Source organism: Ruegeria sp. AWH4_226 (genome assembly GCF_056159225.1).
The window spans coordinates 1,305,428-1,531,882 of the sequence record NZ_JBSWUU010000001.1 but is presented as its reverse complement, the minus strand read 5'-3'; the positions used below and the strand labels follow the sequence as shown (position 1 = coordinate 1,531,882).

The 226,455-nt window shown below is 57.4% G+C and carries 225 protein-coding genes, 1 tRNA gene, 1 pseudogene and 1 riboswitch (2 of these 228 only partly in view); of the genes and pseudogenes, 122 read left to right on the top strand and 105 right to left on the bottom strand.

Features of this window, described 5'->3' with window-relative positions:
* The 10 genes from ACXAET_RS07475 to cbiE form a co-directional block, all read right to left on the bottom strand.
* Window positions 1-1,290, bottom strand: the 5' portion of a protein-coding gene (locus ACXAET_RS07475; protein WP_475183399.1) for a tetratricopeptide repeat protein. It extends 81 nt beyond the left edge of the window; the window shows 1,290 of its 1,371 coding nt (coding positions 1-1,290); its start codon is at window positions 1,288-1,290; its stop codon lies beyond the left edge, outside the window.
* A gap of 185 nt (window positions 1,291-1,475) precedes the next feature.
* Window positions 1,476-2,660, bottom strand: coding sequence for a CaiB/BaiF CoA transferase family protein (locus ACXAET_RS07470; protein ID WP_475183396.1), 1,185 nt, complete (start codon window positions 2,658-2,660; stop codon window positions 1,476-1,478).
* Entirely contained in the window at window positions 2,647-4,266 is a 1,620-nt protein-coding gene (locus ACXAET_RS07465) for a thiamine pyrophosphate-binding protein (RefSeq protein WP_475183393.1), read from the bottom strand. The genes ACXAET_RS07470 and ACXAET_RS07465 overlap by 14 nt, the downstream gene beginning before the upstream one ends.
* Before the next feature lie 79 nt (window positions 4,267-4,345).
* Window positions 4,346-4,804, bottom strand: a complete 459-nt coding sequence (locus ACXAET_RS07460; protein ID WP_475183389.1) for a DUF302 domain-containing protein — start codon at window positions 4,802-4,804, stop codon at window positions 4,346-4,348.
* A 133-nt stretch (window positions 4,805-4,937) separates the two neighbouring features.
* A complete protein-coding gene (gene cobF / locus ACXAET_RS07455; protein ID WP_475183386.1) occupies window positions 4,938-5,681 on the bottom strand; it encodes a precorrin-6A synthase (deacetylating) in 744 nt (247 codons plus the stop codon).
* Window positions 5,674-6,402, bottom strand: coding sequence for a uroporphyrinogen-III C-methyltransferase (gene cobA / locus ACXAET_RS07450; RefSeq protein ID WP_475183383.1), 729 nt, complete (start codon window positions 6,400-6,402; stop codon window positions 5,674-5,676). Before cobA ends, cobF begins: the two co-directional genes overlap by 8 nt.
* Window positions 6,399-7,721: a cobyrinate a,c-diamide synthase gene (locus tag ACXAET_RS07445; RefSeq protein ID WP_475183380.1), complete on the bottom strand. Its 1,323-nt coding sequence runs from the start codon at window positions 7,719-7,721 to the stop codon at window positions 6,399-6,401. Before ACXAET_RS07445 ends, cobA begins: the two co-directional genes overlap by 4 nt.
* Window positions 7,708-8,502 (bottom strand): precorrin-4 C(11)-methyltransferase, encoded by a 795-nt coding sequence (cobM, locus tag ACXAET_RS07440; RefSeq protein ID WP_475183376.1) that lies wholly within the window; start codon window positions 8,500-8,502, stop codon window positions 7,708-7,710. Before cobM ends, ACXAET_RS07445 begins: the two co-directional genes overlap by 14 nt.
* Entirely contained in the window at window positions 8,499-8,867 is a 369-nt protein-coding gene (locus ACXAET_RS07435; protein WP_475183374.1) for a cobalamin biosynthesis protein, read from the bottom strand. The genes cobM and ACXAET_RS07435 overlap by 4 nt, the downstream gene beginning before the upstream one ends.
* Window positions 8,864-10,063 (bottom strand): precorrin-6y C5,15-methyltransferase (decarboxylating) subunit CbiE, encoded by a 1,200-nt coding sequence (gene cbiE, locus ACXAET_RS07430; RefSeq protein WP_475183372.1) that lies wholly within the window; start codon window positions 10,061-10,063, stop codon window positions 8,864-8,866. The genes ACXAET_RS07435 and cbiE overlap by 4 nt, the downstream gene beginning before the upstream one ends.
* Here cbiE and ACXAET_RS07425 point away from each other — a divergent pair.
* Window positions 10,062-10,811, top strand: a complete 750-nt coding sequence (locus ACXAET_RS07425) for a cobalt-precorrin-6A reductase (RefSeq protein WP_475183371.1) — start codon at window positions 10,062-10,064, stop codon at window positions 10,809-10,811. The two genes, cbiE and ACXAET_RS07425, sit on opposite strands and share 2 nt — an antisense overlap.
* Here ACXAET_RS07425 and cobJ read toward each other — a convergent pair.
* From cobJ to ACXAET_RS07390, 7 genes are read right to left on the bottom strand one after another with little or no spacing between them, the layout of a single operon-like run.
* Entirely contained in the window at window positions 10,784-11,536 is a 753-nt protein-coding gene (gene cobJ, locus ACXAET_RS07420; protein WP_475183368.1) for a precorrin-3B C(17)-methyltransferase, read from the bottom strand. The two genes, ACXAET_RS07425 and cobJ, sit on opposite strands and share 28 nt — an antisense overlap.
* Complete coding sequence (locus tag ACXAET_RS07415) at window positions 11,533-12,261, bottom strand: precorrin-2 C(20)-methyltransferase (protein WP_475183366.1); 729 nt, start codon at window positions 12,259-12,261, stop codon at window positions 11,533-11,535. Before ACXAET_RS07415 ends, cobJ begins: the two co-directional genes overlap by 4 nt.
* The gene (locus tag ACXAET_RS07410; RefSeq protein WP_475183364.1) at window positions 12,258-12,887 is read right to left on the bottom strand and encodes a precorrin-8X methylmutase; all 630 of its coding nucleotides are present in this window, start codon (window positions 12,885-12,887) and stop codon (window positions 12,258-12,260) included. The genes ACXAET_RS07415 and ACXAET_RS07410 overlap by 4 nt, the downstream gene beginning before the upstream one ends.
* A complete protein-coding gene (locus ACXAET_RS07405) occupies window positions 12,887-14,014 on the bottom strand; it encodes a cobalamin biosynthesis protein CobG (protein ID WP_475183359.1) in 1,128 nt (375 codons plus the stop codon). The genes ACXAET_RS07410 and ACXAET_RS07405 overlap by 1 nt, the downstream gene beginning before the upstream one ends.
* Entirely contained in the window at window positions 14,011-17,304 is a 3,294-nt protein-coding gene (gene cobN, locus ACXAET_RS07400; RefSeq protein WP_475183356.1) for a cobaltochelatase subunit CobN, read from the bottom strand. The genes ACXAET_RS07405 and cobN overlap by 4 nt, the downstream gene beginning before the upstream one ends.
* 3 nt (window positions 17,305-17,307) lie before the next feature.
* Entirely contained in the window at window positions 17,308-18,363 is a 1,056-nt protein-coding gene (gene cobW / locus ACXAET_RS07395) for a cobalamin biosynthesis protein CobW (RefSeq protein ID WP_475183353.1), read from the bottom strand.
* 2 nt (window positions 18,364-18,365) lie between these two features.
* Window positions 18,366-18,740 carry a DUF1636 family protein gene (locus ACXAET_RS07390; protein WP_475183350.1) on the bottom strand — a complete coding sequence of 125 codons (375 nt, stop codon included), beginning with the start codon at window positions 18,738-18,740 and terminating at the stop codon, window positions 18,366-18,368.
* 89 nt (window positions 18,741-18,829) lie between these two features.
* Window positions 18,830-19,037, bottom strand: a riboswitch (cobalamin riboswitch).
* Window positions 19,038-19,477: 440 nt separating this feature from the next.
* On the opposite strand from ACXAET_RS07390, the gene ACXAET_RS07385 reads away from it, so the two are divergent.
* On the top strand, window positions 19,478-20,434 hold the full coding sequence (locus ACXAET_RS07385; RefSeq protein ID WP_475183347.1) for an NAD(P)-dependent oxidoreductase: 957 nt from the start codon (window positions 19,478-19,480) through the stop codon (window positions 20,432-20,434).
* A gap of 43 nt (window positions 20,435-20,477) precedes the next feature.
* Here ACXAET_RS07385 and ACXAET_RS07380 read toward each other — a convergent pair.
* Window positions 20,478-20,551 (bottom strand) — tRNA-Cys (locus ACXAET_RS07380).
* 228 nt (window positions 20,552-20,779) lie between these two features.
* Here ACXAET_RS07380 and ACXAET_RS07375 point away from each other — a divergent pair.
* From ACXAET_RS07375 to ACXAET_RS07365, 3 genes are all read left to right on the top strand, one after another.
* Window positions 20,780-21,433: a protein-L-isoaspartate O-methyltransferase family protein gene (locus tag ACXAET_RS07375; RefSeq protein ID WP_475183344.1), complete on the top strand. Its 654-nt coding sequence runs from the start codon at window positions 20,780-20,782 to the stop codon at window positions 21,431-21,433.
* Window positions 21,434-21,530: 97 nt separating this feature from the next.
* Window positions 21,531-22,949 (top strand): TolC family outer membrane protein, encoded by a 1,419-nt coding sequence (locus ACXAET_RS07370; protein ID WP_475183339.1) that lies wholly within the window; start codon window positions 21,531-21,533, stop codon window positions 22,947-22,949.
* A gap of 74 nt (window positions 22,950-23,023) precedes the next feature.
* Window positions 23,024-23,764, top strand: a complete 741-nt coding sequence (locus tag ACXAET_RS07365; RefSeq protein WP_475183334.1) for a hypothetical protein — start codon at window positions 23,024-23,026, stop codon at window positions 23,762-23,764.
* A 2-nt stretch (window positions 23,765-23,766) separates the two neighbouring features.
* Here ACXAET_RS07365 and ACXAET_RS07360 read toward each other — a convergent pair whose 3' ends face one another.
* Together ACXAET_RS07360 and ACXAET_RS07355 are read right to left on the bottom strand one after the other, a co-directional pair.
* Window positions 23,767-25,224: a cobyric acid synthase gene (locus ACXAET_RS07360; protein ID WP_475183329.1), complete on the bottom strand. Its 1,458-nt coding sequence runs from the start codon at window positions 25,222-25,224 to the stop codon at window positions 23,767-23,769.
* A 161-nt stretch (window positions 25,225-25,385) separates the two neighbouring features.
* Window positions 25,386-25,706 (bottom strand): DUF6280 family protein, encoded by a 321-nt coding sequence (locus ACXAET_RS07355; RefSeq protein WP_037310273.1) that lies wholly within the window; start codon window positions 25,704-25,706, stop codon window positions 25,386-25,388.
* 218 nt (window positions 25,707-25,924) lie between these two features.
* On the opposite strand from ACXAET_RS07355, the gene efp reads away from it, so the two are divergent.
* The gene (gene efp / locus ACXAET_RS07350) at window positions 25,925-26,488 is read left to right on the top strand and encodes an elongation factor P (RefSeq protein ID WP_068332270.1); all 564 of its coding nucleotides are present in this window, start codon (window positions 25,925-25,927) and stop codon (window positions 26,486-26,488) included.
* A gap of 57 nt (window positions 26,489-26,545) precedes the next feature.
* Here the strand turns inward: efp and ACXAET_RS07345 are convergent, their stop codons facing one another.
* Both ACXAET_RS07345 and ygfZ read right to left on the bottom strand, forming a co-directional pair.
* A complete protein-coding gene (locus ACXAET_RS07345; RefSeq protein ID WP_475183326.1) occupies window positions 26,546-27,490 on the bottom strand; it encodes an ABC transporter transmembrane domain-containing protein in 945 nt (314 codons plus the stop codon).
* Window positions 27,491-27,595: 105 nt separating this feature from the next.
* Window positions 27,596-28,333 (bottom strand): CAF17-like 4Fe-4S cluster assembly/insertion protein YgfZ, encoded by a 738-nt coding sequence (gene ygfZ, locus ACXAET_RS07340; RefSeq protein WP_475183323.1) that lies wholly within the window; start codon window positions 28,331-28,333, stop codon window positions 27,596-27,598.
* Between the two features lie 73 nt (window positions 28,334-28,406).
* Between ygfZ and ACXAET_RS07335 the strand changes: the two genes are divergently transcribed.
* On the top strand, window positions 28,407-29,081 hold the full coding sequence (locus tag ACXAET_RS07335; RefSeq protein ID WP_475183319.1) for a TIGR04283 family arsenosugar biosynthesis glycosyltransferase: 675 nt from the start codon (window positions 28,407-28,409) through the stop codon (window positions 29,079-29,081).
* A gap of 7 nt (window positions 29,082-29,088) precedes the next feature.
* Here ACXAET_RS07335 and ACXAET_RS07330 read toward each other — a convergent pair.
* Together ACXAET_RS07330 and ACXAET_RS07325 are read right to left on the bottom strand one after the other, a co-directional pair.
* Window positions 29,089-29,844 (bottom strand): annotated as a pseudogene (locus ACXAET_RS07330) (hypothetical protein); the annotation flags it as partial.
* A 67-nt stretch (window positions 29,845-29,911) separates the two neighbouring features.
* A complete protein-coding gene (locus ACXAET_RS07325) occupies window positions 29,912-30,781 on the bottom strand; it encodes a MurR/RpiR family transcriptional regulator (protein ID WP_224889397.1) in 870 nt (289 codons plus the stop codon).
* A gap of 98 nt (window positions 30,782-30,879) precedes the next feature.
* Here ACXAET_RS07325 and ACXAET_RS07320 point away from each other — a divergent pair, with 98 nt between their 5' ends.
* From ACXAET_RS07320 to ACXAET_RS07275, 10 genes are all read left to right on the top strand, one after another.
* A complete protein-coding gene (locus ACXAET_RS07320; RefSeq protein ID WP_475183314.1) occupies window positions 30,880-31,692 on the top strand; it encodes an N-formylglutamate amidohydrolase in 813 nt (270 codons plus the stop codon).
* Window positions 31,689-32,273, top strand: coding sequence for a TRAP transporter small permease subunit (locus ACXAET_RS07315; protein WP_475183311.1), 585 nt, complete (start codon window positions 31,689-31,691; stop codon window positions 32,271-32,273). The genes ACXAET_RS07320 and ACXAET_RS07315 overlap by 4 nt, the downstream gene beginning before the upstream one ends.
* Window positions 32,270-33,589: a TRAP transporter large permease gene (locus ACXAET_RS07310; protein WP_475183308.1), complete on the top strand. Its 1,320-nt coding sequence runs from the start codon at window positions 32,270-32,272 to the stop codon at window positions 33,587-33,589. Before ACXAET_RS07315 ends, ACXAET_RS07310 begins: the two co-directional genes overlap by 4 nt.
* A gap of 52 nt (window positions 33,590-33,641) precedes the next feature.
* Window positions 33,642-34,676, top strand: coding sequence for a TRAP transporter substrate-binding protein (locus ACXAET_RS07305; RefSeq protein ID WP_475183306.1), 1,035 nt, complete (start codon window positions 33,642-33,644; stop codon window positions 34,674-34,676).
* A gap of 147 nt (window positions 34,677-34,823) precedes the next feature.
* Window positions 34,824-36,509, top strand: a complete 1,686-nt coding sequence (locus ACXAET_RS07300) for a Na/Pi cotransporter family protein (RefSeq protein ID WP_475183303.1) — start codon at window positions 34,824-34,826, stop codon at window positions 36,507-36,509.
* A 57-nt stretch (window positions 36,510-36,566) separates the two neighbouring features.
* A complete protein-coding gene (locus ACXAET_RS07295; protein WP_475183301.1) occupies window positions 36,567-37,928 on the top strand; it encodes a glutamine synthetase family protein in 1,362 nt (453 codons plus the stop codon).
* Between the two features lie 94 nt (window positions 37,929-38,022).
* Window positions 38,023-39,405 (top strand): aldehyde dehydrogenase family protein, encoded by a 1,383-nt coding sequence (locus ACXAET_RS07290; protein ID WP_475183299.1) that lies wholly within the window; start codon window positions 38,023-38,025, stop codon window positions 39,403-39,405.
* A complete protein-coding gene (locus ACXAET_RS07285; RefSeq protein WP_475183295.1) occupies window positions 39,402-40,547 on the top strand; it encodes an iron-containing alcohol dehydrogenase in 1,146 nt (381 codons plus the stop codon). Before ACXAET_RS07290 ends, ACXAET_RS07285 begins: the two co-directional genes overlap by 4 nt.
* A 68-nt stretch (window positions 40,548-40,615) precedes the next feature.
* On the top strand, window positions 40,616-41,455 hold the full coding sequence (locus ACXAET_RS07280) for an EamA family transporter (protein ID WP_475183293.1): 840 nt from the start codon (window positions 40,616-40,618) through the stop codon (window positions 41,453-41,455).
* A gap of 72 nt (window positions 41,456-41,527) precedes the next feature.
* Window positions 41,528-42,298, top strand: a complete 771-nt coding sequence (locus tag ACXAET_RS07275; RefSeq protein ID WP_475183290.1) for an alpha/beta hydrolase — start codon at window positions 41,528-41,530, stop codon at window positions 42,296-42,298.
* Between the two features lie 17 nt (window positions 42,299-42,315).
* On the opposite strand, the gene ACXAET_RS07270 is transcribed toward ACXAET_RS07275, so the two are convergent.
* The 4 genes from ACXAET_RS07270 to ACXAET_RS07255 form a co-directional block, all read right to left on the bottom strand.
* The gene (locus tag ACXAET_RS07270) at window positions 42,316-42,597 is read right to left on the bottom strand and encodes a DUF1496 domain-containing protein (protein WP_068332246.1); all 282 of its coding nucleotides are present in this window, start codon (window positions 42,595-42,597) and stop codon (window positions 42,316-42,318) included.
* Between the two features lie 345 nt (window positions 42,598-42,942).
* A complete protein-coding gene (locus ACXAET_RS07265; RefSeq protein WP_475183288.1) occupies window positions 42,943-43,668 on the bottom strand; it encodes a hypothetical protein in 726 nt (241 codons plus the stop codon).
* Complete coding sequence (gene parE, locus ACXAET_RS07260) at window positions 43,665-45,623, bottom strand: DNA topoisomerase IV subunit B (protein ID WP_475183285.1); 1,959 nt, start codon at window positions 45,621-45,623, stop codon at window positions 43,665-43,667. Before parE ends, ACXAET_RS07265 begins: the two co-directional genes overlap by 4 nt.
* Window positions 45,624-45,749: 126 nt before the next feature.
* Window positions 45,750-46,589, bottom strand: coding sequence for a class I SAM-dependent methyltransferase (locus ACXAET_RS07255; protein WP_475183283.1), 840 nt, complete (start codon window positions 46,587-46,589; stop codon window positions 45,750-45,752).
* Between the two features lie 116 nt (window positions 46,590-46,705).
* On the opposite strand from ACXAET_RS07255, the gene ACXAET_RS07250 reads away from it, so the two are divergent.
* Window positions 46,706-47,314, top strand: a complete 609-nt coding sequence (locus ACXAET_RS07250; RefSeq protein WP_475183281.1) for a carboxymuconolactone decarboxylase family protein — start codon at window positions 46,706-46,708, stop codon at window positions 47,312-47,314.
* Between the two features lie 65 nt (window positions 47,315-47,379).
* Here ACXAET_RS07250 and ACXAET_RS07245 read toward each other — a convergent pair whose 3' ends face one another.
* Window positions 47,380-48,258, bottom strand: coding sequence for an alpha/beta fold hydrolase (locus tag ACXAET_RS07245; protein ID WP_475183277.1), 879 nt, complete (start codon window positions 48,256-48,258; stop codon window positions 47,380-47,382).
* Between the two features lie 121 nt (window positions 48,259-48,379).
* Here ACXAET_RS07245 and ppk2 point away from each other — a divergent pair, with 121 nt between their 5' ends.
* Both ppk2 and ACXAET_RS07235 read left to right on the top strand, forming a co-directional pair.
* Window positions 48,380-49,303 carry a polyphosphate kinase 2 gene (ppk2, locus tag ACXAET_RS07240; protein WP_475183274.1) on the top strand — a complete coding sequence of 308 codons (924 nt, stop codon included), beginning with the start codon at window positions 48,380-48,382 and terminating at the stop codon, window positions 49,301-49,303.
* Between the two features lie 93 nt (window positions 49,304-49,396).
* Window positions 49,397-50,761: an MATE family efflux transporter gene (locus ACXAET_RS07235; protein WP_475187153.1), complete on the top strand. Its 1,365-nt coding sequence runs from the start codon at window positions 49,397-49,399 to the stop codon at window positions 50,759-50,761.
* Between the two features lie 7 nt (window positions 50,762-50,768).
* Here ACXAET_RS07235 and ACXAET_RS07230 read toward each other — a convergent pair whose 3' ends face one another.
* A complete protein-coding gene (locus tag ACXAET_RS07230; RefSeq protein WP_475183271.1) occupies window positions 50,769-51,170 on the bottom strand; it encodes a hypothetical protein in 402 nt (133 codons plus the stop codon).
* A gap of 13 nt (window positions 51,171-51,183) precedes the next feature.
* On the bottom strand, window positions 51,184-52,386 hold the full coding sequence (locus ACXAET_RS07225; RefSeq protein WP_475183268.1) for a pyridoxal phosphate-dependent aminotransferase: 1,203 nt from the start codon (window positions 52,384-52,386) through the stop codon (window positions 51,184-51,186).
* Window positions 52,387-52,477: 91 nt separating this feature from the next.
* Between ACXAET_RS07225 and ACXAET_RS07220 the strand changes: the two genes are divergently transcribed.
* From ACXAET_RS07220 to ACXAET_RS07210, 3 genes are all read left to right on the top strand, one after another.
* Window positions 52,478-52,870 carry a helix-turn-helix domain-containing protein gene (locus ACXAET_RS07220; RefSeq protein WP_475183264.1) on the top strand — a complete coding sequence of 131 codons (393 nt, stop codon included), beginning with the start codon at window positions 52,478-52,480 and terminating at the stop codon, window positions 52,868-52,870.
* Window positions 52,867-53,124 carry a succinate dehydrogenase assembly factor 2 gene (locus ACXAET_RS07215; RefSeq protein WP_475183262.1) on the top strand — a complete coding sequence of 86 codons (258 nt, stop codon included), beginning with the start codon at window positions 52,867-52,869 and terminating at the stop codon, window positions 53,122-53,124. Before ACXAET_RS07220 ends, ACXAET_RS07215 begins: the two co-directional genes overlap by 4 nt.
* A 78-nt stretch (window positions 53,125-53,202) precedes the next feature.
* Window positions 53,203-53,700: a MarR family winged helix-turn-helix transcriptional regulator gene (locus ACXAET_RS07210; protein WP_475183259.1), complete on the top strand. Its 498-nt coding sequence runs from the start codon at window positions 53,203-53,205 to the stop codon at window positions 53,698-53,700.
* Here ACXAET_RS07210 and ACXAET_RS07205 read toward each other — a convergent pair whose 3' ends face one another.
* Genes ACXAET_RS07205 through ACXAET_RS07195 form a run of 3 tightly spaced genes read right to left on the bottom strand, consistent with a single transcriptional unit; the run spans window position 53,701 to window position 55,537 of the window.
* Window positions 53,701-54,411, bottom strand: a complete 711-nt coding sequence (locus tag ACXAET_RS07205; protein WP_475183258.1) for a DUF1194 domain-containing protein — start codon at window positions 54,409-54,411, stop codon at window positions 53,701-53,703.
* The gene (locus ACXAET_RS07200; RefSeq protein ID WP_475183255.1) at window positions 54,408-55,112 is read right to left on the bottom strand and encodes a DUF1194 domain-containing protein; all 705 of its coding nucleotides are present in this window, start codon (window positions 55,110-55,112) and stop codon (window positions 54,408-54,410) included. Before ACXAET_RS07200 ends, ACXAET_RS07205 begins: the two co-directional genes overlap by 4 nt.
* Window positions 55,109-55,537 carry a VOC family protein gene (locus ACXAET_RS07195; RefSeq protein WP_475183252.1) on the bottom strand — a complete coding sequence of 143 codons (429 nt, stop codon included), beginning with the start codon at window positions 55,535-55,537 and terminating at the stop codon, window positions 55,109-55,111. Before ACXAET_RS07195 ends, ACXAET_RS07200 begins: the two co-directional genes overlap by 4 nt.
* Window positions 55,538-55,712: 175 nt before the next feature.
* On the opposite strand from ACXAET_RS07195, the gene thyX reads away from it, so the two are divergent.
* Together thyX and ACXAET_RS07185 are read left to right on the top strand one after the other, a co-directional pair.
* The gene (gene thyX / locus ACXAET_RS07190; protein WP_475183249.1) at window positions 55,713-56,624 is read left to right on the top strand and encodes an FAD-dependent thymidylate synthase; all 912 of its coding nucleotides are present in this window, start codon (window positions 55,713-55,715) and stop codon (window positions 56,622-56,624) included.
* 53 nt (window positions 56,625-56,677) lie between these two features.
* Window positions 56,678-56,986, top strand: a complete 309-nt coding sequence (locus tag ACXAET_RS07185) for a hypothetical protein (RefSeq protein WP_475183247.1) — start codon at window positions 56,678-56,680, stop codon at window positions 56,984-56,986.
* Between the two features lie 84 nt (window positions 56,987-57,070).
* On the opposite strand, the gene ACXAET_RS07180 is transcribed toward ACXAET_RS07185, so the two are convergent.
* On the bottom strand, window positions 57,071-57,277 hold the full coding sequence (locus ACXAET_RS07180) for a cold-shock protein (protein ID WP_008758035.1): 207 nt from the start codon (window positions 57,275-57,277) through the stop codon (window positions 57,071-57,073).
* Window positions 57,278-57,493: 216 nt separating this feature from the next.
* Between ACXAET_RS07180 and ACXAET_RS07175 the strand changes: the two genes are divergently transcribed.
* Window positions 57,494-57,811 (top strand): ArsC/Spx/MgsR family protein, encoded by a 318-nt coding sequence (locus ACXAET_RS07175; protein ID WP_475183245.1) that lies wholly within the window; start codon window positions 57,494-57,496, stop codon window positions 57,809-57,811.
* Window positions 57,812-57,852: 41 nt separating this feature from the next.
* Window positions 57,853-58,221, top strand: coding sequence for a hypothetical protein (locus ACXAET_RS07170; RefSeq protein WP_475183243.1), 369 nt, complete (start codon window positions 57,853-57,855; stop codon window positions 58,219-58,221).
* 1 nt (window position 58,222) lies between these two features.
* On the opposite strand, the gene ACXAET_RS07165 is transcribed toward ACXAET_RS07170, so the two are convergent.
* The 5 genes from ACXAET_RS07165 to thrS form a co-directional block, all read right to left on the bottom strand.
* Window positions 58,223-58,750 carry a DoxX family protein gene (locus ACXAET_RS07165; RefSeq protein WP_475183241.1) on the bottom strand — a complete coding sequence of 176 codons (528 nt, stop codon included), beginning with the start codon at window positions 58,748-58,750 and terminating at the stop codon, window positions 58,223-58,225.
* Entirely contained in the window at window positions 58,747-59,508 is a 762-nt protein-coding gene (locus tag ACXAET_RS07160) for an HvfC/BufC family peptide modification chaperone (RefSeq protein WP_475183240.1), read from the bottom strand. Before ACXAET_RS07160 ends, ACXAET_RS07165 begins: the two co-directional genes overlap by 4 nt.
* A complete protein-coding gene (bufB, locus tag ACXAET_RS07155) occupies window positions 59,505-60,362 on the bottom strand; it encodes an MNIO family bufferin maturase (RefSeq protein ID WP_475183237.1) in 858 nt (285 codons plus the stop codon). Before bufB ends, ACXAET_RS07160 begins: the two co-directional genes overlap by 4 nt.
* Before the next feature lie 71 nt (window positions 60,363-60,433).
* A complete protein-coding gene (locus ACXAET_RS07150) occupies window positions 60,434-60,736 on the bottom strand; it encodes a BufA1 family periplasmic bufferin-type metallophore (RefSeq protein WP_475183235.1) in 303 nt (100 codons plus the stop codon).
* 219 nt (window positions 60,737-60,955) lie between these two features.
* Window positions 60,956-62,899, bottom strand: a complete 1,944-nt coding sequence (gene thrS, locus ACXAET_RS07145) for a threonine--tRNA ligase (RefSeq protein ID WP_475183232.1) — start codon at window positions 62,897-62,899, stop codon at window positions 60,956-60,958.
* Between the two features lie 215 nt (window positions 62,900-63,114).
* Here thrS and ACXAET_RS07140 point away from each other — a divergent pair, with 215 nt between their 5' ends.
* The 4 genes from ACXAET_RS07140 (at window position 63,115) to ACXAET_RS07125 (ending at window position 66,293) form a co-directional block, all read left to right on the top strand.
* Entirely contained in the window at window positions 63,115-63,864 is a 750-nt protein-coding gene (locus tag ACXAET_RS07140) for an alpha/beta fold hydrolase (RefSeq protein WP_475183230.1), read from the top strand.
* The gene (locus ACXAET_RS07135) at window positions 63,864-64,859 is read left to right on the top strand and encodes an alpha/beta hydrolase (protein WP_475183227.1); all 996 of its coding nucleotides are present in this window, start codon (window positions 63,864-63,866) and stop codon (window positions 64,857-64,859) included. The genes ACXAET_RS07140 and ACXAET_RS07135 overlap by 1 nt, the downstream gene beginning before the upstream one ends.
* 20 nt (window positions 64,860-64,879) lie before the next feature.
* Window positions 64,880-65,494: a hypothetical protein gene (locus ACXAET_RS07130; RefSeq protein ID WP_475187151.1), complete on the top strand. Its 615-nt coding sequence runs from the start codon at window positions 64,880-64,882 to the stop codon at window positions 65,492-65,494.
* Window positions 65,495-65,576: 82 nt separating this feature from the next.
* Window positions 65,577-66,293, top strand: a complete 717-nt coding sequence (locus ACXAET_RS07125) for an alpha/beta fold hydrolase (RefSeq protein ID WP_475183224.1) — start codon at window positions 65,577-65,579, stop codon at window positions 66,291-66,293.
* Here ACXAET_RS07125 and ACXAET_RS07120 read toward each other — a convergent pair.
* Both ACXAET_RS07120 and phaZ read right to left on the bottom strand, forming a co-directional pair.
* The gene (locus tag ACXAET_RS07120; RefSeq protein ID WP_475183222.1) at window positions 66,284-66,868 is read right to left on the bottom strand and encodes a DUF6151 family protein; all 585 of its coding nucleotides are present in this window, start codon (window positions 66,866-66,868) and stop codon (window positions 66,284-66,286) included. The genes ACXAET_RS07125 and ACXAET_RS07120 overlap by 10 nt on opposite strands.
* Before the next feature lie 2 nt (window positions 66,869-66,870).
* Window positions 66,871-68,142 carry a polyhydroxyalkanoate depolymerase gene (phaZ, locus tag ACXAET_RS07115; protein ID WP_224889365.1) on the bottom strand — a complete coding sequence of 424 codons (1,272 nt, stop codon included), beginning with the start codon at window positions 68,140-68,142 and terminating at the stop codon, window positions 66,871-66,873.
* 113 nt (window positions 68,143-68,255) lie between these two features.
* Between phaZ and ACXAET_RS07110 the strand changes: the two genes are divergently transcribed.
* From ACXAET_RS07110 to ACXAET_RS07095, 4 genes are all read left to right on the top strand, one after another.
* The gene (locus ACXAET_RS07110) at window positions 68,256-70,052 is read left to right on the top strand and encodes a PHA/PHB synthase family protein (RefSeq protein ID WP_475183220.1); all 1,797 of its coding nucleotides are present in this window, start codon (window positions 68,256-68,258) and stop codon (window positions 70,050-70,052) included.
* 129 nt (window positions 70,053-70,181) lie between these two features.
* A complete protein-coding gene (locus tag ACXAET_RS07105; RefSeq protein WP_475183217.1) occupies window positions 70,182-70,628 on the top strand; it encodes a phasin family protein in 447 nt (148 codons plus the stop codon).
* A 136-nt stretch (window positions 70,629-70,764) separates the two neighbouring features.
* The gene (phaR, locus tag ACXAET_RS07100; RefSeq protein ID WP_068332171.1) at window positions 70,765-71,316 is read left to right on the top strand and encodes a polyhydroxyalkanoate synthesis repressor PhaR; all 552 of its coding nucleotides are present in this window, start codon (window positions 70,765-70,767) and stop codon (window positions 71,314-71,316) included.
* Between the two features lie 11 nt (window positions 71,317-71,327).
* A complete protein-coding gene (locus ACXAET_RS07095; protein WP_475183215.1) occupies window positions 71,328-72,089 on the top strand; it encodes a trypsin-like serine peptidase in 762 nt (253 codons plus the stop codon).
* A gap of 3 nt (window positions 72,090-72,092) precedes the next feature.
* On the opposite strand, the gene ACXAET_RS07090 is transcribed toward ACXAET_RS07095, so the two are convergent.
* From ACXAET_RS07090 to ACXAET_RS07060, 7 genes are all read right to left on the bottom strand, one after another.
* Entirely contained in the window at window positions 72,093-73,307 is a 1,215-nt protein-coding gene (locus ACXAET_RS07090; protein ID WP_475183210.1) for a DegT/DnrJ/EryC1/StrS family aminotransferase, read from the bottom strand.
* A 113-nt stretch (window positions 73,308-73,420) separates the two neighbouring features.
* The gene (locus tag ACXAET_RS07085) at window positions 73,421-74,725 is read right to left on the bottom strand and encodes an NAD(P)/FAD-dependent oxidoreductase (RefSeq protein WP_475183207.1); all 1,305 of its coding nucleotides are present in this window, start codon (window positions 74,723-74,725) and stop codon (window positions 73,421-73,423) included.
* Window positions 74,726-74,733: 8 nt separating this feature from the next.
* A complete protein-coding gene (locus ACXAET_RS07080) occupies window positions 74,734-76,092 on the bottom strand; it encodes a glutamine synthetase family protein (protein WP_224889359.1) in 1,359 nt (452 codons plus the stop codon).
* Window positions 76,092-76,772: a type 1 glutamine amidotransferase gene (locus ACXAET_RS07075; protein WP_475183205.1), complete on the bottom strand. Its 681-nt coding sequence runs from the start codon at window positions 76,770-76,772 to the stop codon at window positions 76,092-76,094. Before ACXAET_RS07075 ends, ACXAET_RS07080 begins: the two co-directional genes overlap by 1 nt.
* Window positions 76,773-76,842: 70 nt before the next feature.
* A complete protein-coding gene (locus ACXAET_RS07070) occupies window positions 76,843-78,162 on the bottom strand; it encodes a glutamine synthetase family protein (RefSeq protein WP_475183202.1) in 1,320 nt (439 codons plus the stop codon).
* A 138-nt stretch (window positions 78,163-78,300) separates the two neighbouring features.
* Window positions 78,301-80,487 (bottom strand): xanthine dehydrogenase family protein molybdopterin-binding subunit, encoded by a 2,187-nt coding sequence (locus ACXAET_RS07065; RefSeq protein WP_475183199.1) that lies wholly within the window; start codon window positions 80,485-80,487, stop codon window positions 78,301-78,303.
* Window positions 80,488-80,490: 3 nt separating this feature from the next.
* Window positions 80,491-80,955 (bottom strand): (2Fe-2S)-binding protein, encoded by a 465-nt coding sequence (locus ACXAET_RS07060; protein WP_475183196.1) that lies wholly within the window; start codon window positions 80,953-80,955, stop codon window positions 80,491-80,493.
* Window positions 80,956-81,094: 139 nt separating this feature from the next.
* Here ACXAET_RS07060 and ACXAET_RS07055 point away from each other — a divergent pair, with 139 nt between their 5' ends.
* Entirely contained in the window at window positions 81,095-81,703 is a 609-nt protein-coding gene (locus ACXAET_RS07055) for a TetR/AcrR family transcriptional regulator (RefSeq protein WP_068332149.1), read from the top strand.
* Window positions 81,704-81,798: 95 nt separating this feature from the next.
* Here ACXAET_RS07055 and ACXAET_RS07050 read toward each other — a convergent pair whose 3' ends face one another.
* The 5 genes from ACXAET_RS07050 to ugpB are packed head-to-tail and all read right to left on the bottom strand — an operon-like array spanning window position 81,799 to window position 86,902.
* On the bottom strand, window positions 81,799-82,740 hold the full coding sequence (locus tag ACXAET_RS07050) for a glycerophosphodiester phosphodiesterase family protein (protein WP_475183193.1): 942 nt from the start codon (window positions 82,738-82,740) through the stop codon (window positions 81,799-81,801).
* Entirely contained in the window at window positions 82,740-83,795 is a 1,056-nt protein-coding gene (locus tag ACXAET_RS07045; protein WP_475183186.1) for a sn-glycerol-3-phosphate import ATP-binding protein UgpC, read from the bottom strand. Before ACXAET_RS07045 ends, ACXAET_RS07050 begins: the two co-directional genes overlap by 1 nt.
* A gap of 3 nt (window positions 83,796-83,798) precedes the next feature.
* Complete coding sequence (gene ugpE, locus ACXAET_RS07040; protein ID WP_475187149.1) at window positions 83,799-84,635, bottom strand: sn-glycerol-3-phosphate ABC transporter permease UgpE; 837 nt, start codon at window positions 84,633-84,635, stop codon at window positions 83,799-83,801.
* Window positions 84,636-84,655: 20 nt separating this feature from the next.
* Window positions 84,656-85,537, bottom strand: coding sequence for a sn-glycerol-3-phosphate ABC transporter permease UgpA (gene ugpA / locus ACXAET_RS07035; protein ID WP_475183183.1), 882 nt, complete (start codon window positions 85,535-85,537; stop codon window positions 84,656-84,658).
* A gap of 57 nt (window positions 85,538-85,594) precedes the next feature.
* Window positions 85,595-86,902, bottom strand: coding sequence for a sn-glycerol-3-phosphate ABC transporter substrate-binding protein UgpB (ugpB, locus tag ACXAET_RS07030; RefSeq protein WP_475183180.1), 1,308 nt, complete (start codon window positions 86,900-86,902; stop codon window positions 85,595-85,597).
* A 172-nt stretch (window positions 86,903-87,074) separates the two neighbouring features.
* Between ugpB and ACXAET_RS07025 the strand changes: the two genes are divergently transcribed.
* From ACXAET_RS07025 to ACXAET_RS07005, 5 genes are all read left to right on the top strand, one after another.
* A complete protein-coding gene (locus ACXAET_RS07025) occupies window positions 87,075-87,989 on the top strand; it encodes a LysR substrate-binding domain-containing protein (protein WP_475183179.1) in 915 nt (304 codons plus the stop codon).
* 153 nt (window positions 87,990-88,142) lie between these two features.
* Complete coding sequence (gene dusA / locus ACXAET_RS07020) at window positions 88,143-89,180, top strand: tRNA dihydrouridine(20/20a) synthase DusA (protein ID WP_475183176.1); 1,038 nt, start codon at window positions 88,143-88,145, stop codon at window positions 89,178-89,180.
* A gap of 39 nt (window positions 89,181-89,219) precedes the next feature.
* Window positions 89,220-90,044 carry a sulfite exporter TauE/SafE family protein gene (locus tag ACXAET_RS07015; protein WP_475183173.1) on the top strand — a complete coding sequence of 275 codons (825 nt, stop codon included), beginning with the start codon at window positions 89,220-89,222 and terminating at the stop codon, window positions 90,042-90,044.
* Window positions 90,041-90,823, top strand: coding sequence for a hypothetical protein (locus ACXAET_RS07010; protein WP_475183171.1), 783 nt, complete (start codon window positions 90,041-90,043; stop codon window positions 90,821-90,823). Before ACXAET_RS07015 ends, ACXAET_RS07010 begins: the two co-directional genes overlap by 4 nt.
* A gap of 35 nt (window positions 90,824-90,858) precedes the next feature.
* Window positions 90,859-91,587 (top strand): SpoIIAA family protein, encoded by a 729-nt coding sequence (locus ACXAET_RS07005; RefSeq protein ID WP_475183166.1) that lies wholly within the window; start codon window positions 90,859-90,861, stop codon window positions 91,585-91,587.
* Window positions 91,588-91,825: 238 nt separating this feature from the next.
* Here the strand turns inward: ACXAET_RS07005 and ACXAET_RS07000 are convergent, their stop codons facing one another.
* Genes ACXAET_RS07000 through ccmI form a run of 3 tightly spaced genes read right to left on the bottom strand, consistent with a single transcriptional unit; the run spans window position 91,826 to window position 93,757 of the window.
* Window positions 91,826-92,059, bottom strand: a complete 234-nt coding sequence (locus tag ACXAET_RS07000; protein WP_475183161.1) for a DUF1289 domain-containing protein — start codon at window positions 92,057-92,059, stop codon at window positions 91,826-91,828.
* Between the two features lie 16 nt (window positions 92,060-92,075).
* Complete coding sequence (gene ruvX / locus ACXAET_RS06995; protein ID WP_475183156.1) at window positions 92,076-92,540, bottom strand: Holliday junction resolvase RuvX; 465 nt, start codon at window positions 92,538-92,540, stop codon at window positions 92,076-92,078.
* Window positions 92,537-93,757, bottom strand: a complete 1,221-nt coding sequence (ccmI, locus tag ACXAET_RS06990) for a c-type cytochrome biogenesis protein CcmI (protein WP_475183154.1) — start codon at window positions 93,755-93,757, stop codon at window positions 92,537-92,539. Before ccmI ends, ruvX begins: the two co-directional genes overlap by 4 nt.
* A gap of 195 nt (window positions 93,758-93,952) precedes the next feature.
* Between ccmI and ACXAET_RS06985 the strand changes: the two genes are divergently transcribed.
* From ACXAET_RS06985 to ACXAET_RS06970, 4 genes are all read left to right on the top strand, one after another.
* Window positions 93,953-95,197, top strand: a complete 1,245-nt coding sequence (locus ACXAET_RS06985) for a sarcosine oxidase subunit beta family protein (RefSeq protein ID WP_475183150.1) — start codon at window positions 93,953-93,955, stop codon at window positions 95,195-95,197.
* 61 nt (window positions 95,198-95,258) lie between these two features.
* Window positions 95,259-95,588 carry a sarcosine oxidase subunit delta gene (locus ACXAET_RS06980; protein WP_068332111.1) on the top strand — a complete coding sequence of 110 codons (330 nt, stop codon included), beginning with the start codon at window positions 95,259-95,261 and terminating at the stop codon, window positions 95,586-95,588.
* A 43-nt stretch (window positions 95,589-95,631) separates the two neighbouring features.
* On the top strand, window positions 95,632-98,646 hold the full coding sequence (locus tag ACXAET_RS06975) for a sarcosine oxidase subunit alpha family protein (protein WP_475183145.1): 3,015 nt from the start codon (window positions 95,632-95,634) through the stop codon (window positions 98,644-98,646).
* The gene (locus ACXAET_RS06970) at window positions 98,639-99,205 is read left to right on the top strand and encodes a sarcosine oxidase subunit gamma (RefSeq protein ID WP_475183142.1); all 567 of its coding nucleotides are present in this window, start codon (window positions 98,639-98,641) and stop codon (window positions 99,203-99,205) included. Before ACXAET_RS06975 ends, ACXAET_RS06970 begins: the two co-directional genes overlap by 8 nt.
* 37 nt (window positions 99,206-99,242) lie before the next feature.
* Here ACXAET_RS06970 and ACXAET_RS06965 read toward each other — a convergent pair whose 3' ends face one another.
* Complete coding sequence (locus ACXAET_RS06965) at window positions 99,243-99,671, bottom strand: hypothetical protein (RefSeq protein ID WP_475183140.1); 429 nt, start codon at window positions 99,669-99,671, stop codon at window positions 99,243-99,245.
* Window positions 99,672-99,738: 67 nt separating this feature from the next.
* Window positions 99,739-100,500 carry an FkbM family methyltransferase gene (locus ACXAET_RS06960; RefSeq protein ID WP_475183137.1) on the bottom strand — a complete coding sequence of 254 codons (762 nt, stop codon included), beginning with the start codon at window positions 100,498-100,500 and terminating at the stop codon, window positions 99,739-99,741.
* A 100-nt stretch (window positions 100,501-100,600) separates the two neighbouring features.
* Between ACXAET_RS06960 and ACXAET_RS06955 the strand changes: the two genes are divergently transcribed.
* Together ACXAET_RS06955 and ACXAET_RS06950 are read left to right on the top strand one after the other, a co-directional pair.
* The gene (locus ACXAET_RS06955) at window positions 100,601-101,200 is read left to right on the top strand and encodes a superoxide dismutase (RefSeq protein WP_068332099.1); all 600 of its coding nucleotides are present in this window, start codon (window positions 100,601-100,603) and stop codon (window positions 101,198-101,200) included.
* A 376-nt stretch (window positions 101,201-101,576) separates the two neighbouring features.
* A complete protein-coding gene (locus ACXAET_RS06950) occupies window positions 101,577-102,026 on the top strand; it encodes a baeRF12 domain-containing protein (protein ID WP_475183135.1) in 450 nt (149 codons plus the stop codon).
* A 36-nt stretch (window positions 102,027-102,062) separates the two neighbouring features.
* Here ACXAET_RS06950 and ACXAET_RS06945 read toward each other — a convergent pair whose 3' ends face one another.
* The gene (locus tag ACXAET_RS06945) at window positions 102,063-102,614 is read right to left on the bottom strand and encodes an LOG family protein (protein ID WP_475183132.1); all 552 of its coding nucleotides are present in this window, start codon (window positions 102,612-102,614) and stop codon (window positions 102,063-102,065) included.
* Between the two features lie 126 nt (window positions 102,615-102,740).
* On the opposite strand from ACXAET_RS06945, the gene ACXAET_RS06940 reads away from it, so the two are divergent.
* The gene (locus ACXAET_RS06940) at window positions 102,741-104,018 is read left to right on the top strand and encodes a LysM peptidoglycan-binding domain-containing protein (protein ID WP_475183130.1); all 1,278 of its coding nucleotides are present in this window, start codon (window positions 102,741-102,743) and stop codon (window positions 104,016-104,018) included.
* Between the two features lie 77 nt (window positions 104,019-104,095).
* Entirely contained in the window at window positions 104,096-105,901 is a 1,806-nt protein-coding gene (locus ACXAET_RS06935) for an ABCB family ABC transporter ATP-binding protein/permease (RefSeq protein WP_475183126.1), read from the top strand.
* Between the two features lie 84 nt (window positions 105,902-105,985).
* Here ACXAET_RS06935 and ACXAET_RS06930 read toward each other — a convergent pair whose 3' ends face one another.
* Window positions 105,986-109,783 carry an efflux RND transporter permease subunit gene (locus ACXAET_RS06930; RefSeq protein ID WP_475183124.1) on the bottom strand — a complete coding sequence of 1,266 codons (3,798 nt, stop codon included), beginning with the start codon at window positions 109,781-109,783 and terminating at the stop codon, window positions 105,986-105,988.
* Complete coding sequence (locus ACXAET_RS06925; RefSeq protein WP_475183122.1) at window positions 109,780-111,012, bottom strand: efflux RND transporter periplasmic adaptor subunit; 1,233 nt, start codon at window positions 111,010-111,012, stop codon at window positions 109,780-109,782. Before ACXAET_RS06925 ends, ACXAET_RS06930 begins: the two co-directional genes overlap by 4 nt.
* 225 nt (window positions 111,013-111,237) lie before the next feature.
* On the opposite strand from ACXAET_RS06925, the gene ACXAET_RS06920 reads away from it, so the two are divergent.
* From ACXAET_RS06920 to ACXAET_RS06900, 5 genes are all read left to right on the top strand, one after another.
* Window positions 111,238-111,909 carry a hypothetical protein gene (locus tag ACXAET_RS06920; RefSeq protein ID WP_475183117.1) on the top strand — a complete coding sequence of 224 codons (672 nt, stop codon included), beginning with the start codon at window positions 111,238-111,240 and terminating at the stop codon, window positions 111,907-111,909.
* A gap of 39 nt (window positions 111,910-111,948) precedes the next feature.
* The gene (locus tag ACXAET_RS06915; RefSeq protein ID WP_475183113.1) at window positions 111,949-113,271 is read left to right on the top strand and encodes a PQQ-like beta-propeller repeat protein; all 1,323 of its coding nucleotides are present in this window, start codon (window positions 111,949-111,951) and stop codon (window positions 113,269-113,271) included.
* Window positions 113,272-113,319: 48 nt separating this feature from the next.
* Window positions 113,320-114,783: a ribosome biogenesis GTPase Der gene (gene der, locus ACXAET_RS06910; RefSeq protein WP_475183108.1), complete on the top strand. Its 1,464-nt coding sequence runs from the start codon at window positions 113,320-113,322 to the stop codon at window positions 114,781-114,783.
* A gap of 162 nt (window positions 114,784-114,945) precedes the next feature.
* Window positions 114,946-115,932, top strand: coding sequence for a fatty acid desaturase (locus ACXAET_RS06905; RefSeq protein WP_475183106.1), 987 nt, complete (start codon window positions 114,946-114,948; stop codon window positions 115,930-115,932).
* A 91-nt stretch (window positions 115,933-116,023) separates the two neighbouring features.
* Complete coding sequence (locus ACXAET_RS06900) at window positions 116,024-116,626, top strand: helix-hairpin-helix domain-containing protein (RefSeq protein ID WP_475183103.1); 603 nt, start codon at window positions 116,024-116,026, stop codon at window positions 116,624-116,626.
* A 60-nt stretch (window positions 116,627-116,686) separates the two neighbouring features.
* Here ACXAET_RS06900 and serS read toward each other — a convergent pair whose 3' ends face one another.
* Both serS and ACXAET_RS06890 read right to left on the bottom strand, forming a co-directional pair.
* Window positions 116,687-117,979, bottom strand: a complete 1,293-nt coding sequence (gene serS, locus ACXAET_RS06895; RefSeq protein WP_475183102.1) for a serine--tRNA ligase — start codon at window positions 117,977-117,979, stop codon at window positions 116,687-116,689.
* A gap of 71 nt (window positions 117,980-118,050) precedes the next feature.
* The gene (locus tag ACXAET_RS06890) at window positions 118,051-119,715 is read right to left on the bottom strand and encodes a mechanosensitive ion channel family protein (RefSeq protein WP_475183099.1); all 1,665 of its coding nucleotides are present in this window, start codon (window positions 119,713-119,715) and stop codon (window positions 118,051-118,053) included.
* A gap of 202 nt (window positions 119,716-119,917) precedes the next feature.
* Between ACXAET_RS06890 and yajC the strand changes: the two genes are divergently transcribed.
* From yajC to ACXAET_RS06840, 10 genes are all read left to right on the top strand, one after another.
* A complete protein-coding gene (gene yajC, locus ACXAET_RS06885) occupies window positions 119,918-120,205 on the top strand; it encodes a preprotein translocase subunit YajC (RefSeq protein WP_068332061.1) in 288 nt (95 codons plus the stop codon).
* 33 nt (window positions 120,206-120,238) lie between these two features.
* Entirely contained in the window at window positions 120,239-121,900 is a 1,662-nt protein-coding gene (gene secD / locus ACXAET_RS06880) for a protein translocase subunit SecD (RefSeq protein ID WP_475183092.1), read from the top strand.
* 1 nt (window position 121,901) lies between these two features.
* Entirely contained in the window at window positions 121,902-122,870 is a 969-nt protein-coding gene (gene secF / locus ACXAET_RS06875; RefSeq protein WP_475183090.1) for a protein translocase subunit SecF, read from the top strand.
* Window positions 122,851-123,609: a TSUP family transporter gene (locus ACXAET_RS06870; RefSeq protein WP_475183086.1), complete on the top strand. Its 759-nt coding sequence runs from the start codon at window positions 122,851-122,853 to the stop codon at window positions 123,607-123,609. Before secF ends, ACXAET_RS06870 begins: the two co-directional genes overlap by 20 nt.
* A gap of 9 nt (window positions 123,610-123,618) precedes the next feature.
* Window positions 123,619-123,972, top strand: a complete 354-nt coding sequence (locus ACXAET_RS06865) for an Mth938-like domain-containing protein (RefSeq protein ID WP_475183083.1) — start codon at window positions 123,619-123,621, stop codon at window positions 123,970-123,972.
* 66 nt (window positions 123,973-124,038) lie between these two features.
* A complete protein-coding gene (ccmA, locus tag ACXAET_RS06860; protein WP_475183080.1) occupies window positions 124,039-124,653 on the top strand; it encodes a heme ABC exporter ATP-binding protein CcmA in 615 nt (204 codons plus the stop codon).
* Window positions 124,650-125,306: a heme exporter protein CcmB gene (ccmB, locus tag ACXAET_RS06855; RefSeq protein WP_224889320.1), complete on the top strand. Its 657-nt coding sequence runs from the start codon at window positions 124,650-124,652 to the stop codon at window positions 125,304-125,306. The genes ccmA and ccmB overlap by 4 nt, the downstream gene beginning before the upstream one ends.
* Before the next feature lie 61 nt (window positions 125,307-125,367).
* Window positions 125,368-126,141 carry a heme ABC transporter permease gene (locus tag ACXAET_RS06850; RefSeq protein WP_475183076.1) on the top strand — a complete coding sequence of 258 codons (774 nt, stop codon included), beginning with the start codon at window positions 125,368-125,370 and terminating at the stop codon, window positions 126,139-126,141.
* Window positions 126,138-126,296 (top strand): heme exporter protein CcmD, encoded by a 159-nt coding sequence (gene ccmD / locus ACXAET_RS06845; RefSeq protein ID WP_224889318.1) that lies wholly within the window; start codon window positions 126,138-126,140, stop codon window positions 126,294-126,296. Before ACXAET_RS06850 ends, ccmD begins: the two co-directional genes overlap by 4 nt.
* On the top strand, window positions 126,289-126,828 hold the full coding sequence (locus ACXAET_RS06840; protein WP_475183069.1) for a DsbE family thiol:disulfide interchange protein: 540 nt from the start codon (window positions 126,289-126,291) through the stop codon (window positions 126,826-126,828). Before ccmD ends, ACXAET_RS06840 begins: the two co-directional genes overlap by 8 nt.
* A gap of 114 nt (window positions 126,829-126,942) precedes the next feature.
* On the opposite strand, the gene acnA is transcribed toward ACXAET_RS06840, so the two are convergent.
* A complete protein-coding gene (acnA, locus tag ACXAET_RS06835) occupies window positions 126,943-129,633 on the bottom strand; it encodes an aconitate hydratase AcnA (protein ID WP_475183064.1) in 2,691 nt (896 codons plus the stop codon).
* Between the two features lie 221 nt (window positions 129,634-129,854).
* On the opposite strand from acnA, the gene ACXAET_RS06830 reads away from it, so the two are divergent.
* On the top strand, window positions 129,855-130,553 hold the full coding sequence (locus ACXAET_RS06830; protein WP_475183062.1) for a DUF1223 domain-containing protein: 699 nt from the start codon (window positions 129,855-129,857) through the stop codon (window positions 130,551-130,553).
* Here the strand turns inward: ACXAET_RS06830 and ACXAET_RS06825 are convergent, their stop codons facing one another.
* From ACXAET_RS06825 to purB, 5 genes are all read right to left on the bottom strand, one after another.
* Complete coding sequence (locus ACXAET_RS06825) at window positions 130,554-131,477, bottom strand: lysophospholipid acyltransferase family protein (protein ID WP_475183058.1); 924 nt, start codon at window positions 131,475-131,477, stop codon at window positions 130,554-130,556.
* Window positions 131,478-131,574: 97 nt separating this feature from the next.
* Window positions 131,575-132,666, bottom strand: a complete 1,092-nt coding sequence (locus tag ACXAET_RS06820) for a flagellar motor switch protein FliG (RefSeq protein ID WP_475183056.1) — start codon at window positions 132,664-132,666, stop codon at window positions 131,575-131,577.
* A gap of 68 nt (window positions 132,667-132,734) precedes the next feature.
* Window positions 132,735-133,277 carry a tetratricopeptide repeat protein gene (locus tag ACXAET_RS06815; protein WP_475183053.1) on the bottom strand — a complete coding sequence of 181 codons (543 nt, stop codon included), beginning with the start codon at window positions 133,275-133,277 and terminating at the stop codon, window positions 132,735-132,737.
* 103 nt (window positions 133,278-133,380) lie between these two features.
* On the bottom strand, window positions 133,381-133,533 hold the full coding sequence (locus ACXAET_RS06810) for a chitin-binding domain-containing protein (RefSeq protein ID WP_475183049.1): 153 nt from the start codon (window positions 133,531-133,533) through the stop codon (window positions 133,381-133,383).
* Between the two features lie 122 nt (window positions 133,534-133,655).
* On the bottom strand, window positions 133,656-134,960 hold the full coding sequence (gene purB / locus ACXAET_RS06805) for an adenylosuccinate lyase (RefSeq protein ID WP_475183046.1): 1,305 nt from the start codon (window positions 134,958-134,960) through the stop codon (window positions 133,656-133,658).
* Window positions 134,961-135,048: 88 nt separating this feature from the next.
* Between purB and ACXAET_RS06800 the strand changes: the two genes are divergently transcribed.
* The 5 genes from ACXAET_RS06800 (at window position 135,049) to ACXAET_RS06780 (ending at window position 137,518) form a co-directional block, all read left to right on the top strand.
* Window positions 135,049-135,381, top strand: a complete 333-nt coding sequence (locus ACXAET_RS06800; RefSeq protein ID WP_475183042.1) for a hypothetical protein — start codon at window positions 135,049-135,051, stop codon at window positions 135,379-135,381.
* Window positions 135,378-135,800, top strand: a complete 423-nt coding sequence (locus ACXAET_RS06795) for a DUF6314 family protein (RefSeq protein ID WP_475183040.1) — start codon at window positions 135,378-135,380, stop codon at window positions 135,798-135,800. The genes ACXAET_RS06800 and ACXAET_RS06795 overlap by 4 nt, the downstream gene beginning before the upstream one ends.
* 76 nt (window positions 135,801-135,876) lie before the next feature.
* Window positions 135,877-136,464 (top strand): biotin transporter BioY, encoded by a 588-nt coding sequence (locus tag ACXAET_RS06790; RefSeq protein WP_475183037.1) that lies wholly within the window; start codon window positions 135,877-135,879, stop codon window positions 136,462-136,464.
* A 137-nt stretch (window positions 136,465-136,601) separates the two neighbouring features.
* Window positions 136,602-137,162: a hypothetical protein gene (locus ACXAET_RS06785; protein WP_475183035.1), complete on the top strand. Its 561-nt coding sequence runs from the start codon at window positions 136,602-136,604 to the stop codon at window positions 137,160-137,162.
* Window positions 137,163-137,173: 11 nt separating this feature from the next.
* Entirely contained in the window at window positions 137,174-137,518 is a 345-nt protein-coding gene (locus ACXAET_RS06780) for a hypothetical protein (RefSeq protein ID WP_475183030.1), read from the top strand.
* A gap of 10 nt (window positions 137,519-137,528) precedes the next feature.
* On the opposite strand, the gene ACXAET_RS06775 is transcribed toward ACXAET_RS06780, so the two are convergent.
* A complete protein-coding gene (locus ACXAET_RS06775; RefSeq protein ID WP_475183027.1) occupies window positions 137,529-138,743 on the bottom strand; it encodes a bifunctional alpha/beta hydrolase/OsmC family protein in 1,215 nt (404 codons plus the stop codon).
* 231 nt (window positions 138,744-138,974) lie between these two features.
* On the opposite strand from ACXAET_RS06775, the gene ACXAET_RS06770 reads away from it, so the two are divergent.
* Window positions 138,975-139,166 carry a hypothetical protein gene (locus ACXAET_RS06770; RefSeq protein ID WP_224889305.1) on the top strand — a complete coding sequence of 64 codons (192 nt, stop codon included), beginning with the start codon at window positions 138,975-138,977 and terminating at the stop codon, window positions 139,164-139,166.
* A gap of 4 nt (window positions 139,167-139,170) precedes the next feature.
* Here ACXAET_RS06770 and dddP read toward each other — a convergent pair whose 3' ends face one another.
* Window positions 139,171-140,514, bottom strand: a complete 1,344-nt coding sequence (dddP, locus tag ACXAET_RS06765) for a dimethylsulfonioproprionate lyase DddP (protein WP_475183024.1) — start codon at window positions 140,512-140,514, stop codon at window positions 139,171-139,173.
* Between the two features lie 124 nt (window positions 140,515-140,638).
* Here dddP and ACXAET_RS06760 point away from each other — a divergent pair, with 124 nt between their 5' ends.
* Window positions 140,639-141,379: a heme-dependent oxidative N-demethylase family protein gene (locus ACXAET_RS06760; RefSeq protein ID WP_475183021.1), complete on the top strand. Its 741-nt coding sequence runs from the start codon at window positions 140,639-140,641 to the stop codon at window positions 141,377-141,379.
* A 35-nt stretch (window positions 141,380-141,414) separates the two neighbouring features.
* Here ACXAET_RS06760 and ACXAET_RS06755 read toward each other — a convergent pair whose 3' ends face one another.
* Both ACXAET_RS06755 and ACXAET_RS06750 read right to left on the bottom strand, forming a co-directional pair.
* Window positions 141,415-142,326, bottom strand: a complete 912-nt coding sequence (locus ACXAET_RS06755; protein ID WP_475183018.1) for a hypothetical protein — start codon at window positions 142,324-142,326, stop codon at window positions 141,415-141,417.
* Between the two features lie 199 nt (window positions 142,327-142,525).
* Window positions 142,526-143,323, bottom strand: coding sequence for a lytic murein transglycosylase (locus ACXAET_RS06750; RefSeq protein ID WP_475183017.1), 798 nt, complete (start codon window positions 143,321-143,323; stop codon window positions 142,526-142,528).
* Between the two features lie 189 nt (window positions 143,324-143,512).
* Between ACXAET_RS06750 and ACXAET_RS06745 the strand changes: the two genes are divergently transcribed.
* Entirely contained in the window at window positions 143,513-144,874 is a 1,362-nt protein-coding gene (locus ACXAET_RS06745) for an MFS transporter (protein WP_475183015.1), read from the top strand.
* 52 nt (window positions 144,875-144,926) lie between these two features.
* Here the strand turns inward: ACXAET_RS06745 and glnA are convergent, their stop codons facing one another.
* Both glnA and ACXAET_RS06735 read right to left on the bottom strand, forming a co-directional pair.
* On the bottom strand, window positions 144,927-146,333 hold the full coding sequence (gene glnA, locus ACXAET_RS06740) for a type I glutamate--ammonia ligase (RefSeq protein ID WP_475183012.1): 1,407 nt from the start codon (window positions 146,331-146,333) through the stop codon (window positions 144,927-144,929).
* Between the two features lie 32 nt (window positions 146,334-146,365).
* Complete coding sequence (locus tag ACXAET_RS06735; RefSeq protein WP_068331988.1) at window positions 146,366-146,704, bottom strand: P-II family nitrogen regulator; 339 nt, start codon at window positions 146,702-146,704, stop codon at window positions 146,366-146,368.
* Window positions 146,705-146,875: 171 nt separating this feature from the next.
* On the opposite strand from ACXAET_RS06735, the gene ACXAET_RS06730 reads away from it, so the two are divergent.
* The 3 genes from ACXAET_RS06730 (at window position 146,876) to tig (ending at window position 151,375) form a co-directional block, all read left to right on the top strand.
* Window positions 146,876-148,444, top strand: coding sequence for an NAD(P)H-hydrate dehydratase (locus ACXAET_RS06730; RefSeq protein ID WP_475183007.1), 1,569 nt, complete (start codon window positions 146,876-146,878; stop codon window positions 148,442-148,444).
* A 291-nt stretch (window positions 148,445-148,735) separates the two neighbouring features.
* Window positions 148,736-149,860 (top strand): porin, encoded by a 1,125-nt coding sequence (locus ACXAET_RS06725; RefSeq protein ID WP_475183004.1) that lies wholly within the window; start codon window positions 148,736-148,738, stop codon window positions 149,858-149,860.
* A 183-nt stretch (window positions 149,861-150,043) separates the two neighbouring features.
* The gene (gene tig / locus ACXAET_RS06720) at window positions 150,044-151,375 is read left to right on the top strand and encodes a trigger factor (RefSeq protein WP_475182999.1); all 1,332 of its coding nucleotides are present in this window, start codon (window positions 150,044-150,046) and stop codon (window positions 151,373-151,375) included.
* A gap of 98 nt (window positions 151,376-151,473) precedes the next feature.
* Here tig and ACXAET_RS06715 read toward each other — a convergent pair whose 3' ends face one another.
* The 6 genes from ACXAET_RS06715 to rpsF all read right to left on the bottom strand — a co-directional run bounded on the left by ACXAET_RS06715 (window position 151,474) and on the right by rpsF (window position 155,234).
* On the bottom strand, window positions 151,474-152,322 hold the full coding sequence (locus ACXAET_RS06715) for an acyl-homoserine-lactone synthase (protein ID WP_475182995.1): 849 nt from the start codon (window positions 152,320-152,322) through the stop codon (window positions 151,474-151,476).
* Window positions 152,323-152,419: 97 nt separating this feature from the next.
* Entirely contained in the window at window positions 152,420-153,121 is a 702-nt protein-coding gene (locus tag ACXAET_RS06710; RefSeq protein ID WP_475182991.1) for a helix-turn-helix transcriptional regulator, read from the bottom strand.
* Between the two features lie 234 nt (window positions 153,122-153,355).
* Window positions 153,356-153,838, bottom strand: coding sequence for a transglycosylase SLT domain-containing protein (locus ACXAET_RS06705; RefSeq protein ID WP_475182988.1), 483 nt, complete (start codon window positions 153,836-153,838; stop codon window positions 153,356-153,358).
* Window positions 153,839-153,989: 151 nt separating this feature from the next.
* Entirely contained in the window at window positions 153,990-154,613 is a 624-nt protein-coding gene (gene rplI / locus ACXAET_RS06700) for a 50S ribosomal protein L9 (protein ID WP_475182985.1), read from the bottom strand.
* 12 nt (window positions 154,614-154,625) lie between these two features.
* Complete coding sequence (gene rpsR / locus ACXAET_RS06695; RefSeq protein WP_005608650.1) at window positions 154,626-154,853, bottom strand: 30S ribosomal protein S18; 228 nt, start codon at window positions 154,851-154,853, stop codon at window positions 154,626-154,628.
* Window positions 154,854-154,880: 27 nt separating this feature from the next.
* Window positions 154,881-155,234 carry a 30S ribosomal protein S6 gene (gene rpsF / locus ACXAET_RS06690; protein ID WP_170349078.1) on the bottom strand — a complete coding sequence of 118 codons (354 nt, stop codon included), beginning with the start codon at window positions 155,232-155,234 and terminating at the stop codon, window positions 154,881-154,883.
* Window positions 155,235-155,519: 285 nt separating this feature from the next.
* On the opposite strand from rpsF, the gene ACXAET_RS06685 reads away from it, so the two are divergent.
* Together ACXAET_RS06685 and ACXAET_RS06680 are read left to right on the top strand one after the other, a co-directional pair.
* Window positions 155,520-156,038 (top strand): hypothetical protein, encoded by a 519-nt coding sequence (locus ACXAET_RS06685; protein WP_475182979.1) that lies wholly within the window; start codon window positions 155,520-155,522, stop codon window positions 156,036-156,038.
* A gap of 127 nt (window positions 156,039-156,165) precedes the next feature.
* Entirely contained in the window at window positions 156,166-156,750 is a 585-nt protein-coding gene (locus ACXAET_RS06680) for a YceI family protein (protein WP_475182975.1), read from the top strand.
* A gap of 58 nt (window positions 156,751-156,808) precedes the next feature.
* Here ACXAET_RS06680 and ACXAET_RS06675 read toward each other — a convergent pair whose 3' ends face one another.
* Window positions 156,809-158,035, bottom strand: a complete 1,227-nt coding sequence (locus ACXAET_RS06675) for a cytochrome b/b6 domain-containing protein (protein WP_475182972.1) — start codon at window positions 158,033-158,035, stop codon at window positions 156,809-156,811.
* Window positions 158,036-158,205: 170 nt separating this feature from the next.
* Between ACXAET_RS06675 and fabD the strand changes: the two genes are divergently transcribed.
* The 7 genes from fabD to mltG all read left to right on the top strand — a co-directional run bounded on the left by fabD (window position 158,206) and on the right by mltG (window position 164,528).
* Window positions 158,206-159,144, top strand: a complete 939-nt coding sequence (gene fabD / locus ACXAET_RS06670) for an ACP S-malonyltransferase (protein ID WP_475182968.1) — start codon at window positions 158,206-158,208, stop codon at window positions 159,142-159,144.
* Between the two features lie 41 nt (window positions 159,145-159,185).
* A complete protein-coding gene (gene fabG, locus ACXAET_RS06665; protein ID WP_475182964.1) occupies window positions 159,186-159,923 on the top strand; it encodes a 3-oxoacyl-[acyl-carrier-protein] reductase in 738 nt (245 codons plus the stop codon).
* Window positions 159,924-160,131: 208 nt separating this feature from the next.
* Window positions 160,132-160,365, top strand: a complete 234-nt coding sequence (locus ACXAET_RS06660) for an acyl carrier protein (RefSeq protein WP_008756330.1) — start codon at window positions 160,132-160,134, stop codon at window positions 160,363-160,365.
* A gap of 137 nt (window positions 160,366-160,502) precedes the next feature.
* Window positions 160,503-161,042, top strand: a complete 540-nt coding sequence (locus ACXAET_RS06655) for a GNAT family N-acetyltransferase (protein ID WP_475182960.1) — start codon at window positions 160,503-160,505, stop codon at window positions 161,040-161,042.
* A gap of 118 nt (window positions 161,043-161,160) precedes the next feature.
* Window positions 161,161-161,904, top strand: coding sequence for a 1-(5-phosphoribosyl)-5-[(5-phosphoribosylamino)methylideneamino]imidazole-4-carboxamide isomerase (locus ACXAET_RS06650; protein WP_475182956.1), 744 nt, complete (start codon window positions 161,161-161,163; stop codon window positions 161,902-161,904).
* A 197-nt stretch (window positions 161,905-162,101) separates the two neighbouring features.
* The gene (fabF, locus tag ACXAET_RS06645; protein ID WP_475182951.1) at window positions 162,102-163,367 is read left to right on the top strand and encodes a beta-ketoacyl-ACP synthase II; all 1,266 of its coding nucleotides are present in this window, start codon (window positions 162,102-162,104) and stop codon (window positions 163,365-163,367) included.
* Window positions 163,368-164,528, top strand: coding sequence for an endolytic transglycosylase MltG (mltG, locus tag ACXAET_RS06640; protein WP_475182948.1), 1,161 nt, complete (start codon window positions 163,368-163,370; stop codon window positions 164,526-164,528).
* Between the two features lie 36 nt (window positions 164,529-164,564).
* Here the strand turns inward: mltG and ACXAET_RS06635 are convergent, their stop codons facing one another.
* A complete protein-coding gene (locus ACXAET_RS06635) occupies window positions 164,565-165,821 on the bottom strand; it encodes a DEAD/DEAH box helicase (protein WP_475182943.1) in 1,257 nt (418 codons plus the stop codon).
* 919 nt (window positions 165,822-166,740) lie between these two features.
* Here ACXAET_RS06635 and ACXAET_RS06630 point away from each other — a divergent pair.
* From ACXAET_RS06630 to cysE, 19 genes are all read left to right on the top strand, one after another.
* Entirely contained in the window at window positions 166,741-168,111 is a 1,371-nt protein-coding gene (locus tag ACXAET_RS06630) for a DNA-packaging protein (protein ID WP_475187146.1), read from the top strand.
* Window positions 168,112-168,220: 109 nt separating this feature from the next.
* Window positions 168,221-168,778, top strand: coding sequence for a hypothetical protein (locus ACXAET_RS06625; RefSeq protein WP_475182940.1), 558 nt, complete (start codon window positions 168,221-168,223; stop codon window positions 168,776-168,778).
* Between the two features lie 164 nt (window positions 168,779-168,942).
* Window positions 168,943-170,115 carry a phage portal protein gene (locus ACXAET_RS06620; protein WP_475182936.1) on the top strand — a complete coding sequence of 391 codons (1,173 nt, stop codon included), beginning with the start codon at window positions 168,943-168,945 and terminating at the stop codon, window positions 170,113-170,115.
* A complete protein-coding gene (locus tag ACXAET_RS06615) occupies window positions 170,108-170,326 on the top strand; it encodes a GTA head formation protein, RCAP_rcc01685 family (protein ID WP_058280601.1) in 219 nt (72 codons plus the stop codon). The genes ACXAET_RS06620 and ACXAET_RS06615 overlap by 8 nt, the downstream gene beginning before the upstream one ends.
* A gap of 26 nt (window positions 170,327-170,352) precedes the next feature.
* Window positions 170,353-170,898 carry an HK97 family phage prohead protease gene (locus ACXAET_RS06610; RefSeq protein ID WP_475182928.1) on the top strand — a complete coding sequence of 182 codons (546 nt, stop codon included), beginning with the start codon at window positions 170,353-170,355 and terminating at the stop codon, window positions 170,896-170,898.
* 35 nt (window positions 170,899-170,933) lie between these two features.
* A complete protein-coding gene (locus ACXAET_RS06605) occupies window positions 170,934-172,112 on the top strand; it encodes a phage major capsid protein (protein ID WP_475182925.1) in 1,179 nt (392 codons plus the stop codon).
* Window positions 172,113-172,290: 178 nt separating this feature from the next.
* Entirely contained in the window at window positions 172,291-172,887 is a 597-nt protein-coding gene (locus ACXAET_RS06600) for a head-tail connector protein (RefSeq protein WP_475182921.1), read from the top strand.
* A complete protein-coding gene (locus tag ACXAET_RS06595) occupies window positions 172,887-173,225 on the top strand; it encodes a phage head closure protein (RefSeq protein WP_475182917.1) in 339 nt (112 codons plus the stop codon). The genes ACXAET_RS06600 and ACXAET_RS06595 overlap by 1 nt, the downstream gene beginning before the upstream one ends.
* Entirely contained in the window at window positions 173,222-173,635 is a 414-nt protein-coding gene (locus ACXAET_RS06590; protein ID WP_475182912.1) for a DUF3168 domain-containing protein, read from the top strand. Before ACXAET_RS06595 ends, ACXAET_RS06590 begins: the two co-directional genes overlap by 4 nt.
* A 20-nt stretch (window positions 173,636-173,655) precedes the next feature.
* A complete protein-coding gene (locus ACXAET_RS06585; protein ID WP_224889277.1) occupies window positions 173,656-174,069 on the top strand; it encodes a phage major tail protein, TP901-1 family in 414 nt (137 codons plus the stop codon).
* Between the two features lie 3 nt (window positions 174,070-174,072).
* Window positions 174,073-174,393 carry a gene transfer agent family protein gene (locus tag ACXAET_RS06580; RefSeq protein ID WP_475182904.1) on the top strand — a complete coding sequence of 107 codons (321 nt, stop codon included), beginning with the start codon at window positions 174,073-174,075 and terminating at the stop codon, window positions 174,391-174,393.
* Window positions 174,390-174,599, top strand: coding sequence for a rcc01693 family protein (locus ACXAET_RS06575; protein ID WP_475182901.1), 210 nt, complete (start codon window positions 174,390-174,392; stop codon window positions 174,597-174,599). Before ACXAET_RS06580 ends, ACXAET_RS06575 begins: the two co-directional genes overlap by 4 nt.
* Window positions 174,586-175,248, top strand: a complete 663-nt coding sequence (locus ACXAET_RS06570) for a phage tail tape measure protein (protein ID WP_475182896.1) — start codon at window positions 174,586-174,588, stop codon at window positions 175,246-175,248. Before ACXAET_RS06575 ends, ACXAET_RS06570 begins: the two co-directional genes overlap by 14 nt.
* Before the next feature lie 16 nt (window positions 175,249-175,264).
* Window positions 175,265-175,897: a phage distal tail protein, Rcc01695 family gene (locus ACXAET_RS06565; RefSeq protein ID WP_475182891.1), complete on the top strand. Its 633-nt coding sequence runs from the start codon at window positions 175,265-175,267 to the stop codon at window positions 175,895-175,897.
* Complete coding sequence (locus ACXAET_RS06560) at window positions 175,897-176,784, top strand: DUF2163 domain-containing protein (protein WP_475182887.1); 888 nt, start codon at window positions 175,897-175,899, stop codon at window positions 176,782-176,784. Before ACXAET_RS06565 ends, ACXAET_RS06560 begins: the two co-directional genes overlap by 1 nt.
* Entirely contained in the window at window positions 176,781-177,227 is a 447-nt protein-coding gene (locus ACXAET_RS06555; RefSeq protein WP_475182883.1) for an NlpC/P60 family protein, read from the top strand. The genes ACXAET_RS06560 and ACXAET_RS06555 overlap by 4 nt, the downstream gene beginning before the upstream one ends.
* Complete coding sequence (locus tag ACXAET_RS06550; RefSeq protein WP_475182881.1) at window positions 177,228-181,190, top strand: baseplate multidomain protein megatron; 3,963 nt, start codon at window positions 177,228-177,230, stop codon at window positions 181,188-181,190.
* An 8-nt stretch (window positions 181,191-181,198) separates the two neighbouring features.
* Complete coding sequence (locus ACXAET_RS06545) at window positions 181,199-181,489, top strand: DUF7742 family protein (RefSeq protein ID WP_475182876.1); 291 nt, start codon at window positions 181,199-181,201, stop codon at window positions 181,487-181,489.
* Between the two features lie 164 nt (window positions 181,490-181,653).
* Complete coding sequence (gene cysE / locus ACXAET_RS06540) at window positions 181,654-182,463, top strand: serine O-acetyltransferase (protein ID WP_475182872.1); 810 nt, start codon at window positions 181,654-181,656, stop codon at window positions 182,461-182,463.
* Between the two features lie 194 nt (window positions 182,464-182,657).
* On the opposite strand, the gene ACXAET_RS06535 is transcribed toward cysE, so the two are convergent.
* The 6 genes from ACXAET_RS06535 to ACXAET_RS06510 all read right to left on the bottom strand — a co-directional run bounded on the left by ACXAET_RS06535 (window position 182,658) and on the right by ACXAET_RS06510 (window position 188,562).
* The gene (locus tag ACXAET_RS06535) at window positions 182,658-183,962 is read right to left on the bottom strand and encodes a pyruvate dehydrogenase complex dihydrolipoamide acetyltransferase (RefSeq protein ID WP_475182869.1); all 1,305 of its coding nucleotides are present in this window, start codon (window positions 183,960-183,962) and stop codon (window positions 182,658-182,660) included.
* A gap of 14 nt (window positions 183,963-183,976) precedes the next feature.
* On the bottom strand, window positions 183,977-185,353 hold the full coding sequence (locus tag ACXAET_RS06530; RefSeq protein WP_475182867.1) for a pyruvate dehydrogenase complex E1 component subunit beta: 1,377 nt from the start codon (window positions 185,351-185,353) through the stop codon (window positions 183,977-183,979).
* The gene (gene pdhA / locus ACXAET_RS06525) at window positions 185,353-186,366 is read right to left on the bottom strand and encodes a pyruvate dehydrogenase (acetyl-transferring) E1 component subunit alpha (RefSeq protein ID WP_475182864.1); all 1,014 of its coding nucleotides are present in this window, start codon (window positions 186,364-186,366) and stop codon (window positions 185,353-185,355) included. The genes ACXAET_RS06530 and pdhA overlap by 1 nt, the downstream gene beginning before the upstream one ends.
* Before the next feature lie 163 nt (window positions 186,367-186,529).
* Entirely contained in the window at window positions 186,530-186,829 is a 300-nt protein-coding gene (locus ACXAET_RS06520; RefSeq protein WP_475182860.1) for an FtsB family cell division protein, read from the bottom strand.
* Window positions 186,830-186,958: 129 nt separating this feature from the next.
* The gene (locus ACXAET_RS06515) at window positions 186,959-187,303 is read right to left on the bottom strand and encodes a lysozyme inhibitor LprI family protein (protein WP_475182856.1); all 345 of its coding nucleotides are present in this window, start codon (window positions 187,301-187,303) and stop codon (window positions 186,959-186,961) included.
* A 68-nt stretch (window positions 187,304-187,371) separates the two neighbouring features.
* Window positions 187,372-188,562 (bottom strand): phosphoglycerate kinase, encoded by a 1,191-nt coding sequence (locus tag ACXAET_RS06510; RefSeq protein ID WP_475187144.1) that lies wholly within the window; start codon window positions 188,560-188,562, stop codon window positions 187,372-187,374.
* 134 nt (window positions 188,563-188,696) lie between these two features.
* Here ACXAET_RS06510 and ACXAET_RS06505 point away from each other — a divergent pair, with 134 nt between their 5' ends.
* Both ACXAET_RS06505 and ACXAET_RS06500 read left to right on the top strand, forming a co-directional pair.
* A complete protein-coding gene (locus ACXAET_RS06505) occupies window positions 188,697-189,203 on the top strand; it encodes a peptidylprolyl isomerase (protein WP_068331921.1) in 507 nt (168 codons plus the stop codon).
* Window positions 189,196-189,744, top strand: a complete 549-nt coding sequence (locus tag ACXAET_RS06500) for a peptidylprolyl isomerase (RefSeq protein ID WP_475182851.1) — start codon at window positions 189,196-189,198, stop codon at window positions 189,742-189,744. The genes ACXAET_RS06505 and ACXAET_RS06500 overlap by 8 nt, the downstream gene beginning before the upstream one ends.
* Window positions 189,745-189,794: 50 nt before the next feature.
* On the opposite strand, the gene aqpZ is transcribed toward ACXAET_RS06500, so the two are convergent.
* The 6 genes from aqpZ to ACXAET_RS06470 form a co-directional block, all read right to left on the bottom strand.
* Window positions 189,795-190,481, bottom strand: a complete 687-nt coding sequence (gene aqpZ / locus ACXAET_RS06495) for an aquaporin Z (protein WP_475182849.1) — start codon at window positions 190,479-190,481, stop codon at window positions 189,795-189,797.
* 89 nt (window positions 190,482-190,570) lie between these two features.
* Entirely contained in the window at window positions 190,571-191,380 is an 810-nt protein-coding gene (locus ACXAET_RS06490) for a M90 family metallopeptidase (RefSeq protein WP_475182846.1), read from the bottom strand.
* Window positions 191,381-191,476: 96 nt separating this feature from the next.
* Window positions 191,477-191,977, bottom strand: coding sequence for a bactofilin family protein (locus ACXAET_RS06485; RefSeq protein WP_475182843.1), 501 nt, complete (start codon window positions 191,975-191,977; stop codon window positions 191,477-191,479).
* On the bottom strand, window positions 191,967-193,292 hold the full coding sequence (locus ACXAET_RS06480; RefSeq protein ID WP_475182840.1) for a DUF5930 domain-containing protein: 1,326 nt from the start codon (window positions 193,290-193,292) through the stop codon (window positions 191,967-191,969). The genes ACXAET_RS06485 and ACXAET_RS06480 overlap by 11 nt, the downstream gene beginning before the upstream one ends.
* Before the next feature lie 178 nt (window positions 193,293-193,470).
* Window positions 193,471-194,286 carry a ferritin-like domain-containing protein gene (locus ACXAET_RS06475; protein ID WP_475187139.1) on the bottom strand — a complete coding sequence of 272 codons (816 nt, stop codon included), beginning with the start codon at window positions 194,284-194,286 and terminating at the stop codon, window positions 193,471-193,473.
* An 85-nt stretch (window positions 194,287-194,371) separates the two neighbouring features.
* A complete protein-coding gene (locus tag ACXAET_RS06470) occupies window positions 194,372-194,833 on the bottom strand; it encodes a peroxiredoxin (RefSeq protein ID WP_475182836.1) in 462 nt (153 codons plus the stop codon).
* A gap of 68 nt (window positions 194,834-194,901) precedes the next feature.
* On the opposite strand from ACXAET_RS06470, the gene ACXAET_RS06465 reads away from it, so the two are divergent.
* The 4 genes from ACXAET_RS06465 (at window position 194,902) to ACXAET_RS06450 (ending at window position 201,435) form a co-directional block, all read left to right on the top strand.
* Window positions 194,902-198,285, top strand: a complete 3,384-nt coding sequence (locus ACXAET_RS06465; RefSeq protein WP_475182832.1) for a YhdP family protein — start codon at window positions 194,902-194,904, stop codon at window positions 198,283-198,285.
* A gap of 31 nt (window positions 198,286-198,316) precedes the next feature.
* Window positions 198,317-199,363, top strand: a complete 1,047-nt coding sequence (queA, locus tag ACXAET_RS06460; RefSeq protein ID WP_475182829.1) for a tRNA preQ1(34) S-adenosylmethionine ribosyltransferase-isomerase QueA — start codon at window positions 198,317-198,319, stop codon at window positions 199,361-199,363.
* A gap of 117 nt (window positions 199,364-199,480) precedes the next feature.
* Window positions 199,481-200,746: an MFS transporter gene (locus ACXAET_RS06455; RefSeq protein WP_475182826.1), complete on the top strand. Its 1,266-nt coding sequence runs from the start codon at window positions 199,481-199,483 to the stop codon at window positions 200,744-200,746.
* Between the two features lie 110 nt (window positions 200,747-200,856).
* The gene (locus tag ACXAET_RS06450) at window positions 200,857-201,435 is read left to right on the top strand and encodes a DUF924 family protein (protein ID WP_475182822.1); all 579 of its coding nucleotides are present in this window, start codon (window positions 200,857-200,859) and stop codon (window positions 201,433-201,435) included.
* Here the strand turns inward: ACXAET_RS06450 and ACXAET_RS06445 are convergent.
* Entirely contained in the window at window positions 201,432-201,866 is a 435-nt protein-coding gene (locus ACXAET_RS06445) for a hypothetical protein (RefSeq protein WP_475182818.1), read from the bottom strand. The genes ACXAET_RS06450 and ACXAET_RS06445 overlap by 4 nt on opposite strands.
* 214 nt (window positions 201,867-202,080) lie before the next feature.
* Between ACXAET_RS06445 and lpdA the strand changes: the two genes are divergently transcribed.
* A complete protein-coding gene (lpdA, locus tag ACXAET_RS06440; protein WP_475182816.1) occupies window positions 202,081-203,475 on the top strand; it encodes a dihydrolipoyl dehydrogenase in 1,395 nt (464 codons plus the stop codon).
* A gap of 54 nt (window positions 203,476-203,529) precedes the next feature.
* Here lpdA and ACXAET_RS06435 read toward each other — a convergent pair whose 3' ends face one another.
* Window positions 203,530-204,915 (bottom strand): dipeptidase, encoded by a 1,386-nt coding sequence (locus ACXAET_RS06435; protein ID WP_475182813.1) that lies wholly within the window; start codon window positions 204,913-204,915, stop codon window positions 203,530-203,532.
* A gap of 320 nt (window positions 204,916-205,235) precedes the next feature.
* On the opposite strand from ACXAET_RS06435, the gene hemA reads away from it, so the two are divergent.
* The 3 genes from hemA to ispG all read left to right on the top strand — a co-directional run bounded on the left by hemA (window position 205,236) and on the right by ispG (window position 208,991).
* Entirely contained in the window at window positions 205,236-206,459 is a 1,224-nt protein-coding gene (gene hemA / locus ACXAET_RS06430) for a 5-aminolevulinate synthase (protein ID WP_475182810.1), read from the top strand.
* Between the two features lie 127 nt (window positions 206,460-206,586).
* Window positions 206,587-207,798: a helix-turn-helix domain-containing protein gene (locus tag ACXAET_RS06425; protein WP_475182806.1), complete on the top strand. Its 1,212-nt coding sequence runs from the start codon at window positions 206,587-206,589 to the stop codon at window positions 207,796-207,798.
* A gap of 71 nt (window positions 207,799-207,869) precedes the next feature.
* The gene (ispG, locus tag ACXAET_RS06420; RefSeq protein ID WP_475182804.1) at window positions 207,870-208,991 is read left to right on the top strand and encodes a flavodoxin-dependent (E)-4-hydroxy-3-methylbut-2-enyl-diphosphate synthase; all 1,122 of its coding nucleotides are present in this window, start codon (window positions 207,870-207,872) and stop codon (window positions 208,989-208,991) included.
* Window positions 208,992-209,095: 104 nt separating this feature from the next.
* Here the strand turns inward: ispG and ACXAET_RS06415 are convergent, their stop codons facing one another.
* The 3 genes from ACXAET_RS06415 to ACXAET_RS06405 form a co-directional block, all read right to left on the bottom strand.
* Window positions 209,096-209,995, bottom strand: coding sequence for an FkbM family methyltransferase (locus tag ACXAET_RS06415; RefSeq protein ID WP_475182800.1), 900 nt, complete (start codon window positions 209,993-209,995; stop codon window positions 209,096-209,098).
* A 283-nt stretch (window positions 209,996-210,278) separates the two neighbouring features.
* Window positions 210,279-211,037, bottom strand: coding sequence for a DsbA family protein (locus ACXAET_RS06410; protein ID WP_475182797.1), 759 nt, complete (start codon window positions 211,035-211,037; stop codon window positions 210,279-210,281).
* Window positions 211,034-212,416: a M48 family metalloprotease gene (locus ACXAET_RS06405; RefSeq protein WP_475182794.1), complete on the bottom strand. Its 1,383-nt coding sequence runs from the start codon at window positions 212,414-212,416 to the stop codon at window positions 211,034-211,036. The genes ACXAET_RS06410 and ACXAET_RS06405 overlap by 4 nt, the downstream gene beginning before the upstream one ends.
* On the opposite strand from ACXAET_RS06405, the gene ACXAET_RS06400 reads away from it, so the two are divergent.
* From ACXAET_RS06400 to ACXAET_RS06375, 6 genes are all read left to right on the top strand, one after another.
* Window positions 212,415-213,578, top strand: a complete 1,164-nt coding sequence (locus ACXAET_RS06400) for a pyridoxal phosphate-dependent aminotransferase (protein WP_475182792.1) — start codon at window positions 212,415-212,417, stop codon at window positions 213,576-213,578. The genes ACXAET_RS06405 and ACXAET_RS06400 overlap by 2 nt on opposite strands.
* Window positions 213,579-213,644: 66 nt before the next feature.
* Window positions 213,645-214,865, top strand: coding sequence for an N-acetylmuramoyl-L-alanine amidase (locus ACXAET_RS06395; protein ID WP_475182789.1), 1,221 nt, complete (start codon window positions 213,645-213,647; stop codon window positions 214,863-214,865).
* Window positions 214,866-214,960: 95 nt separating this feature from the next.
* A complete protein-coding gene (locus ACXAET_RS06390; RefSeq protein WP_475182786.1) occupies window positions 214,961-217,447 on the top strand; it encodes a penicillin-binding protein 1A in 2,487 nt (828 codons plus the stop codon).
* 90 nt (window positions 217,448-217,537) lie between these two features.
* Window positions 217,538-218,662, top strand: coding sequence for a peptide chain release factor 2 (gene prfB / locus ACXAET_RS06385; RefSeq protein ID WP_475182783.1), 1,125 nt, complete (start codon window positions 217,538-217,540; stop codon window positions 218,660-218,662).
* 172 nt (window positions 218,663-218,834) lie between these two features.
* On the top strand, window positions 218,835-220,229 hold the full coding sequence (locus tag ACXAET_RS06380; protein WP_475182781.1) for an amidase: 1,395 nt from the start codon (window positions 218,835-218,837) through the stop codon (window positions 220,227-220,229).
* A gap of 29 nt (window positions 220,230-220,258) precedes the next feature.
* Window positions 220,259-221,041 carry a DUF2189 domain-containing protein gene (locus ACXAET_RS06375; protein WP_475182778.1) on the top strand — a complete coding sequence of 261 codons (783 nt, stop codon included), beginning with the start codon at window positions 220,259-220,261 and terminating at the stop codon, window positions 221,039-221,041.
* Between the two features lie 3 nt (window positions 221,042-221,044).
* On the opposite strand, the gene ACXAET_RS06370 is transcribed toward ACXAET_RS06375, so the two are convergent.
* The 3 genes from ACXAET_RS06370 to ACXAET_RS06360 all read right to left on the bottom strand — a co-directional run bounded on the left by ACXAET_RS06370 (window position 221,045) and on the right by ACXAET_RS06360 (window position 224,467).
* Window positions 221,045-221,797 (bottom strand): helix-turn-helix domain-containing protein, encoded by a 753-nt coding sequence (locus tag ACXAET_RS06370; protein ID WP_475182774.1) that lies wholly within the window; start codon window positions 221,795-221,797, stop codon window positions 221,045-221,047.
* Between the two features lie 291 nt (window positions 221,798-222,088).
* Window positions 222,089-222,649, bottom strand: coding sequence for an acetolactate synthase small subunit (ilvN, locus tag ACXAET_RS06365; RefSeq protein ID WP_068331841.1), 561 nt, complete (start codon window positions 222,647-222,649; stop codon window positions 222,089-222,091).
* Window positions 222,650-222,715: 66 nt separating this feature from the next.
* Window positions 222,716-224,467: an acetolactate synthase 3 large subunit gene (locus tag ACXAET_RS06360; RefSeq protein WP_068331838.1), complete on the bottom strand. Its 1,752-nt coding sequence runs from the start codon at window positions 224,465-224,467 to the stop codon at window positions 222,716-222,718.
* Between the two features lie 423 nt (window positions 224,468-224,890).
* Here ACXAET_RS06360 and ACXAET_RS06355 point away from each other — a divergent pair, with 423 nt between their 5' ends.
* On the top strand, window positions 224,891-225,736 hold the full coding sequence (locus tag ACXAET_RS06355; protein ID WP_475182767.1) for a HalD/BesD family halogenase: 846 nt from the start codon (window positions 224,891-224,893) through the stop codon (window positions 225,734-225,736).
* A gap of 45 nt (window positions 225,737-225,781) precedes the next feature.
* Window positions 225,782-226,165 carry a bleomycin resistance protein gene (locus ACXAET_RS06350; RefSeq protein WP_475182764.1) on the top strand — a complete coding sequence of 128 codons (384 nt, stop codon included), beginning with the start codon at window positions 225,782-225,784 and terminating at the stop codon, window positions 226,163-226,165.
* Window positions 226,166-226,258: 93 nt separating this feature from the next.
* Here ACXAET_RS06350 and ACXAET_RS06345 read toward each other — a convergent pair whose 3' ends face one another.
* Window positions 226,259-226,455, bottom strand: the 3' end of a protein-coding gene (locus ACXAET_RS06345; protein ID WP_068331834.1) for a response regulator transcription factor. Its footprint extends 442 nt past the window's final position; the window shows 197 of its 639 coding nt (coding positions 443-639); the start codon falls outside the window, past its right edge; it ends in the stop codon at window positions 226,259-226,261.

The window sequence follows — 226,455 nt, the reverse complement described above, 5'->3', positions numbered from 1 at the left end:
CTCGCCGCCAGCCCGTTTCGTGCGACGATCGTCCAGGATGCGCTCGACAGCATCCAGACGGCCCGCGCGCAGGCCCGAGTCAATTGTGATGCGCTCGAAAACATCACGTTGAGCGTGGCTGCCACCTGCCAGTTGCATGCCATTGCGCGCGCTTGATAAAAAGTCGAACGCTGCACCATAAAGGCCTTCACCAAAGGCCTCAAGCCCCTTAGCTGCTGCAATACCCGGGTCGGACATGCGGATCGGCGTGTCCCCTTGATTGCGTTGCGCGTCTTTTTGAATGCGCTGCAGTATTTTGCTCGTTGCCTCAGCACGATTGTCACCGGTCAAAGCCAGCAAATAGTGCAGATCGGCAAAGATCAGGCAGCCGTCTTCGGTTCGCGACGCGCTGAGGTCGGCAAGTTCTTCCCAGCGGTTACCGACATCGACGCCTTCCAGCTCAAGCCGCGACAGCAATGAAGTTGCGTTCGAAATATCGCGGTAATCGTCGGTTTTATCCTGCCGGATGTAGTTGTCGTACAACTCCATCACATGATCGACCTGACCCAGGTCCAGATGCATCAATGCCTTGTGCCACCAGACATGATAGCGAAAGTTGTTGCAATGCGTCCAAGCCTCTTCGCGGCCGGCCAGCCAATCCAGACCAAGCTGAGCGTTACCTTTCATTTCATGGACATGGGCCACCGCATGCAAGCCCCATGCATCGTCCGAAACCATCCAAAGCGCCTGACGTCCGGCAATCTCGGCTTGCTCGTAGGCGCCGGTTTCTTCCAGTGCGAAAGCGTGACAGCCCAGCAGGTAACCGCGTCCGGCATGGTTGGGCTCATAGGTTGGCAAAACGCGCTCAATCGACCGCCGCATCCCGGCCGCGTCACCCAGAACAAAACGCGTTGCATGGCTGAGCTTCATCGCCAAGGTGTCCTGAGGGTGAGCACGCAGGATTTCTTCGAATTTCTGGATGGCTTGCGATGGTAAATCCGCAAGATACAGTTCAAGTGCCTGCACGTAGAGGTTCTCGCGCGTCGAGACCGGTTGCTTTTCCATCGCGGCCTTGGCCGCCGCCAGAGCATCGACCGCAACTGCCGTCATCTCACGCCGTCCCAACAGAACCATAAACAGGCCTTTGATCGCGTGACCCAAGGCAAAGTCGGGCTCAAGTTCCAGCACCTTGCCCAGATGCTGGGGGGTGCTGGCCGAATGCGCCATGAACCCAAGCAGAACACCATCCCACGCCTCGACGCTGGCCGGATGGCTGAGGGTGTTCATCTGTCCGAAAACATCTTGTTTCATGCGTTTGGTCCGATCCATTCAAGCAAGAGCATCTGTTCTAACTGATGTAGCAGAGACTCCGATGGCGTCGTATCAGTATCGCCTGTGCTCTCGAATTGGTGAAAGGCTGTGTGTGGAAAACTTGAAAAAAACCGCCGATTCAACGGCATGTTTCAGCAACATGCCGCCGAATTAGGCACAGTGTTTCAATCTTCGAACGGATTTTCAGCGTTAAGAACAGCTTGCGTGTCCGCCCCGAATTCAGGCGGCGCATTGCGGTAGGTGACCGGCGTACGCGAAAATTGCAGCGGATTTCCGATCAATTGGACCTCACCCGGACCGGCTTGCATGGCGATCTGCATCTGTCGGGCAGCGACCTGATCCGTTGCGAACACCTGATCCACCGTCTTGACCGGACCAACCGGCACTTTGCACGACTCCAACCCGGCAATGACCGCAGCGGTGTCGCGGGATTGCAGCGCGGGGCGCAGAACCGCGTTCAGGGTTTCGCGATGCTCCAACCGGGCTGGATTTGTGGCATAGCGCGGGTCATCCGCCAGATAGGAGTGGTCGATGAAATCGCAAAACCGGCGGAACTGACCGTCATTTCCAACAGCCAGAATAACGTGGCCATCGGCGGTTTCATAGACATCGTAAGGCACGATGTTGGGATGTCCGTTGCCCCGCCGTTGCGGGACATTCCCCGAGGTCAGATAGTTCACGCCCTCATTGATCAGCCATGCGATCTGAGCGTCAACCAACGCAAGGTCGATCTGCTGACCTTCCCCGGTCTGGTCGCGGTGCCGTAAAGCAGCCAGAATTCCGACCGAGGCGTACATTCCGCACATCACATCTGCGATTCCAACGCCAACTTTCATCGGCGCGCCGTCAGGGTCGCCCGTCAGCGACATGATCCCGCCATAGCCCTGCGCCATCAGGTCATAGCCCGGCTTGGAGGCATTCGGTCCGGTTTGGCCATAGCCGGAGATCGAGCAATACACGAGGCTGGGAAATTCCTGTGACACGGACGCATAATCCAGCCCATACTTCGCCAGCCCGCCGGGTTTGAAGTTCTCGATCAATATGTCGGCATGCGCAGCCAGCCGTTTGACCTGCGCCTGCCCTTCGGGTGTGGCGATGTCGATTGCCACGGATTTCTTGTTGCGGTTGGCCGCCATGAAATAGGCGCTCAGGTCAGAGCGGTTGCCATCCGCGTCCTCAACGTAAGGAGGACCCCATTGCCGCGTATCGTCACCGCCTGTGGTGGGGTTTTCGATCTTGATCACGCTGGCCCCCAGATCACCCAACAACTGCGTACAGGTCGGCCCTGCAAGAATGCGGCTGAGGTCCAGAACCTTGATACCCTTCAGCGGTCCTTCAGATCCGGCCATCATATCCCCCACGATCAATTTCAGCCGCAATTACGGTGAATGTTTCGGCCTTCATGGCTTCGTTCAGTGCCGCACGCAACTCTTCCCTGTTGCGAACGGTGTGGCCGTTTCCACCAAATGCGCGGCCCATGGCGGCAAAATCATGACGGTCGAAGTCTACGCCCATATTGCCCATCTGACGCTGTCGCTGCTTTAATTCGATCAAGGCCAGGCTGGCGTCGACGAAAACCAGGAAGATCGGATTTCCCCCCAACTCGGCAGCGGTCGATAGCTCTCCGGCGACCATGAGGAACCCGGCATCGCCTGAAAAGCTGATCACCGGGCGATCCGGCTCGACCAGCTTCAGGCCAATGGCCATTGGAACCGCGCAGCCCATCGTGCAAAGGGCCGAGGACTGGATCAGCCCACGTTCTTCATGGCAATCCCACATCTGGCTCAGCAGGATGCGATGCGCGCCGCTGTCGGCTGTTGCCAGAGTTTGCGCAGGTAGCGTGGCGCGCGCTTCGGCAATCACCGCCGCAGGCCCCCAGTCTTCATCCGCGGGAAACGCCTTTGCCAACGCAGCTTTAACCTGCGGGGGTTCGCCTTCGGGCCACGTTACACGGCCGGAATTACCCTTGGCGATGGCCTCCAACGTGGCACCGGTATGGGCCACAAGGTTCAACCCGGCCTGATGCATGTAGTGATCATTGACCACGGCCGAGATGTCGATGACGCGCTTTTCCTCGGGGTCCCAGATTTCGCGCCAGCCGGGGCGCATTTCGATCGGGTCATACCCGAGGCAAAGCACCAGATCGGCCTGTTCGACCAATGGAACCAGATGCTTATCGGCCAGCGGCGATAAACCAGCACCGCCTAGGCAAAGCGGGTGATCTTCGGGCACGACGCCCTTGGCCTTGTAAGTGGTCACAAACGGGATGTTGAAATGCTCCAGAAACGCCTGCACCACATTACGCGAGTTGTCATAGAGCACGTCCAGACCAATGATCGCGATTGGTCGTTCAGCCTCGGCCACCCAACGGCGCGCTTTCTCTACGCAATTGCCCTCGGGTGCGACGGCGGCAGGCTTTGCCAAACGACGACGTTTTACGCCAGACACGCGCGTATCGGCGACCGAGATCGGAACGTCGATATGCACCGGGCCGGGGCGGGGCTGGTTCGCGAGGGAAACCGCCTTGTCCGCAATGATATCCGCCCCTTGCGCCGTCAGCGTAAACGTCCCTTTTGTGATCGACCGATAAACCTGCGCGTGGTCCATGACCTGATGGGTGTAGGTCAGCGCCTCATCTGCATCGACGCAACCTGTCAACACGATCATTGGCACCCGGTCCTGCAGCGCATTGGCGACAACGTTGATCCCGTTCATGGCTCCGGGCCCGAGGGTGGCGACCAGAATGGCGGGCGCGCGATCGCGGTGGTGAACGGCCTCGGCCATGAACCCGGCCGCGTTTTCGTGTTTGGTCAGGTGAAAGGTGATCCCCGCCTGTTCCAACGCATCTACCAGGGTCAGCACTTCGCCCCCTGGCATACCGAACGCGTGGCGGCATCCGGCTTCGTAGAGCCGTTGGGCCAAAAGGTCAGCCGCACGGGGTGAATGGTCATGCATCAGTCATGCTCCGAAAACTCTGTTGGACAGGAGAATGCTGAGGACGCGCCCGGGTGCAAGCAGGTTCACGGTAGTGTGACTATTTGACTGCTGAGTCCGCCACCGCCTGAAACTTGGCGTCAAGTTCCTGTGCAATGCGTTGCAGGGTCTCTCCGCCCTCGTCCGCATAGGGTGCAAACACAAAGCTGGGGGTTTTGTAAGACAGTGTTGCCGTACCGTCTTCATTTTCGGTCACGTAGAACCGGATCGGAGCCTCAATCATCGCGTTGACCGAGGTTTCCAGTACGCGCACGGCATAGTCATTGTTGAACGCGCCGATCACAAGATTTCCGGGAATGACAATTCCGCGCGCAGCAGCAGCTTTGGTGGGCCCGGCCTGAGTGACAACGATCAATCCGTTTTCTGCGACCGCAGCCTTGGTGTCGGCGACAAGATCTTCATAGCTCTTGGCAGATGGGTAAACCGCCCAACCCGGCAATGGCTCTTTGGCCCAGACGGGCAGGGCCAGAAGGCAGAGAATACCCCAAAGCGCGCGCATTTCATTGCCTCGTTTGTTGTGCCTCTTGTTGTATTGCCAGAAATCGGTAGACAGCGCACGTATATTTCCTGCGACACTCAGGTTGGCACCGAGGGCCGAAAAATGGATCAATTGCCGCTCACAGCTTTGAACCTCAGCGTTCGTGCTTTTTCAGCACGTAGATATCCATGATCCAGCCATGTTCAGCCCTAGCTTTCGCGCGGCTGGCTAGAATTTCATCTGCCACATCCTGCAAATGCCCCTTGATCAAAAGCTCTTGCTGCATGCCAACATAAGCACCCCACCAGATGTCATAGTCTTGCATGTTCAGGGTTTGAAACGAACACTCTCCATCCAGCATTACCGCAATTTTTGAAGTATTTGCCGGCCATCCTTCATCTCGAATGCGCCGCCCGGTGGTAACTGTGTAGGATGCTCCCAAATCGTTGATCGGGATAGCATGCGCGGCCGTCAGGGCCTGCAAGGCCGTAATACCGGGAATAACCCTTGTTCTCGGTTGCGGATTCAGTCGGGACGCGATGCGCAAGGAACTGTCATAGAGCGAGGGATCGCCCCAGATCAGCAGGGCCACATGCCGAGCACTCGGGTGGGCCGAGATCGCCTCACTCCAGCGCAGTGCGATTGCATCGTGCCATTCGTCGACACCGCGCAGATAGCCGGTGTCAGCGCGACGTTCCGGAATATCGAAATATGCGATGTCTGGCGGCGTGTCAGTTACCGTTGCGATGATGTCTTCGCGCAACCCGGCCAGATCGGCCTTGTTCTCGCCCTTTCGGGGAATCAAGATCAGGTCAGCATCGCGTATGGCTTGAACGCCTTGGAGCGTCACATGATCCGGGTTGCCGGTGCCGATGCCGATCAGCGTCAGGTCAATCATTGTCGATCTCAGCCAGTGGACCGTACAGGATCAGGGCCGGGGCAGTGCCGATCTCGGTCGCCAGCATTTCCGACAACGCCCCCACGGTTGCGCGGTGCAGCTTCTGATCCGGGGTCGAGACTGACTCGGCCATCAAAGCCGGAGTTTCAAGGGGCAAGCCGTGTTCGTGCAGCGTTTTAACCAATAACGGAAATGTCCGCTTTCCCATGAACACCACCGTTGTCGCATCCGGGTCGGCCAAGGCGGGCAGGTTCAGGTCTTGGGGCAGTTTGCCGCTAACGTCATGGCCAGTGATGAACTGGACGCGTCGCGCGGTCAGGCGCCGTGTCAGGGGAATGCCCGCCGCCGCCGCGGCAGCGACAGCGGATGGGACGCCCGGGATGATCTCATACTCAATACCGGCCTCGCGCAGCGCCACAAGTTCCTCTTCAAGCCGACCAAACAATCCACCATCGCCAGACTTCAGGCGAACAACTTGTGCCCCTGTCTTGGCGTAGTCCACCAGCAACTGGCTGACATGGTTCTGTTTAGGCGATGGCCGACCGGCACGCTTGCCAACACCGACCAGATCAGCATCTTCGCGTGCATGGCTCAGGATGGGACCACTGCTGAGGTCGTCAAACAGCACCGCATCGGCCTTTTGCAACCGGTTTACGGCTTTCAGAGTCAGCAGCTCCGGGTCACCTGGACCAGAGCCAATGAAAGATACGAAACCACTCATGCCGAAGCCTCGGCAATCAAGTGAAAGAAGGTGCCCGTAACAGTGCCGCGCACGGATCCTGTCTGCGGTCCTTCGGCGCCTTCGGCATCAAAGACGCGTGCCAACGGTGCGTCGGGTTGTTCGACGATTGACGAGTAATGAAACTCATGCCCCCGCAAGGCTGCGCCCGCTGTGTATCCGGGCATCGAGGCCAGCAATTCCGCGCGCCGATATCCCAAGTTGAACTTGCGCTTTTCGTAAGACGTTACCAGCCCAAGCAGGCCCGCCATTTGGTGCCGAACGCCATCTTTGTCTATCAGCGCCTGACCCAAAGCCATGTAGCCGCCGCATTCTCCGTGCACCGGCTTGGTTTCCGCGTGTCGGCGCAGACCGGTCAAGAAAGCCTCAGCCACAGCCAAGGTGCCGGCATGTAGTTCCGGATATCCACCGGGTAGCCACACAAGGTCCGCATCCGCGCTGGGAGGTTCGTTAGCCAAAGGAGAAAACGGTAGAATCTCGGCCCCTGCAGCGCGCCAACCGGCCAGCAAATGCGGGTAGGTGAACGAAAATGCCGCATCCTGGGCCAAGGCGATCCGTTGCGCAGGGGGGCGCGGCAGCGCGGCTGACGATGGCCCGCTTGGGCCTGAGGAAGCTGCCCGTTTGATTGCCTGAAGATCCACGTGCTCGCGCAAAAATGCAGCATAACCAACAATCGCGCTTTCAAGATCGGGATGCTCGACGGCTTGTATCAGACCCAGATGCCTTTCTGGCAGAGTCAGATCTCCACGACGGGGCAGAACGCCAAGAACAGGCAGACCTGCACGCTCCATCCCAAGCCGTGTCAGACGTTCATGCCGGGCACTGGCGCATCGGTTCAGGATCACCCCGGCAAATGGCAGGTCGGGATTGTACATCCGAAATCCAAGCGCCGTCGCCGCCGCTGATTGCGCCTGCCCCCCCACATCCAACACCAGCACCACGGGCCATCCCATCCGAAGCGCTGTTTCCGCGCTGGACCCATGGCCCAACTCGCCCGGCTTGGCGACGCCATCGAACAAACCCATTGAGCCTTCTGCGACAACAATGTCCGCGCCGTCGGCCTGTGCCGAGATCGCAGTCAGCAGCGGATCGCTCATCGCCCAGCTATCCAGATTGAACGAAGCACGCCCTGCCGCTGCCCGGTGAAAGGCCGGGTCGATATAGTCCGGGCCGCTTTTGAACGGTTGAACGGTTAACCCATCGTCGGCCAGCGCCCTCAGCAAGCCCAGCATCACAGTCGTTTTCCCTGTGCCGGATGAAGGCGCAGAAACTAAAAGACCCGGAGGATTAGTCATCGCCATGGCTCCAGCTTGACCACGGGCTACCAGCGCTTTGCGGGCGGTACCTGCGGTCGTAATCCGTGGAATAAAGGCAGCTTTCGTCGAAACCTTCGCCAGCCAGCACCGGGCCGACCAGGATCAGAGCGGTGCGAGAGATGCTTTCGTCCAGTGCATCCTTCAATGTGGATAACGTGGCACGGATGAGCCGTTCATCCGGCCAACTGGCACGGTACACCACCGCCACCGGACAGTCCGTGCCATAGGCCGGGGTCAAGTCGCTGATCACCTTGTCCACATTGCCAATTGAAAGGTGGATCGCAAGCGTTGCCCCGGTGCGTGCAAAGTTCTCTAACGTCTCACCTTCGGGCATAGATGATGCCCGGCCCGGTGTTCGGGTCAGCACAACCGATTGCGCAAGTCCGGGCAGTGTCAATTCTGAACCAAGCGCAGCAGCGGCGGCCGCAAAAGAGGGAACGCCGGGCGTTACGCTGACAGGGATGCCCATGTCTTTCAGGCGACGGATTTGTTCCCCCATCGCTGACCACACCGATAAATCCCCTGAATGAAGCCTTGCCACGTCGTGGCCCGCCTCATGCGCGTTTGCAATCTCTGCCATGATCTGATCCAGGTCCATCGGCGCCGTGTTGACGATCCTTGCGCCTTCGGGACAGTGGCTTAGAATTTCTTCGGGGACCAGCGACCCGGCATAAAGGCAGACTGGGCACGCCGCTATGATATCGCGACCGCGCAGGGTCAGCAGGTCGGCGGCGCCTGGTCCGGCGCCGATGAAGTGAACAGTCATTTTTGTCCTCCGATGGCGACGGCGCAGGTTGCAAGCCGGTCGTCCGAAATCTGTCTGGGGGATGTCAGGCGCGCGCCGGAACCGGCGGCGGCAAGAGCGGATGCTTCGGCCACGCTACCAGTGCCATAAGTGGCGCGGCTGCGAGTCGAGCATGAAAGCGTGCGCTGCTGGGCCAGATCAGCCGAGGCGATGAAGTACAGGGGCAGGGCAGCGGCCTTAGCGAATTCGACCAGTGCGGCATGCCCCTTTTTGTCGGCAACTGTGGCCAACGCGTCCACGTGCTGACCGTTTCTGGCGCGATCAAAGGCGGCACGCAGGCTGTCCGTTGTGGCCGCTGACGAAAAACCCAAACCCGCGATGATCATAGCGTTACGCTCCACTGCACGACTGGGTATGCGGATTTCCAGCCGCGCCGGGGTCCAAGCTCTGATGCCTGCGCCAGTTCGATGCGCAAAAGCTGGCCCCCAAGTGTGTCATGCCACTGCGCCAGCAACGCTTCGCTTTCCAATGTTACCGCATTGGCAACCAATCGGGTGCCAGTTGGCAAGGCATCGCGTAGCCAGGTTAACAGCTTGGCGCTTAGCCCACCGCCGATGAAAACGACATCGGGCAGAGGAAGGCCAGTCAGTGCATCCGGCGCGGTGCCATGCACGACGTTCAACCGGTCTTGCCCGAGCGCATCTGCGTTGCGGCGGATACGCTCTGCTCGATCCGCGCGCGGTTCAATCGATGTGGCAGTCAAAGTCGGGTCACACATCAGCCATTCGATGCTGACCGAACCGGTGCCCCCGCCGATATCCCACAGATGTTCACCCCGTTGTGGTGCCAGCGCTGACAGAGTGAGCGCCCGCACAGGGCGTTTAGTGATCTGGCCGTCGGTCTCGAAAATCTCGTCGGGCTTGCCCGAGGCTTTTGGGAAGGCGCGCCCTTGCCCGGCAACTTCAAGCCCGACACAGACCGGGTGGTCGAACCCGCCCAGCAGCGCCTCGGTCAGGGACACGCTGCGTGCGCGTTCACGGGGGCCGCCCAAAGCTTCCATCACATGCAAGCGGGTGTCTGCGAAACCAGTCTCGGTCAGGTACGAAGCCAGGTCCGCCACAGCCTTTCCATCGCGCAGAAGCAGGATGGCGCGCAGGCCCGGCGCCAGATGCGGCCTAAGCCGCGTTAAAGGTGCTGCGTGCAGGCCAAAGGTCAGGGTGTTTTCCAGCGGCCAGCCCAACCGCGCGGCGGCGAGCGAAAAGGTGGATTGCCCGGGCAGGGCTGTCCATTCCCCCACCTCGAAACTGCGGGCAATAACCGAACCCGCACCGAACCAGAATGGATCGCCCGAGGCGAGCACCACGGTGGGACGACCCCGAAAACCCATGAGTATTGGCAGGCCCTCGGCAAACGGCACCGGCCATTCGAATTTTTGTGCCTGTGTATCGGGGATAAGCGACAGGTGTCTTGGTGGCCCCATTACGATTTCGGCCGCCGCCAGCACTTGACGGCTTGCAGGGGGCAGGCCATCCAGTCCATCTTCGCCCAAGCCCAAAACGGTCAGCCATGGAGTTTCATGCATGACACACCTCCTGATCCTTGGCGGAACGACCGAGGCGAATGCGCTGGCCAAAGCGGTCGCCGCACAGGGGATACCCGCGATTTATTCCTATGCCGGTCGTGTTGATACACCGCGCCCGCAGCCATTGCCGGTCCGTATCGGCGGGTTTGGGGGTATTGAAGGGTTGGCGAAATACCTGCAAGAACAGGCGATTACGCATGTGCTTGACGCCACCCACCCATTTGCCGGGCAGATGAGCCGTAACGCCATCGCGGCGTGCTTTGAAACCGCAGTGCCGTTGGCTGCGCTGACCCGCCCGCCTTGGACCGCGCAGCAAGGGGACGACTGGCGACATGTGCCAGATATCGACGGCGCTGTTGCAGCTCTGTCCGGCCCGGCCCGGCGCGTGTTTCTGGCCGTTGGTCGGATGCACCTTGAGGAATTTGCCGCCCAGCCACAGCACCACTATTTGCTGCGCCTTGTCGATGAACCCGCCGCTCTGCCTATCCCAAGATACGATGTCGTCGTGTCGCGTGGACCATTCAGCGTCGCTGACGATCAAGCGCTGTTGCAGGCGCAAAGCATTGAACTGGTGGTATCCAAAAACGCGGGCGGCACCGGTGCGCGCGCCAAGCTGGACGCTGCGCGGGCGTTGGGTGTGCCAGTGCTGATGATCGACCGACCGGCTTTGCCAGAAAGGACCGAATTGACGACTGTCACTCAGGTTTTTGACTGGCTGGCTCATTCCGGGGTGAACCTTGGGGTATAGATGATCGGAGTACCGTCCCGCTCGATCCTGCGGGTCAGGGACGAGCCGACGATGACCACCGTCTGCATGTCAGCCATGTCGGGGGTCGCTTCGGCGAGGGTTGAAATCCGGATCGCCTCATCCGTACGCGAAACGGCGCGTGCAAATAGGATCAGACGCTCTGGTTCACATTCCTCGCGGAGTATGTCCAGCGTCCTTGCAAACCCCTCCGGGCGAGATTTTGAGCGTGGATTATAGAACGCCATAGCAAAATCCCCTTGCGCTGCCAGACGCAGTCGTTTTTCGATCAGGGACCACGGCTTCAGATTGTTGCTGAGGTTGATGGCGCAGAAATCATGCCCCAGCGGAGCACCTGCGCGCGCCGAAGCCGCCAACATCGCGGTTATCCCCGGCAGGACGTCGATTGGAATATCGCGCCATTTGGCCGGCCCGTTCTCCAGTGCCTCGAACACCGCAGCCGCCATCGCGAATACACCCGGGTCCCCAGAGGAGACCACGACCACGCGTTTCCCGTCCGCGGCCATCTGCAACGCGTGTTGCGAGCGGTCGATCTCAACTCGATTGTCACTGGCGTGCAGCGTCAGGCCGGGACGTTCCGCCACGCGTGCGACGTAAGGAATATAGCCAACCACATCCGTGGCTTCAGCCAGCGCGGCCGAAACTTCGGACGTTACCAAATCATCGTCGCCCGGTCCAAGACCCGCAATCTTGACCCAGCCGCTCATGGCCGCCGACCCTGGCCATGCACAATGATGATCGAAAAATACGGGGTGGCCTTGTGGCAGGCCTCGGACAATTTCATCACTGTTTGGTTCGGCATCTGCGCGAATTCGACGATCCATGCGCGGTCGTACAGACCAGCGGCTTTCAGCGCCCGTTTCACCTTATCGATGTTGCGGCCGATCTTCATCACAACCAGCGCATCCGTTTGGGCCATGCGCCGCGCCAGATCATCTTCGGGCAAGGTGCCCATCAACACGGTCAGGACATCATCGCCCCAGGTAATCGGATCACCCGTTGCGGTCCAAGCCCCTGACATACCAGTGATCGCTGGCACGACTTCTACATTAGCTTCGTCTCGTAACCGACTGTATAGGTGCATGAAAGATCCATAGAAGAATGGGTCCCCTTCGCATAGGACGACCACATCCTCACCCTGAGCCGACAGTGCCTTCAAATGTGCGGCACAGTCCTTGTAAAACGCTGATAGCAATTCGTTGTACTGCGGGTCAGTCACGGGAATTTCTGTGGTGACAGGGTATTCCATGGGGAATTCGATCACGTCCTCGGGGATCATGCCGCTCACGATTTTGCGTGCCTGCCCGTCGCGTCCGGGTTTGCGAAAAAAGGCCACGTGACGGGCATTTCGCAGCAGACGGTCGGCCCGGACGCTCATCAGGTCAGGATCGCCGGGGCCAAGGCCCACGCCGTATATCTTGCCTGCGCTCATTCCGCGCGGCTCGCAATAGCGTTGATCGCGGCGACGGTGATGGCACTGCCGCCAAGGCGGCCTTTGACGATGCAGGATGGAACTGGTTGCGCATCCCACAGCGCATCCTTGGATTCGACTGCACCCACAAAGCCCACCGGACAGCCGATTATTGCGGCTGGGCGCGGGCAAGCAGGGTCCTCCAGCATGTTCAACAAGTGAAACAGGGCAGTCGGTGCGTTGCCAATCGCGACCAGAGCACCGTCGAGATGCGGGCGCCAGAGCTCCAACGCCGCGGCAGAGCGGGTGTTGCGCATTTCGGCGGCCAGGGGACGAACCCTTTCATCATGCAGCGTGCAGATCACCTGGTTGTTGGCGGGTAGGCGAAAGCGGGTCACGCCCTCGCTGACCATCCGCGCGTCGCACAGGATTGGCGCGCCATTTTCCAGCGCAGTGCGGGCGGACGATACGAAGCCGGGTGAGAAATGGACGAAGTCCTCAAGCCCAACCATTCCGGCGGCATGGATCATGCGGACGGCGACCTGTTCTTCGTCCGCGTCAAAACGGTCAAGGTCGGCTTCTGACCGGATTGTCGCAAAGCTTTGCTTGTAGATCGCCGCGCCGTCGGTTTCGTATTCATAGGGCATCACGTCAGGTCCATGGTCTTGAGTGTTTCGGGGCGCAGCCCGCGCTGACTTGGCTCATCCCCCGCGCGACCCCGTTTGACAAGGTCAAATCGCCCATCGCGCCCAACCAGAGTGACATCCGCCGGTCCCATCCGGGCGCATCCCTTGGCGCAGCCCGAAACATGCAGGACTCCATCAACGCGTGGCGCCAGTGCACGGGCGATATCGCGGGTTTCCACCTCGGCTTGCGGGCAGAGTGGGGCACCGGGGCAGGCGTCAGTTGTCAGTAGCGGGTCGGTCTCATCAGTAACGAAGGCTGATGTGGGTATCGCCGCCCCGCCTTCCAGCAGGAACAGCCGCCATGGTGTGACACGCAGGGCTGATGCGCCTGTGTCTGTGATCAGCGTGCAAAGGTGACGCGCCGGCAGTTGCCCAAACGCCGCCCCGTAAAGCGCGCCCAAACCGCAAGCACCGGGTTGCAAGCGGGATCCTACCGCTCCGGGAACTGCTCCTTGCCAATTCTGCGGCAAGTCTACGGCAGCAACCACCCGCGCCATGCGTCGGGCCTCGGGTGTTTGATTCTCAGCGAACCAGCGCGCCAATGCAATCAATTGCTCGATTGCGTTGGCTTCGGTCACAAGGTGCCCGGTCGCGCAGCCATCGGCACGAAGGATCAAGCCGTCAGCGCCGGTTTCCAGCCGAATATCGGCTGAGTCCGCCGTCAAAAGGCGGGTAGGGCCAGTGTCGATAGCAAAACCGAACTTGGCGGGAAGAGCAGGCAGGTCCGCCAGCCTGTTTACTAGCCCGCACGCCAGTCGGGTTGTCAGATCGCCCGTTTGGTACAGTGGTGAGACCAAAATATTGCGCCGCACCTCGATATCCGGGTCAGCATCCAGCAGGTCCAATCCTGCCAGTTCGGACAGCAACGCCTGATGGTCGGCCTCTTTCACGCCGCGCAATTGCAGGTTGGCCCGGTTGGTCAGGTCAATAGTGCCATTCCCAAACCTCTCGGACAGCTCGCAAAGCCCCAAGGCTTGCCTCGCGCTCAGTCGACCGAGATAAGGCCGCACGCGCACCACAAGGCCGTCTCCGGACATCATCGGGCGGTGCGCGCCGGGGCACCAGCCCTGTATGATGGGGGCGCTCATCCCAGCCCCTCCAGATCGGCGCGGATCGAGTTTCGGAGCGTGTTCCAAAGACCGGCCTCCAGCAGCGCGCGGAATCGATCCTGCATGGCTTGATAGGCCTGCGGATTGGCCTTTTGCAGAAAGGCGTCGACTTCAGCATCGCCCAGTGTGGCATCGTGGTAGAGGTCGAACAGATGTGGCGCAACGGTGCCCGACAGATGCGCGAATGAGGCCATGTGATCCAGCGTGGCTGCGATTTCTGCCGCGCCGCGGAACCCATGCCGTTGCATCCCCGCGATCCAGCCGGGATTGGCCGCACGGGCATGGACCACGCGGCTGATTTCCTCGGACAGCGTGCGGGCGCGGGGATTGTCCGGGTTGGTATTGTCCAGATGGTACAGTTGCGCGCTGCCGCCGGTGATCTTCTTGGCAGCGGCGAACCCGGCTTCATGCGTGGCAAAGTCATTGGCCAGTAGCAGATCGGTCTCGGTCAGGTCTTGCAGGTGCACAAAGCTATCTGCATTGGCGACGCGATCTTTGATACCATCCACATCCTGCGCGATATGGTCACCTTCCAACGCGAAGGAACTGGCCTGAATCCAGGCCTCTCCAGCTTGCGATCGGGCTTCATCTGTATAGGTTTCGGACAGGTGGGTCATGTTCAGGCCATAGCTGCCCGGTGCTGGTCCAAAGACGCGGGATGCAGGGGGTTGCCCGGCATACGGGTTCCAGTCAAGCGCCTCATCACGGTCCGACAATGCGCGGACGGCCTGACCGTATAGCGCCGAGAGCGTCGGGAAAACGTCCCGAAACAGGCCCGAGACCCGCAGGGTAACATCCAGGCGCGGGCGGCTGAGATCGGTGATCGGTAGAACTTCGATGCCGGAAACCCGTTCCGAGCCTTTGTCCCAGACCGGTTTGACGCCCAGCAAGTGCAGGGCCATCGCAAATTCTTCACCGGCGGTGCGCATGGTGGCCGATCCCCAAAGGTCAACGATCAGACCTTTTGGATAATCGCCTTCCTCCTGCAAATGCCGCCGCACCAGTTCTTCGGCAAGCTTTACGCCCTGCGCATAGGCCGCGCGGGTTGGGACAGAGCGCGGATCGGTGGTGTACAGGTTCCGCCCCGTCGGGAGCACATCCGACCGACCGCGATAGGGGGACCCGGATGGCCCGGCTTCGATCCGTTTTCCCGCCAGCGCGTCCAACAGTGATGTTCGTTCGGCATTCGCTGACGGGGCGGGGTCGAAACTGCCAACAGCATTTGGTGGGCGGCCAAAGATGTGCAACCCGTCGCCAAACTGGCTTTCTTTGATGTCGCAGACAAACCGATCAATGCGTGTGATCGCCTCGGCGGTGCTGGTGGCCTGATCCAGCCCCAAGTCACCTTCCAGCCCAATCGCCTGAGCCTCGTCGCGGATGTCAGACTGCAGCCGGTCGCGTCGCTTGGGGTCCAGTCCGTCGGCGTTGGAAAATTCGTCCAGCAGCGACTCCAGCCGTACCATGCGATCCGGCGTGCCGCTTTCTTTCATCGGGGGCGGGATATGGCCTAATGTTACGGCTCCGATCCGGCGCTTGGCCTGCGCCGCTTCGCCGGGGTCGTTAACAATAAAGGGATAGATCACTGGAAGATCGCGGATCAGCGCCTCGGGCCAGCAATCCGCAGATAAAGCAACCGATTTGCCGGGTAGCCACTCCAGCGTACCATGCGCGCCGATATGGATCAGCGCATCCGCACCAAGACCCTTGCGCAGCCAAAGATAGAAGGCGACATAGCCATGGCGCGGGGTGCGCGAGAGATCGTGATAATCATCATCACGCTTCTCGGGCGTACCCCGTTCAGGTTGTAGCGCAACCAAAACCTTTCCACGGCGCAAGGCGGTGAAATGAACCGAGCCATCCATGACTGCGGGGTCGTCTTCGGGTTCGCCCCAAACGGTATGCAGGTCCTCGCGCAAGCGCTCTGGCAGGTCCGCCAGTGCGGCTAGGTACTCTTGCAGCGGCCATGCAATCCGGGCGTTCAGTAAGGTTTCGGCAACCGGTTCCTCAGGTGCGGTATCGTAGCCTTCGTCTTGCAGGTCAGACAGCATGGCCTCAGCCGAGGCCAGCGCATCCAGACCCACCGCATGAGCCATCTGCCAATCCTTGCCGGGATAGGTCGACAGGACCAGAGCCGGGATCTGATCCGCCTTGGGCTTGTCGTACAAGCTCAGCCAGCCGGTCACCCGGTCGATAATGGCCTCGATCCGTTCGGGTTCGGCCCGGTGCGCGAACCGAGAGTATTCGAGATCGGGGTCTCGCTTGCCCGGCTCTTTGAACGACGCGATACCTGCGGAAATCCTCCCGTCCACTTCGGGCAGCACCACGTGCATGGCAAGGTCAGCGGGTGACAGCCCGCGCTCTGCCTCGGCCCAGGCCTTGCGGCGGGAGGTGGCAAGAGCGACCTGAAATACCGGAACCGCGGCCGCGTCCAGCGGAGACGTTCCCGACGCCCCCTTGCCCGAGAAAGAGGTGGCGTTGATAATCGCCGAAGGTCGCAATGCCACCACCTGTTCGCGCAGCCAGTCTGCGGCGGCAGGTGCTTTAAGCGAGGGCGCGAAAAGGCCGATAGCCTCGAACCCGCGTGCACGGAGGCTGCGCAACAGTACTGCGATTGGGGCTGTATCGGCAGAGGTTAAATACGCGCGATAGAACGTCACAAGAATGCGCCTGGCGCTGCCAGAGAACGCTGTATCAGGCGCGATCACTCCGCGATCGGGGCACCATGCACCGCATTCAGGGATTGTTTTAGCCCCCATAACCGGCCCGGCGTAAAGGCCCGCTGCCAGCGCCATCTGCGCCAAAGCGGCTTGTGCGGCGACCTCTCCACCGGTGTCACACAGATGCGCCAAGCGGCGCAGGGTTGAAACGGGCAGAGTGGAAAAGTCATCCAGCCGCGCGTCTTCTCGCCCGTCTGCGGGCAGAACGGCCAAGGCAATTCCTTTGGCCTGTGCGAGGGCAAGAACCTGTTGCAAACCGTATGACCAATAGGGGACGCCCCCTATGAGGCGGATCAGGATGCCTTTTGCCCCCTCTAGCGTCTGCTCGACGTAAGTGTCCACGGACAGGGGGTGTTTCAAAGCGGTCAGGTTAGCCAACCGCATCGTCGGCATCCGCCCTTCCGGCCCGCCGCCGCGATGCCAGCCAGCCGCGAAAGCACCCAGGTCACTGTCCGAGAATGACAGCACCACCAAATCCGCCGGGCTTTGGCCCAGATCGGTCGGGGTTTCTGTTTCCTCTAACCCGTGGCTTTCGCGGAAGACGACATGCATGGCTTATTCAGCAGCCTCGGTCACAGCCATCAGTATATCACGGATTTCGGCTTCTTTGATATCATCATGTTCGGCGATCACGACCAGACGCGAGCGGCGCTCTTCACCCGGTGCCCACGGGCGGTCATATTGGTGACGCACGCGCGCACCCACCGCCTGTACCAGCAAGCGCATCGGCTTACCTTCAACTGCGGCATATCCTTTGACGCGCAGGATATTCAGCTCCTTGGCCAAGCGTTCTATTTTGGCAACCAATTCGGCAGGGTCGGTTTGTTCCGGTAAGTCGACGATGATGCTCTCGAAGTCATCATGTTCGTGGTCGTGGTGGCCGTCGTGGTGTGATGGACGCGCGTCCATGTCATCCTCGGCAGCGGCCCCAAGGCCCAGCACAACGCGCACATCCACAACACCGTCGGCAACCTCGACCACCGGCAGCGGGCGCGGGGCCTCAGCGGCGATGATCTCCTTGGCCTTGGCCACGCCGTCCGGACCGGCCAGATCGGGCTTGGTCATCAGGATGATGTCGGCGCAGGAAATCTGATCTTCGAACACCTCGGACAGGGGTGTTTCGTGGTCGATCGATTCATCTGCCAGGCGCTGGGCATCCACCGCCTCGACATTTGGGGCAAAGCGACCGGCGGCAACGGCCTCGGCATCGGCCAGAGCGATCACTCCGTCAACCGTGATTTTCGAGCGGATATCGGGCCAGTCGAACGCCTTGAGCAGCGGCTTTGGCAGGGCGAGGCCCGATGTTTCGATCAGGATGTGTTCAGGGCGTGGTTCCAGCGCCATCAAGGCTTCAATGGTTGGGATGAAATCATCGGCCACGGTACAGCAGATGCAGCCATTCGCCAGTTCCATGATGTTTTCCGCCGGGCAATCCGGGATTGCGCAGGATTTCAGGATATCGCCATCGACGCCGACATCGCCGAACTCATTGACCACAACCGCCAGGCGTTTGCCCTGCGGATTCTGCATCAAGTGTTTGACCAGCGTTGTCTTGCCGGAGCCCAAGAAGCCGGTGATCACGGTAACGGGGAGTTTTTCGAGGTTGCTCATTCTCATGCTCCAATCGGGGGAATACGGGCCGCACAGTTCTTGCGGAAATGTTCAGGACGTTCGCGCCATTTGACCAGACCGTCTTCGGCGGCGAGATACTTGGTGACGCCTTCGATGATGGTGTCAACGTGTTCGGTCTCATCGAGGTTTTCATAGACGAAGGTCCAGCGTGTCGGACCTCCGCGCAGTACGATGGAACAGCCCTGATCGCAGTTTGACAGGCATTCGACTGGTTTCAGGTCTATGCCGTCCGGCAAGCCAGCATCCTCAAGCGCCTTGTGCAATAATCTGCCCGGTCGCTGCGCATCATCCTCGATGGGCAAGCCTCGGCGGCAGGTTGTACAGACCAGCAATTCGACTGGTGCAGTCTCGGTCATGTCTCTCATCCCCCCAATCCTTTATGGGGGACGGGGTTTCATGCGGGCCACGTCTGCACATGGACCCGACACCGGATCACCCCGCCCGGTTTCAACTTCGTGTGCTGGCAGGTCTCCCGGCTTGCGGATGTCAGAGGATCACTCTGGCAGGTGTCCCGCCTTCCCGGCCGTGAAGGCCAGTGGCATTGGGCACCCTCTCCGGTCACGGTCGCGGGGGCGGCTGCGTTTGACGGTCTTTCCGCTGACGCATTCCCTTTTCATCCATTAAAAACGGACACCAACGTATCGGACATGCGGTACCAGCAGGGGGGTTGTCAAGCACGAGGCAAGGGTTGCAATCGTTCAGATCAGAAAAGCGACAAGCCCGTGTCAATGAGCGGCATTTGCGGCCGGCCCGTTCAGCAGCCTGAGACTGAATGAACCGGCGGTGAGTAGGGTGGACATATCTTGATAAACTCTTAACCACCGTGCCTTCCCGTGAAAAGCTTTCGCCGTAAGTCAGACTTGAGAAATTGAAAGAAAAAGAAACCCGCCCTTTGCGTCGGTCACAGGTCGTGTGCCGTTGTCACAGAGTTGAGATAAAATGCGGCCGATACTCAACTGCTTAACCCAGCAGGCTTTGGTGGGTGATCCATATGCCACCACAATTATTTGACCAAAACTCGGAGCATTATTCGTTTTCTTTTCCGGCAAGCAAAACGGATACTTGCCCGAACTGCGACCGTCAGGAGGAAGAGATGCGAGTCGGTTTTATCGGTTTAGGAAATGTGGGCGGCAAGCTGTCGGGATCGCTGTTGCGAAATGGAATTGACTTGACGGTCCACGACCTCAACCCCGATCTGGTGGCCGAGTTCGTGGCTAAGGGCGCAAAAGCGGCGGAAGACCCCGCTCAGATGATGCGGGATTGCGATGCTGTCATCACCTGCCTGCCATCCCCAGCAGCCTCGGACGCTGTTATGCAGGAAATGCTGCCCGAGGTCGGGCCGGGCAAAATCTGGATGGAGATGTCAACGACGGACGAGGCGGAAGTCAAACGCCTTGGCGCTATGGTCATCGAACGCGGAGGTGCAGCCGTTGATTGCCCGGTTTCCGGTGGCTGCCATCGTGCGGCAACGGGCAATATCTCGATCTTTGCCGGATGCGACCGGGAAACCTTTGAACGTATCTTGCCTTTCCTGACCACGATGGGGCGGCGCGTGCTGCATACAGGTGATCTTGGAACTGCCTCGGTCTTGAAGGTGCTTACAAATTATCTGGCCACCGCCAACCTGATCACCTGCGCCGAAGCACTTGTTACAGCAAAGGCAGCAGGGATGGATCTAAACACGACCTACGAGGCGATCAAAATCTCGTCAGGTACCTCGTTTGTCCATGAAACCGAGAGCCAGGTCATTCTGAACGGGTCCCGTGACATCTCTTTCACGATGGATCTTGTGAAAAAAGATATCGGTCTGTTTCAGGAGGTCGCCGACCGCGCTGGCGTACCTTTGGAAATCAACCCGGTGATGATCGAAATCTTCAATGACGGGATCGCGCGCTATGGCGAACGTGAACTGTCGCCGAATATTATCAAGCGGTTGGAAGAAGTCACAGGGCTAGACATTACCGCCCCGGGATTTCCGATCGAAATGACGGATGACGAACCGGAAGAGCCCGGCTACGAGGTGATCCCGCAAGGCCGCCGGGCCGAATGACGCACCATATGTGGTTTCGAAACAGTCTGTGTTTTCAGAAGAGTGGAGGCGAGTACCGGAATCGAACCGGTGTACACGGATTTGCAATCCGCTGCGTCACCACTCCGCCAACTCGCCTTATTAAGTAAAATCAATTACTTGAGGTGGTGTGTCAGGCGTTTTAGCACCTTTCTCGGGGGGCGTCCAGTGGCTTGGATGTAAAAATCCGTACCCAGGTGCAGCAGCTTGGCCTGGTCGAACTCTGCGCGCCTTGTATTCGGTTCAACTTTCGACACCACAGCCGTTGCTGGTTTCGTCCGGATATGGCACAAGCCAAGCATTCTTGGGACTAACATGAGCGATCCAATGACAGATTTCGCAACCCGACGTCGTACGATGGTTGATACACAAGTCCGACCCTCGGATGTCACGAAATTCCCCATCATAGACGCAATGCTGACCGTCCAGAGAGAGAATTTCGTGCCCGATTCTTATCGCGAAGCGGCCTATGCCGAGGGTATCATCGACCTTGGGGATGGACGTTGTCTGCTTGAACCGCGGACACTGGCAAAAATGCTGGATGCGCTGAATATCTCGAATGACGAGGTGGTTTTGGATATCGCCCCCGCGCTGGGCTATTCCACCGCTGTTGCAGCCCGCATGGCACAGTTGGTCGTCGCAGTGGAAGAGGATGAGGCTCTGGCGGCAGAGGCACAGACCCTTTTGATGGAAGCCGAAGCCGACAACGCGATTGTACACGTGGGTCCGTTGCAACAAGGCGCGATCGAGCATGGACCCTATGATGTCATAATGATTCAGGGCGGGGTCGAGCAGGTGCCCGACACCCTGATCGAACAGTTAAAAGATCGCGGGCGCATCGCCTGTTTGTTTGTCGAAGGAAAGCTTGGCACCGTTCGGATCGGTCACAAATCTGGTGGACAAGTGACGTGGCGTTACGCATTCAATGCCAATGCCCCGGTTTTAAAGGCATTTTGCACTGAGTGTGCATTTTCGCTATAGTTCTGACGCATATTGTTCTGCTGCCTTGATTAGTTGAAAACAAACGCGCAAACTGCGGTCAGGGCAGCGTAATTTTGTTTTTTAGAAGGAATTGGGTATGCGTTCAAGGACAGGGGGAAGGTTTGTTAAGGCACTTGCACTGACTGCGGGAATCGCACTCAGTGCCGTGCCGGGGCGTGCGGTTTGGGCTGATAACCTGACAGACGCCTTTATTGGGGCTTATAACACCAGCGGTCTGCTGGAGCAAAACCGCGCGTTGCTACGTGCGGCTGACGAAGATGTAGCGATTGCATTATCTGCGCTGCGTCCAATCATCAACTGGGCGGTCGAGGTTAGTCAGGACTATACGCGCTCTACCGTGAGTGATGTTGTGACGCGGGATGAGCCCTCTACATTTTTCACCGGACTCACGTTGAGCCAGTTGGTCTATGATGGCGGCTTCTCGGTGCTGGGCAAGCAGTCTGCGCAGGAAATCGTTTTGTCGACGCGACAGGCCCTGCTGGATGTTGAGCAATTCGTTCTCTTCCGTGCGGCCAATGCCTACTTGTTTGTTCTGGAACAAGAAGAGGCGGTTCAGATTCGCCTGAACAACGTCGACGTGTCCTCGGAGGAACTGAGGGCGTCACAGGATCGATTCGATGTAGGTGAGGTGACCCGTACGGACGTCGCACTTTCCGAGGCACAGCTGGCAAGCTCGCAAGCCGATTTGGCAGTTGAACGCGGGTTTCTGGCACAGGCGCAAGCGGAATACGTAAACGCAGTCGGCAATGCGCCGGGGCGCACGGCTGGTCTGCCGGGGTTACCCAGTCTACCTGGGTCCGAGGCCGAGGCGGTCGCATTGGCCCAGCGAAACCACCCTGCTATTCAATCTGCTCAGCACGAAGTGCGCGCTCTTGACTTGCAGGTGCAGCAGCAGCGCGCCAATCTGGGTCCAAATGTCCGGCTTTTTGCTGATGCTGGTATTTTTGAAAGCTATGACAACGACGACAACGTTGAAGATGCATCAATCGCTCTGCGCTTTGAACAGCCGATTTATGCGGGTGGCAGGTTGGCAGCCAGCGTGCGTCGTGCAATGGCGACACGGGATGCGTCACGCGCCAACTTGTTGAACGTTCAGAAGGACATTACGCAAGGCGTAGTCGATGCTTTTGCCTCGTTTCAGGCCGCTTCAGCCAGTTTGAGGGCATCGACGGAACGGGTTCGTGCATCACAAGTTGCCTTTGATGGTATCCGGGAAGAAGCGACGCTGGGCGCACGGACGACCTTGGATGTTCTGAATGCGCAGCAGGACTTGCTGGATGCGCAGCTGGCCGAGGTAAGGTCACGTGTTGAACGCACACGGTCAGCCTATCAGCTTCTGCAGGCGCAGGGTCTGCTGACGGCGGAACGTTTGGGCCTGGCGGTACAGATCTATGATCCTACGCTTTACTACAACCTTGTGAAAAAGGCTCCGGCCCAGGTTAGCCGGCAGAGCAAAGATCTGGATCGCGTCCTCAAAGCATTGCGTCGCGACTGAGGACAGATACTACCTGTTGTGAGGACCGGCTTGTTTGGCTACACTCAATCCTGAGGATAGAGCGGTAGAGAACAATGACGGATAAAGTCGTAAAAACGGGAATCGAGGACGTCCTGTCCTCGATTAAGCGTTTGGTGAACGAAGATAGCAGGAAAGTCCCAAGTGCCTTCGCACCGGCCGGGTCGCGAAAGCCAGGACGGTTGGTGCTTACAGATGCGTTGCGTGTCAGTGAAACGACACCGGATGCGCCCTCGAAACCTGAAAGTCAAAAACCCGCTTATAGGGCAGAGGATTCGGTTCAGCCGATGCTTTTGCGGACCGGTGACATTGTCAGGCACGCCGAGCCAGCGACAGAGCAGCAGACCAATGCCGAGCCCGAGACTGGCGAATCTGGTGGTCTGAGTGCCAAGATCGAAGCACTAGAGGCTGCTATTGCCCATACCGAGGATCAGTGGGAACCGGACGGCGACAGCGAGGATGCGTACTCTGGCACGACGACTCCCCCGCTTCGCTGGCACTTGGAAGACGAGTTTATCGTCTCGGACAGCTCCAGCCTGTCTGATCCTGAACCAGAAGAGCAGAAGTCTGAAACCAAGGCCACATTTGTCCGTGACCCAAAAGCTGTAGCTGCAGAGCCAAAGGCCGACGTAGACGAAACCGCGCCGGAACTGGACAATGACGCCTTGCGGGAGTTGATCGCCCAGGTTGTACGGGAAGAGTTACAGGGCGTTTTGGGCCAACGCATCACTCGCAACGTTCGCAAATTGGTGCGGCGCGAAATTTATCGCGTGCTGGCAGAACAGGAAGTGGAATAAACCTACGAACGTTTGGGCGGCAGGGCCAAATTCAGCAGGTGGTCAAGATCCATATGCCGTTCAAGATGGTCCGCCAGCGCGTCCAACGTCTCCTCGACTCCATCCTCATAGAGCAGGTCAGATACCGCGCCCAGTTCCGTCAGATAGCGGGCACGGAAGGCGTCGGATGAAAATATACCGTGCAGATAGCTGCCGCGAATGCGGCCTGTCTTGTCGGCAGCGCCTTCCGGACGGGTATCAATCTCAAGCCAGGCGCGATTGCAATCTGGACCTTCGGTTCGACCCATGTGGATTTCATAGCCGGTGACAGGGTCGTTGTCGGGAATCGTGCGCGCGGTCCGCGACGTGACCTGCTTTTTCCCCGCCATTATGGTGGTTACGTCCAAAAGGCCCAGCCCATCAACTGTGCCCGGGCTGCCATCGACCCCCTCGGGATCGGCGATGGATTTGCCCAGCATCTGAAAACCGCCGCACAAGCCCAGTACATGACCACCCCGCCGGACATGGGCATAGAGGTCGATATCCCAGCCCTGCGCCCGAAAAAATGCAAGATCACTGATTGTGGACTTACTGCCTGGCAGCAGTACAAGATCGGCGTCACCGGGCAGAGGGCGTCCGGCGGGTATGATTTCAACCGTGACGCCCGGTTCGGCTGACAGCGGATCAAGGTCATCGAAATTGGCCATCCTCTCAAGCTGCGGCACGATGACCTTGCAGGTGCCACCGCTGTGTGAGCGGATGTCCATCATGTCCTCGGCAGGCAAGCGCCACGCGTCGTTGAACCAAGGTATGACGCCCAGACAGGGCCAACCCGTGCGCGCGGCTATGTCATCACGCCCCTCATCGAAAAGGCTTACATCGCCCTTGAACCGATTGATGGCAAAGCCCTTGATCATCGCGAGATCACCGGCGTCCAGAACCGCCTGCGTACCTACGATCTGCGCAATCACGCCTCCGCGATGAATGTCGCCAACCAGAACCACGGGCACCCCGGCGGCGCAGGCAAAGCCCATATTGGCGATGTCGCCCTTGCGCAGGTTGGTCTCGGCCGGGCTGCCCGCGCCTTCGACCAGAACCAGATCGGCATCGCTGCATAGCCGGTCAAAGCTTTCAAGCGCGGCGCCCAGTAATTTGGATTTGTCTTTGCGGTAGTCACCGGCCTTCATTGTCCCTTTCCGCTGACCCTGAACGATGATCTGGGCACCGGTGTCGGTCTCGGGCTTCAAAAGGATCGGGTTCATATCCGTATGCGTCGGGCGCATCGCGGCACGTGCCTGCAAAGCTTGTGCGCGCCCAATCTCACCCCCGTTTTCGGTTACGGCGGCGTTGTTTGACATATTCTGGGGCTTGAACGGTGCGACCTGCAATCCACGCCGGGTGTACGCCCGTGCCAGTCCGGCGACCAGCACCGATTTCCCGACATTACTGCCGGTCCCCTGAATCATAATGGCACGAACCATGGTCGTCTCCTGTGCGTTGGGCGCAGATGACCTGATTTGGTGTCAAAGGAAAAGCCCCGGATGCCGGGTTTTTAGCAATGGTATTGCTCATCCAGGATTGCAAAAGAAAAACGCGCCCCAATGAGTGGGGGCGCGTTTTTTCATTCAAAGGACGCCTTAGTTCAGGCAGCCTCAGCCTGCTGAGCGGCATTGCGACGTTCGCTTTCTTCACGCGACAGCGCGACCGAGGTGCGCACACCACGTCCGACGAACTCCATCAATCCGCTTACAACCCGTTCATTCGGGTCGATACCCGCGCAGGAAAGCACCTCGCGCCCATCGCGCGAGCGTGCCCAGCGGGCAATTTGTTCCGGTCCATTGCCGTATTTCTTGTCGTCAGCAATGGCGTCATCGAGTGCAGCCAACACCACGGCTGCAAAAAGTTTACGAGCACGATTGCCTTGCTCATTGTTAAAGGCAGTGCCGTCAACGAAATCTCTCATCTCGTTTTCCTTGTTGTTCTTGCTCTTGCGTTTTCGGCGTGACGGTCCTTATGACCTATTAGGTGCGATTCGGATACATCTAAAATGCATAGTTGCGTTGCGTCATTTGCATAGCTCGCTGCCTGTTCAGCGCCAAATCGGGTTCTCTTGCCACGAATTATCACGCCAGATATAGGGACGGGAACTGACGCATCAACCGTTTGTAAAGGATTTATGTAATGCCCAAGATAAATGGGAACGAAATTCGCCCCGGCAATGTGCTTGAGCATAACGATGGGCTGTGGGCCGCTGTGAAGGTTGACCATGTAAAGCCCGGTAAAGGCGGTGCTTTTGCACAGGTTGAACTGCGCAACTTGCGAAATGGTTCAAAGCTAAACGAACGGTTTCGCTCGGCCGACAAGGTTGAGCGTGTGCGTCTTGAACAGAAGGATCAGCAGTTTCTTTACGAATCCGACGGGATGTTGGTGTTCATGGATTCCGAGACCTATGAGCAGATCGAACTGCCTGCCGAATTGCTGGGTGAGCGTCGCCCGTTTCTGCAGGATGGCATGACCATCGTGGTCGAGTTCTATGAAAGCGAGGCACTGAACGCCACCTTGCCCCAAAAAGTCACTTGCAAAATTGTTGAGACAGAGCCGGTGGTCAAAGGGCAGACTGCTGCGAACTCATTCAAGCCTGCGATCTTGGACAATGGAGTCAAGGTTATGGTGCCGCCGTTCATTGGCCAGGACGAGACGATTGTCGTGAATACCGAAACCATGGAATACTCGGAACGCGCCTAATCTCGCGTCATTGGGACAGTTAAAAGACCGCGATCACAAGGGTACGCGCGGTCTTTTTTATTGTGTTTGCCTGGGTTTACGATAGCGTTCGGGGTTCGGTCCGAAGAGTTCAAGCATCAGTTCATACTTGATGCGGTTCGCGCTGACCTGCCTGTAGAAGGCAATCAGGAAACCAGTGGGCCCCTGAATACGGCCAAGACCGCTGGTGGCGGCGACCACGGTTCCGACGTCTGTTTTACCCTGCAATACCAGATAGCCACCAAGCATCAGGACGCCCACAGTGCCTGCACCGTTAATGACGCTGAGCAGGAATTTCGCGGATAATTTCCACAGGAACATACGGCGACGGGTTTCGTAGATTTCGTCGAACTGGGCATCAATGTCGCGGGCGACCGCGTCGATGTCCTCGACCGTCAGCTTGTCGGTGGCATTGCGCAGAATGCGGACCCGATCAGCCACGAAAACATTCACTTTGCGCTGCGATATCAATACGATAATGATCTGAGGCAGGATCATGGACAACGCAATCAGGCCAAGCCACGGCTGCGTGGATGAGATGTAGCCGATGACACTGATAAGCGTTCCGATTTGCACCACCGGGTCGGAAAAAGCGCCACCGGCGAACTTTCCCAACTCTTCCGCCTCGGCCGAGATGGCGGTGGTCATGGTACCCTTTTTCACGGAATCCTCGGCGTTCTCCACATCCGAGGTGCGATCCAGCAGGCGTTGACGGATCAGGCGGATCATATCTTCGCCAAGCGTGCCCGCCCGAAAACCCAACAGCCATTTCAAGGCAAGACTCAGCAGGATGACCGACATCATACCTGCGCCAAGATAGGTCAGATGCTCAGTTTCGATATTGTCCGATGTCAGGTGGTTGATGATATCGCGCTGAAACTCCAGCGGTACGGCCGCCAGCCCCGCGATGGCAATCGAAAGGACAATCAGAATGATCTGCCGCCCGGCGCTGGCCCGCCAGATTGCCCGGTATAACTTAAACATGTGCGCATCCGTTCAGTGAACTTTCCGCAGTCTGTCAGTGTCGCGGGTCTGGTTCAAACGGTGCTGTTATTGGCCGCGGACAAGTCGTGCCGGATTGGCAACATATCAGCCGTCAAATGTGACTGTGGCGTCTGCGGCCTGCATCTCTCCGGTCGCACGGTCAAACCGTAAATAGGCGATTCCGCGGCCATTCGATTGGGTGAACAGCTTACCAGCCGGTTTGCCGCCAGATGTGATCTCGGTCCCTACTGGTGCAGAGCCGTCAACCCTTACGACACTCAAACCTTTGCGCAGTTCGGTCTTGTGTTTCATGCGCGCGGTGACTTCCTGCCCGACGTAACACCCCTTCTTAAAATCGACACCTTTCAGATACTCGAACCGCGATTCAAGGATATAGCTGTCGGCGGTCAATTCGATCGCGGTTTCAGGGATGCAGTGACGCACGCGAATGGCGTCCCAATCGGTACCATCGTCGCTTTCGGCCTGGTCCGTGTAGGCCCGCCAGCCCATATCCGGGTGGCGTGGATCAGGCAGGGCTTCTGCAGGCGCGGCACCAGTTCCACGTTGCAGATTCAGGCCGCTGTCTTCAATGCTGACATCGGCGCGCAACTTGTACATGCTGAGCCGTTTGACGAAGTCGTCAGCGATACTGTCAGCCACATCCAGCAGCACCGAGTCTCCATCGCGTTTGAGGAAGAAATCCGCCAGATACTTGCCCTGAGGGGTCAGAAACGCCGCATAAACCAAGCCGTTTTCCAGACCGGCAATGTCATTTGTGACCAGACCCTGAAGAAAGCTGTCAGTGTCCGACCCGCTCAGGCGTAGGATGCGGCGATTGGGCATTGGGTGGTCCTCGTGTTTTTCCTTGGCCTCGTGATATATGAGTTCGCGCCGCCAAGACCAGAGGGTATCCGCCGTGCCAGCACCGATCAGTGTAGTAATTCCAACTTTGAATGCGGCTGACAGTTTGCCGGACACTCTGTCAGCCGTGACCGAGGGTTTACACGCAGGGCTGATCCGAGAACTGATCGTAACCGACGGTGGATCGACCGATCAGACACTTAAAATTGCAAGTGAAGCGGGCGCCAGTATCGTCACCGGCGCGACCTCACGCGGGGGGCAGTTGCGGCGGGGCTGCGCCGAGGCCTCAGGTGAGTGGATGTTGATCTTGCATGCTGATACGCAGTTGCAACAGGGGTGGAGCGCCGCAGTCAGTGCGCATTTACCCTCGGGCAAACCCGCCGCTTTTCGCCTTGCTTTTCAGGCAAAGGGTTTCATGCCACGCTGGGTTGCCGGATGGGCCAATCTGCGCAGCCGAATGTTTGGCCTACCTTACGGTGATCAGGGATTGCTGCTGCCGCGTCGTTTGTATGAAACGGTCGGAGGTTACCCGGATCAGCCGTTGATGGAGGATGTCGCGCTGGTGCGGGTTTTGCCCGGAATAACTTTGCTGAGCCCCCACGCGGTCACGAGTGCGGACCGCTATGCACGGGCGGGCTGGCTGCGTCGGGGCGCGCGGAATCTTTGGACTTTGACGCGGTATTTTCTTGGGGCTGATCCGAATAAGCTTGCGCAGGCGTATCGGCGCTGAACACTGTGCGCAGTTCAACGATGGACTTGCCCAGACGGAAGGGCGCGGCAAAGCTGACCAGACATAGCGCAACGATCTGCAGCACCAGAATATGCGCATTGGCCTGCAGGTATTCCCATTCATCTTTCAGCTTGCCAACCTGTGCAATCAGGTCATCGTAGCTTTGGGCGAGGATCAGGTAATCCCCTGCAATTGCAGGAACTTTGCGGCGCATGTTGTCGATTGCGGTCTGGGTTTCGTCATCTAGCGTGGTGAAAACCAGAAATTGATCAATGTCGAACGCATCAGCTTTTGCTGCCATGGTGCGCAGATCGTCATGCTCTTTTTTCGCCTTGCGGCCAAACAGAAACTGTATGCCCTGCAGCGGGGCGACCTCGTTCGTCACGGCAATAAACAAGGGCAGATCGGCATTGTTAGCAGTTGAGGCCGAAAGGAACTCGACCTTGTCACACAGTACGGCCATGTCCCGGTCATAGGCCGGGTCGCAGAACCGCAACCGGAATCGCGCAGCGTCACGGTCAAAGGCCAACGTCGCGGCATAGGCCACGTCGATCTGCCTATCCAGCCGTGAACTATCAGACGTGTAAAGACCTGCCAGAACCGCAACCAGCGCACCAATCCCGCCCAAAACGACCCATACGAGGTCTGCCAGCTTCCATGCCCGGTGGCCGGCCGGCTTGCGAAACAGAAAAGCAGTACCCACCGTCCCGATCAGAAAGAACAGGAGCAGCAGCGGCAGTTGATTTTCGGTCACAAAAGTCATGCGCCCAAAGTGACTGCCCACCGGCCCGGTGGCAACAGTCATCACATTCAATTGTATCAGTTTGGAACTATGGCCCAGAGCTTTGGCCGAACTTCCGGAACAGTTTTGTACGGTCAAACGCCTGTTCCAGCTCGTCCGTGCGCTCTTTCACAGAATCCCACAGGCGTTCCTGAACTTCGGCAATTACGCATTCCATCAGCATCAGGATGGCAGACATCGAATCCCACGCCGAGGGAACAGCGATCCGTGCCGCAAAAGTATGCTCGGCCAACCTGTGAATGGGTGAACGCCACTGGTCGGTGAATAGAACGATCTTGGCTTGACGCTCTTGGCACAATTGCCCGATCAACATTGTCGAATTCTCATAGCGTCGCACATCCAGCGCGATCAACACGTCATCTTTGCGCACGTCCAGCAGATCATGCGTCCAAGAGGCTGCAAAGGGCAGCATCCGCACGTCGGGGCGTATCATTTGCAGATGCAGGTACAAGTATTGCGCCAGTGCCCCGGTGATACGGCCCCCGGTGATAAAGATGCGCCGCTTAGGGTCGCTGAGCAAATTGCAGAAACTATCGAACTCTGCCGGGTCGACCTCATCAATCGTGCGTTTTTGATTGGCCAGCGCCTGCTGAGAATAGCGGTTCAGGATGTGCTCCTCGGGCAGGTCGTTCTGCCAGACGTTCCGCTTTGCAACGGGCCCCGAGATCATCTCTTTCACTTCACCGCGCAGGGCGGCTTGGAACTGTGGATAGCCATCGAACCCGGTCTTTTGCAGCATGCGCGCGACGGTCGTGGTGGAAACCGAGGCCGAACTGGCCAGCTCGGTGATGCTGCCCAGACCAGCCATCGGATAGTCGTCCAGCAGCACGCTTATCAGTTGCCTTTCGGATGGGGTCATTTCATCCCGATGGGCCAGCAGCCTGTCCGTTACCCGCACCCTGGGTCCTCCTGCTTAGGTTTTAATCGCGCATGTTAAAAATTTTTCAGCACGATCAGGTGTGATCGAATTTGTACAGGAAAAATATTGACAGGGGAATGCGTCGTGTGGAATTTTTTCCGCAGGCTTCTTTCACGGAATCGCAGGACGGCACATTGGACTTTGGAACGGTTGTTCACACGGATAGGGCGGACGGCACAGCTTTGGTGCTGTTGGTGTGCGAACACGCGTCCAACCGCATCCCTGAATACCTTGGTGATATGGGACTGGCGTCCGAAACGCTGAGTAGTCACATCGCGTGGGACCCGGGCGCGCTGGGTGTTGCGCAGCATATGTCGGAACTGTTGCACGCGCCCTTGGTCCATGGTGGAGTTTCGCGGCTTGTTTATGACTGCAACCGCCCTCCCGAGGCCGCAGGCGCGATGCCGGTCAAAAGCGAACACTACGACATTCCCGCCAACATTGCGATGACACCGGATGAGCGACAAGCCCGCATCAAAAACATCTACATCCCGTTTTCGACTGCAGTGTCAGACCAGATCAAGAAACACCGTCCCTCGCTAAAGCTGATGGTAACTGTGCACAGCTTTACACCGGTTTATCATGGCCGCCAAAGGGATGTTGAGCTGGGCATCCTGCATGGGCGCGACGACCGGTTTGCAATGGCGATGATGGCAACGGTGCCTGATGATTTGCCATTTGTGACGCGTTTGAATGAACCCTATTCGGCCGCGGACGGGGTGGCGCACACACTGGATGCGCAGGCTCTGCCGAACGGGTTGCCGAATGTGATGATCGAGGTTCGGAATGATTTGATCCGCACGCCGGACCAGCAACTTGTGATGGCCCAGCGACTTGTGTCCTGGATCACCCAAACTCTGGCAGGGTTCCAGGACAGGGGGGCGGCATGATCGGGGCGATGGCGGCATATGTGCGCGTTGTTGACGCGGTAAACTATCGGATCGGTCGCCTGATGATGTGGGGCCTGTTCGCGTTGATGGGAATCCTGCTGTGGTCCTCGATCTCGAAGACCTTCTTTTTACCATCGCTTTGGACCCTTGAAATGGCGCAATTCGCGATGGTGACCTACTACATCGTGGGCGGGCCATATTCGATCCAGATGGGGTCGAATGTACGGATGGACCTGTTTTATCATAACTGGAGTCCACGCAAGAAAGCGTGGTTCGACGCTTTCACGGTTCTTCTGTTGATCCTTTATCTGGGTGTTCTTCTTTACGGCGGGTTGGGCTCAACCGCGTATAGTCTTGGCTATTGGGGGGATCAGCCGCTTTCGTACTTCATAGGCCTTTTGACCGGTAGTGAAGAGATCGGACGGCTTGAGCGATCCTCGACCGCATGGCGCCCCTATATCTGGCCGATCAAAGCCATCATGGTGTTCGGCTTTTTCCTGATGCTGTTGCAGGCGATATCGGAATTTTTCAAAGACATAGCCCGGCTCAACGGGCAGGAGATCGGGGTGCAGCGGGCATGAGCCAGGAATTTATCGCCATCTTCATGTTCGCCCTGATGATGCTGATGCTGTTCACAGGGCAACGTGTGTTCGGTGCCATCGGTGCGGTTGCCACGATCGCCGCGTTGGCGCTGTGGGGAACCGGGGGCCAAGACATCACGTTTTCCGCGGCGATGAAATTGATGAAGTGGTATCCGCTGCTGACACTGCCGATGTTCATCTTCATGGGCTATGTGCTGTCGGAAAGCCGTTTGGCCGATGACCTTTACCGAATGTTCCACGTCTGGATGGGGCCAGTAAATGGCGGGTTGGCGATTGGAACCATTGGCCTGATGGTTCTGGTTTCGGCGATGAACGGTCTGAGTGTCGCTGGTATGGCTATTGGTGCAACCATCGCACTGCCCGAGCTGTTGCGGCGAGGCTATGACAAGACGATGGTGACCGGGGTCATTCAGGCCGGGTCAAGCCTGGGTATTCTTGTGCCGCCCTCAGTCGTGCTGGTGCTTTACGCCATGATCGCGCGGCAGCCGGTCGGGCAGCTTTGGCTGGCCGGGATCTTGCCGGGCTTGCTGATGGCGGGTCTGTTTATCGTGTATATCTGGCTGCGCTGCCGCATTCAGCCACAGCTTGGCCCCGCGATGGAAGACGCGCATGAGGTGCCGTGGTCCGAAAAAATCCGGCTGCTGGGGGCAGGGGCGCTGCCGCTTATCATCTTTGCCGCGATGATGGTACCGTTTGTAAATGGCTGGACCTCGCTGGTTGAAAGCTCGGCCATCGGCGCGCTGACCGCTTTGGTCGTGTCAGTCATAAAACGCCGGATGACATGGAAAATCTTTGAAGACTGCACCAAGCAGACGCTCGCGATCTCTTGTATGTTTATGTGGATCATCTTGGCGGCGCTGGGTTTCGGGGCGGTGTTCGACGGGCTGGGTGCAGTCAAGGCTATCGAGAATCTGTTCACGCAGCAGCTTGGTTTGTCGCCGTGGATGATCCTGATCCTGATGCAGCTGAGCTTTATCGTCATGGGCACGTTTCTGGACGACACGGCCATGTTGGTTATCGTTGCCCCGCTTTATGTACCGCTTGTGGGCGCGCTGGGGTTTGATCTGATCTGGTACGGGGTACTTTATACGATCACCACTCAGATTGCCTATATGACGCCGCCGTTTGGCTATAACCTGTTTCTCATGCGCGCAATGGCACCGCCCGAGATCGGGTTGAGAGACATCTACCGCTCGATCATTCCGTTTGTCGGTGTGATGGTGCTGGCCCTTGTGATTATAATGGCGTTCCCGGAAATCGCGCTATGGCTGCCCGGTTATGTCTATGGAAACTAAAAAGAATGCCCGGTGAATGGGCACAGGTAACTTTAACAGAGAGGAAATTGACATGACTACAAGACGCAAGTTTCTAAAGACCGCCGGTGTCGGCGTTGCTGCTGCGCCCCTGGCCACGCCCGCGCTGGCGCAGAGCACCATCACGTGGCGGATGCAGACCTATGCGGGCCCGGCGCTGGCTGAGCATGTGATCGACCCGGCGATCAAAATGTTCAACCAGATCGCTGGCGACCGTATGCAGATCGAGCTGTTCTACGCCGATCAGCTTGTTCCTACAGGTGAGCTGTTCCGCGCCATGCAGAGGGGCACCATCGACGCGGTGCAATCGGATGATGACTCGATGGCGTCGCCCACCGAAGTCACCGTTTTCGGCGGGTATTTTCCGTTTGCGTCCCGCTACTCGCTAGACGTTCCAGTGCTGTTCAACCAATGGGGTCTGAACGAGATCTGGGACGAAGAATACTCAAAGGTTGGTGTCAAACACATCAGCGCCGGCGCGTGGGATCCTTGCCACTTTGCCACCAAAGACCCAATTAACAGCCTTGCGGATCTACAGGGCAAGCGCGTCTTTACATTCCCGACTGCGGGCCGGTTCCTGTCTCAGTTCGGCGTTGTGCCCGTGACCCTGCCTTGGGAAGATATCGAAGTCGCTGTGCAGACCGGCGAGTTGGACGGTATCGCGTGGTCGGGCATCACCGAAGACTACACAGTCGGTTGGGCCGATGTTACCAACTACTTCCTGACCAACAACATCTCGGGTGCTTGGGCGGGCCACTTCTTTGCCAATATGGAACGCTGGAATGCGCTGCCCGAGGACTTGCAAACGCTGTTTAAGGTTTGCTGCGACCAATCGCATTATTATCGTCAGTGGTGGTATTGGGGTGGTGAGGCCAATCTGCGGGTGAACGGCACCAAGCTTAAACTGACGACCATTCCAGATGAAGAATGGGCAACAGTCGAGGAAGCTGCTGTTAAGTTCTGGGATGAGATTGCGGCCGAGTCCGAGACCAAAGCAAAGGTTGTCGACATCTTCAAACGCTACAACGCCGAAATGCTCAAGGCCGGTCGGCCGTATCGTTATACCTAAACCCCACTGTACCGGCGCGCGGTGTGCATTGCGCGCCGGTATCCATGACAAAGGAAGCAAAATCTCGAATGCTAACCCTGGATCTGATACAAAAAGCAATGCCTTGTGCGCGCTGCTGCGTGATCAAGTTCACCGGGGTGTAAACAGATGGCTATCGCGGGCTTTCTGATCGAGATTTTTGCAGCCACAATGTTGCTGCTGTTTGCCGTGCGGCTTGTGCGTACGGGAATAGAACGGCGCTTTGGTGCTCTGTTTCAATCTATTCTGACGCGCCATTCGAATACATTCGTGGCGGGCGGGGCCGGGATGGTTCTGGCTACGATCCTGCAAAGCTCGGCCGCGGTGACGGTTTTGCTGACCGGGTTCGCCGCCGCGGGCATGGTCAGCTTTGGTTTGGCGCTGGCAGGGGTGCTTGGTGCCGATCTGGGCGCGGCCCTTGTGATTCAGGTATTGTCCTACGATCTGGGGTGGCTGCAACCGGTGCTGCTGGCGTTGGGGGGCTGGCTATACTTAAAGTCCGAGCGGGCCAATGTGCGGCTGATCGGGCGTATCGTTCTAGGCATCGCCTTCATTCTGGTTTCCCTTCAGTTTCTGCGCGAAGCTGTTGAACCGATCCGTGAAAGCGCCTTTCTGCCGGCGATCGCGGGGTATCTTGAAACCGACTATTTCAGCGCCTTCATCGTGGGTGCGGTACTAGCATTCGTGATGCACAGCTCGGTCGCAACGATCCTGATGTGCGTAACTCTGGTGCAAATCGGGGCGATCCCTTTTGCCGCCGGGCTTTCATTGGTGCTTGGTGCAAACTTGGGCTCGGCCTTTATTCCGATCTGGTTGACGCGCGACCTGGCTGCTACAGCCCGGCGCATCCCTGTGGCCAATCTGATGCTGCGGGGCAGCGCGGCGCTTGCGGTGCTGATCGTCGTCAACGTGGCCGAGTTGAACGAGGCGCTGATGGTCTCGGGGGCCGGGCAGTCGCTGATCCTTGCGCATATCGGCTTTAACCTCACCGTGTTTGTGCTGGCCGTGGGGTTTGCCAACTGGATGGAACGCCCGATGACCATGCTGCTGCCCGATCCAAAAACCAAGGCGAACGCATTGGATCAGTTCGCGGATGCGCTTAGCCCGCTGAGTGATCCCAGCGCATCCGGAGCCAGCGTGGCGATGTCTTCGGTTCGGCACGAGTTGTTGCAGATGGTCACACAGGTCGAGCGTATGTTCCGCCCGATTCTGGATTTGTTCGAACGGGACGACACCGACGCCATTTCGGCACTGTGGAAACAAGATGAAAGGGTGAATGCGCAACTTGCTGAGATCCGCCGCTTTGTCGCGCGTATGCCGCGTCAGAACATGAGCAAGGCGCAGGTCAAAGCAGCGCGCGAATTGGTGGAATACGCGATCCGCCTTAAGGCCGCTGGTGATGTTGTTGCGCAGCGCCTGACCCGTACTGCGCAGGTTAAACACACAGAGCGTTCCGAGTTCTCGACGCAGGGTTGGAAAGAATTGAAGGATCTGCATTCAGGTGTTTTGAAAAGCTTTTCTCTCGCCCGTCACGTGTTGCTTGTTGATGACATTGATTGTGCCCGACGGCTGGTACTGGACAAGGCCGAGGTCAAGCGGATCTCACGCCATAGCCGAAAAGCCCATCTGAAACGGTTGGAACGGGGGCAGACCGAAAGTTTCCAGACCAGTGATCTGCATCTTGAGACGTTGCGCGCGATGCGCGATCTGCACGGCCACATCGCGGCCATTGCCTATCCGATCCTATACAAGAGCGGACAGGTTCTTGAGACGCGTTTGGTCATGGAAATGGAAAAAGGCGAGGCCGACGAATAAGGGCCGCGAAACGAAGCACGAGACCGGGGTCTCAGAAGGTGACAAAGGAAGAACGGGATGGGCAATGAAGCGCGTTTGGACGATCTGAAATCCAAGGTTAACACGGGTGAAGTTGATACCGTGCTGGTCTGTATGGTGGATATGCAGGGGCGTTTGATGGGCAAGCGGTTTCATGCGGGTCATTTCGTGGCTGGCGCATGGGAAGAAACGCATTGCTGCAACTATCTGCTGGCAACCGATCTTGAGATGGCGACACCCGATGGCTATGCGGCGACCAGTTGGGAGCGTGGTTATGGCGACTATGTCATGAAGCCAGACCTGGATACGCTGCGCCCAGTGCCTTGGCTGGACGGTACGGTGATGGTGATGTGCGATGTGCTGGATCATCACACGCACGAAGAAGTGCCGCACGCGCCCCGGTCGATCCTGAAAAAGCAGGTCAACCGTCTGAAGGCGATGGGCTATGACGCGATGTGCGCGACCGAACTGGAATTCTTCCTGTTCGAGAAAAGTTTTGACCAGATCCGCAAGGAAGGGTTCCGCGATCTTGAGCCGATCTCGGGCTATAACGAAGACTATCACATCCTTCAGACCACCAAGGAAGAGCATGTGATGCGCCCGATCCGCAACCATCTGTGGAATGCGGGAATACCGGTCGAGAACTCGAAAGGTGAGGCTGAGACCGGGCAGGAAGAGCTGAACATCAAATATGCGGCGGCGATGGAGACTGCCGAGTATCATTCGATCGCCAAGAACGCGGTGAAAGAAATCGCCTGGCAACATGGTCACGCAGCGACCTTCCTGCCGAAATGGCATCACGACAAGGTCGGCAGTTCCAGCCATGTGCACCAGTCGCTATGGGCCGACGGCAGGCCTGCGTTTTTTGATGAGGCGGACGAATTGGGCATGTCGGCGCTGATGAAACACTACATGGCCGGCCTGCTGAAGTACGCTGCCGATTATACGTATTTCATGGCTCCCTACATCAACAGTTACAAACGGTTCATGAAGGGCACCTTTGCGCCGACACGGATCATCTGGTCGGTCGACAACCGCACCGCAGGGTTCCGCCTGTGCGGTGACGGGACCAAGGCCGTTCGTATCGAATGCCGTATTCCGGGCTCGGACATGAACCCCTATTTGGCGATAGCCGGGATGCTGGCCGCAGGGATCGCGGGCATCGAAGAAGAACTGGAGTTGCAATCCCCCACAAAGGGCGACGTCTATCAGGGCGAAACCGGGATGATCCCCGGCACGTTGCGTGCGGCGCGGGATGCGCTGCATGGCTCGGCCATGTTGCGGGCGGCCATGGGGGATGATGTGGTCGATCACTATGCGCGCGCTGCCGAGGTGGAGATTGAGGAATTCGAGCGTGTCGTGACGGATTGGGAAGTTGCCCGCGGGTTTGAGCGGGCCTGAACTGGCGGAAGCGAGGGGCCAGCCCCTCGCGCTCCCCGGGATATTTTTGGCCAGATGAAGCAGGGGACCTGCTCTTTTTAAGAATGGAGTGAACATGGTGCAGATGTTGAAATGCATCTCGCCGATCGAGGGGTCGGTTTATGCCGAGCGGGAAACGCTTTCGCGCGCGGCGGCGTTTGAGGCAGCGCGGCGTGCAAAGGCGGCGCAGGTAAGTTGGGCCGCACGGTCTTTGCAAGAGCGGATCGATCTGGTGATGGCAGGCGTGGCCGTCGTTGGTGCGATGAATGACGAGATCGTTCCCGAACTGGCCCATATGATGGGTCGTCCGGTGCGTTATGGCGGTGAGTTCGGTGGTTTCAACGAGCGCGCCAGCCATATGGCCGAGATAGCAGAGACCTCGTTGGCGGACATCGCGGTGGGTGAGGATGAGACCTTCAAGCGCTATATTAAGCGTGTCCCGCATGGCGTGGTGTTCGTGGTGGCACCGTGGAACTATCCGTATATGACGGCGATTAACACGGTTGCGCCTGCGCTGATCGCGGGCAACTCGGTAATCTTGAAACATGCGACGCAGACGTTGCTGGTAGGTGAGCGTATGGCGCGGGCGTTCCACACTGCGGGCGTACCCGAGGACGTGTTCCAGAACGTGTTTCTGAGCCATGACGTGACCAACGATCTGATCGCGGGGAATGCGTTCGACTTTGTGAACTTCACCGGTTCAGTGGGTGGTGGTCAGGCGATGGAACGCGCGGCAGCGGGCACGTTTACCGGCGTGGGTACCGAACTGGGCGGCAAAGACCCGGGCTATGTTATGGAGGATGCTGATCTGGATGCTGCGGTCGACACGCTGATCGACGGCGCCATGTTCAACTCGGGCCAGTGCTGCTGCGGGATCGAGCGGATTTATGTCCATGAGAGCCTTTATGACGCGTTTGTCGCCAAGGCGGTTGAGATCGTCAAAGGGTACAAGCTGGGCAATCCGCTGGATTCTGAGACGACGATTGGCCCCATGGCCAACGTGCGCTTTGCCGACGAAGTGCGCGCGCAGATCGCCGAGGCGGTCGAGGCCGGGGCCGTGGCCCATATCGACACCTTCCCCGAAGATGACGGCGGCGCATATCTGACTCCTCAGATCCTGACCAATGTCACCCACGACATGCGGGTGATGCGGGATGAAAGCTTTGGCCCTGTTGTCGGCATCATGAAGGTATCCTCGGATGAGGCGGCGATTGCGCTGATGAATGACAGCGAGTTCGGGCTGACCGCTTCGCTCTGGACGCGCGATGTGGACCGCGCCGCGCGGGTGGGCGATGCTGTTGAAACTGGCACAGTGTTCATGAACCGCGCGGATTACCTTGATCCGGGACTGTGCTGGACAGGGTGCAAGAACACCGGACGCGGTGGTGGGTTGTCCGTGATCGGCTATCACAACCTGACCCGTCCCAAATCCTACCATCTGAAAAAGGTGACATCATGAGCCTTCAAGGAAACTGGTCCTATCCGACCGCAATCAAGTTCGGCGCTGGCCGCATCAAGGAATTGCCCGAGGCCTGCGCAACCGCTGGCATGAAAAAGCCCCTGCTGGTCACCGACAAGGGGCTGGCCGATCTGCCAATAACCGCAGCCACGCTGGACATCATGGAGGCCGCCGGTCTGGGCCGTGGCTTGTTCAGCGACGTGGACCCGAACCCCAATGAGCAGAACCTCGCTGCCGGGGTTGCGGCTTATAACGCGGGCGGCCACGACGGCGTGATCGCCTTCGGCGGCGGCTCGGGCCTGGATCTGGGCAAGATGGTGGCCTTCATGGCCGGTCAGACGCGGCCCGTCTGGGATTTCGAGGATATTGGCGATTGGTGGACGCGCGCCGATGCCGATGCCATCGCGCCGATCATTGCAGTTCCGACGACTGCCGGAACAGGCTCGGAAGTGGGCCGCGCCAGTGTCATCACCAACTCTGAAACTCACGCAAAGAAGATCATCTTTCACCCAAAGGTCCTACCGACCGTGGTGATCTGCGACCCCGAATTGACCGTAGGCATGCCAAAATTCATCACCGCCGGGACCGGCCTGGATGCCTTTGCGCACTGCGTTGAGGCGTATTCCAGCCCGCATTACCACCCGATGAGCCAGGGCATCGCGCTGGAAGGGATGCGGCTGGTCAAAGAGTATCTGCCGCGCGCCTATGCCGATGGCACCGACATCGAAGCCCGCGCCCAGATGATGAGCGCGGCCGCCATGGGTGCCACCGCCTTCCAAAAGGGTCTTGGTGCAATCCACGCCATGAGCCATCCGGTCGGCGCGGTCTTCAACACCCACCACGGCACCACCAACGCGGTGTGCATGCCCGCCGTGCTGGAGTTCAACGCACCCGCCATCGCCGACCGGTTCGGCGCTGCAGCGGCTTATCTTGGCATTGACGGCGGATTCGACGGCTTCCGGGCGTTTGTGCAGGAATTTAACGATGCTCTGGGCATCCCGCGCAAGCTGTCCGATCTGGGCGTGACCGAGGCTTCGATCCCAGAACTGGTCAAAGGCGCGATTATCGACCCGTCCTGTGGCGGCAACCCAATTGAGTTGACCGAAGAGAACCTGACCGCTTTGTTCAAAGCCGCGTTGTGATCTTACCACCAGTGTGCCACTAAAACCCGGTCCGTCTTGCGGGCCGGTTTTGCGCGAAAGGTTCACATGTGACCCCGTTTGTCATCGCCATAGTCCTGGCGGCTGCTCTGTTACATGCAGTGTGGAACGCAATCGTGAAATCCGCAGCCGACCGGACGACGACATTGGGTTTGGTGGCACTTGGTCACGTCATTGCCGGGGGTGCGATGGTCTTGGCGCTGCCGTTGCCGAGCGCAGAAAGCGTCCCTTACATCCTGATCTCGACCGTTGTCCATTTCGGGTACTATTACATGCTGGGCCAAGCCTATCAGCATGGCGACCTGAGCGTCGTTTACCCTATTGCCCGTGGGATCGTGCCGGCGCTGGTGTCGCTTTGGGCGATGGCGTTGGTGGGCGAGGTGCTGCCGCTGCAAGCGTGGCTTGGAATTGCACTCATCGCGGTGGGGATTCAGCTGAGCAACTGGAATGCGCTTCGATCAGGTGTTGGACGCTCGGCCCTTTTGTTCGCGCTGGGGACCGGGGTGTGTATTTCGATCTATTCCGTGTTTGACGGGATCGGGGTGCGGCTATCGGGGAATACGCTCAGCTATTGGGCATGGGGGGCGTTTCTGCACCTGTTTATTGCTGGCTTCGTGGGAATCCGCAGGCGGAAAACACTCACAGACCTTCCCCTGAAAGTCTGGGTGGTTGGCCTGTTGGGTGGTCTGGTGTCGATGGCGGCGTATGGTCTGGTACTCTATGCCAAGAACTTCGCGCCGCTGGGTGCGGTATCTGCGCTTCGCGAAACCTCGGTGATATTTGCGGCCCTGATCGGCTTCATCTTTCTGAATGAAGGCAACTGGATACGGCGTCTGGGCGCTGCGATCCTGATGGCCATTGGTGTGGCGCTGATCGGCTTGGCGGTTTAGCCACGCAAGATGACCTTGCTGAACACGCACCTGATCTCACATAGTCGCATCGAGTTATGAGGGAGCGTTATTATGACCAAAGAGATTGTCTTGCTCCATGGCGCCTTTGCCGGACCGTGGTGCATGCAGGATTACGCGGACTTCTTTCGCAGCCGCGGCTGGACGGTGCATACCCCGGCGCTGCGTTATCACGGAGGGGACCCAAAGGCCGAGCCTGACCCCGGCCTGACCAACACCAGCGTAACGGACTACACGGATGATATCTCTGACTTTGTACGGGGTTTGGGCAGCAAGCCGGTTATCCTTGGTCACGCTATCGCGGGTGTGGTGGCGCAGCAGGTTGCGTCGCGCGGTTTGGCCAGCGCCATTGTTCTGATCAACCCGAACGCGGCGTGGGGGACACTGCCAGAGACCGATGACGAGCGCGCCGTGCCGCGCGCGTTGATGGAGGGCGGGGCGTTCTGGAAACAGCCCATGCGGGTCGAGTTCGACCTGATGGTCCCCTTCGCGCTCAACAAAATGCCCGAGGCGCAGCAGCACGCGGTGTTCGACCGTTTAGGCGCCGAAAGCGGGCGCGTGATGTTCGAGATGTTTTTCTGGATGTTCGACGACCACCACGCGATGAAGGTGGATATGGATAAGGTCAACTGCCCGGTACTGGTTGTCTCAGGCACCGAAGATCGGGCCGTGAACCCGAAGACCTGCCGCGCGCTGGCCGACCTGTACGGCGACCGCGCGACCTTTCTGCCCGTTAAAGATCACGCGCATTTCCTGTTTATGGAGCCCGGCTGGGAAGGGCCGGCGGGCCAGATCGCGGACTGGCTGGACGGTAAAGCAGGCTAGCAGGCCCGCCGCCCGGGTCAGTTGCTGGTCGAGAAGGTACTTTGCGGTCGCCACTTCAACGTGCCGTCATCGTCGCGGTGACAGCGCAGCAGACGCTCTTGCACCGTGCTGACCGTGCTGGTGACGGTGTTGTCGCCGACCATCAGAACAAAGGCGTCTTCGGAATAGGCCATGCCGTCGTAATAGCAGAACCGAGATTCGGCCCCGTCCGGAATAGGGGATGCGGTGCTGAGCATCTGCTGCGCGGGCGCTTGCGTGGCCAGCAGGGTCAGCGCCAGTGCCAGAGTAGGTGTCTTCATGTCGTCCTCCCGTTCGAAAATCTGTTCGTGTTCAAATTGGGTCTTGGGCGCTCGAAAACCTCAAATATCGTTCTTGGATGACGGGTTGAGGGTAACTGTGAACGGGATCAACGGGTTAGGCAAGGGGGGTGTTTGCGGGTGGCTGGGGGGTGGTGGGGAGGTCCCACGCTATCAATCCAATGCTTGATGCAAAGCATCAAGCACGAACCCGCCCAACCTGAGACTCTGGCTGGGTGCAGTTAGCAGAAGATTGGTTGTTATGATGCTTGTTAACGGTGTTAGGATTAGTAAGTGAAGAATGTAAGCGCCTGTTGGGAAACATTGCCCGCGCGCGATCTGCTGGGATCAGAAAGGAACAGATTCAACCTTAGATTTTGTTTGGATAACTTCTTTTCCATTCAAGCTGAAAGTTTGAATTTTTATTCGGCCCATCTGGTTTTCGGTAGTAAGCGTTAGTTCGTGGATATGTTCGAAGTCCTTTTGCTTGGTTGTTTTGTCAAATTGAATACTGAAAGTGGCTTCACCTCCGTTGGGGACCGCTCTAAATTCCACAGGGTAAATTTTTTCAATTTCTGGAGATGTAGATAGAGCGACTCTGGCCGCTGGCTTGCCAATGTTGGTGATTTTATATTTGTAGTGCCTGTTGCCTGAAGTTTGTCCTCCTCCGTTCTGAGCTACAACTAGATGCGGCAGCTCTGCCTCTTGTCTAAGCCATGAATTCTCTTTGAATGCAGCTTCGTCGATCTCAAGTTGACGCTGTGTTACGCCAACCATAGCCTTTTGTTGTTCAACAGAATTCTTCAACTCACCAGCTTGGATGTTTAGAGCTTCCACACTTGCTCGTAGTTCTTTACCTTGTTGAAAAAAGCCCAAAACAAGCCAAAAAATCGCCAGTGGTCCAAATGCGCCAGCTAAAAAGTCTCCCAGTTCATTGAGTGACAGCGGTTTGAATTGGATGATTCCAAAAAATGCTGAGGCTGGAATGCCGCCTAACAATATGATCAGGTACACCCAAGTCGCTTTGAGGCCAAATTGACTTAGGTCTTTGTCAGAAAGTGATTTTGAATTCAAACATCCAGCTCCTCCACAAACCGCGCGTTTTCCTGAATATACTGGAACCGCAGTTCGGGTTTTTTGCCCATCAGGCGCTCGACAAGGTCGCCGGTCTCGCCGGGTTCGTCCTCGTCTATGGTGACGCGGATCAGTTTGCGGGAGGCCGGGTCCATCGTGGTCTCTTTCAGGTCCTTGGCGTCCATCTCGCCCAGACCCTTGAAGCGCGAGACGTCGATCTTGCCCTTGCCGCCCAGACCTTTCTCAAGCCACTCGTCGCGCTCGGCCTCGTCCAGACAATAGACGCGCTTGGCGCCCTGGGTCAGGCGGTAGAGGGGCGGGCAGGCGAGGTAGAGGTGGCCCGCGTCGATCATCGGGCGCATCTGGGTGAAGAAGAACGTCATCAGCAACGAGGCGATATGCGCCCCGTCCACATCCGCGTCGGTCATGATGATGATTTTGTCATAGCGCAGGTCGTCGACGTTGAACTTGGTGCCAAGGCCCACACCCAGCGCTTGCGTCAGGTCGTTGATCTCGGCATTGGTGCCAAGCTTGGAGCTGGCCGCGCCCAACACGTTCAGGATTTTGCCGCGCAGGGGAAGCAGTGCCTGTGTCTTGCGATCACGGCCCATCTTGGCGGAGCCGCCCGCCGAGTCGCCCTCGACAATAAACAGTTCAGTGCCTTCGCGGGTCGAACTGGAGCAATCCACCAGCTTGCCCGGCAGGCGCAGCTTTTTTGTGGCCGATTTGCGGGCGGTTTCCTTTTCCTGACGACGGCGCAGGCGTTCCTCGGCCCGCAGGATCAGGAAGTCGAGGATCGCGCCCGCGGATTTTGTATCAGCGGCCAGCCAGTTGTCGAAATGGTCACGGACCGAGTTTTCGACCAGCCGCTGCGCCTCGACCGTGGCGAGGCGGTCTTTGGTCTGGCCAACAAATTCCGGCTCGCTGATAAAACAGGACACCAGTGCGCATCCGCCCGTGATCAGGTCATCGCGGGTGATCTGACCGGCCTTCTTGTTGTTGATGAGTTCGCCATAGGCTTTGATCCCCTTGAGGACCGCGGCCCAGAACCCGGCGACATGGGTGCCGCCTTCGGGCGTGGGGACCGTGTTACAGTAGGACTGGATGAAACCGTCGCGCGAGGGCGTCCAGTTGATCGCCCATTCGACCTTGCCCGGAGTGCCGAATTTCTCCTGAAAGTCCACGGTGCCAGCAAAAGGCTGCTCGGCATAGGTGGACGAGCCGTTCATCGTCTCTTTCAGGTAATCCGATAAACCGCCGGGGAAGTGGAAGGTCGCCTCGGTTGGGGTTTCGCCGTCGTCGATGGCGGACTTCCAGCGGATTTCGACGCCCGAGAACAGGTAGGCTTTCGAACGGATGGATTTAAACAGGCGGGCCGGTTTGAAGCGGTGATGGCCGAAGATGTCCTCATCCGCGTGGAAAGTGACAGTCGTACCGCGCCGGTTTGGGGCCGCGCCGACTTTTTCCACTGGGCCAAGCGGGATACCGCGCGAAAAGCGTTGTTCGAAAAGGGTTTTGTCCCGCGCCACCTGCACGACCATGGAATCCGACAGCGCGTTTACGACCGAGGCACCCACGCCATGCAGACCACCCGAAGTCTGGTAGGCCTTGCCCGAGAACTTGCCGCCAGCGTGGAGGGTACAGAGGATCACCTCCAACGCGGATTTGTCGGGAAACTTCGGATGCGGGTCGATCGGGATACCGCGCCCATTGTCGCGCACCGTCAGGGCGTAATCGGCGTGCAGCTCGACCTCAATCCGGTTGGCGTGACCGGCGACCGCTTCGTCCATCGAGTTGTCTAAGATCTCTGCCACCATGTGGTGCAAGGCGCGCTCATCCGTGCCACCGATATACATGCCGGGGCGTTTGCGAACCGGTTCAAGACCTTCGAGCACTTCGATGGAAGAGGCGTCATAGGTAGTGGTCGCGCTGGGCGTCAACAGATCGTCGGGCATTGTGCTGCTCATGTTTATAGATTGTCTCTTATTATGGCAGGTGATGTGGTCCGGGGGAAGAGGGGCCCGAGGTGTTGTGGGCCAGTGATCGTATTAGGCGCTGTTAAAATGAGGCTGAAAGGAAGGTTATTGAGGTTTTTCAGCCGCTAACCTTACGCCGCCAATCCGCCGTTGTTTCACATCGCTGACGAATTGCGCGTACATCTTGAGGAATTCATTCCCTTTGGACGGGTTGCCGGCGCGTTCGGCTTCTGCGTCCAGCGTTTGATACATGCTGAGCCGCCGCGCCAGAATTTCGCCCCAGGACGCCGTCACATCATCCGCGGAGATAACGGTAAACCCTGCCTGTTGCAGGTGGGCTGTGTACTCTGGGATGCTGAACAAAGATTGGCACGCAAACCGCTGGCGGTAATTTTCGAACTCATCATCCGGCAGGGCAGAATGCATCACCCAGTCAGTAAAGGCAAATCTGCCACCCGGACGCAGGACGCGAAACACCTCGGACAGGGCTTTGGCTTTGTCGGGAATGTGCAGAAACGATTCCTGACTGACCGCCGCGTCAAATCGGCTGTCGTCAAACGGCAGGTCCAATGCGCTGCCTAAAACGGGGTGTACTTTATCCTGTAGCCCAACCAACGTGTTCAGCTTACGGGCTCCGTCGACGCGGTTGGGGCTGATGTCGATGCCTGTCACGTCAACGCCGCGCTCGGCCGCATACCAGCGCGCGGGACCGCAAAGCCCGGAACAAACGTCAAGAACGCGGTCGCCCGATTTCATCCCAGCCTTGTCTGCCAGCCGGTCATTTGCATTCAGACCATCATAGTGGTCCTGATCGTAGGGATAGAGATCCTGTGGCCGAACCGCTGCGGGCAGGCCGTGATCCCTCGACAGCTTTGTCAGGATATGCGGTGCTGAGATCGGGTGGTTGGCATACCATTCGGCGACAGTTTTTTCCGTCATTTCCATGCGATACTCCCTCCCTTACGTTTGGTTAGAATAGCTTGGCATGGAGTGTTGATCCAGATTCGTGCCAAATCGGGCAGAGTGAAGCTGAGACAGATAAAAAATAGGACTGAGAGCGAATGAGCTGGATAAAGACTGTTCCGTTTGACCAAGCCACAGGCAAGCTGAAAAAATTGTATGAGCGGGTTACGGGGCCAGACAACAACGTGGACAATATCATGATGGCGCATTCGTTGCGGCCACATTCGATGGAAGGCCATATGGTGCTGTACAAAAATGTCCTGCACCATTCGGCCAACCAGGTCCCGAAGTGGTTTCTTGAGGTCTTGGGTGTTTGGGTCAGCTCTCTGAATCAGTGCGCCTATTGCGTTGAGCATCATTTCAGTGGGTTGCAGCGACTTTTGGGTGATGCGGCGCGTGGGGATGCAATACGAGCCGCGATCGAGGCGCAACGGCCCGAAGAGGCCCCCCTGGACGCGGCGCAGGTTGCGGCGATGAGATATGCGCGCAAACTGACCAAAGCGCCGGGGGACATTTCGGAAGCGGATGTGATCGCATTGCGCGAGGCCGGTTGGGATGACGGTGAAATCCTGGAGATCAACCAGGTCTGCGCGTATTTTTCTTACGCGAACCGCACGGTTTTGGGATTGGGCTGTTCGACCAAGGGCGACGTTCTGGGGCTTTCGCCGAACAACTCGGACAACCCGGACGATTGGGGTCATCGGTGAGGTCAGGGGCGAGGGGCCAGCCCCTCGCGCTCCCCGGGATATTTGGGGCCAGATGAAGGGTCTGGTCAGCCATTTGAGATCCAGCTCAGGATGGCATCTGCGACGGCCTGTGGTTTCTGGTGGTGCAGCCAGTGGTCGGTGTTTGGGATGTTGATGCGGGTCACGTTGGGGGCAAACACCTCAAGGCCTGCGGTTGCCTCAGGCAAAAGGGCTTTGTCCTCAGGCCCCCAAAGCAGAAGGTGCGGACATCGCACCATGAGGCGCTCTGTCGGCAGGTCAGGCAGGTCAGTGCGCGGCACTCCGGGTTTCGCGACGACAAGAGGGGATGCGCGGTACCAATTCAACATCGCCTCAAGCCGGCCTGGCCGGGACCATTCGGTGCGGTACGCGCGCATCCGAGACTCTGATAGCCAATCGACGCCCATGCCGTGACGAAAGAAACCCTCAAGCTTGGCAAAGTTGTTTGACGAGAAACGCGCTGTCGCATCCGGTTTGCGAAACGCGTTGATGTATTGCGATGCCTTGGATTGCGCCCCTCCGGTGGCCATAGCCCGCTGAAACGGTACCGGGTGGACACCGTTGGCGATGATCAGGTGGCTGACCAGATCGGGTCGGAACATGGCCAGCCCATAGGCAACCGATGCCCCCCAGTCGTGACCCAGAACGGTGAGAGGTGTCGTAAAGCGCTGGGCCAGCGTTGCCATGTCAGAGACCAGCTTTGACAGCGTGTAGTTCTCGGCACCTTCCGGGCACCAGCTTTGCCCATAGCCGCGTTGATCCGGGGCAAGGCAATGAAACCGGTCGCACAGATACGGGGCCAAATCGCTCCACGCCTCGCCGTATTCGGGAAAGCCATGCAGCATCAGCAAGGGTGGCAAGTCGGGTTTTCCCCAACTGCGCAGATAAAAGGACCGGCCGTTCAGGTCGATGAAGTGTGCATCCATGCTTTGACCTCTCGCAGGTAACCTCACTGAGTTGCAGAAATTGTCAACTTGACCCGCGTCAAAGCGCAGAATCGCGTCTTCTGCTAGGGGTTCGATCGGATAACAAAAAAGGAAAAACTGAATGGACGCCGCGACACCAATCGAACAAGCAGACCTGATTGTCGAAATTACCCCAGCACCCACATCTGAGCCATTGCAGCCCAGCCCCGAGCGTATTCGGCAGGCATTCGAAAGCGGCAAATACCCTTATGGCCGCAAGATGGCGCGCAGCAGCTATGAGGCGCAGAAAGCCCAATTGCAGGCCGAGTTGCTCAAGGTGCAGCTTTGGGCGCAAGAGACCGGACAGCGGTTCGTACTGTTGTTTGAAGGGCGCGACGCCGCGGGCAAAGGCGGTACGATCAAACGGTTTATGGAGCATCTTAATCCCCGTCAGGCGCGTGTCGTCGCCTTGAACAAGCCCACGTGGGAGGAGAAGGGGCAGTGGTACTATCAGCGCTATATTCAAGAGCTTCCCACCGTCGGTGAAATGGTCTTTTACGACCGCTCTTGGTATAATCGTGCAGGTGTTGAGCGCGTGATGGGCTTTTGCTCGCCCAATGAATATCTGGAGTTCATGCGGCAAACGCCTGAATTGGAGCGGATGTTGGTGAGATCCGGGATTCAGCTGTACAAATACTGGTTCTCGGTCACTCAGACAGAACAGCAACGCCGTTTCAAGAGCCGTGAGACCGACCCGTTGAAACAGTGGAAATTGTCACCGATCGACAAGGCCAGCCTTGATAAGTGGGACGACTATACCGAGGCGAAAGAGGCGATGTTCTTTTATACCGACACCGCCGATGCGCCCTGGACCATTGTGAAGTCCAACGACAAGAAACGTGCCCGCCTGAACACAATGCGCCACTTCCTTTCGACGCTGGACTATCCTGACAAGGATCAGGACATTGTCGGGCAACCTGATCCGTTGATCGTCGGGCAGGCGCATCACGTCATTCACCGGTCCGAGCACATTCTGGGAAATACCCTCCACCCTGATGGGCGTTGACAAGCGGCGTCGGCTCATCGCGTAAAGAGCTTGTTCTGAAAATTCATTGATCGCCTCTTGTCCCGGCCTTTGGCCGGGCATATGGCTGAGGCGATGAACAAGGTCATGACATATCGCGGACATTTCCGGGCCATAGCTGTGTTGGGTCTGCCGCTGATCGGCGGACATCTGGCGCAGTTCGCGATTGGTTTGACCGATACGATCATGCTGGGTTGGTACGGGGTCGAGGCGCTTGCCGCCGTAACGTTGGCCAGCAGCTACTTTTTCGTGCTCTTCCTGTTCGGAGCCGGATTTGGATGGGCCGTGATGCCCATGGTCGCAACCGCAGCGGCAGAAGAGGATGAGACCAGCATCCGACGCTCAACCCGTATGGGGTTGTGGTTGTCGTTGATCTATGCGGCGCTGATGATGCCCCTTTTGTGGTGGTCCCACCCGATCCTGATTGCGTTGAAACAGGAACCGGAAGTTGCTGAAACCGCGTCGAAATACTTGCGGGTTGCGGGTTGGGGGCTGTTTCCCGCGCTGATTGTGATGGTTTTGAAATCCTATCTGGCCGCGCTGGAACGCACCCAGATCGTTTTGTGGATCACTGTCACCGCTGCTGTAGTAAATGCGGTTACGAACTATGCGCTGATCTTCGGCAACTGGGGTGCACCGGAACTGGGTGTTATGGGGGCAGCTATCGCCTCGGTTCTGACGCAGATCGTGTCCTTGGTTTTTGTTGTGATCTACGCTGTGCGCGTTTTGCCCGAGCACAACCTGTTTCAGCGTTTCTGGCGTCCGGATTGGGAGATGTTTGTAAGCGTTCTGCGCCTTGGCGTGCCAATTGGCCTGACCACGCTGGCTGAGGTCAGTTTGTTTGCGATGTCGGCCATCATGATGGGCTGGCTGGGGCAGGTGCCGCTTGCGGCGCATGGGATTGCACTGAACCTCGCCTCGGCCACATTCATGGTTCATCTGGGCCTGTCTAATGCGGCAACGATCCGGGCCGGGAACGCTCTGGGTCGGCGAGATCGTCCACATCTGGAAAAGGGTGCCATTGCAGTGACGGGGATGTCTTTGGTTATGTCCGTGCTGACGGTTGTCCTGTTCCTGACTTGCGCCGAGCCGTTGATTTCACTGTTCATGGAACCTGACGATCCGTTGCGGCCCCAGATTCTGGCTATTGGTACTGGCTTGTTGGCGATGGCCGCGTTGTTCCAGTTGGTGGATGGTGCACAGGTGATCGCGTTGGGCCTGCTGCGCGGCTTGCAGGACGCCAAGATTCCGATGGTGATGGCAGGGCTCAGCTATTGGGTTGTGGGGATTCCCGCGTCTTACTATTTCGGCTTCGTTCAGGGTATGGATGGAATCGGAGTTTGGCTGGGCCTCGTCCTTGGCCTCGCCTGTGCTGCGGTTCTGCTTATGGCACGGTTCTGGCTCAGATCGGTTCGTAGGATAGCTGTACCAGCGGAATAACGTTCGTTTAGCCCTTGCTCAGACGGTCTGCCTTTTTGCGCACCAGTACCGTACGCAGATCGTGCATCGCCAGCAGCAAACGGTCGGTAACATCCTCAAGCTGCTGATCCGTGGCCTTTGATTGTGCCCATTGCGTGGTTAGGTTCAAATAGTCGACGGCGCGGTGGATATCGTCGATATCACGCTGCGCCAACAGGGCTTTGCGTTCGGCCATCCATCGCGCGATTTCAGCCTGATCGGCTTCGCTGAGTGTGCGTTGGCCCTGCGGCTTTACCTCGCCATTGCGGATATTGATGACCGCGATCTGATCCATCTCGATCCGTCGCTGGCGGTTTTCAGTGTCGATCCTGAAAACGGCCGCGCCATTCTCGCGGATTCGAAAGTAATATTCGGGCAGTTCGGCGGTCATCAAGATCTCCGGATCAGGTTAGCGATGCGCAGAAGCGCTGGATGCGGGTGCAGGCCTCGGTCAGAGCCTCGTCCGACGTTGCATAGCTGACCCGGAAATTCGGAGACAGACCAAAGGCTGCACCAAATACAACGGCAACGTCCGCTTCTTCCAGCAGAGCAGTGACGAACGCTTCGTCCGAGTCGATCAGCGTGCCCGCCGGGGTCGTTTTGCCGATCAGCCCGGCGATGGACGGGTAGACATAGAACGCACCCTCAGGTGTCGGGCAGGTGATACCCTCGATCTTGTTCAACATGCCAACCACAAGATCGCGACGACGTTTGAACGTTTCATTATTCGGGGCCAGGAAAGACTGTGTGCCATTCAACGCCTCGATTGCGGCCCATTGACTGATCGAGCAGGGGTTGGACGTTGACTGCGACTGAACCTTGCGCATCGCAGCGATGATCTCGACCGGTCCAGCAGCATAGCCGATGCGCCAGCCGGTCATGGCATAGGCTTTGGACACACCGTTGCAGGTCAGCGTCCGGTCATAAAGGCTTGGTTCGACCTCTGCCGGAGTGCAAAACTTGAACCCGTCATAGGCCAGGTGTTCATACATATCGTCAGACATGATCCAGACATGCGGATGGCGTTTCAACACATCGGTCAGCGCCTTCAACTCATCGCGGTTGTAGCCGGCACCGGTTGGGTTTGACGGAGAGTTGAAGATGAACCACTTGGTCTTTGGCGTGATCGCGGCTTCAAGCTGTTCGGCGGTCAGTTTGAAGCGATTTTCAAGCGTCGTTTCCACGATGACCGGTGTGCCCCCGGCCAGCAGGACCATATCCGGGTAGCTGACCCAATAGGGGGCCGGAATGATGACCTCGTCACCGGGGTTAACCGAAGCCATGAGCGCGTTATACAGCGTCTGTTTGCCACCGGACCCGATCGAGACTTGTGCGGGCGTGTAATCCAATCCGTGATCACGCTTCATCTTGGCGCAGACGGCTTGTTTCAACTCAGGTATGCCATCAGGAGCGGTGTATTTGGTTTTTCCCGCTGCGATGGCTGCAACGGCTGCGTCCTTGATGTTTTGCGGCGTGTCAAAATCCGGCTCACCTGCGCTCAGGCCAATAATGTCGCGCCCGGCTGCTTTTAATTCGGCGGCCTTGGCCGTTATCGCCATCGTGGGGGATGGTTTTACGCGTGACAGTGTCGCAGACAGGAAACTCATTGGAGGCCTCGGTTTGTATGTTCAACCTGTCTGTCATAGGGTGCGCCAGAATGACGATCAAGCGATATGAAAAACTGGATTGGAGGCGCCGATGAATGACGAAAATGACTGGTTTGGACCAGAGGCGGCAACATTGGGCGACCGGCTGGCGGGTGCGCGCGAAGCGGCGGGTATGACACAATCTCAATTGGCGCGCCGTCTCGGGGTCAAGAAAGCGACGATTGCAGCCTGGGAAAACGATTTGTCCGAACCGCGCGCGAACCGGTTGTCGATGATTGCGGGGATGGTCAACGTCTCGATCATGTGGCTCCTGACTGGTGAGGGCGAGGGCATGGAAGCCCCGATCGAAGACGGCGAAACAAATCTTGAACTGGGAAGTGCGGTGGCAGAGCTGCGTGCGATCCGCGGCGAGATGCGCGCCTGCGCTGAACGAACCGCCCGGCTAGAGAAAAAACTTCGCTTGATGCTGGAGCAAGGAAAGTGACCGAAACACGGGACGTCATGATCAAGCGCATGCAGATGCGTTCGATGCGCCGCGGGATCAAAGAGATGGATCTAATCCTATCTGCCTATGCACAGCGCAATCTGGCGGCGATGGACGCGGCCGGTCTGGATTTGTACGACGCGCTGCTTCATGAAAACGATCAGGACCTGTATCAGTGGGTCACAGGGCAGGTGCCTTCACCCGAAGCCTATGCGGATCTGATTTCAGACATCGCTCAAACTTTTCAAAAATAAAAGAAATTTCAGTTTAACCGATTCTTCGGGAATTCGTTTCATGCTGCCTGAAACTGCGCGACTGAATCGGAGGGTCGGATGAGTATGGAAATGCAGGTCTCTGCGCCGGCAATCAAGGGTTTCATGACCAGCTATCTTGAGGCGCTTGCTTTGGTTGAGCGGCTGCACCGGTTGCTGTTGGACGTCATCAAGGATGAGTTCGAGCGTGTCGGCGTATTGGAGATCAACGCGGTCCAAGCCCTTTTGCTATTTAATATCGGCGATCATGAGGTAACGGCTGGCGAACTGAAAAGCCGAGGGTATTACCAGGGCAGCAATGTCAGCTATAACCTCAAGAAGCTTGTCGAAATGGGCTATATGCACCATCAACGTTGCGAAATCGACAGGCGTTCGGTCCGCGTTCGGCTGACACCGCGCGGCCGGGAAATCCGCGATATAGTCTCTGACCTGTTCGCCCGCCATGCCGAAGGGTTGCAAACCCGAGGGGTTTTGGGGCTGGAAGGTATCGACGACATCACAACATCTCTGCGCAGGGTGGAGCGCTACTGGACTGACCAAATCCGCTACATCTACTGATCAGCGGCGCGCGTCGGACAAGACCAGCCCTTTGAGTTCTCGCATCAGTTTCCGGGTCATGGCATCTTCGAAGGCATCGAACCCCAAGGCGACCTCCACAAAGGCCTTTGGGCCGAGAATGACCCAGGTATTATAGTAGGCAGACAGCTCTCCGACTTGTACAAAACGCTCGTCACCGCGGCTTGGATCGTCTGCACCTATGACCAGACCATTGATGGTTATTCCCGAGGATTGGAGCGATTGCTTAGCATCTCGCGGGTGAGTCCCAACGTTGTGTTTGCCGTCACCAGAAAGATCCAGTGTCCGCTGCCAGCACCCTGCCTGCTGAAAAAGCAGTTCAGCCCCGTACAGCATCGCTGCCCCAACAGCAGTCCCCTGTGGCGCGGTACTGCGCTGCGTGTTGGTCAGCACCAAAGCGATCTGTTCAAGGTCTGCTTCCCTTCGAATAGTAGTCCAGTCCAGCAGCAAACGGTGATGACCGGGCTCGCTCCACTCAAAGATCGCAAGCCGTACAGGCGGGGCGGCTTCGGCCAGGATCAACTGAGTAACTTCCGGTTTACGCAATGCCGCCGCCAAACCGTCCACTTGCAAGCGGTATTCAGCATTATCCACGGACCCGGATACATCTAGCCCCAAAGCCAAGGCTTGACGACATTCTGCAGCGGCCGACCCGGCAATCACACTCAGGAACGCCGCCAAGACCCGCATCATTTTGGCGCCACCTCCTGCAATGCGCCGATTTGCAAGCCGGTCAACTCGCGTTCCAGTTTGCGTCGCATGGCACGTTCAAAATCTTCAAATCCCTGCGCAATTTCAAGAAAGGCACCGGGGCCGTACAGAACGTTGTTTTCGAAAAACGGGATCAGGTACAATTCGCCTTCAAAATCGGCGGCGTTGATGACCAGCCCGTTAACAACTGTGTTCTCGAAGGGGAAATGGCGATAGGCCGAAGCTGGCCCGTACCCGTCATTGTTTGACCCGTCGCCGGAAAGATCAATGGTCTGGAACAGGCAGGCTGGCGCTTGCTGCATCAATGTGGCGCCAAAAGCCAGAGCATACCCCATCGCCGTGGCCGATCCACTGTCAGAACGAACCGATTGCTGCACGGTCGCCGCAGCCGCCAAAAGATCAGCCTGGGTGTCTATCATTGTCCAGTTCAGGATAATGCGCTGGTTTGTACGCCCGCTCCATTCATACACGGCCAAGGCGACGGGCATGGGGGAAGAAAAGAACGCCTGTGATACCTCTGGGGCGACCAGAGCAGCAGCCAAACCCTGCCGTTGCAATGCGTCCTCTGTCGCATCTACCGAGGTAGAGATATCCATGGCCAATGCCAGGGCAAGGCGGCAGGTTTCAGCCCGAAGCGGGTTGGCCAAAGCAGCCAACCCCATTGCTGTCAGCCACCGACTCACCAGTGGCCGGTGCTTTCCATGCTGGCCCAAGGCTCTGCGGGCTCTAGCGCATCCCCGTTTTGCAGCAGTTCAACCGAAATATTGTCGGGTGAGCGTATAAAGGCCATCCGACCGTCCCGCGGCGGGCGATTGATCACCACACCGTTGTCCTGAAGGTGCTGGCAGGTCTCGTAGATATTGTCGACGCCATAGGCGAGATGACCGAAGTGACGGCTGTCGCTGGGCAACGCGTCGTCCCCATCCCAGTTGTACGTCAGTTCGATCGGCCGGTCCTCTTGCCCCGGAGGCGCCATGAAGATCAGCGAGAACCGCCCTTGTTCACTATCATAGCGGCGCGTTTCCTTCAGACCCAGGAGTTCGTAGAACGCCATCGACTTCTCCAGATCCTTCACGCGGACCATGGTGTGAAGATATGTCAGCCCCATAGTGGCTTCCTTTCTGTTCAGGTAATAAAGGGCACCTTAGCGCGCGGACCAAGAGTGTCGAGGGGCAGCAGGGACACAATTTTGCGTTACAGGAAATGAGCGCACATATCGCGGTTCCGGTCGAAGAATTGCCGATATATAGTGGTCAGCGACTCATTGCTGGAAAGGAAATTTCATGCCGCTGTCTTCTGACCAACTGGCCGAGATCGAAGCGCAACGGGCGCAATCGCATCCCACACGCCGCGTTGTGGCTGCGGGTATGGAAGAGCACCTGTATACGGCGCATCAGGTGCTGGATCACGGGTTTGTGCGTGTGATTGACTATATGGGTGATGACGCGGCGATCTGTCAGGCGGCACGGGTATCATACGGCAAGGGCACCAAATCCGTTCAGAATGACGAAGGCTTGATCCGCTATCTGATGCGTCATTGGCATTCGACCCCGTTCGAGATGTGTGAGGTCAAGCTGCACGTCAAATTGCCCGTATTTGTTGCCCGGCAATGGATTCGCCACCGTACCGCGAATGTAAACGAATACTCTGCGCGCTACTCGATTTTGGATCGTGAATTTTATATCCCGGCACCCGACCACGTGGCAGCACAGTCCGAAGTCAACAATCAGGGCCGCGGCTCTGCTTTGGAAGGTGAAGAGGCGGCACGGGTTCTGGATATCCTTAAGGCGGATAGCGCGCGCTGCTATGACAATTACGAAGCAATGATCAGCCAAGATGGACAACAGGGGTTGGCACGTGAACTGGCGCGGATGAACCTGCCCGCCAATATCTACACACAGTGGTACTGGAAGGTGGACCTGCACAATCTGTTCCACTTCCTGCGTCTGCGGGCCGACCCGCACGCCCAATACGAAATCCGCGTCTACGCCGAGACGATGTGCAAGATCGTCGCCGACTGGGTGCCGTTTGCCTACAAAGCGTTTGAGGATTACCGTCTGGGCGCGGTCAATCTTTCAGCGCAAATGGTCGACTGCCTGCGTAGGATGCTGGCGGGTGAGGCGGTGACACAGGAAAACTCCGGAATGACGGCGCGGGAATGGCGTGAGTTCGAGACGGTTATTCGAAAGGCGTAATTTCGCATATCGCTTGTCTATACAGATCGTCGTAAAACCGTTACAAACGAGGTATGATCCGAACTGCTGCGATAAGTATGGTCTGCCTGTGCCTGACGTTGGTACCGGCAGCATATGCAAAATCCCCGATTGCCGAGGTGATTTGCGAGCCAACTTCTCATATGCACGAAAAACTGACCCGCCAATTCCGCGCAAAACGTACAGCAACCGGCGTCCGCAGCCCTGAGCAAGTGATGGAGGTTTGGACGAGCAAATCAGGGGATTGGACGATGGTTATGACCTATGCCACCGGAACTTCATGTATCGTCGCGATGGGTCACGACTGGTACACTCATGCCGCCGACGACCCGGCACGAGGGTAAGGTGCTTTGACCTTTTGGGAAGCGGTCAACGGCCGTCAATTGGCCGTTGGCCTGTTTTGACCGCCCGCTCTGTGCGGGGCTGTTTTACAACGGCTTCAAATCAGCTGCCATTTGGCGACCGTCACGTCCGTCTTGTAACTCGTACGAGACTTTCTGATTGTCAGCCAGCCCAGTCAGCCCAGACCGTTCAACGGCCGAGATGTGAACAAATACGTCCTTGCCGCCTTCATCAGGCGCAATAAAGCCGTAGCCTTTAGTGGTATTGAACCATTTCACGGTGCCAGTTGGCATTTCCCGTGTCTCCTTCTACTTGCACGTTGTCCCACAAAATTGGTGGGGGCAGTGATTGACGTCGCCGCAAATTATGGCCGTTCCGCACATGCGAGACAGCCCAAAATGCGTATTTCGTCTTTTTCAACATTGCACGGTAAAGTAAAAAATCAAGAATTACCGACGTGCGCGTAGAAAAATGCTGAAAATTCAATCAAAAAAGGGAAGACCCAAGATATGCGCCTTTTTGGCCTGAAAACCTGTGATACCTGCCGTAAGGCTTTGAAAACACTTCCAGATGCCAAATTCTTCGACGTTCGCAGCGACGGCGTGCCTGAGAATGTGCTGCAACAGGCACTGGATCGTTTCGGCGAGGCTTTGCTCAACACGCGGTCAACAACGTGGCGCGGATTGGACGATACTCAGCGCGCGCGGCCGCCGCTAGAGCTGCTTGCAGATCATCCAACCCTGATGAAGCGCCCTTTGATTGAGCGTGACGGTGAGCTTTTCCTGGGATGGTCGCCGCAGACACGGGCAGGTCTTGGCGTCGAGTAAACGGGTAACTATGTGAATTGTCGCAAGTAAGAGGGTAATGAATGCGCAACGCAGCTATGATTTTGGGCGTGATCGCCGGTCTGATCGGTATGATCGTTGGCTTTTTCGGCTATGGATACGTCGAACTGATCGACCGGTACGGAGAGATCGAGGGTTTTGCCGAGCAGGTGGACAACGCGCAGGTCATACAGATCGCTTCGATCATCGCGCCGTTGCTCGCAATTGCCGGGGGTGCGATGGCCCATGCACGGGCGCTGGTTGCAGGCGTGTTGTTACTGATTTCAGCAGCCGGGATGTACTATGCGTTTGGCTTTAACGCGTTTACAATGTTCCCGGTGGCGTTCGCAGCCGTGGCTGGCCTCCTTGGGCTAGCCGCGGGTAAACCGGACCAGCCCAAGGCGCATTTTTAGATCACTTGATCTTCAGGATACGGTCCAGCGAAAGCGGACCGGCGCCGTTGATGACGATCACCAGAAACAGAAACGACCAGATTGTACGATCGTCCAGCAAGGTCGTCGCATTGGTAAAGTAGCTACCCAGCGCAGCACCATGGCCGGTGACGTCCACAATAGTCTGTACCCAGACAAATGCGAGCATACCCAAAGCTGCAAAGCGCGACAGAAGGCCAACAACGATCAGTGCTGGCAGCAGGAATTCAGCCCAGGTGCCAGCCAGAGCGATCGCCCAGTGAATAATGCCCAGTTGCGAGCTGTCATAGCTGACCGCTTCCATCGCCTTTGGGAAGATCTGTACATAGGCGCCGTCGGACGGGAACAGGAAGCCAAAAAACCCGTTGCCCAGTTTCGTCATCGCGGAGTTCCAGTAGTACACCAGCAGTGTTGCTGCAAAGACCACCCGGGCCAATGTCGGTGTCAACCAGTCAGCGGTCAACTCCAGTCGACCCAGAGTATTGTTGTGTAATGAGATCAGGGCAGTCATTTTGCCAGCCTTTCGATAATCACAGAAGTTATTGCGCCGCCTTGTAAAAGAAGCGCCAGAGTGGCCCCAAGGTCAAACTCGGGGGATTGTGCCGCTGTTTCTTCAAACGCGACACCAATGGTTTTTCCGGCCTGGAGGCCCGCAATCCATTGAGCACCACCAGCAGGCAATTGCTGTGGAAGCGGGTCATAGTCGGGTCGGGTGATCAGAACGTCTTGGGCACCAGGTTCGGGTTTTGGTGCGCCTTCTTCGGAGTTGAAGCGCCAGATGGAATAAATTGGCCAGTCAGAGCGCAGAACCTGCATCGAAGGGGCAAATTCCAAGCGCGCGTTCATGATATCCTCGGGTGGAAGCGCCAGCGCATCCGCCGGTGCGGCCTGACTATCCGCAGCGTGGTAGGCGCGACGCAGGGCCAGTTCCAGCCGTGCAATGTCGGGCAAGTAGCCAAGGTGTGAAAGCTGCTCCATTCCGGCCAGGAAGTCCGGGAATGCCTCGCCATAGAACATCATCAGCGGTGATGAGGGCGGATGCCGGCGCAGGAAGAGTCCGGACAAGCCATCCATGTTTTGCGCGCCAAGCAATTTCGCAATCACAGGAAAGGCCTGATGCATCGCTTCTGTGAGCGAAGCCGCCACGTTGTTCCGATATACGTTGAATCGGCGCCCAGCGGGGTGTGCGGCAGCGTCCAGAAGCCCTTCTGGGATGGCTGCTGAGGGGTCCAGCAGCGCAGAGTGAAAAGCTGTCTGTGAGACGCTCATGCTGGAACTCGATCCAGTGCCGCCTGCGCGCGGTCCGCTTCATCCCGCAATACGGGCCAGTCAGGGACATCGGTGTCCCATTCAACCAGCAATGGTTTGGGGCCTGACTTGTCAAGAACATAGTCCAGCAGCGCCCAGACCGGGTCAACAACCTCACGCCCGTGACTGTCGATCAACAAGGGGTGGCCGTGGTCATCCTGATCTTCATCATGGCCGCCAAGGTGAATTTCGCCAACTTTGTCCAAGGGATAGGCGTCGATATAGCCCTGCGGCGAGAAATCCAGGTTGGTGGCCGATACGAACACATTGTTTACGTCCAGCAACAATCCGCATCCCGTACGCTGTGAGACCTCGCGCAGGAAATCAGGTTCGGACCACGAACTTTCCTCGAACGCGAGATAGCTGGAAGGGTTTTCAAGCAGCATTTGCCGCCCCACAACCTCTTGCACCTGATCAATGTGTTCACAGACGCGGGCCAGCGTTGCGTCCGTGTAAGGAAGGGGCAAGAGATCGTTCAGGAAATGGCTGTCATGCGTAGACCAGGCCAGGTGTTCGGAAAAACTGGCAGGGTCCAGCCAGCCGACCAAATGCTTCAGACGTGCCAGATGCTCGGTATCCAGCGGACCTTCCCCCCCGATTGACAGGCCGACGCCATGAACTGAAATCGGGAACTGTTCGGAGAGGTGCCGTAGTTGGGCAAGAGGCCGCCCACCATCGCCCATATAGTTCTCGGCATGAATCTCTAGCCACGCAACGGGTTGCGCCTGTTCAAGTATCTGCGCGAAATGCTGTGGTTTGTATCCAACGCCCGGCGCGGCGGGCAGACGGTTTGACCTAAGTGCATCATCCAACATTGCCAGATCCTCGACTACGAAGAAAAAAGGGCGGGCGTTTTGGCCCGCCCCTGAATTTTTAGACCAAGTTCTTATGCCGGCAGGTCGCGCTCTTGTGCTTCCAGTGAGCCTTTGCGCGGAGTGCCATCAGCTTGTGCCGGGAGTTCGATATCTGCGCAGGTGCCTGCATCAACGAGGGTCCATGCGTTGCCCTGATAGTCGACAGTCGAAGTGCCCGCGCAGGTGGTGCCGGGACCGGCGGCACAGTCGTTTTCACCAGCCAGCGAAATGCCGTAGCACTTTTCTTTGGCCTGAGCGGTTGCGGTGGTTGCGCTGCCTGCAACTGCTGCTGCTACGGCGCTTGCGATAACTAGGGTTTTTGCTGTGTTCGACATCTCGGTGTTCCTTTTGGTGACTGCGTATGTCTGTTTTAACGATAACAAAGGTAATGGCTTGTCGGGCAGAGTTAAATTCACGAGCCCGTGTCTCACAAGCCCGTCAGGACAAGTCATGCCCTATTGCAAGTTAACAGACTGTTTTAAAATTGAAAAATGACAAATATTTCAACCCGGCCCCAAAATCAGGGCCGGATTTCCGGCAATTTGCTGCCAATGTTACACCAGATCAGGCGGGGTGGCGGCTTTGGAAAGCTCGTTTGTTACAGCCTCAAGCGATTGAACCTGCGTTTGTTTTTCACCCAAACGGCGGACTGTCACCGTGCGTTCCTCGACTTCGCGGTGACCCACGGCCAGGATAACCGGAACCTTGCTGACCGAGTGTTCGCGGACCTTGTAGTTGATCTTTTCGTTGCGAATATCCGCTTCGGCGAGAACACCGGCAGCCCTTAAGGTCTGGACCACCTCGGCCACATAGTCATCCGCTTCGGATGTGATGGAGGCGACAACAACCTGACGCGGCGCCAGCCAGAACGGCAGCTTGCCTTCCCAGTTTTCGATCAGGATGCCGATGAAACGTTCCAATGACCCAAAGAGCGCGCGATGTAGCATCACGGGTGCACGTCGTTCGCCAGAAGCGGTCACATAGGTCGAACCGAAGCGCTCTGGCAGATTGTAATCCACTTGAAGGGTGCCGCATTGCCAATCACGACCAATGGCGTCGCGCAGCACATATTCCAACTTAGGCCCGTAAAATGCGCCTTCGCCTTCAAAGATCGTGTAGGCGAGCCCCGCCTGATCCAGGGCCGCTTTCAACGCGCCTTCGGACAGATCCCAGCTTTCGTCGCTGCCAATCCGATTCTCGGGCCGCGTCGAAAGTTTGATGTGCACATCGTCAAATCCGAAGTCCCGATAGATCGAAAGCACGAGGTCGTTAACCTTCAGGCACTCTTCGGTCAGTTGCTCAGGCGTGCAGTAGATATGCGCGTCGTCCTGAGTAAAACTGCGCACGCGTAACAGCCCGTGAAGCGCTCCGGACGGTTCGTAGCGGTGTACCTTGCCGAACTCACTGATCTTCATTGGCAGGTCGCGATAGCTTCGAACGCCATGATTGTAGATCAGCATGTGACCGGGGCAGTTCATCGGCTTCAGTGCATAGTCCCGGTCGTCGTGGGTTTTGGCGAGGAACATGTTGTCCATGTAATTGAACCAGTGACCGGAGGTTTCCCACAAGGCGCGGTCCATGATGTCGGGTGAGTTCACCTCGACGTAACCTGCTGCTTCCTGCCGCCGGCGCATATAGCCGATCAGAGTCTGGAAAATGCGCCAGCCGTTTGGGTGCCAGAAGACCGACCCGGGCGCGACCTCTTCGAAATGGAACAGGTCCATTTCACGACCAAGCCTACGGTGGTCGCGCTTGGCTGCCTCTTCCAGCATATGTAGGTGAGCTTTCAGCTTTTCCTTGCCGGTAAAGGCCACCCCATAGATACGTTGCAGCATCGGGCGATTACTGTCGCCGCGCCAGTAGGCCCCTGCAACAGACATCAGCTTGAAAGCATCAGCCGGAAGTTGGCCGGTGTGCTGCAAATGCGGGCCACGGCACAGATCCTGCCAATGGCCGTGCCAGTACATGCGCAGCGGCTCATCGCCCGGAATCGATTCGATCAACTCGACCTTGTAGGGCTCATTGTTGGCTTTGTAGAACTCGATTGCGCGGTGACGGTCCCAAACCTCGGTGGTGACGGGGTCGCGCTTGTTGATGATTTCTTTCATCTTTTTTTCAATGAGGCCAAGATCTTCGGGCGTAAAGGGCTCTTCGCGGTCAAAGTCGTAGTACCAGCCGTTTTCGATAACGGGACCGATAGTGACTTTGGTCGCGGGCCAGATTTCCTGTACGGCACGGGCCATGACATGCGCCAGATCGTGGCGGATCAGTTCATTGGCCTGAACCTCATCCTTCATGGTGTGGATGGCGATGTCGGCATCCGCCTCAATCGGCCATTGCAGATCCCAGTGCTGACCATTCACCGTGGCCGAGATCGCCTTTTTCGCCAGCGAGGTTGAAATGTCGGCAGCCACCTGCGCCGGCGTAACGCCTGCGTCGTATGATCGTGCATTGCCATCGGGAAAGGTGAGTGAGACGGATTTTGCATCCAGGGCCATATCGGCTCTCCTCGTCGGTTTGGCGCCCACTGAACGCCCGGTTGCGGGTTATGTGTGTTCGGCCCATGTGGCAGGTGGTGGCGTGTCTGTCAAGGGCGGTGGCGAGGGGCCAGCCCCTCGCGCTCCCCGGGATGTTTGAGGCCAGATGAAGTTGGATCCGGGAATTGCGCTTGGGCGCGTTGCGTGCATGATGCTGCAAAAGAAAAGAGGGTTTCATGGCAGTAGCGGAAATTTTGGAAACTTCGCAGGGACGGCGGTTGGCCTATCACAAGAGTGAAGGGGCCGGTCCGACCATTGTTTTTCTGGGCGGTTTGAAATCGGATATGGAGGGCACCAAGGCGGTGCATCTTGACGCCTGGGCGCAGGCGCGCGGGCAGGCGTTCCTGCGGTTTGATTATTCTGGCCACGGCGAAAGTTCTGAGGCGTTTACTGATGGCTGTATCGGGGATTGGCACGAGGATACGGTTGCTGCTGTCACTGCACTAACTGACGGGCCCTTGATCGTTGTAGGATCATCTATGGGGGGGTGGCAGGCGCTGTTGTTGGCCAAAGCGATGCCCGAGCGGTTTGCAGGCATGGTCACTATCGCCGCTGCACCGGACTTTACCGAGGATGGGTATTGGGCGTCCTTCAGTGATGAGCAAAGGGCCGCGCTGGATAGCGTCGGTCACGTTGAATTGCCTTCGGACTACATGGAGCCGTACATCATCACCAAACGAATGATCACGGATGGGCGGCAGCGCCTCGTGTTACGTGACCCATTGAACTTGCCATTTCCGGTGCGTTTTTTGCAAGGAACGGCGGATACGGCAGTGTCAACGGAAACGGCCGTGCAGTTGCTGAACCACGCGACTGGACCGGATATGCAGCTACTTTTGGTTAAGGATGCGGATCACCGGTTTTCTGATGGTCCCTGCTTGAGCCTGATCGAACAGGCCGTGCTTGAAGTCATGGGGAGAGGCTGATGCAGCGTTTCGGGTGGCTTCTTGGGCGCGTGCTGCTTGCGCTGGTTGCGATTGGCGGGCTGGTCTATTGGCTTGGCCCGCGTGAAGAGGTGAACCTGAACCCGCGCTTCGATCCGCGCAAGTTCGGCGAAGGTGTCCAAGTCTATTTCGAAAGTACCGAGTCTGCCTATGACGACATCGTTCCGGGCGTCGAAAAGCGCGTGATCTGGCAAGACGGCTTTGAAGAGCAGCGCACGCCGGTATCGGTGCTCTACGTTCACGGCTTCTCGGCCTCGTCCGAGGAAATCCGCCCGGTGCCCGATTTGGTGGCTGACGCGCTGGGGGCTAACCTTGTTTATACCCGCTTGCAAGGCCACGGGCGACAGGACGGCGATGCCTTGGCCGAAGGAACGGCATCGGGCTGGATGGATGACATGGCCGAGGGTTTGGCAGCAGCGCGCGCGGTAGGGGATAAGGTTGTTGTCATCTCGACCTCGACCGGTGGTACCCTGGCCGTAGCTGCCGCGTTGGATGAGGAACTGAATAAGGACGTGGCCGGGATTGTCTTTGTCTCGCCCAACTTCGGTGTGAACACGCCGGGTGCCTGGATTCCGGGTTTGCCTTGGGCGCGAAGTTGGCTGCCGATGGTGATGGGGGAAACCCGCGATGTCTCGGGCCAGGACCCTGAAAAGAACACGTACTGGACATCGGTTTACCCGTGGGAGGCGGTGGTTCCGATGACTGCGTTGGTCGAAACCGTCTATGCGCTGGACGTGTCGGAGGCCAAGTTGCCGGCGTTGTTTTGGTTTTCGGATGACGATCAGGTGGTGCGGCCAGATCTGACCCACAAAGTGGCCGAGGCATGGGGTGGCCCTGCGACGGTAGAGCTGGTGACCATGGGGCCGGGGGATGATCCTGCATCGCATGTGATTGCGGGGCGGCTGATGTCTCCCGGGCAGACTGACGCCGCTGTGGCGGGTATTCTGGAGTGGCTGAACGGGATAGGTATAGAGTAGAGATGCGTAAACCGGGCAGCATGTGGAGACTTGAGATGCTCGGCCGCGTGCGTCTGTCAAAGCACTTTTTTTTGCGGGATTTCCTGTATTCAGAGATCGGGAATTTCCATAAAAAACAGAACCTTCCCGACAATCCTGATCTTGCCATCGAAACTGGGCGAGCGTTGTGTCAAACCTTGCTTGACCCGCTGGAGGAAACCTTTGGGCGGATCGCGGTCCGGTCCGGGTATCGCTCACCCTCTTTGAACCGGTTCGGGAATGAAAACCGGTTGAACTGCGCCCGCAACGATAACCCGCTAGAGTGTCACATCTGGGACAGGGGGGAGGGCGACGCGCGCATTGCCGGAGCCTCGATTGTTATTCCGTGGTTTGCCGACCAATACGATGCCGGGCGCGATTGGCGTGATCTGGCGTGGTGGATGCATGACCATCTGGACTATTCCGAGATCTGGTTCTTTCCCAAGCTCTGCGCCTTTAATCTGGTTTGGCGGCCCAAGCCGCATCGTCGCATCGACAGCTATATCGCACCGCGCGGCTGTCTGCTGCGTCCCGGAGAGGAGCCGGGTGAAAACCAAAAGGCACGCCGCGAAAGATATTCGGATTTCCCACCCTTTCGGGGGATTTCCTATCCCTGAAGTTTAACTTGCCCGGTGGTGCAAAACCTCTCATCCTGTTGGAAAAGGCTATTCGAATATCTGAAGTGTTACGAGGCCCCGCGTGATCGAGCCGCTGGTTTTACTGCCTGAAATGATGTGCGATGCACGTCTATTTGAACCTCAGATCACCTGCTTGTCACGATCCCGCGCCGTAACAGTTGCACCGATTTCACTAGGCGAACGCGTCGAAGAAATTGCATCGGCCCTGCTGGACCAGTTGCCACATCGGTTTGCGCTGGGCGGTTTGGGTATGGGCGGTGTTGTTGCATTAGAGCTTATTAGGCGCGCACCGGATCGGGTGTCTCGGCTGTGTCTGATGGCGACCGATGCACAGGCTGATACCCCGCAGGCAGCGGCCGCGCGAGAGGAATTGTTGGTCGGAGCCAAAATGGGCCGGCTCGAAGAGGTGATGCGCAAGATCATTGGGTCTGAGGCGTTGGCGCCGGGACCTCAGCGCATTCCAATTCTGAATGAGGTTGTTTCGATGGCGCAGGAGGTCGGACCTGAGGTTTTTGAACGTCAAATCCGAGCCATGCAAAGACGACCGGATCAGCAGGGTGAATTAAGACATATCAAGGTGCCAACACTGGTGCTTTGCGGCGCATATGACACGATAACACCGCAGCGAAAGCACGCTTTCATGGCTGAACTCATTCCAGATGCGGAGCTTAAGATTGTGGATGAGGCTGGGCACCTTCCAACGCTTGAAGCAGCGCAAGTTGTAAGTAAGGCGCTGACGGAATGGCTCAGTATCCCGGTGAGGGCTGCCTATGTATAGAACTTTGCCCGCTCAGCCTTGCTGAGAATGATTGGTTTGGCGACTGGCTCACCGCTGTCACAATCAAAGAACGGCGTGTTTTTCCAACTTCTGGACACCCAGGACTTGGTGAGGCGCCTGAGCATCCCGACCGCCGCATAACGTAGGTTTTCGTGTTTCTGCTTACCGTCTGGCTGGGGCACAAATCCGCGCGTGGTCACTGGGCCGAGCCCGCCGGGGTCGACGAACCGATTTGCGATAAATCCGGCAAACGGAACCTTGACCGTGCGCGCGGTGGTTGCGAGCGGCGCGTTGCAACACTTCGCATACCAGCGCAGCATTCCGTTGGGACTGAGTTGCATCAACGCAAGATACTCAGCCCCCTTGTCGATCCGGATTTCTTCCGGGCTCATTTGCAGGATATCGACAGGGCCGGGGGCCGGATCAGGTTGCCCAAAATACAACTGGGCCGCGCGACAATCATGGCAGAAACAGCTGACATGAGTGCCAGATTGCACGCCGGCAGCCGTGATACGCCCTTGCAACGCGCCGCAATCGCAGGAGAAGGCCATTCCCTCACCCGCGGTTGAACTCATCTTTAAGCGACTTTGTTCTTGTTGGCGGCCCGCCGACGCGGTTTGCGCGTATTGGCGTTCATGAAATCAATCACCAGCGGCCGGATATTGTCGCGCCAGCTGCGACCAGCGAAAATACCATAGTGGCCGGCTCCGGGTTCGACATGGCTGGCCTTTTTCGTATCCGGAAGACCGGTGCACAGATCAAGGGCCGCGATACACTGGCCAGGGGCCGAGATATCATCATTCGCGCCCTCGACGGTTTTAACCGCGACATCGGTGATCTTGCCGATATCCACCTTGTGACCAGCAACGACAAATTCGTTCCGGGCAATCTCGCGGTTTTTAAACACGCGCTCGACTGTTGAAAGATAGAATTCTGCGGTCATATCCATGACGGCGAGGTATTCGTCGTAAAACCGGTTATGCGCATCGTGATCCGAGGCCTCACCCCGCATAACCCGCTGAATCTGATCAGAAAACGCTTTGGAGTGGCGTTCCGCATTCATTGACATGAAGGACGCCAATTGAAGAAGACCCGGATAGACCATCCGGCCAACGCCTTTGTATTTGAAACCGACGCGCTGGATCATCGTCTCTTCCAGTTGCCCCATCGTGACACGACGCCCGAAATCGGTGACATCGGTCGGCGTGGCGTCCGGGTCGACGGGTCCGCCAATCAAGGTCAGGGTGCTGGGTTGCGCCTTTGGCTCGACCTCAGCCAGGTAGGCAGTTGCGGCCAATGTAAGAGGTGCAGGTTGGCAAACGGCCACAACATGCGTGTCAGGGCCAAGTTCTTTCATGAAATCGACAAGATAGAGTGTATAGTCCTCTACATCGAATTTACCTTCGGACACGGGAATGTCGCGCGCATTATGCCAGTCAGTTATATAGACTTCGCAATTTACCAACAGGCTTTTAACCGTCGACCGAAGCAGAGTGGCATAGTGGCCGGACATCGGCGCAACCAAAAGCACCTTGCGCGGCTGCTCTTCGCGGCCGTTCACACGGAAATGCACAAGGTCGCCAAACGGACGTTCAACAACCGTGGTGACGTCGACAAGGTGGTCCTTCCCATCTTCGCAGGTAAAGGTGCGAATGCCCCAGTCCGGTTTGACGACCATGCGCTGGAACGTACGCTCGGTCACTTCGCCCCAGGCGGCCATCATGCTAAAGACAGGATTGGGCGCCATAGAGAAAGCGGGGTAAGATGCCATGGCGCTGGCGGTTGCACCCATCCATTGGTTGGTGTTGCGCACCGTCTCCATCAGGTCGTATGTCATCATATAGCGCATGGGAAAGGGGCCTCCTGAATGTCAGCCTTAAAGTTCGGACCATTCACCGCTTTGCCCCCCGACACCCACGGCGTTATTCTGCACAGCAGCAAGGTTAGGGGGGAATTGTTAAAATGACAATAAGTGAAGACCAAATGTCAGAAGCAACTGAACAAAACATTGAACGACTTAAAGAAAATATGGAAAAGGTCGAACAGCTTTCCAAGCGGCTGATCGAAGTCATGGCGGTAAAACAGTCGCATACCCCGGCCTTGGACGCCCCGAATCAAGAGCTTTTTGCAAGAGCAGCAACGGCATATTGGTCCGAGGCATGGCATAATCCCGCCAAGTTGCTGGAACAACAAATTGAATATTGGGGCAAGTCGGTTTTGAACTTTGCCGAGGCGCAGCAAGCAATCGCAACCGGCGAGGTTGAAGAAACCCCTCTGGATGATAAGCGATTTTCCAATCCAATGTGGGAAACAAACCCCTATTTCCGCCTGATCCGCCAACAATACCAGACCAATTCGGCCGCCATCGCGCAGGCGGTGGCGTCGGTTGAGGATCTCGATGCCAAGGACAAACGGCGTCTGCAGTATTTCTCGCAGCAGATTATCGACATGATGGCGCCGACGAATTTTCTTGCGACCAATCCGGATGCGCTGGAAAAGGCGGTCGAGACAGAAGGGCAGTCGCTCATTCAGGGGCTGGAGAACCTTGTTGCGGACCTTGAGGCCAATGATGGCGAATTGGTGGTTAAGCTTGCCGATGAGAGCGCTTTCGAGGTCGGTGGAAACTTGGCGACCACACCGGGCGACGTGATCTATCGCAACAGGATGATGGAGTTGATCCAGTACAAGCCCGCGACCGAGACCGTACATGAAACGCCGGTTGTGCTGTTCCCGCCCTGGATCAACAAGTTCTACATACTCGACCTCAAGGCACAGAACAGCATGATCAAATGGATCACCGAACAGGGCTATACCCTGTTTGTGGTCAGTTGGGTCAACCCGGATGAAAGCTATGCAGATACGGGGATGGAGGATTACGTTCAGGACGGGTTCCTGACTGCGATCGATGTTGCCAAGAAGATTTGCAAGGTCAAACAGGTTAACGCCATCGCGTACTGTATCGCGGGTACGACGCTGAGTCTGACTCTGTCGTTGCTTAAACAACGCGGCGACAAGTCGATCAAATCGGCAACCCTATTTACCGCGCTCACGGACTTTTCGGATCAGGGTGAGTTCACGCCCTTCCTGCAGAATGATTTCATCGACGGCGTCGAGGAAGAAGTTACCAAGAAAGGCGTATTGCGATCCTGGATTATGGGGCGCACAATGTCATTTCTGCGGTCGCGCGATCTGGTCTACGGACCAGCCATCCGCAGCTATATGATGGGTGAGGTACCCCCGGCTTTTGATCTGCTGTTCTGGAATGGGGACGGGGCCAACCTTCCGGCCAAGATGACAGTGCAATATCTGCGTGGCCTCTGCCAGCGCAATGAATTCGCAGAAGACGGGTTCGAGCTTTTGGGCCATAAGCTGCATGTTCGCGACGTCGATGTGCCGCTTATGGCAATCACGTGCGAGACCGACCACATCGCGGCGTGGAAAGACTGCTACCGCGGGGTGCAGATGATGGGGTCGCGATCCAAGACGTTTGTTGTCTCGGAATCCGGTCACATCGCAGGGATCGTGAACCCGCCTAGCAAAAAGAAATATGGCCATTACACGAACCCCGATCAGAAGGCAGACGCTGACACCTGGATGAAAGAGGCGGACTTCCACGAAGGCTCCTGGTGGCCGATGTGGGAAGCCTGGCTCAAGAAGCGTTCAGGCAAGCAGATACCTGCCCGCGATACTGGTGATTCGGATCATCCCCGATTGGCGCCGGCACCCGGCACATACGTTGTGGCTAATCCAAACATTTGATTTCATTCTGAAACTAAAAAATTCTGCAGTGCAGCAAAAAATACTTGAATTGCTGCGATGCAGCATTCATATTGTCCTCAAGCTGATGAAAACCGGGGTGGGCCCGGTTCGGCAATAAGGATTAGGACAATGGCAAAGACTCAAGACTTCACCGCCACTCTGAAAGACATGATGGGCGCATTCCCTGTTGACACCGCCGCGCTGGAAGGTGCGTTCAAATCGACAGCGTCGCTGAACGAAAAACTGTCGGGCGTTGCTTTGGAAGCAGCTGAAAAGTCGGCTGAGATTTCGAGCAAATGGACCAAAGACACTCTGGCCAAACTGACCGAAATGTCAAAAGCAAAGTCAGAGCCTGCTGACTACGCCAAAGCTGCAACCGACTTCGCAAGCGCGTCGGCCGAAGTTGCTGCTGAAAACATGGCTGCTTTCGCTGAGGTCGCCAAGAAACTGCAAACCGAAACCATTGAGCTGCTGATGGCTGCTGGCAAAGAAGCTGCTGAAGACGCAACCGCTGTCGTCAAAAAAGCAACCAACGACGTGACAGCTGCTGCCAAGAAAGCTGCAACTGCCAAGTAAGAATAAGGCCGCGAAGCGCACCCGTTCCTCCCATCTGGTGCAATCGCGTTGGGCAGGTCCACTGACCTGCCCTTTCTTTTTGTTCTGCGCTCGCATAACCTCTGCTGCAACGCATCATCCTTGGGGAGGGTAAACGGTGTCAGAACAAGAAAAACCGCTGTTGATCAAGCGCTATGCCAGCCGCCGGCTGTATAATACTGAGACCAGCGACTACGTCACGCTCGAAGATATTGCGGCGTTCATCCGCGACGGTCGTGAGGTACAGATCATTGATCTGAAAACCGGGGATGATCTGACCCGGCAGTATTTACTTCAAATCATTGCTGAGCATGAAAGCCGGGGCGAAAACGTTCTTCCAGTCAATGTTCTGAATGACCTCGTCCGCAGCTACATGATCCCCGGTGGGGGGATGATGCCGCAGTTTCTGCAAAGCTCGTTCGAGATGTTGCGTGAAAGCCAAAGCAAGATGATGGAAAACATGAACGCGATGAACCCGATGTCACAGATGCCGGGGTTCGAAGCCATGAAGGCGCAGCAACAGGCGTTTTTGAAGGCGATGACCGGCGGTCTTTCAGGCGCCTGGTCAGGACCGGACAAAGAAGGTGACGCGCCCGAGTCCAAAGAAGATCTCGACGACATAAAGAAGCAATTGGCTGAGTTGCAGCAAAAACTCTCGAAATTGAACTGACCTGTGGAGTGATGCGCTGGCTGTTCCTGAGTGCCGCTGTACTTTGGACCCAGCCCGCGCTGTCACAGGGCGTATTCTCGGAAAACTGGTCCTCGATATGTACGTTGGGTACAAAGTCGGCTGACGGGTGCGACGCCATTCGCGCACGCGAGATTCTGGATGCAGACACGGCGCCTTGGTATGCGATTGGGCGGATAAATTTTGCCAGTCGGGATCAGCGGTCCCATTGCACAGGTGTTCTGGTGGCGGACCGGCTGGTTCTGACCGCGGCTCATTGCCTGTACAATGCGCAACGCAAGCGATGGATTCCACCGGCTAGCATTCGGTTTGCAGCCGGTTATCAGCGCGGGAAAGCTGTTGCTGTCTCGGCAGTTCAGGGCTACCGGACGCATCCTGAACAGGGTGTAGAAGGTGCTTTCGAAAGCCTTGCGGAATTGGACTGGGCCATTCTTGAACTCAGCGAGCCGCTTGGGAAAGTCGTTGGGTTTCTGCCGCTTGCGGAGCCGGATGGTGCGACCACGTTCGTGGCTGGCTATCCCGGGTTGCGGCCCCATGTCCTGAGCCGAACAGATGCCTGTCACGCTCAAACCGTGGCCAAAGGGGTTCTGTTGGCCGTCTGCCCCGTGATGATGGGCGACTCGGGTGCACCGCTATTGGCGGATACGCCAAACGGTCCTCAGGTTGTGGCAATTCTGTCTTCAGTCGCGGCAACCCCAGACGGGGTTACGGCGCTGTTCTTATCCGTCGATGGTTTTGGTCTAAACGCTGAATAGGCGTCACGTGCCGTAGGCGGGAACCGGGCCAGTTACCTCACCCACCGAGGCCAGCAGGATATCGGCGATCACGTCCAGTTCGGCCCGCGTCAACCGCACAGGCAGTCTGACATCACACGCCCTCATCAACATGTCGCGCGTTTTCGGCAAGTCGAACTTTTCAGGCAGGAATTGCCAGTTCCAATACGCACGCGCGTTGTCTTCGCTGAGCCCGAAGACCTGAACCTTTACACCACGCGCTTCCGACGCGGCGGCAAAAGCGCGGATTTCACCTTCGTCCATTCCAACCAGATTAAACTGGATCGAATCCGGTGCGCGACGTTCGGGGGCCAGCGGGGCAGGGACGTCGATATGGGGCGACGTGTTCAGGCGCTCAGCCACATAGTCGTGGTTGCTGAGACCATCGCGCACGCGCCGCGCCAGTTCCGGTAATTGCGGGCGGATCACGGCGGCGCTCAGGTTGTTCATCCGCAGGTTATACAGCGGCACTTGGTTCTGCCAGCGGGCAAAGGCTTGCTCTAACTCGGGCGAGTTGTCGCCGCGCGGGCCTTTGTGTTTCTTCCAGTTATGCTCATAAGCGCCCGACATGATCACGGCGCGGGCTACAAGGTCTGCGTCGTCGGTGATCAGAATGCCACCTTCGCCAGCGTTGATCATCTTGTAAGACTGGAACGAGAAACAGCCGACCTTGCCAATGGTGCCAATATTCTGCCCATGCCAGGTGGTTCCCAGCGAATGCGCCGCATCCTCGATCACCGGGATATCGCGCGCGTTACACAGGGCCATGATCGCGTCCATGTCCGAAGTGTGACCACGCATATGGCTGATGATGACCGCCTGCACATTGTCCAGCTTGGCGGCGAAATCGGCCATGTCGATACGATAGTTTTCGCCCACTTCACACAGCACCGGGATACAGTCTGCATGAATGACCGAGGACGGCACGGCAGCAAACGTAAAGCCTGGGATCAGAACACGGGCGTCGCGCGGCAGGCCAAGTGCCTTTAGCGATAGGAACAAAGCGGCAGAGCAGGACGAAACCGCCAGAGCGTATTTCGTGCCCAGAAGTTCTGCGAACTCCGCTTCGAGCAAGGCCACCGGCGCATCCTGTGGCGCGGTATAGCGAAACAGGTCACCTGACTGCATCAGGGCGTCAATGGCTTCTCTTGCGGCTGCGGGGATGGGTTCGGCATCATGAACGTTTGGAGGAAGCGTCATATTTGGTTTTCCCGAATTCTATCTTTGGGAAAGATAAAGCTATTCCTGAGACAAAGAAACCCCTCAATCGCCATGTGGGCGAATTTTCACCAATCTGTCGTACTTCATCGAAGCTAAAGGCCGAGGCGATCCCGCAGGGCAAACCACGTCATCGCCAGCACCAGAAGCGGGCTACGCAGCGCGGGGCCGCCGGGAAACGGAAGGGCGGGTACGCACGATAGTGTATAAAAGCCTTCGGCCTGCCCCTGAATGGCATGTGCCATCAGTTGACCAGCATGAGTGGCTGTACCGACCCCGTGGCCGGAATAGCCCGAAGCGGAAAGGATATTTGGCCCGACCCGCGCCAAATAGGGCATACGCCGCATGGTGATAGCCAGCGTTCCGCCCCAGGCATAATCGATCTTCACGTCGCGCAGATGCGGAAAGATCTCAACCATCGGTTTACGGACTTTGGCCGCGATGTCGTTGGGGAAACGGTAGCCATAGCTTTCGCCGCCCCCAAACAGAAGGCGGCCATCGGCGCTGAGCCGGAAGTAATTTACAACGAATTTGGTATCGGCCACCGCGATGTCTCGGGTCAGAATACGCGCCGCATCCTTTCCCAAGGGTTCAGTCGCCGCGATGAAATTGTTTATCGGCATGACCCGCGCAGCCACCTTGCGGTTCAGATCGCCAAGATACCCGTTGCAGGCCAGAATAACGTGATCTGCGCTGATCGTACCATTTGCGGTACGCACTTTTGCAGGTTGACCTTCCTCAATAGCGGTGACCTCTGTGCTTTCAAAGATGGACACCCCAGCCTTTGCCGCAGCTTGCGCCAGCCCCAAGCAATAGTTCAACGGATGCAGATGCGCGGCGCCCATGTCCAGATAACCGCCCCGATAGGTTGGTGAGGGGCAAAGCCCGTGCCCGGAGACTTCGTCAAGCAACTCGATCTGGTCATAGCCATACCTATCCGACAAATGGGCGGCGTGTTCGTGCAACTCATTCTGCTCAGAGGTTGACAGGCCCAACACTGCGACGCCGGGCTTCAGGTCGCAGTTGATCTGATGCTTCGCGATCAGCGATTTAACCAGATCTTTTGCATCCTCGGCCAAATCCCACAGCTTGGCGGCATCCTCATCGCCGACCAGCCGCTCCAGATCCTCCTGATCCATCCGTTGGGCGCTTCCCAATTGGCCGCCGTTGCGACCCGAGGCGCCAAAGCCTACGCGGTGGGCCTCAAGCAATACGACGTTGGACCCCGCCTCTGCCAGGTGCAGCGCAGCGGACAGGCCGGTATAGCCACCACCGACAACACAGACATCGGCTTTGGCATCGCCGGATAAGACGGGAAACCGATCTATCGGATTTGCAGTTGCAGCGTACCAACTGGCCGGATACTCGGCCTTGCGGTCGTTGGAATAGAGCAGGTTCATTGCGTGCCTCAGACGTTCAGCAGCAGATGCTCACGCTCCCACGGAGAGATCACCTGCAGGAACTCCTCATACTCGGCCCGTTTCACGATGCCGTAGACGCGGGCGAACTCGGGGCCAAGAACCTGGTGCAGTGCGGTTGCTTCGTCGAACAGATCCAGCGCGTTGCCCATTACCTGCGGGATGTCGCCTTCTCCTTCGTAGGCATCGCCATAGAACTGACGGCGGGGGCGTTCCTGACGGGTCAGCCCCAGATAGCCGCAGGCCAGCGACAACGCGATCCCCAGATAGGGGTTGCAATCCATCCCAGCGATGCGGTTTTCCACGCGCCGCGCCTCGGGGCCGGACAGAGGTACGCGGATACCGGTGGTGCGATTGTCGCGCGCCCATTCAAGATTGATCGGTGCGGCGTGGTCTTTCACATAGCGTCGGTAGGAATTCACATAGGGCGCCATGACGGCCAGTCCTGCGGGCAGATGGTTTTGCAACCCCGCGATGAAGTTGTAGAACGCGTCAGTCTCGCCCCCTTGCGGGCCGGAGAAGATATTCTGCCCCGTCTCAATATCGGTAATCGAGTGGTGGATGTGCATGGCAGAGCCGGGTTCATCCGCGATTGGTTTTGCCATGAAGGTGGCAAAGCAATTGTGACGCAACGCGGCCTCGCGGATCAGACGTTTGAAATAAAAGACCTCATCAGCCAGTTTGACGGGATCACCGTGGCGCAGATTAATTTCCAACTGCCCGGCACCGCCTTCTTGCGTGATGCCGTCGATCTCGAACCCCTGGTGTTCGGCAAAGTCATAGATGTCGTCGATGACCGGGCCGAACTCATCTACGGCTGTCATCGAATACGCCTGCCGCGCCGCTGCCGGACGCCCCGAGCGGCCCATCATCGGCTTTATGCCCTGCGCCGGATCGACGTTAGGCGCGACCAGAAAGAACTCCATCTCAGGCGCAACAATCGGCTTCCAGCCCTTGTCGCGGTACAGCTGCACCACCCGCTTCAGCACGTTACGGGGGCTGAAGGGGATAGGCTCTCCGTCCCGGTCATAGGCGTCGTGGATCACCTGAAGCGTCCAGTCGCCAGTCCAGGGGGCGGCTGATGCGGTCGAGAAATCGGGTTTCAGGATCATGTCGCGTTCGATGAACCCATCCTCGCCCGCGGCTTCGCCCCAGTCACCGGTAATGGTCTGGTAGAAGATGCTGTCAGGCAGATGGAAATAATCCTGGCGGGCGAATTTGGATGCCGGAACAGCCTTGCCGCGCGCAATACCCGGCAGGTCGGCGATGATGCACTCGACCTCATCCAGACGCTGACCTTCGATATAGGTGCGTGCAGCTTGCGGCAGTTGATCTTTCCAGTCGGCCATCAGGCCCTCTCTTTCTTCAAAAACTCCGCCATGAGTTGCCCGATCTTCGGGTTGTCGTTTGCGGCAGGCAAGCGATTTGCGGCGGCATGCATCAGATTATCGGGAACAACGCCCTTGCCGCGCGTGTCCATCAGGCCCTGAATGAACCCGTCGCCATATTCGGGATGCGCCTGAACAGTCCAAATATTGTCGCCATAGGCCACCATGGCGTTTTCACAGAACGCGTTCGAGCCCAGAACACGCGCGCCTTTGGGAAGAGCGACCACCTGATCCTGATGCCACGCGTTTAGCGTCACAGTCTGACCGTCATAGTCGTAGTCAGTGCGCCCGACGGCCCAGCCGCCCTTGAACTTCTCGACCTTGCCGCCCAAGGCCTGCGCAATGATCTGGTGGCCAAAGCAGACACCGATCAAAGGACGGCCGCTTTTCTGTATGTCGCGGATCAGAGTTTCCAGCGGTGGAATCCAGGGGTGATCCTCGTATGCGCCGTGGCGCGAGCCGGTGATGATCCAACCGTCGGCCTGAAATTCATCTTTGGGGAACTGGCCGTCTACGACAGCAAAGGTTTCGTAAGTAAAGCCATTGCCATCCAGAAGGTCGCGAAACATCGCGTCATATTCGCTGAACTCGTTTTGCAACGCGTCAGGGCGGTGGCCGGTCAGAAGGATGCCGATTTTCATGAGTGTATCGCGGGTCGCCAAATTTGATCAAATTTACTGTAGCCCACCCAATTCAAGCGAGCAAGAGGGGTCACACCGCCTCAAGATAGCTGAGCCAGTGGTCTTCGGGCGGGCGGTCGCCAAAGCGTCGGATTTCCTGCCGCTTTGTCATGGCTAAAAAACGGATCAGATCGGCCGAGAAGATGCGCGCAACCTGTGGATCGGTTTCAAACGCTGCAATGGCGTCCGCCCAGTCTGTTGCCAATTGCGGCAGGCCGTCGATCTCATACGCATTGCCCGAGATAGGGGCAGGGGGGTCGACCTCGTCCTCAATCCCGTTCAACGCGGCACCAAGAACGGCGGCCAGCATCAGGTAAGGGTTGGTATCGCCACCCGCGACGCGGTGTTCGACCCGACGCGCGGCCGGGGCACCTCCGGGAATGCGCACGGCGGCGGTTCGGTTTTCATAAGCCCAACTGGCGCCGGTGGGCGCATGTGCACCGGGCACGAGACGGGTGTAAGAGTTTCCGTGGGGTGCAAATATCAGCGTGCTGCCCGGCATTGCCGCCAAGCACCCCGCAACAGCCCAGCGTAGCAAATCGGTGCCTTTGGGGCCGCCATTGTCGAAAACATTTCGGCCCTTGCCGTCCACGACCGAGAAATGCACATGCATCCCGTTTCCTGCGTCTTCGGCGTAAGGCTTGGACATGAACGTGGCAGTGAACCCATGTTTGCGTGCCAGACCACGCGTCAATGCCTTGAAAAGCCATGTATCATCGGCGCACCGCATGGCATCTTGGTGATTCAGGTTGATTTCGAACTGGCCAATGCCGCTTTCGGAGATGGCGGTTTGGGCGGGAATGCCCATTTCGGCACACCCGTCATAAAGGTCCGTAAAGAAGGAATCGAAGGCATCCATTTCCGCCATGGACAGCACAGCTTCGTCCGTCAACCGACGCCCGGTCACCGGGTTGACCGGAGGTTGGGGCTGCGGGCCAGAGGCGTCCAGCAGCGTAAACTCCAGCTCGGTTGCGGCGACAACGGACCAATCGCGCTGTGCATAGCGTTGCAGCACCGCGGCTAAGGCGTGCCGGGGATCTCCGGCGAAAGGCGCACCGGAATCATCATGCAGGCACATTGGTACCAGAGCTGTGTCCACGGCTAGCCAGGGCATCGGTACCGGTCCGCGATCTGTTGGCAGCAGCATTCCATCTGCATCGCCGGATTCGAAGACCAGCGGGCTGCCTGCAATATCCGCGCCCCAAAGGTCGACATTGAGCGCGGAAAAAGGCATCCGGACTGCCCCTTTAGATAGTTTGTCCGAATATGACGGCGGCACGCGCTTGCCGCGCATTTGACCATTCAAATCGCAGGCAGCAACGCGAAAACTGTGCAGAGTGGCCAAGTCCATCGGGGTCTCCATCCATCGTCTTGTCCGAGATGTAATCGAGACCGCGTGTCTTGTCACTAAATTTGATCAAATTATCAATGCAGCGACTCAACGGCGAAAAATGCTCTGCGCCCAAAGGCAGGGCGCAGAGCGCGGATTTTATACGAAGGTTACGCCGTTTTCATCCATGGGCAGCACCGCGACATGCATACCTGACATGGCTTTGATTGCATTCGCAAGCGCCGGAGCGGAAGGGGGCGTGCCGGGCTCACCCACGCCGGTGGGCGCTTCGGCCGAGGGTACGATATGTACGTCGATCGCGGCGATATCGCCGATCCGCAACGGCTCATAGTCCGGAAAGTTAAACTGGTCTACGGCTCCGCTTGTCAGCGTGATCTGATCACGCATGACGTGGCCAATTCCGTAACCGATACCGCCTTCCATCTGCGCGCGCACGATGTCCGGGTTCACCGCGATACCGCAATCGACGGCACAGGTAACCTTTTCGATCTTGATGCCGCTTTCCGGATCACCCGAAATCTCAACGACTTCAGCTGCATAGGACCCAAAGGATTTATGCACGGCAATACCCAGAGACCGCCCTTCCGAGACGTTGCCCCAACCGGCCTTTTCAGCCGCCAGTCTCAGCACGGCGGCCTTCCGCGCCTGATCCGGGTTGTCAGAGTCCGACAGGTGCGCCAAACGGAATTCAACCGGATCACGGCCTGCGGCCTTGGCCACCACGTCCATCATGGTCTCCATCGTGTAGGCCGTGTGGGTGTGCCCGACGGACCGCCACCACAGAACCGTTGTTGCCTTGGGTGTATCGGTCAGTCCGACAGCCATGCCGGGAATGGCATAAGGGCTGTCGGCAACGCCTTCGACCGAGCTGTGGTCAACGCCGTCATGCACTAGAACCGCCTCGAACGGGGTGCCTTTGATGACGGACTGACCCGCTATCTGATGTTGCCAACCCACGATGTTGCCATCGGCGTCCAGACCCACCCGGACCTTGTGGCCGAAGGCAGGGCGGTAGTAGCCGCTGCGGATGTCATCCTCGCGTGTCCAGACCAGCTTTACCGGGCGCGAGCGGTCGGTGACGGCAAATGCCAATGCAGCCTCGACCTGGTAATCCGCATCTGGTGTTGCGCGCCGCCCGAACGATCCGCCCGCCAGCATCGTTTTGATCTGAATCTTCTCGGGCGGAAGCTCGAAGATTTGCTGATAAGCCATATGTGGGCCGGTCGGCATTTGCGCGCCGTCATGCAACACGATGGTGCCATCAGCCGTTTGTTCGATGGTGCAGTTCAACGGCTCCATCGGCGCGTGTGCGAGCAGCGGGAAGTAAAAGGTCTTTTCGATCACCGTGTCCGCCCCGTCGATGGCTGCTGACACGGCTGCAACATCCGCCTTGTTCACATTGTAGGTCGGCTCAGCATCCAGTGCGGCCATGATCTCGGCCTTGATCTCATCCGAGTTACGGGTCTCGGCGTCGGACATGTCCCAGTCGACCTCAAGCGCGTCACGCGCTTGAATTGCGGCCCAAGTGTCTTCGGCAAAAACGGCCACGCCCGCCTTGTTCGGCAAAACGGCTGCACTGATATAGCCCTTGACCTCTTTCGAGGCGCTGTCGTCAAAACTGTTGGCAATCCCGCCACGCGATTCAGGGCGTTTTATCATCGCAACCATCTGGTTGGGCAAATGCAGGTCCATCCCATAGATGGCCTGGCCGTTCCCCTTGATGGCCGAGTCCTTGCGACGCACGGAGTCGTTGCCTATCAGGCGGAATTCGGACGGATCTTTCAAACGCGGTTCTGCAGGTGCGTCCAGCTGAGCGGCTGCGGCAACAAATTCCGCTATTGGTGCGGACTTGTCTCCGGCTTTGACGATGCCTTCTTCGATAGAAATTCCAGAGGCGTCAATGCCCCAGCTTTGGGCGGCTGCATTGATCAGCATTTCGCGCGCGGCGGCACCCGCCTGACGGTATTGCAGCCAAGAGTTTGCCATCGCGGTCGATCCGCCGGTGCCCTGGAAGGGGCCAAAAAACAGGTTGTTATAGACATTAGGATCAGAGGGCGCGAAGTCGTACTCAATCTGGTCCATGCGAAGGCCGATTTCCTCGGCGATCAGCGTCGGCAGACCGGTTGCCGGGCCTTGGCCTTTTTCAAAGTGTTTGACGATGGCAGTCACTGTGCCATCCGCGTCGATCTTGACAAAAGGGTTGAACTGAGTGGCCTCGGACGAGGCAGCCGCCAGCGCACCATCAGGGCGTGCGCCAACCAGCAGCACGGCACCGGCAGCAGCGGCACCCTTCAGAAACCCACGGCGAGAGGTGTTGATGGTCATGGATCAGGCCTCCAGTATTTCGGACGCGCGCTGGATACCGGCGCGAATGCGTTGATAAGTGGCGCAGCGGCAGGCGTTGCCGTACATATAGCTGTCGATTTCTTCGACCGAAGGCTTGGGGTTTTCGGATAGCAGCCCGACTGCGGACATCACCTGACCGGACTGGCAGTAGCCGCACTGAACTACGTCCAACTCGACCCAGGCCTGTTGAACCGCTGCGCCGATCTTGTCCTGACCAACGGCTTCGATTGTGGTGATTTCTGCGTCTTCAACGTCTTCAATATAGGTCTGGCATGAGCGGACAGGCTCGCCGTTCAGATGCACGGTACACGCGCCGCACGAGGCGACGCCGCAGCCGAATTTCGTTCCTGTCAGCTTCAATTCATCCCGGATAACCCATAGCAGGGGTGTGCCGGGTTCGGCGTCAACCGTGTGGGTCTCGCCATTTAATTTTAATGTCAATGCCATGAGAGGACTCTCCGTGTTGGGCTGGCTACCTGAATCGGTAAACTGGCGCGTTTACTAGTGACACAAAAAGCCATCACTGTAAACTCATACGTTTACTTGGTGTTTGACCATCATTCGTCAATAGGTCTATAGCTTTGACATGACGGTGTGCAGTGCTCCGAACGCGTCCAAATACGCGCAGATCATTGAAGCAGCCGTGGCCGAGTTCCAGGATAAGGGCTTTGCTGCGGCCAGTATGGATCGCATTTCGGCACGGGCAGAGGTGTCCAAAAGAACGCTCTATAAGTATTTTGAAAGCAAGGAAAACCTGTTTCAGTCCATCGTGGTCGAGCTGTCCAGCCGCTTTGCCGAAGTGGTCGAAATACGGTATGAAAAAGGCCGTGATATCCGTGAACAACTGACCGCGCTTGCCTGGGCCGAAGGACGTATCCTGATGATGCCGGAAGTGATCGCGATGGCCCGAATGGTGATAAGCGAAACTTTGCGCAGTCCGGCCTTAGCCGCCGAAGCGCAAAGCAAGCTGGACAAGACCGCGGCGTTCATCGGCATGCTACGGGACGCGGCGGAGGATGGCCAGCTACGGATCGACGACCCGGAACAAGCGGGGCACGAGTTTATTGGCCTCATCAAGGCGCGCGCCTTCTGGCCACTTTTGTTCACTGGCGCGGTTTTGAGCGAGGCCGAGATGGCGGAGACCATAGAAAGCAGCGTTGAAATGATGATCAGCCGCTATGGCGTTCAAAAGTAGAATTAGCCCTCTTGCGGCCTATGCGAGCCAAGATCCTCCGCGGTGGCACGGTTACGTTAACATCCGCGAGTTCAATTCTGAAAAACCTGCACTGGCTATGCAGTCTGCCAATCCATACCTAAATCCGACAGATGCCGTTGTACCCGCCCCGGATAATCGGTCACGATTGCATCCACGCGCAGATCAATCATCCTGCTGATATCTTCCGGCTCGTTTACCGTCCAAACCACGACGCACAGCCCAAGGTCCTTGGCAAGCGCCACGCTTTCAGCTGTCACATCCGCAAAGTAAGGGCACCAAAACGCCCCCCCTGCGTCTTTAACCAAATGAGGGATGTCATCACGACGACCGCGAAAATCTGGACAAATGGTTTTCGATGAATCTTCGCCCGGATCATCAGTGTTTTCCGGAAGCTGCGTCAGATAAGACGCTGGCAGATCCGGAGCCTGTCGCTGGCATTCCGCCAGCAGATTCCAATCGAAACTATGCATAATCGTACGCGACGATAAGCCAGTGCCCCGAACATCGCGGAGTATACGCCCGACAAAGCTTTCTCTGTACGATGTGTCATGAGCCAAGTCAGGGTCCGACTTGAGTTCCAGCATCAGATAGGCATTGCCGTGTTTGGGTACGTTGATGAGATCGAGCAGGTCTAGAAGTTTTGGAACCCGCACCCCGTCCAACTGGGCCTGATCCGGAAAACGCTGACCATAGGCTGTCTTGCCATCCAATCGGCCAATATCGAACTTGCGGATTTGCTCGAACGTCAGAGAGGAGACTTTGGGCTCTTCTCCGATAAGGAACTGGCCGTCAGCATCGCGGAATGTCGGGGCGTGGAGGTGGTGATTATGCGTGATGACCGGCACGTTGTCCGCCGTTAGGACCACATCAAACTCAAGCAGGGGAACGCCAATCGACAGTGTAAAGTCGAACCCGATCATGCTGTTTTCGGGCAAAACGCCGCGCGCGCCGCGATGGCCCACGACACGGATCAGGTTTTCACCGCCGCGAAATGCCTCGACCTGCGGGAACGCCATCAGCTTTCCAGCCTTTTTCCGGATGTGGCATCGAACAGATGCATATGTTCTGGCGCGACCGTGAAGCGCAGTGTTGAATGATGGCCCTCGACCAGATGCACGCCTGGAAGGCTAATCGTGATCGCGCCTTTTGTTCCGGTCAGGTGGCCATGAAACAGGGTGTTTGCCCCCAAGGGTTCGGCCATTTGAACCGCGACCTCAAGCGGACCGTTTTCATCCAGCAATAGATGCTCCGGCCGTATCCCCAGTTTTAACGCAGTATCGGGACCCTGAGAGGGGCCGACCGCGATATCGCCAATCCTGATCACACCATGCGTACGATGCGCATCAAACACATTCATCGCCGGACTACCGATGAATTGCGCAGCAAACAGAGTTTGCGGGGTCTCATAAACCTCAAGTGGCGTGCCGATTTGTTCGGCAATACCGCCGTTCATCACGATCATCCTGTCGGCCATTGTCATGGCCTCGACCTGATCGTGCGTCACGTATAGCGAGGTGATCCCCAGCTTTTCCTGCAGCTCTCGGATTTCAAGACGCATCTGTACACGCAGTTTGGCGTCCAGGTTTGAAAGCGGTTCATCAAACAGAAAAACAGCCGGTTCGCGGACAATCGCCCGGCCCATCGCAACCCGCTGGCGTTGGCCACCGGAAAGCTGTCTGGGCTTGCGGTCCAGCAAAGGTTCCAGTTGCAACAGTTTTGCGGCCTCGGTCACCTTTTGATCAATCTCAGCCTTGGGCAACCCGGCGATCTTCAGGCCGTAGCCCATGTTTTGGCGCACGGACATATGCGGGTAGAGCGCATAGTTCTGAAACACCATCGCGATGTCACGGTCCATTGGCTCTTTGTCATTGGCCCGTTCCGCCCCGATCCGGATTTCGCCGGATGATACGGTTTCGAGACCAGCCACCATCCGCAGAAGCGTGGATTTTCCGCAGCCCGAGGGGCCAACGATCACGATGAACTCGCCATCTGACACATCAATGTCGATGCCATGAATAACATCCGTCGGGCCGAAGCTTTTCTTGACATTCTCTAGGGTTACTGTCGCCATTTCTTACTTCTCGCTATCGACAAGGCCGCGGACAAAGAGCTTTTGCATCGACACCACTACGATCACCGGGGGGATCATCGCCAGGATCGATGTGGCCATGATGACCGGCCATTCCGCCACATCGTCGCCAGAGGGGAACATTTGTTTGATGCCCATCACGATGGTGTTCATTTCAGGATCGGTCGTGATCAGCAGCGGCCAAAGATATTGGTTCCATCCATAAATAAACAGGATCACGAACAGAGCCGCGATATTGGTCCGGCTCATGGGTACCACGATATCAATGAAGAATCGCATCGGGCGGGCACCGTCCACCCGGGCAGCCTCGGCCAGCTCATCCGGGATTGTCAGAAAAAACTGGCGGAACAGGAAGGTTGCCGTGGCCGAGGCGATCAGGGGAAAGATCAGCCCGTAATAGCTGTTGAGCATGCCGAACCCCGCCACAACCTCAAATGTTGGGACGATCCGCACTTCGACCGGCAGCATGAGGGTCAGGAAGATCAGCCAGAAAAACGTGTTTCGCCCCGGAAAGCGGAAATAGACGATCGCAAACGCTGACAGCAGTGAGATGATGATCTTGCCCACTGCGATCCCAATGGCCATCACCAGGCTGTTGAACAGCATCGTCGCAACAGGGACATTCACGCCAGAAAACAGCGCGGCCTTGTAGTTTTCCCAGAACTGATCACCCGGCAGCAGCGGCATAGGCGGTGAGACGATTTCTGGCTGCGTTACGGTTGACGCCACAAACGCCAGCCAGATTGGGAAGAAGATGATCAGAACGCCAAGGATCATCAGGGCATGGGTCAGCCAGATTCCCATACCGCGCTTTTCGACCATTCCGTGTTGTTGGGCGGCCATCAGTAATGCACCCTCTTTTCCACGTATTTGAATTGGATGACGGTCAGCAGGCCGACTACGACCAGCAAGATAACCGACTGCGCCGAAGATGACCCAAGATCCTGCCCCACAAATCCATCCGAGAAGACCTTGTAGACCAGAATGGTCGTCGACTGTTGTGGCCCACCACCTGTGATCGTGTGGATCACACCGAAGGTTTCAAAGAAGGCATAGACGACATTCACCACCAGCAGGAAAAACGCCGTGGGGGACAGCAGCGGCAGCACAATGGTGAAGAACCGGCGCCAGAAATGCGCACCGTCAATTGCGGCGGCCTCGATCACCGATCTCGGGACGGACTGGAGGGCGGCGAAGAAAAACAGGAAGTTATAACTGATACGCCCCCAGGCCGAGGCGACAACTACAAGGCCCATGGCTTCGGTCCCGTTCAGAACGTGGTTCCAGTCATAGCCGAGTTGACCAAGATACCATGACACGACGCCGACGCGCGTGTTGAACATGAACAGCCACAGCACGCCAGCAACCGCAGGGGCGACGGCGTAGGGCCAGATAAGCAGCGTACGGTATACGCCCGACCCTTTGACCAGGCGATCCGCAATGACCGCCAGAAACAAGGCGGGGATCATCGAGCACAAGGTGACCAGCGTTGAAAAAATCGCAGTCGTCACGAAGGATGCGCGGTAGAACTTATCGCTCAGCAGGAACTCAAAGTTGCCCAGACCGACGAATTGGGACGATAGCCCAAACGGGTCAGGGATGAACAAGGACTGCCAAACAGCCTGTCCTGCGGGATAGAAGAAGAAAACAGCGGAAATGATGACCTGAGGGGCGATCAGCGCCAATGGCAAAAGCCAGCCGCGAAAGGTGACGCGTTTTTCCATCCTGATGTCCCACTAAGAAATGCGGGCTCCGAAGAGCCCGCACCGAATTGCGTTGTGTTAATTGGCGGATTCGAACCGGCGCAGCAGCGCGTCACCGCGTTCTTTTGCGCTGTCCATTGCTTCCTGAGCGGTCTTTTCACCGGACCAGATGGCCTCAAGCTCTTCGTCGATGATGCCGCGGATCTGGTCGAACGACCCCAGACGCAGACCTTTCGAATTTGCCGTCGGCTCTTTTGCGGTCATCTGGATCACGGCGATATCGGTGCCGGGGTTTTCGTCATAAAAACCCGCGGCTCGCGTGGCTTCACCAGCTTCGGCTGTAATCGGAAGGTAACCGGTGTTCTGGTGCCATGCCGCCTGAACATCCGACGATGACAGGAAGCTGAGGAATTCACCAACGCCCTTGTACTCGTCAGCTTCGTGGCCTTCCATCACCCATAGTGAGGCACCACCGATAATGGTGTTCTGCGGCTCACTCACGACTGCTTCCCAGTATGGCAATGGACGCACGTCAAACGCAAACTCAGCTTCCGAGCTGATACCGGCATACCCGGCCGAGCTTTCGGTGAACAGCGCGCATTCCCCGGCCCGGAAGTTTGCGCCACCTTCATTTCTGCGACCGGTGTAGATGAACTTCCCATCCTTGGCCCAATCGCCCATCGCCGTCAGATGCGCGACCTGAACCGGACCGTTGAGCATCAGCTCGGTATCCAGACCCGCAAAACCGTTGTCCTGCGATGCAAAGGGAACATCGTGGTACGCTGACAGGTTCTCAAGATGGATCCAGCTTTGCCATGCAGTGACCAGCGGGCATTCCTCACCTCCGGCCTTGAGCTGATCAAGAACCTCGCCGACTTTTTCCCAGGTGGAAAGATCGGTGTCAGGATCGACGCCCGCAGCCTCCATCGCGTCGCGGTTGACCCAAAGCACCGGGGTCGAAGAGTTGAAGGGCAGGGACAACATGTCGCCATCGGTGGTGGTGTAGTAGCCTTTGACAGCGCCGATATAGGCATCGGGGTCAAACGACGCACCGCTTTCCGCCATCACCTCATAGACCGGCTTGATCGCGCCTTCGGCTGACATCATCGTTGCGGTGCCAACCTCAAAAACCATCAGGATGTGCGGCTGCTCACCCGCGCGGAACGCGGCAATGCCTGCATTCAGTGTTTCCGAGTAATTGCCCTTGTGGCTTTCGACCACGACGAACTCATCCTGGCTGGCGTTGAATTCTTCAACCTGAGCTTTCACAAGTTCACCCAGGCGGCCGGTGAAGGCATGCCAGAACTGAACTTCGGTTTGCGCCATTGCCGCCACTGGGGACAAGGCAGTTGTTACGGCAAGAGCGCCAAGCAGATTCTTTTTCATGATTCCTCCCATGCATCGGGTGTGATGCTTCGTTGAATACCGACCGCAACGCGTAAACGGCACACATGACGATTTTACGACGTTAACGTTACAGAAATATAATTCAAGCCCATTCTACTGGATAAAAAAATAACATAATGTTATGTCGTCAAGTGGCAGATTTGGATTGGGGATGAGTCAAATTCTTAGAATTCGTCAGTTAGAGGCTTTGATGGCCGTAACCACCAATGGCTCGGTCACGGCGGCGGCGGCTGATCTGGGGGTCAGTCAGCCCGCGGTTAGCCGATTGCTGTCAGACCTCGAAAAATCGCTTGGTTTTCAGCTGTTTGATCGGCGCGAGGGCCGATTGGTACCAACCCAAGAGGTACGGTATTTGCAGCCCAGCGTCGAACGTGTGCTGGAATTGATGGGCCAGATTTCAGATGTCAGCCAGGACATTACGCGACGAAAGGCGGGGCATATCCGTGTTGCCTGTTTGCCCGGGTTTGCCACCAGCCACCTGCCGGGGGTCGTCGCCAGATTTCTGAAAGACCGGCCAGCCGTCACCATGACGATTGAACCAGACAGGCCAGAGCGCATTCTGGAATGGATGATTGGTGAGCAATATGACTTTGGAATCACCGATGGGTTCAATGGTCATCCAGCCGTTGAAAACCGAGATATAGACGTGCGAACCGTCTGCGTGTTCCCATCACATCATGAGCTGGAAAACCTGTCGGAAGTCACGCCGGCGGACCTTGCAGATCAGAACATTATCCACACCCGGCGCGACAGCGAATTTTTCGGACGTATTTCAAAGGCGTTCCAGGCCGCCAATGTCGCTCTGAACTCTCATATCGAAGTCAGACAGTTCACTGCGGCCTGTGAGCTGGCGATTCAGGGCGTTGGTGTTTCCATCGTAAGTGAATTGGACGCCATCCAGTACAAGGGGCGGGGGTTAAGCTATCGACCATTCAAGCCGGTGTTGACCCATACTCTTTCGTTGGTGCGACCAGTGCTAAAGCAGCCATCCCTGGTTACGCTGGAATTCATCGAGTATTTCAGCGACAGCCTTGAGCCGTTTAGGACTGAGTCACGAAACCAATGAAACAGGGTCAGTCCGACCACAGAGCGCCGCATGACTGAAGGCGGGTTTTCCACGCTGACAGCACCCGTTCGTGAGTTGCGGAACTTGACCTAGTACAGTATCCCGTCCGCGACGCTGCCCAAACAATTTTTGAACCTATACCGGTAACCAGCCATGCCCACACCGTCAGACACTGAACCACGTGGGTATTCGACCGAAAACCTCACTGTCCTCAAGTCTGCGCGCCTATCCGTCGCCCCGATGATGGATTGGACTGATCGGCACTGCCGGTATCTGCATCGGCTGCTCAGCCGGCAGACGTTGCTATACACCGAAATGGTGACTGCGCCTGCACTTGTTCGCGGTGGTGCGATGCACCTGTTGGACTACAGCCCGCAAGAACACCCTGTCGCCTTGCAGTTGGGCGGATCGGACCCTCAGGAACTGGCGCAGGCGGCTCGGCTTGGGGCCGATGCTGGCTATGATGAGGTCAACTTGAACTGCGGCTGCCCCTCGGATCGGGTGCAATCTGGCACGTTCGGGGCGGTGTTAATGAAAAATCCCGCCCGGGTCGCGGAATGTGTCGCTGCAATGCGTGAGGCGGTGGATGTCGACGTCACCGTCAAATGCCGCATTGGCGTGGATGAGCAAAACCCGGATGAGGTTCTGCCCGCATTTCTGGAACAGATCCGCGCTTCAGGTTGCGAACGGGTGACGATTCATGCCCGCAAGGCTTGGCTGCAAGGTCTCAGCCCGAAAGAGAACCGGGACATTCCGCCTTTGGACTACGATCTGGTGCATCGGATGAAGACGGCGTTTCCCGATCTGCATATCTCGATCAACGGTGGGATTACGTCCTTGGAACAGGCGCGTACGCATCTTGAGGCCGGGCTGGACGGTGTCATGATCGGTCGCGCCGCGTATCACCAGCCAACCGATATTCTGGCCGCGGCCGATCCTGTGATCTTCGGAGACGGTCAGGCGACGGACCCGATTGAAGTTGTTCAAAAAATGGTGCCCTATGTCGAAGCACACCTTGCCGCGGGCGGCCGTTTGCATCAGATCACCCGTCATATGTTGGGCCTGTTCGCCGGGCGTCCCGGTGCGCGGGCGTGGCGCCGGGCCTTGTCCGAGGGTGCCGTGCATCAGGGCGCAGGGCCCGAGGTGATGATGCAAGCGTTAGAGCACGTTGCGCCTTTGGCTGAGGTTTGAACGAACTAAGATACGGCCAAGGGCCGGTATGGGGGAAGAATGCCCGAGACGATGTTGCTGGCCCAGATGCTGGGCCTTTTGCTTGTAATCGGGGCGCTGGCGGGTGTGCTGGCCGGATTACTTGGGGTCGGCGGGGGTATCGTTCTGGTGCCGGCGTTCTTCTATGCCTTCCAAACGCTGGGCTACGGTGGTCCGCAATTGATGCAACTGTGTTTGGCGACGTCACTGGCGACGATCATTGTCACGTCGATCCGCTCGGTTTTGGCGCATAACAAGAAGGGCGCAGTGGATTGGGATATTCTGCGCGGCTGGGGGCTTGGGATCGCGATTGGTGCGATCATCGGTGTTTTGGTGGCATCGGCATTACGGACCGAGGCTTTGCAAGCTTTGTTCGGTGTGTTGGGGATGGTCATCGGTGCCTATCTCGGGCTGGGCAAGTCCGAGTGGCGTCTGGGCGATGCCATGCCCAAAGGTATCCGCCGCGCGGTTCTGTCGCCGATGGTGGGGTTTCTTTCGGTGCTGATGGGGATCGGGGGCGGCAGCTTTGGTGTGCCGCTCATGAGCCTGTTCAATACGCCCATTCATCGGGCAGTTGCCACAGCGGCAGGGTTCGGCGTGATCATCGCGGTGCCCTCGGTCTTGGGCTTTTTGTTTCTGGAAATCGCGCCGGAACATCGCCCACCCCTGACCATCGGCGCGGTCAATTTGGTCGCCTTTATGATTGTTGTGGCCATGACCACGATCACTGCGCCATGGGGGGTTAAGCTGGCCCATGCGATGGACCCCAAACCGCTAAAGCGAGTTTTTGCTGTGTTCCTGACGCTGGTCGCACTGAACATGTTGCGAAAGGCGTTGGGTCTATGAGTGATTTTGACGAAAAGGGCTGGGTCAAGTTTCCCTACGATCCGGTGCTGGCGGACTGGGTCGGGCATGCATTGCCCGCAGCGCGCAAGTCTGTCACCGACCCGGCACATGCTCAATGGCTCGACTGCGAGGGGACGTGGTTCATCGGTGTTGATGCGCTGGACAACGACTCGCAGGGCAGGGTGGGACATTCAGCACCGCTGTCCGGACAGGCCATGAGGTTCTTGACCGAGCAGTATGGCACCCTTCCATTGCACAAGGGTCAGGTCTCGGTCATCTATCCGGGTTATCCGCGCCCACGGCGCGGCGAAAGCGAAGGTGCCGGGCGGTATCGGTTAAAGCGCGATGCGGCTCATGTTGACGGGCTCAGGCCGATGGGGCCAGACCGTCGGCGGCGCGTCGATGAACCCCACGCCTGGATACTGGGCATTCCGTTGAATGACGCCAGCAAAGACGCAGCCCCCATGGTTTTGTGGGAGGGCAGCCATAAAATCCTGCGGGCCGCCTTTCAACGCGCGCTGGACGGACACGTGCGGGGCAGTTTGCATGAAGTTGATGTGACCGACATCTACCAAGCCGCGCGGCGCGAGGTGTTCGACACTTGCCCCCGCATAGAACTTCCCGCGAAACCGGGCGAGTCCTATGTGTTGCACCGCCATTGCCTGCACGGGGTGGCCCCGTGGGGTAGCAATGCCTCGGCTGGGGCAGAGGGACGAATGATCGCCTATTTCCGCCCGGAATGCGCCGGGGGAGTGGCCGAATGGATCGAAACCGCCTAACCTTCTGCCATTTTTAAGGTTTGGAGGTGTTTTCGATGATTACTGTTCACACAAGCTCTGACGGCGCGCTGATCGAAGTCGAACTGTCCGGAGAGGTCAGCAGCAACGATTACACCACGGTTCTGGTGCCCGCAATCGAGGCCGCTTTGGCTGAGCATGACACGGTACGTCTGCTGGCCGTGGTACAGCCGGAATTCAAGGGCTATGATTTTGGTGCAGCCTGGGCGGATACAAAACTTGGTCTCAGTCATTGGCGGGGGTTCGACCGTATCGCGGTCGCTGCCGATCAGAGCTGGGTGCAAACCAGCGTCCGCCTGGCTGCTCCGATCCTGCCATGCCCCGTTCAGGTTTTTGAACTGTCCGAACTGGAAGCAGCGCGCCGCTGGATGCGCGAGTCGCTGGGCGCGATCCACGTGATCGATCTGGGCGGCTCTTGTATTCAGGTCAGCCTGCTGGGGAAACTCGACCCCGAGGAATACACACGGGCTGAGCTGGACATGGACAACATCTTGCAAGGCAAGGCTGCGTTTCGTTTGTTGGTTGATCTGCGTGAGTTTGATGGCTGGCAGGGGCTCACGGCGCTCGCATCGCATTTTCAACTGGTCCGAAAGCATGTCGGCCTGCTGGATCGCGCGGCCATTGTCGGCGACAAGGCATGGCAGCGGATGGCACAAAGGGCAGCCAGCCACATCCTGGGAGCGCGAACGCAGTTTTTTGCATCCGAAGACTTCGAGAATGCCAAGTCTTGGCTGGCCGCAGGATGAAGGGGCGCATGACACTCACGCAAGGTTTACCGATCGGTGAGCTTTCCGATTATTGATCGGTGGGTCGAAAAAGTCTACGTCACTTGCATTCTTCCGATCTACCACTCGGCGGAATACACATCGAAAGCGCCGCTGTGGGCTGCCACTCACTCAGCACAAGTGTTACGAACTTTCCCCTCGAAGTTCAGACAAACCTGCAGCGGCGCCGGTCGGGACAACCTGCTATCCGCGATTCTGGCTATGACTGTTTCTGGCGCGCCGCGCGACCGCCACGGCGTTTGGCCAGACGAGGCTTGCGCGATGGCAGCTCTTCCATGATTTCAGCGCGTTCGGCGCTGTCCATCTTGGACCAGCGCGAGATTTCGTCCAAGGTGCGGTAGCAGCCTGTGCAGATCCGTTCGACCGGATGTACGACGCACAGTTGGACGCAAGGGCTTTCGACCTCGTTCCGTTTCCAAACCATGTTCGTCATCGACGTACTCCGCCCATTACAGAAAGCGCAGCCGATCCAGCGCTCCTTGCAGAATATAACCGGCAGCGACGTGGTCGATAACCTGTCCGCGACGTTTTCGTGTCGTATCCGCCTCAAGCAGTGCCTTTTCTGCCGCAACCGTGCTAAGCCGTTCGTCCCAGAAACCAATGGAAACTTCGGTCAGGCGCGACAGGTTACGGGCAAATGCGCGGGTGGACTGACACCTTGGACCTTCGGTGCCGTCCATGTTTTTTGGCAGGCCCAGAATGACGCCACCTATCTCGCGGTCGGCGATGATCTCAAGCAGGCGAGCGGAATCGAGGGTGAATTTCTTGCGCCGCACGGTTTCCAATGGGCTGGCCACGCCGCGCATCCGATCCGAGACGGCAACACCAATTGTCTTTTCGCCCAAATCCAACCCGATCAACGCTGTCATCGGCGGCAGTGCCGCTGCGAACTCTTCGAAGTCGTTGTAAATCATTGCGCGATTCCGGCCTGAAATGCGGCGGCGTCAATTATTTCGAGGGCGTCTGCATCGCCGGCAAAAACGTCCATGGCTTCGTTTTTGATATCGATGGCGCGCTGCCCTTCGCCCAGAACGCCCAACGCTGCGATCAACCGTGCCCAGTCTTGCGGCGGTCCGCCTTCGGTGGCTAGGCGATCGGAAAGCTGGTTGACCATTCCGAGGATCATTTCTTGCCTCTCCTCGGAACTGAGTTCGGCGGCGGCGTCGATGTCATCCTGACTGGGGCCGGATGCGACAGGAATATCCGGTGCGTTGAAGATGCCCGCACGGAAGGCCAGTTCGTCGAGCTGCTCGCGGATCGCGTCAGCCCACGGGGCATCGGCGGGCGCGTTGCGCAGCGCGTCAACCCAGATCCGATAACCGATGTCCGGGCGGCCCACCTGGACCATCATTTGTCCGAGGTAATATTGCGCCGGGCCATTGCGAGGATCGCGGCTGAGCGTCTGTCTCAGCGCCTCTTCCGCCTCGGGCGAGACATAGCCACCGGCGGATAGGATCATCATTTCTGCCATGTATGAATAGGCATCTGCAGGTGCCGCTTCGCCCGACAGTTCGATCACGCGTTGCTGGGCTTTGTAGGCCGCAGGGAAGTTTCCTGCGTTGGCCTCATGTTGGGCCAGAAGGATGTGGCCCTGCAGATCATCAGGACGTGCAGCCACGGTCTCGCGCAACTGGCTAAGTAGGTTTGCATAATTTTCATCCAACTGCGGCAGTTGCGCGGGCGGGGTTGCAGCCTCGGCTTCGGCCTGGCTGGGGCGCTCAGCCCGGAGGGTTTCAGCCTGTTCGACGCGCAGGGTCAGAGGCAGGTCCGGCCGTCCGGCGGCGCCAATCTGCTGATACATCACGATAGCCCCGCCCACCACGACAAGCGCAACTATGGAAAACGCAGCCAGGCTCGCCCAGCGTGGCGGCCCCGTTTCCTGGCTGGCAGTCTGCATCTGCGCATCAGCGGCCAGAATGCGACGAGAGATTTCTGTGCGCACCCGGTCAGCGTCGGCCTCGCTGATGACCCCTCTGGCCAAATCTTTGTCCACGCTTGCCAACTGTTCACGGTAGACACGCATGTCGTAGGCCGCAGCAGGCTCGCGCGATTTTCGGGCGCGCAGCAAAGAAAAGCCCAATACCGCCGCTATCAGCACCGCGCTAAAAATTGTTACGACCAGGAACGACATGGCTTCTCCGATATGGCTGCCCTGACTTAGACCTCCAGGCCCGCCGAAAAAAGGGACAAATGGCCGCGAGCCGTTCAGATTGCGCAATAATGGGCACCATGTCGCAATAGTTCGATATTGTGGCGTTGTCCGGCACGGGTAAACTGTTCACACGCTGCATATCTGCGCCAATTACCGAACCGGATGGATTCGCTCATGAAACACTACTCAGCCTTTGCTGTGGCGCGGGAGGCTCTGCGCTATCACACCGGATGGGAGCGCGCATGGCGCTCGCCCGAACCAAAGAAGCGGTACGACGTTATTATCGTCGGTGCCGGGGGGCACGGTTTGGCGACCGCTTATTATCTGGGAAAGAACTACGGTATCCAGAATGTCGCCATTATCGAAAAAGGCTGGTTGGGCGGCGGAAACACGGGCCGGAACACGACCATCATCCGGTCGAACTACCTACAGGACCCTTCGGCGACGCTGTATGAAAAGGCGCGCGGTTTGTACGAAGATCTAAGCCAGGAGTTGAACTACAATATCATGTTCAGCCCGCGCGGCGTGATGATGCTGGCGCAGACTCAGCATGAAATCCGCGGCTATCAGCGCACGGCGCACGCCAATGCCTTGCAAGGTGTCAAGACCGAATGGATCGGGCCCGAACGCGTCAAGGAATTGGTGCCGATCATCAATATTGACGGTCCCCGCTATCCGGTTCTGGGGGCGTTGTGGCAGGAACGCGGCGGTACAGCGCGTCACGATGCGGTCGCCTGGGGCTATGCCCGTGCGTGCTCGGCCATGGGGATGGACATTATCCAGAAATGCGAAGTCACCGGTGTTCGGTCGGAAAACGGCCGCGTCGTCGGCGTCGATACCACCAAGGGCGCGATTGACTGCGAAAAGCTGGGTATCGTTGTTGCGGGTCATTCCGGCCAGTTGGCCGAGATGGCGGGCTTCCGCCTGCCGTTGGAGTCTGTGGCGCTGCAGGCGCTTGTGTCCGAACCGATCAAGCCATGCATGGATGTGGTCGTGATGGCCAACACTGTTCATGGCTATATGTCTCAGTCCGACAAGGGCGAGATGGTGATCGGCGGCGGCACTGACGGGTTCAACAATTTCACCCAGCGCGGCAGCTTCCACCATATCGAGGAAACCGTGCGGGCACTTGTCGAAACCTTCCCGATGATCTCGCGCCTGAAGATGCTGCGCCAGTGGGGCGGGATCGTGGATATGACCGGCGACCGCTCCCCCATCCTGTCGACGACGCCGTTGGGCAATTGCTTCATCAACTGCGGTTGGGGGACAGGCGGGTTCAAGGCCATTCCGGGCTCGGGCTGGGGGATGGCGCAATTGATGGCGACCGGCCATTCACCTCTGACCGAAGCCTTCACGATGGACCGTTTCAAAGAGGGCCGCTTTATCGACGAAAGCGTAGCCGCAGGGGTGGCGCACTGATGTCGTCGCTCTGCACCTACACCTCGATTTATTGCTCCTGCTTCGAAAAGGAGACTGCGATATGCTGACACTCAAATGCCCGTTCACCGGTGCTATGCTGGATGAAACCGAACTTCATTGTGGTGGCGAAGCGCATCGGAAACGCTTTGGCCCGGGGTCTTCTGACGAGGACTTTGAAACCTACATGTTCGTTCGTGAAAACCGCAAGGGCGTGCATTTCGAACTTTGGCTGCATGCCTATGGCATCGGCAAGTGGTTCATTGCTGCGCGCGACACGGAAACCTTGGAAGTGTATGGAACCTACCCGGCACAGACAACGGAACCCCCGCAAGACATCAAGGACGCGATTACCGCCAAGCGCCCCGGCTGGTCCTGGAGAGAGTTTGAATGATCCGCGCCGCCATCCGTAATTCCGCCTGCGAAAGGTCCGCAATATGAGCACCCGTCTCGCAAAACAAGGCCGGCTGATTGACCGGTCGAAAAAGGTCACCTTCACCTTCAACGGCAACTCAATGCAGGGCTATGAGGGCGATACGCTTGCCTCGGCACTGTTGGCCAATGATCAGATGATGGTGGGTCGGTCGTTTAAGTACCACCGTCCGCGTGGTGTGGTCGCCAGCGGCGCAGAAGAGCCGAACGCGCTGGTTGGTCTGGGGCAGGGGAACCGGTTCGAACCGAACCAGCGCGCCACAACGACCGAATTATTCAACGGTCTGACAGCGGTTTCGCAGAACCATTGGCCGAACCTCGAATATGACATCGGTGCGGTGAACACCGCGCTGGCCCGGTTCCTGCCTGCGGGTTTCTATTACAAGACGTTCATCCACCCCAAGCCGTTCTGGAAACATGTCTATGAGCCGTTCATTCGTCAATCTGCAGGATTGGGGAAGGCGCCTGACAAGGAAAGTCGTGACGCGGACACTTACGAACATTTCTACGCCTTCACCGATGTCCTGGTGATCGGCGGCGGTGTCGCCGGTCTGCAGGCGGCGAAGACTGCGGCCGGGTCCGGTGCCAAGGTTCTGCTGATTGAGCAGACCGCGCATTGGGGCGGACGTGCCCCTGTGGATGGCGGCACAATTGGTGGCAACTCTGTGGATAAGTTCGTGGAGGAATTGGTTTCCGAACTGGAATCAATGGACAACGTGACGATGCGCAATCGCTGCATGGGGGCGGGTGTCTATGACCACGGCTATGTGCTGGGATACGAACGCCTGAGCGATCATGCGCCCGGTACGCAAGGCCCGCGTCACCGCCTGTGGCGCATTCGCGCGAAGCAGGTCGTCACCGCAACCGGCGCGATCGAACGTCCGTTGTCTTTTGCGGGCAACGATGTGCCGGGTGTGATGCTGGCCTCGGCCATGCGCGACTATGTCGTGAACTGGGGCGTCACTCCGGGTGAGCGGGTGATTGTCGCCACCAACAATGACGACGCCTACCGCACAGCGATCATCCTGAAACAGGCCGGAGTTGACGTATTGCGTGTCGTGGATGCGCGTCCGACAGCCGGTCCTTTGGCAGAAGAGGCGCGCGCACTTGGCATCCGGGTCGACCCCGGTAAAGCCATCGCAAAGGTCAAAGGTGGCAAGCGTGTCAAGAAGGTTGCGATTTGCAATCAGGAGGGGATCGGTGGCGCACGCGAAGAGGTTGAGTGCGACGCTGTTGCCATGTCGGGTGGCTGGTCTCCGGTCGTGCACCTATGGTCGCATTGCGGCGGAAAACTGATCTGGGATGAGGCGCAGGCGCACTTCCGGCCCGACCCGTCGCGCCCTCCGCTGGGTGCGAATGGCGAGGGGTTTGTTCTGGCCGCTGGAAGCTCAAACGGTCCTCTGGCATTGCCCGAGGTTCTGACCGACGCTGACGCGGCAGGCAAAGCTGCGGCCAAAGCCGCCGGGTTCAAACCAAAAAGCACCAAAGCGCCAAAAGGCGAAAGCATGTCTGAGGCCGCGATGGAGCCGGTCTGGCTGATGCCCGCCAATGCCGAGATCGGCCTGCGCATGAAATCGTGGCTGGATTTCCAGAACGATGTCAAAGTCTCTGACGTCCAACTGGCTGCGCGCGAAGGGTACGAGAGCGTTGAGCATACCAAACGTTACACCACTCTGGGCATGGCGACCGATCAGGGCAAGTTGAGCAATATCAATGGGCTGGCGATCCTTGCTGATGCGCTGGATGCAGAAATTCCCAAGGTTGGCACCACCACGTTCCGCCCGCCGTATACGCCGATCTCCATGGGCGCGATTGGCGGCGAGGCGCGCGGTGAGGTGTTCCAGCCGATCCGCCGGACTCCGATGCATGACTGGCATGACAAGAACGGCGCGGATTGGGAACCTGTTGGCCACTGGCGCCGAACATATGCCTACGTTCGCCCAGGTGAATCCGTTCATGATGCCGTGAATCGCGAGGTGAAGAACACGCGCGAGAACCTTGGCCTGCTGGATGCGTCGACGCTGGGCAAACTGATTGTCAAAGGCCCGGATGCCGGCAAGTTCCTCGACATGATGTACACCAACATGATGTCCACGCTGAAGGTCGGTAAATGCCGCTATGGCCTGATGTGTTCGGAAAACGGTTTCCTGATCGACGATGGCGTCGTTGCCCGGATCGACGAGGATACGTGGCTGTGTCACACAACCACGGGCGGAGCCGAACGTATCCACGCCCATATGGAAGAGTGGCTGCAAACCGAGTGGTGGGACTGGAAGGTCTATGTCGCCAACGTGACCGAGCAATACGCTCAGGTCGCGGTGGTTGGCCCCAACGCCCGCAAGGTTCTGGAAAAGCTGGGCGGTATGGATGTCAGCAAGGATGCGCTGCCGTTCATGGAGTGGCGTGATGGTAAGATCGGTGACTTTGACTGCCGCGCGTACCGCATCTCGTTCTCAGGTGAGCTGTCCTTTGAAATCGCGGTTCCCGCGTCACAGGGTCAGGCGTTCTGGAACGCTCTGATGGAGGCCGGGAAAGAGTTCGGCGTGATGCCCTACGGTACCGAGTGTCTGCACATCCTGCGGGCCGAAAAAGGCTTTATCATGATCGGGGACGAGACCGACGGCACAGTGATCCCGCAGGATCTGGGGCTGCACTGGGCGCTGTCCAAAAAGAAAGAGGACTACCTCGGTAAACGCGCCCATTCGCGCACCCACATGGCCGACCCCGACCGCTGGAAACTGGTCGGTCTGGAGACTGTGGATGGTTCTGTCATCCCTGACGGAGCTTACGCAGTCGGCTCGGGCGTCAACGCCAATGGTCAGCGCAACATGATCGGGCGTGTGACCTCGACTTATTACTCAGCCAATTTAGACCGTGGTATCGCAATGGGCCTGATCAAGCATGGCCCCGACCGGATGGGTGAGATTGTCGAATTCCCCGGTACTGATGGCAAAACCTACAAAGCCAAGATCGTGGACCCGATCTTCTATGACAAAGACGGGGAGAAGCAGAATGTCTGAACCCATCAGCGCACTGAATCACGCCAGCTATGAAGGCATCGCAAAGGTCGAGGAATGCGGCCTGCAGGGCATGATAACCTTACGTGGCGACTTGTCTGACAAGGTATTGGCCAAAGCCGTAAAGGATGCCACTGGCCAAATAGTACCCGGTCAGCGTGAGGCTCTGGTCAAGGGCGACACTGGTGTTTGCTGGATGTCACCGGACGAGTTGCTTGTGCTTGTGCCCTACGCCGAAGTGAACGCCAAGGTCGCCGACATCGCGGGCGCGCTGAGTGGAATCCACGCATTGGCGGTGAACGTCTCGGACGCACGGGCAGTATTCCGTGTTTCCGGACCCAATGCGCGCGAAGTGCTGGGTAAACTGGCACCGGTCGATCTGTCGCCTGACGCATTCCAGCCCGGTCAAATTCGCCGTTCGCGTTTGGCACAAGTGGCAGGCGCATTCTGGATGGACGATGCCGAGACGTTCCGCGTCGTCTGTTTCCGGTCGGCTGCGGATTATGTGTTCAAGCTGCTGAAGGTCGCGGCGCAGCCGGGCAGCGAAGTTGGGTTTTACTGATTGAAAACATTAGCCTCGGTTCCGCCGGGGCTTTCACTTACTTTGCTGCGGAACATATCCCGGCCCCAAAAGGCTTGTTTGCAAAATTTCCCTGCACAAAAGCCGTACGCACGGTAACAGTGTTGTCGGATGTTTTTAGGTTCGCTTGGTAGCGAACGCGGACATTGCCACCGGCGACCATTCTTTGATCGAGGTTCCAGATTATGCGATACCCTTTGGCGCCGCGATTTTTTAGTGTGGCTGACGTCCAATCGTGATTAGAGCTTGCCGCCATCGCCGAAGTCGCGGCGGGGTCAATCTGGAAGCCATACTCTGGTGCAATCCAGCCATGAGCATCTTGCTTGGTCATCTTGCAGTGATAGGTAATCGTTTCTGCAGAAGCCGTTTGTGCAAACATCGCGGTGGCAATAGCCAGTAATTTTCTTTTCATTTTAGTCCAGTTGGTCGTAATTTTTGATGCAAACAATCAAACTGATACATCTTAAGGGTGCAAGCAGAACGTCACGTTAAAGAAGAACAGAAATCCAGTTGTTCTACCCTTGCAAGAGGATCGTGTGGAACCGGTTTAGCGCCTCGTTCGTCAGCAAGTCCGAAGCCTTAAGAGGTCGCGCTTTGTCATCCGAAAGGTCCGCGTAAAAACTCAGCGCGTCCAATAACGCCGCAACACGTTCGCGTCGCTCGTGTTCTCGTAGCATAGGTGCATGAAGAGACAGGAGCAGGGCAGGCCTCTGTTTTTTCAGCCAAGCGCACAGGGTAGGCGTAACAGAGAATTCCGCCCCTTCAATGTCCATCTTGACCAGCGAAACCTTGGACAGATCGTTTGCTGCCTCAATCTGGTCCCAGGCAATGGTCAGTGCATCGGTCCCGTGCGCCCCGTCATACAGCAGTGAGCTGGTTGAGTCTCCCGGCTCACCGCGAACCGAGGCCATACGCGCCACGCCAAAGCGATCTGATAAGGCAACTCCGAAGGCAGAGACATTGTGGATGTTGTTCAAGTCCAGGTTCCACGCCAGATAGCGGAACGCTGTAGGGTCGGGCTCAAAGCACCAGACATGACGTGCGCGCCGGGCACCGTAGAGGACCGTAGGCCCGATCCAGGCACCGATATCCAGATAGTCGTTGTCGGGTTTGAGGTGCTGATCCAGTACGGCAAATGTCTCCGGCTCCCATGCACCGGCTGAGGCTTTGCGCCAGAATTTCGAATGATAGGGATCAAGATGGAACGGTTCGCCGTTCAGGTTGCCCGCATAGTATCCGCGGGCGCGGTAGAACATCTTGCGCGCCTGTGTCAGCATCGCGGACCTCCGGGTTTTCTTGTCTCGCCCCTTGACCTACGGCGGCAGCCAAAGCATTTAACCCTTGGGAACCGCAACTTTTATTTTACAGGGGGCCGAGATGGCTTTTGAACTTCCTGATCTTCCTTATGCACATGACGCGCTGGCAGCCAAGGGCATGTCCGCGGAAACGCTGGAATATCACCATGACCTGCACCACAAGGCCTATGTGGACAACGGCAACAAGCTGATCGCCGGGACCGAGTGGGACGGCAAGTCGCTGGAAGAAATCATCGTTGGCACTTACGACAAGTCGGCCGTCGCGCAAAATGGTATCTTCAACAACATCAGCCAACTTTGGAACCACAACCAGTTCTGGGAGATGATGGGCCCGGGCGACAACGCCATGCCGGGTGAGCTGGAAAAAGCTCTGACCGAAAGCTTCGGTTCGGTTGACGAGTTCAAGTCGCAGTTCAGCGCCGCTGGTGCCGGTCAGTTCGGCTCGGGCTGGGCGTGGCTGGTCAAGAACGCTGATGGCTCGCTGGCTGTCACCAAGACCGAGAATGGCGTGAACCCGCTGTGCTTCAACCAGACCGCGCTGCTGGGGTGCGACGTGTGGGAGCACTCTTATTACATTGATTTCCGCAACAAGCGTCCGGCTTACCTGTCGAACTTCCTCGACAATCTGGTGAACTGGGAAAACGTCGCTTCGCGGATGTAATTCTGGCCCAACCGGGGTTGTTCAGCGCCCGCTGGCGGAAACGCTGGCGGGCTTTTTTTGTGCGAAAATTCGCCTCCATGGTTTGAAATAAACGCGAGGGCGCTGTCACTGTAGGAACACAGTGCAATTGGTTTGTATGTTGAGCAGCCAAAATGCCCCTTTGACTGACAGGAAAAAACCTGCCGATGAGAGCAGTTTCATTCTGAGACGGGATTGTACGCGGCCCGGCAATGCTTACCTTAGGTTAAGCGGGGGGAGAGTTCCGCTATACATAAAATTCCATTCAGGTAACGCGCAACGCATCGGCGTGCGTGGAAAAGTCGAGCCTGATGTGATGCAAACGCGATGGCCATACAGTTAAAAAACGGAGGGCGTGATGGTCGCACTTGAACAGGGAACTTGGGTTGTCATTTCCGACGGAGAAAAGGCGCTGTTTGTTGAGAACGTTACCGATGCCGAAGACCCCAATCTGGTCGTTGTCCCGCTTGAGGAACGGGATACGCGCGCTGGGGGCACTGACCAAGCAGAGAAAGGCATGGATACCGGGCGGCCTCAAATATCCGCGATGGAACAGCCCAACTGGAAAATCCACGCCAAATCCCTCTTTGTGCAAGACGTCGCCAACCTGCTGAACCGAAATGGCCCGAAGGGTGCTTTCAACAAGCTGGTTCTGGTCGCAAGCCCGCACGTGTTGGGCCTGCTGCGCCGACGTCTGCACAGCGACGTACTGGCCAAAGTTGTGGCCGAGGTCGACAAGTCCCTGACCAATCACCCTTTGTACAAGGTTGAAAACCTGCTGAAAAATCGCACGGGTCTTGCGGTCTGATCGCAGTCGAGCGGCACGCGGTCGATCACAATCCCATTAGGTCAGATAGCTCCGCAGCGTAGACATCGCCGATGTCGGATCATCGACCCATGTGATAAACTCGGCCAGCGACCCATCTGCGAAGCCTTGGTGGATGACACGCTGAACAAGCTCGTGCAACGCGTCCCAATATCCGTCCACATTCATCACCAGAATCGGTTTGTCGTGAAGGCCAAGCTGCCGCCATGTCAGTGCCTCAAAAAGTTCGTCCAGTGACCCTGGCCCACCCGGAAGGACGACCACGGCGTCCGCGTTCATGATCATGACTTTTTTTCGTTCATGCATGGTTTCCGTGACCACAAAACGGGTCAGGTCGGTCTTGCCAACCTCGCGTTGCAACAGGTGAACAGGGATAACGCCAAAGGTATCGCCCCCGGCGGCTTGGGCGGCACGGGCAACCTCGCCCATAAGGCCAACGTCCCCCGCTCCGTAGACCAACCGCCACCCTTCTTGCGCCAGCATTGTCCCGAATGTTCTTGCGGCGTCGGCATAGGTGGAATTGGTGCCATTTCGTGACCCGCAATACACACAAACAGATTTCTGAGACATTGTGATCGCTCTCCGGGGTTGCGCCTGAGGTTTTGACCCCTGATAGCGGGATTGATAGATTGGCTCAACCGTCAGGCAGAATGTGTTATGGTCAAAGCACTTGCGCTGCGGAGTGAAAGGAAAAAAATGAACGCCGAGTCGGGAAGCGGAAGCTCAGGAACTTTTGTCTGGGGCTTGATCGCCGGTATTGCGGTTGTTGTCGGGGCCGGTGGATTGTATCTGTCCGGCATGATCGGTGGCGGCCCGGACGCGTCCGGGCCAGAGGCCGAAGTTGCCGCGCAATCCGAAGACGGCAGCACCCAACCAGTTCCAACCGACCCGGCAGACGAAGAACCAACAACACCTGACGCGAATGAGCAGGCATCCGATACCCCGCCTGAGGACATCACGCAGGACGACGCTGCACCGCAAGTGACACTGTTGCTGGATCAGATTTTTGTCGAACCGGATGGCGCTGCGGTTCTATCCGGCTCTGGCGAGCCGGGTGCCGAGGTGAACGTTTTGCTGGATGGTGAGTCGGTACACAGCTTTACAGTCGATGCTAGCGGCCAGTTTGCGGAGTTCGTTTCGATCCCCTTTTCCGACCGGGCACGTGGCCTTTCGTTGGAAACGCAGGGTGATCAACCTGCGCGCTCGGACGATTACGTAATCGCAGCGTTGCCGGAACCGGAGCTGACAGAGGAACCCGGGTCAACCACAGAAACGGCCGAAAGCACCGTTGCTGAAGCAGATACAACCGATGGTGCTGAGGTCGCGGAACCGGACCAGCCCGAAACAGCCGAAACTGAGGGCCAGCCGGTTCAGGATGAGCCCCCACAAGTTGCTGAGGCGCCAGACGCGACGGATCAAAGGGTGACCATCTTGCGCTCGGGTGAGGATGGCGTCGAATTGGTACAGGGGCCGACCAGCCTGCCGCAAGCCCCGGATCAGGTTGCGTTGGACACGATCGGCTATTCCGACGCGGGCGAAGTCGAGTTGACTGGGCGGGTGCCTGATGGCTCAGTTGTGCGCCTGTACCTCAACAACCGGCTAGTGGATGACCAGTCTCCGGCGGATGACGGCCAATGGCGTAGCGAGTTGGAAGGCGTAGAACCCGGCGTCTATACCCTGCGCGTGGATGAGGTTGGTGCAGATGGGACCGTGGTCAGCCGCCTGGAAACCCCGTTCAAACGGGAATCGCCTGATATCCTGCGTGCTGCCGAGGCGACGGATGAGGACACCTTAGACCCAAATGCAGCACCTATTCGGTCGGTGACCGTACAAAGGGGCGACACATTGTGGGCCATTTCGCGTGAACGGTTCGGCGACGGCATCCTCTATGTCCGGCTATTCGAAGCAAACAGGGACTCGATCCGCGATCCGGACCTGATCTATCCCGGCCAGATTTTCACAATACCTGAATAGCCCCGAACCCTTGGCCCTTTGATAGGCCTGGGCTATCTCTGAACGCAGATCTGAAACGTGATAAGACGATAGCCTTGATGAATTCAAATGACCTTCCAGAAGTTGACGAGCGTCAGTCCGGCTGGCGCACGGTTCGAAAGGTCGCGCCATATCTTTGGCCCGAGGATGAACCTTGGGTAAAACACCGGGTCGTAATTGCCATGGCGATGCTGGTTCTGGCCAAGCTCATCGCGGTTTACACACCGATCCTTTACAAGGGCGCGGTTGACGGACTGGCAGGCGAAGGTGTTCCACCGCTGGCTTTGGGGGCCGTCGGCCTGACGGTGGCTTATGGCGTAGCGCGCATGATGACCGTTGGCTTTCAGCAGTTGCGTGATGCTGCGTTTGCCAGAGTGGGTCAGCGGGCCTTACGTGCACTGGCACTGGAAACGTTTCAGCATATTCACCAGCTATCAATGCGTTACCACGTGACGCGCCGGACCGGGGGGCTCAGCCGGATTATCGAGCGTGGCGTCAAGGGCGTCGAGTTCCTCTTGCGGTTTCTGCTGTTCTCTATTGGACCGCTGATCCTTGAGCTGCTGCTGGTTGCGATCATCCTAATGTGGATGTTTGACGTGTGGTACCTGGTCGTCGTCGCGGTCACGATCGGGTTGTATATCTGGTTCACCTTCGCGGTAACGGAGTGGCGGGTAAAGCTGCGACGCGAAATGAACGATCAGGATACTGAGGCCAACCAGCGTGCCATCGACAGCCTGTTGAACTTTGAAACTGTCAAGTATTTCAACGCGGAACAGCGCGAAGCTCAACGATACGATACTTCGATGAAGGCCTATGCAGGGGCAGCGCTGAAAACGGCATACTCGCTTGCCTTTTTGAACTTCGGTCAGTCCTTCCTGATTACCTGCGGACTTATCGGGGTGATGGTGATGGCCGCCATCGGCGTGCAGAAAGGATCCCTGACGGTTGGCGATTTTGTTATGGTCAATGCATACATGATCCAAATCACTGTGCCGCTGAACTTTTTAGGTACGGTGTACCGGGAAATCCGCCAGTCGCTGGTCGACATGGGGCAGATGTTTGATTTGCTGGAACAACCGGCTGAGGTCACTGACAAGCCCGGCGCATCGGATCTTGTGGTCAACGGCGGTGAAGTGACCCTGGACGCTGTCCATTTTGGCTATGATGCTGACCGTGAGATATTGAAGGGCATCTCATTGACCGTGCCTGCAGGTCAGACAGTTGCCATCGTGGGGGCGACAGGTTCGGGTAAGTCCACCATCGGACGGTTGCTGTTCCGATTCTACGACGTAACGGGCGGGGCGTTGAAGATTGACGGGCAGGATGTGCGCGACGTGACTATGGACAGCCTGCACGCCGCCATTGGCGTGGTGCCGCAGGATACCGTGCTGTTCAACGACTCGATCCGCTACAACATTGCTTATGGCCGCGACGGAGCCACGCAGGATGAGGTCGAGGCGGCGGCCAAAGCCGCTCAAATTCATGATTTTATCGTGTCATTGCCCGAAGGCTACGACACCAAGGTCGGCGAACGGGGGTTGAAGCTGTCGGGCGGTGAAAAACAGCGGGTCGGCATTGCCCGTACATTGTTGAAGAACCCGCCGATCCTGTTGCTGGATGAGGCAACTTCGGCGTTGGATACGGATACCGAGCAAGACATCAAGGACGCTTTGGCGCGGGCCGGGGAAGGGCGCACGGTGCTGACAATCGCGCATCGGCTCAGCACGATTGCCGAGGCGGACGTAATTGTCGTGCTGGAGCAGGGTGAAATTATTGAACAAGGCCCGCATGATGTTTTGCTGCAACGTGAAGGTCGCTATGCGCAGTTGTGGCGCCGTCAGCAATCTGAGGCCGAACTCGACTGATCACCCGATCCGTTTTGGTCAGGCTGAGGGAACCCGACGCTTGGCACAAAGGAAAATGGCGAACCTCAAGGTTCGCCATTTTCTTTACTCTGCCGCTTTCAGTGGTGATGTGGGCGGTTGGCCCGGGTCCCACTCGGGTTTTGAGAGCGGGTCGTACTCTGGCGGAGCGTCATCTTCCCAAATCACTTCGGTCGCTTGCGCCTGTCGCGCCGCCTTACCAATCGCCATATCCTGGGCAATCTGACTGGATCGACCGGCCGTTGCACGGGCCAGAAGTTTGCCCAACCACACGATATAGGTTGACACCCACACCCGCAGCGCCAGCAACGAGGGTGTCACAATCAGTGTCAGAACGGTCGCGATGCCAAGGCCAAACACAACCGCAGTGGCAAGCTGTTTCCACCACAGGGCAGTGGGGCTGTTGATCGAATACCCACCGCCAATGAAATCAAGCGAAAGGCCAAACATCATCGGCGTCAGACCAGCCATCGTGGTCAATGTAGTTAGCAGGACGGGGCGGATACGCGCCTCGGCCGTGCGAACGATCGCCTCAATCCGGGGCATATAGCGGCTGTATTCTTGGTAGGTGTCAATCAGAACAATGTTGTTGTTCACCACAATCCCTGCCAGCGCGACGATGCCCGTGCCTGTCATGATGATCGAAAATGGTTGCTGCATCGCAATCATCCCGATCAGCACCCCGGTGGTCGACAGTACAACCGCCAATAGCACCAGAACCGAGTTGTAGAACGAGTTGAATTGCGCCAGCAAGATCACGAACATCAGGCCCAATGCGCCCATGAAGGCATTTACCAAAAAGGCACCGGACTCGGCCTGATCTTCCTGATCACCTGTCCATTCCCAACTGATCGCGTTTGAGAAGGGGCCGGTATTCAGCCACTCTGTCAGGGCCGCGATCCGCTCGTTCGGGTTGATTAGCTCAAGACGCGCCGCGCCCGTTTCGATCGCATCACGCACATTTTCTATGGTCTCTGTCTCGGTCAGTTGAAACAGTTCATACGTTGCGCCATTGGGGCCGATGATGGCCGCGCCATTGGGCTCCGCGCCTTCTTCAACCGCGCGGATGACGGCCAATTGTTGCTGTTGTCCATCGGGACCATCAACAACCACTTTGGACAGCCCCGGTTCCACATCCGCCTTCACGTCGTAATAGCGTTGCTGGTCGATCCGGTTGATCTCGGCCAATTTAGCAACCGGTTGACGGGTCACAAAGTTGGATAGCGGTACCAATCCGTCGGGCGTGCGAACCTTTAGAGAATCTAGCGTCGACAAAACGCGGTCCTGCTCGGGCAGGCGCACGCGGATTTCAACCTCTTCATCGGTGTTATCGGGACGCATCTCGCCCAGCAGGATGCCACGCGTGACAAGCTGCACCATCGCGCCCACAGTGGCGACATCAGCGCCAAAACGTCCCGCCTTGGCGACGTCCACGTCAATCTGCCAGTCGATGCCGGGCAGGGGCAAGGTGTCTTCGATCTTGATCAGCCCCGGCGTTTCCTCAAACACTGCACGGGCGGTTTCTGTGGCGGTGGTCAACTCTTCCCACCCGTCGCCCTTTATGCGCAGATGCACGGGCTTGGCCGAAGCAGGACCTTGTTCCAGCGGCAGAATCTCGACGATGAATCCGGGCAGCTTTGCAAGCTCGGCGTTTAACTCATCCAGAACGTAATCACCGTCATACTCCGGGTCGATGATCTGACGTTCGAAAAGGCCAAAAAACACAGGCTCAGACACATTGGGTCTGTCTTCCCACGGGGTAATCTCGAACTGAACACGTCCTACCGTGTCAGCAGGTGCGGAAAGCCCCCCATCGTTCTGGCTCAAACCACCTTCACCGGCAAAGGCAAACACGTTTGTCACAGCCGGGTGGGCGCTGATCACAGCTTCGGCGGCCACCACCAACGCGTCTTTTTCCTGTAGCGACAGGTTGCCCCGGGCGCGAACGTAGGCTGTCGCCTGCTCTGGCTCAGTTTCAACGAAGAACTCAACACCCCGGTTGTTGGCCATATAAAACGACATCACGCTCATGACGCCGAAGATGACAACAGCAATCGAGACGATTGGCATGATCGGGTTGCCCACCAGGAACTTGATCACGCGGCCAAACGGCGTTTGCTCCCGCGCGGTGTGAATACGTTCTTTCCGATGGCGTTCTATCCGGGCCGCGCTGAGGGTGACTGATCCGGCAAACCCGCCAAGTATGAACAGGAACGCGCCAAAAATCACGCCGCCGGTCGCGTTTTCCGGCAGCAGATAGCCGGGGTTCAACATCTGCATTGCCCCAAGGAAAATCATGTATAGCGCCGGAGGCACCATTACCGCACGCACCCACCAAGGCGCCACGGCACGCAGCCAATTTGAAGAACGGTCAAAAACCCGGCTCAGACGACCCGAAACGCCGCCCACGACGGGCAGGTAAATCAATGCAACGATCAGAGATGACGACAGAACGAAGATCAGTGTGATCGGCAGCATTTTCATGAACTCGCCCGGAACGCCCGGCCAGAACAGCATTGGTAAGAAGGCGCAGAGCGTGGTCGCAGTCGACGATACGATGGGCCAGAACATCCGCTGTGCGGCTTCGACATAGGCGTGCATTGGGCCAATGCCTTGCTTGATACGCTTGTCGGCGTATTCGACGACCACGATGGCCCCGTCAACCAGCATACCCACAGCCAGGATGAGCCCGAACATCACCATGTTCGAAATGCTGACCCCCATAACGGCAAGAAAAGCGAAACTCAGCAGGAATGAGGTCGGGATCGCAAAACCCACCAACAACGCAGCGCGCGTGCCCAACGACGCCAGAACCACGATCATCACCAACGCAATAGCCGTCAGGACCGAAGCTTCAAGCTGGCGCACCATTGAATCGACGATACGGCTCTGGTCGTTTGATGTTCCAACGTCCACAGCAGCACGCAGTTCGGCGGGCCACTTTTCCTGCGCAGCAGCCAAGGTTGTTTTAACGTCGGCAACCGTGTCGATCAGGTTGAAGCCTTTCCGTTTGACCACCTGCAACGCCACAGTGGACTCGTTGTCAAACCGCGCCGTACCTTCCCGGTCTTCAAATGTGTAGTTGATCTGCGCAAGCTCACCCATCGTGACAACGCGATCGCCGTTGACCTTTACGGGCAGGCTGTAAACATCCTCGGCGGTTTTGAACGAAGAGGGGATCTTGACCGAGAATGTCCCCTGCGCGGTATCGACCTCACCCGCGGCAATCAACTGGTTGTTGTTTCGCACAACGTTGATCAACTCATCGGCTGACACGTTGTAAGACTCCAGCCGCAGCGGGTCGATGATGACTTCCAGCAACTCGTCACGATCACCGGCAATACCTGCTTCGAGCACGGAATCCAGCGATTCAAGATCATCCTGCAAGTCGTTGGCGATACGCGTCATTGTGCGTTCGGGCACGGCGCCGGTCAGGTTCACGATCACGATGGGAAACTCAGACAGGTTGATCTCGGTCAGTGAGTACTGCTCGGCGCCTTCGGGGAAATCAGCCTGCGCGGAGTTCATTGCATCGCGCACATCTGCCATGATCGCGGTTTTGTCCCAGCCGAAATCAAACTCAAGCGCGATCCCGGCATAACCTTCAGCGGCAGTGGCGGTCATCTCTTTCAAACCGTCCAAATCCGCCAGTTCGGTTTCCATCGGCTTGATCAGCAGGTTTTCAGAGTCTTCCGCGGAAATGCCTGGAAACTGGACCGACACGAACAGGGCCGGGATTTCGATGTCCGGTTCGCCCTCTTTGGGGAGGCCGACATAGGCAAACCCACCAACGATCAGCGAGATCGCGATGAAAGCAAGAACCATACGGGCCCTGTTGGCGGCCCAAGCGACAAGACCTGTCATTGCGTGTGTTCCCTAAACACGGGATTGACCATGACACCCTGTGTCACGAATTCTTGCCCGACAACAATAATATCCGAGGTTTCCGGCAAACCGCCGACCCAGACACCTTCGGCCGTATCCCGCAGCAACTGGATCGGCATGAACTCGACGATGTTGCCGGCGCCCACGGTGCGAACACCGACCTGACCTTCGTTGTTCAGTGTTAATGCGGATTGTGGCAACAGATGGGCCTTGGTCCCTTCTGCCGAAATACGGATATCGGCGGTTTGGCCATCGCGGATCGTCAGCTCGGGATTGGGCACGGTGATCTCGACCTCGAACGTACGTGTCGTTTCATCGGCGGACCGGCTCAGGAACGTCACGCGGCCAGTGACCTGCAGGCCAGTGACAAGTTGCGCCGTTGCCTCTGAGCCCACAACGATTTTGTTCACATCAACTTCAGGCACGAAACCGACCAGCTTGATTGGGTCCAGTTGAATAACGGTTGCACACAGCGATCCGGGCTGCATCAGGCTGCCCAGTTCAGCCGTATCGCTTTCCAAAAGCCCCCTGAAAGGCGCTTTGATGGTCAGGCGCTCGATCTCGCGTTGCGCGGCTTCGACTTCGGCTGTTGCGGCCTCAATACCGGCACGGGTTGCTTCCAGTCCCGCCTCAGCAGTTTTTACGCCTGCTTCTGCCGACCGCATCGCAGCCTCGCTGGAAATACGTCGGGTTTCCGATCCGAACCCGGTTTCCGACAGTCGTTGGGCGGCGGTCAGATTGATCTGCGCCTCGGCGACAAGGGCATGCGCCTCTTCCAGACGCGCCTCGGCCTCGGGGATGCGACTTTCAGCTTCTAGCCTGGCAGCCCTGGCTTCCGCCAAGCTGGCAGGGCGGGTGCTTGGGTCCAGTTCGCACAGCAGATCGCCCGCCTCGACAAACGCGCCTTTTCGCTTGGGTTCTGAAATCACGGTCGAGCTCGTTTCAGCCAGCACTTCGACCTGGCGATTGGCCTTTGTCTGGCCGCGCAATTTCAAGGCGCTGTCAATTTCTCGTGCAACCGAGCGCAGGGCGACCACGCCGATAGCTTGCTGCTCCGAAACGGGATCAGCAGCAGATTCGCTGGCGTTTGCTGTGTCTGGCGCCGCCTCACCGCGACCGGCAAAGGCAAACAATGCGTCGCGTTCGAAGATCAGCAAAAATAATGCTGCAATCACCAAAATCGCATTTATGAATGAAATCAGACGCATACGGGGCCTCGTTTAGAATTATATGCCGTTTTTACTGTGGCGCGCATGTTAATAACTGGGGTCAGGCATGCACCTTTTCTACGCTAAACTGAATAGTTTGGTTTGCTTTTTTTCGCAAGGGCGGCATGACGACGCAAAAATGCGCGAATTCCGGGCCTTGGCTTGGCGGGAACGCCGGGGTATGACATGGCGCCATACGAAAAGCACACAGCCCGAGGAGCAGGCATGAGCGACGTCGACAGTTTCATTGATGAAGTGACCGAAGAGGTCCGGCGCGATCGCTTGTTTCTGTTACTGCGCCGTTGGGGTTGGATCGGAGTTCTGGCCGTTGTCCTCATCGTAGGTGGGGCTGCGTTCAACGAGTTCAGAAAAGCGCGCGCGACAAGTCAGGCAGAGCAGCTGGGTGATGAGATTCTCAGCGCTTTGTCGCAAAATGATTCAGCTGAACGCGCCAACAGCCTAGCAAGTATTGATGCGCCCACACCCGGTGGCGTTGCGGTTCTGAACATGCTGTTGTCTTCATCGCAGGTCGAAGCAGGGACACGCGAGGAAGCGGTTGAAAGCCTGAACGCGATTTCCGTTCAAGGGGATTTGCCGGAAATCTACCGTTCTATCGCTTCGTTCAAGGCGCTGCTTTTGCAAAATGACACATTGCCGGTTGCGGACCGCCGACAGCAGTTCGAAGCGCTGGCCGCCCCCGGCGCTCCGCTGCGGTTGTTGGCCGAAGAACAGCTGGCACTCATCGACATAGCTGAGGGGAATGCTGACGCTGCAATCGACCGCCTGCAGGCAATACGACAGGATGCAGAGGTTGGCGTGGATCTTCAGCAGCGCGCGGCTCAGTTGATTGTTGCCCTTGGCGGCGAACCGGAGCCGCTGGTGGCCCAGCAGGGCTGACGCGGTGGCAAAAAGAATGACAGGCGAGTTCGGAGCATCATGGTGACAAGTCTTTTCTCCCGCGTTGGATTGTCGGTTGGGGCGCTATCTCTGATGGTGCTCGCGGCCTGTGAGGAACCCGAGGTTATCTTGCCCGGTCCGCGCGAGGATATTCGCCCCACGTCGGACAATGCTGCGGTTGTGACACGCGGCTCGAAACCGATAAGCCTGCCCGCACAGTCTGCGAATGCCGGGTGGTCGCAAAGCCCCGGCACTCCTGCATACCGGACGAACAACGCGGCCCTGCGCGCGACGCCACAGCGGATTTGGTCTGCCTCTATCGGAGACGGGGATTCCCGCAAGCGCCGCATCACGGCCGAGCCTGTCGTCGCCGGGGGGCTGATCTATACGCTGGACGCCGGTGCGACTGTTTCCGCCGTCACACCCGCGGGGCAAGTCGCCTGGAGCACGAACCTGATCCCTGCGTCTGACGGTGACTCGGATGCGACGGGTGGCGGGATGGGCTATGCCAACGGTGTTCTTTATGTGTCTTCAGGTTTTGGCCGGCTGTCTGCGCTGGATGCAAAAACCGGAACGATCCGGTGGCAGAACCGCCTGAACGCCACCGGTAGCGGCGCACCGTTGATCAATGACGGTCTGCTATACCTTGTCGCAGGCGATGAAACCGGCTGGGCGGTGAATACAAAGGATGGCCGTATTGCATGGCAAATTCAGGGCTCGCCCAGCGTTGGTAACGTTTTGGGGGCGCCGGCCCCGGTGATTGCGTCTGATCTTTCGGTCTTTGCGTTCGGCTCGGGCGATATTGCGGCAACCTTCCGCAGAGGTGGAATTCGGCGCTGGAACGCCTCGGTTGCGGGCGGACGTCGTGGGCGTGCGGCGGCGCAAATCGTGGATGTGACCGGGGGGCCGATGGTTGTGGGCAACACGATCTATATCGGCAACCATTCGGGCCGTACCGTTGCCTTTGACGCCGGATCGGGCGAGCGACTGTGGACCGCGAACGAAGGTGCCGTGGATACCGTTTGGCCTGCGGGCAACAGCCTGTTCCTGATCAGTGACCGCAGCCAGTTGGTGCGGTTGGACATTTCGGATGGTTCTGTCGTTTGGACGCAAGACTTGCCGGGTTTCGTAAAGGATAAGCCGAATCGTCGCGGTCCGGTCTTTGCACATTATGGCCCGATCCTGGCCGGAGGACGCATCGTGATCGCTTCGAATGACGGGTTCTTGCGCTTCTTTAACCCGGTGGACGGAACGCTCGTGAACCGTGTTGAAGTGCCGGGTGGCGCCACCACAGCCCCGGTTGTGGCCGGACAGACGTTGTATGTTGTCTCGACCAAGGGTGATCTACACGCTTTCCGTTGACGGCAAGATGCGCTAAACGGCGCGTCTGAGTCTTGAAAGTTGAGTATCATGTCGCTGACCGTCGCCATCGTGGGGCGCCCGAATGTGGGTAAATCCACTCTGTTCAACCGCCTTGTGGGCAAACGTCTGGCTTTGGTCGACGACCAGCCTGGCGTGACGCGTGACCTGCGCGAAGGCGAGGGGCGGCTGGGCGACTTGCGGTTTACCGTGATTGACACGGCAGGGCTTGAGGATGCAACGGATGACAGCCTGCAGGGCCGGATGCGCCGCCTGACCGAGCGTGCGGTGGATATGGCCGATGTCTGCTTGTTCATGATCGACGCGCGGGTGGGCCTGACGCCCACCGATGAGATGTTCGCCGAGATTCTACGCAAGAGATCCAAGCACGTGATCCTTGCCGCGAACAAGGCAGAAGGCAACGCGGCGGATGCTGGTGTGCTAGAGGCTTACAATCTTGGCCTTGGCGAACCGGTGCGCCTGTCGGGCGAGCATGGCGAAGGAATGACCGATCTTTACGCGCAGCTGATGCCCCTGGCCGACGCGGCGGAGGAACAGGAAGAAGAGCACACGCCGGAAACCGATATCACCTTGGATGAGGATGGCGAGGGCGAAACCCCGCAGATCACCGCGGCCAAACCGTTGCAAGTTGCGGTTGTCGGGCGCCCGAACGCCGGAAAATCCACCCTGATCAATAAGATCATCGGCGAAGATCGCCTGCTGACCGGACCCGAGGCTGGCATTACGCGCGATGCGATCAGCCTGCGTATCGACTGGGCCGACCCCGATGGCGACAGCACGCCAATGCGAATTTTCGACACGGCGGGTATGCGCAAAAAGGCCAAAGTGCAGGAAAAGCTGGAAAAGCTCTCGGTTTCTGACGGGCTGCGCGCAGTAAAATTCGCTGAGGTTGTGGTGGTTCTGCTGGATGCCGCCATCCCGTTCGAACAGCAGGACTTGCGCATTGCTGATCTGGCGGAGCGTGAAGGCCGAGCTGTGGTTGTTGCTGTCAACAAATGGGACGTCGAAGAGAACAAGCAGGAGAAGCTGCGCGAGTTGAAAGAGTCGTTCGACCGCCTGCTACCACAGTTGCGCGGTGCGCCATTGGTCACGGTTTCTGCAAAGACCGGCCGTGGGCTAGAGCGCCTGCGCGCGGCTATTCTACGGGCCCATGATGTCTGGAACCGCCGCGTTCCGACGGCCGCGCTGAATCGCTGGCTGACAACCATGCTGGAACAGCACCCGCCGCCAGCGCCGCAAGGTCGTCGGATCAAGCTGCGCTATATGACCCAGGCCAAGACCCGTCCGCCGGGGTTTGTTGTGATGTGTTCGCACCCGGACAAGATGCCGGACAGCTATACGCGATATTTGGTAAACGGTCTGCGTCATGATTTTGACATGCCCGGAACCCCCATCCGCCTGACACTGCGCGGGCAGGGCGACAAAAACCCGTACAAAGGACGGCGCAAGAAAAACGCGGGCGCGCTGGCCAAACATCTGAAGGGCCGCGCGTAACTGCGCCAATTTTCAGCGTTTTCGGTGGAAGGGCGTGACAGGCCCGTTGCCGCAGGCTAGCATTCGCCTGCGCGCATGGGTTTCCTGCGCGCCACTTGAATACGAGGAATATGCAAATAATTTCGCTATGATATTAACTTGGCCAAAGGTGGGGCAAGCTGAATGAATTTGCGGGAATACACACGGCAATATGCGGTTCAGGACAATAAACTTGCCGCGTTAAGTTATTTTGGAACCTTTGCCGTCTATTTCGGGTCGCTGGCACTGGCAATTGCCTACGTTGATCGCTGGTACATCATGGTCCCGGCAGGGGTTGTATTCGCCTTCTCAGCCGTACGCCTTTATGTTTTGCAACATGATTGCGGTCATCATTCGCTGTTTGAAACGCGGGCGCAGAATGAGTGGGCCGGGCATGGATTGTCTCCGTTCACCTTTGCACCGTTCGAGGTGATGAAGCAAAACCACAATCTGCATCATGCGGGGATCGGCAATCTTGAGCACCGTGAGACAGGCGAAATCCACACCATGACGCTGCGGGAATGGAACACAGCAAACTGGCAAACGCGACTGTTCTATCGCCTGTACCGCAACCCGTTCATTCTGGTTCCGGTCGGCGCGTTGTTTACGTATTTCATTCGCTACCGCTGGCCCAAAAATACGGTGCGGTTTGGGGTCAGGGGTGTGCTGCTGCACAATCTGTCGATCATCGTATTTCTCGGGCTTCTCTTTCTGATCGCGGGCAGCACGGGCATTTTGGTCTGGCTAGTGTTTTCTCTGTTGGGCGGGATGTTGGGCGTCTTTCTGGTCTACCTGCAGCACAACTTCGAAGACACGTACTGGGATCGCCGTCCGGATCTTGACCCGCAACTGGCGGCGCTGCAGGGATCGTCTGCATTGGACTTTGGCTGGTGGTTCGACAATGCCGTGGCCTGTATCACGCTGCATGACATTCACCACTTCAATTCACGCATCCCCTCATATCGCTTACGCGCGTGCCACTATAACCTTCCACCCGAATACACACCGCGCCGGATCAAATTCCCCGAGGCGGTGGCGGCGTTGAATTTGAAACTTTGGGATGAAGAGGCAAAACGCCTCGTGCCCTTTCCCAAGAGCAGTCGCGCTAGTAGTCTTGCGCAGACCAATTGATAAACAGGAATGATATCAGGCCTATCGGCTTGCCGAAGTGTATATCCTCCGTATATACAAGAAAAAATCAGGGAGAAAGGAAGGCCTCGTAATGACTGCAGTGACCGACGTTAACGGTGTAGGAGAAGCGCTTGGGCAGGCGCTGATCGCAAATGGATTCAAGACCGCCGAAGCCGTCGCAAGTGCCAGCCCCGACGATCTGGTCAAAGTCCCACGCATAGGAGCCGCACGCGCATTGATCCTGATAGCGGCAGCGAAAGAGGCGATCGCCACCAAACCCGCAGCAGCAAAACCCGCGGCAAAAAAGCCGGCTGCGGCAAAGTCAGCGGCAGCAAAACCGGCAACACGCCGAGCGCCAGCGCGTAAACCTGCAACCCGCAGACCTGCAGCCAGAAAGACCGTAGCGGCCGCTGCGGCTGAAAAACGCGCTGAAGACGCGGCACGCAAAGCAGCCGAAGAAGAAGCCGCAGCCGAGGCCAAGGCCCGTAAAAAGGCGAAAGCCAAGGCCAAGGCTGAAAAGGCAGCCAAAAAGCTGCAAGAGATGGAGGCCGCATTCTCGAAGGCCAAGGATAAGGTGAAAGCCAAGGTCAAGAAGAAGGATAAGAAATCCAAGAAAGGCGGCAAGAAAAAGGACGACGCCAAGAAGGACAAAAAGAAAGACAAAAAGAAGGATAAGAAAAAGACGAAGAAGTAATACTTCTTCGCCTTGCGTTTCTTGTTGAACCGGCACCGCGGGGCGCGGTCGCCGGTTTTTCTATACCAGCGTACCGTCGAGTTGCAGCGTCAGCTTGCCACCAAGATAAGGGGCAAGGACCTCGGGCAGGGTCACCGTACCGTCCGCATTCTGGCCATTTTCAAGCACAGCGATCAGGCACCGCCCAACCGCCAGCCCCGAGCCGTTCAACGTATGCACGTACTCTGGTTTACCACCAGCTTCGGGACGGAAGCGTGCATTCATTCGGCGGGCCTGGAAGTCACCGCAGGTTGAGACCGAACTGATCTCACGATAGGTGTCCTGACCGGGTAGCCATGCTTCGATGTCGTAGGTGCGGCGCGCACCAAAACCCATATCGCCCGTGCACAAGATGACGGTGCGATAGGGGATGCCAAGCTTTTCCAAAATCCCCTCAGCACAGCGCAACATGCGTTTTTGTTCGTCATCCGATTTGTCCGGATGGGTGACCGAGACCATTTCGACCTTTTCAAACTGGTGCTGACGCAGCATGCCGCGCGTGTCTTTGCCGGCCGATCCGGCCTCGGACCGGAAGCACAGGGAATGCGCGGTATAGCGGCGGGGCAGGTAGCTTTCTTCGATCATCGTGTCGTTGACGATATTGGTCAGCGAAACCTCAGAGGTTGGGATCAGCCACCAGCCTTCGCGGGTCTGATAGCTGTCTTCGCCGAATTTCGGCAGCTGGCCTGTGCCTTGCATCATCTCGGAGAGCACCAGAACCGGGCCGTTGACCTCGGTCAGTTCGTTTTCGTTGATATGCGTGTCCAGCATGAACTGCGCCAGCGCCCGGTGAATGCGGGCGACGCCGCCAGACAGCAGCACAAAGCGCGAGCCCGAGAGTTTGGCGGCGGTCTCAAAATCCATGCCATTCTGAACGGATTCGATCTCGAAATGCTCTCTTGGGGCGAATCCCAGTTCCCGCGGAGTGCCCCAGCGGTTGATCTCGACATTGTCGGCCTCATCCGCGCCTTCGGGTACATCATCGGCGGGTAGGTTGGCGATACGAATAAGCTGGTCGGTTAGCAGAGCGTCCAGATCCTTGGCCTCGGTCTGCATTCGGGCGACTTCTGCCTTTTTTTCGGCGACCAGCGCGCGCAGGCGTTCGAATTCGGCCTCATCTCCGCGGGCTTTGGCTGCGCCGACCTCTTTGCTGGCCTTGTTCTGTTCGGCCTGCGCGGTTTCCGCCGCCAAAATCTTGGCGCGGCGGCTTTCGTCCAGCCGCAGCAGGTCTGACGACACCGGCGCGTCCCCACGGCGCGCAAGGGCGGCGTCAAAGGCGGCTGGGTTTTCGCGAATGGCGCGGATGTCGTGCATGGTTCAGGTCCTTAATGCGTGAATCACTCGCGTCGCTTATGCACCATCTGGAGGGCAGGGTGTAGCACCGGTTACGACTTGTCGATTTCCGCGTGCGTTTCATGCGCCAGATGCCCATCCCATTCCACTGCGGGGATTTTCGGCTCGGGCGGGTCGGCCATGTAGGATGGCGTCATGATCTGCACGTTATTTTCATTGAAAACAGCCACGATGTTGCGGTGCAGGTCGGATTTGATCTTTGGAATGATACTACCGCGCGTGGTGTAGCCATTGATCTGATAGTTGATCGCGTAATCGGCCAAAGCGGTCCACAGCACGAATGGTTCGGGCCTGATCTTAATTCCGTTGGTGCGATTGGCGGCCTCGATCAGCATCGCCTCAACCTTTTCGGGCGGTTCCTCGTAGCCGATGCCGACGGTGGTATGCAGCAACAGCCCACTACCGTCGGTTTTCTTGGAAAAGTTTACCACGTCCGAGTTCATCAACTGTGCATTCGGAATCGAGATCAGTTCATTCTTGATGGATTTCAGATGCGTCTCCATCAGTTTGATTTGCACCACATCGCCGATGTGATCCCCGATCTGGATGCGGTCCCCGATCGAGGTGGAGCGGCGATAGATCACGAACAATCCCGCCAGCATATTGGACACGACCGAGTTCGCACCCAGTGACAGCATCGCGCCGACCAGAATGGTCAATCCCTGGAAGGCCGCGGAATCCGATCCGGGAATGTAGGGCACTGCAAAGACCAGCGCGATCAAAATCACCACGACCCGGGCGATGTTGAACGTCGGATTGACCCAGTGCTTCTCGAAATCGCCGATGACGAACGAGCCTGCCTCGACCGCATCGAAGAACACGCGCATGCCTTTGATGATGTACATCGTGACCCAGGTGATTAGGCCCAACATGATCAGATTGGGGATGTAACCGATTATGCCCTTAAAGATCAGCAGCGCCGGCTCGGTCAGGTAAGTCAGCAGCAACTGCGCGAAATAGCGTGTCTCGGCAAACGCCAGAAGGACGAACGAGAGGTAGTAGTAAAAGCCGACGAAGAAGATGACCAAAAGGACGAAGTTCAGGGCGTAGCGGACCAACGCGGCAATCGCTTCGGCCTGCACGCTTTTGGCGGTGGCTGTTTCCACGTCGCGCAAATACCGTTTGACGAATTTCAGCGTGCGGCGACGGATACGTCGGTACAGCCACAGGATTGCCACGCTAAACACCACAAAGCCAAGCGTCCACGCCGCAGCCTCGATGGCGCCAGAGACAAGGGCCTGTTCGGTCCGGTTGGAGCGGTACGAGATGATGGCATCTTCGATGGCTTCGCCATGCAGAAGACTGAGAACATCCAGTTCCATCTGCTCCAGTTCGGCATCGGCCGCAGTGACCAGAGATATGATTTCCCCGTCAGCCAGAATGCGGATACCCAGATCGGTCTCTTCGAAGGAGATGTCGACGGTTGGGTTTTCGGACGCCTCGGCGACTTCGACGATTGTGGTCTGAAGACGCTCGGCCCGCTCAGTGGCGGGCAGGGCGCTTGAGCCGCGCAGGAAGAACAACGTATCGCCGTCAACGATTACCGGAGCCTTGAAAACTTCTGAGTCGCTGAGCTCGGTCTCGCCCGGCTCGGTGGAAACCTCCTGCGCAAGTGCGAAGGTGGACAAAAGCAGGATTGCGCTGGCCGCGCGCAAAAGATGCACCAGCAACTCGAAGGGTTTGAAGTTCCTTGGCATTCGTCCTCCTCGCCCCTGACTATATCCAAGTCAGCAGACGTTCCTAGGACATATCTGCAACGCTTCGAAACATCCTGAGGGCCGGGCATGGAAATCCGGAACATTCCGATACGGCCTTTGCTTGCAAACAGCCGCTTCAAAGCATAGGTTCTCGCAAAATTTGCGGCGCTCGTTCGCAACTCCAAACCAAAAGGAATATCCCATGGAAGGTGGCGCAATCGCCCAGTTTCTCCCGCTGATTCTGATCTTTGCGATCATGTATTTCCTGCTGATCCGTCCGCAGCAGAAGAAGATGAAACAACATCAGGCCATGGTCGATGCCGTGCGCCGGGGCGATCAGGTAGTCACCCAGGGCGGCGTGATCGGCAAAGTCTCGAAGGTCAAAGAGGGCGAGAACGAGATTGAGGTCGAGATCGCCGACAACGTTAAGGTCCGCGTGGTCAAATCCACCATCGCCCAGGTTTTGAACAAGACTGAGCCGGCGAAATAACTTCGCGCGATAATCCCTTGAAAAGGCAGGGTAATGCTGCAAATTAACACCTGGAAGCGGGTTCTGATCTGGCTGGTCTGTGTGACGGGTCTGCTCATGGCTCTGCCGAATGCGTTTTACACGCGCGTTGAGCAATCGAATGATGCCAAGGTCGAAATTGAACTTGGCATCGACACTCCGGAATTACAGGCCGAGGCGGCGCAGTGGCCCAATTGGCTTCCGTCCTCTTTGGTCAATCTTGGCCTGGATTTGCGCGGCGGTGCGCATTTGCTGGCCGAGGTGAAGGTCGAAGATGTGTACGAATCCCGGATGGAGGCGATGTGGCCGGAAATCCGGGACGCTCTGCGGGATGAGCGCGCCACTGTCGGCACGATCCGCAAGCAGGAGTCGGCCCCGGATGAGATTCGCGTGCGCATCAGCCAGCCCGACGGCATGTCGCGCGCGCTGGAAGTCGTGCGTGGCCTTGCGCGACAGGTGCAGACCCTGACCGGAGTGGGGGCCACGGATATCGAGGCCCGCGCCGAGGGTGACACGATCGTCGTACAGCTCTCAGAGGCCGAGAAACTGGCGTCTGATGACCGTACCGTTCGGCAGGCGCTGGAAATCATCCGACGTCGTATTGACGAGGTGGGGACGCGTGAGCCGACCATTCAACGTCAGGGTGCCCAACGCATCCTGATTCAGGTTCCCGGTATCGGAAGCGCGGGTGAGCTGAAAGAAATCATTGGCACGACCGCGCAACTGACCTTCAATCCGGTCGCTGGGCGCGGAACCGATCCGGATGCAGTGCCGGGTATCGGGCAAGAGATCGTGCCATCCATTGATGAAACGGGCGTTTACTACACGCTAGAGTCCGCTCCGGTTGTTACGGGAGAGGAATTGGTGGACGCGCAGCCTTCGTTCGATCAGAACGGTCGCCCTGCGGTCAGCTTCCGGTTTAACACCTCGGGCGCACGCAAGTTTGGCGACTATACGCTTGAAAACATCGGCGCGCCCTTTGCCATCGTACTGGATGATGAGGTGATTTCGGCCCCCGTGATCCAAAGCCATATTCCGGGCGGGTCGGGGATTATCACCGGGAACTTCACAGTCGAAGAAAGCACCAATCTGGCCGTCCTGTTGCGTGCCGGTGCGTTGCCTGCGGGGATGGAGTTCCTGGAAGAGCGCACTATCGGCCCCGAGCTGGGGCAAGACAGTATCGACGCGGGTCAGGTGGCAACGGTCGTCGCTTTTGTCGCAGTGCTGGTCTTCATGGGGCTGAGCTATGGTCTGTTCGGCGTTTTTGCCAACGTCGCGCTTATCATCAACGTGGGGCTTCTGTTTGGTCTGCTTTCCTTGATCGGGGCAACGCTGACATTGCCCGGTATTGCGGGCATCGTTCTGACCGTCGGCATGGCGGTCGACGCAAATGTGCTGATCTTTGAGCGTATTCGCGAGGAATTGAAATCGGCCAAGGGCCCGGCGCGCGCGATTGAACTGGGCTATGAAAAGGCGCTGTCGGCGATTTTGGATGCCAACGTGACAACGTTCATTACCGCCGTGATCCTGTTTGCCATGGGCAGCGGCCCCGTGCGCGGGTTCGCGATTACACTTGGGCTGGGCATCCTGACGTCGGTCTTTACGGCGATCTTCGTAACGCGCCTGATGATCGTGATGTGGTTTGAACGGCGCCGTCCGAAAATGATCGAGGTTTGACATGAGACTAAAACTCGTACCCCAAAACACCTCGTTTGATTTCTTCAGCCGCTGGAAGGCTTGGCTGGGCATTTCGGGCGCATTGATGATCGTGGCGTTTGTGTCGTTCATGCTGCAAGGGCTGAACTTCGGTATCGATTTTCGCGGCGGGACGACGATCCGAACCGAAAGCGCGCAAGTGATTGACGTCGGCGCATATCGCGACGCCATCGCGCCGCTGGAGTTGGGCGACGTTTCGATCACCGAGATTTTTGATCCGACGTTCGGGCCGGATCAGAATGTCGCAATGATCCGCATTCAAGCGCAAGAAGGGGCCGAGGCCGTATCGGCTGCCACGGTTACAGCTGTGGAACAGGCGCTAAAGGTCGCGGCGCCCGATATCGAGTTTGCGTCCGTTGAATCGGTTGGCCCCAAAGTCTCGGGCGAGTTGATACAGACCGCGGTAATCGCCGTTGTGTTGGCTATCGGCGCAGTACTTGTCTACATCTGGCTGCGCTTTGAATGGCAATTCGCGCTGGGGGCGGTGGCAGCTCTTGTGCATGATGTAATCCTGACCATTGGCATCTTCTCGGAACTGCAAATTCGGTTTGACTTGGCAATTATTGCGGCGTTGCTGACCATCGTGGGCTATTCGCTGAACGACACTGTGGTCGTCTTCGACCGCGTGCGTGAGAACCTGCGGAAGTACAAGAAAAAGGACCTCAAGGAGGTTTTGAACATCTCGATCAACGAAACGCTCAGCCGGACCGTGATGACCTCGGTGACGACGCTGCTGGCGCTGATCTCGCTCTACATACTGGGCGGTGACGTGATCCGAGGGTTCGTTTTTGCGATGATCTGGGGTGTGATCGTGGGGACGTATTCTTCGGTATTCGTGGCCTCGACCATCTTGCTTTGGCTGGGGGTCAAACGCGACTGGTCGAAGCCGTCCAACACTTCAGGCAATCAGTTTGCCAATATCGACGCCTGAGTTTTTCGGCCAGTCCCCAACGGGGCTGGCCGTTGTTCTTTTTGCCGCATTTGTCGGCGGTGTGGTCCGCGGCTTTTCAGGCTTTGGAACTGCGTTGGTATTTCTTCCGATCGCCGCCCCATACCTTGGACCGATAGGTGCCTTGATCGGCTTGACCATCATGGACATCTTCGGCCCATTGCCGAACCTGCGCCGCGCCTGGCTTGCCGTGGATCGGGGCGATCTGCTTCGCTTGCTCTTGGGGTGCGTGTTTTTTATGCCGCTTGGGCTGTGGGTGCTGACGCAAGTCGCGCCCGAGGTTTTCCAATATGCGGTCAGCCTTTTGGGGCTTTCGATGTTGGTCGTCCTGATCCTTGGGGTTCGTTATCACGGCCATGTTGGCCGCGTCATGGTTGCTGGCATCGGGGGGGCAGCAGGGTTTCTGGGCGGCGCGGCGGGTTTGCCCGGTCCGGCGGTGATCCTTTTCTATATGTCGCGCCCTCTGCCGGTCGACGTCATACGCGCAACAATTCTCTTGTTCCTGTTTGGGTTCGATTTCCTTCTTCTTGGGTTTTTGACGGGGATGGAGCGGGTGACGCTGGCTGCATCGACCCTTGGACTCGTGCTGGCCCTACCCAATCTGCTGGGCAATTGGCTGGGCGGCTGGTTGTTCAGACCGCAGCACGAAAAGCTTTACCGGGGTGCTGCCTATCTAACGATTGCAGGAGCGGCCTTGTCTGGCTTACCGCTTTGGGGCTAGAACACGTTCATGCGCTTGAACGAGATTTCTTATACCAACGCAGCCCCGATTGACGGGTATGGCCCCGGGTTTTTCCGGATCGGCGGGCAGGTTTACGAAGGCGGTGTTGTGACTGGTCCGGCCGGAACGACATCCTGGAGTGGATACACTGACGACGCACCGTTGCTGGCGCTGGCTGACACCGTGGATGTTCTGTTCATCGGTACGGGTGCGGACCTGTCGCATATTCCGGCTGACCTGCGCGCGGCGCTTGAAAACGCTGGGCTGGGGGTTGAGATCATGAACTCTCCGGCCGCGTGCCGCACCTATAACGTGCTGTTGTCGGAAGGACGGCGCATCGCGTTGGCCCTGTTGCCTGTCTGAGTCGGCTGAATCCCCTGCGTCAAATCTTGTCTTTTGCCCCTGACGGCAATGAGATAAGCGGGACTTATGACATTAATTGTGACCGATCTGGCCGTCGCCCGTGGTGGCGTTCCCGTGCTTGAAGGCCTGAGCTTTGCGCTGCATCCGGGTAAGGCGCTGATATTGCGCGGGCCGAACGGGATCGGCAAGACCACTTTGCTGCGGACGCTGGCCGGGTTGCAACCACCACTGTCCGGCCAGATTGATGGGGCCGAAGATCAGATCGCCTATGCGTCGCATTCCGATGGGTTGAAACCGACGTTGACGGTTGTTGAAAACCTGACGTTTTGGGCTTCGGTTTTTGGGACAAAGGGTATTCAACACGCGCTCGACGCCTTTGCGCTTAACGCGTTTTCTGATCGCTACGCGGGCAATCTGTCAGCGGGGCAGAAACGACGGCTGGGTCTTTCGCGGATGCTGGTGACAGGGCGGCCGATCTGGATGCTGGACGAGCCAACCGTCTCGCTTGACCGCGATGCCGTGCAGATGTTCGCCGCGGCCGTTCGCGCGCATCTGGGGCAGGGCGGATCGGCCCTGATTGCCACCCATATCGACCTGGGCCTGGACGGCGATGTATTGGACGTCACCCCGAACAAAGCCAAGCCGCAACCCATCGACGATCTCGACGGAGGTTTCCTGTGATCGCTCTACTGATGCGCGACCTCAAACTGGCCTTCCGCGCGGGTGGCGGTTTTGGCCTTGGTCTGGCGTTTTTCCTGATTGTGACGGTGTTGGTTCCGTTTTCAGTTGGGCCGCAATCCTCATTGCTGTCGACCATCGCGCCGGGTGTCTTGTGGCTGGGCGCGCTGTTGGCGTGTCTGTTATCACTGGATCGGCTTTTGGCGCTGGATTGGGAGGACGGTTCGCTTGATCTGCTGGCAACCGCGCCTCTGCCTCTGGAATCCGTGGTCACGATCAAGGCGCTGGCCCATTGGCTGACCACCGGCCTGCCGCTGGTTCTGGCCGCGCCATTTCTGGGGATACTGTTGAACCTCCCGGTGCCGGGGTTCTTCTGGTTGGTCATCTCGCTGCTGGTTGGCACCCCGGCCATGAGTGTGATCGGTACCTTTGGTGCGGCCCTGACCGTTGGCCTGAAACGAGGAGGTCTCTTGCTGTCACTGCTTGTGCTGCCGCTATACGTGCCAACGCTGATTTTCGGGGCCGAAGTCGCGCGCCGCGGAGCCACCGGGATGGAGACCCAGACCCCACTGTTGATGCTGGCCGGAATTACAGCGGCTACTATCGCGCTATTGCCCTTCGCAAGCGCCGCCGTTTTGCGTATTAACCTTCGATGACGCGGTCAAACTTTGACGGATGTCAATTGAGAACGAACCCGAGTCGGACTAAATAACACTCATGTCGATCGCAGCCAAAGCCAACTCCCTCTGGGAATATGCCAACCCGCGGAAATTCCTCGCGACCAGTGAGCGGGTCTTGCCGTTTTTCTGGATCACTTCGGCAATCTGTGTGGTGGTCGGGCTGGTGTGGGGGTTCTTTTTTACACCTGATGATTACAAGCAGGGCTCGACCGTAAAAATCATCTACCTGCATGTCCCGGCGGCGTTGATGGCGATCAATTGCTGGCTGATGATGCTGGCCACGTCGTTGGTCTGGCTGGTACGGCGGCACCATGTCAGTGCGCTGGCCTCACGCGCAGCGGCCCCGGTCGGCATTGTTATGACCCTTATTGCGCTGGTGACCGGAGCGATCTGGGGCCAGCCGATGTGGGGCACCTGGTGGGCGTGGGATCCCCGCTTAACCTCGTTTCTGATCCTGTTTCTGTTCTATCTTGGCTATGTCGCCCTGTGGGAGGCGATCGAAGACCCCGATACCGCTGCTGATCTGACCTCGGTCCTGTGTCTGGTTGGGTCCGTGTTCGCATTGCTCAGCAGATACGCGGTCAATTTCTGGAACCAGGGTCTGCATCAGGGTGCATCGGTGATGCGTGTCGCTGCAGTAACCGGCGCGGACACAGAAGAGAAGGTAAGCAACGTTTATTTCTACCCGCTGTTGCTATGCATTATCGGGTTCGTGCTGTTGTTCATCGCATTGGTTCTGTATCGCACCGGCACTGAAATTCGGGCGCGGCGCATCAAAGCGCTGCAAGCGCGGGAAAGGGTAAGCGGATGATGCCTGATCTTGGGAAATATGCTGACACGGTTTTGTGGTCATATGCGGCGTCGATTGTTCTGCTTGTATTGCTCCTGGTGATTAGTGTAGCGCGCGGGCGGAGGGTGCGCGCCGAAATGGAAAAGATCGAACAAAGGATGACGCGCGATGGCTAAGATCTCTCCGCTTATGGTGGCACCGCCGTTGATCTTCGGTGCATTCGCGGTGCTGGCTGGTATCGGTATGTTTCGCGATGACCCGGATGCGTTGCCTTCGGCGCGCGAAGGCCAGCCCGCACCGCCTGTGGTGCTGACCGAGTTTCCGGGGAAGACGATATTTGACAATGCCACCCTGCGTGATGGTGAGGTCAAGCTGGTCAATTATTGGGCAAGCTGGTGCGCGCCCTGCCGGGCTGAACACCCCAACCTTGAGGCGCTGTCCAACGAAGGCATCCCCGTCTACGGCATCAACTACAAGGATAAACTGGACAAAGCCAAGGCATTCCTGACCGAGCTGGGCGATCCTTACCGGGCTATCGGACAGGATGAAAACGGCCGAATGGCGCTGGACTGGGGTCTTTACGGCGTGCCCGAGACCTACGTCATCGACGGAGACGGTACGATCATCCTGCGCTTTGCTGGACCAATCACCCAACGTGTCATCGAAAGCACGATCCGACCTGCGTTGGAAAAGGCGGCGGGAAGTTAGTGCTTCGCACCTTTCGAATGTGGCAGTCCGCCTGTCGATCACTGCGACGAGCTGCTTCGGAAATACAAAAAGGGCGCCCCGTAGGACGCCCTTTTTTGTTTTTGGCGCGCGGGTTTAACTTGCTTTGGCAAGGTTGCGTAGCACGTAGTGCAGCACGCCGCCGTTTTCGATGTATTCGATCTCGGGCGCGGTATCGATGCGGCACTTGAGGGTGATGGTCTTTTCGGTGCCATCGCCATAGGTGATCGTGCATGGCACTTCTTGCAGCGGTTTGACCGAGTCCAAGCCATGGATTGAAACGGTCTCATCCCCCTTCAGGCCCAGCGTTTTGCGTGTGTCGCCGCCGGTGAATTCGAACGGGATAACACCCATGCCCACAAGATTCGAACGGTGGATACGCTCAAAGCTTTCGGCGATTACGGCCTTGACGCCCAGCAACGCGGTGCCCTTCGCGGCCCAGTCGCGTGACGAACCTGCACCGTATTGTTCGCCGCCGAAGACAACCAGCGGTACGCCCTGTTTTTGGTAGGCCATCGACGCCTCGTAAACCGAGGTCTGCTGGCCATCGGGACCTTTGGTATAACCGCCTTCGACACCATCCAGCATCTCATTCTTCACACGGATATTTGCAAATGTACCGCGCATCATCACCTCGTGATTGCCGCGACGCGAGCCGTAGGAGTTGAATTCACGCGGCTGAACCTGGCGTTCCGTCAGATACTTGCCCGCCGGTGTCTGTGTCGCAAACGACCCTGCGGGCGAGATATGGTCGGTGGTGATCATGTCACCCAGGATCAGCAGAACCTTTGCCCCTTCGATGTTCGAAATCGTTCCCGGCTCGGGTCCCATGCCTTGAAAATAGGGTGGGTTCTGGATGTAGGTGGACGTCGGTGGCCAGTCATAGGTTTCCTGTTGGGGAACCTCGACCTCGCGCCACTTCTCATCACCTTTGAACACGTCCGCATATTTCGACTGGAATGCTTCGCGCGTTACGGTCTGTTCGACAAGTTCGGCGATTTCGCTTTGTGTTGGCCAGATATCTTTCATGAAGACGTCGTTGCCATCTTTGTCTTGGCCGATCGGCTCGGAGGTCACGTCGATATCCATGGTGCCCGCCAGCGCGTACACGACAACCAGCGGCGGTGAGGCCAGATAATTGGCGCGCACGTCCGGTGAAATCCGCCCCTCGAAGTTGCGGTTGCCCGACAGGACCGAGGTCGCGACCAGATCGCCTTCGGCAATTGCTTCGCTGATCTCTGTCTGGAGCGGGCCCGAGTTGCCGATGCAAGTGGTGCAGCCATAGCCCACAAGGTTAAACCCGATGGCGTCCAGATGTTCCTGCAGGCCGGCGGCCTCAAGGTATTCTGACACCACCTGCGATCCGGGTGCCAAAGATGTCTTGACCCAAGGCTTGCGGTTCAGGCCGAGCTCATGCGCCTTTTTCGCCACCAGTCCGGCGCCGATCATCACATACGGGTTCGAGGTGTTGGTGCATGAGGTGATCGAGGCGATTACAACCTTGCCAGACTCCATCGCGTAGTTCTCACCTTTGACCAAGACTTCTTTGCCCATCGGGCGTTTGAAGGTCTTCTCCATTTCCTGGCGGAAAGCGGCCTTGGCATTCGTCAGTGGAACATAGTCCTGCGGGCGCTTGGGCCCCGAGATGGCCGGAACGATCGTGGCCATGTCCAACGAAAGCGTGTCAGTGTAGATCGGTGCATAGTTTTCATCCCGCCAGAACCCGTTTTCTTTGGCATAGGCTTCGACCAGCGCCAGACGCTCTTCGTCGCGGCCGGTATTGCGCATATAGCGCAGGGTCTCACCGTCGATGGGGAAGAACCCGCATGTCGCACCGTATTCCGGCGCCATATTCGCGATCGTCGCACGATCAGCCAGTGGCAGGCGGTCCAGACCCTCGCCGTAGAATTCCACGAACTTGCCCACCACACCCTTTTCGCGCAGCATCTCGACGACCTTAAGCACAAGGTCCGTGCCAGTGGTGCCTTCGACCATCGAGCCAGTGAGTTCAAAGCCCACGACCTCGGGGATCAGCATCGAGATCGGCTGACCCAGCATCGCGGCCTCGGCCTCAATCCCCCCAACGCCCCAGCCCAGAACGGCCATTCCGTTGACCATGGTGGTGTGACTGTCAGTGCCGACCAATGTGTCGGGGTAGGCGACGTCTTCCCCGTTCTGGTCGGTGTCGGTCCAGACGGTTTGGGCCAGGTATTCCAGGTTTACTTGGTGGCAGATGCCAGTTCCCGGTGGCACCACGCGAAAATTGTTAAAGGCCGACTGACCCCATTTCAGGAACTGGTAGCGTTCCATATTCCGCTCATACTCGCGGTCCACGTTCATCTGGAACGCGCGGGGGTTGCCGAATTCGTCGATCATGACCGAGTGGTCGATAACCAGATCCACAGGGTTCAGCGGATTGATCTTTTGCGCATCGCCGCCCAAACCTTTGATGCCGTCGCGCATTGCAGCAAGGTCCACAACAGCCGGAACGCCGGTGAAGTCCTGCATCAGAACACGGGCAGGCCGATAAGCAATTTCCCGCGGGTTTTTGCCGCCATTGGCCGCCCACTCTCCGAAAGCTTTGATGTCATCGACCGAGACAGAAAACCCGTTGTCCTCAAATCTCAGCATGTTCTCCAAAACCACTTTCAAAGCGGCGGGTAGACGTGAAAAATCACCCAAGCCAGCCTCTTGTGCTGCGGGGATCGAGTAATAGGAAATGGACTTGCCGTTCACGCTCAGGCTGCGACGTGTCTTGGCGTTATCTTGTCCAACAGTAATGGGCATGTATTGGCCTCCCTCTCAAATGACTTGGATATTGGGATTCGCTGAGTATTTTCTGTAGCATGATTGCTGTGCGTTCAAGGCTAGATGCCTATTCGTGTTATTTGTATACCAGTGAATACAAGGCAAGAGCGCGGCGTCAGAATTCTCAAGAAACCTTGATTGGAGATTTGGTGCTGATCCGTCTACTTCTTGTAAGCATCCTCAAAAACCTGAGATTTTATATGGTCAGAATTGCACCCGCCGTGTTTGCCTCACTAATATGCGTTACTTCAGCCGCCGCAGAAAGTGACCCTGTGGTGGTTGAACTGTTTACGTCACAGGGATGTTCATCCTGCCCGCCAGCGGATCGATTGATGCATGATCTCGCGCAACGTGAGGATGTGATCGGTTTGGCCCTGCATGTGGATTACTGGGACTATATCGGCTGGGAAGATGAATACGCCGATCCCAGTCACACCGAGCGGCAGCGCTCCTATGCACGACAGGGCGGGCGCTCGATGATCTTTACGCCGCAAATGGTGGTGAATGGTCAACAAGACGTCGTAGGTGCGCATCTATATGAATTGAATCAGTTGATTGATGCCCATCTGACCGCCGCTCCCAAGGCTGAGGTGGTAGCAACCCGTGCGGGCAATGAAGTCTTGGTGGATGTGACACCGGTCGAACTGCCCGAAGGCGAGGCATATGATGTGCGCGTGGTGCAGTATGAACCGTTGCGCCACGCCTCAATCCGACGCGGCGAACTTGCCGGGTACGAGATGGAGTATGCAAATGTCGTGGAGTCCTGGCATATGGCCGGGCAGTGGGATGGGGCGGCGTCTCAGCAGTTTTCGGTGAAGTTGACCGCAGACCTTCCAGCGGTGGCGCTGATCCAAAGGGTCGGACACGGACCCATCGTTGCGGCTGCCCGCGTCAAATAATCAAGGCATGTCTTCGGGTTGGACGCCTAAGCCATTCCAGGCTTTCCAGCGGCGATGAATCCAAAACCATTGACCCATATGCTGCCGTACGACGGCTTCAAGATCGTCATTTGTGAACTGAGTCATGGTTTTAGGGTCAGTGTGCGGAACGGGATCATGTAAAACGATTTCAAAATCGAGGCCGTTGGGCTGGCGAATTGCATAGCACGGGATCAGCACCGCCTTGTATTTCATCGCCAGTTCGGCATTCAGAACAGACGTGACGGCGGGTTTGCCGAAGAACGTCAGCTCTTCCCCGCCGTGGGCATGCAGATCGGACACGATGGCGATGATGCCACCTGTCTTTAGAGAGCGCACCATTTCGACCATTCCACGGCGACCCTGCTCAAACATGGGAGCGCCCGTTTTATAGAACGCATCGACATACATGTCGTTGAAGTACGGGTTCGCCATGCGCCGATACAGACACCCTATAGGTCGTCCGCTACGCGCCTGAAGCGCGATCCGAGCGGCAAGGTAGTGCCCGAAATGCGCCGTAATCATCATGACTGGACGCCCTTGGGCCACAGCGTCGTCAAACGCGGCAATACCTGGCCCCGAGATTTTGGCGTTGGCCTGGCGTTCGGAGAACCCTTCGGGCGAAAAATGCTCCATTATCGCGCGGCCCGCATTGTCTGGGACATCTCGGCAGATGCGTTTGACTTCGGATTCCGTCAGTTCGGGGTGAGTTAACTTTAGATTTCTGCGGACACGTTCGGTGAAACCAACCAACGGGGCAAACCCGCGAACAATCGCGCCCATAGCTGCGATGCGCCGCTCATACGGCAGCAGGCGCATCGTTCCTATAACAGCTTTCATAAACAAACCGGTGACGTAGTATTTCCAGAGCGCCCCGCGGCTGAGTTCCGACTTTTCGACGGGCATATTCTGGTCTCACCGGTTGTTGTGATTTGCTGGATCAGACATACAAGGCGCGCTGACCGACCACAAGCATTCCCAGTGTTCTAGGCGTGGTGTTTGCTTACTCTTCGGTTTCGTCTTCGATCAGTTTAATGACCCCACCATCCAGAAGAGTGCGGATCGTGCTTACAATCTTTGCCATCGCGTCTTCAGCCTCGGCTTGCTTGACCTTGCCTAGATCTGCGATTTCATCGCGAAAACTGTCGGCCATGCGGGACGGGATGCTGGACAACAGAAATTCCACGGTCTTCTTGTCCTCGTCCGATGTAGCGCCGGCAAAGGCTGTGAATAGATCAGCCTGATCCAGTTCGCGAAGAATTGTCAGGACGTCCCGGGCGCGTACTCGGGTTGAGACATGCGCGAAGGTAAAAATTGACCGGCGGACAGCGCTGGCGAAATCCGCATCCTCCTCATCCAATGCGTCCAACAATCCGTCGCGCATGGATGCCGCTGAGTGGTTAAGGATAGCGCCCACGCGTGCGCCGGGACCATCTGAAAACGCCTGCAAAGGGCGCTGATCCAATTGGGTTGCGAGTGACCATCCAATCCGCTCGACCGCTTCGGGCGTAATGTTGGACGTTTTGGAAACCGCATAGGTGATCCGTCGCGCCGTTGGGCCGGGCAGGTGCCCCAAAAGCTGAGCCGCCTTCGCCGTTTCCAATTTTGACAACATGACTGCGGCGATCTCTGTGCTTTCTGCCTGTGCCATCTTGGCCAATTCCTCGGCAGAGACTTCGCGTAGACGTTGCCAGGGATCACCGATCTGACGTACACCGGCGACTTTGCGCAGCCGCGCCGCCGTTACAGGACCAATTTTACCGTCCACCGCATCCAATGCGCCAGCCAAACCGTGCGGGAACGCGAGGCCGATACCGTCCAGCGCCTCGGCAAATTCCTGTGCAACCGCGTCCAGCGTTACACGATCCACCAAACCCATTTCCCCCAATTGGTGGGTCAGCTTTTCCTGCAATTCATCGGGCAAGTCTTCAAGTGGGATATCTGCGCCTTCGTTCAGCAGCAATCGCACGACCACAGCGGCCTTTTGTCTGCTGGTAAGCGTGCGGGGAACAAGCCGGGAGGCGTTGTCGTCCTGATCGGCCAACGGAGTTGCCGCCCCAGCGTCCAACTGTAACAATGAGTTCGTGTCTTGCATCTGCCTGCGGTGTCAAAATTGCTTTCCGCAGGCAGACTAACGAGAATCGGGTAAAGAAAGACTGAAGTCTAGTAACTGTAAGTCAGACCAGTTTGAATCGCCTCACGCAGTGAGGTTTCGGCCCATGTTCCTTCACCACCGCGGGCTTTGATTTCCCGCCATTGCATGATGGCAAGGTCCGTTTTGCCCTCGGACACAAAACCCTGGCCCATATAGCTGCGCGCCAGAATATTGTCTGGATTGGCTGCGATGGCGTCATTGTAAAAGACGTTCGCCAGTTCAAGTTCGCCCATCTTACGGTATGTGAAACCCCAATAGGTCATAACGCGGTCATCGTCCTGATCCATAATGCGCAATATATTCTGCGCGTTCTCAAGTTGACCGTCATAGGCCAATTCACGCACAGCGTCGTACAATTCATCCTGGGTAAAGTTGGTCTTGTCCGGCTTCACGCAGCGACCGGCATCCTTGTCATAAACGCGGCCGAACAGGCACTTCTTGGTGGTGTTCGTTGGTTTTGGCGCGGTGCTGCCGCCGCCACCCGCAGCATACACAACAGGCGCAAAGGCAAATGCCTGAAGGGCAATTGCTGAGACTAATACAAGGCGCATCTTCCTACTCCGTTCAAAAAGCTGCTAAATTTTAGCTTAGCGCGATCTTACAAAAAGATAACGATCACTTGCTCGCTTTTCTTCACAAATAGGACAGATGGCTTCAGCTATTGACGAGTTTCGCGCAGGTCTGGCTTTCGGCGTCCCAATATGTACCCGGTGCGCAGGATTGGGTTTGTTTTGAATGGCCGCTGCAGGCCAGTGCAGCCGAAGCTGATATCGTAAGGGCCAAAGCACAAATCGTGGTGCGGATCATAGTGTTTCTCCGGTTCGGATATACACTGACACCATAGCTGATTTTTGCAATTCAGGCAAAGAAACAGAACCCGGGCCGCGTTTTGCGAACCGGGCTCTGACAACCGTTTGATTGGTCAGGTGTTATTCGCCGAATACGCGCGCGAAGATCGTGTCGACATGTTTGGTGTGATAGCCAAGGTCGAATTTTTCTTCGATTTCTTCGGTACTGAGCGCTGCGGTCACATCGGGGTCTGCCAGCAGTTCCTGTTTGAAATCGGTGCGATGTTCCCAAACTTTCAGCGCATTGCGCTGCACCATGGCATAGGCATCTTCGCGGCTGACCCCTGCTTGGGTCAGTGCCAGCAAAACACGCTGGCTCATCACCAGACCGGGGAACTTGTTCATGTTCTCGATCATGTTCTCGGGGAAGATCAGCATCTTGTCGACCACGCCGGTCAGTCGCGCCAGCGCGAAGTCCAGCGTGATCGTGGCATCTGGGCCAATCATGCGTTCAACCGAGGAATGCGAGATATCACGCTCGTGCCACAGCGCCACGTTTTCCATCGCCGGGATCACGGCCGCGCGCACCATGCGCGCCAGCCCGGTCAGGTTCTCGGTCAGCACGGGATTTTTCTTGTGGGGCATGGCCGAGGAGCCTTTTTGCCCCATTGAGAAGAACTCGGCCCCCTCCAGCACCTCGGTCCGCTGCATGTGGCGGATTTCGATAGCGATGTTTTCGATGCTGCTGGCGATGACGCCCAGAGTGGCGAAAAAGGCCGCGTGGCGGTCGCGCGGGATGACCTGAGTGCTGATCGGCTCGGGCACCAGACCCAGCTGGTCACAGACATGCTCTTCGACGCGCGGGTCGATATTAGCGAAAGTGCCAACCGCACCGCTGATCGCGCCAGTGGCGATTTCGGCGCGCGCGTCGCGCATACGGGACAGGTTGCGATCCATCTCAGCGTAGAAGCGCGCGAAGGTCAGGCCCATCGTGGTGGGTTCCGCGTGAATGCCGTGGCTGCGCCCGATACGAATAGTGTCCTTGTGTTCGATCGCGCGACGCTTCAGAGCGGCCAATAGGCCTTCGAGGTCCGCGATCAGAATATCGGCGGCACGCGTCAGCTGTACGTTAAAGCAGGTGTCCAGCACGTCCGAGCTGGTCATGCCCTGATGCACGAACCGGGCTTCTTCGCTGCCGACATGCTCGGCAAGGTGCGTAAGAAAAGCAATGACGTCGTGCTTGGTGACGGCCTCGATCTCATCAATGCGGGCGACGTCAAATTCCACGTCCTTGGCCTTCCAGACAGCGTCGGCATTTTCACGCGGGATCACGCCCAGATCGGCCATGGCGTCGCAGGCATGCGCCTCGATCTCATACCAGATGCGAAACTTGGTCTCGGGCGACCAAATGGCGACCATATCGGGGCGGGAATAGCGTGGAATCATTGGCGGCGTGACCTTTTTGTGATTAGCATGGGACGTTGGCGCGCGGTTTAAACCCGCAATCCCTAGGGAACAAGGCACGAGTGAAAGTATGAGACGGTTTGCCCTGATTTTGGTCCTTTTACCCGGAATTCTAGCAGCAGAAGACTTCCGCCCGCTGACCGGGGACGAGATTTTGGATGCCCTGACCGGTCAAAAGCTCGACTATGGTGACGGTGTTTGGCAGACATTCGACGAAAACATGCTGACGCAGTATTTCTCGGGCCGCGCCAGTTCCGGGCGCTGGGCGGTGCGCGAGGATCGCTATTGCTCGCTTTGGCCCCCGTCGGATCTTTGGGCTTGTTACGACGTGCTGCAAAGTGGTGACACGATCCGATTTGTCGATGACACTGGCGGCTTCACCAACGGAGCTTTTGCCGAATGACCTTGCCACGCAGCCTTTTTGATTTCGAAGGCCGTTGGGACCTGAGCCGCACCATTCACGATACGCGGGCTGGGCAAGTCGTGCACGCGCTGGGTCAGGCGAGTCTGGGCCCATCAAAAGGTGGTTTGGTTTATGATGAAGAGGTCTGTCTGCGTATCCCGGGCCAGGCCGAGATGAAAGGTACGCGGCGGTATTTGTGGCTGGATGCGGGGGATCGGATTTCCGTCCATTTCGACGATGAACGGTACTTTCATGCCTTGTATCTGGGACAGACGCGATCCTCGGATCACCATGATTGCCCGCCCGACAGTTATGATGCAGTCTACGATTTCTCGCGTTGGCCGATGTGGTCAGTGACTTGGACGGTCTCGGGGCCAAGAAAGGCCTACGAAATGACGACCGAATACCGTCCCAGATAGCGCAATCATCTTGAAGTACGGGAGCGAAATGGGCATTCATGTGCCAGAATTTCCGTCCAAACGTGGAGAAACAGAAATGAATACAAGTGTACTGGCCGAGGCCATCGGTCCGCGCGAAGGTACTGCGCTGCGGGTTAAACAGGTGGTACTGGTCGCTCTGGGTATCTTGGCGCTGGCAATTGCCGCGAAGATCAAGGTGCCGATGTGGCCGGTTCCGATCACCATGGGAACCTTTGCGGTTCTCACTATCGGTACTGCTTACGGCGCGCGGCTGGGTCTGGTCACCATGCTGGGATACTTGCTGATCGGTGCGCTTGGCTTTGACGTATTCGCGGGGTCTTCGGCCGAAAAATTCGGGCTGACCTACATGATGGGCGGTACAGGTGGCTATCTCGTCGGATACGTGCTGGCCACCGTTCTTTTGGGTGCCTTGGCCGCCCGCGGATGGGATCGTTCGGTTGGTAAAATGGCGCTGGCTCTGGTGTTGGCAAATGTTGTCATCTATGTGCCTGGCTTGCTGTGGTTGGGTCAACTATATGGTTGGGACCAGCCGATCCTGGCGTGGGGTCTGACGCCGTTCCTCGTGGGTGATGTGATCAAGCTGGCGCTGGCCGCGCTGCTGATTCCGGCCCTGTGGAAACTGGTCGGCAACGCCCGCACCTGATTTCTGGTCGTACATTTCGAACCCGCGCCCGGACTGCTTCGGGGGCGGGTTTTTTGTTGTCTTGCGCAAGAGAAACTGGACAAAGCAACTGGGCAGCGTTCAATCTGATTTCAAAGAAATAATCAGGTTATAGAGATATGCGCATTTTATTTGGAGCGTCCACCGCCGCCTGCGTCGCGCTGTGGTTAGGGGCATCAGTACCTGCGGCGGCAGACACTCGGGTTACATATTCCGACGTAGGGCAGTCGTTGTTCAGCTTTGCCGTGCCAGACTTTTGGGCTGTGCGGACTGGCGGCCCGCGCGAAATTGAGGATACCGAGCTGGGCGATCTGCGTGCGGTGGCTCGGGTCATGGGCATCCGGCCTGTAACAGATGACACCGTGTGGATGGGGTTCGTTTCGCCGGCGGGTGTGTCTTCGATCCAAGGCGGATTGCAGTATCTGGAAGATATCGACAAGTTTCTGGTTAAGGATCCATCTGTATCCGGAACAGCGGACGCCCGCATTGGAGGGCTGCCCGCACGCGTCATTCGCGGCATCGGCACCCGTGACGGGCGAGGGGTCAACTTTACCGCCTCGGTCATCGATCTGCCGAATGGTCGTGTGGCTGTCATCGTAGCGATCCTGCGCGACGGTGCCGATCCGGCCTATGTTGACGATTTGAACGCCGTCTTCGCGTCGTTCCGGTCTTTGCAGTGAGGAGACGCGCGATGGCTACCAAATTCATCAAACGATTGCTTCTTGCGATTGGCCTTGGGGCTGCAAGTTTCACCCTGTCAGCTTGTGAGGGCGTCTCGGTCGGAGTCGGGTATGGCTATGATCCGTTCTATGACTCGATGCTGTGGAACGACTACTACCGTGACGTCAACGTGGATATCGACGTTGATCGGCCATCAAGACCACGCCCGCCCGAAGGCAGACCACCGGCACGACCGACGCCGCCGATCGCGAAACCGCCGGCCCGGCCACGCCCGCCAACAGCCCGACCGCCGGTGGCCCGACCACCCGTGGCCAGACCTCCGATTCACCGGCCAGCACCGCGACCCCGCAGATAGTCAAAAAAGATCAGGTCAAAAGTTCAGTGGTTATGTGGGCTGATTGCTCAAGCGTCCGGTGAACGGGGCATTTGTCAGCGATCTCCAAAAGGCGCGCACGTTGTTCCTGATCCAGCGGTCCGTGCAGCCGAATCTTGCGGCGGAACTGGTCAATCTTGCCGTCCCCGGCCAGACCGGCATCTTGCGCGTGCACCTTGTTGTGGCACACATCAACTGAAATGGCAGTCAGCGGCCACTGTTTGCGCCGCGCATACATTCGAATCGTCATTGAGGTGCAAGCCCCCAGGCCAGAGGACACGAATCCGTACGGAGACATCCCTTTGTCGGTGCCGCCATAGGCTTCAGGTTCATCTGCCATGGTATGATGCTTTGGGCCGGACTGGATGTCCTGCAGGAAACCTGTTGGGTCAACCTCGCTTACACGTACGACACCTTCGGGCGCGCCGGGAGGAGGGGCTGGCGGACAGAGTTTAACATAGCGTTTTACCCATGCTGCGATCACATCCGCTGCATACTCTGCGTCCGAGGCACGCGTGATCAGATGATCAGCATCGTCCAGTGTGACAAAGCTTTTGGGGTGTTTTGCCGCCTGAAAGATGGTGCCGGCATTGTCTATGCTCACCGTCTCATCCCTAGGGGCGTGCAGGATCAGCAACGCTGCCTTCAGATCGGAGATTGCGGATGTCAAAGCGGATTCCGAGATGTCCTCCACAAAGGCCTTGCCAATGCGGAACGGACGACCCCCCAGCATAACCACAGCAGAACCGTCTTGATTAATCTGCGGCAGCGCGTCTTCAAAATGATGCGCGACATGGCCCGGGTCAGCGGGTGCACCCAGCGTGACCACCGCCTTGACGCTTGGGATACCGGCGCGCGCGCGCAGCACAGCAGCACCGCCCAATGAGTGTCCAATAAGCAGTGAAGGGGCCATGTCCCGTCCCGCCAGATAGTGCGAGGCGGCGATAAGGTCTTCCACATTCGAGGTGAAGGTGGTGTTCGCAAACTCACCGCCCGAATGACCCAGCCCTGTGAAGTCAAATCTTAGGACGGCAATGCCCATGGCTGCCAGACGGGCAGCGATGCGGCGGGCGGCAGGAATATCTTTCGAGCAGGTAAAACAATGTGCAAACAATGCGGTCGCCAGCACTGGTCCGTCTGGCAGATCAAGGCGCGCAGCCAGTTGATCGCCGTCGTGACCGGCAAAGGTAATGCGTTCGGTGGGCATGAGACTTCCTTACGTATCGGGTTGACACTTATACTGTGTGCTTCGGTCTGGACGCTCAACCCCAATGTAAGATGCGTCACGGGAAGGTGAGGAACGCATTCGAATCCCGGGTGCTGGGCGGTCGTACAAAGTATCATGGATTGTGATTGTTATCCCATCAAATATTCGTTTTGTTTATTTACCTGGAATGCCCATCTTGCGGCTATCAGATACTCAGCCCAGGAGGCAGACATGGCACTTACCGCATCTTCTTCGCAAAACGCAGTAATCCACCCCGGTCTATTGATCGTCATCGCCTTGACCGGCGTTCTGGGATTCGCGTTGGGGCAAAACTGGAACCCGAATACGCCCGCAAACGCCGAAGCTGCCATCCCGTCCGAGGACTGGCATGGCAATGTCCGGCGCTCAACCTGGCCGGATTAGGTTTTTAAGCAAGGCCCATAAGCTGTGGATCGAACGGGTAGGTGCTAAGATTTTCATACCCGTCCTCGGTGATCAAAACCTGATCTTCCAGCTTGATTGAAAAGTCGCCCCCAACCTCACCAACGGCGGCTTCGACACATAGAACCATGCCGGGCTCAAGCGGATAGTCGTGTGAGCCCGGCACTGCCTTGTCCGGGTAGGCGACCAGCGGCCATTCATCACACAGGCCAACCCCATGCATCAGGCAGCCGTATTTCTGCGCCTGATACTTGTCGTCCAGCTTATGCGCGTTTGCAGTAAGTTCGGGGATCATGACCCCGGGCTTCAGCATCTCCATATTGGTCATGATATGCTCATGCGCGTGCTGCATGGCATATATCATGTCAGCGCGGGGTTTCTCGTCCCCGATCCACCAGGTGCGTGAGATGTCGATGCATATGCCGTAAGACCCGATCAGATCGGTGTCGAAGGCAATGATCTCGTTCCTTTGTGTGATCCGGGGCCCGCATTCCTGAAACCATGGATTGGTGCGTTGGCCTGAAGCGAGCAGGCGGGTTTCGATCCATTCCCCGCCGCGCCGGATGTTTTCGGCATGCAGAACCGCCCAGATATCATCCTCAGAGGTCTTGCCGTCACCCACATTGGCCCGTGCGAAGTTCTCCATCGCCGCAACGGCTGTTTCACAGGCATGATTGGCGCAGCGCATGGCCAGAATCTCATCCGGGCCTTTGATCGCACGGGTCTTTTCGGTGACCTCTTCGCCCTCCATGATTTCGAATCCCTGCGCCTCAAGCGCGCGCAACCCGTGCAGCATGATCTTGTCCACGGCCAGACGTTTATTGCCGCCGCCATGTTCGTCGATCAGCACGCGGACTTCGTTAGAAAAAACGTCAGCCGCAACATCGACCTTGTCGCCCCGATCAAAATAGAACAGGTCCGCGCCCGAGCGTTGTTCGCGCACCAGTGGGTTGAACTTCGACAGGAAGGGCGAGTTCTTGTAGTCCCAGATCACCATGTAGCCATCGGCACACAAAAGAACGGCGCGGAAAGGGTTGTGCGTGTTCCAAAGCTGCATGTTGGTGCTGTCGGTTGCGTAGCGGATGTTGAGCGGATCGAACATCAACAACCCGCCATAGCCGCGATCGACAATGGCCTTGGTCAGGCGTTTCCACCGATATTCACGCATCCGCGCAAGGTTGGGCAGGGACAGGCCGGCAGCTTCCCATTCCGCAAAGGCCAGTTGCGTCGGGCCAATCTCGATCCGGTCATTCTGGTTCGGGGTGCCGTCGCCAAGTGTCGCGCCTTTTGAAGGGTCAATCTTGCGAGTATCGCGGTAATGCTGGTTCATGGTGGGGCCTCCCTGCCTGAGTATGAAGCCTGAGGGGTCATTTCCGCACAGTCTTGAAAGTTTGCGACGGTTCAGCCGTCGCTTTTTGACCGACAAGCCCGGAAACAGATGTTAGGTCAAAGGGATGACGATCCTTCAGACCTCAATTCCTTATGATCCGCTGTCACAACGACCTTTGCCGGGTATCCAGCCGCTTGCCATGGATGACTGGTTGCATTTTGACGATGCGTTTTCTGCCCAGATGCAAAGACGTGCTGCGTTGTTGGACGAGCGGCGGGATGACGTTCTGGCGCTTGACCACAGCGCGAAACCTGCAGCGCAAGAGCTTTTGAACTTGGTCTTGGATCACGCCTATCCGGGTTGCCTAGATCATGCGACGCGCCCTGATGGTCAGATTGTCGAAATCGACCGGACGCGCCCGTTGGAGACGCTCTGTCATTTGGTGCAAGAGGATTTCTGCATCCTGCAAAAACGTGGGGACGAACATGTTCTGACAGGGGCGATCCTGTGTTTCCCGGCTAGTTGGCGCTTGTCGGAAAAGTTCATGCGCCCATTGGTCGACATTCACATTCCGGTCTCCAGCTATGACGCGAACATCGCGCGCCGTGTGCAACGCCTGTTCGATGGAATACAGCCAGGGCGACCGCTGTGGCGGTTCAACGCCTTGTGGTACGCGGATGCAGAGCTGTACCAACCCCGCAGCGCAACCGAGCCGCGGCACATCACAGATCCCGAAGCTGCAGGATTCTTGCGAAGTGAACGTCAGACCTTGTTGCGTTTGCCGCAAACACGCGCGGTTGTCTTTTCGATCCACACTTATGTGCTTCTGGCGGACCACCTGCGCAAAATGGAAAACCCCGCCTAATGGCGGGGCCTCCTAGGAGGGTCTTTAGGTTAGTGCTACATGCCCAACGCGTTCGCGACACCGGCGATCGCTCCGCTTGTGCTGAGAGCAGAGATAGCGACGGTGTAGGCTAGAACCTGCGTGTTCAGGCGAAAATCTTCGCCTTTGATCAGGTTTACGGCGGCCAGAGAGACCGCGATTGGAACGGACACGCTGGCCACGGCCCCGGTTAATCCCCAACTGGACAGTCGCAGGATATCGCTGGGGTGCTCGTGGTTGAGGGGGGGCGTGTCTTCATTCCCATCAGTAGGCTGCTCGATGGGTTCTGTCCGAAAAGCAATGCTAAGCAATTGCTCATCCGACAGCTGGATCGGCCGGGCTGCTGGTGACAGCGCCTTTTTTTGTGGCTCGTCCGAGTCTTCTTCCGCAAAGTCCAGCCCCGCGAACGGGCCTGTCACTGCCTCAAAGATCTGTTTTCTTTTTCGAGGTTTCGAGGGGGTCAGTGTATTAAAAGCGCTCATAAATTGTTCGATGGTTAAGACTGTGTTGGGCGACAACCACTCGATCCGCTGCGTCACGCAGATATCGACCATCCGGTACAGGATGACCACCAGCATGAGTTCAGAGATTTCGCTGTCATCCAGCAACGCGGACACAGGCGTGATGGTGATTGTCAAACGGTTTTCCGGAAGAACTGCAATGGGTCTTTCCACCGTCTTGAGGCCTGCGGCACGGTCCATACGTTCGAACCTGTCTTCGGTTGCAGGCTGCCGAACGTCCAGGGTCAGGGCCACGAGGTATTGACTGGATACGATGCTGGCCTCGGTTGAACTCAGGACCGACTTGCGTTCAATCAGGTGGCCATAGTCTTCCAGCGTAGCGGCAACAATTCTTCCAAAACGCTCGATTGCGCCTTCGGCATCACCGTTGAACTGCAGACCACCGTGATAGCTGTGCTTCGGTTTCACCGCGCATTCCTTTGTCGCATCCCGTTTCAGCAACTACGGTACCAACGGATATGGGGCAGATTTTGGCAAGAATGGAAAAAAATGACTAATCGTTAGGATTGATTACTCTTTGGAAACTTAGACATTTTAGCGACCACTTAATGTCTGTGGCAAAAATGTGGCCGTAATGGGAAGAGTTGGGCCGGCTTCATGGCGCGTCTTAGCCATCGATTCGAGCGGCCATAATCGCGATGGATTGCTGATAAACCGTGGCAGCGTTCCACTGTTCAATCACCGAAAAATTCGGTTGGCCAGGCTGGTAGCCGCGCCCAGGTTTCCAACCCTTTTGACGCAGAAAGTTGGCAGTCGAGGCCAGCGCGTCCGTCATGTTGTAGAAATCGACGCGGCCATCGCCGGTCGCATCCACCCCGTAGGTTAAAGCATTGCCCGGCAGGAACTGCGTATGCCCTAATTCACCGTGCTTGGCACCTTGGGTTGCGGTCGTAATGCTGCCTTGATCGATCAGTTTCAGTGCGCCGATGGCATGGGGAATAAAGAACTCGGACCGGCGGCAATCATAGGCCAGCGTCGTGATCGCAGAGACAACCTGGCTGTCACCCATAAAGTTTCCGAACCCTGTTTCCATTCCGTGGATCGCGATGAGAACGCCGCTAGGGACGCCGTATTGTCTTTCAAGCGCCGCGTAAAAGTCCGGGTTGCGGGCTTTGCGTTTGCGCCCTTGTGCAACGATGGTGTCTGCGCCACGGATTTGCATGAATTTGTCCAGCGAGTATTTAAAGCTCTTCTGGTTCCGATCTGCCGCGATCGTGCGGCTGGCGTATTGAGTCTGCGCAAGAGCCTGAAGCCCCTTTTTCTTTACACCGGCCTTTTGGGCTTGTTTCGCAAAACTTTGCTTCCATGCTTCGAACCCTGCGCTTGTGTTGCCGCAGGATGCCGCGAATCCGGTGGAGGCGGCGGAAATGATCAACGCTGACGCGAAGCCGGTAATGAGTTTCATGAACTGCTCACTTTCATTCGAAAGACAATTTAGCACACGATAGCCGCCTCGGTGAATGTGCAGAAGCAAAATGCGCAGACAGATGCTAAATCGGCGGTTGCCGCCCTCTGACGAGCCAGTGAATGCTTGACCCAGCTTTTGCTCTGCGTGTTCTATGGCGTGATCCACTTGGTATAGGGAGATATTCCTATGAGTGCGGGTGCTAACAGACGCTGGTGGATATTAGGAGCCATGGGCGCAATCCTCGGGGTCATTCTTTTGGATGAAACCGTGGTTGGGGTCGCGTTGCCCACGATCCAAAAAGAAATTGGCCTTAGCGCACTTGAGGCGCATTGGGTCGTCAATATCTACCTGCTGGTTCTTGCCGCTCTTGCGGGGGCGGCTGGTCGGCTTGGGGATATCGTCGGTACTCGGATACTTGTTGTTCTGGGCTTGTTGATATTCGGATTTTCGTCGCTTGCGGCAGGATTGTCCGAGACCGGAACTGCACTTGTAGTGGCGCGCGCTGTACAGGGCATAGGGGCGGCAGTGATCTTCCCACTCTCACTGGTTTTGGTGTCAATGTCCTTCGATCAGGGCCAGCGAGGCATGGCACTGGGTATCTACGGTGCCATTGGCACGAGTTTTCTGGCTCTTGGCCCGGTCGTCGGCGGATTGCTTACGGATTATCTGTCGTGGCGATGGATTTTCTGGATCAACCCGCCCATCGTTTTGATCGTGGCCGTAGTAACATGGATTTTCTGGCGCGACCCGCCACATCAGCATGATGCCGGGTTTGACTGGACCGGTTTGCTTTTGCTGGTCGGCGGTCTTGCTTTGACAGTGTTCGGAATAATGGAAGGTCCCGAGCGTGGGTGGGGCCAGCCGGATGCATGGGGGCCGCTGGTGGTTGGTCTGGCCATGCTGGTTCTGTTGGTAATCGCAGAACTGCGCGTTCCGGCCCCGCTGATTGCGATGCGTCTATTCGCGGACGGGACGTTTGCGGCCTCGAACATGATTGTTCTGTTGGCTCAATTCATAAAAATCGCCACCTTTGTGTTTGGTGCGATGTACTTTCAAATGGTTGCCGGGTTTTCACCCTTAATGTCCGGGGTAGCCTTGTTGCCTGCGGTCGTTCCACCAGTGTTGATGGCAACTTTCGCCGGAAAGGCGGCCGACCTTTATGGTACGCGGCTGCCTTCCCTTTGTGGCGTATTGGGGAGTTTGATTGGTGTTGCCGCAGTCGCACTTGGCATGCAACTCGGTCAGACGGTGCTCATCTACGTGGGGTTGCTTTTTTCGGGGGCCGCGATTTCGTTCCTGTTCGTACCCCCGCAACGCGCGGTGATGATGTCAGTGCCGATGGGGATGCAAGGGCAGGCCGGCGGTATCGTGCTAAGTAGCCAGTTACTGGGCGGGACGCTTGGAATGGCGATCTGTAGCACGGCTTACACCATGCTTGGTTCTTTCCCGGCCGTATTCTGGGTTACGGCGGGCGTATCCGCTGTAATCCTCGTTTACGCCTGTTTGGCGCTGGAACAAACGCCCCCGATCCAGAGTGAGAACGCCTGAAAGAAAAGGGGGCGCCCAGAAGGACGCCCCGTATCGTACTGAACAGGCCGGATCAGCAGCTGTAATACATACCGTATTCAACCGGGTGTGGGGTGTGCTCGTAGGTTTCGACCTCTTCCATCTTCAGCGCGATGTAGCCGTCGATCTGGTCTTTGGTGAACACGTCGCCCTGCAGCAGGAAGTCGTGATCCGATGCCAGAGCTTCCAGCGCTTCACGCAGCGAGCCGCAAACGGTCGGGATGTCGGCCAGTTCCTCGGCAGGCAGATCGTACAGGTTCTTGTCCATTGCTTCGCCCGGATCGATCTTGTTCTTGATGCCGTCCAGACCAGCCATCAGCAGTGCGGCAAATGCCAGGTAGGGGTTCGCCGCCGGATCGGGGAAGCGAGCCTCGACGCGCTTGGCTTTGGGGCTTTCGGTCCACGGAATACGAACACAACCCGAACGGTTGCGGGCGGAGTAGGCGCGCAGAACCGGTGCTTCGAAGCCCGGGATCAGGCGTTTGTAGCTGTTAGTCGACGGGTTGGTGAAGGCATTCAGGGTCTTCGCGTGCTTCAGAACACCGCCGATGAAGTACAGTGCTTCGTCCGACAGGTCGGCGTATTTGTCGCCCGCAAATAGCGGCTTGCCGTCTTTCCAGATCGACATGTTCACGTGCATTCCGGTGCCGTTGTCGCCGGCAATCGGCTTTGGCATGAAAGTGGCCGACTTGCCGTATGCATGCGCAACGTTGTGGATGACATACTTGTACTTTTGCAGTTCATCGGCCTGCTTGGTCAGGCTGTCAAAGATCAGGCCCAGCTCGTGCTGACAGGACGCAACCTCGTGGTGGTGCTTGTCCACTTTCATGCCCAGACGCTTCATGGTCGACAGCATTTCCGAACGCAGGTCCTGGCTTTCATCGATTGGGTTTACAGGGAAGTAGCCACCTTTGACGCCCGGACGGTGGCCCATGTTGCCCATTTCGTAATCTGTATCGGTGTTCCACGAGGCATCAGTTGCATCAACTTCGTAGGATACTTTGTTGATAGAGTTTGAAAAACGAACATCGTCAAACAGGAAGAATTCGGCCTCGGGGCCGAAGAAGGCCGCATCGCCGATACCAGACGACTTCAGGTAGGCTTCGGCTTTCTGTGCGGTTCCGCGGGGGTCACGCTCGTAAGCTTCACCAGTGTCAGGCTCAACAACCGAGCAATGAATGCAGATTGTTTTCTCTGCATAAAACGGATCGACATAAGCGCTTGCGGTGTCCGGCATCAGTTTCATGTCCGATGCTTCAATCGACTTCCAGCCCGCGATGGACGATCCGTCAAACATAAAGCCTTCTTCCAGGAAGTCCTCGTCGACCTGATCGGCCATAATGGTCACGTGCTGAAGCTTGCCGCGCGGGTCGGTGAAACGGATATCGACGTATTCGGCGTCTTCTTCTTTGATCAGCTGAAGAACTGCGTCCTTGCTCATACTCACTATTCCTCTGGTTTAGGTGTGTTCGGTTACAGAGCTTCCGAACCGGTTTCGCCGGTACGAATGCGAATGGCTTGCTCAACGGGTGTCACGAAAATCTTGCCGTCGCCGATCTTGTCGGTTTTCGCAGCTGAGACGATGGCTTCGATGGCCGCGTCGACCTGATCATCGTCTAGAACGACTTCGACTTTTACCTTTGGCAGAAAGTCGACAACGTATTCCGCGCCGCGATAAAGCTCGGTGTGGCCCTTCTGACGGCCAAACCCTTTGACCTCGATTACGCTCAGGCCCTGGACCCCGACGTCTTGCAATGCCTCTTTCACTTCGTCCAGCTTGAACGGTTTGATGATCGCTTCGATCTTCTTCATCCCGGGCTCCCTCTTGCACTTGTCAGAATGGGACTGATCACGTCTATGATCGGTCGGCAATCTGATTGCGAAAATGGTCGAGGTCATGTGCTTGGAATTTCATCGACGGGTGAAATATTGATCGCTTTGCACAAAAAATAATCGCAATGGAATCGCTTTGGAGAGTTTGGAATGACAGTGTTACTGACGGCCGGGCAAATGAAGGCTATCGAGGGGGCCGCGATTAACTCTGGTGCGGTGACAGGGTTGCAGTTGATGGAGCGCGCCGGGCAGGGCGTTGTCGATGCGATTCTGGAGGAATGGCCAGAGCTGGGTAAGCACGAGGTGGGACATAAGACAAAGGGCTCTTTGGCCGCTGTCGTCTTGTGCGGACCGGGCGACAATGGGGGCGACGGGTTTGTTGTGGCGCGTCTGCTGAAGGCGCAGGGATGGACCGTCGAGGTTTTACTATTCGGTGACCCGGACAAGCTGCCACCGGACGCGCGCGTGAATTACGAGAAATGGAGGCAGTTGGGGCCTGTCGGCGATCTGACAGCAAAAGATGCGCTTGGCGGTATTGCAGAACCGAATTTGATCATTGACGCAATTTTTGGAACCGGTTTGGTGCGGCGCATTGAGGGAGTGCTGGCACAGGTGTTGCAGTCACTTGACGCATTGATTTTGCGAAAAGGGGTCAGGGTTGTTGCAATTGACACGCCCTCGGGCCTGTGTGCGGATAGCGGTAAGTCGCTTGGAACTTACGCGGGTGCTGACCTGACAGTTGCGTTTCATAGCGCTAAGCGGGGCCATTACCTTGACTGTGGGGCCGAAAAGTCGGGCCGGCTGGTCGTAAAGCCGATCGGGCTGGATGAGATTTGGAATGAAAGGGCCGAAGGGCCAATACTGGAGCTTACGCAGGGCGTCCCGCAGTCGGTCGGCAAAACAACTCAGACCCACAAGTACTCATACGGGCACGCGCTGATCCTGAGCGGTGGTGCAGGCAAAACCGGTGCGGCCCGGCTGGCGGCGCGCGGGGCGCTTCGTATCGGTGCGGGGCTGGTGACACTGGGTGTGCCGCCAGCGGCCCAGATGGAAGTTGCTTCGCAGGTGACTGCCATCATGTTGAAACGGGTTGAGGGCGCGGATCACCTGTCCGAAGTGTTGCAGGACGAGCGGCTGAATGCTGTGTGTCTTGGTCCCGGACTGGGGGTCGAGCGTGCGCGTGATTTGGTGCCTGCGACCTTGCAGGCCAAACGAGCAACAGTGTTGGACGCAGATGCTTTGACGGCATTTGCTGATGACCCCTCGGTCCTTTTTTCGAATTTGCATGAGAATTGTGTTCTTACCCCGCATGCGGGCGAATTCGCGCGTTTGTTCCCAGAAATTGCCGAAAAATTGACTGCCGTGCCCGAAAAAGGCCCGGCGTTTTCCAAGGCAGACGCTACGCAGGAAGCCGCGATGCGGGCGGGCTGTGTCATTCTTTTCAAAGGGCCGGATACTGTAATTGCTGCGCCAGACGGACAATGTGTAATCAATGCGGCGCTCTATGCGCGTACAGCCCCTTGGTTGGCGACGGCTGGGGCTGGCGATGTGTTGGCGGGTTTCGTCACCGGACTGTTGGCGCGAGGGTTGCCCCCGTTGCAAGCGGCAGAAGTTGCGGCTTGGCTGCATGTCGAGTGCGCGCGCGTATTCGGTTCGGGATTGATCGCTGAAGACTTGCCCGAGCAGCTGCCGTTGGTTCTAAAGAAATTGAATTTTTGATTGTCTAAGCGGGATGTGGCTGATCCGCTGAGTCTTCGGCGGCATTTAGCCGATGGCGTTGCCAGACGGAATGAGCGAGCATTTGCCTTACGCACTGCCGGGGGGCAAAATTTCACGGGAGTTGGCTGTCGTCCACTGAGTAACTCTCGGTAAATACTTGAAATTTCATTCAACTATGCACCCTGAGTAACGGTTGCGCATGACTTGGAAACTCTTGCAGAAGGCCACCGGCGCGGTGGCGGGATCAGTGTCCGGAAATTGGCGATAGCAGGGATAGTAAAGGTAAGCGAAATGACCAATCAGTTAAAACGGCTTTCATCAGTGGCGATTTTGGCCGCGACAACCGCCATACCGGCAAAGGCAGAACTGAAGTACGAAAACAACAGCGGTGGCTATGTCCTGCTCTATGGGCAATTCGACCCGGTGATTGTGTCTGTTGACGATGGTGAAGAGACCGAGACAAGACTGCTCGACAATGACTTGTCCAACAGCCGCGTAGGTCTGCGCTTGATGCAGCCTTATGGCAGCAACGAGTTTATGTTCCGATTTGAAACCGGTTTGGGCCTGCCAAGCACCGCAACAGCCAACCAGGATGGAACCAACACGGAAGGGTGGTCACGAGAAGACATCCGGCATGTCGATTTCTCACTTGAAGGTGGGTACGGCAAATTTTCCGCCGGTCAGGGCAGCATGGCCTCGGACGGGGCGGCTGAAACCGATCTTTCTTATGTCGGAACAGCTTTGTATTCCTTCACCAACGATGAAAATGGCGCGTTTTTCTATCGCGGATCGGACGGTATCCTAAGCGATATCACTGTCGGGGACTCAGCCGACAACTTTGATGGGGCTCGGCGCGGGCGCATCCGTTATGACACACCTGATTTCAACGGCTTTTCTGCCGCGATAGCCTACGGGCAAAACATTCTGTCCAGCAGTGATGACGATGACTATTACGACATCGCGATTTCTTACGGCAACACCTTTGCAAACGGCGTGGAATTTGCCGCAAGCGTAGCCTACGCGGTGCGTGATTTCGACGACAGTTCCGGCGAACGCAGAGACACGATCGCGTCTGGTTCGGTGCTGCTGCCTAACGGATTGAGCTTTACGGCCGCACTTGGCACGCGAGATAACACCGCTGCTGGTGCCAGCGATCCAGACTATTGGTACACCAAGGTGGCCTATGAAGGCGACTGGATACCTTGGGGGAAAACAGGAGTGGGCGTCGACTATTTTGACGGGTCGGATTTCGACAGCGAAGGATCCAGCACCAAGTCCTGGGGTATTGCTGTGGTTCAACGGATCGATAGCATTAACACGGATGCCTACCTGAAATATCGGAACCATGATTTCGACGACACGGTTGATTTCGATAAGAACGAAGCCTGGGTTCTGGGCGCGCTTTGGAAATTCTGACAAGGCTACTCCACGAGAAAACGCGCCCCGCTGTCATGCGGGGCGTTTTTTTGTTCAATTCGATGCCAAAACAAGGCTGATCGAGGCTTTGCCCCTTGCACGTGCGGGGCTGGACAAATAGAAGGCGTCAAATTTGCCCGGCGCGCCCTTTTGCGCGCCCCGAATCCTATGGGGACTACCATAATGCAGGTTACCGAGACGCTGAACGAAGGTCTGAAACGCGGCTACAATATTGTCGTTTCCGCAACTGAGCTGGACGACAAAGTCAACGAGAAACTGGTCGAAGCACAGCCGGAAGTCGAAATGAAGGGTTTCCGCAAAGGCAAGGTGCCGATGGCGCTGCTGAAAAAGCAATTTGGTCAGCGCCTGTTGGGCGAAGCGATGCAGGAAAGCATCGATGGCGCAATGAACAAGCACTTCGAGGACAGCGGCGATCGTCCTGCGCTGCAGCCGCAGGTCAAGATGACCAATGAAGACTGGAAAGAAGGCGACGATGTTCATGTCGAGATGTCCTATGAGGCGCTGCCCGAGATTCCGGAAGTTGACCTGAAATCGGTCGAGCTCGAAAAGCTGGTCGTCAAGGCTGATGATGCCGCCATCGAAGAAGCGCTGAACAGCCTGGCCGAGACCGCGCAGGATTTCACAGCCCGCCGCAAAGGGTCCAAGGCGAAAGACGGCGATCAGGTGGTGATCGACTTTGTTGGCAAAGTGGACGGCGAAGAGTTCGAAGGCGGTTCGGCCGAAGACTATCCGCTGGTTCTGGGGTCCAACAGCTTCATTCCGGGCTTTGAAGAACAATTGGTTGGCGTGAAGGCTGAAGAAGAAAAAGACGTCAACGTTACCTTCCCCGAAGAATACGGTGCCGAACATCTGGCAGGTAAAGACGCAGTGTTCACCTGCACCGTCAAAGAGGTGAAAGAGCCCGTCGCCGCTGAGATCAATGATGAACTGGCAACAAAATTTGGTGCCGAAGATCTGGCTGCTCTGAAAACTCAGATTGCCGAGCGTCTGGAAGCGGAATACGCAGGTGCGTCGCGCGCCGTGATGAAGCGCGCCCTGCTGGACGCGCTGGATGAGCTGGTCTCGTTTGACCTGCCGCCGTCGCTGGTCGAAGCCGAAGCCAAGCAGATCGCACATCAGTTGTTCCACGAGGAAAACCCCGATGTGGAAGGACACGACCACGGCGAGATTGAGCCGACTGACGAGCACAATAAACTGGCGGAACGCCGCGTGCGTCTGGGCTTGCTTCTGGCCGAACTGGGCCAGAAAGCCGAGGTTGAGGTTTCTGATGCCGAGATGACCCAGGCGATCATGAACCAGGCACGTCAGTACCCCGGTCAAGAGCGTCAGTTCTTCGAATTCGTACAGCAGAATGCGCAGATGCAGCAGCAACTGCGCGCACCGATCTTCGAAGACAAGGTTATTGACTACGTTTTCGAACTGGCTCAGGTCGCCGATAAAGAAGTTGGCAAAGACGACCTGCAAAAAGCCGTTGAGGCATTGGAAGAGGAATAATCCTCTTTCACCTGCGTTCCGCGCAGTCAAAAAAAGTCGGAGCCGTCTGAAGTTAGACGGCTCCGGTGGGTGGCTTTTGAACTTATGAGGTGAGGGGGTCAGGCCTCATGAACAAAAGCACGGGGGGTACTTAGCAGAGCTGTCTTTTGCTCTGGCGTGAAGCGGTCCGAAAGAGATTCTATCAACCGCAACACGTCGTTGACTTCGTCTTGTGTTCTCGCTGCATGCATCTGCTCGACGAAGTATCTCTCAAGCTCTGTCAGCGGCTGGTGATCTACGTTGGCGGGTTTTCTGGCTTTGCGGAGTCCGAAGCGTTCCAGCGCCTGTTCGTCGGTCAGGAAGACATCATGGTCGATGCCGGCATATTCCCGAATTCCGGAAATCCGTTCATCAGAGCAATCCATCAAAGCCGCCATTGCAACCACCTTGCCCATTGGCTTGGCCGTGCCAAGATAGTCATACGGCGCATTGCCAGAACGTTGCAGAACCCGGTTCATCACGGGATCAATTACTGCGATCGAGTCCAGAACACCGGCGGCCTTTGCGTATTCGAATGAACCGATCATGACTTCACTTGTCACATAGGAAACCGAGTTCTTGCCGCGCCCACGCCCCAGGCGCTTAGTGTCCACACAGAACCGGGTTGCTTCCCAAACCTGTGAGCTGCGCACCGGCGGTTCGCCATCAAGGATCGAATTGAAGACGTCCGCAAGCATGTGTGGACCCGTGGTCTGCAACAGGCGCATACATCCGACGACTTCCCCTTCGTCGTCGATGCTGACTACATGCGCCGGATTCAGGTCGTCGAACATGTCACGCTCGCGCCCGTCTACGATGTTGACTTCCCAGCCTAAACGATCCCCGAACACGCGTGCTCGAAGTTTGAACATTTCGTCCAGGACATCACTAAACATATGTTGGTTGATACCATCAATTACGATGATCATTTTCCATCCCCCTACAGTCTGGTTACCGTGGGGTTAAGGTTAACCAAACAGTAACCATAAACTATTGGGGGTATCCCGTATTTTTCGGATTTTTTGCCTACCCGGGCGCGATTAGACCTAAACCAATTGCTCGCCCGATGGCTTGAGGCGTGGTTAACGCGCCGAGCTTTTCACGACCGGACCGCATGTGAACTTCGACGGTGCGGTGGGAAATGGATAAAATATCGCCGATGTCCTGCTGGGATTTGCCCTCGGCAACCCATTGCAGGATCTCTTTTTCGCGTGTGGACAGGGCCGGCAGATACAGTGCTTTGGCCAAAACGCCGGACTGCATGACAGTGTCATGGGCCTGCACGGCCGCCAACTGAAGATCGCCCATTACGTGCCTCTTCAGCTTTTCCCATTCCTCATCTGAACAGTCACGAGTGACATTCAGCAACCCGCATTCCCCGTAGGGACCCCGAACAGGAACAGTCAAACCGCGGGATGTGATACCAAAGTCATGTGCATCCCGGAACACGGTATTAAACTTGTTATCTTTCTCGAACCTGGCCCAATCTACTGGCGCAATGCTGAGCGCAGACTTGTAAAGCGTCGGATCAAAGTGGTGAAAGCCGTGGCTACCGTAGTGGATTTTCCATTCGTCCGGATAGTTGGCATAGCCTTGTATATCCCCTTTGACCGGATTCATGGTGGCGTAAGAGGCATAGTCAAAGCCAAGTTCGTCACAGACAGCATTAATGATGTCGGCGGCCGACTTATCGCTGTGATCTATTGCGGCCAAGTCTATGAGTTTCACCTGTCCAACCTTTACTCGGTGCTATTTATCCCCAAAGCACCTTGCCCTTTTTAGTTCCACCTACGTTGCGTCAAGCGAGGTATTAAACGCAAGCGAATAGTTCATATCACACGTTCACAATGCGCAGCTTCGGCGAGCAAAATATTCAAATAGGCACAACATGCTCTGGGCTGCATGCATCGTGACGCGAACCGGCGTCGGATAGCTTTGGTTCGACGCTTGGTGCGTCGGTTTCTACTCAGTTCTCAGTCCGGTTTCGACAAGCATTCCACGCGCCTTGGCTTCCGGATAGTATCCTTTGGCGTAGAGAAATATCGCCCTTTGCTGATCGCCGTCCGATAACATCCAGGCACCGCGCAGGTATTTTCCCGCGAATTTCAGATTTGTATCTGCATCCAGAAGTCCCTGTGCCTTTCCAGAATACCCCATTGAGCGCGCCGTTGCCGGTAGTATTTGCAGCAGGCCATAATACGGCTTGTTCACGGCCCAAGGACGGTGGGTGCTTTCACGGATCGCCAGTTTGTGCACAAGTTCGCGCGGCAATTCGTAATGATCCGCCCATTTATTGATTGAGGCCCGAAGTTCCGGTGTTTCATTCGGATGAAGCGGGGGGACAAAAGTACTTTTCTCTGCCTTGGAAACTTCGCCTCCACCGCAGGCGGCGAGGGGGATCATAAGCAATAAAGCCATGCAAAAGCGACGCGTACGTTTTGACATTTTGATCTCCAATGAACGCTTGAGGATGATATGGATTGGTCGGCTGGTCGCAAGCTTAGAGAAAGAAATGGGCTAAATTTTGCTCGTTATGCATGTGCAAGAAAAAAGGCCGCACGAAACATGCGGCCTTTCAAAACTTGATTAAGCCCGCTTAGGCTTTGGCTTCGTCTTCGTCAGCCGGGGCTTCTTCGGATGCGACGAGTTCTTCGTCTTCCGAAGCCGCGGACCCAATATCGTCGAACAGTTCGGCGATCTCGAATTCTGCGGCTGCCTCTTCTTCAGCTGCCAGTTCCTGGATTGACTTGCCCGAAGCCTGCAGCTCGGCCTCTTCTTGCGAACGGGCGACGTTCATCTTGATCTCGACTTCGACCTCGGGGTGCAGTTTGACTGCCAGCGAGTGCAGACCCAGCTCTTTGATCGGTGCGATCAAAACGATCTGTTTCTTGTCGACGGTGAAGCCCGCTTCGGTGGCGGCGTCTGCGGCGTCACGCGGGGTGACCGAGCCATACAGGGCTCCGGCATCCGATGCCGAACGAATCACGATGAATTGCTGACCGTCCAGCTTTTCAGCCAGCGCTTCAGCTTCTTTCTTGGTTTCAAGGTTGCGGGCCTCAAGCTGCGCTTTCTGGGCTTCGAACGACGCGATGTTGGCGTCCGATGCGCTCAGCGCTTTGCCTTGTGGCAGCAGGAAGTTGCGGGCAAAGCCGGGCTTGACGTCAACGACGTCGCCCATCTGACCCAGTTTCGCAACGCGTTCCAGAAGGATAACTTGCATGTCAGTCTCTCCTTACTTCACAGCGTAGGGCAGCAGGGCGAGGAAGCGGGCGCGCTTGATAGCACGGGCCAGTTCACGCTGCTTTTTCGCCGAAACGGCGGTGATGCGGGAAGGTACGATCTTGCCACGCTCAGAGATGTAGCGCTGCAACAGACGTGTGTCTTTGTAGTCGATTTTCGGCGCGTTCTCACCCGAGAACGGGCAGACCTTGCGGCGGCGGAAAAATGGTTTTGCGGCCATGGTTTATGTCCTTTCGTCAGGCGTTGATCAGCGGCGCTCGCGGCGGCCTTCGCGCTCGTCGCGCTTCTGCATCTGGACCGAGGGGCCCTCGGCATGCTCGTCGACCTTGATGGTCAGAACGCGCATAACGTCGTCATGCAGGCGCATCAGGCGCTCCATTTCCTGAACAGCGCCAGCAGGGGCGTCGGTTTTCAGGAAGGAATAGTGGCCCTTGCGGTTTTTGTTGATCTTGTAAGCCATCGTCTTAACGCCCCAGTACTCGCTTTCGACGACGTTACCGCCGTTGTCCGCCAGAACGGTGCCGAAATGTTCGACCAGGCTTTCTGCCTGCGCGTTGGACAGGTCCTGACGCGCGATCATTACATGCTCATAAAGTGGCATGTGCACTCCTGTTTCTATCAAGGCGCATTTCATAGGCGGGGCCGTTCAACCCTTCGCGACCCTGCCACGAGAGGCTGCGCGATTCATGTGTTTAGCGAAGGATGGCCCCGTATACACGTTTAAGCGTGAGGGGCAAGCCCCGCCTTAGATGCCTTTGTGAAGTCGTGCTAATTCCTTTGCACTGCCCAATTCCTGACGCTTTTCGGCTCAAAGTTGTTTTTCATACCGAGGATAATCCGGACACACCGGACCCAAGACGGCAACCTGAGAAACAGGGTGAGAGATATGACCGCGATGAATACGAATACACTCCAGGACTCCGCGAGTTCCGCGAACTATGAGAAATCGGTACCAGTTCTGATCGCTTTCGCGCCAAATTGGAAAGTCAGGATGGTTTTGGCCCGCATTGTGGGTGCCATTTTGATCGTCATGGCCTTTTCGATGTGGCTGGTATCAGGTTCGGTCATGGCGGCCGAGGTATGGCCCATCAAGCTGGCTGCCTCACTGATGTTCTTGCTGGTCGGGGTCAGCCTGATGACAATTCAACTGCTGGATGCACGTCCCGATGCGTATTTTGACCCGATCCGACGCGAGGTTCGGGTGTTGCAAAAGAATGAAAACGGTCGCCCGCAGACCGTCCTTCGCCGAAGCTATGACACGCTGGGCGGTGCACGGTTTGCCGAAGACCAAGTCGAGCTTTTTGACGTAGACGGCAGTCTGCTGATGAAACTGCCGCTGCAATCAGCGGATGTCAGCCATGCACTAAAAGGTCAATTAAGTGGAAGTGTAACAATCTTCGCGTGAATTTTATTCTGTTCATATAGGAACAGCTATTGTGAGCGGATACCACTTGATGTGCTGCCTTCGGGCAGCACATTTATGTTTTCAAGCATCCCCTTTGGATTGCATCCACACAATCGCGGAGTGAATTATGAAACCCACCCTACTAGCCGCCGCACTCGCTGTTTCAGCGACAACTGCACTTGCCAGCGCTGAAAAGTATGTTCTGGACCCCAGCCACAGTCAGGTTGTTTTCAGTTACGACCACCTTGGGTTTTCGACTACGTATGGCATGTTCTCGGGCTTTGAGGGCGAGATCATGTTCAATCAAGAAGATCCGGCGGCATCCAGCGTCACCGTTTCGATACCCGTGCTTGAGATGATCACCGGTTGGAAACCGCGCGAAGATCACTTTATGACGGAGGATTTCTTTGGCGCGTCCGAGGGTGATATGATCACGTTCACATCGACCGACATCGAGGTCACTGGCGAGGACACTGCAAACATCACCGGTGACCTTACCATGAACGGCGTTACAAAATCCGTCGTTCTGGACGCTAAGCTGAACCAAGCGTCAGACCATCCGATGGCAAACAAGCCCTGGGCGGGTTTCGATGCGACCACGACGCTGGTGCGCAGCGAATTCGACCTCGGCCAATTTGCACCTTTTGTTGGCGACGAAGTTGAGGTTCGGATTTCTGTCGAAGCCCAGAAAGCCGAAACCCCAGATGGCTGATTACGTCTGACCGAATTTGTTAGACAAAATCGCCGGGGCGCTTTCCCGGCGATTTTTTTTACGTACCGCGCTGCGCTGTCAGGTTGACTGACACAACCACGTCAAAACCAAGCGACTCCTCAGTCGGTTGCGAGGTGCCGACATCAAAATTCATCCGGTTCAGTTCGAGTTCGCCAGACATGGTGGCTATGTTGTCCTGCAGATCCAGCGTGAAAGGGAGGACTACGTCAACGGACTTGTCGCGTATTGTCAGCGGGCCACGTGCCTCGTACCCGGTATCCGTTTTATAGATGTCGGCTTTGAATTGGGCGGTGGGAAACTGCGCGCTGTCAAAGAAGTCAGCGCCCATAGCTTGATCCGTGACGGTTCCCAAGCTGAGCGATGTGATGGAGATCGTGACATCCACGCTGCCAGCTAACCCCGGTGTTGCTGGGTCTTCAAAGGTTATTGCGGCGGTCCAATCTGCGAAACTGCCGGATACCGGGCTGCCCAGCTGGGTGATGGTGATCGCCAGGTTTCCATTTTGCACCTGCCAATCGGATTGCACTTCGGTCAGTTGAGCGGTGTCGCTTGCAGCGGCGGAGTGGTCCGAGAATAAGCCGATGGACCAGCCGCCAACCAAAACCGCGCCCCAGACAGTCAAAGCCGTAAACGCCGGCGCGACTGAGTGCTGTTGCAACGGAGGCTCAGGTGCATTTGACCGACCGGGCAACATGCGACGCAGGGTGCTATCCTTATCGATCACGTGGTGTTTAAGGGCTCCGACGATGTGCAGCGCCAATGAACCGGCCAGAACCCAAATAAATAGCCAGTGCAGGTTGGCCGTAACTTCGGCGACATAGGGCGACTTGGGGACAAACGGCAGGGTTTGCCCAAACGGCCACAGGATTGGGGCGTATCCTTCGGCCGCGGCGTGGTGCACCCAGCCCGTCAGAGGCACCAGAACCAAAGAGGCATAGAGCATCCAGTGCACGGTCTCGGCCGCGAAGGCCTCGGGCTTGTTGTCGGCGTTCAGCAATCCGGGCTTGGTTTGCGTCACGGCCCAGAGGATACGAGCAAGGGCGACGAAAAAAACTGTTACGCCAACCGTTTTGTGCAGGGAAAACAGTTGGGCAGCCCGTGTGATGTCTTCCTCGGTTGTCGGGACCGAAGGGTCGCGGATTGCGTAGGCCATGTCATTAGCGATCCAGCCCAGCGGCAGGGCGGCAAAGATCAACAGGGCGGTCAGCCAGTGGAACGTCTTGGTCACGCTGCCATATGCAGAGAAAGAGTTTGTCGGTGGCATCAGGGGCTCCGGACTGGTGTGGTTGGCCTAAACCTAAGGCCATGGGAACAGGACTCAATAGCGTGATGCGCACAGTCAAGGTGCCATGATGCAGAAGTCAGGCAATGCTTGTGCCGCGCCCGCAGTCGGTTTACACCCCGCGACAACCTAACGTCATTCAAGAGGTCGCAATGACACGCGCATTCGTTTTTCCCGGGCAGGGCGCCCAAACCATCGGGATGGGCAAAGCTCTGGCCGAGGTCTATCCGGCTGCTCGGGCTGTTTTTGATGAGGTTGACGAGGCGCTGGGTGAAAAACTGAGCGACCTGATCTGGGACGGTGATATTGCGGACCTTACGCTGACGCAAAACGCGCAACCCGCATTGATGGCCACGTCGATGGCGGCGATGCGCGCGCTCGAGGCCGAGGGCATTGCAGTCACGGATGCGGCTTTTGTCGCGGGTCACTCGCTTGGTGAATATTCTGCGTTGGCCGCTGCTGGTGCGTTGTCCGTTGCAGATACGGCGCGCCTTTTGCGCACACGTGGTCAAGCCATGCAAACTGCGGTGCCGGTGGGCGGAGGTGCGATGGCCGCAATACTTGGTTTGGATCTGGATACTGTCCGTTCCGTAGCCGAAGAGGCCGCTCAGGGCGAGGTTTGTCAGGCTGCGAACGACAACGATCCGACACAGGTCGTGGTATCTGGTTCCAAGGCCGCAGTAGAACGCGCCGCTGAGATCGCCAAGGAAAAAGGTGCGAAACGCGCTGTGATGCTGCCGGTCAGCGCACCGTTTCACTGCGCGCTGATGCAGCCTGCTGCCGACGTGATGGCTGAGGCTTTGGCGTCGGTCTCAATCAAGGCGCCGTCGGTGCCGCTGGTTGCGAATGTGCGCGCCGAGGCGGTTGCCGACCCTGATCTGATTCGCCAATTACTGGTCGAACAGGTCACCGGTTCAGTCCGGTGGCGTGAAAGCGTGCAATACATGGCGGCGCACGGTGTGACCGAGACATGGGAGATCGGAGCAGGCAAAGCCCTGACTGGCATGATCCGAAAGATTGACCGCGACATCGCGGGTAAAGCCGTTGGTGCACCAGAAGATGTGCAAAAGGTCCTTGAGGCCGAGTCATAAAGAATAAACGTCCCATTGGGACGCACCAAGAGGGAAACCGAATGTTTGATTTGACAGGTAAGAACGCGCTGATCACCGGCGCTTCGGGTGGAATTGGGGGCGACATCGCACGCGCGCTGCACGGCGCGGGGGCCACTGTCGGGCTCTCCGGCACGCGGGTCGAGCCGCTGCAGGCACTGGCCGAAGAACTGGGTGAACGAGCGCATGTACTGCCTTGTAATCTGGGAGATGCCGAAGCCGTTACGGCGCTGCCAAAGCAGGCGGCGGATGCGATGGGCTCGGTCGACATTCTGGTCAACAACGCAGGCATTACGCGAGACAACCTGTTCATGCGCATGTCGGACGAAGAATGGCAGAGCGTGATTGACGTGAACCTGACAGCCACCGCCAAGCTGTGCAAAGGCGTTTTACGCGGCATGATGAAGGCCCGCTGGGGCCGTATCATCAATATCTCGTCCGTTGTTGGCGCAACTGGCAACCCCGGGCAGGCAAACTATGCCGCGTCCAAAGCGGGTATGGTTGGCATGACAAAATCGCTGGCTTATGAGGTCGCAAGCCGCGGAATCACGGCAAACGCAGTCGCCCCAGGCTTCATCACAACGGCTATGACGGACAAGCTGACGGACGATCAAAAATCCGGCATCCTGGGTCAGGTTCCCGCCGGACGTATGGGCGAACCAGCGGAAATTGCTGCAGCAGTTCTGTACCTTGCCAGCCCCGAGGCGGGCTATGTCACAGGAACGACCTTGCATGTGAATGGTGGTATGGCCATGTTGTGAGCGCGAACAGGGCCGGGCGCGAAAGCGTTTGCCTTGGGCGTTGTCTGTGCTATAGGCGGCGCATACATGCAGAGGTCGACCGATTGGTCGGCCTTCTACTTTCCCGGTCTTCCGGGACCCAACCGCCCGGACCGGGCACATCAAAGCCAGCCTGAGCGGGCAAGGGCTGAACCGGGCAGTACGCCCTGAAATGGAATGAGGAATAGACATGAGCGACGTCGCAGATCGCGTAAAAAAGATCGTTGTTGAGCACCTGGGTGTTGAAGAAGACAAAGTAGCAGAGAACGCTTCGTTCATCGACGATCTGGGCGCAGACAGCTTGGACACAGTTGAGCTGGTTATGGCTTTCGAAGAAGAGTTTGGCATCGAGATCCCGGATGATGCAGCCGAGACCATCCAGACTTTCGGCGACGCCGTAAAATTCATCTCGGAAGCTTCTTAAACGCTTCGAACAGATAGAAAACGGCGTTTCCGGGCAACGGAGACGCCGTTTTTTCGTTCTTGTCCAAATTCTTCCTTGCTAGGTGCCATTTCGCTAAGCACTGTTAGGCCTGAGGCAAATATCCGAGCGGGCAGGGCATGATACGATCCACCCCGACCATAAACACGGCACGCTTGATGCTATGCGCAATGCGGCCCGAAGACTTCAACCGGTTCGCCGAGATTTGGCGCAACCCGTGCATCGTGCGCCATATTGGTGGCAAGCCGCGATCTCGTGGTGAGGCGTGGGATTCGTTTCTTCGGAATGCAGGGCACTGGCAGATGGCAGGATTCGGGCAGTGGGCCGTAATGCAGCAATCGAATCGGTTGTTGATCGGGCAGGCTGGCTTTTTCTATGGCAATCGTGCGCTGGGCGACGATTTCGACTGCTACCCCGAGGCTGGATGGGTTTTGGTACCCGAGGCACAGGGCCAGGGATTGGGGCTGGAAGCTGCGCAAGCCGCCCATGACTGGTTTGACCGCGTGATGCCCGGACCATTGGTTGCAATGGTAAATTCCGCCAACACCGTATCGCAAAAGCTGGCTGACAAGCTGGGATATGTCCCAATGCGAAGCTGCGAATACAACAGTACTCCGGTCGTTCTGTTGCGACGGAACGGTCCACCGACACGGATGTAACGCGACCGGCAATCATGCCGCAAAACACCCTCAGTTTGCCGAAACCAGTATTCTCCGGGTTTCATCCCGCGTGTATAGTGCGCTGGATTGCAACGCGACTGGGAGAGGGAGCGGGCTCATGAGAATTTATCCTACAATGGAACTGCAGAACGGCCGATGTGTCACGCTGGACAAGGGCCGTCTGGACAATGCCATGATCTGGCATGTGGACCCCATTGAAACGGCGCGTGGGTGGTCGGCCGCCGGGGCTGAGTGGATGCAGCTGACGGACTTTGATGCGATCGAAGGACGGGATACCAATTTTGGGTTGGTTGAAGAGATCATTCGCTCGGCCGAGATGCCTGTGCAGCTGGCTGGTGGTATGCGCAGCCGTGAGCAAGTTGCACATTGGATCGACAAAGGTGCAGGGCGGGTCGTGATCGGCACGCTTGCTGCGCGAGATCCCAATCTGGTGAAAGAACTGGCCAAGTTGTATCCCGATCAGATCGTTCTGGCGGTTGATGTCTGGCGGGGGTTTGTAATGACCGACGGCTGGCGCAGTCAGAGTGCATTCACTCCGGAAGCCTTTATTCAGGCCTTCGAGAATACTCCGTTTGCCGGTATTGTTGTGACCGATATCGACAGCGATATGGAAGATGTCGAGGCGCAGCTGGGGCTTATCTCGGGACTTGCGGAAAAGTCCCGAACGCCAATCATTGCAAGCGGTGTGGTGCGCACAGCGGACGACATTTCCAGATTGGCATACATCCCCAACATCTCGGGCGCGATTGTTGGGCGTGCGTTGTTCCGCAAGACACTCGGCCTGGCGGATGCGCTGGAAGTGGCCAAGACGGCGCATGAGCCGGTGGCACAGTTTCAGTAAGCCAACTGCAATTCAAAACCGCCTGTTGTCGTCACTGGTGACCGGCGGTTTTTTTGTCGAAAGAACCGATTTTATTGCCAAGCTTTTGCTTCGTGTGGCGAAATCGTGCCGGAGGGGAATCTGCCGTGGCTCTTGCCCCCGGACCCCGGGCCGGGGTAAGAGCGGTTCTCAAATAGGAAGCAGGCAAGAGGCATTTCATGCGCAGAGTCGTTGTAACCGGTCTGGGGTTGGTCACGCCATTGGCCAGCGGTGTCGAAGAATCCTGGTCGCGGCTGCTGGACGGAGAATCCGGTGCAGGCCCGATCACTCAGTTCGACGCCGAGGCAAGCGGGGTCACCACGACCTATGCCTGTGAAGTTCCACGTGGCGACGGTTCTAACGGGACCTTCAACCCGGACGATTGGATGCCGCCAAAAGAGCAGCGCAAGATTGAGGACTTTATCCTCTATTCCATCGCGGCGGCCGATATGGCCTGTCAGGATGCGAACTGGTTACCCGAAGACGAAGAGGAGCGCCTGAGGACCGGTGTCCTGATTGGCTCTGGCATCGGCGGCCTCGGCTCCATCGCGAACACGGCCAACCTCATCAGGGACAAAGGCCCGCGCCGTGTGTCGCCGTTCTTTATTCCGGGCGCGCTGATCAACCTGGCCTCGGGTCAGGTTTCGATCCGCCACGGTTTTAAAGGCCCGAACCATTCGGTGGTCACAGCCTGTTCGACCGGGGCGCATGCCATTGGCGATGCTAGCCGCATTATCCGTGCTGGTGACGCGGATGTCATGGTTGCGGGCGGCGGCGAAGGCTGCATCTGTGAGATTGGGATTGCGGGCTTTAATGCGTGCAAGGCGCTGTCGACCAAATACGCTGACGACCCCAAGAAAGCCAGCCGGCCCTATGACGTGGACCGTGATGGTTTCGTGATGGGCGAAGGCGCGGGAATTGTGGTTTTGGAGGAATACGAACACGCCAAGGCACGCGGCGCTAAGATTTATGCCGAAGTCTTGGGCTATGGCATGTCCGGTGACGCATATCACATTACGGCGCCGTCCGAAGATGGCGACGGTGCCGAACGCGCGATGCGGGCTGCGCTACGCAGTGCTGGGTTGGAGCCGAAAGATCTGGACTATATTAACGCGCACGGCACCTCGACCATGGCGGATACGATTGAACTGGGTGCAGTGGAACGCTTGCTGGGTGAACATGCGGGCAGTGCGACGATGACCTCGACCAAGTCGGCCACTGGTCATTTGCTGGGTGCGGCGGGCGCGATCGAGGCGATCTTTTCGATCCTGGCGATCCGGGATCAGGTGGCGCCGCCGACGATCAACCTGGATAACCCCGCAGTCGAAACTCCGATCGACCTTGCTCCGAACGCAAAACGCGAGCGGGAAATCAATGTGGCCCTATCGAACTCGTTTGGCTTTGGTGGCACCAATGCCAGCGTGATCTTCGGAAAGGTTGGATAAATGTGGCGGGCTTTGGCGTCGAATGCGTTGACCATCCTTGTGGTCGGCCTGTTCCTGACTGGCGGTGTGATCCTGTGGGGACAGTCGCAGTTTAAAAGCGAAGGCCCGCTGGAAACCGCCATTTGCTTGCAGGTCAAGCGTGGCTCAAACATGACCGAGGTCAGCCAACAGCTTGAGGAGGATGGCGCCATCAGCAGCGCGGTTATCTTCAGGATGGGTGCGGATTACACCGACAAGGCTGGGCAGCTGAAAGCAGGAAGCTTTCTGGTGAATGAAGGTTCGTCGATGGAGCAAATCATCGACAAGATTACCAGTAGCGGTGCCAGCACATGCGGTTCCGAGATCGAGTATCGGATCGGGGTGACTCGCTTGCAAACGCGGGTGCGTGAACTGGACCCGGCGACACTGGACTTCGTCGAGATCGCCAATTTTGAAGTCGGCGTAGATGAAACCCCTGCGGAATATACCGAAAAGCGTCAGGATTCCGACACCCGGTATCGTGTTTCCCTTGCTGAGGGGGTGACCTCGTGGCAGGTGGTTGAAGCCTTGAAGGGAGTTGACGCGCTTACTGGTGATGTCACCGAAGTCCCGGCCGAGGGCATGCTGGCACCCGACAGCTATGATTTGAGACCCGGAGATGACCGCGTAGCCCTTCTTCAGAATATGCAGGAGAAACAGCAACTTCGCATCAATGCGGTTTGGGAAAGCCGTCAGGACGGCTTACCGATTTCCAGCCCGGAAGAGATGCTGATCCTTGCCTCCATCATCGAAAAGGAAACCGGTGTCCCGCATGAGCGGGGACAGGTTGCCAGCGTTTTCGTAAATCGCCTTGAAAAGGGTATGAGACTTCAAACGGACCCGACCGTAATCTATGGCGTTACAAAAGGGCAAGGCGTACTTGGCCGTGGTTTGCGCCGGAGTGAGCTTCGCCGTGCAACACCTTGGAATACATATGTGATAGACGGCCTGCCGCCAACGCCGATTGCCAATCCCGGTTTGGCCAGCCTTCAGGCAGCTGTGGCCCCGGAAGAGACCCAGTATGTGTTTTTTGTCGCGGATGGAACAGGTGGACACGCTTTTGCGGAAACCCTGGATGAGCATAATCGAAACGTCGCCAAATGGCGCGAGATCGAAGCTGAGAGAAACGGCTCCAACAATTAGAACACGGGCCGCGTTTCGCAACGCGGCCCTTTTTTCCTATGCGGCTGACCGTCTGCGCGGACGGCGCTGCTTGGACCCTTGGGGCTTCCTTCCCGTGTTGGCCCCCTGAGGGCGGCGGCCCCGGAACCCTCCGCGTTTGCGCGGGGCTTTGGGTTCTGCAACTTCGGGCATCGAGCCGCTGGCGACCGGAATTTCAATCTTCATCAGCTTTTTTATCTGGCGCAGTTGGTCCACTTCGTCAGGTGCGCAAAATGCTATGCCTTCACCTTCACGTCCTGCGCGCGCCGTTCGGCCAATGCGGTGGACATAATTGTCAGGTACTTCAGGCAGGTCGTAGTTGATCACATAGGCAACGCCCGGGATATCGATACCCCGCGCGGCCACGTCGGTGGCGACCAGAATCGTGATCTCTCCGGCGCGGAATGCCTTGATCGCGCGGTCTCTTTGACCTTGGCTTTTGTTCCCGTGGATCGAAGCGGCATTAAAGCCGTCCTCCACAAGACCTTTCATGAGTTTTTCCGCGCCATGCTTGGTGCGGGCGAAAACCAGCGTCAGGGCATCCGTGTCTTTTGAAAGGATGTCGCGCAGTTTCACGGGCTTTTCCGCTCGGCTAAGGAAATGCACGGACTGCGTGATCTTGTCTGCGGCTTTGCCCGGAGGTGAAACCTGAACCCTTTGCGGGTTGGACAGGTATGCTTGGCTGAGTTCTTCCATCTGCTTGGGCATAGTCGCTGAAAACAACATTGTCTGGCGCGGTGTACCCAGTGCCGGTGCAATCCGACGCAGAGCGTGGATAAAGCCCATGTCCAGCATTTGGTCGGCTTCGTCCAGCACAAGGTGGCGCACTGCGCTGAGATCTACGGCGCCGCGCTCCATCAAATCGATCAGGCGACCCGGTGTGGCGACCAAAATGTCGGTGCCGCGCGACAGGAAAGAGATTTGCTTGCCGATGGATTGCCCGCCGACAACGGTAGCAACGCGTAACTTTGTCTTTTTGGTCAGATTGCGGAGGCTTTCGGCGATCTGATTGACCAATTCTCGGGTAGGGGCCAGGATCAGTGCCTTGGCCGTCTTAGGAGCGGGTTTGCCGGGTTGTGCCAGCAGATGATCAATCAGCGGCAGACCGAAAGCCAATGTCTTGCCGGTGCCGGTTTGGGCCAGTCCAAGAATATCATGGCCTTCAAGTGCCAGCGGGATCGCCTTGTTTTGGATCGGCGTGGGCTGGGAAAAATTGGCGCGTTTCAGCGCATCATTCAGCGCTGGGGCAAGGCCCAGCATGTCAAAATCGAACAAGTGTCATTCCTTTATGATCCGCGACCATACATTCGTCACGGACGAGCGAGTTTGGCCACGTTCAACACGTGACCTGCGAGGGTTTCGCGCAACCTCGGGACACACAGGCGCTTCCTGTGGCGTCCGGCTGACGCGTCGAGAACCCTGCGTGATGGGGAACTGGAGTATCGTGGTGCGCTGTTCGGGCCAACTCAGGCCGTTGTGCTCACGCGGCAGCGCTTTGATTAGAAGGCACATGCGGGTTTGTCGCTGGAATGTCAAGCGGTGGTTTCTTTGATTGAGGTTGGGGGTGAGTGGACAAGTCAGCCGTACTGCCGTCAAAAACCCTGGACCGAACAACACTAGTATCGACTGTTTCAGAGATAACATGCAGCGACTTGGATAAATTTCGTGGGGTTCGCCAGATAGAAAAGTTGGGTCTTGGCGGTCCCCCGGGTTGCGTCAAGTCACCAATAGCCGCCGATGCAAGCAACGATTACAAATTGTTAAGATGCCCGACACGGTGCTTGTTGCGCCTCTGTTGCGCAAGACGTTGACTTTGCGTGCTTTTTACCGTAGGAATTGTGTCATGCTAGAAGAAGTGGGCAAACGGCCCCGGGGCAACCCGGTGGCCGTTTTTCCGTTTCTCTCGTGCGGAAAAACTCACGCATGAGGTCACAGGCAAACATGACTTTGATTACCCCGGAAGAGCGGATGTCACATACGGCCGAGCTTTTGCAGTCACTTGAGACATCCATTCGCGGTTTGCGCCAAGCAGCGGAAGAACTGCGCAGGCAAATCGGAACCGGGGAGGATGCAGACTTGGCTGGTGCAGCCAAACAACTCGGGCAGCTAGAGGGGCTGATCCGAAGTTGTCAGAAAGTGGAGACAAGCTTTGTCGAACAACGTCACAGACAAGCCGGAATTGCCCAAGGGGGGTATGCGCTCGACCTTGAGCGCGCTCGATTTGAAATCGGGTGCAGGTTGGCTCGCCTCCGCCGATGCTGCGGTTCGGGACAGATTTCTGAGTGAGATCGGGGAGGGGGGGCTGTGTGCCCTCCCTTTCCTGTTCGAGTTCTGGGCGCTGCCACATCAGCTTCCGCCCAAGGGCGATTGGCGGTCCTGGGTGATCATGGGAGGGCGAGGGGCAGGCAAAACACGCGCCGGAGCGGAATGGGTGCGGTCGATGGTTGAAGGATCATTGCCGTTGGATAAGGGTGAGGCGTGTCGGGTGGCTTTGGTCGGTGAAACATTTGATCAGGTGCGCGACGTGATGATTTTTGGCGATAGCGGGATTTTGCAGTGTTCGCCGCCGGACCGGCGACCTGCGTGGAAAGCTTCGGAACGCAAGCTGATCTGGCCCAACGGGGCTGAGGCGCAGGCGTTTTCGGCGCATGATCCTGAGGGGCTGCGCGGCCCGCAGTTCGATGCGGCTTGGGTCGACGAACTGGCTAAGTGGAAGAAGGCGGGCGAGACCTGGGACATGTTGCAATTTGCTTTGCGGTTGGGAGAGCGGCCACGGGTTTGTGTGACAACCACACCGCGCAACGTGAAAGTGTTGAAGGAACTACTTGCGTCACCCTCGACCGCGCAGACCCATGCGCCGACCGAGGCGAACCGGGCTAATCTGGCCGAGTCGTTTCTGGCCGAGGTACGGGCGCGCTACGCCGGCACACGGCTGGGGCGGCAGGAGTTGGATGGCGTGCTGCTGTCGGATGCGGACGGGGCTCTATGGACGAGTTCAATGCTGGAGGCGGCGCGGTGTGTGCAGGTGCCCGAGATGGATCGTATCGTAGTGGCGCTGGACCCGGCGGTAACGGCAGGGTCGGATGCGGATGCTTGCGGGATCGTGGTTGTGGGCGCGCAGCTACAGGGGCCGCCAGAGGAGTGGCGCGCCTATGTGCTGGCCGACCGCACGGTGCAGGGCGTGGGCCCCGCTGGCTGGGCGCAGGCGGCGATTGACACGACGGAAGAGTTCGGGGCCGAACGGCTGGTGGCCGAGGTCAATCAGGGCGGGCAGTTGGTGGAAGAGGTCGTGCGGCAGGTAGATCCTCTGGTCCCGTTTCGCGCGGTGCGTGCATCGCGCGGAAAGGTCGCACGTGCCGAGCCTGTGGCGGCGTTGTATGAGCAGGGGCGGGTTCGCCATGTGGCCGGGCTGATCGCGCTGGAGGAGCAGATGTGCCAGATGACCGCGCGCGGGTTTGAGGGACCGGGCTCTCCGGACCGCGTCGACGCGCTGGTCTGGGCGCTGCATGAGTTAGTTGTTGGGCCTGCGGGGACGTATCGGCGGCCTAGGGTGAGGGCTTTGTGAATTATTCAGATTTCTCGAAGAATGGCTGTGCTGTTTCAACTCTAACTTGCAGTTCGAAGAATTCGGAGCTTACATGCCCCGCAAGCAAACAATGCAGAGATGAGCAGGGATGAAACAACTTAGGCTATGGATATTCAGGCTTCTTGGAATTTATGCTGCGATTGTTGTTTTGACATTCTTGTTTGCGATCGGTTCACAGCATTACAGCATCCTGGCTAACTTAGAGAAGAAGCTGAACCCTTCAGAATTTGTGTTTTGGCAAGCAGGCGAGCTCTATTCCAATCCCCCATTGTTTTCGGAGACGATGGAAGACACGAAAAACCAATTATCGTCACAAGAACCGGAAGACTTTTCGGACGTAGACATTTGGGTTTTTTTGTTAGAGGAATTCAAAGACATACATAACGTTGACTTCGCTCCTCAACTTGGCATTGACGTTGCAGATGTTGCCACCATTGATCCGGGTTCGCGTACTTCAATACAACGTGCCGGTATCCGAATTCGCTTACATCCAATTCCATTTTACGTTTCCCGACAGCATATTCTGATAGTTGATGCGAAATACCTCAGAGAGAACTACGAGACGAGTTGTTTAGACGAGATGGTCTACAGTTCGATGATCGCGCAGGACGATCAAGCGCTATGGGATCGTTGTGAGCTAAGTTGACGGTTGTTTGTTCAAAGTATGCAGTTAGCAACCTTTCCCGTTGTAACTTCGCCAAGACAAAGCCGTTGCCCAACCCCCGTACGCCCCATTCCCAAGCCCTAAACTTCTTTCCGTCATAACTCCTTTCAACAAGCCGGGCAGAGCGGCGGCAGAAAGGAGCACAGATGGTATTCGATTTCTTGCGTCGTGGGGCGGCCGGGCAAGCGCCTGAGGCAAAGGCGAGTGCGGCGGGACCGGTGGTGGCGTGGCAGACGGGTGGGCGCGCGGCCTGGAGCCCTCGGGACACGGTGTCACTGACGCGGACGGGGTTTTCGGGGAACCCGGTTGGGTTTCGCTCGGTCAAGCTGATCGCCGAGGCGGCGGCGGCTTTGCCTCTGGTGTTGCAGGATCGCGAGCAGCGGTTTGAAACGCATCCCATGCTGACATTGATGCGCCGTCCGAACGCAGCGCAAGGGCGGGCGGAGTTGATGGAGGCCGTGTTTGGCCAACTTCTGTTGTCCGGCAACGCCTATATGGAGGCTGTCCAGGCCGAAGATGGGCTTCCGGTTGAACTGCACGTCCTGCGATCCGACCGGATGAGCGTGGTACCGGGGGCGGATGGGTGGCCGAAGGCCTATGACTACAGCGTCGGAGGAAAAATACATCGTTTTCCGGCCGAAGCGATCTGTCACATCAAGTCCTTCCACCCTCAGGATGACCACTATGGGTTCTCGCCCATGCAGGCGGCGGCCATGGCGATAGATGTCCATAACAGCGCGTCACGCTGGTCGAAATCCTTGCTGGATAACGCGGCGCGGCCCTCAGGGGCTCTGGTGTGGAAGGGCGGTGATGGCCACGGGGTGATGGCCGAGGATCAGTTCCGCCGCCTGTCAGATGAGATTGAACAGAACTATCGCGGCGCGCGGAATGCTGGCCGTCCGATGGTTCTGGAAGGAGGGCTGGATTGGAAGCCGATGGGCTTCTCGCCCTCGGATATGGAGTTTCAAAAGACCAAGGAAGCCGCCGCCCGCGAGATCGCGCTGGCCTTTGGGGTCCCGCCAATGCTGCTGGGAATACAAGGCGACGCGACCTATTCGAACTATCAGGAGGCCAACCGGGCGTTTTACCGCCTGACAGTACTGCCCCTGGTGACGCGGGTGGCGGCGGCGGTGTCAGAGTGGCTCTCGGGCTATACTGGTGAAGATCTGATGCTGAAACCCGATCTGGATCAGGTACCGGCGTTGGCGACGGAGCGGGACGCGCAGTGGACCCGCGTCAGCAATGCCGATTTCCTGACGGATGCCGAAAAACGGTCTTTGCTGGGCCTGCCGGCCCTGGCGGAGGGGGCGGATGGCTGAGGGGTATCCCCCGTTTGATTGTGCGCCAGGTTTGCGCCTGGCAGCGCATGAAAGAGTGGCTGAAATTCAGCACGCGCACCTGTGCAAGCGGTTGGATCAGATCGAAGAGATGATGGAACGGCTTGAGAGGCGGCTGTGGCTGACTGTTTACGGTGTGGCAGCCGTGATCCTTGCACAAGCGTTTCAGTCGTTTCTTTCTGTAACGCCGTAAAGTCAGTGTCTTATGAGGAGTTATTAATGGGTTTAGAGCATAAATTCGCACGCTTTGGAGATGGGTTGTCGGTATCGGACGATGCGGTGATCGCGGGCTATGCCAGCCTATTTGGTCACGTGGATCAGGGCAGTGACGTCGTGCAGAAAGGTGCCTATCGCGCGTCGCTCGCGGGCCTGGCTACGGCGGGTCAGCGGGTCAAGATGCTGTGGCAGCATGATCCGGCGCAGCCTATCGGCGTCTGGGACGAAGTGCGCGAAGATGACCGGGGCCTTTGGGTCAAGGGACGATTGTTGGAAAGCACTCAAAAGGGCCGTGAAGCGGCGGAGCTGATCCGAGCAGGAGCTATGGACGGCCTGTCGATTGGGTATCGTACAAAGCGGGCCGTGAAGAATGACAAGGGCCAGCGGGTCCTGACGGAACTGGAGCTGTGGGAGGTGTCTCTGGTGACCTTCCCGATGCTGCCCAGTGCGCGGGTGGCGGCCAAAGGCACTGAGCCTGCGGTCGAGGACACCTGGCGCAAAATTGCCGAGGTGTTCAATCACGCCCGGCAGGAGTTGGCGCGACCCTAGCGCGCCTCAAACCCACCCAAAGAATGGAAGTGCTGATGAGCAAGACCGAGACCCCGGCCTTGACCGGAGAGGGTGCGCCCCTGGTTCAGGAGGTGAAGCAGGCGATGGCTGGCTTCGTGTGTGAATTCAGAGGCCTGAAGGCTGAAGTTAAAACCAAACTGCAACAGACAGAAGAGCGACTGACAATGCTGGATCGTAAATCAACCATCGCGGCGCGTCCGCACCTTGCGGCCTCGACCCTTGACGGCGCGCCGCACCAAAAGGCGTTTGATGCCTATGTGCGTTCAGGCAACGATGACGGCCTTCGGGGGCTGGAGATGGAAGCCAAATCTCTGACCAGCGCGGTCAATAGTGATGGAGGCTATCTGGTAGATCCGCAGACGGCCGAGATCATCAAGTCGGTGCTGAAATCCACCGCTTCGATCCGTTCGATTGCATCGGTCGTGAATGTCGAGGCGAACTCTTTCGATGTTCTGATCGACCACACGGATGTTGGTGCCGGTTGGGCGGATGAGGCTTCCTCTGCAACTGAAACCGCGACCCCTTCGATTGATCGCATTTCAATCGCGCTGCATGAACTGAGCGCGCTTCCCAAAGCTTCGCAACGTCTGCTGGACGACAGTGCGTTCGACGTCGAGGGTTGGCTGGCTGGTCGTATCGCCGACAAGTTTGCCCGCGCCGAAGCGTCAGCCTTTATCAGCGGTGATGGTGTCGACAAGCCCAAAGGCATTCTGGACCACGCCAAGGTTGATAATGATGTCTGGGCATGGGGCAACGTTGGGTATGTTCCCACAGGCATTGACGGCGGTGTTGACGCCGATGCCATTGTTGATGCGGTTTACGCGCTGGGTGCACAGTACAGGGTTAATGGCACGTTCGTCATGAACTCGAAGACCGCTGGTTTGATCCGCAAACTTAAGGACAGTGATGGCCGCTTCTTGTGGTCGGACGGGCTGGCGGCGGGTGAGCCAGCGCGCCTGATGGGCTATCCCGTTTTGATCGCCGAGGATATGCCGGATGCAGCATCCGACAGTTTCTCGATCGCTTTCGGTGACTTCCAGGCCGGTTACACCATCGCTGAACGACCTGACCTGAGGGTGCTGCGCGACCCTTTCAGCGCTAAGCCGCATGTCCTGTTCTACGCGACCAAACGCGTTGGCGGTGATGTGAGCGACTTTGCTGCAATCAAGCTGGTGAAATTCGGCATCGCCTAAGCGGTGACGGATCCGAGGGGCCGGAAATCGGCCTTTCGGGCGGCGGGCGCGGGCTGGGGTGAGATCCCCCGCGTTGTCTAGCTGCTCCCCTCCGTCCGAGCAACGTGGGGCGGCACGTGCCCGCCAGTTTACTGAAGTGACGACCCCCGTAGCGGGGCCGAGATTGCGGAGTGAATGGATGATGTTGATCGAAGAAACCGCCATCGCTGATGCGGCGCTGCCGGTGGATCAGTTCAAGGCGCATCTGCGGCTGGGAACCGGCTTTGCCGAGGGCAGCGTGCAGGACGAGGTCTTGAGTGGCTTTCTGCGGGCAGCAATCGCAGCGATTGAGGCGCGCACCGGTAAGGTGCTGATTGAACGCAAATTTTCCTGGACCCTGAATGCGTGGCGTGACTCTGCCAGCGAGGTGCTGCCGGTCGCCCCGGTGAAGGCTGTGGAAGGGGTTTCAGTCTTTGACGCAGCGGGTGCGGAAAGCGCAATCGCGCCGGAATCTTACCGGTTGGAACAAGACAGCCAGCGCCCCCGGCTGCGCCCGACTGGTTTGATGTTGCCAAGACTTGCAACTGGTGGCACGGCCAAGATCGCCTTTATCGCGGGTATATCGGTGGATTGGGATGGCTTACCAGCTGACTTGGGGCAGGCAGTGCTGCTGCTGGCGGCGCACTACTACGAATATCGGGACGAAACGGCCCTTGGTGCAGGGTGCATGCCGTTTGGTGTGACCAGCCTGATCCAGCGCTATCGCACGGTCCGCTTTGGCGCAGGGGTGGCTTGATGAAAAAGCCACAACTGAACCGAAAGCTGGTGCTTGAGGCGCCAGTCCGTACGGCTGATGGCGCGGGTGGATACACCGAGACCTGGCAGGCGCTGGGCACCGTTTGGGCCGAGGTCACTGCGCGCAGCGGGTCTGAGCGTCAGGTGGCGGGCGTGCCCGTATCACGTGTCGGGTATCGGATCGTGGTTCGCGGTGCACCCAAGGGAACAACGATGCGGCCTTCACCAGATCAGCGATTTTCGGAAGGATCGCGTCGTTTTGTGATCCGCGCCGTCGCGGACCGTGACCCCCGCGGTCAATACCTTACCTGTTTCGCAGATGAGGAGGTCGCGGCATGAGCTACGGCGTTTCAGCCGCCTTGCAAGCGGCGGTATTTCAAAGGCTTACGGATGATGCGCAGGTCAGCACGCTCTCGGATGGCGCGATTTACGACGCGATACCTGCAGGGTCGGTGCCCCAGGCCTATGTCACGCTGGGACCGGAAGAGGTGCGAGACGCCTCGGACCAATCTGGCGCAGGGGCGACGCATCGCTTCATCGTGTCGGTAATATCTGAGGCCGGCGGATTTGGTGCCGCTAAAGCATTGGCCGGAGCGGTATGCGACGCGCTTGAGGGTGCGGCGCTGATGCTGGATCGCGGGCGGCTGGTCGGTTTGTGGTTTGAGCGCGCTTCGGCCCGTCGCACAGGTACTGGCGGCGCAGTTCGCCAGATCGACCTGAAATTCCGCGCCCGCGTGGAAGATGATTAACCAATCAACGGAGAGAGCAGATGGCTGCCCAAAACGGAAAAGACCTGTTGGTCAAAGTGGATATGAACGGCTCGGGCCTGTTCGAGACGATCGCGGGCTTGCGGGCCACGCGGGTCAGTTTCAACGCGGAAAGTGTGGATGTTACCAGCCTTGAAAGTCAGGGCGGCTGGCGTGAGCTTTTGTCGGGCGCCGGGGTGAAATCCGCCGCGATTTCTGGATCGGGGGTTTTCAAAGACGCTGACACCGACGAACGCGCGCGACAGCTGTTCTTTGATGGGGAAACGCCCAATTTTCAAGTCATTATCCCTGATTTTGGCATCGTCGAAGGGGCGTTTCAGGTAACCGGAATCGAGTACGCAGGCTCACATAATGGCGAGGCAACGTATGAGATGAGCCTGGCCAGTGCTGGCGCTCTGGCATTCACGGCGCTGTAATTGATGGCTAATCCGTGGACGGGCGAGGTGGCGTTGACCATCGATGGGGAAAGAAAGGTGCTCAAGTTGACGTTGGGCGCTTTGGCCGAATTGGAGCAGGCGTTGGGTGCAGGGTCTTTGGTGGACTTGGTCCAGCGGTTCGAAGGCGGGGTCTATTCCAGCGGTGACGTGCTGGCGTTGATCGTGGCCGGGCTGCGCGGCGGAGGGGCCAATGTAGCCCAAGCCGACTTGCTGCATGCCGAGATCGAAGGTGGACCGATGGCAGGTGCTCGGGCCGCGGCTGAGCTGTTGGCCCGCGCCTTCATGGCACCTGGTGGCGCATGAATGGGTTCGACTGGCCCGCCCTTATGCGTGCGGGTTTCGTTGGCTTACGTCTGACGCCGGATCAATTCTGGCGTCTGACCCCGGCAGAGTTGAGGCTGATGCTAGGACAGGGCGCAGGACTGCCAGCGATGAACCGGGCGGGTCTGGACGCGTTGCTTGCCGCTTACCCGGACAAAAAACAAGGAGACCGTGATGACGGATCGTGATGGTTTGGACGACCTGCAGGAACGGGGTGAGGCACTGGGTGACTCGCTTGGGGATGCGGCGTCGATGGCTGCGGCTTTTGACAGTCAAATGAAACGCATTGGCGCGGCATTCGAAGAAACAGGCAAAGACGTTGCAACACTTGAGCGTGGTATGTCCGGCGGGTTGCGTAAAGCTTTCGATAGCGTGGTGCTGGATGGGATCAATCTGTCCGATGCGCTGGGCGTACTGAAGAATTCGATGATTCAGACAGCGTATGCGGCGGCAATTAAGCCTGTGACAGATCATTTTGGGGGCATGCTGGCCAATACGGTCGGCAGTTTCGTGCAAGGCGTCCTGCCTTTTGCAGATGGCGGCAGCTTTTCTCAAGGGCGGGTGATGCCCTTTGCTAATGGCGGCGTGATCAGTGGCCCGACGACATTTCCAATGCGCGGCGGTACCGGTCTTATGGGCGAGGCTGGACCAGAGGCCATCATGCCGCTGGCGCGCGGTCCCGACGGCAAACTCGGTGTGCGCACATCCGGTGCCGGCCGCGCAGTGAACGTGGTGATGAACATCACAACACCGGATGTGCAGGGATTCCGGCGCAGCCAGGGGCAGATTGCCGCGCAGATGGGCCGCGCGCTTGGACGTGGCAATCGAAACAGGTAACACGAGAGAGCAGCCGATGAATTTCCATGAAGTAAGATTTCCCGCCAGTCTGAGCTTTGGTTCGGTTGGTGGTCCCGAGCGGCGAACCGATATCGTGACGCTGGCCAATGGGTTTGAAGAGCGCAACACGCCCTGGGCGCATTCGCGTCGTCGCTATGACGCTGGGCTGGGGATGCGATCGCTGGACGATATCGAAACGCTGGTTTCGTTCTTTGAGGCTCGTCAGGGGCAAATGTTTGGCTTTCGGTGGAAGGACTGGTCGGACTACAAGTCCGGACCGGCAACCGCAGACGTAACCCAAGGCGATCAGGTCATAGCACGAGGCGATGGAACCCGTACCGCGTTTCAGTTGGTGAAAACCTACAGTTCTGGCGGGTTCACCTATGTCCGTCCCATCGTCAAACCCGTTTTGGGGACGGTCCAGGTCGGGCTGGAACAGGATCGGATGCGCGAAGGAGTAGACTTTGAAATAGACCTTGCGAGCGGGCTTATAACCTTTTCAGCGCCACCGCCGGAAGAGGTCGAAGTGACTGCCGGGTTTGAGTTTGACGTTCCGGTTCGTTTTGACACCGACAAAATTCAGACCAGTGTCGCCAGCTTTCAAGCGGGCGACGTTCCCAATGTCCCGGTGGTCGAGGTGCGTGTCTGATGAGTGGTGATAAGCAAGGACTCTACGCCCACCTACAAAGTGGGCTGACCACAACCTGTCGGTGTTGGGCTATCCGGCGTAAGGACGGGCGAGAATACGGATTTACGGACCACGACATGAAGCTGAGCTTTGAAGGAATTGAATTCAAAGCCAGTACCGGCCTGACTGCCTCAGTCATTGAGCAGGCCACCGGTCTGTCCATTGATAACTCTGAGGCAATGGGTGCCCTGTCTGATGCAGCCGTTACTGAGCAGGACATTGAGGCGGGCCGTTTCGATGGTGCCGAGGTGCGCGCTTGGTTGGTCAATTGGGCAAAGCCCGAACAACGCGTACTGCAGTTCAAGGGCTCGATCGGTGAAATGCGCCGTGCTGGCGGCGCGTTCCATGCAGAATTGCGCGGCCTGACGGATTTGCTGAACCGACCGTTGGGCCGGATTTATCAGAAACCGTGTACGGCGGTTCTGGGGGATGAGACTTGCAAATTTAATCTGAATACGCCTGGCTATCAGGCAGAGGCCGAAATTGTAACCTTGGTTTCTCACGCCGTTTTGCAAGTAAAAGGTGCCGAGGGGCCGGACACCGGGTGGTTCAAGCACGGCAGGGTGGACGTAGTCTCTGGACAAGCGCAAGGGCTGTGGGCTTCGATCAAGGAAGATGAACGGCTGGCGCGTGGACGCAACATCACGTTGTGGTCAGGTATCACGGGTGGTCTGGCTGTTGGCGATCGCGTCAGGCTGACCGCTGGTTGCGATAAAAGCATGGAAGCGTGTCGCAAGAAATTCAATAATTTCATCAATTTTCAGGGTTTTCCTGACCTTCCTGGCGAGGATTGGATGATGGCCGTCCCCAAGCAAAGCAACCCGAACACCGGGGGCAGCAGACGATGAGTGCGCAAAGGCAGAGTGTAGTGGATGAGGCGCGCAGCTGGCTGGGCACACCCTATGTGCATCAGGCGTCGGTCAAGGAGGTCGGGACGGATTGCCTTGGCCTTTTGCGCGGTGTGTGGCGCGTTTTGCTTGGGAACGAACCCGAAGCTGTACCGACCTACAGCATGGATTGGTCCGAACCGCAGGGCGAAGAACGAATGTGGGCTGCTGCACGCCGCCATCTGATCGAAAAGAAAGCCGATAATGTGATGACCGGCGATGTCCTGTTGTTTCGCATGCGCGACGGTGGCGTCGCCAAGCATGTAGGTATCGTCAGTGAAAACGAACCCGTGCCGCGCTTTGTCCACGCCTATTCCGGGTACGGAGTCGTCGAAAGCACGCTGAGCACCCCCTGGCGACGCAGAGTGGTTGCCTGTTTTGAATTTCCGCTGGAGGACAAGTGAATGGCAACAATAATTCTGTCTGCAGCCGGTGCTGCGGTCGGTGGTGCAATCGGCGGCACTGTTGCGGGGTTGTCCTCGGCCATTGTTGGGCGTGCTGTTGGTGCGACACTGGGTCGGGTCATTGATCAGCGTTTGATGGGTCAGTCGGTCATGGGTGGCGGCAGCGAAGTCGTTGAGACGGGACGCCTGGACCGATTTCGCCTGACAGAGACCGGAGAGGGCGCCCCGGTCTCAACGATCTATGGGCGTATGCGTGTGGGTGGTCAGGTCATCTGGGCCTCGGATTTTCTTGAGACAAAGAGCACGAGCACGACCACCCAGGGTGGCGGTGGCGGCAAGGGCTCTCCTAAATCGCCAGAGGTCACGACAACCACGCACAGCTACAGCTACTCGATCTCGCTGGCCATCGCGGTAGGTGCCGGCCAGATTTCGGACGTCTCACGTATTTGGGCGGACGGAGAAGAGTTGGAGCGTGCGGGTCTGAACATGCGGATTTATCCGGGCGACAATCATCAACTGCCCGATCCCCTGATTGAAGCCATCGAAGGTTCAGACAGTGTTCCAGCCTATCGCGGAACAGCCTACGTCGTTATTGAAGATCTTCAACTGGCACCTTTCGGAAACAGGGTGCCACAGTTTTCGTTTGAAGTCGTGCGACAAGAACAGCCGGATTTGCCGGACACGTCTGATGCACTGTCGAAAACGGTCCGGGGCGTCGCATTGATGCCCGGCACCGGCGAATACGCCTTGGCCAGCGAACAGATCAACTACACCAAGGGGCGGGGGCAAAGCTGGGCCGCGAATGTCAACTCTGCTTCGGGGCTGCCGGATCTGGTGACCTCGGTCCGGGCGCTGCAAGCCGAACTACCAGCCTGTGATGCTGCTTCGCTAATCGTATCTTGGTTTGGGGGCGACCTGCGGTGCGGGCAATGTCAGATACAGCCAAAGGTTTTGCACAAAGATATTGAAGGGAAAAACATGCCCTGGTCCGTAGCCGGGGTAAACCGTCAAACAGCCGAGGCGGTTCGGCACGCAGATGAACGTCCCGTTTACGGTGCGACACCAGCGGACCAGTCTGTTGTTCAGGCGATCCGGCACATGAAAAGCATCGGACAACGCGTGATGTTTTACCCGTTTATCCTGATGGACCAGCTGCAGGACAACGGTTTGCCCGATCCGTGGTCAGGCTCGGACAGCCAGCCACACCTGCCGTGGCGTGGGCGGATCACGTTAAGCATCGCTCCGGGGCGGGAAGGATCGCCGGACCAGACGGCGGCGGCGGATGCACAGGTAGCCGCTTTCTTCGGTGCCGCGCGCGCCAGCGATTTTGACATCGGCGATGGTTTTGTCGCCTACAATGGTCCGCAGGAATGGGGCTTTCGCCGGTTTATCCTGCACTATGCTGCGCTGTGCAAGGCAGCCGGTGGGGTGGAGTCGTTCTGCATCGGATCTGAGATGCGGGGGCTGACCCAAATCCGGGGCCTTTCCGGTTTTCCGGCTGTTGCGCAGCTGCGGTCGCTTGCTGCAGATGTGCGTGACATATTGGGGCCGGACGCGAAAATCGGCTATGCGGCGGATTGGAGTGAGTACTTTGGCTATCAGCCCAGCGATGGAACAGGGGACAGGTATTTCCACCTCGATCCGCTTTGGGCCGACGACAATATCGACTTTGTTGGCATCGACAATTACATGCCATTGTCCGATTGGAGGAACGGCGAGGATCACCTGGACCGACAGGCCGGAGCCGATGCGATCTATGAACTCGACTATCTTCGCGGAAATATTGAAGGCGGTGAAGGATACGACTGGTTTTATGCCTCACCCGAGGAAGCCGAAGCGCAGATTCGCACGCCAATAACGGATCATGAACACGATGAACCGTGGGTCTGGCGGTACAAGGATTTACGAAACTGGTGGTCGAACCGCCACCATGAACGCATTGGCGGTGTCCGGCAGTTGGACCCGACGGATTGGCTGCCTGGATCCAAGCCGATCTGGTTCACGGAACTGGGTTGCGCGGCAATCGACAAGGGAAGCAATCAACCAAACAAGTTTCTTGACCCCAAGTCGTCGGAGTCCAGTATTCCACGCTATTCAAATGGTGCACGCGACGACTTTATGCAGGTGCAGTACCTGAAGGCTATGCTTGGCTACTGGTCTGATCCCCACGTGAACCCCGTGTCCGATCAGTATGGCGGTCAGATGGTGGATATGTCGAACGCCTACATATGGGCTTGGGATGCGCGTCCCTTTCCTGCTTTTCCTAACCTGCAAAGCCAGTGGAGCGATGGGGAAAATTATCCACGTGGTCACTGGCTAAACGGGCGATCGGGCACGCGGACTTTGGCCTCGGTCGTTACGGAAATCTGCTACGGCGCGGGTGTCACGGATATCGATGTTTCTCGCCTGTACGGGGTTGTGAGAGGGTACGTGGTCGAGGATGTCTCTACTGCGCGGGCAGCTTTGCAGCCGTTGATGCTGCGCTATGGTTTCGATGCGATCGAGCGGGACGGTGTATTGCGGTTTCAGATGCGCGGCGGTCACGGTGCCGAAGAGCTTGCAAGCGACCTTCTGGCTGACAGCCCTGAAATCACTGGACGTGTCGAGTTTCGCCGCGAGGCAGAGGCCGAGATGTCCGGCCGTGTGCGCATTAGCTTTGTTCAATCCGATGCGGATCATGACGTCGTTTCGGAAGAGGCCATCTTGCCAGATGATGAAACGCATTCAGTATCGGTGAACGAGTTTCCCTTGTCGATGACCCGTGCTGAAGGTCGCCAGACCGCCGAACGGTGGTTGAGTGAGGCGCGTACTGCGCGCGAGACAGCCAGGATTGCCTTGCCGCCGTCGATGCTGCACTTGGGTGCAGGTGATGTCATTAGCCTGACCAATGAGGAGCAGAATGCGCGCTACCGAATTGACCGCTTAGAACAGTCTGATCTGCAGTTGGTCGAGGCGGTCCGGGTTGAACCGGATGTCTATGCACCTTCGAATCTGCCGGATGACGCGGTTTCCGAAAAACCCTTCGTTGCACCTGTTCCTGTCTTGCCCGTGTTCATGGATCTGCCGCTGATCACCGGGTCGGAAACACTGCATGCCCCGTATCTGGCCGCGTCGGCAAATCCGTGGCCTGGCAGTGTTGCGGTCTTTTCGGCATCAGGCGACGAAGGCTATGCATTGCAAGACGTCATTCCCGGGCAGGCAGTGATTGGTTTTACTGAAACGCCGCTCAGACGCGCAAGCGCAGGCATATGGGATGAAGGGGCAGCTCTACGTGTTAGGCTTGTCGACGGTTTGCTGGAATCCCGTACCCAAGAGGCGCTGCTAAATGGTGCCAATCTGGCTGCGATTGGGGATGGCACGCCTGGAAACTGGGAAGTTTTTCAATTCGCCGAGGCAAATTTGCAAGAGGCGGGCATGTACTCCTTGTCCAGCCGGTTGCGTGGTCAGCTTGGGACAGACGCAATTATTCCCGATGTTTGGCCCGAAGGTTCGATGTTCGTTTTGCTTGATCAACGCGTCTACCAAACCGGTCTGTTGCGATCCGAGCGGCGGGTGACCAAGCATTATCGCATTGGCCCCGCGACACGTGGCTATGAAGACCCGTCTTTTGTGCACTTGGTCGAGGCTTTCGACGGAAACGGATTGCGCCCATACGCGCCAGTACACCTAAGCGCAATACACATGCCAGCCGGTGATCAATTGTCCTGGATACGCCGAACCCGTCTGGACGGAGATGATTGGGCAGGGCTGGACGTGCCGCTTGCAGAGGAGAACGAATCCTATCTTGTTCAAATAAGCGTGAATGGTGCTTTGGTGCGGGAACAGGTCGTAACTGAGCCGACCTTGTTTTACCCCACCGCGGCGCAAGTGGTAGATGGTGTCAGCGGCGCGTACAGCGTTCGGGTTGCGCAGGTATCGGCCAGCTATGGGCCGGGCTTGTACGCCAACCTGACGGTTGGGTAGGCGAACCAATGCGTCCTGTATTGCACGGGGACGTCAGCGCGGCGGCGCGGGCTTTGCTGGCCGCGCCGCTGGACGATCGTGAAAGACTGTGCGCTCGTATGTTCCGTGAAGCCCAACTGGCCTACAATTATGCCTCCAGGACAGGGCAACTCCACCCTGAGTTCGGCAATGGCTCATTGATGGCCGTCGCACGTAACAGACCGTTGGCTGATGAGCCTTGTTTTGATGATCTGCACTATTGTCGGTGCTTCGAACTGGTCCTGCGCCACCTGGGCCTGTTTCTTGCAACTCGCTGCTAATGCGATGGGATTTTTTGCTCTCAGATGCAAATTCATAGGCCCCTTTTGCCCTTGTGACCGGTTCAATCCATTTCATCTATTTTTGTTACCATGCCGATCACGGGTTTGCGTTTGGCGTTTTACCCACTAAATGGCATGCTAAGCGCAGCAAAGGAACAATAGCTATGTTGGAAAAGCGCAGTCACGTAACGCCGGTTGATCCGGTCTGGACACGAATAACAAGCGAAGCTCAGGCCGCTGTCGAGAGCGAGCCATTGATGGGCGGTTTGGTTCACGCCTGCATATTGCACCATCGGAGCCTGGATCGGGCATTGTCATATCGCATCTCGGCCAAGCTGTGCTCGAACGAGATGTCGATGATGGTCCTGCGAGAGGTTGTGGACGAAGCATATGCGGACGACCCAACGCTGATCGAGGCGGCGCGTGCAGACCTGATGGCCGTTTACGAACGTGACCCGGCCTGCCACCGCTTGTTGCAACCGATCCTGTATTTCAAAGGCTATCAGGCCATGCAGACCTATCGCGTCGCGCATTGGTTATGGGGTAAGGGCCGGCATGATCTGGCTTATTTCTTCCAGATGCGCGCCTCTGAGATATTCGGGACGGACATCCACCCGGCCGCAAAAATCGGCAAAGGCATAATGATAGACCACGCGCACTCGATCGTCATCGGTGAGACGGCGGTGGTAGGAGACAACGTGTCGATGCTGCATTCCGTCACGCTGGGCGGAACCGGCAAAGAAGAAGAAGATCGCCATCCAAAAATAGGAGATGGCGTACTTATTGGTGCCGGAGCCAAGGTGCTGGGCAATATTTCGGTTGGCCAATGCAGCCGTATCGCTGCGGGCTCTGTCGTGTTGCAAGAAGTCCCAGCTTGCAAGACGGTTGCTGGCATTCCAGCCAAGATCGTTGGTGAGGCAGGTTGCGATCAGCCTTCTATCTCGATGGATCACATGCTGGGCAAGAACCGGTAACGAAACTTGAAATTTAAGCGCGCCCCACCCGGCGCGCTTTTTTCAATTAGCTGGTTTACAAAATGAACGAGAAACGCACCCCGTTAGACCTTGGACACGATTCAGCGTTTCGTCACGGGAACATCAACACGTGCCGCAGCGCATAAAAAACCCCTCCAATGGAGGGGTTTTTGGGCTCAAACAGGATTTCGCTGTTAGGCCAGCATGACCATCGGGTTTTCGAGGTTATCGACGATGGCTTGTAGCAGTTGTGCGCCAAGCGCGCCGTCAATGACTCTGTGATCGACCGACATTGTGACTGACATCACGGTGGCAACCGTCAACTCTCCATCATCGCCCACCACTGGTTTTTTGAGGCCGGTGCCGACCGCAAGAATACCCGCGTGGGGCGGGTTCACGATTGCGTCGAAATTGTCGATGCCGAACATGCCCAGGTTCGAGACCGCGAAGGTGCCGCCTTGGTACTCGTGCGGGGCCAACTTGCGGTCGCGCGCACGGGCTGCAAGGTCTTTCATCTCGGTCGACAAGGCTGACAGAGATTTTGTGTCAGCATCCTGCAAGACCGGGGTGAACAAGCCGCCCTCAATCGCGACAGCAACGGCCACATCCGAAGGTTTCAGCTGCAATACGCGGTCACCGGCCCAAACTGCGTTACATTCCGGGACCTGCTGCAAAGCGTTGGCGACGGCTTTGATGATAAAGTCGTTCACGCTAAGCTTTACGCCACGGCCTTCCAGTTGTTTGTTCAACTGGCCACGGAATTTAAGCAGCGCGTCCAGCTTGATGTCGCGGCGCAGGTAGAAATGCGGGATGGTCTGTTTGGCTTCGGACAGGCGTGCGGCAATTGTCTTGCGCATACCGTCGAGTTTGATTTCCTCGTATTCCCGACCTTCGTACATTTTGGCGACAGCATCCGCTGATGGTCCTGCCGGGGCGGTTGCGGGTGCAGGTGCTGCCTGAGCCGAGGCAGGCGCGGACGCCGGAGCAGGCGCGGTCGCGCTTTCAACGTCTGCTTTGACGATACGGCCATGCGGCCCGGACCCCTTGATCTGCGACAGGTCAAGACCTTTCTGAGCGGCAATCCTGCGAGCTAGCGGAGACGCGAAAATGCGACCGCCATCGGCCTTGACCGGAGCAGCCGGGGCAGGGGCAGGCGCCTCAGGCGCCGCAGGAGCGGCGGCCTCGTTGCCTGCGGCGGCTTCTGGCGAAGCCTCCGGTGCTGCCGCGGGTGTGGCGGCGATATCATCTGCGCTTTCACCCTCTTCCAGCAGAACTGCAATTGCGGTATTGACCTTTACCCCTTCAGAGCCTTCGGGGACCAGGATTTTGCCAATGGTGCCTTCATCGACAGCCTCGAACTCCATCGTTGCCTTGTCGGTTTCAATCTCGGCCAGCAGGTCGCCGGAGGACACGGTATCGCCTTCCTTGACTAACCATTTTGCAAGTGTGCCTTCCTCCATCGTCGGTGAAAGGGCGGGCATCAGAATTTCGGTGGGCATCTGTCTGTCGCTCCTTACCGGTAGGTCACTTGTTTGACGGCGGCGATCACCTCATCGGTGGTAATCAGGGCCAGCTCTTCAAGGTTTGCTGCATACGGCATCGGAACGTCCTTACCGGTGCAGTTGATTACGGGCGCATCAAGGTAGTCGAACGCTTCCTGCATCACGACCGAGCTGATGTAGCTGCCGACGGAACCCTGCGGCCAACCTTCTTCGACGGTTACCAGGCGGTTGGTTTTCATCACCGAATTGATGATTGCGCCTGTGTCCATTGGACGAAGGGTGCGCAGGTCGAGCACCTCGGCGTTGATGCCTTCCTCGGCCAGCTTGTCGGCGGCTTCCAACGCGTATTGCATACCAATGCCAAAGCTGACGATGGTTACATCCGATCCCTCGCGCCAGATGCGGGCCTTGCCCAGCGGGATGGTCAGATCATCGACTTGCGGCACATCGGACGAGCGACCGTATAAGATCTCGTTTTCCAGAAAGACCACCGGGTTGGGGTCACGGATTGCCGATTTCAGCAGGCCTTTTGCATCGGCTGCCGAATAGGGCATAACGACTTTCAGACCGGGTATTTGCATATACCATGCGGCGTAGTCCTGACTGTGCTGAGCAGCCACGCGGGCGGCAGCACCATTAGGACCGCGGAACACGATGGGGCAGCCCATTTGACCGCCGGACATATACAGCGTTTTCGCGGCAGAGTTGATGATCTGGTCAATCGCCTGCATGGCGAAGTTGAAGGTCATGAACTCGACAATCGGCTTCAATCCGCCAAAGGCTGAACCAACGGCGATCCCGGCAAAGCCGTGCTCGGTGATCGGGGTGTCGATCACGCGCTTGCTGCCGAACTCGTCCAGAAGACCCTGAGAGACTTTGTAGGCGCCTTGGTACTCGGCGACCTCTTCGCCCATCAGGTAAACGTCTTCGTCGCTGCGCATCTCCTCGGCCATCGCATCGCGCAGCGCTTCACGCACGGTTTGCTGCGCCATTTCCGCGTCGGCGGGCCAGTCAGGCGACAGATCAACCTTGGGAGCGGCAGGGGCTGATGATGCGGCAGGAGCGGGGGCCTCAACCGCCGCTGGGGCGGCCTCAGCCTCCGCTGCGGCTGCGGGCGCAGCCTCGGGCAGGGCGGACGCGTCTTCGCCTTCTTCGACCAGGATCGCGATGGGGGTGTTGACCTTTACCCCCTCAGTACCTTCTTCGATCAGAATCTTACCGACGATACCTTCGTCGACAGCTTCGAATTCCATCGTCGCTTTGTCAGTCTCGATCTCGGCCATGATGTCGCCGGAGGAAACGGTATCGCCTTCTTTAACCAGCCACTTGGCCAGCGTGCCCTCTTCCATGGTCGGGGACAGGGCGGGCATCAGGATCTCGGTCGCCATTACACGGCCTCCTGCGGAATTTCGTCTGCATAAATATCGGTCCAGAGCTCTTCGACGGAAGGCTCGGGGCTTTCTTTCGAGAATTCGGCGGCCTGGTTTACGATCTCTTTGATTTCCTTGTCGATCGCCTTCAGATCATCCTCGGTTGCGTGCTTGCCGGTCAGCAGCAGTTCGCGCACGTGCTCGATCGGGTCGCTTTGTTCGCGAACTTTCTGAACCTCTTCGCGGGTTCGGTACTTGGCCGGGTCGGACATTGAGTGGCCACGATAGCGGTAGGTCTTGATTTCGAGGATGTACGGACCTTTGCCAGCGCGACAATGGGCAACGGCCTTTTCTCCGGCGGCTTTCACGGCCAACACATCCATGCCGTCGACGATTTCACCCGGAATGCCAAACGCCTCACCACGGTGGTAAATATCCTTGGTCGAAGTCGAACGGGCCTGAGAGGTTCCCATCGCATATTGGTTATTCTCGATCACGAACACCACAGGCAGGCTCCAGATCGCGGCCATGTTGAACGTCTCATAGACCTGACCCTGGTTGGCAGCACCGTCCCCAAAATAGGTGAAGGTCACACCGCCGTTTTCCTTGTACTTGTCGGCAAAAGCCAGCCCCGCACCAAGCGGCACCTGCGCGGCGACGATGCCGTGACCGCCGTAAAAGTGCTTTTCTTTCGAGAACATGTGCATCGAGCCGCCCTTACCTTTTGACAGCCCGCCGATGCGACCGGTCAGTTCGGCCATCACACCGCCTGGCTCCATCCCGCAGGCAAGCATGTGACCGTGGTCACGGTAGGACGTAATGCGCTTGTCGCCTTCTTTGGCAGCGGCCTCAAGGCCAACGACAACGGCTTCCTGCCCGATGTAGAGGTGGCAGAACCCACCGATCAGACCCATACCATATAGCTGACCCGCTTTTTCCTCGAATCGACGGATCAGAAGCATTTCCCGGTAGTAGGTTTTTAGCTCTTCTGCAGAAACATTTGGTTTCTTTGTGGTTTTTCGCGCAGCCATTGTGGCGATCTCCCCCTTTCGGACAGATAGTTTAGCGTTAAACTATCTCATAAAGCATTTCCGGCAATCTGGCGAGGGTAAATGTGACGCGGCGTCGGATGTGCGAATTCCGGCCTTTGGCTTGTGGCCAGGCTCGCGGTTGAAACGCGTTGTCAGGCTGGGTTCAGCGGATCACGATTTCGTCTGAGCGGATCATGCCGAGAACAGAACGCGCCTGTTGGTCCAGCAGATCAAGATCCAGATAGGTGTCGGACAAACGACGTGTCAGGTTTTCCATTTCCGCGATCTCGGCCTCAAGCTTGGCAAGATCGCGCGACAGGGCGTCCCGTTCTGCTGCAATTTCGACCCGTCTGAACAGGCCATAGTCACCCTGCACGGCGGCAAAGGTGAAGTACACACCCAGCATAAATGCCACCATGAAGAAGAAGACTGCGCCCAAGCCGGGTCGATGAGAACGGGACACTCTGTTTACCGCCGTATGAAGTTTGCCTCAATAACGTGCCCTTTTCGGGCATCTCAAAGCACTATGTCACAGGTGATTCGGGATGTGAATCCCTTACCGCGCATTTTTTAATGTGTTGATGGCCGACAATCACTGCCATGTTTTCAGCGCCTTGTTTCGCGCCAGCGTCTGTTCTTCCATGCAGCTCCAGTAGAACATCGCGTCTGCGCTGCCACCCGCCGATAGGTTGGGCTCGCAGGTCGCATCCCGTGACTTCAACCACGCGCGCTGCTGCTCCAGAAGAGCTTGCCCGTCACCGCGCGCGTCCGCCAAAGGTTTGACTTCGCCCCAGATGCGGTTGAGTTCACGGTCCGCGATCTCCCACTTTTCCTTGGCGCAGAAATTGGCATCAATCTGCGTTTGGCCATTGCAACTGGATTGTCCGACAGCGGACGCTGGAAGCAAGGCAGCTATCAAAAATGCAAGGCCTCTCATGGCAAAATCTCCGCTTAAACGGCGATCTTACCATGCGCAGTGCCATTTGCCCAAAACGGACCAGATGATTACCCTTCCAGCGCGGCGACCCCCGGCAGGGTTTTGCCCTCCATCCACTCAAGAAATGCGCCACCTGCTGTTGAGATGTACGAGAAATCGGCTGCCGCACCGGACGCATTCAGCGCGGCCACGGTATCGCCCCCGCCTGCGACGGACACCAAGTTGCCTGCGCGGGTAAGCTCCGCCGCCTTCAGCGCTGCGGCATCGGTCGCGGCGTTGAACGGTGCGATCTCAAAAGCACCCAACGGGCCATTCCAGATCAGGGTCCGGCTTTTGGCAAAAATGTCCGAGATGGCGGCGACACTATCGGGACCGGCATCAAGGATCATGCCGTCATCGGTGCATTGATTGGCAGGCAGCACTTCGTGCGCCGCGTTGGCTGCAAACTCTGCGGCAACAACCACGTCTGAAGGCAGGACAATCGTGCAGCCCGCGCTTTCGGCTTTGGCCAGAATTTCAGCTGCTGTGTCTTTCATCGCGGTTTCAGCCAGCGACTTGCCGACATTCAGCCCCTTGGCGACGAGGAAAGTGTTCGCCATACCGCCGCCGATCACAAGGTAATCCACCTTGTTGATCAGGTTGCCCAGCAGCTCCAGCTTAGTCGACACTTTTGCCCCACCGACCACGGCAGTCACGGGCCGCTTGGGATCACCCAGAGCACCCTCCAGCGCCTCAAGCTCGGCCTGCATCAAACGACCCGCGCAAGAGGGCAGCAGGCGGGCGATAGCCTCGGTCGAGCTGTGGGCGCGGTGTGCGGCCGAGAAGGCGTCGTTGCAATAGACTTCGCCCAGCTTGGCCATGCCTGCAGCCAGATCGGCGTCATTCTTGGTTTCAGCCGCATGAAAACGCGTGTTCTCCAGCAACAGAACCTGACCCGATGGCAGCGCGTCCGCGGCCTGTTCAGCCTCGGCACCAACGCAATCGGGGGCGAAACAGACAGCGGTGCCAAAGGCGGTTTCAAGGGCGGGAACCAGTTGTTGCAATGACAGGTCCATTTTCCGTTCGCCCCCCGGACGACCGAAATGAGCCAACAGGATTGGCTTGCCGCCCGCGGCAAGAACATCGCGAACAGTCGGCACGATGCGCTGAATGCGGGTATCGTCCGTCACCACGCCGTCAGCGACCGGCACGTTGATATCCACACGTATCAGCACGCGCTTGCCGTTCAGGTCCATATCGTCAAGAGTTTTCCAGCCCATCGCGCAATCCTTGGTGTTTTGAAACAGGTTTAGGCGGTTCTTTTCCTGCATTTTGCCCTCAGGTCAATGCGTCACTTGGCATTCAGGCGCGTGGCGAATAGGTAAATGCGCAAGACAAACGACAGGAGGGCCACATGGCCGAGATCAAGGATCCCGAAAACACCATCATCATTGAACTGAAAGATGGCAAGGTCGTCATTGAACTGCTGCCCGACGTGGCACCGCAGCACAGTGCTCGGATGAAGGAATTGGCGCGCGGCGGAGAATATGACAACGTGGCCTTTCACCGTGTGATTGACGGTTTCATGGCACAGACCGGCGACGTGCAGCACGGCGATATGGAAGACGGGTTCAACATTCGCATGGCGGGAACTGGCGGCTCGTCGCTGCCCAACGTACCGGCAGAGTTCTCAAAGCTTCCGCATGATCGCGGAACTCTGGGTGCGGCGCGGTCGCAGAACCCAGACTCGGCTAACTCGCAGTTCTTCATCAACTTTAAGGACAACCACTTCCTGAACGGCCAATACACCGTTTACGGCCGTGTGATCGACGGAATGGAGCATGTGGACGCTATCGTACGTGGTGAGCCGCCTGCGAACCCTGACCGCATGATCAGCGTTAAGGTGGCAGCAGATGTATAAACTGGCCGCAGCATTTGTCCTGCTGGCCAGCCCTGCGCTGGCTACAGGCCTACAGATCGAGATCGAAGGTGAGGGGGCCAATGGCACGGTCACCGTCGATCTGTTCGAAGATCTTGCCCCGAAGCATGTTGAACAGATCAGCACCCTTGCCGCCGAGGGCAAGTATGATGGCGTGGTGTTCCACCGCGTGATCGACGGTTTCATGGCGCAGACCGGAGATGTTGAGTTCGGTCGTATCGGAGGCGACATGCGCCGGGCGGGCACCGGCGGGTCGGATCGACCCGATTTGCCAGCCGAATTCTCGGACTTCAACTATGACCGCGGTGTGGTGGGCATGGCACGGGCGCAGGACCCGGACAGTGCGAACTCGCAATTCTTCATCATGTTTGAACCGGGTCTATTCCTGAACGGCCAGTACACAGTTGTTGGCCAAGTTACCGATGGCATGGACGTGGTTGATATGATCAAGCGGGGCGACGGACCCAACGGTGCCGTGGTTGGTCAGCCCGACGTTATGAAAACGGTTACCGTCACTGAATGATTAGAAAAGCCCCGGAGTTGATCGCTGCGGGGCTTTCCTCTTGAAAGTGTCTAGTCGTCGCCCATCGCCTGCCAGATCAGCGCGCCAATAGCGGCACCGACCAATGGGGCAACCCAGAATAGCCAAAGCTGCGCCAAAGCTGGGCCATCAGCAAACAGAGCTACACCAGTTGAACGCGCGGGATTAACTGATGTGTTCGTTACAGGGATGGAAATCAGGTGGATCAGCGTGAGGCACAGCCCGATGGCGATCGGAGCAAATCCTTCGGGTGCGAAATTGGATGTTGCGCCAAGAATGACCACGACGAAGAATGCGGTCATCACGATCTCGATCACCAGCGCCGAAGTCAGTGAATATCCCTCGGGTGAAGCCTCGCCGTATCCGTTGGTGGCAAAACTGCCGACGCTCTCAAAGCCTGGCGCGCCACTTACGATCAGGTATAGCACTGCGGCGGCAGCAATCGCGCCGATCACTTGTGCGATCCAATAGGGAATCAGTTCGCTTGCCGAGAACCTGCCGCCTATCATCAAGCCGAGGCTGACTGCCGGGTTGAAATGTCCGCCCGAGATATGCCCGACAGCATATGCCATCGTCAAAACGGTCAGTCCAAACGCAAAAGAAACGCCCAGCCAACCGATGCCGACATCAGCAACGCCTGCCGCTAATACTGCACTCCCGCAACCGCCGAGTACCAGCCAGAACGTACCGAAAAACTCGGCCATGAGTTTTGGAAACATGAAAAGTCCTCCCGAAAACAACGGGTTTCACTATAATTCAATTATCTTTGTTTGATAACTACTTGTGAAACTACACAGCTTGAACCGGTTTAGCTCCAACTGACGGGGTCGAGCCGAAACAGTTTGGAAAGCTGTGCATAGACATCGGGCACAGCAGCTTTCAACTGTTTTGGTTGTTCAAAGAAGACCTCGACCGAGACGGCAAAAAATTCTTCGTGGCCTACCGCTCCGTAAGGGTCAATGACTGTATGCCTGCCATGCTCGACCGCGTTTACATGGGCGTCATAGGCAGTCAGAAACACGCGTTCCCATTCTGCAAAGCTTTGCCCGTCGCTCAGGATCGGAACGCCATTGGTTCCGCCGGACATGTCGTCGACCTGATGTGCAAACTCGTGCAAAACGACGTTCTGGCCGTCATGATAATTTGCCGCGCCTTTGCGACTGTGAGACCAGGATAGGATCACGGGTCCGCGATCCCAGCTTTCGCCGGTGCGAACGATTTCCTTTTCGCTTACAACATAGCCATCCTGCCTGCGTTGCCGCGACTTAAACGCATTCGGGTAGATCAGGATGGTGGTCAGATGGTCGTACCATTGGTCACTGTTGACCAGCAGCAGGCTGGCTTGCGCAGCGATGGCAAGCTCCATCTCTTCCGTGACTTCAAGCCCATCGCACCCAAAAAAGCGGACCTGATCGAGGAACAGGTTTACCTTGCCATCAAGCTTGGCGCGCAGGTCAGCGGGCAGTCGGCGGATCAGCGGGACTTGCTGTTCGATAACCTTGCGCTGATGATCGGTCAGTGATGTCGAAAGCAGCCTTTGCCGCGCTTGGGATTTGGCCCAATGGCGGTATAGGAAGAAGCCGACAATCAGCAGCAGGACAGAGAAAAAGATCAGCATAGAAAGACATTATACCGACCTTTTCGCTCAGCAAGAGCAAAGAAAAACGCCGCAGGGCAACCTGCGGCGCTCACTCGTTCTGCTGTAGGCGCAGTGTTACTGTTTGACCTCAGCCGCGGGGTTTGCACCCGGCTTAGCACTGCGGCCAGGGTTCAGCGGATCGTCCTGACGCTGCACCGAGCCTTCGAAATGCGCACCGCTTTCGATGGCAATGGTCTTGTGGATAATGTCGCCCTCGACCCGTGCAGTCGACGTAAGGCGTACTTTCAAGCCCCTCACACGGCCTACGATGCGGCCGTTCACGACGACGTCGTCTGCGGTGACTTCGCCTTTGATGGTCGCCGTTTCGCCGATGGTCAGCAGGTGCGCGCGGATGTCGCCCTCTACAGTGCCTTCGACCTGAATGTCGCCCGATGTCTTGAGGTTGCCCGTGATGTGCAGGTCCGAAGACAGAACTGATGCCGGAGGCTTGGGCTTTGGCGCGGTACTGGCCTTGTTTTCTGCGGGTGCAGGTGCCGCCGGTTTCGCCGGTGCCGCGGGTTTCGCCGCCTCATGGGCGTTGGACGCGGGCTCGTTGATTTTGCTTTTAGAAAACATTTCTCGCAGCCTTGATGTAAGTCATTGGGTTAACAGGTTTTCCGTCAACGCGCACTTCATAGTGCAGATGCGTTCCGGTAGACCGTCCAGTGCTACCCATATCAGCAATATGATCCCCGCGCGAGACTCTTTGTCCCTTTTTCACGCGGTTCTTTGTGTTGTGGGCATAGATGGTTTCAATACCGAACGCATGGCGGATTTTTACAACACGCCCGTAGCCCGATTGCCAGCCCTCAAATGTGACGACGCCATCTGCGGTTGCAAAGATATCTGTACCATGCGCACCAGCGAAATCAATGCCGCTGTGCATACGGCGCCCACCCGAAAACGGATCGCGCCGAAAGCCAAAGCCAGACGTCATGCGTACGGCCGCCTTGGTGGGTGAGGCGAAGGGGGCTTTTTCGGCGGCAATGCGGTAAAGGTTCAGTTTATCCATCTGCTGCAGCAAGACGTTTGTGCGTATTTCGTCCGGAGTAAGCTCCTCACCGCGTGTGCTGAACGAGATGGGGTTCAAAGGGCCGCCCATACCGCTGTACCCGCGGCGGACCTCTTCGATGATACGGTCCGTAGGCATGCCGGCCTGGCGGAACATCTTGTCGAGCGGTTCGACCGAGATCACCATCGCTTCTTCTAGCTGGCGGAAGATCTCTTCGCTTCGTTCCTGCATCAGCTGAATTTCCAGCTCTAGCTCTTCGCGCTGCTTCAATGCGTCTTGCGCATCTGAGGCGATCTGATCGCGTTCCTGTGCCGTGCGTGCCAGCGCCTCGGTCATGAAGGTCATCTGTTCGGGGGCAGCCATGGCCGTTACGTACATTTCGCTTTCGCCGCCACCGGCCTGCAGGTTGGCCAGTTCTGCGCGAGCCTCTTCGCGCTGCTTCATTGTTGCGCGCAGGGTGGTCTGAATGACCTCGATACCAGTTTCAAGCTCGCGGCGACGGTTTTCTGACGCCAAAAGCTCGGATTGCATTGCCGATATCTGCTCAAGCGCCGCGTTGAACCGGTCATGCGCGGCAAGCGCTTCTATTGCGCGGGCGTCGCGCTCGGCAGACAGGACGTTCAGACGCTCTTGATAGGTTGCCTGATCCCGTTTGGCCTGCTCGCGAAAATTGCCTGATCCGATGCTGTCCATCAAAAGGATCGCTGTCGCGACGGCCGTCCAGCCTATGATTACGCATACCCCGGCAACAGCAGCCACCTGCGTTTCCGAACTGAGCCGGATAAACCGCGTATCGTTATCAGATTTTAGAAAGACCCGGCGCTCCGGGAAATACCGTTCGAACAGTGAGTGTAGTTTTATTGCCAGACGGGTTCGCACGCGTCTATACCTCTCATCCCCATGATCGGGACCGGTCGTGAGCGTCCGCCGTCCCTTGAGGCTTTGCATAAAGGGCGCACTGGATTAGGGCAAGTTTGTTAACCTGTTCACCCTTAAAACCATCTTTTTCCCGCCAATTCTCGGCGGGAAATTGCCGAAAACATCAATGTGAGTGCACTTAATCCGCGTTGCCGGGCGGCGGCAGATCCTCGGTCAGTGGCCAATAAAAGTCGGGCGGCAGTCCGGCTTCGGCGCGTTTCTCCTCATTAAAGGGAGGTTTCAGAACGCCGTGGAAATAACGCCGGACCAAGTGGTGAAACACGTCTTTGGGATCCGCATTTTCACGCCCGCACAAGAAGTGAAACCATTTCGAGCCATAGGCCACATGCCCGACCTCTTCGGCGTAGATCACTTCCAGCGCGGCGATGGCCTGTTCGTCCTTGGCCTTTCGGAAGATGTTGATCATGCCGGGTGTCACATCCAACCCGCGCGCCTCAAGCACCATTGGAACGACAGCCAATCGGCCCATCAGATCGTCGGCGGTGTCCTCTGCCGCGCGCCACATGCCGGCATGGGCGGGCAGGGCACCATAATGGCTGCCCATGTTTTCAAGGCAGTCGCAGACCATCTCGAAATGGCGTGACTCTTCCTCGGCGCATTTGACCCAATCATCATAAAACCCGATCGGCATGGGCACGTGCCCGAACCGGGCGATGATGTCCCAGTGCAGGTCGACCGCGTTCAACTCGATATGCGCAACTGCATGCAGCAAGGCGATGCGGCCCGCCTCAGAGCCGGGCTTGCGCTTGGGAACTTCGCGTGGCGACAGAAGTTCGGGCCGCTCGGGACGGGCGGGCTGCAACGGAGGTGTCGCTGTACCGATTTCAATTGCGGGTGACTCACCCTTGCGCGAGGCAAACCATGTTGCGGCGTGGCGCTTGGAAAGGGCGGTTTTTTCCCGCCCATCCGCCGTGGTCAGAACTTCGTTCGCCATCTGGGTCAACGTCTTGGACACCGGGTATCTCCGCCTGTTGAGTTGCGCGGGTCTTAGACCGGTTGGCGACCGCGGTCGAGAGCGTTCACATCGCGCGTACGGCTTCCAGCACCTCATCCACGTGCCCGGGTACTTTGACCTTGCGCCAAACCTTGGCGATCTTGCCTTTGGCGTCGATGATGAAGGTCGAACGCTCGATCCCCATAGACTTTTTGCCATACATGTTTTTCTCGACCCAAACGCCGTAGTCTTCACAAACGGTTGAACCTTCGTCTGACAGCAAAGGCGTGGTCAGATTGTGCTTGGCAACGAACTTGTCGTGCTTGGCAACGCTGTCCCGCGAAATCCCGAAAACGTGAGCGCCCGCATCAGCAAAGGCTTGAAGTTGTTCCGAGAAACCGATGGATTCCTTGGTGCAGCCCGGCGTATCATCGCGGGGATAGAAAAACAGAACAACAACGCCGCCGCGCATGGCTGACAAGCTGACCTCACCGCCGCCGTCGCGGGGCAAAGTGAAATCCGGGGCGATGTCTGAAACGTCGGGCATTGGAAACTCCGTTAAAGTTTTCTAAGGGCTGCCCGTCATCATAGGGCGCCGCGAGCGGGTTGAAAGACGTGGATGGAAAATTGATTCAGCACGAAGACGAAAGTGCGCCGCTGTCGGAGACCCCTCCGCGCCGCCGGTCGCGTCGTCGTATCGCTGTTCATTTTTCTGGCTGGACTGTGCTTTCGATTGCGATCCTGGCCTTCGTTGGTTGGTATTTCCTGTTCGGCCAGAACCTTCACGCACCGGATTGGGTACGCAAAAAGGTGGAACAGCGGCTGGAAGAAAGCCTTGGAGGTCTTCAGTTCCGGTTCGGCGACGCCAGCTTCATCATCAATGAAGAATGGCGGCCAAGGCTGCGGCTGACCGATGTCACGATCAGCGATGCGGCCGGTCAACAGATTGCGCAGGTGTCCGACCTGCGAACCCGTCTTTCAATGCGTGGTCTGTTGCGGGGGCAGATTCGTCCGCGCCGCATCATACTGAGGGATGCGCAAATCGCGTTGACCCGTGGGCAGGATGGGGCATTGTCGCTGATCGTGGGCTCGGGGAGTACGCCGGTGCAGAAAGCACCGGACCTTGCACAACTGATCGACCAATTGGATGACGTGTTCTTGTCGCCGATCCTGTCCGGCATTCGGTCTGTTGAATTGGAGTCTTTGACACTGGACTATCAGGACTTGCGGCTTGGCAGGGCCTGGGTCTTTGATGGCGGTCGTGTCACAGTGACGCGCAACGGGGATGAGTTGCGACTGGCCACCGGGTTCTCGGTTCTGACCGGGCGCGACTATGCCAGCACGATCGAGGCCAATTACGCCAGTGTTCTTGGGTCATCGCGGGCTGAGTTTGGCGTTTCGATCACCGACCTTCCGGCGGAAGACATCGCCAGCCAAAGTCTTGCCCTGTCATGGTTGCAGGTCCTCAAAGCACCGATTTCAGGCGCATTGCGCGGCAGCATCGACGCAACCACGGCACTTGGGCCGCTCTATGCCACACTCAATCTTGGGGCAGGGGTGGTGCAACCGACACAAGAAACTAAGCCGATCCCGTTTGAATCTGCCCGAACCTACTTCACCTATGAGCCCAAGCGGCAGGAATTGGATTTCAACGAGGTTTCAGTGGTTTCGGCCTGGGGCTCTTTTCAGGCTGAGGGGAAAGCGTATCTTGAAGGGATCGAGAATGGCGCTCTGGAAAGTCTGACCTCGCAGCTCAGCCTCAGCAGTATCAACATCAACCCGGCTGACCTGTTTCCAGTACCGCTGTCATTGGCGCGCGCCGATCTGGATATGCAGATGAAGCTGGCTCCGTTCCGGTTGCGCTTAGGTCAGATCATGATCGAAGACGCAAATTACCAGCTGCTCGGCTCGGGTAATTTGATTGGTGAAGCAAATGGCTGGGTAGCAGATCTGGACGCGCATCTTGACGGTATGAACGCGGATGAGCTTCTGAACTACTGGCCTGAACGATTGGCACCGAAGCCGCGGATTTGGGTTGAGACAAACCTGTATCAAGGCAGGGTTTCAGACGTCGATTTCGCGCTGCGTTTCCGGCCCGAAAGCAAGCCGGATATATATCTGGATTTTGGCTTCGAGGATGCGAAAATACGCTTTGCAAAGACCCTGCCGCCGCTTGAGCACGCGCAGGGCCAGGCCAGTCTGATCAATCGCCGCTTTACCGCGACGGCTGAGGCGGGCGTGGTCTTTGCGGATGAAGGGGGTGCAATCGACGCATCCGGCACGTCTTTCATCATCCCCGATACGGGCATTAAGAAAGACTCACCATCGATCACCCGGATCACCGCCAAGGGCACTACAACAGCGGCCTTGTCGCTGCTTGACAGACCGCCGCTGGAATTGCTGACCAAGGCAAACCTGCCCGTCGACCTGGCTGAAGGGCATGTGGGCCTTTCCGGGACGCTGTTCCTGCCGATGAAGAAAAAATTGAAGTTCGAAGAAACGCAGTTCCACTTCCTCGGCGAAATAGATGATGTCCAAAGCGACAGGCTGGTTCCGGGTTTCTCAGTCGCCGCCGACCGGCTTGAGGTAAGGGGCAATGAGACCGAGGTTGAAGTATCCGGCGACGGGGTGTTCGGTGATGTTCCGATCCAGGCCACCTGGCGGCAACCCATCGGTGGGACCGAACCACAACGCAGCGAGGTAACCGGCCAGATCGAACTGTCCCCCCGTCTGATGACTGAATTGAAGGCCGGTCTGCCGCAAGGCATGCTGACAGGGCAGGGCACTGCGGATATTGCTCTTGGAATCGGGGCGGGGACACCGCCAAAGCTAACCGCGTCGTCCGATCTGGCGGGTGTTTCTTTGGCCATTCCCGAACTCGGCTGGCGCAAGGGCCCGGGCTCAACCGGAACCATGAGGGTTGAGGCCACGCTGGGCGAAAATCTACGCGTTGATGAACTGGTGCTCGACGCCGCCGGATTGCGTAGCACGGCTTCCATTTCCTTTAACGACGGGGATTTCGACCGTGTGCGGTTCAGCTCGTTCGATCTGGGGGATTGGTTGGCTGTTCCTGCCGAATTAGTCAACAGTGGCGGAGCGGTACCCAATATTCGCGTTCTGGGCGGCGTGATGAACCTTGCGCGCGCGACTTTCGGAAGCGGCGGCGGAGGAGGCGCGGGCGCTGGTGCCAGTCCCCGGCTTGATGTGGCCTTGGATCGCCTTCAGGTCACGGAGTCTATTTCTTTGACCGGGTTTAACGGTGCGTTTCAAACCAGCGGCGGTGTTAACGGCGCTTTCACAGCCGCTGTGAACGGTGGCGCCCCTGTACGCGGACAAGTCACGCCGCGCGACGGCCGCAGCGCGGTGACGCTCAGGTCGGAGGATGCCGGGGCGGTGTTGCGGTCGGCGGGTATGATCACGCAAGCGCGTGGCGGAGATTTGGATTTACAACTGGAACCGGTGGCGGGTCCGGGCAATTACGACGTGATCCTCAAGATATCCAACACGCGCATCAAGGACGCTCCGGCCATGGCTGCGCTTCTGAATGCAATCAGCCTTGTGGGCTTGCTGGATGAAATGGCGGGGCAAGGTATCTTTTTTGCCAGCATCGACAGCCGCATGCGGATCACGCCGACCGAGGTAAAAGTTCTAAGTGGCAGCGCAGTTGGTCCGTCGATGGGCCTGTCTTTCGATGGTACGATCGACACTGTGGCCGGCGTTCTGGATTTGCGGGGTGCGATTTCTCCGATCTACCTGGTCAACGCAATTGGCAGCGTTTTCACCCGGAAAGGTGAGGGCGTCATAGGGTTCAACTATACTTTGTCCGGGCCATTGCGGCAGCCGAAGGTCTCGGTGAACCCGCTTTCCGGACTGGCACCGCTGTTCCTGCGTAACCTGCTGCGCGCCCCGGCCCCTACGGTCTCCGATGGACCCAACGCACAGCCCATCAAGCCCGATGAGCCAAAACGGACATTCGGATCATCCGCCGAGGAGCGTTGATTTGGAATGACGGGCGCTGTATGGCGCGGCCATGAAACTCAGCGATTTTGATTTCCACCTTCCCGAAGACCTGATTGCAACGCGACCCGCCAGCCCGCGCTCGTCGGCGCGGATGCTTGTTGCGAGCAAGGATACGCTGTCGGATGCGCATGTGTTCGATCTTCCCGATTGGCTGCAACCCGGTGATCGGCTGGTTCTAAACGATACCCGCGTCATCCCCGCGCGCCTGAATGGTCGCCGCCATCGTGACAGCGCTCAGGGACCAGTTTCAGCTGCAATTGAGGCAACCTTGTTGGACCCGCAGGCCGATGGCACATGGGCGGCGCTGATCAAACCGCTAAAAAAGGTTAGGCTCGGGGAAGACATCCAGTTTTCCGATGACCTCAGCGCAACGCTTGAGCGCGCGGACGGTGGGCGGGCCTATCTAAGGTTTAACCTGACAGGGGATGATTTCGACGCGGCATTGGAGCAGGCAGGTGCGATGCCTTTACCACCATATATCGCCGCCAAACGCCCGGCGGACGAGCGGGACAAGACCGATTACCAAACGATCTGGGCGCGAAACTCTGGCGCAGTTGCGGCCCCCACAGCCTCACTGCATTTTGATGACTCCCTGATGCAGGCGCTGGCAGTGCGCGGCGTCGAACTTAGCCATGTGACGCTGCATGTGGGTGCTGGCACCTTTCTGCCGGTCAAGGTTGAAGACGTAACCACCCATAAAATGCACGCAGAGTGGGGCCGAGTCAGCGCCGAGGCTGCCGAAGAAATCCGCGCCACGAAAGAGGCTGGCGGGCGGATCATCCCCGTCGGAACAACCGCCCTGCGCCTGATCGAAAGCGCGGGGCGCTCTGGCCGGATCGAACCGTGGGAGGGGGAGACGGATATTTTTATCTACCCCGGTTTTAAATTCCATGTGGCAGACGCGTTGATGACCAATTTCCATTTGCCAAAATCCACACTTTTGATGCTGGTGTCGGCACTGATGGGACAGGACAGAATGCGTGAAGTCTACGCCCATGCCATCGCGCAGGAATACCGATTCTTCTCCTATGGTGACGCGTCGCTTTTGATCCCGTAAGAGGCGCGTTGTCGGGATCATTTGCCCGCAATGTCGTAGACAAGCACGAACAGAGCCGTTTTTCCTATACAAGCGATTCCACAGTTCAGGTCGAAATTACATTTCTTGGAGGCGCGAATGCTTCAGGTTCTTTCCAGCGCATGGGCGCTTCTTCTTGGGATGGGACTTCTGATGGTCGGCAACGGCCTGCAGGGCACGATTCTGGGTGTTCGCGGTGAAATCGAAGGGTTTTCGACCCTAGAGATGTCGTTTGTGATGTCGGCGTATTTCCTTGGCTTTCTTGGCGGCTCACGCCTGGCACCCGAGATGATCCGACGCGTCGGCCATGTGCGCGTGTTCGCAGCACTGGCGTCATTCATCTCGGCGGTGATGATTTTGTACCCGTTGATGACCAATCCTGTGGTCTGGATTTTCGGGCGCGTTCTGATCGGGTTCTGCTTTTCCGGCGTGTACGTCACGGCCGAGAGTTGGTTGAATAATGCCGCCAGCAACGAAAACCGCGGACAGGCCCTGTCGCTATACATGATCTTTCAGATGGTGGGCATCATCAGCGCCCAAGGCTTGGTTCTTTTGGGCGACCCTGCCGGGTTCGATACATTCGTAATTGCCTCAATCCTGGTTTCGGTTTCATTTGCACCGATTCTGTTGTCGATTTCACCTACGCCCGCTTTTGATTCCACTAAACCTATGACCCTGCGCGAATTGTTTGGGTATTCGCCCTTGGGCTGCGTCGGTATGTTTCTGTTGGGCGGAGTATTCTCGGCTCAGTTTGGCATGGCCTCAGTCTACGGCGCTCGAGCAGATCTTTCGTTGGCTGAAATCTCGACCTTCGTTGCCGCGTTTTATGTCGGCGCCTTGGTGCTGCAATATCCGCTGGGCTGGTTTTCTGACCGTATGGACCGCCGCGTGCTGATCATGGTGGTTGCAGTCACTGGCGCCTGCGGCGCGATTGCAGGAATGCTGTTTGGTCTGTCTTTCCCTATCCTGCTGGTCTCGGCCTTCGTGATCGGAGGGATGTCGAACCCGCTGTATTCCCTTCTCATCGCTCACGCGAACGACTTTTTGCAGCATGAAGACATGGCTGCCGCATCGGGTGGGTTGTTGTTTATCAATGGGCTTGGCGCGATTGCCGGTCCGCTAATTACAGGGTGGCTGATGGGTGATGCGGTGTTTGGCCCGCAAGGGTTTTTCCTGTTCATTGCCGCGCTTCTGGTCACGACAGCTGTTTATGCGCTGTATCGCATGACACAGCGTGCCGCGATCCCGGTTGACGAAACGGGTACAATGTCCACAGTTTATGCGACCGCTTCGCCCGTTGCGGTCGAGTTGGCGCAGGAGGTCGCGATCGAAGCCGCCGAGGCTGAAACGCAAGATGTGGCCTAAAACACATAATTATGTCGCAAATGTTGCAATTTTTTACTGTAACAAATCTGTAAATACGCATTTAATGACCTTACGTCCCTGGGGAGGGCAACACGACGGAGTGAAGGGCAATGGTTGGTCCTGAAGAAGTATTGAGTTTTTGGTTAGATAAAATTGGTCCCAAGGGTTGGTATCTACAAGACGACGCTTTGGACGCAGACATTCGCGAACGGTTTTTAACCACTTGGGAAGTCGCGAATGAAGGCAAGTTTTCTCTTTGGTTGACCTATCCCAATGGGTCGCTGGCCTATATTATACTGATGGACCAGTTCCCGCGTAATATGTTCCGTGGCAGCGCCAAGGCCTTCGCATCAGATCGCGCCGCCCTGTCGGCAGCCAAATGTGCGATAGACAAAGGGTGGGATCTTAGGATCGACGAACCCGCGCGGCAGTTCTTTTACCTGCCTTTGATGCATTCGGAAAACTTGTGCGATCAGGAACGCTGTGTTCGTCTGATGTGTCAAAATATGCCCAGTAGCGACCAAAGAAATCTGTTGCACGCACGTGCGCATCGTGAAGTGATCCGCAAGTTTGGGCGGTTTCCGTACCGGAACGAAGCCCTGAAGCGTCCGATGACGGCACACGAAGCAGCCTATGTCGACATGGGCGGATACGGTGCAACGGTCCGCGAACTGCAGGCCGCCGGCTAGGACTGGGGCACGCAGCCTCGAACAGCAATAATCCGGTCGGCGACCACGTCGGCCGATTTTTCTATGGCAGAGTTAATCAACGTTTCCGGTGACTCGGTAATCTCAGCAATGCGGGCCTGCGAAGCCTGCATCCTCGCTTCCATGTTATCGAGCGTTGCCAAAGCCGTTGAAATGCGCAGTTTCTCGGCAATATCCGTAACAGTTCCGCTGTCCTGAATGCTCGTAATATCGCTGCGCAGGGCTGCAATCTCACCTCGGATACCGCGAATTTCGTCTTTTAGCGGCGCGACAATCTGCACTTTTTCTGAAAAGACTGTGGTGATGTCTTCTACGGTCGTTGCCAGCCGCCACCCAAGAAAGAGGCATAGCGCCACAAGGATGAGCGTGGCATTGAGCAGGGCAAGCAAAAGATCTTTGAATGTTTTGGCCATGATAAGCCTCTCGAATAACTTGCGTTTAGGACTGAACGTCTAATTCGGCACCTATGTTCTAGCCATTGAAACTCGTGCGGTATAGGCTGAAATCCGCATGAAGCGTTACATTTCGCCCGCGTCTGTTATGTCGCGGGAAAGGTGTATTGATGCGTTCTGGGATATAGTTTAATGGTAAACTAATTTTACAACCGACCTGCGCCGAGAGGGAACCATGGCTGCACAATCTTTTGATCTGATCGTAATCGGCGCTGGTCCGGGTGGCTATGTGGCTGCCATTCGCGCGGCACAGCTGGGTTTAAAAACAGCCGTGGTCGAACGTGAACATTTGGGCGGCATTTGCCTGAATTGGGGATGCATCCCGACCAAGGCGATGCTGAGGTCTTCGGAAGTGTTTCACCTGATGGAGCGCGCTAAAGATTTTGGCCTGACCGCAGACAAGTTCGGCTACGATCTGGATGCTGTGGTCAAACGCTCTCGCGGAGTGGCCAAGCAACTGACCAGCGGCGTTGGTCATCTTCTCAAGAAGAACAAGGTCACCGTGATCATGGGTGAGGCAACGATCCCGGCAAAAGGCAAGGTGAGCGTCAAGACCGACAAGGGCAGCGAAGAGTTGACCGCGAAAAACATCGTCCTTGCGACTGGTGCCCGGGCGCGTGAGCTGCCGGGGCTTGAGGCTGACGGCGATCTGGTTTGGACGTACAAACATGCCCTGATGCCGCCGCGCATGCCTAAAAAACTGTTGGTCATTGGATCGGGTGCGATCGGCATTGAATTTGCCAGTTTCTACAACACCTTGGGTGCGGATACGACGGTGGTCGAAGTGATGGATCGGGTATTGCCGGTCGAAGATGCTGAGATCAGCGCCTTTGCCAAGAAAGCCTTCACCAAGCAGGGGATGACCATCATGGAAAAGGCGATGGTCAAGCAACTGGACCGCGCCAAGGGCAAAGTCACCGCGCATATCGAAGTGAAGGGCAAAATCGAGAAGCACGAGTTTGACACTGTAATCTCGGCCGTCGGGATCGTCGGCAACGTTGAAAACCTCGGGCTTGAGGCGCTGGGTGTTAAGGTTGACCGGACCCATGTCGTGACTGATGAGTTCTGCCGCACCGGGGTTGATGGGCTTTATGCCATCGGTGACATCGCGGGCGCGCCCTGGCTGGCGCACAAAGCCAGCCATGAAGGCGTCATGGTGGCCGAGTTGATCGCAGGCAAACACGCGCACCCAGTTAAGCCCGAAAGCATCGCAGGCTGCACCTATTGCCACCCGCAGGTTGCCTCGGTCGGATACACCGAAGCCAAGGCCAAAGAACTTGGCCATGACGTCAAAGTGGGCCGTTTTCCCTTTATCGGCAACGGCAAAGCCATCGCCTTGGGTGAGCCCGAGGGGATGATCAAAACCGTGTTTGACGCCAAGACAGGTGAGTTGTTGGGCGCGCATATGATTGGCGCAGAAGTGACTGAGTTGATTCAGGGCTATGTTGTGGGTCGGCAACTAGAGACCACGGAAGAGGACCTGATGAACACGGTGTTCCCGCACCCGACGCTGTCAGAAATGATGCACGAAAGCGTGTTGGACGCTTACGGTCAAGTTATTCACATGTAAATTCGGGTTGGTCCGCTGGAAAAGGCACCGCCGGAGAAGCGGTGCCTTTTTTCTTTAGCGGGTCAAGGCGTCCAAGATGCGCGCCCAGGACCTGATGCCTTTGTGAAAGCTTTTCACGTCATACTTTTCATTTGGCGAGTGGATGGCATCGTCATCATTCGCGAAACCGACCAGCATCGAATCCAACCCGAGTTCCGTGTTGAAATATCCCACAACAGGAATCGATCCGCCCATCCCGGTGAAGACGGCCTCGCGGCCCCATTCATCTGACAAGGCACCACGGGCAGCTTCGAATTCCGGGCGATCTAGATTCATCACTGAGGCAGGAGAGCCCTCAAGATCATTGTCCCACTCGATCTTTGCATCGGGTGACAGGCGGTCTTCGACGTGCTTGCGAATTTTGTCGCGCAGTGCGTCAGGGTCCATCTCGCCGACCAACCTGCAGGTGATCTTGCAATGCGCTTCCGACGGGATGACCGTTTTCGATCCGGCGCCGTTATATCCACCCCACAGGCCGTTAACCTCAAGCGTCGGCCGTGCCCATTGCTGCTCCAGCGTTGAATATCCCTTTTCGCCATGGGGCTGCGAGTACCCAACGGACTTTAGATAATCGTCCTCGTCAAAGCCGCAGGTTTCCCATTGCTTCAACTGCTCGGCCGGCACTTCGTGGACACCTTCATAGAACCCTTCGACCGCGACGCGACCGGTTTCATCGTCATAGAATGAGGCGACGATTTTCGACAACTCTCGTAGTGGGTTCAAACCGGGGCCGCCGTAGTGGCCCGAATGCAGGTCGATCCGAGGGCCAATAATTGTGAATTCGTCCTTGAGCATCCCGCGCAGTTGCGAAGCAATCGAAGGCACACCGCGCGAGACCATCGAGGTGTCGCACACCAGTGCCAGGTCTGCTTTCAACTCGGCCGCGTTTTCGCGAAGGAACGGAACCAAGGAAGGAGAGCCGGATTCCTCTTCGCCCTCAAAGAAAAAGGTGATGCGGCAGGGCAGGGACCCATGTACTGCTTTCCACGCCCGGCAGGCCTCGACAAATGTCATCAACTGGCCCTTGTCGTCCGACGATCCACGGCCCCGGATGACGGGTCCGTTGTCAGTTTCTTCGATGGCCGGATCGAACGGGTCGCGCGTCCACAGGTTCAATGGGTCCACCGGTTGCACATCGTAGTGTCCGTAAAACAGGACATGCGGCGCGTCGCCGTCTTCTCCGATATGGCCAACGACCATGGGATGACCAGCTGTCTTGCGCTTTTCAGAAGCAATCCCAATGGTTTGCAGATCAGCCACCAGCCAATCGGCAGCCTGATCCACCTGCGAGTCATAGGCCGGGTCTGTCGAAATTGACGGAATGCGCAGCAGTTCCATCAGACGGTCGATAGAGGTCTGCAAATCAGCGTCGATGCGGTTCAAAACGTCGTCCAACGACATAGGGGTCTCCTGCTTGTAGTATTTGGCGCGACCCTATCAGCGCCACCGGCGCCGTCCAGTCCGCTTTGGCGGAATGTGGTACAATATCGGAAACACTTGGAAACACCTGCGTCGTTTCCCCGCGTCTGGAGGCCGTAACTTTACTTGTCCATGCTGATGTGACGGGATATTTGATGCAAATCAAACATGTGATCCCAATGTCGTTTATATGTATTTGCTACAAGGGAACGCACAGGCGCGCGCTCGGCTTTGTCCGGTCATGGCGTCGGGAACATCGCCGGGCCGAATAAGTCTTGGGTCGGGCACGTAAGGAGACATCGGTGGACTATACTGCTCAGCTCGATACAGCGATTGCCAGGCTACATGATGAAGGACGTTACCGGACCTTTATCGATATCGAACGCCGAAACGGCCATTTCCCACATGCGGTGCGGACACGCCCGGACGGGTCACAGCAGAATGTCACCGTTTGGTGTGGCAATGACTATCTGGGCATGGGGCAGAACCCTATTGTACTGGATGCCATGCACGAAGCTATTGAGTCAGCCGGGGCGGGCTCGGGTGGTACGCGCAATATCTCGGGCACCACGGTTTACCACAAACGTCTTGAGGCTGAACTGGCTGATCTGCATGGCAAAGAGGCCGCGCTTTTGTTCACCAGCGCGTATATTGCCAATGACGCCACGCTCAGCACCCTGCCGAAACTGTTTCCAGGCCTGATTATTTATTCTGATGCGCTGAACCACGCCTCGATGATCGAAGGCGTGCGCCGGAATGGCGGTGCCAAGCGTATTTTCCGCCACAATGATGTAGCCCATCTGCGCGAACTGCTTGAAGCAGATGACCCTGATGCGCCCAAGTTGATCGCCTTCGAATCGATCTATTCGATGGACGGTGATTTTGGTCCAATCGAGGCCATCTGTGACCTGGCCGATGAATTTGGTGCACTGACTTATATCGACGAAGTCCACGCCGTTGGTATGTATGGCCCGCGCGGCGGTGGTGTGACTGACCGTGATCGCCTGGCGCATCGCATCGACATCATCAACGGAACGCTTGCCAAGGCGTTTGGCGTAATGGGTGGCTATATCGCAGCCAGCGAGAAAATGTGCGATGCCGTGCGCTCTTACGCGCCGGGCTTCATTTTCACGACGTCTTTGCCGCCGGCGATTGCGGCGGGCGCGGCAGCATCTGTCGCCCATTTGAAAACAGCTGTTGAACTGCGTGAGCAGCATCAAACGCAGGCCAAAATTCTGAAGCTGCGCTTGAAGGGGCTGGGTTTGCCGTTGATCGACCATGGAAGCCATATCGTTCCAGTGATCGTCGGCGACCCCGTGCATACCAAAATCCTCAGCGACCGGTTGCTTGATGACTTTGGAATTTACGTGCAGCCGATCAATTTCCCGACTGTCCCGCGCGGAACAGAGCGGCTGCGTTTTACCCCATCCCCTGTGCATGGACCTGATGAAATGAACCGTTTGGTTCAAGCCATGGACGAACTTTGGTCACATTGTGCGCTAAATCGCGCCGAACTTGCAGGTTAGCCTCACGGGAAAGTGTGCAACTGCTTTGGCGCGTGTTAGAGTTAAGTAACAATATTAACGGGCGAATCATTTACAACGCGATTCTCCGTTAGCGTGAAACACGCGAAGGCAAAATGGGGCAGCAGGGATGATTGGGCGCAGATCTCAGCGCGAATCCGAACGCGATACTGACGTCAGGCCAAAGGGCTATGACGACTATGAAGTTCGGCTTGGCGACAGGATGCGGGGTGAGCGCGCAACGATGGGCAAGTCCCTTCTCGATGTTCAGCGGGAATTGCGCATAAAGGCCAACTACATTGCTGCGATCGAGGACGCTGACCCAGACGCGTTCGACACACCCGGCTTTATTGCCGGATACGTGCGTTCCTATGCGCGGTATCTCGGGATGAACCCGGACGAAACATTTGCCGCCTTCTGTGAAGAAAGCGGTTTCGAGGTCGCGCATGGTATGTCGGCTGAGGCATCGGTTGTGCGGAAACCAACTGGCGGCCTGCGTACTCAAGGGTCGATGGGCCGCGATCCATTCATCTCTCCCAATACGCCGTACCTACCGGGTCGGGAATCGCTGGTCAGCCAGATTGAACCGCGGGCTATTGGATCGTCATTGGTGCTGATCGCGGTGATCTGCGGCATCGGCTATGGCGGCTGGTCGGTTCTGAATCGGATTCAGCAAGTGCAGGTCAGCCCGGTTGAGCAAGCGCCTGTCGTTCTGTCTGATCTTGATCCATTGGATGCCGCGCGCTCTGGTTCCGCGACCGAAACCAACGTTGCAGACAACCCCAGCACCGAGGCATTGGACCGCCTGTATCGCCCACAGGCTTTGGACGTGCCGGTCTTAGTGGCGCGTGATGCGCCGATCTCAACTCTGGACCCACGCACAGTCGGAACCTTCCTGCCGCAGCAGTTGCCGCAGGTCGAGATCGCCGAGGTTCACACGGTTGAGCGCCCTGCTTTGCCGCAGGTTGTTGAACAGATTGATACGACGCTAAAGATCGTTGCGGTGAACCCATCCTGGATGCGGGTAACGGCAGCGGATGGCAGCGTGATTTTCGAAGGCACCCTAGGCACAGTTGAACAGGGCAGTGTTTTTGAGGTTCCGCTGACCGAAGAACCACCATTGTTGCGCGCAGGTGCTTCGGGATCGGTGTTCTTTTCGATGAATGGCGAACACTATGGGCCTGCGGGTGCGCCGGGTACGGTTGCCAAAGGCGTCGTGCTGTCCAAGGATGCCGTTGCTGAAAGCTATGCGGTTGCTGATCTTGAGGCAGAGCAAAACAGTGCCCTCAAACAGTTGGTCGCTGAGCTTAAGGCGCAAGCAACAGAAGCCCCTGCCGAGTGATCTAGCCATTGCGATGCTCCGGTAGGCGGTCTATTTAAAGACCTAGTCTAGCCAGCGTTGGATTTGTCTTTATGTCGCTCAATCATGTTCGTCCGTGGCGCAATATTTATCGTCGCAAATCCCGCCAGATTATGGTCGGTGATGTTCCCGTTGGCGGCGACGCGCCGATTGCCGTTCAGACGATGACCAACACACTGACAACCGACGTGGCGGCGACGGTGGCCCAGGTGCAAGCCGCGGCTGAGGCGGGCGCGGATATCGTGCGGGTCTCAGTCCCGGATGAGGCCTCTTCCAAGGCGTTGAAGGAGATTGTGCGCGAAAGCCCGGTGCCGATCGTTGCCGATATCCACTTCCACTACAAAAGAGGGATTGAATCTGCCGAAGCCGGTGCCGCCTGCTTGCGGATCAATCCGGGCAATATTGGTGATGAAAAGCGGGTGAAAGAGGTCATCAAAGCCGCCCGAGACCACAATTGCTCGATCCGGATCGGGGTGAATGCGGGCAGCCTGGAAAAGCATCTGCTAGAAAAATACGCTGAGCCTTGCCCCGAGGCCATGGTCGAAAGCGGGTTAGAGCATATCCGCATTCTTCAGGACAACGACTTTCACGAGTTCAAAATAAGCGTAAAGGCCAGCGACGTGTTCCTGTCGGCCGCTGCCTACCAGGGTATCGCCGAGGCAACCGACGCACCGATCCATTTGGGCATAACCGAGGCTGGGGGGCTGGTCTCGGGCACTATCAAATCGGCCATCGGGCTGGGCAATTTACTATGGATGGGGATCGGCGACACGATCCGCGTAAGCCTGTCCGCTGATCCGGTCGAAGAGGTTAAGGTTGGTTATGAAATCCTGAAATCTCTTGGGTTGCGCCACCGCGGCGTCAACATCATCTCCTGCCCGTCCTGCGCGCGGCAGGGGTTTGACGTGATAAAGACGGTTGAGGCGTTGGAGCAGCGGCTGGAACATATCAAGACACCGATGAGCCTGTCGATCATCGGCTGTGTGGTAAACGGCCCGGGTGAGGCGTTGATGACCGATGTCGGCTTTACCGGCGGGGGTGCAGGTTCGGGCATGGTCTATCTTGCCGGCAAGACCAGTCACAAGATGTCCAACGATCAGATGATTGACCACATCGTCGAGCAGGTCGAGAAAAAAGCGGCCGAGTTGGACGCCGCGCAGGAAGCCGCCGAGTAATCCTCTCCGGTCAACAAGCGTGGCGGATATCTGTCCTTTGACTCGGAGCGCTTTTTGCCGATCAGCGCGAAAGACTGGTCTCACAACCAGTTCAGCGATAAGTTCTATTTTGCAGATGAGTGCTTTGCGTGTAAATCAAACCAGCCTATGACCTCTGCAAAGAGGTTGTCAGGTGCTGTTTGACTGGCGAGATTCAGGGCCTTTTGAACCTTCAAAGTGTCTTCGTACGAAAGCCAGTTTCCCGGAAGGTCTTCACCAAATACGCCAGATGCCCCCGACTCAAACTGATGATCAACGATCTTGCCGTGCGGTGAAAGCGGCGAAACCGTTTGCGTTTCCACATAATTCTGGTTGGAAAACTTGAAACGGTCATACCCGTTCTCGTACAGAATGTTGAGCATATCCGAGCTGCCGTTTTCCACCGAAATATAGGGCGGTAGATTTGGCAGCGTCATAACTTGTGAAAGCGCAACACTATCATAGCCTTCGATATCGATCTTGATGTACTTGATCTGTTTGGAAACCGAGGCGAGTTCATTCGACAAGTCCACCGCCGGAACTGTGATTTTTTCGGCGCCGTCCATTCGGCTTCCGATTTCCTCGTCGACTGAACTCCAAGCCGAGGTAAACTTGTTGACGTAAAACGCCACTTCGTCCGTGCTGCCGTCGGTCACGGCGAAATTGCGGATATCGACCCCATCGACGCCGAGATCTACAAACTGTTGGGCGACCGTGGCACATAAGTCAGGGATGGCCTCGACCGCGATGACGTGAAACCCCCTTTTGCGGTAATACTGCGTGTCCTTACCGTCATTCATGCCGATATCGACAATGATACCCTGATCCGCCTTGGGATACTGGTGCGCGGTGTCTGCGGTTAGGCCAGCGGTTCTCGGGCGATAAGCAACTGGATCGGCGGCTATTTTCTTTCCACGAAGGACACGTCCCGCATCACGAACACGACGTGCGGCGCGGGAAAGTCCAGAGTTCCTATTGTTGCTCATGCGTATCCAGGCCTATAGGTCAATGTTTTTGATATATTAGAAGATATCGTTGAAAACGCAGGTTGTGAACTTCAAACTTGAGGGTTGACTGAGAAGGCGATTGCCAACGGCTTTTTAACCGTTTTGGTGGTAACAAACTGATTTACGGTCTTTTTTGATGGCCTGGCTAAGAACGATTTAGCCACCAGTATTGCGGCAGGTGGGGCAGAACGGAATTGTGTGACTATGCAAATTTGGTTCTGTCGCCGCGAAGGTGTAGGGGCGGTGTAACCGCCCCAAACGCTCAACTGCGATCTGCGCGAACACCGTCGGCGATCTGCTGCATTTGCTCGGCAGGCAGGAAGCCGCGCAGCATTTCGGTGCCTAGGACGAAAGATGGCGTTCCCGAGATATTCATTCGCTGTGCCAGCGCGCGGGTGCGCGTGATTTCGTCAGTCACTTGTTCACTGTCCATCGCCGCAATGATTGCGTCGCTGTCCAATCCCAAACCGTCAGAAATACGGCGCAACGAGATTTCATTCGGTTCACCGTTGAATTCCATCAGGGCGTCGTGGACCTGTTTATAGGCATCGTCGCCGGCCACATGTTTGGTGGCTACCGCGAAACGTGATGACAGAACCGAGGCCTCACCCAGGATCGGGAGTTCCTTGATCACGAACCGGATATTGCCGTCTTCGGCCAGCAAGCTGGCAACTTCTGAAACTGCACGGCGGCAATAGCCGCAGCGGTAATCCATGAACTCGACCAAGGTGATGTCGCCCTCGGGGTTGCCGCCGACCCAGCTGTAGCCGTCGTTGAACAAGTCATCCGCATTTGCCTTGACCAATTCTTTGTCGGCCGCCACTTCCAGCGCGGCATTGCGCTGTTCCAGGATGTCTATCGCCTCAAGGATCACTTCGGGGTTTTCCAGCAGGTATTCGCGCACCTGCGCGCCGAACTCAGCTTTTTCAGCATCGCTGAGCGCGTTCAGGTCCAGCGCCAGGGCAGGGCTGGTCATAAGGGAGAGCCCGACAAGGGCGGGTGCTGCACGTCTGAGGATCATTTCAGTTTCCTTTTCGCTTTCTTTGCGCGTTCCGAGGCAATCAGCACGTCCTGTGCCCGTTGCCAACCCGGTGAGCCTTCGGGCAGTATCCCTAAGGCCCGTTTTGCGTGAATGCCTGCGTCGGTCAATTGGCCCTGCAAGGCATATCGTTCTGAAGTCACGACCGAAGCCATTCCATTGTTTCCAACCTTTGCATATGCCATTCCAAGGTCATGCATCAGGCGGGCGTTCAGGTAATCTCTTTGTCTTGCTTTTTCAAGGACTTGAAGGGCGCTCTTAGTTTGATCGCTCGCTAAAAGCGCGCGGCCGTAGCCAGCAAGAATCAATGCGTTATTCGGGGCTTTGTCCACTGCATTGCTATAGGCAGAGACTGCGTCCTGCAACTGGCGGTTTTCCAGTAATATCTGGCCCTTTAACTCAAAATAAAATGGATCGTCCGGGCGAATGGCCAGGGCGCCATCAATCGCCGCCCGGGCCGCTGCCAGATTACGGTTTTGATGATGAGCAGCTGCTTCACGCATCAGACGAATGTCATGCGCGGTTTCTTCTTTTGCACGTCGCAAAGTCCACGTTGATGACCGCAGGAACGCGGATAATTTACCTTTTACCCGTGCAAACCAGTACTCGGCATTTGGGTCTGTCTTCGACCAATCGCCGTATTGGTCCAGGAAAGCCTCTGCTGCGCGCAGACGTTCGCGGCTCGTGGGATGCGAGCGCATATACGGGTCTTGATTAACCGCGTTCAGCAACTCTTGTCCCGCGAATTTGCGATGTAGCGCAACCATCCCGGCGGGTGAGATTCCCGCCGACCTGAGATAGCTTGCAGCGCTGCGATCGGCCGAGGCTTCTTCGGCGCGTGTATGAGCCAGAAAGCTGCGTATTGCAGCGCCTTGTGTACCAGCGGCAATACCAGCTGCGGCTTCGCCTCCGCCGGCAATTGCTGCAATCAGGGCGAGGGCAGTGCCAATTCCGGCGTTACGGTTCGCAGCCCCCAGGTTCTCAACGCGCCTGGCCAGATGACCGTTCGCGATATGCGCGGCCTCATGCGCGATAACGGCCTGCAGCATATCGGGGCTATCAACCGACAAAATCAGCCCGTAATTCAAATAGATCGCACCATAGTCGATAACAAAGGCGTTAAATGTGCCGTCATTCACAACCAGAATTCTAACCCGATTAGTATTCAACCCGGCGGCACGCAGTATCGGGAAGGCCAGTTCCCGCAATCCGTGCTCTATATCTGGATCTCGTATCAAGCCCTGAGCGGTTGTTGGAACAACGCTTGACATCCATGTCACTGCTGCCAGCAACACGGCCGGGATTGACGACACCCTGCATAAGCGTTCAAAAGCCATGGCCGCAACATGGGAGATGGGCATGAAAAACTCAACCCGGTCCGGGGTCGATCCTTTTATCGTGATGGACGTGATGGAGGCCGCTCGCCGCGCCGAAGAAGCCGGGCGCCACATTATCCACATGGAGGTGGGCCAGCCCGGAACCGGCGCACCCACTGGGGCGACCAAGGCGCTGGCACAAGCGATGGAGCAGGGCCCGTTGGGATACACAGTGGCTTTGGGTCTGCCGGCGCTGCGCCAGCGGATCGCCCGGCTTTATGGCGAGTGGTATAACGTCGACTTAAACCCGGATCGGGTGGTGATAACGCCAGGTTCGTCGGGCGGGTTCCTTCTGGCGTTTACGGCACTGTTCGACAGCGGAGACCGGGTCGGCATTGGCGCGCCGGGCTATCCATCCTACCGGCAGATCCTCAAGGCACTGGGTTTGGTTCCGGTCGATCTGCCGACCGCGCCTGAAAACCGTTTGCAGCCGGTGCCTGCTGATTTTGCTGGGCTCGACCTGCAAGGTTTGATGGTTGCGTCCCCGGCCAACCCCACCGGTACGATGTTAGATCACACCGCCATGTCCGCGCTGATCGAGGCGGCGCACGGGCAAGGGGCGTCGTTCATCAGTGATGAGATTTACCACGGTCTGGAATATGAAGCCAAAGCGGTAACCGCGTTGGAATTGACGGATGAGTGCTACGTTATCAACTCATTCTCAAAGTATTTTTCAATGACAGGCTGGCGGGTCGGATGGATGGTTGTGCCTGAAGATCAGGTACGCGTGACCGAACGCATTGCCCAGAACATGTTCATCTGCGCCCCACATGCCAGCCAGGTCGCGGCGCTGGCGGCTATGGATTGTGAAGACGAGCTTCAGGCCAACCTGGACGTATATCGCCGCAATCGCGCGCTGATGCTGGATGGTCTGCCGAAGGCAGGGTTTACCAATATTGCTCCACCTGACGGGGCTTTCTATGTCTATGCCGATGTCTCTGACCTGACCGATGATAGCCGCGCCTTTGCGGCTGAAATTCTCGAACAGGCCGGTGTGGCCGTTACGCCGGGGTTGGATTTCGACCCGGTACGGGGTCATCACACGCTGCGCTTTTCCTATGCCCGCGCGTCGGAGGATATCGAAGAAGGCTTGCTTCGCCTGCAACGTTTCATGGCGCAACGCACGACAAGCGCCGCGCCAGCGTAAACCGTTCACAAAGCGGCGCGGGTCGGTTAGGCTGTAAATCAAACGATCTCGGGAAAACTTGAGGCCATGAGCAGGATTTTCTACGCCATCGCCCTGATCTGGGCGCTGACCGGTGCTGCGCTTGCGTACGATTTTAGTGCGCTTGCACGCATTTTACCTGAGCAAAGCCGCATTACGGACAGCGGTCGCGCGGGAGTTCGTGTGGACCTTGGTTTAAGTCAGGGCGTGCCGTACCGGATTTTCACCCTACGCGATCCCTACCGAATGGTTCTGGATTTCCAGGAAGTTGATTGGACAGGGCTTGAGGTCGACAGCTTTTTGCAAACTGACCGGATCAGCGACGTGAAATATGGTGCGTATGTTCCGGGTTGGTCGCGGATGGTGTTGGAGCTTGGTGCGCCGCTGGCCGTGGATACCGCAGACTTGCGCGTGGATCAGGTGACCGGAAAAGCGCATCTTTCACTGGGTTTACGCGGCACTGATTTCGACAGTTTTACCGCCAGTGCCGGCGCACCACGCCAACCGGACTGGGACTTGCCGGAACCGGTAGTCCGGCCTGCATCGCCGGGGCGCGATGGTACGCGCCCATTACTGGTTATGCTGGACCCCGGCCACGGTGGCATTGATCCGGGGGCCGAGGCCGGCGGGACGAATGAGAAAACCCTCATGCTGACCTTCGCACGCGAGCTGCGCGAAACTCTGCTGCGTGCCGGTGGCTATCAGGTGATGCTGACACGTGACGATGACCACTTTGTTAGTCTGGAACGCCGCATTGCCTTGGCGCACAGGTCAGGCGCGGATGTTTTTATCTCGTTGCACGCAGATATCCTGTTGGAAGGACAGGCGCATGGAGCCGTAATTTATACGCTGTCTGAAGAAGCGTCGGACGTTGCAAGCCGCAAGTTGGCTGAACGTCATGACCGGGGCGACCTGATTTCGGGTATCGATCTGAGCGGGGCAGACGACCAAGTGGCCGATGTACTGATGGATATTGCTCGGCAGGAAACCAAGCCTCGTACTGATGCCCTGGCCCGGGCGCTTGCAAGCGGGATGGCACAGCAAGGGGGACCAATGAACAACCGACCGATCCGCCGGGCGTCATTTTCTGTACTCAAAGCAGCGGATATTCCGTCCGTTTTGGTGGAGCTTGGGTTTCTCTCAAACACAAGGGACCTGAAAAACATAAAGGACCCCGAATGGCGCAAAGCCATGGCGCGTGGGATTGTGCACGGATTAGAACAGTGGCGCAGAGACGATCAGGTAAAAAGGTCCCTGATTGGCCAGTGACCCTGCGGCGCAAACCGGCTAATATAAGCCACCACGTTTTGACCTCGCAACGGGGCATCACTATATAGGCGGCAGCGCGAGTAAAAGGCAGTGACGTGATCCGTTTTATTCTTTCTTTTTTCGGGGCAATCTTCAGCCTCGTCACCTTGGGAATTTTCATGGCCGCGCTGGTGATCGGCGCGATCTTCTGGATGTATGGGCGCGACCTGCCCAGCCATGAATCGCTTGCGCAGTACAAACCGCCGACGATCAGCCGAATTTATTCGGGCAAGGGCCAACTGATCGACGAGTTCGCGCAGGAACGTCGCCTGTTTACTCCGTCCGAAGAGATACCTGATCTGGTGAAGCAGGCGTTTATCTCGGCCGAAGACAAGAATTTCTACACCCATCAGGGCTATGATCCGCGCGGGATCATCGCAGCCGGGGTCGAGGCGGTGAAATCCAAGGGCGAAAACGTGCGCGGTGCCTCTACGATTACCCAGCAGGTTATGAAGAATTTTCTGTTGTCTGGTGATCGACGCGCCGAGCGAAAGATCAAAGAGATCATCCTCGCCACCCGACTTGAGGATACGCTGGATAAGGAACAGATCCTCGAACTCTATATGAACGAGATTTTTCTGGGTCAGAACTCCTATGGCGTAACTGCTGCCGCGCAGACCTATTTCAATAAAACACTGCAAGAGTTGGAACCGCACGAGGCCGCGACGCTGGCAGCGATGCCCAAGGCGCCGTCTGATTATCATCCTGTTCGGCAAAAGGATCGGTTGCTGGCGCGCCGGAACTATGTGCTGCGCGAGATGCAGCAGAACGGCTACATTGATCGGGCCACTTATGAAGACGAAGTCGCACAACCGCTGCGCTCGGTTCAGAACGGTGATTTTGAAAGTTTCCGCACGGCCCTGCCGCCCCGCGATTACTTCACGGACGAAATTCGCCGCCAACTGAGCGAGGATTTTGGTGAGGGTGAGTTCTTTACCGGCGGTTTCACCGTGCGCGCCTCGGTGGATGAGGAAATGCAGGTCGAAGCGGCCAAGGCGCTGCGCATTGCCTTACAGAAATACGACCGGTCGCGTGGCAGATGGCGCGGCACGGGTGAGGTGATCCCCGAAGAAAAACTGGCCGATGAGACCCAGTGGCGTGAGGCGCTGGCGATCATGGAAATCCCACGCGACGTGGTGCTGCCAACACAGTGGTACCCGGCGGTGGTTTTGAACGTAGCCGAACAGTCGCTGACAGTAGGCATTGAGAATGGACCAGCAGACGGTGTTGTCCCGCGGTCTGATATCAAGTGGATGCAGGGCGACTTCGCGGCGAACTTTAAACGCGGCGATGTTATTCTGGTGATGGCTGGCGAGGAAGGCCAGTGGTCCGCTCGTCAGGTGCCCGAAGTGCAGGGCGGCTTTGTTGCGATGGACGTGAACTCGGGGCGTGTTCTGGCGATGCAAGGCGGGTTCTCGTATCAGGACTCGGTGTTCAACCGCGCCACGCAGGCGCAACGCCAACCGGGGTCAAGCTTTAAACCCTTCGTGTATGCGGCAGCGCTGGACAGCGGCTATAGCCCGGCGACGATTGTTGTCGATGCTCCGATCGAGGTGAATACGCCACAGGGTCTGTGGCGTCCCAAGAACTCTACGAATAAATTCTACGGTCCCACGCCGCTGCGAACAGGGATAGAGCAATCGCGAAACCTGATGACGATCCGTCTGGCGCAAGAGGTCACGATGCCTGTTGTCGCAGGATACGCGGAACGCTTTGGCGTCTATGACCGGATGGGTGCATTCCTCGCCAATTCGCTAGGTGCCGAGGAAACGACGCTTTACAAAATGGTCGCCGCCTACGCGATGTTTGCCAATGGCGGTGAGCGGGTCGAGCCCACGCTGGTTGACCGCATTCAGGATCGGTTCGGCAAGACCATTTACCGCCATGATGACCGACAGTGCGTAGACTGCGATTCTGGCTGGCTAGAGCCGGACGAGTCGCCAACTATCGTGACTGATCGTTGGCAGGTCATGGATGCGATTACCGCGTATCAGTTGACGTCGATGATGAAGGGCGTTGTCGATCGCGGTACAGCGTCGTCAGTCGTCAACCTGCCTGTGCCGACGGCCGGCAAGACAGGTACCACCAACGAATCCAAGGATGCGTGGTTCATCGGTTTCACTTCGAACATCGTGGCTGGCTGCTATATCGGCTATGACCGCCCGCGTCCGATGGGGCGGGGGGCTTATGGCGGCACGTTGTGCGGTCCGGTCTTCCAAAGCTTCATGGAAAAAGCGGTTGAGAAATATGGGGGTGGACCGTTCGAGGTGCCGCCGGGTGGTCAATTCATAAAAATCGACCGTTTCAGCGGCGCGCGGCTGCCGGAAGATGCCACCGGTGACTATGTGGTGGCAGAATATTTCCGCGACGGCGTCGATGGTTTCATCGACCGCGTCTATGACGGCGGGTTTGCGATGGGGTCTGACTTGCCGCTGTTTGAAGAGGCAAGCTCGGGCCGTCAGGTCACCACGTCAACCGGCAGTACCGTCACCGTTGGACCAAATGCCAGCCAGGGTGATCTACAGGGCGGTGGCCTTTACTGACATCTGAAGTGTTTCGCGGCGCTGCTGTCTTGTGGTGCCCGTAACCTCTTGCTATCAGGCAGTCCTTATTGAGTGAGTTGGAACAAGACCATGCGCGCCGAAACCCAGAATATTGTGGCAGAGATAGAAAAGTCACTGGAGCTGCTGGCGCAGCGTATGGACTATGAAACCGCTCCACATCGACTTGAAGAGTTCAACGCGCGTGTCGAGGATCCCAATCTTTGGGATAACCCGGAAAACGCGCAGAAACTGATGCGTGACCGGCAGCTTTTGGTCGATGCAATTGAGACCTACGAGTCCATCAAAACCGATCTGAGCGATAATATCGAGCTGATCGAACTGGGCGAGATGGAAGAGGATGAAGAGGTCGTAACCGATGCCGAGCAGGCCATAAAGGGCCTGAAATCCAAAGCCGCCAAGAAAGAACTTGAGGCGTTGCTGGATGGCGAGGCCGACGGTAATGATACATTCCTCGAAATCAACTCGGGCGCTGGTGGCACCGAAAGTTGCGACTGGGCGTCGATGCTCGCACGGATGTATGTGCGCTGGGCCGAGAAAAAGGGCTATACGGTCGAATTGCAGTCTGAGACCGCGGGCGAGGAGGCGGGGATTAAATCCGCCGCCTATAAAATATCCGGTCATAACGCCTATGGCTGGTTAAAGTCTGAAAGTGGCGTGCACCGTTTGGTCAGAATCTCACCCTTCGACTCGGCAGCCAAGCGACACACTTCGTTCAGCTCGGTCTGGGTTTATCCGGTGGTCGACGACAATATCGAGATTGAAGTTAACCCGTCCGATATCCGGATCGACACATACCGGTCTTCGGGCGCAGGTGGGCAGCACGTGAACACCACCGACTCGGCCGTGCGGATCACGCACATTCCTACGGGCATTGTTGTGACCTCGTCCGAGAAATCGCAGCACCAGAACCGGGATATCGCGATGAAAGCCCTGAAATCGCGTTTGTACCAGCAAGAGCTGGACCGTCGGAACGCGGACATCAACGCGGCTCATGAGGCTAAGGGCGATGCGGGGTGGGGCAACCAGATCAGGTCTTACGTCTTGCAACCCTATCAGATGGTCAAAGACCTGCGCACGAACCATGAAACTTCGGACACCAAGGGCGTTCTGGATGGTGATCTGGACGGGTTCATGGCAGCTACACTTGCGTTGAACGTGGCGGGCAAAAGCCGATCCGAGGCGCAGGGCGATTAAGCTGTGCAGGGGGTTTGCCCCCTATCTTTCCTGTACTGATTGATGAATTGAACTTGCCCTCTTACACGTCCTCAGCACGATGCCGCGGGCGTCGAAAAAGATTCATTGAAACAAAGGGTTTAAATGAGGGTGTACCCCCGCTAGGCTGACCTTGCACGAGGGATAGCCCAGAATGAATCTTAGCCAAGCAACTGCACGTGATCTGTTGAGCGCGATGAACGCCGGACGTTTGTCGGCGCGTGAGTTGATGCAATTGACGCTGGATCGAATTGCTGCGGTGAACGGGTCGGCGAATGCGATTGTTTCCCTGCGTGACCCGGATGATTTGATGGCTGAGGCGCATGCACTGGATGAGGGGGGAATTCAAGGCCCGCTGCACGGATTGCCGATTGCGGTCAAGGATCTGGTAAATGTCGCCGGGGTGGTGTCCTCTCAGGGCTCGCCGATTTTTCGGAACCATGTGCCAGAGAAAGACGACCTGATCGCCGCGCGTATGCGTGCTGCGGGGGCAATTCTGATTGGCAAAACCAATACGCCGGAATTCGGCTTGGGCTCTCATACGTTCAATCCGGTCTACGGGGCGACGCGTAATGCTTACGATCCGACCCGATCATGCGGTGGCTCTTCCGGTGGTGCTGCCGTGGCGCTGGCAACAGGAATGGTCGCATTGGCGGATGGGTCGGACATGATGGGCAGTCTGCGCAACCCTGCCGCGTGGAACAATGTGTACGGGTTCCGACCCAGTTGGGGGCGGGTGCCGTCCGAACCTGTGGGCGACGGATTCCTGCATCAGCTCTCGACGCTTGGCCCAATGGCACGGAGCCCCGAGGATCTGGGCCTGTTGTTGGACGTGATTTCGGGACCTGACCCGCGGCAACCTCATGGGCGCTCCGACGCGGCCGTGTCTCCGGTCCAGGCGGCCAACTTGAAGGGGCTGCGAATTGGGTGGCTGAAAGACTGGGGCGGGGCATTTGCATTTGAGGATGGTATACTCGACCTGTGCGGGGATGCTTTGGGAGTATTCGAGAAACTCGGCGCGGATGTAATGCCCGTTGCGCCGCCGTTTGAGGCGGAGCGGATGTGGGAGAGTTGGGTTACACTCCGCGCGTGGAGCGTGGCCGCAAGCCTTGCCGCGCTGTCGGGGCAACGAGACGCGCTGAAAGAGACTGCGCAATGGGAATTGGACCTTGGTATGAGCCTGACCGCGATGCAGGTTCATGATGCCAGTGTCGTGCGATCCGAGTGGTTTCGGCGTGCGGCTGATCTGTTCGAGGACTATGATGCGCTGATCCTGCCATCAGCGCAGGTCTGGCCATTCGAGATTGAAACGCCGTACCCAACAGCCATCGCCGGGACACAGATGGACACCTATCACAGGTGGATGCAGGTTGTGGTACCCGTTAGTTTGATTGGCCTGCCGTGCCTGTCGGTTCCGGTCGGTTTCGGCGCGCAGGGGCTGCCGATGGGAATGCAGGTCTTTGGCCCGCGGGGATCGGATGCCCGTATACTATCAATGGGCGCAGCCTATCATGAAGTGACCGGCTGGCCCCAGAAAAGACCGGCGTGATCTCAACAGCGGAAGGGAGGAGCACAAACATGGACAAACCGTTTGGTGTACCGGACATGGGTCCGGTGAGCATCGAGATGCTGCGCGAGGCTTTGCGCCGTGCCTGGGCTGATTATCGTCGGGCACCTTTGTTTGGGTTGCTGTTCGCTGGCTTCTATGTGCTTGCGGGCTGGGCAATGGCATGGATCACAATACAGACCGGTACGTCCTACTGGTTGGTGCTGGCCGCCATCGGATTTCCGCTGCTAGGACCGTTTGTGGCGGTCGGGATGTATGAGGTCTCGCACCGGTTGGAGCAGGGCGAGAAGTTGGACTTTGGCGCAATATTCGGTGTCGTGGTGCAGCAGGGGCGCCGTCAATTGCCTTCGATCTGTGCGATCATTGTTGTGATGTTCCTGTTCTGGTTCTTTCTGGGACACATGATTTTTGCCCTGTTTATGGGCCTGTCAACGATGACCAACGTGTCGACATCTGCCGAAGTTTATCTCACTCCGAACGGCCTGACGATGCTTGCCGTGGGCACTGCGGTCGGGGCTGTGTTTGCCACCGTGCTGTACATGATCACCGTTCTTTCGATCCCGATGCTTCTGGACCGAGAGCTGGATTTCGTGTCGGCCATGATCGCCAGCTTCAGCTATGTCCGCGACCACCTGATCATTATGCTGTCATGGGGGGCGTTCATTGCGGTTTTGACGTTTGTGGCCATGATCCCTTGGTTCTTGGGCCTGCTGGTTGTGTTGCCGTTACTGGGACATGCAAGTTGGCATTTGTATCGTTTGATCACACAGGCATCCGGTACATCCGCCGCATGAAGTCTATTTCGTCCCTTGTTGGAAGGTTCGCTCGGCCCGCTGGGCAGTTCGCGCTGCGGCCAGTACGGATGATGTGTCATTGCCGAGGTGACGCAAAAGAATCCGCCGGGTTGTGGCTGTATTAGCCGTGGTTTTTGACAGACAGATCGCCACCCCGCGCCAACGGTCAGAATTTTCGCCTGAGCCACGCGTAAGCAAGTAAATCCTACTGTTTTGCGCCTCACGGCTGGACATAAGGATATAGATCTGTCGTCCGGCGCAAGCGGCAATGCCCTGCACTTCGCGCTCGCTCGGGGTGGCGCTGGGCATGCTGGCTTTGGGCTCAAACCCGCGCACGAGCGTGCATTGCGGCAGCCGACGAACGTGGTATAGCCGGTGGCGCGATGGTTGATGTTCTTCCACCGCTGTTTCCGTCGCATAATAGAATCCCGCTGGTAAAAGGTTCTCGGTCAAGGTTGTCGGACCTGATCCCAGGAACTCGGTCAAGGCGGCTGCGGCGGGGTGCGGTGGCGACCTGTCGATTTCGTCCAATGGCCGCAGCAAAATACGGGCGTCGACGTCAAAGAAGCGGCAAATTCGGTCCAGAACATCAGGCCGCGGAAAGCTTTCACCTCCGAGGTATCTGTTGAATTGGGTTCGGTTGACGCCCAATTGCCGGCAAAGCTCTGAGACGGATGAGTATTGCTTCGAAAGTTGCCTGAGATTCGCGCCGAACATCCTACGTAGTTCGTCCGGATTACGAAAATCTTTGGTCATAAGCGTCTCAGGTTCCAGCGACTTGACTGGCGTACATCGCGGCTTTGACCCGGTGGCCGAAACAACGCATAAGCACGCAAACACTACAAGGCCGGGCGTATCCCTACGCCACGACAGTCCCTGAGGCTAACGTTCAATCCTACAAACGCAATAGGCTTTATCCTATTTTGTGTGATCTTTTTAGCTCTATTTCACGAATAAACGCCGCATTCTCGAAAAGTGGCAAATGTATGGCAAAAAACTATTAAAAAACCCACCCTTAACGTGCAATTCGTAAGGGTGGGGTGCGGATCACTCTCCGCGAAGCAGTGCAGCGACGCCGGTGCGCGCCACTTCAACCAGACCCAGCGGGCGCATCAGGTCGGCAAACGCATCGATTTTGTCCGGTGCGCCGGTGATCTCAAAGATGAAGGAACCCAGCGTACTGTCGACCACGTTGGCGCGGAAAATATCAGCCAGCCGCAGCGCTTCGACCCGTTTGTCGCCCGCGCCGACAACCTTGATGATGGCAAGCTCGCGCTCTACCGCGTCCCCTTCGACGGTCAGATCATGCACTTCATGGACGGGCACGATCCGGCCCAGCTGCGCCTTGATCTGCTCAATAACTTGCGGTGTGCCGACGGTCACGATGGTGATACGGCTGAGATGCCCGGTGTGGTCCACCTCGGCTACGGTCAGGCTTTCAATGTTGTAGCCACGGCCCGAGAACAGCCCGATCACGCGTGCCAGGACACCGGGTTCATTCTCGACCAAAAGCGCAATCGTGTGGCGTTCCTGCAGGTCAGAGAATGTTGGGCGTAGGTTATAGGCAGAATGGCGTGTGGCGCCTTTTTTGATATGTAGGGCAGACATTTATGTCCCTTTCATCATCCTTGTGGTGCCGGGCGCAAGGACGCCCGACAAAATTCGTCGCATGCTTTAAACCAGAACCGAGCCTTTGCTATCGATCACGCCCTGCGTTTCGGCCTCACCCAGCAGCATTTCGTTATGCGCCTTGCCGGACGGGATCATGGGGAAGCAGTTTTCGTGCTTTTCAACCAGACAGTCAAAGATCACAGGGCCGTCATAGTTGATCATTTCCATGATCGCATCATCCAGATCTGCAGGGTCCGAGCACAAGATGCCCTTGGCCCCAAACGCTTCGGCGAGTTTGACGAAATCGGGCAGAGCCTCGGACCAGGAATGCGAATACCGCTCACCATGCAGCAGTTCCTGCCACTGGCGCACCATGCCCAGACGTTCGTTGTTCAGGATGAATTGCTTGACGGGCAGGCGGTATTGAACAGCCGTACCCATCTCTTGCATGTTCATCAGCCACGAAGCTTCACCAGCCACATTGATGACCAGCGCGTCCGGATGGGCCATTTGCACGCCAATGGAGGCCGGAAAGCCATAACCCATTGTCCCCAATCCGCCAGATGTCATCCAGCGGTTAGGATCTTCGAAACCCAAATACTGTGCCGCCCACATTTGATGCTGGCCAACCTCGGTCGCGATGTAGCGATCGTGGTTTTTGGTCAGTTCTTCAAGCCGTTGCAGCGCGTATTGTGGCTTGATCGACTTTTCACTGTTGGTGTAGGCAAGGCAATTCACCTTGCGCCATTCGCTGATCTGCGCCTGCCACTTCTTGACAGCGGCTGCATTGGTCTTGCGCCCGCGCGCCTTCCAGACCTTCAGGATGTCCTCAAGCACATGAGCCACGTCGCCAACAATCGGTATGTCCACGCGGATAACCTTGTTGATCGACGATGGATCAATGTCGATATGCGCCTTTTTAGACTTTGGCGAGAATGCATCAATCCGTCCGGTGATCCGGTCATCGAACCGCGCGCCGATGTTGATCATCAGATCGCAGTCATGCATCGCCAGGTTGGCCTCGTACAGACCGTGCATGCCCAGCATGCCCAACCAGTTTTCGCCGGACGCCGGATACGCGCCAAGGCCCATAAGGGTCGAGGTGATCGGAAAACCTGTCGCATCAACAAGTTCGCGCAGCAATTGGCTGGCCGCAGGGCCCGAGTTGATAACACCCCCGCCGGTATAAAAGACGGGCTTTTTCGCCGTCTCTATCGCGGCAACCAGCTCTGTGATCTCTTCAAGATCGCCTTTCAGCACCGGCTGGTAATGCGAGGTTGATGGTTTCGGCGGGCTGTATTTCCCGGACGCAAACTGAACGTCCTTGGGAATGTCGATCAATACCGGCCCCGGGCGGCCTGAGGTGGCGACATGAAACGCCTCGTGCACCGTTTCCGCCAGCGTGTCGGTTTCCTTGACGAGCCAGTTGTGCTTGGTGCAAGGGCGGGTGATGCCCACGGTATCAGCCTCTTGGAATGCATCCGAGCCGATCATGAAGGTCGGCACCTGACCGGTCAGAACCACAATCGGGATCGAGTCCATCAACGCATCCGTCAGGCCGGTCACCGCGTTGGTGGCACCGGGACCCGAGGTCACAAGCGCAACGCCAGGCTTGCCGGTCGAGCGGGCATACCCTTCGGCAGCGTGTACCGCACCTTGCTCATGCCGCACCAGAATGTGACGAATGTCGTTTTGCAGAAAGATCTCATCATAGATCGGTAGGACGGCGCCACCAGGGTATCCGAATACTGTGTCCACGCCCTGATCCTTGAGGGCTTGAACCACCATCTTTGCGCCGGTCATCTCACGTGTCATCTGCTTTGCTCCGTTCGCGACATGTGTCTTGCGTTTCGCATAAAAAAAGCCCCCGAGATTTTTCGGAGGCGCATGGGTTGGATTATGGTTTACCGTTACCGGCCCATGCGCGTTGTTCCTACGATTACGACTAGCGTTTTCATCGCCAGAGGCTCCTTTTTAGCTTGGAGCGACATTATGGGCGGGCGCTGAGGTCGTCAACAGGCAATCGTACCAATTTTGTGACCTCAACCGCTGATTTTGAGACATTTTATTGCGCAGATTGCCGCAGTTGGGGAATTTTCGAGAAATTCACCCAGTTTGAATGCAGCAGAAGAGATTTTGGTAGGTCGAAAAGCGTCAGCGCGATGTCCCAAACAGACATGAGCGGCGTGCTTCTCTGTTTCACGCTTGTCTCAGGCGGATAGTTCAGGGAGGCGAATGATGTTACACGATTTGGTTGATCTCGGACGGTATCCAATCGATCGGCCGGGGTCTCGGGCTTATGATCAGATGATCAACGATGTGCGGCGCGCGTTGGATCAGGATGGTTGCGCAGTCCTGCCCGGATTTGTGCATGAAAGCGGATTGAACCTTTTGGTGCACGAGGCTGACAAGGTCGCCCCGCAAGCGCATCGGTCGTTTAACCGGACGAATGCCTATTTTACCAAAGATGATCCCAGCTTTGGGATTGGTCATCCGATCCGCCGGTTCTATGATCGGTCAAACGCATTTGTGCCAGCGGATAATTTTCCTGCGTCCGGCCCTCTGCGCCGAATTTACGAGTACCCGTGGTTCATGCCTTTCATCCGGGACGCGCTGAATGAGCCCGAAGACCAGTTCTTTCGCTACGATGACCCACTGGCGGATGTCATAATTAACGTGGTCGAAGAAGGGCAGGGCTTTCCTTGGCATTTCGATACCAACAATTACACCGTCACCCTCGCCATTCAGAACGGAGACGCCGGTGGCGCATTTGAATACGTGCCTAATCTGAGAACGCCGAAGAATGAAAACTTCGCGGCAGTGGCCTCGATCCTCGATGGGGACAGAACACAGGTGCGCGAACTGGAGCTACAGCCGGGTGACTTGCAGATTTTCAAAGGGCGCTACGCGCTGCACAGGGTCGCGCCGGTATCCGGTGAACGCAGCCGATACGTTGGCATTTTCTCTTTTGTCGAGGCCCAGGGGATGTGTGGCGGGGTTGAGCGCACGCAGCAGCTGTACGGGCGCGTATTGCCTCATCACCACGAACGGGAAGGGATGAGAAACGACGAACTGTTAGACTAAGCTATGTTAGGCTGTCACTGGACCATCTCACGACGGGAGGCTCTGGTGCCCGAGATTTTGCAGCTTACACCATTTGTTTTGTGCTCATCTTTGCAAAAACAGATTGACTTCTACTGTGACCGCTTGGGGTTCTCTTGTGGCTTCCGGCAAGACAACTATGCGTTCCTGTCAATGGAGTCCGTCGCGATCCGGCTGCTAGAGTGTCCGCCGCGCAGCGATGGTCGCCAATTGGGTGACAACCAGTCTTTCTACGTAGATGTGGAGGGGATCGACGCGTTGTACGAAACTCTGCGACCGGGATTGGCGGACTTGCCCGAGGGGCGTGTGCGTCCGCCTTTTGACCAGCCTTATCAACAGCGCGAGTTTCACGTGATCGACGAAGATGGAACGCTGGTGTTTTTTGGTCAGGATATTCGGCCAAGGTCGTAAATCTCTGGCCATGAACACTCCCGCCCGTTGTCGATGCGCCGGGGGCGCATGTCCGCCGGTTGGGCTGGGCAGCGCTGCGCGCTGCGGTAGCGTCTAAAAGCCCGGGCTGGTGCCCTGAAGTACGCCGTGCTCCATCGCGTAGCGGGTCAGCCCTGCGGTTGAAGAGATGCCGAGCTTGCGCTTGATATTCTTGCGATGCGTCTCAACCGTGCGAACCGATATGTCGAGGACCAGAGCAACTTCCTTGTTGGACTTGCCCTGCGCCAGTTCGAGCAGAATTGTCTGTTCGC

Coding starts and splice junctions, on each gene's coding strand:
- ACXAET_RS07470 (WP_475183396.1), bottom strand. CDS start 2,660: ATGGCCGGATCTGAAGGACCGCTGAAGGGTATCAAGGTTCTGGACCTC.
- ACXAET_RS07465 (WP_475183393.1), bottom strand. CDS start 4,266: ATGCATGACCATTCACCCCGTGCGGCTGACCTTTTGGCCCAACGGCTC.
- ACXAET_RS07460 (WP_475183389.1), bottom strand. CDS start 4,804: ATGCGCGCGCTTTGGGGTATTCTCTGCCTTCTGGCCCTGCCCGTCTGG.
- cobF (WP_475183386.1), bottom strand. CDS start 5,681: ATGATTGACCTGACGCTGATCGGCATCGGCACCGGCAACCCGGATCAT.
- cobA (WP_475183383.1), bottom strand. CDS start 6,402: ATGAGTGGTTTCGTATCTTTCATTGGCTCTGGTCCAGGTGACCCGGAG.
- ACXAET_RS07445 (WP_475183380.1), bottom strand. CDS start 7,721: ATGGCGATGACTAATCCTCCGGGTCTTTTAGTTTCTGCGCCTTCATCC.
- cobM (WP_475183376.1), bottom strand. CDS start 8,502: ATGACTGTTCACTTCATCGGCGCCGGACCAGGCGCCGCCGACCTGCTG.
- ACXAET_RS07435 (WP_475183374.1), bottom strand. CDS start 8,867: ATGATCATCGCGGGTTTGGGTTTTTCGTCAGCGGCCACAACGGACAGC.
- ACXAET_RS07425 (WP_475183371.1), top strand. CDS start 10,062: ATGACACACCTCCTGATCCTTGGCGGAACGACCGAGGCGAATGCGCTG.
- cbiE (WP_475183372.1), bottom strand. CDS start 10,063: ATGCATGAAACTCCATGGCTGACCGTTTTGGGCTTGGGCGAAGATGGA.
- cobJ (WP_475183368.1), bottom strand. CDS start 11,536: ATGAGCGGCTGGGTCAAGATTGCGGGTCTTGGACCGGGCGACGATGAT.
- ACXAET_RS07415 (WP_475183366.1), bottom strand. CDS start 12,261: ATGAGCGCAGGCAAGATATACGGCGTGGGCCTTGGCCCCGGCGATCCT.
- ACXAET_RS07410 (WP_475183364.1), bottom strand. CDS start 12,887: ATGCCCTATGAATACGAAACCGACGGCGCGGCGATCTACAAGCAAAGC.
- ACXAET_RS07405 (WP_475183359.1), bottom strand. CDS start 14,014: ATGAGCGCCCCCATCATACAGGGCTGGTGCCCCGGCGCGCACCGCCCG.
- cobN (WP_475183356.1), bottom strand. CDS start 17,304: ATGCATGTCGTCTTCCGCGAAAGCCACGGGTTAGAGGAAACAGAAACC.
- cobW (WP_475183353.1), bottom strand. CDS start 18,363: ATGAGCAACCTCGAAAAACTCCCCGTTACCGTGATCACCGGCTTCTTG.
- ACXAET_RS07390 (WP_475183350.1), bottom strand. CDS start 18,740: ATGACCGAGACTGCACCAGTCGAATTGCTGGTCTGTACAACCTGCCGC.
- ACXAET_RS07385 (WP_475183347.1), top strand. CDS start 19,478: ATGCGAGTCGGTTTTATCGGTTTAGGAAATGTGGGCGGCAAGCTGTCG.
- ACXAET_RS07375 (WP_475183344.1), top strand. CDS start 20,780: ATGACAGATTTCGCAACCCGACGTCGTACGATGGTTGATACACAAGTC.
- ACXAET_RS07370 (WP_475183339.1), top strand. CDS start 21,531: ATGCGTTCAAGGACAGGGGGAAGGTTTGTTAAGGCACTTGCACTGACT.
- ACXAET_RS07365 (WP_475183334.1), top strand. CDS start 23,024: ATGACGGATAAAGTCGTAAAAACGGGAATCGAGGACGTCCTGTCCTCG.
- ACXAET_RS07360 (WP_475183329.1), bottom strand. CDS start 25,224: ATGGTTCGTGCCATTATGATTCAGGGGACCGGCAGTAATGTCGGGAAA.
- ACXAET_RS07355 (WP_037310273.1), bottom strand. CDS start 25,706: ATGAGAGATTTCGTTGACGGCACTGCCTTTAACAATGAGCAAGGCAAT.
- efp (WP_068332270.1), top strand. CDS start 25,925: ATGCCCAAGATAAATGGGAACGAAATTCGCCCCGGCAATGTGCTTGAG.
- ACXAET_RS07345 (WP_475183326.1), bottom strand. CDS start 27,490: ATGTTTAAGTTATACCGGGCAATCTGGCGGGCCAGCGCCGGGCGGCAG.
- ygfZ (WP_475183323.1), bottom strand. CDS start 28,333: ATGCCCAATCGCCGCATCCTACGCCTGAGCGGGTCGGACACTGACAGC.
- ACXAET_RS07320 (WP_475183314.1), top strand. CDS start 30,880: ATGCGTCGTGTGGAATTTTTTCCGCAGGCTTCTTTCACGGAATCGCAG.
- ACXAET_RS07315 (WP_475183311.1), top strand. CDS start 31,689: ATGATCGGGGCGATGGCGGCATATGTGCGCGTTGTTGACGCGGTAAAC.
- ACXAET_RS07310 (WP_475183308.1), top strand. CDS start 32,270: ATGAGCCAGGAATTTATCGCCATCTTCATGTTCGCCCTGATGATGCTG.
- ACXAET_RS07305 (WP_475183306.1), top strand. CDS start 33,642: ATGACTACAAGACGCAAGTTTCTAAAGACCGCCGGTGTCGGCGTTGCT.
- ACXAET_RS07300 (WP_475183303.1), top strand. CDS start 34,824: ATGGCTATCGCGGGCTTTCTGATCGAGATTTTTGCAGCCACAATGTTG.
- ACXAET_RS07295 (WP_475183301.1), top strand. CDS start 36,567: ATGGGCAATGAAGCGCGTTTGGACGATCTGAAATCCAAGGTTAACACG.
- ACXAET_RS07290 (WP_475183299.1), top strand. CDS start 38,023: ATGGTGCAGATGTTGAAATGCATCTCGCCGATCGAGGGGTCGGTTTAT.
- ACXAET_RS07285 (WP_475183295.1), top strand. CDS start 39,402: ATGAGCCTTCAAGGAAACTGGTCCTATCCGACCGCAATCAAGTTCGGC.
- ACXAET_RS07275 (WP_475183290.1), top strand. CDS start 41,528: ATGACCAAAGAGATTGTCTTGCTCCATGGCGCCTTTGCCGGACCGTGG.
- ACXAET_RS07270 (WP_068332246.1), bottom strand. CDS start 42,597: ATGAAGACACCTACTCTGGCACTGGCGCTGACCCTGCTGGCCACGCAA.
- parE (WP_475183285.1), bottom strand. CDS start 45,623: ATGCCCGACGATCTGTTGACGCCCAGCGCGACCACTACCTATGACGCC.
- ACXAET_RS07255 (WP_475183283.1), bottom strand. CDS start 46,589: ATGGAAATGACGGAAAAAACTGTCGCCGAATGGTATGCCAACCACCCG.
- ACXAET_RS07250 (WP_475183281.1), top strand. CDS start 46,706: ATGAGCTGGATAAAGACTGTTCCGTTTGACCAAGCCACAGGCAAGCTG.
- ACXAET_RS07245 (WP_475183277.1), bottom strand. CDS start 48,258: ATGGATGCACACTTCATCGACCTGAACGGCCGGTCCTTTTATCTGCGC.
- ppk2 (WP_475183274.1), top strand. CDS start 48,380: ATGGACGCCGCGACACCAATCGAACAAGCAGACCTGATTGTCGAAATT.
- ACXAET_RS07235 (WP_475187153.1), top strand. CDS start 49,397: ATGAACAAGGTCATGACATATCGCGGACATTTCCGGGCCATAGCTGTG.
- ACXAET_RS07230 (WP_475183271.1), bottom strand. CDS start 51,170: ATGACCGCCGAACTGCCCGAATATTACTTTCGAATCCGCGAGAATGGC.
- ACXAET_RS07225 (WP_475183268.1), bottom strand. CDS start 52,386: ATGAGTTTCCTGTCTGCGACACTGTCACGCGTAAAACCATCCCCCACG.
- ACXAET_RS07220 (WP_475183264.1), top strand. CDS start 52,478: ATGAATGACGAAAATGACTGGTTTGGACCAGAGGCGGCAACATTGGGC.
- ACXAET_RS07210 (WP_475183259.1), top strand. CDS start 53,203: ATGAGTATGGAAATGCAGGTCTCTGCGCCGGCAATCAAGGGTTTCATG.
- ACXAET_RS07205 (WP_475183258.1), bottom strand. CDS start 54,411: ATGATGCGGGTCTTGGCGGCGTTCCTGAGTGTGATTGCCGGGTCGGCC.
- ACXAET_RS07195 (WP_475183252.1), bottom strand. CDS start 55,537: ATGGGGCTGACATATCTTCACACCATGGTCCGCGTGAAGGATCTGGAG.
- thyX (WP_475183249.1), top strand. CDS start 55,713: ATGCCGCTGTCTTCTGACCAACTGGCCGAGATCGAAGCGCAACGGGCG.
- ACXAET_RS07185 (WP_475183247.1), top strand. CDS start 56,678: ATGATCCGAACTGCTGCGATAAGTATGGTCTGCCTGTGCCTGACGTTG.
- ACXAET_RS07180 (WP_008758035.1), bottom strand. CDS start 57,277: ATGCCAACTGGCACCGTGAAATGGTTCAATACCACTAAAGGCTACGGC.
- ACXAET_RS07175 (WP_475183245.1), top strand. CDS start 57,494: ATGCGCCTTTTTGGCCTGAAAACCTGTGATACCTGCCGTAAGGCTTTG.
- ACXAET_RS07170 (WP_475183243.1), top strand. CDS start 57,853: ATGCGCAACGCAGCTATGATTTTGGGCGTGATCGCCGGTCTGATCGGT.
- ACXAET_RS07165 (WP_475183241.1), bottom strand. CDS start 58,750: ATGACTGCCCTGATCTCATTACACAACAATACTCTGGGTCGACTGGAG.
- ACXAET_RS07160 (WP_475183240.1), bottom strand. CDS start 59,508: ATGAGCGTCTCACAGACAGCTTTTCACTCTGCGCTGCTGGACCCCTCA.
- bufB (WP_475183237.1), bottom strand. CDS start 60,362: ATGTTGGATGATGCACTTAGGTCAAACCGTCTGCCCGCCGCGCCGGGC.
- ACXAET_RS07150 (WP_475183235.1), bottom strand. CDS start 60,736: ATGTCGAACACAGCAAAAACCCTAGTTATCGCAAGCGCCGTAGCAGCA.
- thrS (WP_475183232.1), bottom strand. CDS start 62,899: ATGGCCCTGGATGCAAAATCCGTCTCACTCACCTTTCCCGATGGCAAT.
- ACXAET_RS07140 (WP_475183230.1), top strand. CDS start 63,115: ATGGCAGTAGCGGAAATTTTGGAAACTTCGCAGGGACGGCGGTTGGCC.
- ACXAET_RS07135 (WP_475183227.1), top strand. CDS start 63,864: ATGCAGCGTTTCGGGTGGCTTCTTGGGCGCGTGCTGCTTGCGCTGGTT.
- ACXAET_RS07130 (WP_475187151.1), top strand. CDS start 64,880: ATGTGGAGACTTGAGATGCTCGGCCGCGTGCGTCTGTCAAAGCACTTT.
- ACXAET_RS07120 (WP_475183222.1), bottom strand. CDS start 66,868: ATGAGTTCAACCGCGGGTGAGGGAATGGCCTTCTCCTGCGATTGCGGC.
- phaZ (WP_224889365.1), bottom strand. CDS start 68,142: ATGCGCTATATGATGACATACGACCTGATGGAGACGGTGCGCAACACC.
- ACXAET_RS07110 (WP_475183220.1), top strand. CDS start 68,256: ATGACAATAAGTGAAGACCAAATGTCAGAAGCAACTGAACAAAACATT.
- ACXAET_RS07105 (WP_475183217.1), top strand. CDS start 70,182: ATGGCAAAGACTCAAGACTTCACCGCCACTCTGAAAGACATGATGGGC.
- ACXAET_RS07095 (WP_475183215.1), top strand. CDS start 71,328: ATGCGCTGGCTGTTCCTGAGTGCCGCTGTACTTTGGACCCAGCCCGCG.
- ACXAET_RS07090 (WP_475183210.1), bottom strand. CDS start 73,307: ATGACGCTTCCTCCAAACGTTCATGATGCCGAACCCATCCCCGCAGCC.
- ACXAET_RS07085 (WP_475183207.1), bottom strand. CDS start 74,725: ATGAACCTGCTCTATTCCAACGACCGCAAGGCCGAGTATCCGGCCAGT.
- ACXAET_RS07080 (WP_224889359.1), bottom strand. CDS start 76,092: ATGGCCGACTGGAAAGATCAACTGCCGCAAGCTGCACGCACCTATATC.
- ACXAET_RS07075 (WP_475183205.1), bottom strand. CDS start 76,772: ATGAAAATCGGCATCCTTCTGACCGGCCACCGCCCTGACGCGTTGCAA.
- ACXAET_RS07070 (WP_475183202.1), bottom strand. CDS start 78,162: ATGGACTTGGCCACTCTGCACAGTTTTCGCGTTGCTGCCTGCGATTTG.
- ACXAET_RS07065 (WP_475183199.1), bottom strand. CDS start 80,487: ATGACCATCAACACCTCTCGCCGTGGGTTTCTGAAGGGTGCCGCTGCT.
- ACXAET_RS07060 (WP_475183196.1), bottom strand. CDS start 80,955: ATGGCATTGACATTAAAATTAAATGGCGAGACCCACACGGTTGACGCC.
- ACXAET_RS07055 (WP_068332149.1), top strand. CDS start 81,095: ATGACGGTGTGCAGTGCTCCGAACGCGTCCAAATACGCGCAGATCATT.
- ACXAET_RS07050 (WP_475183193.1), bottom strand. CDS start 82,740: ATGGCGTTCCCGCAGGTCGAGGCATTTCGCGGCGGTGAAAACCTGATC.
- ACXAET_RS07045 (WP_475183186.1), bottom strand. CDS start 83,795: ATGGCGACAGTAACCCTAGAGAATGTCAAGAAAAGCTTCGGCCCGACG.
- ugpE (WP_475187149.1), bottom strand. CDS start 84,635: ATGGTCGAAAAGCGCGGTATGGGAATCTGGCTGACCCATGCCCTGATG.
- ugpA (WP_475183183.1), bottom strand. CDS start 85,537: ATGGAAAAACGCGTCACCTTTCGCGGCTGGCTTTTGCCATTGGCGCTG.
- ugpB (WP_475183180.1), bottom strand. CDS start 86,902: ATGAAAAAGAATCTGCTTGGCGCTCTTGCCGTAACAACTGCCTTGTCC.
- ACXAET_RS07025 (WP_475183179.1), top strand. CDS start 87,075: ATGAGTCAAATTCTTAGAATTCGTCAGTTAGAGGCTTTGATGGCCGTA.
- dusA (WP_475183176.1), top strand. CDS start 88,143: ATGCCCACACCGTCAGACACTGAACCACGTGGGTATTCGACCGAAAAC.
- ACXAET_RS07015 (WP_475183173.1), top strand. CDS start 89,220: ATGCCCGAGACGATGTTGCTGGCCCAGATGCTGGGCCTTTTGCTTGTA.
- ACXAET_RS07010 (WP_475183171.1), top strand. CDS start 90,041: ATGAGTGATTTTGACGAAAAGGGCTGGGTCAAGTTTCCCTACGATCCG.
- ACXAET_RS07005 (WP_475183166.1), top strand. CDS start 90,859: ATGATTACTGTTCACACAAGCTCTGACGGCGCGCTGATCGAAGTCGAA.
- ACXAET_RS07000 (WP_475183161.1), bottom strand. CDS start 92,059: ATGACGAACATGGTTTGGAAACGGAACGAGGTCGAAAGCCCTTGCGTC.
- ruvX (WP_475183156.1), bottom strand. CDS start 92,540: ATGATTTACAACGACTTCGAAGAGTTCGCAGCGGCACTGCCGCCGATG.
- ccmI (WP_475183154.1), bottom strand. CDS start 93,757: ATGTCGTTCCTGGTCGTAACAATTTTTAGCGCGGTGCTGATAGCGGCG.
- ACXAET_RS06985 (WP_475183150.1), top strand. CDS start 93,953: ATGAAACACTACTCAGCCTTTGCTGTGGCGCGGGAGGCTCTGCGCTAT.
- ACXAET_RS06980 (WP_068332111.1), top strand. CDS start 95,259: ATGCTGACACTCAAATGCCCGTTCACCGGTGCTATGCTGGATGAAACC.
- ACXAET_RS06975 (WP_475183145.1), top strand. CDS start 95,632: ATGAGCACCCGTCTCGCAAAACAAGGCCGGCTGATTGACCGGTCGAAA.
- ACXAET_RS06970 (WP_475183142.1), top strand. CDS start 98,639: ATGTCTGAACCCATCAGCGCACTGAATCACGCCAGCTATGAAGGCATC.
- ACXAET_RS06960 (WP_475183137.1), bottom strand. CDS start 100,500: ATGCTGACACAGGCGCGCAAGATGTTCTACCGCGCCCGCGGATACTAT.
- ACXAET_RS06955 (WP_068332099.1), top strand. CDS start 100,601: ATGGCTTTTGAACTTCCTGATCTTCCTTATGCACATGACGCGCTGGCA.
- ACXAET_RS06950 (WP_475183135.1), top strand. CDS start 101,577: ATGGTCGCACTTGAACAGGGAACTTGGGTTGTCATTTCCGACGGAGAA.
- ACXAET_RS06945 (WP_475183132.1), bottom strand. CDS start 102,614: ATGTCTCAGAAATCTGTTTGTGTGTATTGCGGGTCACGAAATGGCACC.
- ACXAET_RS06940 (WP_475183130.1), top strand. CDS start 102,741: ATGAACGCCGAGTCGGGAAGCGGAAGCTCAGGAACTTTTGTCTGGGGC.
- ACXAET_RS06935 (WP_475183126.1), top strand. CDS start 104,096: ATGAATTCAAATGACCTTCCAGAAGTTGACGAGCGTCAGTCCGGCTGG.
- ACXAET_RS06930 (WP_475183124.1), bottom strand. CDS start 109,783: ATGACAGGTCTTGTCGCTTGGGCCGCCAACAGGGCCCGTATGGTTCTT.
- ACXAET_RS06925 (WP_475183122.1), bottom strand. CDS start 111,012: ATGCGTCTGATTTCATTCATAAATGCGATTTTGGTGATTGCAGCATTA.
- ACXAET_RS06920 (WP_475183117.1), top strand. CDS start 111,238: ATGAGCGACGTCGACAGTTTCATTGATGAAGTGACCGAAGAGGTCCGG.
- ACXAET_RS06915 (WP_475183113.1), top strand. CDS start 111,949: ATGGTGACAAGTCTTTTCTCCCGCGTTGGATTGTCGGTTGGGGCGCTA.
- der (WP_475183108.1), top strand. CDS start 113,320: ATGTCGCTGACCGTCGCCATCGTGGGGCGCCCGAATGTGGGTAAATCC.
- ACXAET_RS06905 (WP_475183106.1), top strand. CDS start 114,946: ATGAATTTGCGGGAATACACACGGCAATATGCGGTTCAGGACAATAAA.
- ACXAET_RS06900 (WP_475183103.1), top strand. CDS start 116,024: ATGACTGCAGTGACCGACGTTAACGGTGTAGGAGAAGCGCTTGGGCAG.
- serS (WP_475183102.1), bottom strand. CDS start 117,979: ATGCACGACATCCGCGCCATTCGCGAAAACCCAGCCGCCTTTGACGCC.
- ACXAET_RS06890 (WP_475183099.1), bottom strand. CDS start 119,715: ATGCCAAGGAACTTCAAACCCTTCGAGTTGCTGGTGCATCTTTTGCGC.
- yajC (WP_068332061.1), top strand. CDS start 119,918: ATGGAAGGTGGCGCAATCGCCCAGTTTCTCCCGCTGATTCTGATCTTT.
- secD (WP_475183092.1), top strand. CDS start 120,239: ATGCTGCAAATTAACACCTGGAAGCGGGTTCTGATCTGGCTGGTCTGT.
- secF (WP_475183090.1), top strand. CDS start 121,902: ATGAGACTAAAACTCGTACCCCAAAACACCTCGTTTGATTTCTTCAGC.
- ACXAET_RS06865 (WP_475183083.1), top strand. CDS start 123,619: ATGCGCTTGAACGAGATTTCTTATACCAACGCAGCCCCGATTGACGGG.
- ccmA (WP_475183080.1), top strand. CDS start 124,039: ATGACATTAATTGTGACCGATCTGGCCGTCGCCCGTGGTGGCGTTCCC.
- ACXAET_RS06850 (WP_475183076.1), top strand. CDS start 125,368: ATGTCGATCGCAGCCAAAGCCAACTCCCTCTGGGAATATGCCAACCCG.
- ccmD (WP_224889318.1), top strand. CDS start 126,138: ATGATGCCTGATCTTGGGAAATATGCTGACACGGTTTTGTGGTCATAT.
- ACXAET_RS06840 (WP_475183069.1), top strand. CDS start 126,289: ATGGCTAAGATCTCTCCGCTTATGGTGGCACCGCCGTTGATCTTCGGT.
- acnA (WP_475183064.1), bottom strand. CDS start 129,633: ATGCCCATTACTGTTGGACAAGATAACGCCAAGACACGTCGCAGCCTG.
- ACXAET_RS06830 (WP_475183062.1), top strand. CDS start 129,855: ATGGTCAGAATTGCACCCGCCGTGTTTGCCTCACTAATATGCGTTACT.
- ACXAET_RS06825 (WP_475183058.1), bottom strand. CDS start 131,477: ATGCCCGTCGAAAAGTCGGAACTCAGCCGCGGGGCGCTCTGGAAATAC.
- ACXAET_RS06820 (WP_475183056.1), bottom strand. CDS start 132,666: ATGCAAGACACGAACTCATTGTTACAGTTGGACGCTGGGGCGGCAACT.
- ACXAET_RS06815 (WP_475183053.1), bottom strand. CDS start 133,277: ATGCGCCTTGTATTAGTCTCAGCAATTGCCCTTCAGGCATTTGCCTTT.
- ACXAET_RS06810 (WP_475183049.1), bottom strand. CDS start 133,533: ATGATCCGCACCACGATTTGTGCTTTGGCCCTTACGATATCAGCTTCG.
- purB (WP_475183046.1), bottom strand. CDS start 134,960: ATGATTCCACGCTATTCCCGCCCCGATATGGTCGCCATTTGGTCGCCC.
- ACXAET_RS06800 (WP_475183042.1), top strand. CDS start 135,049: ATGAGACGGTTTGCCCTGATTTTGGTCCTTTTACCCGGAATTCTAGCA.
- ACXAET_RS06795 (WP_475183040.1), top strand. CDS start 135,378: ATGACCTTGCCACGCAGCCTTTTTGATTTCGAAGGCCGTTGGGACCTG.
- ACXAET_RS06790 (WP_475183037.1), top strand. CDS start 135,877: ATGAATACAAGTGTACTGGCCGAGGCCATCGGTCCGCGCGAAGGTACT.
- ACXAET_RS06785 (WP_475183035.1), top strand. CDS start 136,602: ATGCGCATTTTATTTGGAGCGTCCACCGCCGCCTGCGTCGCGCTGTGG.
- ACXAET_RS06780 (WP_475183030.1), top strand. CDS start 137,174: ATGGCTACCAAATTCATCAAACGATTGCTTCTTGCGATTGGCCTTGGG.
- ACXAET_RS06775 (WP_475183027.1), bottom strand. CDS start 138,743: ATGCCCACCGAACGCATTACCTTTGCCGGTCACGACGGCGATCAACTG.
- ACXAET_RS06770 (WP_224889305.1), top strand. CDS start 138,975: ATGGCACTTACCGCATCTTCTTCGCAAAACGCAGTAATCCACCCCGGT.
- dddP (WP_475183024.1), bottom strand. CDS start 140,514: ATGAACCAGCATTACCGCGATACTCGCAAGATTGACCCTTCAAAAGGC.
- ACXAET_RS06760 (WP_475183021.1), top strand. CDS start 140,639: ATGACGATCCTTCAGACCTCAATTCCTTATGATCCGCTGTCACAACGA.
- ACXAET_RS06750 (WP_475183017.1), bottom strand. CDS start 143,323: ATGAAACTCATTACCGGCTTCGCGTCAGCGTTGATCATTTCCGCCGCC.
- ACXAET_RS06745 (WP_475183015.1), top strand. CDS start 143,513: ATGAGTGCGGGTGCTAACAGACGCTGGTGGATATTAGGAGCCATGGGC.
- glnA (WP_475183012.1), bottom strand. CDS start 146,333: ATGAGCAAGGACGCAGTTCTTCAGCTGATCAAAGAAGAAGACGCCGAA.
- ACXAET_RS06735 (WP_068331988.1), bottom strand. CDS start 146,704: ATGAAGAAGATCGAAGCGATCATCAAACCGTTCAAGCTGGACGAAGTG.
- ACXAET_RS06730 (WP_475183007.1), top strand. CDS start 146,876: ATGACAGTGTTACTGACGGCCGGGCAAATGAAGGCTATCGAGGGGGCC.
- ACXAET_RS06725 (WP_475183004.1), top strand. CDS start 148,736: ATGACCAATCAGTTAAAACGGCTTTCATCAGTGGCGATTTTGGCCGCG.
- tig (WP_475182999.1), top strand. CDS start 150,044: ATGCAGGTTACCGAGACGCTGAACGAAGGTCTGAAACGCGGCTACAAT.
- ACXAET_RS06715 (WP_475182995.1), bottom strand. CDS start 152,322: ATGATCATCGTAATTGATGGTATCAACCAACATATGTTTAGTGATGTC.
- ACXAET_RS06705 (WP_475182988.1), bottom strand. CDS start 153,838: ATGTCAAAACGTACGCGTCGCTTTTGCATGGCTTTATTGCTTATGATC.
- rplI (WP_475182985.1), bottom strand. CDS start 154,613: ATGCAAGTTATCCTTCTGGAACGCGTTGCGAAACTGGGTCAGATGGGC.
- rpsR (WP_005608650.1), bottom strand. CDS start 154,853: ATGGCCGCAAAACCATTTTTCCGCCGCCGCAAGGTCTGCCCGTTCTCG.
- rpsF (WP_170349078.1), bottom strand. CDS start 155,234: ATGCCACTTTATGAGCATGTAATGATCGCGCGTCAGGACCTGTCCAAC.
- ACXAET_RS06685 (WP_475182979.1), top strand. CDS start 155,520: ATGACCGCGATGAATACGAATACACTCCAGGACTCCGCGAGTTCCGCG.
- ACXAET_RS06680 (WP_475182975.1), top strand. CDS start 156,166: ATGAAACCCACCCTACTAGCCGCCGCACTCGCTGTTTCAGCGACAACT.
- ACXAET_RS06675 (WP_475182972.1), bottom strand. CDS start 158,035: ATGCCACCGACAAACTCTTTCTCTGCATATGGCAGCGTGACCAAGACG.
- fabD (WP_475182968.1), top strand. CDS start 158,206: ATGACACGCGCATTCGTTTTTCCCGGGCAGGGCGCCCAAACCATCGGG.
- fabG (WP_475182964.1), top strand. CDS start 159,186: ATGTTTGATTTGACAGGTAAGAACGCGCTGATCACCGGCGCTTCGGGT.
- ACXAET_RS06660 (WP_008756330.1), top strand. CDS start 160,132: ATGAGCGACGTCGCAGATCGCGTAAAAAAGATCGTTGTTGAGCACCTG.
- ACXAET_RS06655 (WP_475182960.1), top strand. CDS start 160,503: ATGATACGATCCACCCCGACCATAAACACGGCACGCTTGATGCTATGC.
- ACXAET_RS06650 (WP_475182956.1), top strand. CDS start 161,161: ATGAGAATTTATCCTACAATGGAACTGCAGAACGGCCGATGTGTCACG.
- fabF (WP_475182951.1), top strand. CDS start 162,102: ATGCGCAGAGTCGTTGTAACCGGTCTGGGGTTGGTCACGCCATTGGCC.
- mltG (WP_475182948.1), top strand. CDS start 163,368: ATGTGGCGGGCTTTGGCGTCGAATGCGTTGACCATCCTTGTGGTCGGC.
- ACXAET_RS06630 (WP_475187146.1), top strand. CDS start 166,741: ATGCGCTCGACCTTGAGCGCGCTCGATTTGAAATCGGGTGCAGGTTGG.
- ACXAET_RS06625 (WP_475182940.1), top strand. CDS start 168,221: ATGAAACAACTTAGGCTATGGATATTCAGGCTTCTTGGAATTTATGCT.
- ACXAET_RS06620 (WP_475182936.1), top strand. CDS start 168,943: ATGGTATTCGATTTCTTGCGTCGTGGGGCGGCCGGGCAAGCGCCTGAG.
- ACXAET_RS06615 (WP_058280601.1), top strand. CDS start 170,108: ATGGCTGAGGGGTATCCCCCGTTTGATTGTGCGCCAGGTTTGCGCCTG.
- ACXAET_RS06610 (WP_475182928.1), top strand. CDS start 170,353: ATGGGTTTAGAGCATAAATTCGCACGCTTTGGAGATGGGTTGTCGGTA.
- ACXAET_RS06605 (WP_475182925.1), top strand. CDS start 170,934: ATGAGCAAGACCGAGACCCCGGCCTTGACCGGAGAGGGTGCGCCCCTG.
- ACXAET_RS06600 (WP_475182921.1), top strand. CDS start 172,291: ATGATGTTGATCGAAGAAACCGCCATCGCTGATGCGGCGCTGCCGGTG.
- ACXAET_RS06595 (WP_475182917.1), top strand. CDS start 172,887: ATGAAAAAGCCACAACTGAACCGAAAGCTGGTGCTTGAGGCGCCAGTC.
- ACXAET_RS06590 (WP_475182912.1), top strand. CDS start 173,222: ATGAGCTACGGCGTTTCAGCCGCCTTGCAAGCGGCGGTATTTCAAAGG.
- ACXAET_RS06585 (WP_224889277.1), top strand. CDS start 173,656: ATGGCTGCCCAAAACGGAAAAGACCTGTTGGTCAAAGTGGATATGAAC.
- ACXAET_RS06580 (WP_475182904.1), top strand. CDS start 174,073: ATGGCTAATCCGTGGACGGGCGAGGTGGCGTTGACCATCGATGGGGAA.
- ACXAET_RS06575 (WP_475182901.1), top strand. CDS start 174,390: ATGAATGGGTTCGACTGGCCCGCCCTTATGCGTGCGGGTTTCGTTGGC.
- ACXAET_RS06570 (WP_475182896.1), top strand. CDS start 174,586: ATGACGGATCGTGATGGTTTGGACGACCTGCAGGAACGGGGTGAGGCA.
- ACXAET_RS06565 (WP_475182891.1), top strand. CDS start 175,265: ATGAATTTCCATGAAGTAAGATTTCCCGCCAGTCTGAGCTTTGGTTCG.
- ACXAET_RS06560 (WP_475182887.1), top strand. CDS start 175,897: ATGAGTGGTGATAAGCAAGGACTCTACGCCCACCTACAAAGTGGGCTG.
- ACXAET_RS06555 (WP_475182883.1), top strand. CDS start 176,781: ATGAGTGCGCAAAGGCAGAGTGTAGTGGATGAGGCGCGCAGCTGGCTG.
- ACXAET_RS06550 (WP_475182881.1), top strand. CDS start 177,228: ATGGCAACAATAATTCTGTCTGCAGCCGGTGCTGCGGTCGGTGGTGCA.
- ACXAET_RS06545 (WP_475182876.1), top strand. CDS start 181,199: ATGCGTCCTGTATTGCACGGGGACGTCAGCGCGGCGGCGCGGGCTTTG.
- cysE (WP_475182872.1), top strand. CDS start 181,654: ATGTTGGAAAAGCGCAGTCACGTAACGCCGGTTGATCCGGTCTGGACA.
- ACXAET_RS06535 (WP_475182869.1), bottom strand. CDS start 183,962: ATGCCCACCGAAATTCTGATGCCCGCCCTTTCACCGACGATGGAGGAA.
- ACXAET_RS06530 (WP_475182867.1), bottom strand. CDS start 185,353: ATGGCGACCGAGATCCTGATGCCCGCCCTGTCCCCGACCATGGAAGAG.
- pdhA (WP_475182864.1), bottom strand. CDS start 186,366: ATGGCTGCGCGAAAAACCACAAAGAAACCAAATGTTTCTGCAGAAGAG.
- ACXAET_RS06515 (WP_475182856.1), bottom strand. CDS start 187,303: ATGAGAGGCCTTGCATTTTTGATAGCTGCCTTGCTTCCAGCGTCCGCT.
- ACXAET_RS06510 (WP_475187144.1), bottom strand. CDS start 188,562: ATGGGCTGGAAAACTCTTGACGATATGGACCTGAACGGCAAGCGCGTG.
- ACXAET_RS06505 (WP_068331921.1), top strand. CDS start 188,697: ATGGCCGAGATCAAGGATCCCGAAAACACCATCATCATTGAACTGAAA.
- ACXAET_RS06500 (WP_475182851.1), top strand. CDS start 189,196: ATGTATAAACTGGCCGCAGCATTTGTCCTGCTGGCCAGCCCTGCGCTG.
- aqpZ (WP_475182849.1), bottom strand. CDS start 190,481: ATGTTTCCAAAACTCATGGCCGAGTTTTTCGGTACGTTCTGGCTGGTA.
- ACXAET_RS06490 (WP_475182846.1), bottom strand. CDS start 191,380: ATGCTGATCTTTTTCTCTGTCCTGCTGCTGATTGTCGGCTTCTTCCTA.
- ACXAET_RS06485 (WP_475182843.1), bottom strand. CDS start 191,977: ATGTTTTCTAAAAGCAAAATCAACGAGCCCGCGTCCAACGCCCATGAG.
- ACXAET_RS06475 (WP_475187139.1), bottom strand. CDS start 194,286: ATGGCGAACGAAGTTCTGACCACGGCGGATGGGCGGGAAAAAACCGCC.
- ACXAET_RS06470 (WP_475182836.1), bottom strand. CDS start 194,833: ATGCCCGACGTTTCAGACATCGCCCCGGATTTCACTTTGCCCCGCGAC.
- queA (WP_475182829.1), top strand. CDS start 198,317: ATGAAACTCAGCGATTTTGATTTCCACCTTCCCGAAGACCTGATTGCA.
- ACXAET_RS06455 (WP_475182826.1), top strand. CDS start 199,481: ATGCTTCAGGTTCTTTCCAGCGCATGGGCGCTTCTTCTTGGGATGGGA.
- ACXAET_RS06450 (WP_475182822.1), top strand. CDS start 200,857: ATGGTTGGTCCTGAAGAAGTATTGAGTTTTTGGTTAGATAAAATTGGT.
- ACXAET_RS06445 (WP_475182818.1), bottom strand. CDS start 201,866: ATGGCCAAAACATTCAAAGATCTTTTGCTTGCCCTGCTCAATGCCACG.
- lpdA (WP_475182816.1), top strand. CDS start 202,081: ATGGCTGCACAATCTTTTGATCTGATCGTAATCGGCGCTGGTCCGGGT.
- ACXAET_RS06435 (WP_475182813.1), bottom strand. CDS start 204,915: ATGTCGTTGGACGACGTTTTGAACCGCATCGACGCTGATTTGCAGACC.
- ACXAET_RS06425 (WP_475182806.1), top strand. CDS start 206,587: ATGATTGGGCGCAGATCTCAGCGCGAATCCGAACGCGATACTGACGTC.
- ispG (WP_475182804.1), top strand. CDS start 207,870: ATGTCGCTCAATCATGTTCGTCCGTGGCGCAATATTTATCGTCGCAAA.
- ACXAET_RS06415 (WP_475182800.1), bottom strand. CDS start 209,995: ATGAGCAACAATAGGAACTCTGGACTTTCCCGCGCCGCACGTCGTGTT.
- ACXAET_RS06410 (WP_475182797.1), bottom strand. CDS start 211,037: ATGATCCTCAGACGTGCAGCACCCGCCCTTGTCGGGCTCTCCCTTATG.
- ACXAET_RS06400 (WP_475182792.1), top strand. CDS start 212,415: ATGAAAAACTCAACCCGGTCCGGGGTCGATCCTTTTATCGTGATGGAC.
- ACXAET_RS06405 (WP_475182794.1), bottom strand. CDS start 212,416: ATGCCCATCTCCCATGTTGCGGCCATGGCTTTTGAACGCTTATGCAGG.
- ACXAET_RS06395 (WP_475182789.1), top strand. CDS start 213,645: ATGAGCAGGATTTTCTACGCCATCGCCCTGATCTGGGCGCTGACCGGT.
- prfB (WP_475182783.1), top strand. CDS start 217,538: ATGCGCGCCGAAACCCAGAATATTGTGGCAGAGATAGAAAAGTCACTG.
- ACXAET_RS06380 (WP_475182781.1), top strand. CDS start 218,835: ATGAATCTTAGCCAAGCAACTGCACGTGATCTGTTGAGCGCGATGAAC.
- ACXAET_RS06375 (WP_475182778.1), top strand. CDS start 220,259: ATGGACAAACCGTTTGGTGTACCGGACATGGGTCCGGTGAGCATCGAG.
- ACXAET_RS06370 (WP_475182774.1), bottom strand. CDS start 221,797: ATGACCAAAGATTTTCGTAATCCGGACGAACTACGTAGGATGTTCGGC.
- ilvN (WP_068331841.1), bottom strand. CDS start 222,649: ATGTCTGCCCTACATATCAAAAAAGGCGCCACACGCCATTCTGCCTAT.
- ACXAET_RS06360 (WP_068331838.1), bottom strand. CDS start 224,467: ATGACACGTGAGATGACCGGCGCAAAGATGGTGGTTCAAGCCCTCAAG.
- ACXAET_RS06355 (WP_475182767.1), top strand. CDS start 224,891: ATGTTACACGATTTGGTTGATCTCGGACGGTATCCAATCGATCGGCCG.